Source organism: Pseudomonas sp. (assembly GCF_040514055.1).
Lineage (GTDB): Bacteria > Pseudomonadota > Gammaproteobacteria > Pseudomonadales > Pseudomonadaceae > Aquipseudomonas.
Genome location: NZ_JBEVDL010000066.1, coordinates 1 through 211,445 on the forward strand (window position 1 = coordinate 1; position 211,445 = coordinate 211,445).

General features: G+C 63.0%; 182 protein-coding genes, 2 tRNA genes and 3 pseudogenes. 86 read left to right on the top strand and 101 right to left on the bottom strand.

Annotated elements, in window-relative coordinates; all coding sequences use genetic code 11:
- Together glnL and ntrC are read left to right on the top strand one after the other, a co-directional pair.
- Nucleotides 1-853, top strand: an 853-nt coding sequence (gene glnL, locus ABWY06_RS16450; protein ID WP_353926649.1) for a nitrogen regulation protein NR(II), incomplete at its 5' end; no start/stop codon positions are given.
- Nucleotides 840-2,276 (top strand): nitrogen regulation protein NR(I), encoded by a 1,437-nt coding sequence (ntrC, locus tag ABWY06_RS16455; RefSeq protein ID WP_353926650.1) that lies wholly within the window; start codon nt 840-842, stop codon nt 2,274-2,276. The genes glnL and ntrC, both read left to right, overlap by 14 nt.
- Before the next feature lie 563 nt (nt 2,277-2,839).
- On the opposite strand, the gene ABWY06_RS16460 is transcribed toward ntrC, so the two are convergent.
- Nucleotides 2,840-3,280 (bottom strand): hypothetical protein, encoded by a 441-nt coding sequence (locus tag ABWY06_RS16460; RefSeq protein ID WP_353926651.1) that lies wholly within the window; start codon nt 3,278-3,280, stop codon nt 2,840-2,842.
- On the opposite strand from ABWY06_RS16460, the gene ABWY06_RS16465 reads away from it, so the two are divergent.
- On the top strand, nt 3,279-3,740 hold the full coding sequence (locus tag ABWY06_RS16465; RefSeq protein WP_353926652.1) for a tRNA (cytidine(34)-2'-O)-methyltransferase: 462 nt from the start codon (nt 3,279-3,281) through the stop codon (nt 3,738-3,740). The two genes, ABWY06_RS16460 and ABWY06_RS16465, sit on opposite strands and share 2 nt — an antisense overlap.
- Before the next feature lie 60 nt (nt 3,741-3,800).
- On the opposite strand, the gene secB is transcribed toward ABWY06_RS16465, so the two are convergent.
- From secB to ABWY06_RS16480, 3 genes are all read right to left on the bottom strand, one after another.
- Nucleotides 3,801-4,286 carry a protein-export chaperone SecB gene (gene secB / locus ABWY06_RS16470; RefSeq protein WP_353926653.1) on the bottom strand — a complete coding sequence of 162 codons (486 nt, stop codon included), beginning with the start codon at nt 4,284-4,286 and terminating at the stop codon, nt 3,801-3,803.
- A 112-nt stretch (nt 4,287-4,398) separates the two neighbouring features.
- Nucleotides 4,399-4,653 carry a glutaredoxin 3 gene (gene grxC / locus ABWY06_RS16475; protein ID WP_353926654.1) on the bottom strand — a complete coding sequence of 85 codons (255 nt, stop codon included), beginning with the start codon at nt 4,651-4,653 and terminating at the stop codon, nt 4,399-4,401.
- Between the two features lie 2 nt (nt 4,654-4,655).
- Nucleotides 4,656-5,069, bottom strand: a complete 414-nt coding sequence (locus ABWY06_RS16480; protein WP_353926655.1) for a rhodanese-like domain-containing protein — start codon at nt 5,067-5,069, stop codon at nt 4,656-4,658.
- A 349-nt stretch (nt 5,070-5,418) separates the two neighbouring features.
- Here ABWY06_RS16480 and gpmI point away from each other — a divergent pair, with 349 nt between their 5' ends.
- The 4 genes from gpmI (at nt 5,419) to ABWY06_RS16500 (ending at nt 10,847) form a co-directional block, all read left to right on the top strand.
- Nucleotides 5,419-6,951 (top strand): 2,3-bisphosphoglycerate-independent phosphoglycerate mutase, encoded by a 1,533-nt coding sequence (gene gpmI / locus ABWY06_RS16485; RefSeq protein ID WP_353926656.1) that lies wholly within the window; start codon nt 5,419-5,421, stop codon nt 6,949-6,951.
- Between the two features lie 150 nt (nt 6,952-7,101).
- Entirely contained in the window at nt 7,102-8,010 is a 909-nt protein-coding gene (locus ABWY06_RS16490; RefSeq protein ID WP_353926657.1) for an NAD-dependent epimerase/dehydratase family protein, read from the top strand.
- 117 nt (nt 8,011-8,127) lie between these two features.
- Nucleotides 8,128-9,411, top strand: a complete 1,284-nt coding sequence (locus tag ABWY06_RS16495; RefSeq protein WP_353926658.1) for a murein hydrolase activator EnvC family protein — start codon at nt 8,128-8,130, stop codon at nt 9,409-9,411.
- A gap of 122 nt (nt 9,412-9,533) precedes the next feature.
- Complete coding sequence (locus ABWY06_RS16500) at nt 9,534-10,847, top strand: S41 family peptidase (protein WP_353926659.1); 1,314 nt, start codon at nt 9,534-9,536, stop codon at nt 10,845-10,847.
- A 98-nt stretch (nt 10,848-10,945) separates the two neighbouring features.
- Here the strand turns inward: ABWY06_RS16500 and ABWY06_RS16505 are convergent, their stop codons facing one another.
- The 9 genes from ABWY06_RS16505 to hisB form a co-directional block, all read right to left on the bottom strand.
- Nucleotides 10,946-11,701: a substrate-binding periplasmic protein gene (locus ABWY06_RS16505; protein ID WP_353926660.1), complete on the bottom strand. Its 756-nt coding sequence runs from the start codon at nt 11,699-11,701 to the stop codon at nt 10,946-10,948.
- A gap of 103 nt (nt 11,702-11,804) precedes the next feature.
- Nucleotides 11,805-12,563, bottom strand: coding sequence for a substrate-binding periplasmic protein (locus ABWY06_RS16510; protein ID WP_353926661.1), 759 nt, complete (start codon nt 12,561-12,563; stop codon nt 11,805-11,807).
- A 135-nt stretch (nt 12,564-12,698) separates the two neighbouring features.
- On the bottom strand, nt 12,699-13,439 hold the full coding sequence (locus tag ABWY06_RS16515) for a substrate-binding periplasmic protein (RefSeq protein WP_502948218.1): 741 nt from the start codon (nt 13,437-13,439) through the stop codon (nt 12,699-12,701).
- Nucleotides 13,440-13,559: 120 nt separating this feature from the next.
- Entirely contained in the window at nt 13,560-14,294 is a 735-nt protein-coding gene (locus tag ABWY06_RS16520) for a substrate-binding periplasmic protein (protein ID WP_353926663.1), read from the bottom strand.
- A 404-nt stretch (nt 14,295-14,698) separates the two neighbouring features.
- Entirely contained in the window at nt 14,699-15,469 is a 771-nt protein-coding gene (gene hisF / locus ABWY06_RS16525) for an imidazole glycerol phosphate synthase subunit HisF (RefSeq protein WP_353926664.1), read from the bottom strand.
- 136 nt (nt 15,470-15,605) lie between these two features.
- The gene (gene hisA / locus ABWY06_RS16530; protein WP_353926665.1) at nt 15,606-16,349 is read right to left on the bottom strand and encodes a 1-(5-phosphoribosyl)-5-[(5-phosphoribosylamino)methylideneamino]imidazole-4-carboxamide isomerase; all 744 of its coding nucleotides are present in this window, start codon (nt 16,347-16,349) and stop codon (nt 15,606-15,608) included.
- Nucleotides 16,350-16,384: 35 nt separating this feature from the next.
- Nucleotides 16,385-16,645: a DUF2164 domain-containing protein gene (locus tag ABWY06_RS16535; protein ID WP_353926666.1), complete on the bottom strand. Its 261-nt coding sequence runs from the start codon at nt 16,643-16,645 to the stop codon at nt 16,385-16,387.
- Complete coding sequence (hisH, locus tag ABWY06_RS16540; RefSeq protein ID WP_353926667.1) at nt 16,645-17,283, bottom strand: imidazole glycerol phosphate synthase subunit HisH; 639 nt, start codon at nt 17,281-17,283, stop codon at nt 16,645-16,647. Before hisH ends, ABWY06_RS16535 begins: the two co-directional genes overlap by 1 nt.
- On the bottom strand, nt 17,283-17,876 hold the full coding sequence (hisB, locus tag ABWY06_RS16545) for an imidazoleglycerol-phosphate dehydratase HisB (protein ID WP_353926668.1): 594 nt from the start codon (nt 17,874-17,876) through the stop codon (nt 17,283-17,285). Before hisB ends, hisH begins: the two co-directional genes overlap by 1 nt.
- Before the next feature lie 123 nt (nt 17,877-17,999).
- On the opposite strand from hisB, the gene panM reads away from it, so the two are divergent.
- Nucleotides 18,000-18,401, top strand: coding sequence for an aspartate 1-decarboxylase autocleavage activator PanM (panM, locus tag ABWY06_RS16550; protein ID WP_353926669.1), 402 nt, complete (start codon nt 18,000-18,002; stop codon nt 18,399-18,401).
- 330 nt (nt 18,402-18,731) lie between these two features.
- Here panM and ABWY06_RS16555 read toward each other — a convergent pair whose 3' ends face one another.
- The gene (locus ABWY06_RS16555; RefSeq protein WP_353926670.1) at nt 18,732-19,958 is read right to left on the bottom strand and encodes a sterol desaturase family protein; all 1,227 of its coding nucleotides are present in this window, start codon (nt 19,956-19,958) and stop codon (nt 18,732-18,734) included.
- Between the two features lie 318 nt (nt 19,959-20,276).
- On the opposite strand from ABWY06_RS16555, the gene ABWY06_RS16560 reads away from it, so the two are divergent.
- From ABWY06_RS16560 to ABWY06_RS16575, 4 genes are all read left to right on the top strand, one after another.
- Complete coding sequence (locus tag ABWY06_RS16560; RefSeq protein ID WP_353926671.1) at nt 20,277-22,487, top strand: AsmA family protein; 2,211 nt, start codon at nt 20,277-20,279, stop codon at nt 22,485-22,487.
- Nucleotides 22,484-23,551, top strand: a complete 1,068-nt coding sequence (mutY, locus tag ABWY06_RS16565) for an A/G-specific adenine glycosylase (protein WP_353926672.1) — start codon at nt 22,484-22,486, stop codon at nt 23,549-23,551. The genes ABWY06_RS16560 and mutY overlap by 4 nt, the downstream gene beginning before the upstream one ends.
- The gene (locus tag ABWY06_RS16570) at nt 23,548-23,820 is read left to right on the top strand and encodes an oxidative damage protection protein (RefSeq protein WP_353926673.1); all 273 of its coding nucleotides are present in this window, start codon (nt 23,548-23,550) and stop codon (nt 23,818-23,820) included. The genes mutY and ABWY06_RS16570 overlap by 4 nt, the downstream gene beginning before the upstream one ends.
- A 91-nt stretch (nt 23,821-23,911) precedes the next feature.
- A tRNA-Phe gene (locus tag ABWY06_RS16575) sits at nt 23,912-23,987 on the top strand.
- 138 nt (nt 23,988-24,125) lie between these two features.
- Here ABWY06_RS16575 and ABWY06_RS16580 read toward each other — a convergent pair.
- Complete coding sequence (locus ABWY06_RS16580) at nt 24,126-24,998, bottom strand: LysR family transcriptional regulator (protein ID WP_353926674.1); 873 nt, start codon at nt 24,996-24,998, stop codon at nt 24,126-24,128.
- A gap of 167 nt (nt 24,999-25,165) precedes the next feature.
- Between ABWY06_RS16580 and ABWY06_RS16585 the strand changes: the two genes are divergently transcribed.
- The 8 genes from ABWY06_RS16585 (at nt 25,166) to ABWY06_RS16620 (ending at nt 32,184) form a co-directional block, all read left to right on the top strand.
- Nucleotides 25,166-26,227, top strand: coding sequence for an NAD(P)H-dependent flavin oxidoreductase (locus tag ABWY06_RS16585; protein ID WP_502948219.1), 1,062 nt, complete (start codon nt 25,166-25,168; stop codon nt 26,225-26,227).
- 210 nt (nt 26,228-26,437) lie between these two features.
- A complete protein-coding gene (locus tag ABWY06_RS16590; protein ID WP_353926676.1) occupies nt 26,438-27,094 on the top strand; it encodes a hypothetical protein in 657 nt (218 codons plus the stop codon).
- Nucleotides 27,095-27,428: 334 nt separating this feature from the next.
- Complete coding sequence (locus ABWY06_RS16595; RefSeq protein ID WP_353926677.1) at nt 27,429-28,202, top strand: ABC transporter ATP-binding protein; 774 nt, start codon at nt 27,429-27,431, stop codon at nt 28,200-28,202.
- Nucleotides 28,203-28,215: 13 nt separating this feature from the next.
- The gene (locus ABWY06_RS16600; protein WP_353926678.1) at nt 28,216-28,965 is read left to right on the top strand and encodes an ABC transporter substrate-binding protein; all 750 of its coding nucleotides are present in this window, start codon (nt 28,216-28,218) and stop codon (nt 28,963-28,965) included.
- A 57-nt stretch (nt 28,966-29,022) separates the two neighbouring features.
- A complete protein-coding gene (locus tag ABWY06_RS16605) occupies nt 29,023-29,718 on the top strand; it encodes an ABC transporter permease (RefSeq protein WP_353926679.1) in 696 nt (231 codons plus the stop codon).
- Nucleotides 29,715-30,404, top strand: coding sequence for an ABC transporter permease (locus tag ABWY06_RS16610; RefSeq protein WP_353926680.1), 690 nt, complete (start codon nt 29,715-29,717; stop codon nt 30,402-30,404). The genes ABWY06_RS16605 and ABWY06_RS16610 overlap by 4 nt, the downstream gene beginning before the upstream one ends.
- Nucleotides 30,405-30,613: 209 nt before the next feature.
- Nucleotides 30,614-31,840 (top strand): methyltransferase, encoded by a 1,227-nt coding sequence (locus ABWY06_RS16615; protein WP_353926828.1) that lies wholly within the window; start codon nt 30,614-30,616, stop codon nt 31,838-31,840.
- 268 nt (nt 31,841-32,108) lie between these two features.
- Nucleotides 32,109-32,184: transfer RNA gene (locus ABWY06_RS16620), tRNA-Thr, on the top strand.
- A gap of 293 nt (nt 32,185-32,477) precedes the next feature.
- Here ABWY06_RS16620 and ABWY06_RS16625 read toward each other — a convergent pair.
- A complete protein-coding gene (locus ABWY06_RS16625) occupies nt 32,478-33,290 on the bottom strand; it encodes a hypothetical protein (protein ID WP_353926681.1) in 813 nt (270 codons plus the stop codon).
- Between the two features lie 671 nt (nt 33,291-33,961).
- On the opposite strand from ABWY06_RS16625, the gene ABWY06_RS16630 reads away from it, so the two are divergent.
- From ABWY06_RS16630 to ABWY06_RS16655, 6 genes are all read left to right on the top strand, one after another.
- On the top strand, nt 33,962-34,942 hold the full coding sequence (locus ABWY06_RS16630) for an integrase domain-containing protein (RefSeq protein WP_353926682.1): 981 nt from the start codon (nt 33,962-33,964) through the stop codon (nt 34,940-34,942).
- Nucleotides 34,939-35,214: a hypothetical protein gene (locus tag ABWY06_RS16635; RefSeq protein ID WP_353926683.1), complete on the top strand. Its 276-nt coding sequence runs from the start codon at nt 34,939-34,941 to the stop codon at nt 35,212-35,214. The genes ABWY06_RS16630 and ABWY06_RS16635 overlap by 4 nt, the downstream gene beginning before the upstream one ends.
- A 157-nt stretch (nt 35,215-35,371) precedes the next feature.
- Nucleotides 35,372-36,694 carry an SAVED domain-containing protein gene (locus ABWY06_RS16640; protein ID WP_353926684.1) on the top strand — a complete coding sequence of 441 codons (1,323 nt, stop codon included), beginning with the start codon at nt 35,372-35,374 and terminating at the stop codon, nt 36,692-36,694.
- Nucleotides 36,691-38,259: a nucleotidyltransferase gene (locus ABWY06_RS16645; protein WP_353926685.1), complete on the top strand. Its 1,569-nt coding sequence runs from the start codon at nt 36,691-36,693 to the stop codon at nt 38,257-38,259. Before ABWY06_RS16640 ends, ABWY06_RS16645 begins: the two co-directional genes overlap by 4 nt.
- Nucleotides 38,260-38,803: 544 nt before the next feature.
- A complete protein-coding gene (locus tag ABWY06_RS16650; protein WP_353926686.1) occupies nt 38,804-40,432 on the top strand; it encodes a DUF6119 family protein in 1,629 nt (542 codons plus the stop codon).
- Nucleotides 40,433-40,827: 395 nt separating this feature from the next.
- Nucleotides 40,828-41,616, top strand: coding sequence for a hypothetical protein (locus tag ABWY06_RS16655; RefSeq protein WP_353926687.1), 789 nt, complete (start codon nt 40,828-40,830; stop codon nt 41,614-41,616).
- 428 nt (nt 41,617-42,044) lie between these two features.
- On the opposite strand, the gene ABWY06_RS16660 is transcribed toward ABWY06_RS16655, so the two are convergent.
- The gene (locus ABWY06_RS16660) at nt 42,045-42,824 is read right to left on the bottom strand and encodes a class I SAM-dependent methyltransferase (protein ID WP_353926688.1); all 780 of its coding nucleotides are present in this window, start codon (nt 42,822-42,824) and stop codon (nt 42,045-42,047) included.
- Between the two features lie 179 nt (nt 42,825-43,003).
- Here ABWY06_RS16660 and ABWY06_RS16665 point away from each other — a divergent pair.
- Nucleotides 43,004-43,279 (top strand): annotated as a pseudogene (locus ABWY06_RS16665) (transposase); the annotation flags it as partial.
- Between the two features lie 468 nt (nt 43,280-43,747).
- A complete protein-coding gene (locus tag ABWY06_RS16670) occupies nt 43,748-44,446 on the top strand; it encodes a hypothetical protein (RefSeq protein ID WP_353926689.1) in 699 nt (232 codons plus the stop codon).
- 906 nt (nt 44,447-45,352) lie between these two features.
- Here ABWY06_RS16670 and ABWY06_RS16675 read toward each other — a convergent pair.
- The 5 genes from ABWY06_RS16675 to ABWY06_RS16695 form a co-directional block, all read right to left on the bottom strand.
- Entirely contained in the window at nt 45,353-46,363 is a 1,011-nt protein-coding gene (locus ABWY06_RS16675; protein WP_353926690.1) for an alpha/beta hydrolase, read from the bottom strand.
- Nucleotides 46,364-46,500: 137 nt separating this feature from the next.
- Nucleotides 46,501-47,304: an alpha/beta fold hydrolase gene (locus tag ABWY06_RS16680; RefSeq protein WP_353926691.1), complete on the bottom strand. Its 804-nt coding sequence runs from the start codon at nt 47,302-47,304 to the stop codon at nt 46,501-46,503.
- A gap of 134 nt (nt 47,305-47,438) precedes the next feature.
- Entirely contained in the window at nt 47,439-47,867 is a 429-nt protein-coding gene (locus tag ABWY06_RS16685) for an organic hydroperoxide resistance protein (RefSeq protein ID WP_353926692.1), read from the bottom strand.
- Nucleotides 47,868-48,199: 332 nt separating this feature from the next.
- Nucleotides 48,200-48,649, bottom strand: coding sequence for a MarR family winged helix-turn-helix transcriptional regulator (locus ABWY06_RS16690; RefSeq protein ID WP_353926693.1), 450 nt, complete (start codon nt 48,647-48,649; stop codon nt 48,200-48,202).
- 270 nt (nt 48,650-48,919) lie between these two features.
- Nucleotides 48,920-49,741 (bottom strand): AraC family transcriptional regulator, encoded by an 822-nt coding sequence (locus ABWY06_RS16695; protein WP_353926829.1) that lies wholly within the window; start codon nt 49,739-49,741, stop codon nt 48,920-48,922.
- 102 nt (nt 49,742-49,843) lie between these two features.
- On the opposite strand from ABWY06_RS16695, the gene ABWY06_RS16700 reads away from it, so the two are divergent.
- The 4 genes from ABWY06_RS16700 (at nt 49,844) to ABWY06_RS16715 (ending at nt 52,832) form a co-directional block, all read left to right on the top strand.
- Nucleotides 49,844-51,061, top strand: a complete 1,218-nt coding sequence (locus tag ABWY06_RS16700) for an MFS transporter (RefSeq protein ID WP_353926694.1) — start codon at nt 49,844-49,846, stop codon at nt 51,059-51,061.
- A 202-nt stretch (nt 51,062-51,263) separates the two neighbouring features.
- Nucleotides 51,264-51,656 (top strand): VOC family protein, encoded by a 393-nt coding sequence (locus ABWY06_RS16705; protein ID WP_353926695.1) that lies wholly within the window; start codon nt 51,264-51,266, stop codon nt 51,654-51,656.
- 211 nt (nt 51,657-51,867) lie between these two features.
- Nucleotides 51,868-52,344: an Xre family toxin-antitoxin system antitoxin gene (locus tag ABWY06_RS16710; RefSeq protein WP_353926696.1), complete on the top strand. Its 477-nt coding sequence runs from the start codon at nt 51,868-51,870 to the stop codon at nt 52,342-52,344.
- Nucleotides 52,341-52,832, top strand: coding sequence for an RES family NAD+ phosphorylase (locus ABWY06_RS16715; protein WP_353926697.1), 492 nt, complete (start codon nt 52,341-52,343; stop codon nt 52,830-52,832). The genes ABWY06_RS16710 and ABWY06_RS16715 overlap by 4 nt, the downstream gene beginning before the upstream one ends.
- Nucleotides 52,833-53,132: 300 nt before the next feature.
- Here ABWY06_RS16715 and ABWY06_RS16720 read toward each other — a convergent pair whose 3' ends face one another.
- Nucleotides 53,133-53,816 (bottom strand): class I SAM-dependent methyltransferase, encoded by a 684-nt coding sequence (locus ABWY06_RS16720; RefSeq protein ID WP_353926698.1) that lies wholly within the window; start codon nt 53,814-53,816, stop codon nt 53,133-53,135.
- Nucleotides 53,817-54,065: 249 nt separating this feature from the next.
- The gene (locus ABWY06_RS16725; protein ID WP_353926699.1) at nt 54,066-54,962 is read right to left on the bottom strand and encodes a LysR family transcriptional regulator; all 897 of its coding nucleotides are present in this window, start codon (nt 54,960-54,962) and stop codon (nt 54,066-54,068) included.
- Between the two features lie 95 nt (nt 54,963-55,057).
- On the opposite strand from ABWY06_RS16725, the gene ABWY06_RS16730 reads away from it, so the two are divergent.
- On the top strand, nt 55,058-55,822 hold the full coding sequence (locus tag ABWY06_RS16730; RefSeq protein WP_353926700.1) for a sulfite exporter TauE/SafE family protein: 765 nt from the start codon (nt 55,058-55,060) through the stop codon (nt 55,820-55,822).
- 183 nt (nt 55,823-56,005) lie between these two features.
- A complete protein-coding gene (locus ABWY06_RS16735; RefSeq protein WP_353926701.1) occupies nt 56,006-56,437 on the top strand; it encodes a GFA family protein in 432 nt (143 codons plus the stop codon).
- A 134-nt stretch (nt 56,438-56,571) separates the two neighbouring features.
- On the opposite strand, the gene ABWY06_RS16740 is transcribed toward ABWY06_RS16735, so the two are convergent.
- Entirely contained in the window at nt 56,572-57,174 is a 603-nt protein-coding gene (locus ABWY06_RS16740; protein ID WP_353926702.1) for a DJ-1/PfpI family protein, read from the bottom strand.
- 163 nt (nt 57,175-57,337) lie between these two features.
- Between ABWY06_RS16740 and ABWY06_RS16745 the strand changes: the two genes are divergently transcribed.
- Nucleotides 57,338-58,672 carry an aminotransferase-like domain-containing protein gene (locus tag ABWY06_RS16745; protein WP_353926703.1) on the top strand — a complete coding sequence of 445 codons (1,335 nt, stop codon included), beginning with the start codon at nt 57,338-57,340 and terminating at the stop codon, nt 58,670-58,672.
- A 184-nt stretch (nt 58,673-58,856) separates the two neighbouring features.
- Here ABWY06_RS16745 and ABWY06_RS16750 read toward each other — a convergent pair whose 3' ends face one another.
- Both ABWY06_RS16750 and ABWY06_RS16755 read right to left on the bottom strand, forming a co-directional pair.
- Nucleotides 58,857-59,453: an NADPH-dependent FMN reductase gene (locus ABWY06_RS16750; RefSeq protein ID WP_353926704.1), complete on the bottom strand. Its 597-nt coding sequence runs from the start codon at nt 59,451-59,453 to the stop codon at nt 58,857-58,859.
- On the bottom strand, nt 59,450-60,304 hold the full coding sequence (locus tag ABWY06_RS16755; RefSeq protein WP_353926705.1) for a sterol desaturase family protein: 855 nt from the start codon (nt 60,302-60,304) through the stop codon (nt 59,450-59,452). Before ABWY06_RS16755 ends, ABWY06_RS16750 begins: the two co-directional genes overlap by 4 nt.
- Nucleotides 60,305-60,372: 68 nt before the next feature.
- Between ABWY06_RS16755 and ABWY06_RS16760 the strand changes: the two genes are divergently transcribed.
- Both ABWY06_RS16760 and ABWY06_RS16765 read left to right on the top strand, forming a co-directional pair.
- A complete protein-coding gene (locus tag ABWY06_RS16760) occupies nt 60,373-61,350 on the top strand; it encodes an AraC family transcriptional regulator ligand-binding domain-containing protein (RefSeq protein ID WP_353926706.1) in 978 nt (325 codons plus the stop codon).
- Nucleotides 61,351-61,626: 276 nt separating this feature from the next.
- Nucleotides 61,627-61,728, top strand: a pseudogene (locus ABWY06_RS16765) (TerC family protein); the annotation flags it as partial.
- A 57-nt stretch (nt 61,729-61,785) separates the two neighbouring features.
- On the opposite strand, the gene ABWY06_RS16770 reads toward ABWY06_RS16765, so the two are convergent.
- Both ABWY06_RS16770 and ABWY06_RS16775 read right to left on the bottom strand, forming a co-directional pair.
- Nucleotides 61,786-63,129, bottom strand: coding sequence for an NDP-hexose 2,3-dehydratase family protein (locus ABWY06_RS16770; protein ID WP_353926707.1), 1,344 nt, complete (start codon nt 63,127-63,129; stop codon nt 61,786-61,788).
- Nucleotides 63,122-64,198, bottom strand: a complete 1,077-nt coding sequence (locus ABWY06_RS16775; protein ID WP_353926708.1) for a glycosyltransferase family 2 protein — start codon at nt 64,196-64,198, stop codon at nt 63,122-63,124. The genes ABWY06_RS16770 and ABWY06_RS16775 overlap by 8 nt, the downstream gene beginning before the upstream one ends.
- Nucleotides 64,199-64,442: 244 nt before the next feature.
- Here ABWY06_RS16775 and ABWY06_RS16780 point away from each other — a divergent pair, with 244 nt between their 5' ends.
- The 3 genes from ABWY06_RS16780 (at nt 64,443) to ABWY06_RS16790 (ending at nt 67,822) form a co-directional block, all read left to right on the top strand.
- Entirely contained in the window at nt 64,443-65,357 is a 915-nt protein-coding gene (locus ABWY06_RS16780; protein WP_353926709.1) for a LysR family transcriptional regulator, read from the top strand.
- A 4-nt stretch (nt 65,358-65,361) separates the two neighbouring features.
- Nucleotides 65,362-66,279, top strand: a complete 918-nt coding sequence (locus ABWY06_RS16785) for a LysR family transcriptional regulator (RefSeq protein ID WP_353926710.1) — start codon at nt 65,362-65,364, stop codon at nt 66,277-66,279.
- A 673-nt stretch (nt 66,280-66,952) separates the two neighbouring features.
- Nucleotides 66,953-67,822, top strand: coding sequence for a DMT family transporter (locus tag ABWY06_RS16790; RefSeq protein ID WP_353926711.1), 870 nt, complete (start codon nt 66,953-66,955; stop codon nt 67,820-67,822).
- A gap of 118 nt (nt 67,823-67,940) precedes the next feature.
- On the opposite strand, the gene ABWY06_RS16795 is transcribed toward ABWY06_RS16790, so the two are convergent.
- On the bottom strand, nt 67,941-70,145 hold the full coding sequence (locus tag ABWY06_RS16795; protein ID WP_353926712.1) for a hypothetical protein: 2,205 nt from the start codon (nt 70,143-70,145) through the stop codon (nt 67,941-67,943).
- A 15-nt stretch (nt 70,146-70,160) separates the two neighbouring features.
- The gene (locus ABWY06_RS16800; RefSeq protein WP_353926713.1) at nt 70,161-73,628 is read right to left on the bottom strand and encodes a PLL family lectin; all 3,468 of its coding nucleotides are present in this window, start codon (nt 73,626-73,628) and stop codon (nt 70,161-70,163) included.
- A gap of 374 nt (nt 73,629-74,002) precedes the next feature.
- Here ABWY06_RS16800 and ABWY06_RS16805 point away from each other — a divergent pair, with 374 nt between their 5' ends.
- Entirely contained in the window at nt 74,003-74,434 is a 432-nt protein-coding gene (locus ABWY06_RS16805) for a cupin domain-containing protein (protein WP_353926714.1), read from the top strand.
- Nucleotides 74,435-74,585: 151 nt separating this feature from the next.
- On the opposite strand, the gene ABWY06_RS16810 is transcribed toward ABWY06_RS16805, so the two are convergent.
- Entirely contained in the window at nt 74,586-75,200 is a 615-nt protein-coding gene (locus tag ABWY06_RS16810; RefSeq protein WP_353926715.1) for an NAD(P)H-dependent oxidoreductase, read from the bottom strand.
- A gap of 93 nt (nt 75,201-75,293) precedes the next feature.
- Here ABWY06_RS16810 and ABWY06_RS16815 point away from each other — a divergent pair, with 93 nt between their 5' ends.
- Complete coding sequence (locus tag ABWY06_RS16815) at nt 75,294-75,941, top strand: TetR/AcrR family transcriptional regulator (RefSeq protein WP_353926716.1); 648 nt, start codon at nt 75,294-75,296, stop codon at nt 75,939-75,941.
- Between the two features lie 186 nt (nt 75,942-76,127).
- Here ABWY06_RS16815 and ABWY06_RS16820 read toward each other — a convergent pair whose 3' ends face one another.
- The 3 genes from ABWY06_RS16820 to ABWY06_RS16830 form a co-directional block, all read right to left on the bottom strand.
- Nucleotides 76,128-77,105 carry a beta propeller repeat protein gene (locus ABWY06_RS16820; RefSeq protein ID WP_353926717.1) on the bottom strand — a complete coding sequence of 326 codons (978 nt, stop codon included), beginning with the start codon at nt 77,103-77,105 and terminating at the stop codon, nt 76,128-76,130.
- Nucleotides 77,106-77,288: 183 nt separating this feature from the next.
- Nucleotides 77,289-78,755 (bottom strand): alginate export family protein, encoded by a 1,467-nt coding sequence (locus tag ABWY06_RS16825; RefSeq protein WP_353926718.1) that lies wholly within the window; start codon nt 78,753-78,755, stop codon nt 77,289-77,291.
- Nucleotides 78,748-80,229 (bottom strand): MFS transporter, encoded by a 1,482-nt coding sequence (locus ABWY06_RS16830; RefSeq protein ID WP_353926719.1) that lies wholly within the window; start codon nt 80,227-80,229, stop codon nt 78,748-78,750. Before ABWY06_RS16830 ends, ABWY06_RS16825 begins: the two co-directional genes overlap by 8 nt.
- A gap of 120 nt (nt 80,230-80,349) precedes the next feature.
- Between ABWY06_RS16830 and ABWY06_RS16835 the strand changes: the two genes are divergently transcribed.
- From ABWY06_RS16835 to ABWY06_RS16885, 11 genes are all read left to right on the top strand, one after another.
- Nucleotides 80,350-81,246, top strand: a complete 897-nt coding sequence (locus tag ABWY06_RS16835) for a LysR family transcriptional regulator (protein ID WP_353926720.1) — start codon at nt 80,350-80,352, stop codon at nt 81,244-81,246.
- A gap of 225 nt (nt 81,247-81,471) precedes the next feature.
- Complete coding sequence (locus ABWY06_RS16840) at nt 81,472-81,906, top strand: hypothetical protein (protein WP_353926721.1); 435 nt, start codon at nt 81,472-81,474, stop codon at nt 81,904-81,906.
- Nucleotides 81,907-82,473: 567 nt separating this feature from the next.
- Complete coding sequence (locus tag ABWY06_RS16845; RefSeq protein ID WP_353926722.1) at nt 82,474-83,202, top strand: hypothetical protein; 729 nt, start codon at nt 82,474-82,476, stop codon at nt 83,200-83,202.
- A 200-nt stretch (nt 83,203-83,402) separates the two neighbouring features.
- Nucleotides 83,403-83,864 (top strand): hypothetical protein, encoded by a 462-nt coding sequence (locus tag ABWY06_RS16850; RefSeq protein WP_353926723.1) that lies wholly within the window; start codon nt 83,403-83,405, stop codon nt 83,862-83,864.
- The gene (locus ABWY06_RS16855) at nt 83,864-84,190 is read left to right on the top strand and encodes a hypothetical protein (protein ID WP_353926724.1); all 327 of its coding nucleotides are present in this window, start codon (nt 83,864-83,866) and stop codon (nt 84,188-84,190) included. Before ABWY06_RS16850 ends, ABWY06_RS16855 begins: the two co-directional genes overlap by 1 nt.
- A gap of 58 nt (nt 84,191-84,248) precedes the next feature.
- Nucleotides 84,249-84,677: a hypothetical protein gene (locus tag ABWY06_RS16860; protein ID WP_353926725.1), complete on the top strand. Its 429-nt coding sequence runs from the start codon at nt 84,249-84,251 to the stop codon at nt 84,675-84,677.
- Between the two features lie 587 nt (nt 84,678-85,264).
- Nucleotides 85,265-87,823 carry a nitrite reductase large subunit NirB gene (gene nirB, locus ABWY06_RS16865; protein WP_353926726.1) on the top strand — a complete coding sequence of 853 codons (2,559 nt, stop codon included), beginning with the start codon at nt 85,265-85,267 and terminating at the stop codon, nt 87,821-87,823.
- Nucleotides 87,823-88,209: a nitrite reductase small subunit NirD gene (gene nirD, locus ABWY06_RS16870; RefSeq protein ID WP_353926727.1), complete on the top strand. Its 387-nt coding sequence runs from the start codon at nt 87,823-87,825 to the stop codon at nt 88,207-88,209. Before nirB ends, nirD begins: the two co-directional genes overlap by 1 nt.
- 111 nt (nt 88,210-88,320) lie before the next feature.
- Nucleotides 88,321-89,133 carry a formate/nitrite transporter family protein gene (locus ABWY06_RS16875; RefSeq protein ID WP_353926728.1) on the top strand — a complete coding sequence of 271 codons (813 nt, stop codon included), beginning with the start codon at nt 88,321-88,323 and terminating at the stop codon, nt 89,131-89,133.
- 24 nt (nt 89,134-89,157) lie between these two features.
- Nucleotides 89,158-90,879 (top strand): bifunctional protein-serine/threonine kinase/phosphatase, encoded by a 1,722-nt coding sequence (locus tag ABWY06_RS16880; RefSeq protein WP_353926729.1) that lies wholly within the window; start codon nt 89,158-89,160, stop codon nt 90,877-90,879.
- Nucleotides 90,834-91,406, top strand: coding sequence for a DUF4952 domain-containing protein (locus ABWY06_RS16885; RefSeq protein ID WP_353926730.1), 573 nt, complete (start codon nt 90,834-90,836; stop codon nt 91,404-91,406). The genes ABWY06_RS16880 and ABWY06_RS16885 overlap by 46 nt, the downstream gene beginning before the upstream one ends.
- A 252-nt stretch (nt 91,407-91,658) precedes the next feature.
- Here ABWY06_RS16885 and ABWY06_RS16890 read toward each other — a convergent pair whose 3' ends face one another.
- Nucleotides 91,659-92,000, bottom strand: a complete 342-nt coding sequence (locus ABWY06_RS16890; protein WP_353926731.1) for an FKBP-type peptidyl-prolyl cis-trans isomerase — start codon at nt 91,998-92,000, stop codon at nt 91,659-91,661.
- A gap of 107 nt (nt 92,001-92,107) precedes the next feature.
- Nucleotides 92,108-94,057: a DNA topoisomerase III gene (locus tag ABWY06_RS16895; RefSeq protein WP_353926732.1), complete on the bottom strand. Its 1,950-nt coding sequence runs from the start codon at nt 94,055-94,057 to the stop codon at nt 92,108-92,110.
- A gap of 312 nt (nt 94,058-94,369) precedes the next feature.
- Here ABWY06_RS16895 and ABWY06_RS16900 point away from each other — a divergent pair, with 312 nt between their 5' ends.
- Nucleotides 94,370-94,966: a hypothetical protein gene (locus tag ABWY06_RS16900; RefSeq protein WP_353926733.1), complete on the top strand. Its 597-nt coding sequence runs from the start codon at nt 94,370-94,372 to the stop codon at nt 94,964-94,966.
- A gap of 193 nt (nt 94,967-95,159) precedes the next feature.
- Nucleotides 95,160-95,381 carry a hypothetical protein gene (locus tag ABWY06_RS16905; RefSeq protein WP_353926734.1) on the top strand — a complete coding sequence of 74 codons (222 nt, stop codon included), beginning with the start codon at nt 95,160-95,162 and terminating at the stop codon, nt 95,379-95,381.
- A gap of 157 nt (nt 95,382-95,538) precedes the next feature.
- Here the strand turns inward: ABWY06_RS16905 and ABWY06_RS16910 are convergent, their stop codons facing one another.
- Nucleotides 95,539-96,144 (bottom strand): LysE family translocator, encoded by a 606-nt coding sequence (locus ABWY06_RS16910; protein WP_353926735.1) that lies wholly within the window; start codon nt 96,142-96,144, stop codon nt 95,539-95,541.
- Nucleotides 96,145-97,089: a TauD/TfdA family dioxygenase gene (locus tag ABWY06_RS16915; RefSeq protein ID WP_353926736.1), complete on the bottom strand. Its 945-nt coding sequence runs from the start codon at nt 97,087-97,089 to the stop codon at nt 96,145-96,147.
- 118 nt (nt 97,090-97,207) lie between these two features.
- Here ABWY06_RS16915 and ABWY06_RS16920 point away from each other — a divergent pair, with 118 nt between their 5' ends.
- The 3 genes from ABWY06_RS16920 to cysC all read left to right on the top strand — a co-directional run bounded on the left by ABWY06_RS16920 (nt 97,208) and on the right by cysC (nt 100,512).
- The gene (locus ABWY06_RS16920) at nt 97,208-98,140 is read left to right on the top strand and encodes a LysR substrate-binding domain-containing protein (protein WP_353926737.1); all 933 of its coding nucleotides are present in this window, start codon (nt 97,208-97,210) and stop codon (nt 98,138-98,140) included.
- Nucleotides 98,141-98,382: 242 nt separating this feature from the next.
- Nucleotides 98,383-98,568, top strand: a complete 186-nt coding sequence (locus ABWY06_RS16925; protein ID WP_353926738.1) for a hypothetical protein — start codon at nt 98,383-98,385, stop codon at nt 98,566-98,568.
- A 174-nt stretch (nt 98,569-98,742) separates the two neighbouring features.
- A complete protein-coding gene (cysC, locus tag ABWY06_RS16930) occupies nt 98,743-100,512 on the top strand; it encodes an adenylyl-sulfate kinase (protein WP_353926739.1) in 1,770 nt (589 codons plus the stop codon).
- Nucleotides 100,513-100,696: 184 nt separating this feature from the next.
- Here cysC and ABWY06_RS16935 read toward each other — a convergent pair whose 3' ends face one another.
- The 31 genes from ABWY06_RS16935 to ABWY06_RS17085 all read right to left on the bottom strand — a co-directional run bounded on the left by ABWY06_RS16935 (nt 100,697) and on the right by ABWY06_RS17085 (nt 139,275).
- A complete protein-coding gene (locus ABWY06_RS16935; protein ID WP_353926740.1) occupies nt 100,697-101,614 on the bottom strand; it encodes a class I SAM-dependent methyltransferase in 918 nt (305 codons plus the stop codon).
- Nucleotides 101,604-102,965, bottom strand: a complete 1,362-nt coding sequence (locus tag ABWY06_RS16940) for a sulfotransferase (protein ID WP_353926741.1) — start codon at nt 102,963-102,965, stop codon at nt 101,604-101,606. The genes ABWY06_RS16935 and ABWY06_RS16940 overlap by 11 nt, the downstream gene beginning before the upstream one ends.
- 23 nt (nt 102,966-102,988) lie before the next feature.
- Nucleotides 102,989-103,846: a class I SAM-dependent methyltransferase gene (locus ABWY06_RS16945; protein WP_353926742.1), complete on the bottom strand. Its 858-nt coding sequence runs from the start codon at nt 103,844-103,846 to the stop codon at nt 102,989-102,991.
- A 109-nt stretch (nt 103,847-103,955) separates the two neighbouring features.
- Nucleotides 103,956-106,442 (bottom strand): glycosyltransferase family 39 protein, encoded by a 2,487-nt coding sequence (locus tag ABWY06_RS16950; protein ID WP_353926743.1) that lies wholly within the window; start codon nt 106,440-106,442, stop codon nt 103,956-103,958.
- 97 nt (nt 106,443-106,539) lie between these two features.
- Complete coding sequence (locus tag ABWY06_RS16955; RefSeq protein ID WP_353926744.1) at nt 106,540-106,935, bottom strand: hypothetical protein; 396 nt, start codon at nt 106,933-106,935, stop codon at nt 106,540-106,542.
- Nucleotides 106,936-106,965: 30 nt separating this feature from the next.
- A complete protein-coding gene (locus ABWY06_RS16960; protein ID WP_353926745.1) occupies nt 106,966-109,191 on the bottom strand; it encodes an acyltransferase family protein in 2,226 nt (741 codons plus the stop codon).
- A gap of 106 nt (nt 109,192-109,297) precedes the next feature.
- Nucleotides 109,298-113,569: a glycosyltransferase gene (locus ABWY06_RS16965; RefSeq protein ID WP_353926746.1), complete on the bottom strand. Its 4,272-nt coding sequence runs from the start codon at nt 113,567-113,569 to the stop codon at nt 109,298-109,300.
- Nucleotides 113,562-114,914 carry an ABC transporter ATP-binding protein gene (locus ABWY06_RS16970; protein WP_353926747.1) on the bottom strand — a complete coding sequence of 451 codons (1,353 nt, stop codon included), beginning with the start codon at nt 114,912-114,914 and terminating at the stop codon, nt 113,562-113,564. The genes ABWY06_RS16965 and ABWY06_RS16970 overlap by 8 nt, the downstream gene beginning before the upstream one ends.
- A 16-nt stretch (nt 114,915-114,930) precedes the next feature.
- Nucleotides 114,931-115,749 carry an ABC transporter permease gene (locus tag ABWY06_RS16975; protein WP_353926748.1) on the bottom strand — a complete coding sequence of 273 codons (819 nt, stop codon included), beginning with the start codon at nt 115,747-115,749 and terminating at the stop codon, nt 114,931-114,933.
- A complete protein-coding gene (rfbC, locus tag ABWY06_RS16980; RefSeq protein ID WP_353926749.1) occupies nt 115,749-116,294 on the bottom strand; it encodes a dTDP-4-dehydrorhamnose 3,5-epimerase in 546 nt (181 codons plus the stop codon). Before rfbC ends, ABWY06_RS16975 begins: the two co-directional genes overlap by 1 nt.
- On the bottom strand, nt 116,294-117,175 hold the full coding sequence (gene rfbA / locus ABWY06_RS16985; RefSeq protein ID WP_353926750.1) for a glucose-1-phosphate thymidylyltransferase RfbA: 882 nt from the start codon (nt 117,173-117,175) through the stop codon (nt 116,294-116,296). Before rfbA ends, rfbC begins: the two co-directional genes overlap by 1 nt.
- 9 nt (nt 117,176-117,184) lie before the next feature.
- Nucleotides 117,185-118,078 (bottom strand): dTDP-4-dehydrorhamnose reductase, encoded by an 894-nt coding sequence (gene rfbD / locus ABWY06_RS16990; protein WP_353926751.1) that lies wholly within the window; start codon nt 118,076-118,078, stop codon nt 117,185-117,187.
- Complete coding sequence (rfbB, locus tag ABWY06_RS16995) at nt 118,075-119,133, bottom strand: dTDP-glucose 4,6-dehydratase (RefSeq protein ID WP_353926752.1); 1,059 nt, start codon at nt 119,131-119,133, stop codon at nt 118,075-118,077. The genes rfbD and rfbB overlap by 4 nt, the downstream gene beginning before the upstream one ends.
- A gap of 2 nt (nt 119,134-119,135) precedes the next feature.
- Nucleotides 119,136-120,239, bottom strand: a complete 1,104-nt coding sequence (locus tag ABWY06_RS17000) for a glycosyltransferase family 2 protein (protein WP_353926753.1) — start codon at nt 120,237-120,239, stop codon at nt 119,136-119,138.
- Nucleotides 120,240-120,867: 628 nt separating this feature from the next.
- Nucleotides 120,868-121,284 (bottom strand): hypothetical protein, encoded by a 417-nt coding sequence (locus ABWY06_RS17005; RefSeq protein ID WP_353926754.1) that lies wholly within the window; start codon nt 121,282-121,284, stop codon nt 120,868-120,870.
- 60 nt (nt 121,285-121,344) lie between these two features.
- Complete coding sequence (gene gspD, locus ABWY06_RS17010; RefSeq protein WP_353926755.1) at nt 121,345-123,573, bottom strand: type II secretion system secretin GspD; 2,229 nt, start codon at nt 123,571-123,573, stop codon at nt 121,345-121,347.
- Nucleotides 123,574-123,583: 10 nt separating this feature from the next.
- A complete protein-coding gene (locus ABWY06_RS17015; RefSeq protein WP_353926756.1) occupies nt 123,584-124,096 on the bottom strand; it encodes a hypothetical protein in 513 nt (170 codons plus the stop codon).
- Nucleotides 124,093-124,692, bottom strand: coding sequence for a type II secretion system protein GspM (gene gspM / locus ABWY06_RS17020; protein WP_353926757.1), 600 nt, complete (start codon nt 124,690-124,692; stop codon nt 124,093-124,095). The genes ABWY06_RS17015 and gspM overlap by 4 nt, the downstream gene beginning before the upstream one ends.
- A complete protein-coding gene (locus tag ABWY06_RS17025) occupies nt 124,689-125,795 on the bottom strand; it encodes a PilN domain-containing protein (protein WP_353926758.1) in 1,107 nt (368 codons plus the stop codon). Before ABWY06_RS17025 ends, gspM begins: the two co-directional genes overlap by 4 nt.
- On the bottom strand, nt 125,795-126,634 hold the full coding sequence (locus tag ABWY06_RS17030) for a hypothetical protein (protein WP_353926759.1): 840 nt from the start codon (nt 126,632-126,634) through the stop codon (nt 125,795-125,797). Before ABWY06_RS17030 ends, ABWY06_RS17025 begins: the two co-directional genes overlap by 1 nt.
- Entirely contained in the window at nt 126,631-127,221 is a 591-nt protein-coding gene (locus tag ABWY06_RS17035) for a prepilin-type N-terminal cleavage/methylation domain-containing protein (RefSeq protein WP_353926760.1), read from the bottom strand. Before ABWY06_RS17035 ends, ABWY06_RS17030 begins: the two co-directional genes overlap by 4 nt.
- Nucleotides 127,218-127,625: a type IV pilus modification PilV family protein gene (locus ABWY06_RS17040; protein ID WP_353926761.1), complete on the bottom strand. Its 408-nt coding sequence runs from the start codon at nt 127,623-127,625 to the stop codon at nt 127,218-127,220. The genes ABWY06_RS17035 and ABWY06_RS17040 overlap by 4 nt, the downstream gene beginning before the upstream one ends.
- A gap of 3 nt (nt 127,626-127,628) precedes the next feature.
- Nucleotides 127,629-128,066 carry a GspH/FimT family pseudopilin gene (locus ABWY06_RS17045; protein WP_353926762.1) on the bottom strand — a complete coding sequence of 146 codons (438 nt, stop codon included), beginning with the start codon at nt 128,064-128,066 and terminating at the stop codon, nt 127,629-127,631.
- Nucleotides 128,067-128,075: 9 nt separating this feature from the next.
- Complete coding sequence (gene gspG, locus ABWY06_RS17050) at nt 128,076-128,504, bottom strand: type II secretion system major pseudopilin GspG (protein WP_502948216.1); 429 nt, start codon at nt 128,502-128,504, stop codon at nt 128,076-128,078.
- A gap of 111 nt (nt 128,505-128,615) precedes the next feature.
- Nucleotides 128,616-129,830 carry a type II secretion system F family protein gene (locus ABWY06_RS17055; protein ID WP_353926764.1) on the bottom strand — a complete coding sequence of 405 codons (1,215 nt, stop codon included), beginning with the start codon at nt 129,828-129,830 and terminating at the stop codon, nt 128,616-128,618.
- Between the two features lie 53 nt (nt 129,831-129,883).
- Nucleotides 129,884-131,575 carry a type II secretion system ATPase GspE gene (gene gspE / locus ABWY06_RS17060; RefSeq protein ID WP_353926765.1) on the bottom strand — a complete coding sequence of 564 codons (1,692 nt, stop codon included), beginning with the start codon at nt 131,573-131,575 and terminating at the stop codon, nt 129,884-129,886.
- Nucleotides 131,576-131,623: 48 nt separating this feature from the next.
- Nucleotides 131,624-134,923, bottom strand: coding sequence for a class I SAM-dependent methyltransferase (locus tag ABWY06_RS17065; RefSeq protein ID WP_353926766.1), 3,300 nt, complete (start codon nt 134,921-134,923; stop codon nt 131,624-131,626).
- A gap of 160 nt (nt 134,924-135,083) precedes the next feature.
- Nucleotides 135,084-136,355, bottom strand: coding sequence for an ABC transporter ATP-binding protein (locus ABWY06_RS17070; protein WP_353926767.1), 1,272 nt, complete (start codon nt 136,353-136,355; stop codon nt 135,084-135,086).
- Entirely contained in the window at nt 136,345-137,121 is a 777-nt protein-coding gene (locus ABWY06_RS17075) for an ABC transporter permease (RefSeq protein ID WP_353926768.1), read from the bottom strand. The genes ABWY06_RS17070 and ABWY06_RS17075 overlap by 11 nt, the downstream gene beginning before the upstream one ends.
- An 86-nt stretch (nt 137,122-137,207) precedes the next feature.
- Nucleotides 137,208-138,116, bottom strand: a complete 909-nt coding sequence (locus ABWY06_RS17080; protein ID WP_353926769.1) for an LpxL/LpxP family acyltransferase — start codon at nt 138,114-138,116, stop codon at nt 137,208-137,210.
- A 223-nt stretch (nt 138,117-138,339) separates the two neighbouring features.
- Nucleotides 138,340-139,275, bottom strand: coding sequence for a peptidylprolyl isomerase (locus ABWY06_RS17085; protein ID WP_353926770.1), 936 nt, complete (start codon nt 139,273-139,275; stop codon nt 138,340-138,342).
- Between the two features lie 379 nt (nt 139,276-139,654).
- Here ABWY06_RS17085 and ABWY06_RS17090 point away from each other — a divergent pair, with 379 nt between their 5' ends.
- Entirely contained in the window at nt 139,655-141,970 is a 2,316-nt protein-coding gene (locus ABWY06_RS17090) for a hypothetical protein (protein ID WP_353926771.1), read from the top strand.
- A gap of 265 nt (nt 141,971-142,235) precedes the next feature.
- Here the strand turns inward: ABWY06_RS17090 and ABWY06_RS17095 are convergent, their stop codons facing one another.
- From ABWY06_RS17095 to ABWY06_RS25955, 8 genes and pseudogenes are all read right to left on the bottom strand, one after another.
- The gene (locus ABWY06_RS17095; RefSeq protein WP_353926772.1) at nt 142,236-142,964 is read right to left on the bottom strand and encodes a hypothetical protein; all 729 of its coding nucleotides are present in this window, start codon (nt 142,962-142,964) and stop codon (nt 142,236-142,238) included.
- Nucleotides 142,965-143,289: 325 nt separating this feature from the next.
- On the bottom strand, nt 143,290-144,753 hold the full coding sequence (locus ABWY06_RS17100; RefSeq protein ID WP_353926773.1) for a hypothetical protein: 1,464 nt from the start codon (nt 144,751-144,753) through the stop codon (nt 143,290-143,292).
- Between the two features lie 599 nt (nt 144,754-145,352).
- Nucleotides 145,353-147,464 carry a hypothetical protein gene (locus ABWY06_RS17105; RefSeq protein WP_353926774.1) on the bottom strand — a complete coding sequence of 704 codons (2,112 nt, stop codon included), beginning with the start codon at nt 147,462-147,464 and terminating at the stop codon, nt 145,353-145,355.
- 125 nt (nt 147,465-147,589) lie between these two features.
- Nucleotides 147,590-149,749, bottom strand: coding sequence for a glycosyltransferase (locus ABWY06_RS17110; protein ID WP_353926775.1), 2,160 nt, complete (start codon nt 149,747-149,749; stop codon nt 147,590-147,592).
- Nucleotides 149,750-149,824: 75 nt separating this feature from the next.
- Nucleotides 149,825-151,426, bottom strand: a complete 1,602-nt coding sequence (locus ABWY06_RS17115) for a hypothetical protein (protein ID WP_353926776.1) — start codon at nt 151,424-151,426, stop codon at nt 149,825-149,827.
- 168 nt (nt 151,427-151,594) lie between these two features.
- Nucleotides 151,595-153,055, bottom strand: a complete 1,461-nt coding sequence (locus tag ABWY06_RS17120; RefSeq protein WP_353926777.1) for a UbiA family prenyltransferase — start codon at nt 153,053-153,055, stop codon at nt 151,595-151,597.
- A 243-nt stretch (nt 153,056-153,298) separates the two neighbouring features.
- Complete coding sequence (locus ABWY06_RS25950; protein ID WP_502948220.1) at nt 153,299-154,162, bottom strand: methyl-accepting chemotaxis protein; 864 nt, start codon at nt 154,160-154,162, stop codon at nt 153,299-153,301.
- Nucleotides 154,157-154,924, bottom strand: a pseudogene (locus ABWY06_RS25955) (MCP four helix bundle domain-containing protein); the annotation flags it as partial. The pseudogene ABWY06_RS25955 and the gene ABWY06_RS25950, both read right to left, overlap by 6 nt.
- Before the next feature lie 232 nt (nt 154,925-155,156).
- On the opposite strand from ABWY06_RS25955, the gene ABWY06_RS17130 reads away from it, so the two are divergent.
- The 6 genes from ABWY06_RS17130 to arcD (ABWY06_RS17155) all read left to right on the top strand — a co-directional run bounded on the left by ABWY06_RS17130 (nt 155,157) and on the right by arcD (ABWY06_RS17155) (nt 163,322).
- Nucleotides 155,157-156,971, top strand: coding sequence for a sensor histidine kinase (locus tag ABWY06_RS17130; RefSeq protein ID WP_353926779.1), 1,815 nt, complete (start codon nt 155,157-155,159; stop codon nt 156,969-156,971).
- A 65-nt stretch (nt 156,972-157,036) separates the two neighbouring features.
- Nucleotides 157,037-158,419 carry a sigma-54-dependent transcriptional regulator gene (locus ABWY06_RS17135; protein WP_353926780.1) on the top strand — a complete coding sequence of 461 codons (1,383 nt, stop codon included), beginning with the start codon at nt 157,037-157,039 and terminating at the stop codon, nt 158,417-158,419.
- Nucleotides 158,420-158,742: 323 nt separating this feature from the next.
- Entirely contained in the window at nt 158,743-159,735 is a 993-nt protein-coding gene (dctP, locus tag ABWY06_RS17140) for a C4-dicarboxylate TRAP substrate-binding protein DctP (protein ID WP_353926781.1), read from the top strand.
- Nucleotides 159,736-159,817: 82 nt separating this feature from the next.
- A complete protein-coding gene (locus tag ABWY06_RS17145; RefSeq protein WP_353926782.1) occupies nt 159,818-160,447 on the top strand; it encodes a TRAP transporter small permease in 630 nt (209 codons plus the stop codon).
- Nucleotides 160,444-161,727, top strand: a complete 1,284-nt coding sequence (gene dctM, locus ABWY06_RS17150; protein WP_353926783.1) for a C4-dicarboxylate TRAP transporter large permease protein DctM — start codon at nt 160,444-160,446, stop codon at nt 161,725-161,727. Before ABWY06_RS17145 ends, dctM begins: the two co-directional genes overlap by 4 nt.
- A gap of 167 nt (nt 161,728-161,894) precedes the next feature.
- Nucleotides 161,895-163,322, top strand: coding sequence for an arginine-ornithine antiporter (arcD, locus tag ABWY06_RS17155; protein WP_353926784.1), 1,428 nt, complete (start codon nt 161,895-161,897; stop codon nt 163,320-163,322).
- 133 nt (nt 163,323-163,455) lie between these two features.
- On the opposite strand, the gene ABWY06_RS17160 is transcribed toward arcD (ABWY06_RS17155), so the two are convergent.
- Complete coding sequence (locus tag ABWY06_RS17160) at nt 163,456-163,911, bottom strand: DUF5064 family protein (protein WP_353926785.1); 456 nt, start codon at nt 163,909-163,911, stop codon at nt 163,456-163,458.
- 125 nt (nt 163,912-164,036) lie between these two features.
- Between ABWY06_RS17160 and arcD (ABWY06_RS17165) the strand changes: the two genes are divergently transcribed.
- From arcD (ABWY06_RS17165) to ABWY06_RS17185, 5 genes are all read left to right on the top strand, one after another.
- Entirely contained in the window at nt 164,037-165,464 is a 1,428-nt protein-coding gene (gene arcD, locus ABWY06_RS17165) for an arginine-ornithine antiporter (protein WP_353926786.1), read from the top strand.
- Between the two features lie 14 nt (nt 165,465-165,478).
- Complete coding sequence (gene arcA, locus ABWY06_RS17170) at nt 165,479-166,735, top strand: arginine deiminase (protein ID WP_353926787.1); 1,257 nt, start codon at nt 165,479-165,481, stop codon at nt 166,733-166,735.
- 84 nt (nt 166,736-166,819) lie between these two features.
- The gene (locus ABWY06_RS17175; protein WP_353926788.1) at nt 166,820-167,830 is read left to right on the top strand and encodes an ornithine carbamoyltransferase; all 1,011 of its coding nucleotides are present in this window, start codon (nt 166,820-166,822) and stop codon (nt 167,828-167,830) included.
- Between the two features lie 85 nt (nt 167,831-167,915).
- A complete protein-coding gene (gene arcC, locus ABWY06_RS17180; protein WP_353926789.1) occupies nt 167,916-168,845 on the top strand; it encodes a carbamate kinase in 930 nt (309 codons plus the stop codon).
- A 346-nt stretch (nt 168,846-169,191) separates the two neighbouring features.
- A complete protein-coding gene (locus tag ABWY06_RS17185) occupies nt 169,192-171,099 on the top strand; it encodes a beta-ketoacyl synthase (RefSeq protein ID WP_353926790.1) in 1,908 nt (635 codons plus the stop codon).
- Between the two features lie 13 nt (nt 171,100-171,112).
- Here the strand turns inward: ABWY06_RS17185 and cysQ are convergent, their stop codons facing one another.
- Together cysQ and nudE are read right to left on the bottom strand one after the other, a co-directional pair.
- Nucleotides 171,113-171,952: a 3'(2'),5'-bisphosphate nucleotidase CysQ gene (gene cysQ / locus ABWY06_RS17190; RefSeq protein ID WP_353926791.1), complete on the bottom strand. Its 840-nt coding sequence runs from the start codon at nt 171,950-171,952 to the stop codon at nt 171,113-171,115.
- Nucleotides 171,949-172,515, bottom strand: coding sequence for an ADP compounds hydrolase NudE (gene nudE / locus ABWY06_RS17195; RefSeq protein ID WP_353926792.1), 567 nt, complete (start codon nt 172,513-172,515; stop codon nt 171,949-171,951). Before nudE ends, cysQ begins: the two co-directional genes overlap by 4 nt.
- Nucleotides 172,516-172,669: 154 nt before the next feature.
- On the opposite strand from nudE, the gene yrfG reads away from it, so the two are divergent.
- Nucleotides 172,670-173,341: a GMP/IMP nucleotidase gene (gene yrfG / locus ABWY06_RS17200; RefSeq protein WP_353926793.1), complete on the top strand. Its 672-nt coding sequence runs from the start codon at nt 172,670-172,672 to the stop codon at nt 173,339-173,341.
- A gap of 82 nt (nt 173,342-173,423) precedes the next feature.
- Nucleotides 173,424-174,317 carry a LysR family transcriptional regulator gene (locus ABWY06_RS17205; protein WP_353926794.1) on the top strand — a complete coding sequence of 298 codons (894 nt, stop codon included), beginning with the start codon at nt 173,424-173,426 and terminating at the stop codon, nt 174,315-174,317.
- 112 nt (nt 174,318-174,429) lie between these two features.
- Here ABWY06_RS17205 and ABWY06_RS17210 read toward each other — a convergent pair whose 3' ends face one another.
- Complete coding sequence (locus ABWY06_RS17210; protein ID WP_353926795.1) at nt 174,430-174,735, bottom strand: hypothetical protein; 306 nt, start codon at nt 174,733-174,735, stop codon at nt 174,430-174,432.
- 320 nt (nt 174,736-175,055) lie between these two features.
- Here ABWY06_RS17210 and fdhD point away from each other — a divergent pair, with 320 nt between their 5' ends.
- Entirely contained in the window at nt 175,056-175,883 is an 828-nt protein-coding gene (fdhD, locus tag ABWY06_RS17215) for a formate dehydrogenase accessory sulfurtransferase FdhD (protein ID WP_353926796.1), read from the top strand.
- A complete protein-coding gene (locus ABWY06_RS17220; protein WP_502948217.1) occupies nt 175,880-178,210 on the top strand; it encodes an FdhF/YdeP family oxidoreductase in 2,331 nt (776 codons plus the stop codon). The genes fdhD and ABWY06_RS17220 overlap by 4 nt, the downstream gene beginning before the upstream one ends.
- A gap of 90 nt (nt 178,211-178,300) precedes the next feature.
- On the opposite strand, the gene ABWY06_RS17225 is transcribed toward ABWY06_RS17220, so the two are convergent.
- From ABWY06_RS17225 to sstT, 3 genes are all read right to left on the bottom strand, one after another.
- The gene (locus tag ABWY06_RS17225; protein ID WP_353926797.1) at nt 178,301-179,095 is read right to left on the bottom strand and encodes a DUF4824 family protein; all 795 of its coding nucleotides are present in this window, start codon (nt 179,093-179,095) and stop codon (nt 178,301-178,303) included.
- Nucleotides 179,092-180,165, bottom strand: a complete 1,074-nt coding sequence (locus ABWY06_RS17230; RefSeq protein ID WP_353926798.1) for a DUF2157 domain-containing protein — start codon at nt 180,163-180,165, stop codon at nt 179,092-179,094. Before ABWY06_RS17230 ends, ABWY06_RS17225 begins: the two co-directional genes overlap by 4 nt.
- Before the next feature lie 114 nt (nt 180,166-180,279).
- Nucleotides 180,280-181,515, bottom strand: a complete 1,236-nt coding sequence (sstT, locus tag ABWY06_RS17235) for a serine/threonine transporter SstT (protein WP_353926799.1) — start codon at nt 181,513-181,515, stop codon at nt 180,280-180,282.
- Between the two features lie 642 nt (nt 181,516-182,157).
- On the opposite strand from sstT, the gene ABWY06_RS17240 reads away from it, so the two are divergent.
- Nucleotides 182,158-182,682, top strand: a complete 525-nt coding sequence (locus tag ABWY06_RS17240; RefSeq protein WP_353926800.1) for a hypothetical protein — start codon at nt 182,158-182,160, stop codon at nt 182,680-182,682.
- A 312-nt stretch (nt 182,683-182,994) separates the two neighbouring features.
- Here the strand turns inward: ABWY06_RS17240 and ABWY06_RS17245 are convergent, their stop codons facing one another.
- The 5 genes from ABWY06_RS17245 to ABWY06_RS17265 all read right to left on the bottom strand — a co-directional run bounded on the left by ABWY06_RS17245 (nt 182,995) and on the right by ABWY06_RS17265 (nt 187,903).
- Entirely contained in the window at nt 182,995-183,426 is a 432-nt protein-coding gene (locus tag ABWY06_RS17245) for an HPF/RaiA family ribosome-associated protein (protein ID WP_353926801.1), read from the bottom strand.
- Between the two features lie 123 nt (nt 183,427-183,549).
- Nucleotides 183,550-184,134, bottom strand: a complete 585-nt coding sequence (locus ABWY06_RS17250; protein ID WP_353926802.1) for a histidine phosphatase family protein — start codon at nt 184,132-184,134, stop codon at nt 183,550-183,552.
- A complete protein-coding gene (locus tag ABWY06_RS17255; RefSeq protein WP_353926803.1) occupies nt 184,131-185,036 on the bottom strand; it encodes a CHAD domain-containing protein in 906 nt (301 codons plus the stop codon). The genes ABWY06_RS17250 and ABWY06_RS17255 overlap by 4 nt, the downstream gene beginning before the upstream one ends.
- A 207-nt stretch (nt 185,037-185,243) precedes the next feature.
- The gene (locus ABWY06_RS17260) at nt 185,244-185,846 is read right to left on the bottom strand and encodes a nitroreductase family protein (RefSeq protein ID WP_353926804.1); all 603 of its coding nucleotides are present in this window, start codon (nt 185,844-185,846) and stop codon (nt 185,244-185,246) included.
- A gap of 122 nt (nt 185,847-185,968) precedes the next feature.
- Nucleotides 185,969-187,903, bottom strand: a complete 1,935-nt coding sequence (locus tag ABWY06_RS17265; protein ID WP_353926805.1) for a RecQ family ATP-dependent DNA helicase — start codon at nt 187,901-187,903, stop codon at nt 185,969-185,971.
- A 134-nt stretch (nt 187,904-188,037) separates the two neighbouring features.
- On the opposite strand from ABWY06_RS17265, the gene ABWY06_RS17270 reads away from it, so the two are divergent.
- The 3 genes from ABWY06_RS17270 to ABWY06_RS17280 all read left to right on the top strand — a co-directional run bounded on the left by ABWY06_RS17270 (nt 188,038) and on the right by ABWY06_RS17280 (nt 190,321).
- Complete coding sequence (locus tag ABWY06_RS17270; protein WP_353926806.1) at nt 188,038-188,496, top strand: hypothetical protein; 459 nt, start codon at nt 188,038-188,040, stop codon at nt 188,494-188,496.
- 313 nt (nt 188,497-188,809) lie between these two features.
- Complete coding sequence (locus ABWY06_RS17275; protein ID WP_353926807.1) at nt 188,810-189,157, top strand: ArsR/SmtB family transcription factor; 348 nt, start codon at nt 188,810-188,812, stop codon at nt 189,155-189,157.
- Between the two features lie 84 nt (nt 189,158-189,241).
- Complete coding sequence (locus ABWY06_RS17280) at nt 189,242-190,321, top strand: flavin-containing monooxygenase (RefSeq protein WP_353926808.1); 1,080 nt, start codon at nt 189,242-189,244, stop codon at nt 190,319-190,321.
- A gap of 284 nt (nt 190,322-190,605) precedes the next feature.
- Here ABWY06_RS17280 and ABWY06_RS17285 read toward each other — a convergent pair whose 3' ends face one another.
- The 3 genes from ABWY06_RS17285 to ABWY06_RS17295 all read right to left on the bottom strand — a co-directional run bounded on the left by ABWY06_RS17285 (nt 190,606) and on the right by ABWY06_RS17295 (nt 193,744).
- Nucleotides 190,606-192,147 (bottom strand): phosphoenolpyruvate carboxykinase, encoded by a 1,542-nt coding sequence (locus ABWY06_RS17285; protein ID WP_353926809.1) that lies wholly within the window; start codon nt 192,145-192,147, stop codon nt 190,606-190,608.
- Nucleotides 192,148-192,303: 156 nt separating this feature from the next.
- Nucleotides 192,304-193,191 (bottom strand): Hsp33 family molecular chaperone HslO, encoded by an 888-nt coding sequence (gene hslO, locus ABWY06_RS17290; protein WP_353926810.1) that lies wholly within the window; start codon nt 193,189-193,191, stop codon nt 192,304-192,306.
- Between the two features lie 133 nt (nt 193,192-193,324).
- The gene (locus tag ABWY06_RS17295) at nt 193,325-193,744 is read right to left on the bottom strand and encodes an RNA-binding S4 domain-containing protein (protein ID WP_353926811.1); all 420 of its coding nucleotides are present in this window, start codon (nt 193,742-193,744) and stop codon (nt 193,325-193,327) included.
- A 150-nt stretch (nt 193,745-193,894) separates the two neighbouring features.
- On the opposite strand from ABWY06_RS17295, the gene ABWY06_RS17300 reads away from it, so the two are divergent.
- The 3 genes from ABWY06_RS17300 (at nt 193,895) to rimK (ending at nt 196,382) form a co-directional block, all read left to right on the top strand.
- Entirely contained in the window at nt 193,895-194,746 is an 852-nt protein-coding gene (locus tag ABWY06_RS17300) for a phytanoyl-CoA dioxygenase family protein (protein ID WP_353926812.1), read from the top strand.
- 251 nt (nt 194,747-194,997) lie between these two features.
- Nucleotides 194,998-195,480: a retropepsin-like aspartic endopeptidase RimB gene (gene rimB / locus ABWY06_RS17305; protein ID WP_353926813.1), complete on the top strand. Its 483-nt coding sequence runs from the start codon at nt 194,998-195,000 to the stop codon at nt 195,478-195,480.
- A complete protein-coding gene (rimK, locus tag ABWY06_RS17310; protein WP_353926814.1) occupies nt 195,477-196,382 on the top strand; it encodes a 30S ribosomal protein S6--L-glutamate ligase in 906 nt (301 codons plus the stop codon). Before rimB ends, rimK begins: the two co-directional genes overlap by 4 nt.
- Before the next feature lie 4 nt (nt 196,383-196,386).
- Here the strand turns inward: rimK and bipL are convergent, their stop codons facing one another.
- Nucleotides 196,387-197,328, bottom strand: a complete 942-nt coding sequence (gene bipL / locus ABWY06_RS17315) for a phospholipase BipL (protein WP_353926815.1) — start codon at nt 197,326-197,328, stop codon at nt 196,387-196,389.
- 147 nt (nt 197,329-197,475) lie between these two features.
- Here bipL and ABWY06_RS17320 point away from each other — a divergent pair, with 147 nt between their 5' ends.
- Nucleotides 197,476-198,048, top strand: coding sequence for a DUF6436 domain-containing protein (locus tag ABWY06_RS17320; protein WP_353926816.1), 573 nt, complete (start codon nt 197,476-197,478; stop codon nt 198,046-198,048).
- A gap of 6 nt (nt 198,049-198,054) precedes the next feature.
- Here the strand turns inward: ABWY06_RS17320 and ABWY06_RS17325 are convergent, their stop codons facing one another.
- Nucleotides 198,055-198,852 (bottom strand): substrate-binding periplasmic protein, encoded by a 798-nt coding sequence (locus ABWY06_RS17325; RefSeq protein WP_353926817.1) that lies wholly within the window; start codon nt 198,850-198,852, stop codon nt 198,055-198,057.
- Nucleotides 198,853-198,881: 29 nt separating this feature from the next.
- The gene (locus tag ABWY06_RS17330; RefSeq protein WP_353926818.1) at nt 198,882-199,937 is read right to left on the bottom strand and encodes an AraC family transcriptional regulator; all 1,056 of its coding nucleotides are present in this window, start codon (nt 199,935-199,937) and stop codon (nt 198,882-198,884) included.
- Between the two features lie 126 nt (nt 199,938-200,063).
- Here ABWY06_RS17330 and ABWY06_RS17335 point away from each other — a divergent pair, with 126 nt between their 5' ends.
- Nucleotides 200,064-202,448: a penicillin acylase family protein gene (locus ABWY06_RS17335; protein WP_353926819.1), complete on the top strand. Its 2,385-nt coding sequence runs from the start codon at nt 200,064-200,066 to the stop codon at nt 202,446-202,448.
- 113 nt (nt 202,449-202,561) lie between these two features.
- The gene (locus ABWY06_RS17340; RefSeq protein ID WP_353926820.1) at nt 202,562-203,947 is read left to right on the top strand and encodes an FAD-binding oxidoreductase; all 1,386 of its coding nucleotides are present in this window, start codon (nt 202,562-202,564) and stop codon (nt 203,945-203,947) included.
- Between the two features lie 229 nt (nt 203,948-204,176).
- On the opposite strand, the gene ABWY06_RS17345 is transcribed toward ABWY06_RS17340, so the two are convergent.
- The gene (locus ABWY06_RS17345) at nt 204,177-205,667 is read right to left on the bottom strand and encodes a type VI lipase adapter Tla3 domain-containing protein (RefSeq protein WP_353926821.1); all 1,491 of its coding nucleotides are present in this window, start codon (nt 205,665-205,667) and stop codon (nt 204,177-204,179) included.
- A 498-nt stretch (nt 205,668-206,165) separates the two neighbouring features.
- Here ABWY06_RS17345 and ABWY06_RS17350 point away from each other — a divergent pair, with 498 nt between their 5' ends.
- The gene (locus ABWY06_RS17350; protein ID WP_353926822.1) at nt 206,166-206,384 is read left to right on the top strand and encodes a hypothetical protein; all 219 of its coding nucleotides are present in this window, start codon (nt 206,166-206,168) and stop codon (nt 206,382-206,384) included.
- 215 nt (nt 206,385-206,599) lie between these two features.
- Nucleotides 206,600-207,010, top strand: coding sequence for a hypothetical protein (locus ABWY06_RS17355; RefSeq protein WP_353926823.1), 411 nt, complete (start codon nt 206,600-206,602; stop codon nt 207,008-207,010).
- A 386-nt stretch (nt 207,011-207,396) separates the two neighbouring features.
- Here ABWY06_RS17355 and ABWY06_RS17360 read toward each other — a convergent pair whose 3' ends face one another.
- The 4 genes from ABWY06_RS17360 to ABWY06_RS17375 all read right to left on the bottom strand — a co-directional run.
- Nucleotides 207,397-208,290, bottom strand: coding sequence for an ABC transporter permease subunit (locus ABWY06_RS17360; RefSeq protein ID WP_353926824.1), 894 nt, complete (start codon nt 208,288-208,290; stop codon nt 207,397-207,399).
- Nucleotides 208,287-209,195 (bottom strand): ABC transporter permease subunit, encoded by a 909-nt coding sequence (locus ABWY06_RS17365; protein ID WP_353926825.1) that lies wholly within the window; start codon nt 209,193-209,195, stop codon nt 208,287-208,289. The genes ABWY06_RS17360 and ABWY06_RS17365 overlap by 4 nt, the downstream gene beginning before the upstream one ends.
- Nucleotides 209,192-210,334 (bottom strand): ABC transporter ATP-binding protein, encoded by a 1,143-nt coding sequence (locus tag ABWY06_RS17370; protein WP_353926826.1) that lies wholly within the window; start codon nt 210,332-210,334, stop codon nt 209,192-209,194. The genes ABWY06_RS17365 and ABWY06_RS17370 overlap by 4 nt, the downstream gene beginning before the upstream one ends.
- Nucleotides 210,335-210,390: 56 nt before the next feature.
- A partial coding sequence (locus tag ABWY06_RS17375; protein ID WP_353926827.1) for a polyamine ABC transporter substrate-binding protein occupies nt 210,391-211,445 on the bottom strand: 1,055 nt, incomplete at its 5' end.

Genomic DNA, 211,445 nt, shown 5'->3' on the forward strand with positions numbered 1-211,445 from the left:
CATGCTCACGGCGCTGACCGGGCAGACCCTGACGGTGGATTACGCGGTCACGCCAATCCTCAGCGCCGGCGAAACGATGCTGTTGCTCGAGGTCCACCCCCGGGACCGCCTGCTGCGCATCACCAAGGAAGAGGCGCAGCTGTCCAAGCAGGAAACCAGCAAGATGCTGGTGCGCGGCCTGGCCCACGAGATCAAGAACCCCCTGGGCGGGATTCGCGGCGCCGCACAGTTGCTGGCCCGCGAGCTGCCGGACGAGAACCTCAAGGACTACACCAACGTCATCATCGAGGAAGCCGACCGCCTGCGTAACCTGGTGGACCGCATGCTCGGTTCCAACAAGTTGCCGTCGCTGGCGATGACCAACGTGCACGAAGTTCTGGAGCGCGTCTGTCAGTTGGTAGAAGCCGAAAGCCAGGGCTGCATCACCCTGGTGCGCGACTACGACCCGAGCATTCCCGATGTGCTGATTGACCGCGAGCAGATGATTCAGGCCGTGCTCAATATTGTGCGCAACGCCATGCAGGCCATCAGCAGCCAGAACGAGCTGCGTCTGGGCCGCATCAGCCTGCGCACCCGCGCCATGCGCCAGTTCACCATCGGCCATGTGCGCCATCGTCTGGTCAGCAAGATCGAAATCATCGACAACGGTCCCGGCATTCCGCCGGAGCTGCAAGAAACCATTTTTTACCCCATGGTCAGCGGCCGCCCGGATGGCACCGGGCTGGGCCTTGCCATTACCCAGAACATCATCAGTCAGCACCAGGGGCTGATCGAGTGTGATAGCCACCCTGGCCATACAACATTCTCGATCTTCCTGCCGCTGGAACAAGGAGCACGTCATGAGCCGCAGTGAAACCGTCTGGATTGTCGACGACGACCGCTCCATCCGCTGGGTCCTGGAAAAAGCCCTGCAACAGGAAGGCATGACCACCACCAGCTTCGACAGCGCCGACGGCGTGCTGAGTCGTCTGACCCGCCAGCAGCCGGACGTGATCATCTCGGACATCCGCATGCCCGGCTCCAGCGGCCTGGACCTGCTGGCACGGCTCCGCGAACTCTATCCGCGCCTGCCCGTGATCATCATGACCGCCCATTCCGACCTGGAAAGTGCGGTGGCCTCCTACCAGGGGGGCGCCTTCGAGTACCTGCCCAAACCCTTCGACGTCGACGAGGCGGTATCGCTGGTCAAGCGCGCCTTTTTGCATGCCCAGGAACAGCAGGGCCTGCAGGTGCCCGTCGAGCAAGCGCGGACCCCGGAGATCATCGGCGAAGCACCGGCGATGCAGGAGGTGTTCCGCGCCATCGGCCGACTCAGCCACTCCAACATCACCGTTCTGATCAACGGCGAGTCGGGCACCGGCAAGGAACTGGTCGCCCATGCCCTGCACCGTCACAGCCCTCGGGCCGCCTCGCCCTTTATCGCCCTGAACATGGCGGCGATCCCCAAGGACCTGATGGAGTCGGAGCTGTTCGGCCATGAAAAAGGCGCCTTTACCGGCGCCGCCAACCAGCGCCGCGGACGTTTCGAACAGGCCGATGGCGGCACCCTGTTCCTCGACGAAATCGGCGACATGCCGGCCGACACCCAGACCCGCCTGCTGCGCGTGCTGGCCGACGGCGAGTTCTACCGCGTCGGCGGGCATACGCCGGTCAAGGTCGACGTGCGGATCATCGCCGCCACCCACCAGAACCTGGAAAACCTGGTGCAGGCCGGCAAATTTCGCGAGGACCTGTTTCACCGCCTCAACGTGATTCGCATTCATATTCCCCGGCTGTCCGACCGGCGCGAGGACATCCCCACCCTGGCCCGGCACTTTTTGCGCAGCGCCGCCCAGGAGCTGGCAGTGGAGCCCAAACTGCTGAAGAGCGAAACCGAGGACTACCTGAAGAACCTGCCCTGGCCGGGCAACGTCCGTCAGTTGGAAAACACCTGCCGCTGGATCACCGTAATGGCCTCCGGCCGTGAAGTGCATGTCGACGACTTGCCCCCCGAGCTGCTCGCGCACCCCCAGGACAGTGCACCGGTGACCAACTGGGAACAGGCCCTGCGCCAATGGGCCGACCAGGCCCTGGCGCGCGGCCAGTCCAGCCTGCTCGACAGCGCCGTTCCGACCTTTGAGCGGATCATGATCGAGACCGCGCTCAAACACACCGCCGGACGCCGTCGCGATGCGGCGATACTGCTGGGCTGGGGACGCAACACCCTGACCCGCAAGATCAAGGAACTGGGCATGAAGATCGACGGTGTCGAAGACGACGACAGCGACGAGGGCTGACCGGCCCATGGCGCACCGCCCTGCCCGGCCCCGGGCAGGACGGGCCGCCACCGCAGCGGCTGGCGCTTGCCTGACCCGCCGCCAATCGCTCTTACCCTGCTCCCCCTGCCCCTCTTCGGTCTTTCCCGCCCGTACGCTCCCTCGTCCTTTCCTCGTAGCCGGGAGCGGCGCATGGCGTTGCGCCGCATCACGGCCGCCATGCCCCGGTTCAGCACAAAAAAAGCGCAAAAACCACGCAAGCGCCCCGCGACGCAGCAGGCAATCCGGCCGTGACACCCGCATTACCACGGTCGGGGTTGTTGCCTGGCCAACAACGCTGCCCACCGTCGGTCAGCAGCCGCCCCCCTTTGTGTTCCGGCGCGTGCCCCGCTGGGCTTGGGCTGGCGGTGTGAAACGAGGATATAGAAACGACGCAATGAAGGCCCCTGAGGGCCGGATCGAAGGCCCAGAGGGCGCCGATAAAGGTTTTTTCCACATGGTCATAAAACTGGCACATGCAATGCATAGTATCCAGTAACCCAGTTTCGGGGACCTTGGTACAGGCAGGCCGGGGCTCCCCTCTTTTATTCCTCCCGCAGGCTGACCGTCAGCCGCCAGCCGCCCCTCACCGCTGCGCCGTGCCATTCGCCGCGCAGCGGTCGGGCTCCCACCAGGTTCAGTGACAGCCCTTGCGGACCACGCAGCAAGCGCCAATTGACCCTGCGTCCCGCAACGTCCAACTGGCCTTGCTGGGCGCGGCCCTGGGCCTCGAAACGCAGCGCCAAGGCCCCCTGCACCTGCTCGCCGCTGAACCTGGGCTGCTCGTTAAACCACAGCTGCAACTGGTCGGCCTGCACCTCGACGCGCTCCAGCCGCAAAGGCTCAGGGGCCTGCAAACGCCCCAGCATCATGCCGATCAGAAAGCCGAAGAGCGCCAGCGAGCCAATGACGCGCGTCCATAACTGCGGCCGCGACGGCGGCTCGGGGGTAGAATGCCGCGTGTTCTTAAGCTCGGAGCCGTGCATGTTTCACGTCATCCTGTTCCAACCGGAAATTCCACCGAATACCGGCAACATTATACGGCTGTGCGCCAACAGCGGCTGCAGCCTGCACCTGATCGAGCCCCTGGGCTTCGAACTGGACGACAAGCGCCTGCGCCGCGCCGGCCTGGATTACCACGAGTACGCCCCCGTGCAACGTCACGGCGACTTGGCCAGCTGCCTGGAAAGCCTGGGTCGACCTCGGCTGTTCGCCTTTACCACCAAGGCCTCGCAGCCCTTCCACGACACCCGCTTCGCCCAGGGCGACGCCCTGCTGTTCGGCCCGGAGAGCCGCGGCCTGCCGCCCGAGGTGCTGGACAGCCTGCCCTCGACACAGCGCCTGCGCCTGCCGATGCGTCCCGGCTGCCGCAGCCTCAACCTGTCCAACACCGTGGCCGTGGCGGTCTATGAGGGTTGGCGGCAGTTGGGCTTCAGCCTGGACTGAGCCCCCTTCGCCCCATAAAAAAAGCGCCCTCAGGCGCTCTTCTCTTCGACGGGAAATGCCTCAGGCCTGAGCCGGAGCCTCGCCCGCGGCCTGCAAGCGCGCGATTTCCTGGGCGTACAGGGCGTCGAAGTTCACCGGTGCCAGCATCAGCGCCGGGAACGAACCGCGGGTCACCAGGCTGTCCAGTGTCTCGCGGGCATAGGGGAACAGGATATTCGGGCAGAACGCCCCCAGCGTGTGGCTCATCGACGGCGCGTCCAGGCCCTGGATAAGGAAGATGCCGGCTTGCTGAACTTCAGCGATAAACGCAACTTCTTCACCGTTTTTCACGGTAACCGACAGGCTCAGTACCACTTCATGGAAATCGCCTTCCAGCGCGCGCTGGCGGGTGTTCATGTCCAGCGCCACGCTCGGCGTCCAGTCCTGGCGGAAGATCGCCGGGCTTTTCGGCGCTTCGAAGGACAGGTCGCGCACGTACAGGCGCTGCAGGGAAAACTGAGGGCCTTGCTCGGCTTGAGCGGCGCCATTGGTGGTTTGTTCAGTCATTGCAGATCCTTCTTGATCAAAGTGTCATGGTACTTAAGGCGCTACAAAGTCAGGCGGATCCATCCGGGTGCGGGCTTTCGCCCCGGCACCCACTCCGCCGGCTCGCGCCCCCCTAGGGTGTGAGCAGCGCATCCAGCTTGCCCGCGCGCTCCAGGGCATAAAGATCGTCACAGCCGCCGACATGAGTGTCGCCGATCCAGATTTGCGGTACCGAGGTCTTCTTCGCTTTACGGGTCATTTCCGCCCGTGCCTCCGGCCGTCCATCGACCTTGATTTCCTCGAAGGCCACGCCTTTTTGCTTCAACAGCTGCTTGGCCCGGGTGCAGTAAGGGCACCAATCGCTGGAGTAAACGACCACCGCGGGCATGCTTACTTCACCACCGGCATATTGTCGGCGCGCCAGCCACTGATGCCACCGGACAGCTTGGCCGCGGTAAAGCCGGCTTTTTTCAGCTCGCGGCAGATGCCGCCGGCGTGCTGGCCCAGGGCATCGACCACGATCAGAGTCTTGGCCTTATGCTTGTCCAGCTCGGCGATACGGCCCAGTACCTTGTCGTGGGGGATATTCAACGCACCCACGATATGGCCACCGGCAAAATCCTTGTTGCCACGGATGTCCAGCACCAGCCCCTGCTCGCTGTTAAGCAACGCGGTGGTTTCACGGCTGCTCAGGCTCTGCCCGCCCTTGCGCATCTCGGTGAAGATCAGCAGCGCCAGCAACGCGGCGAACGTGCCGCTGAGCAGGTAGTGGACGGTAACGAATTCAATCAGGTGAGCGAGCATCAAGAGGTACCAGGGCGGTAAAATGTCGGCCAGTATACACAGCCCTCGAATCGGCTACAGCCCGCACCGAGCAGGTGGCGTGCCAGGCCATTTCGGCGCCCAAGGCCCCGATAGGCGCCGCAGCCCCGCGCCCTGGGCCGCCATGACTCGCCCCAGCGCCTGGCCCCAGTGCTCGTGGCATCCGAACTTGAGTTAACCCACGCACCAAACAGGCCTCTGGCAGTGACGCGCCAGCGGCTTGGCATTTAAACTGCCGGACCTTTTGCGGCGTTGGCTGGCCGCTGCGCTGGTCGGGCGCAGCACACAGGCCAGACGCCTTTCGACCCACCCTTGCCAAGAGTCGAACTCAATGACAGCCACGCCCAAACCCCTGGTGCTGATTATCCTGGACGGCTTCGGCCACAGCGACAACCCCGAATCCAATGCCATCCACGCCGCCCATACACCGGTCTATGACCGCCTGCGCGCCACCCAGCCGCACGGCCTGATCTCCGGTTCCGGCATGGATGTCGGCCTGCCGGACGGGCAGATGGGCAACTCCGAGGTCGGCCATATGAACCTCGGCGCCGGCCGGGTGGTGTACCAGGATTTCACCCGGGTCACCAAGGCCATCCGCGACGGCGAGTTCTTCGACAACCCGACCCTCACCGGCGCCGTGGACCGGGCCGTGCAGGCCGGCAAGGCAGTGCATATCCTCGGCCTGTTGTCCGACGGCGGGGTCCACAGCCATCAGGATCACCTGGTGGCGATGGCCGAACTGGCCGCCCGCCGCGGCGCCCAGCAGATCTACCTGCATGGGTTTCTCGACGGTCGCGACACCCCGCCGAAAAGCGCCCAGCCGTCCATTGAACTGCTGAACGATTGTTTCGCCCGCCTGGGCAAAGGCCGCATCGCCACGCTGATCGGCCGCTACTACGCCATGGACCGCGACAACCGCTGGGATCGGGTGGAGGCGGCCTACCGGCTGATCGTGGAGGGTCAAGGCGAGTTCCAGGCCAGCGATGCCAGCACGGGCTTGGCGCAGGCCTATGGCCGTGGCGAAAGCGACGAGTTCGTCAAGGCCACCACCTTGGGCGCACCGGTGCGGGTCGAAGACGGCGATGCGGTGGTGTTTATGAATTTCCGCGCCGACCGCGCCCGCGAATTGAGCCGCGCCTTCGTCGACGCGGACTTCGACGAATTTGCCCGCAGCCGTCAGCCAGGTGCGCAGTTCGTCACCTTGACCCAGTACGCGGCCAGCATCCCTGCACCCTGCGCCTTCGCGCCGGGCAGCCTGGACAACGTGCTCGGCGAGTACCTGGCCAAACACGGCAAGACCCAGCTGCGCATCGCCGAAACGGAAAAGTATGCCCACGTGACCTTCTTCTTTTCCGGTGGCCGCGAGGAGCCCTTCGACGGCGAAGAGCGCATCCTTATCCCCTCCCCGAAGGTCGCCACCTACGACCTGCAGCCCGAGATGAACGCACCGATCGTCACCGACCGCATCGTCGAGGCCATCTTGCAGCAGCGCTACGACGTGATCATCGTCAACTACGCCAACGGCGACATGGTCGGCCACACCGGCGTGTTCGCCGCCGCGGTCAAGGCGGTGGAATGCCTGGACCAATGTGTCGGGCGTATCGCCGAGGCCCTGGACCAAGTGGGCGGCGAAGCGCTGATCACCGCCGATCACGGCAATGTCGAGCAGATGGAAGACGAGGGCACCGGCCAGGCGCACACGGCCCACACCTGCGAACCGGTGCCCTTTATCTATGTCGGCAAACGTGCGGTAACGCTGCGTGAAGGCGGCGTGCTGGCCGACGTGGCGCCCACTCTGCTGACCCTGCTCGGACTGCCCATCCCGACCGAGATGACCGGCACCAGCATCCTCACGCTGACCTGAAACTGGCTCGGCCCCACGTCAACGCGGGGCCTTTCCGCGCAGGCATTCTTGTCCTTAAGGCAAGATTCATTTGCCTTCTACCCACTTTTTCCGCAAGCCTGCGAACGCCATGCTGTGCCTCAGACACCTTCCCTGTTCGAGGACTGCTCCATGAAGATTTTCATCACCGGCGCCGGCGGCTTTATCGGCGGTTCCCTGGCCACCGGCCTGGCCCAGGCGGGCCATCAGGTCAGTGGCCTGGTGCGCGATCCGCAACAGGCGCTGGAACTGCGCGCACTGGGTATCGAGGCGGTCCTCGGAACGCTCGACGACCGTGACCTGCTGATCGCCCAGGCGCAGGCCGCCGACGCGGTGATCAATGCCGCCAGCAGCGACCACCGCGGCGCCGTCGAGGCCTTGATCGAGGGCCTGGCTGGCTCCGCCAAGGTGCTGCTGCACACCAGCGGTTCGAGCATCGTCGGCGACGCCTGTGGCGGTGAGCGCGCGTCCGACCAGGTGTTCGAGGAGGACGCCTTGCCCGCGCCGACCGCCGACAAGGCCGCGCGCATGGCCATCGATCAGCTGGTACTGGACGCCGCCAGCCGCGGCATCCGCTCGGCCGTGCTGTGCAATACCCTGATCTATGGTCACGGCCTGGGCCTGTCCCGCGACAGCGTGCAGTTGCCGCGATTGCTCAAACAGGCGCAGCGAAGCGGCGTAGTCCGGCACGTCGGGCGAGGCCTGAATATCTGGTCGAACGTGCATATCGCCGATGTGGTGGAGCTGTACCGGCTGGCCCTGGAGCGGACACCCGCGGGCACCTTCTATTTCGTCGAAAGCGGCGAGGCAGCCTTTCGCGACATGAGCCAGGCCATCGCCGATGCCCTGCACCTGGGCCAGGCCCAGGATTGGCCGCTGGAGCAGGCTGTCGCCGAGTGGGGCTACGAAATGGCCAACTACGGCCTGGGCTCGAACAGCCGCGTGCGTGGCCAGCACGCCCGCCAATTGCTTGGCTGGACGCCGCGTCAGCCGACGGTGTTCGAGTGGATCCGCGAACAAATGCTGCCCGCGCAGGCCTGATGGCTGCGTTTGGCGTGGTAATCACAGTAAACGCCTCGTTCCCGGCGGGTCCGGGCGTTTTTTTTGCTCGCCGCCGCGGGCATACTAGGACGACTAATCGCCCCGGTATCGCCCTCCATGCTTCGCGTCTTGATCCTCCTCAGTTTCGCCAGTGCGGCCGCGCTGTTCGGCCCCGTCAGCCAAGTGGTGGCCGATGAGCGCAGCGACACCCAGCAGCAGCTGGAAACGGCCCGCAAGGACGTCGACGAGCTGAAAAAACTGCTCAAGCAGTTGCAGCTGGAAAAATCCGGTGTGCAAAAGGAACTGCGTGGCACCGAGACTGAAATGGGCCAGCTGGAAAAACAGGTCGACCACCTGCAACAGGAACTCGAGGGCAGCGAAAAGGAAATCCAGCGCCTGGACCAGGAGAAAAAAACCCTGGAAGGGGCCAAGCTCGAACAACAGCGGCTGATTGGCATCCAGGCTCGCGCGGCCTACCAGAGCGGCCGCCAGGAATATCTCAAGCTCTTGCTCAACCAGCAGAATCCGGAACGTTTTGCACGCACCCTGACCTATTACGACTACCTCAGCCAAGCCCGCCTCGAGCAGCTCGCCACCTTCAACGAAACCCTGCGCCAACTCGCCAACGTGCAGCGCGCCATTGACCTGCAGCAAGCGCAATTGCTGGTGCAAAAAGGCAGTCTGGAGGAACGCCGTGAAGCCTTGAGCGAAGTGCGCAAGGCCCGCCAGCGCGCCCTGGCCAAGCTGAACCAGGAGTACGCCAGCCAGGACCGCAGCCTCAAGGCCCGCGAACAGGAGCAGGCCGAGCTTGGCCGCGTCCTGCAGACCATCGAAGCGACCCTGGCCCGCCAGGCGGAACAAGCACGTCTGGCCCGCGAAGCCGAACAGCAACGCGAGCGCCAACTGGCCGAGCAGCGCGCACGGCAAGCGCAGCCCGCCAGCGTAGCCCGCGCCGAGGGCCCGCAGGTGTCCAGCGCCGGTGGCAGCATTGGCGGCCCTTTCGCCCAGGCGCGCGGTAAGTTGCCGTGGCCGGTGGATGGCCGCTTGCTGGCCCGTTACGGAACCCCGCGCGGCGGCGACGTTCGTACCAAGTGGGACGGCGTGCTGATCGGCGCCACGGCCGGCAGCCAGGTGCGCGCCATCCACGGCGGGCGGGTGGTGTTCGCCGACTGGTTGCGCGGTGCCGGGTTGCTGGTCATCCTCGATCACGGCAACGGTTACCTGAGCCTTTATGGCCACAACCAGAGCCTGTTGCGCGATGCCGGTGCCCTGGTCAACGCCGGCGACCCCATCGCCACCGTGGGCACCAGCGGCGGACAGGACAGCCCGGCGTTGTATTTTGCCATTCGCCAGCAGGGGCGCCCGAGCGATCCTGTGCAGTGGTGCACCAGCCAAGGCTAATATTCCCAACCTGCGGCCAGCCGCACGCACCGCTCGCAGCAACCGGTCAGCGGCACGGCGGGAAACGCTTCGGGCAGTATCGATACCAGGCGTCACCTTTATTCCTCAGGAGTTCGTTCGACATGCCGCATTTGTCCCGTCTCACCTCGCTGGCCCTGGCGATCAGCTTGCTTATCGGGGCTCCTCTGGCACAGGCCGAAGAGCCCGCGACCCCGCCTGCCGCTGCCACTGGCGGCAAAGCCCCGCTGCCGCTGGACGATCTGCGCACCTTTGCCGAGGTCATGGACCGGATCAAAGCCGCCTATGTCGAACCGGTGAGCGACAAGACCCTGCTGGAGAACGCCATCAAGGGCATGCTCAGCAACCTCGATCCGCACTCGGCCTACCTGGAACCCGAAGCCTTCCTCGAGCTGCAGGAAAGCACCAGTGGCGAATTCGGTGGGCTGGGCATCGAGGTCGGCCAGGAAGATGGCTTCCTCAAGGTGGTCTCGCCGATCGACGATACACCGGCGTCCAAGGCGGGCATCGAAGCCGGCGACCTGATCCTGAAGATCGACGGCAAACCGACCAAGGGCCTGTCGATGATGGAAGCCATCGAAAAGATGCGCGGCAAACCCGGCGAGAAAATCGCGCTGACCCTGGTCCGCGAGGGCGGCCAACCGTTCGACGTGGAGCTGACCCGCGCCGTGATCAAGGTCAAGAGCGTCAAGAGTCAGATGCTCGAACCCGGCTATGGCTATCTGCGCATCACCCAGTTCCAGGTCAATAGCGGCGAAGAAGTTGGCAAGGCGCTGACCAAGCTGCGCAAGGACAACGGCGACAAAAAACTGCGTGGCCTGGTGCTGGACCTGCGCAACAACCCCGGTGGCGTGTTGCAGGCCGCAGTGGAGGTGACCGATCACTTCCTGACCAAGGGCCTGATCGTCTACACCAAGGGCCGTATCGCCAACTCAGAATTGCGTTTTTCCGCCGACCCGGCGGATGCCAGCGAAGCGGTACCCTTGGTGGTGCTGATCAACGGCGGCAGCGCCTCGGCGTCGGAAATCGTCGCCGGCGCCCTGCAGGATCACAAGCGCGGCGTCCTGATGGGTACCGACAGTTTTGGCAAGGGCTCGGTGCAGACGGTGCTGCCGCTGGCCAATAACCGCGCGCTGAAGCTGACCACCGCCTTGTATTTCACCCCCAACGGCCGCTCGATCCAGGCCCAGGGCATAGTGCCGGACATCGAGGTGGCGCGCGCCAAGGTGACCCGCGAGCAAGACGAGAGCTACAAGGAAGCCGACCTGCAGGGCCATCTGGGCAATGGCAATGGCGGGGAAGACAAACCCAGCGTCGGCAAGGACAAAGCGAAACCCAGTGTCCAGGACGACGACTTCCAGTTGAACCAGGCGCTGAACCTGCTCAAGGGCCTCAGTGTGACCCGCGGCGGCGATTGATCCGCCGTTGAACCGGCCCAGTGTCAAGGCCGGCACTGGCGCCTGGGGTTGCAGAGACCGGCGCCGGGCCCACTGGGCTGGCGCCGCAGGCCAACAGGCTACAAGTAGTTGTTGGTGATCTCGTCGATAAAACCTTCACTGCGCATCTGGTCCAACGCTTTTTGCAGGCGCTGGATGACCTCGTCGGGGGTCTCCTTGTTCAACGCCAGGTACAGCTCCGCGTCGTTCAGGTTCAGGACGATGCGCAGTCCGCTCACGCCTTCCTGGCGCGCCATGTAACGGCCCGCCGGATCGTCGGTGGCCCACAGGTCGATCTGCCCCTTGGCCAGCTTGCGAATGTTCTCCTGGTCACGCAGCACGGTCACCAGGGGCACGCCCTTGCCTTCCAGAGACTGGGTAACCGCGTTGTTCTTGTAGGCGCCGATCTTGTACTTGCTGGCCTCGGTAAGGTCCTTGACCGTCAGGCTGCTGCCCGGCGCCGCGACCAGCACCCAGGACGTCTTGCCCAGCGGGCCGACCCATTTGAAGGAGCTCTCACGCTCTGGTGTACGGGTGGTGGAAAACAGTCCGTAGTTCGGCTTTTCCTGGGTCAGGCGGTACAAGCGGTCCCAGGGGAAACGCAGCGTCAGGCTGTAGTCGATGCCGGCACGCTTGAACATCTCCCGCACCACGTCGGCGCTGATGCCGTCGATGCCGTCGTCCCGGGCGAAGTTCTTGTCATCCACCGCCATATTGAACGGCGGGAAATTTTCGGTCAGCAGAACCACCTTGTAGCTGGCAGGCAACTCGGCATGCGCAGTGGCCGCCGTCAGGGCCAGGCCCAGCCAAAAGGTACGTTTGAACAGATTGAACATGGTTGGAGCAGCTCCGCAGGTTGGTTATTGTTGTTATGCCTCTGTTCGCGGCAGGTGGTACCTGCCCCGAACGACTGCCGGCCGCACTGCCCTCAGGGTTTACTCACAGGTAATTGGCAGTGATGTCGTCGATAAAACCCTCGGCGCGCATTTCGTCCAAGGCCTTTTGCAGGCGTTGGATGACTTCGTCCGGGGTGTCCTTGTTCAGCGCCAGGTAGAGCTCCGCATCGTTGAACCGCAGCACCGTGGTCAACCCGGTCACGCCCTCCTGCTTGGCCAGGTACCGCCCCACTGGATCGGTGGTGGCCCACAGGTCGATCTTACCGCCCGTCAGCTTCTTGACATTCTCCTGATCGCGCAAGGCGTTGACCGGTTTCATGCCCTGGCTTTCCAGGTGCTGGCTGACCGCATCGTTTTTATAGGCGCCGATGGTGTACTGCTCGGCGTCCTTGAGGGTCTTGACCTGGATACTGTTGCCTGGCGCCGCCAGCAGCACCCAACCGGTCTTGGCCAAAGGCCCGACCCACTTGAATTGCGGTTGCCGCTCAGGGGTGAAGGTGGTGGAAAACAACCCGTAGTTGGGCTTGTCCAGCGTCAGGCGGTACAAGCGGTCCCAGGGAAAGCGCAGGCTCAGGGTATAACCGATGCCGGCACGCTTGAACATCTCGCGCACCACGTCGGCGCTGATGCCGTCGATGCCATCGTCCCGGGCGAAGTTCTTGTCATCGACCGCCATGTTGAACGGCGGGAAATTTTCCGTCAGCAATACGACCTTGTAATCCGCCGGTAACTCCGCTCGCGCGGTAGTGGCCGCCAGGATCAGGCCCAGCAACAACAGAGTGCGATTGAACAGGTTCAACATGATTAGCACCGCCCGCAGGTTTCGTTATTGTGGCGAGCGGCATCCCGGCAAAGCGGCAAGCTCGGCGACGGAATGCGCGTCTCGTTACCATCCCTGGCCACGGCCAGCTGAAGCTGACCGTTACCGCCTTACTCGTTACAGGTAACTGTTGAGAATATCCTCGACAAAACCCTCCTCGCGCATCTTGTCCAGGGTGGCTTGCAAGCGCAGCACGACCTCGTCCGGCACCTCCTTGTTGAGGGCCAGGTACAGCTGCGCACTGTCGAATTTAAGGATGGTCTTCAGGCCGGTCACGCCCTCCTGCTTGGCCAAATAGCGACCCGCGGGATCGCCAGTGGCCCACAGGTCGATTTGCCCGTTTTGCAGCTTTTTGGCGTTTTCCTGGTCGCGCAGAGCGGCTATCGGTGTCAGTCCCTGATTGACCAGGTGCTCGGCGATCGCATCCCCCTTGTAGGCACCGACCTTGAAGGCCTTGGCGTCGGACAACACATCCAGCTTGATGTCGCTGTCTGCCCGGCCCAGCAGCACCCAGTCGTCCGGACCGATCGGGCCGACCCATTTGAAGAGCTTTTCCCGCTCCGGCAGGCGCGCCGCGACAAACACGCCATAGCCGGGTTTCTCCAGGGCCAACTTGTAGATGCGGTCCCAGGGAAACCGCAGGGTCAGGCTGTACTTGATCCCGGCGCGCTTGAACATCTCGCGCACCACATCCACGGCGATGCCATCGATACTGTCTTCAGTGGCGAAGTTCTTGCCATTGATGGCCATGTTGTAAGGCGGAAAATTCTCGGTCAGCAGGACCATGCTGTAGTTGGGGTCGACCTCGGCCCGGGCACTGCCGGCGAACATCCACAACAGACTGACCAACGCCAGCATTACACGACTCGACATAAGGTGTTCTCATGATTTCAGTGGAGAATGCGACCCCAGCATACCCAGGCGCGTCGGATCAGCCCAGCCCTGAAGAAGGATGAAGGCAAATGGCCTTGCCCCGACTCAGTAACGACCCTTGATCGCCTCCAACTGCCCTTCGCCGCGCAGGGACTCCAATGCGGCCTGCAACTTCTGCACCAGCTCGTCGGAGGTGTTCTTGTTCAGCGCCAGGTAGAGGTCGGCCTTATGGAAGCGCTGCACCACCTTGACCTGCGCCAGGCCTTCCTGCTTGGCCATATAGGGTCCGCTGGGATCGGCTGTGACCCACAGGTCGATCAGCCCCTTGTCCAGCTTCTTGACGTTTTCGTTGTCCCGCAGGGCCGTCTGCACCGTCAGGCCCCGGTCGATCAGGTGCTGGCTGATAGCATCGTTCTTGTAGCCACCGATGCGGTATTTCGCCGCTTCCTGCAGGTTGTTCAGCGTGATCGGACTGTCGGCACGGGCCAACAGCACCCAGTCGTTGGTGGCGATGGGGCCGACCCACTTGAACAGCGCTTCGCGCTCCGGGGTGCGCGCCACCGAATACAGGCCGTAGCCATTGTCGCTCAAGGCCTGCTGATAGACCCGGTCCCAGGGAAACCGCAGGATGGTCTGGCACTCGATCGCCGCGCGCTCACATACGGCGCGCACCGTGTCGGTGCTGATACCGCTGACGCCGTCGTCCTTGGCGAAATTGCTGCCATTGACCGCCATATTGAATGGCGCGAGGTTTTCGGTGAGCAGAACCAGGGATTCGGCACGGGTCAGGCTGGAGCCGCACAGCAGCAGAAAAACGGCAATAAGCCGGGAAGCAGGCATAAATACACTCTGTTAGCAGGGTACAAGTAGGATTAGCGCAACGATCGACCTTTCAGGGTCGTGGCGCGGACACTGATAGTTTAGCGGGCAAATGCCTCTACCGGTGTCGATTGCAGCACAGCATGTGGCGACTTGTGCACCAGCCTGCAGCACGTATCACGTTCAAACGGGCGTTTATGGTGCACGCAAGACCATCGCCGTCCGTGCCGCCGGACCAGGCCCCCTGGATATTACCCTCGCGAGTCGCGTTGCCGCGAAGAAGGGGCCCAGACCCGGCGCGGCCCTGCGGCAGTGTCCCCAGGCCCTAAGGCGCGGCCGATGGCCGACCGACCGGCCAGGCGCGAGCGGCCCAGCGGGCAGCGACGTAGTTATGGTGGGGGACCGCGCCGAGGCGCGGTAGGCGATCAGCGCACGACGATGCCGCGGCTGGCCAGGTAGGCCTTGGCTTCGGGCACGGTGAACTCGCCGAAGTGGAAGATACTGGCCGCCAGCACGGCCGACGCCTTGCCCTCGAGAATACCGGCGGCCAGGTGCTCGAGGTTGCCGACGCCGCCGGATGCAATTACCGGAATCCCCACCGCATCGCTGATGGCACGGGTGACGCCCAGGTCGAAGCCATTTTTCATGCCGTCCTGGTCCATGCTGGTCAGCAGGATCTCACCGGCGCCCAGGTCTTCCATCTTCTTCGCCCAAAGCACCGCATCCAGCCCGGTGGGCTTGCGCCCGCCGTGGGTGAAAATCTCCCAGCGCGGGACCTCGCCAGGGCCTGAGACTTTTTTGGCGTCGATGGCGACCACGATGCATTGCGAGCCGAAACGCGCGGACGCCTCGCCGACGAACTCGGGGGTGAAGACCGCCGCGGTATTGATCGAGACCTTGTCCGCGCCGGCGTTGAGCAGGTTGCGGATGTCCTGCACGGTGCGCACGCCACCACCGACCGTCAGCGGGATAAACACCTGGCTGGCCATGCGTTCGACCGTGTGCAGCGTGGTGTCGCGACCGTCGACGCTGGCGGTGATATCCAGGAAGGTGATCTCGTCGGCGCCCTGCTCGTCGTAGCGACGGGCAATCTCCACCGGGTCACCGGCATCGCGGATGTTCTCGAACTTGACGCCCTTGACCACCCGACCGTTATCCACGTCGAGACAGGGAATGATGCGTTTTGCCAGTGCCATAACAGTGTTCCCGTAGGATGGGTCGAACCGCGTAGATTGAGCGCAGCGATACCCATCGCAAATGATGAAGCCAAGCGATGGGTTACGCCGCTTCGCGGCTAACCCATCCTACAAACTACGGATCGGCTACAGCCCGTTACTCAACCTTGCTGTTCAGGTCGCACAGCGCCTGGGCCTCGGCCACATCCAGGGTGCCTTCATAGATGGCCCGCCCGGTGATGGCGCCGATGATGCCCGGCGTGCGGGTGTCCAGCAGCGCCTGGATATCGCCGATATGATGGATGCCGCCCGAGGCGATCACCGGGATCCGCGTGGCGTTGGCCAGGGCCACGGTGAAGGGCACGTTGCAGCCCTGCATCATGCCGTCCTTGGCGATATCGGTGTAGACGATCGCCGCCACGCCATCGGCCTCGAAGCGCTTGGCCAGATCGATCACCTGCACCGTGCTGACCTCGGCCCAGCCGTCGGTGGCGACAAAGCCGTCCTTGGCGTCCAGGCCGACGATCACCTTGCCCGGAAACGCCCGACACGCCTCGGCGACGAAGGCCGGTTCCTTGACCGCCTTGGTGCCGATGATCACGTAGGCCACGCCCGCGCGCACGTAGTGTTCGATGGTTTCCAGGGAACGGATGCCGCCACCGATCTGGATCGGCAGGTTCGGGTAGCGCCGGGCGATGGCGGTGACCACCTCGCCGTTGACCGGCTGGCCTTCGAAAGCACCATTGAGATCGACCAGGTGCAGGCGACGACAACCGGCCTGCACCCACTGGGCGGCCATGGCCACCGGGTCGTCGGAAAACACCGTGGAGTCTTCCATGCGGCCCTGGCGCAGACGCACGCAGGCGCCGTCTTTCAGGTCGATAGCGGGGATAATCAGCATCGGACGAACCTATTCAAAGTGAAGTCGGTGAAATATCAGCTTTTTTCCAGGGACCACAGGTCGCTTTCAATACTCTGAAAGCGCTCGCTCAGGTGCGCCTGGACATCGCTGATGGCCTTGTTGTAGAAGTGCGGCGCCACCTCGCGGGCAAACAGGTCCAGCACTTCCTGCACCTCGAAACTGCCCAGTTCCAGCTCGAAACGCTCCTCCAGGAAACGCTTGAGCACCTGCAGTGCCGCCTGGTTGTGCGGCGGCTCGAGCTCGAGCAACGGCGCCTTCAACTTGGCCTTGCTCATTACCAGCGGCCATCCCAGGCGGCAAAATTCTGCAGCAACTGCAGGCCGTGGGTATGGCTTTTTTCCGGGTGGAACTGCACGGCGAAACGCGAGCCCTCGGCCAGCGCGGCGGCGAAATCGACCCCGTAGTGGCCGCGCCCGGCGACCTGACGCGGGTTACCCGCCTCGACGTAAAAACTGTGGACGAAATAGAACCGCGCCAGGTCGGGGATGTTGTGCCACAGCGGATGGGCGACCGTCTGGCTTACCTGATTCCAGCCCATGTGCGGTACTTTAAGGGCCTCGCCGTCTTCCTCCATACCCTTGCCGAAAAAGCGCACCTGGCCCGGGAACAGGCCGATGCAGTCGACGCCGCCACTTTCCTCGCTGCGCTCGAGCAGCGCCTGCATGCCGACGCAGATCCCGAGAAACGGCCGGTCCTGGCTGACCTCACGGACCAGCGCATCGAACTCCAGCCGGCGGATTTCGGCCATGCAGTCGCGAATCGCGCCCACGCCGGGAAACACCACGCGGTCGGCTTCGCGAATCACCTTGGCGTCGCTGGTGATCTGCACACGCCCGGCACCGACATGCTCCAGGGCTTTGGCCACCGAATGCAGGTTACCCATGCCGTAGTCGATTACCGCCACCGTCTGCATCAGAGGCAACCCTTGGTCGACGGCATCTGCCCGGCCATGCGCTCGTCCAGCTCCACCGCCATGCGCAGCGCACGGCCGAAGGCCTTGAACACCGTTTCGATCTGGTGGTGGGTGTTGTGCCCACGCAGGTTGTCGATGTGCAGGCTGACATTGGCGTGGTTGACGAAGCCCTGGAAAAACTCCTGGAACAGGTCGACATCGAAGCCGCCGACCGTGGCGCGGGTGTAAGGCACATGCATCTGCAGGCCCGGGCGACCGGAGAAATCGATCACCACCCGCGACAGCGCCTCGTCCAGCGGCACATAGGCGTGGCCGTAACGACGGATACCTTTCTTGTCGCCGATGGCCTTGCTGAACGCCTGGCCCAGGGTGATACCAACGTCTTCGACGGTGTGGTGGTCGTCGATATGCAGGTCACCCTTGCACTCGATATCCAGGTCGATCAGGCCATGACGGGCGATCTGATCGAGCATGTGTTCGAGAAAGGGCACGCCGATATCGAAGCGCGCTGCACCGCTGCCATCCAGGTTGATCGAAGCCTTGATTTGCGTTTCCAAGGTGTTGCGCTCGACGGACGCCGTACGTTCGGCCATCACCAGCTCCACAAAATGCTCACGGAAAAGGCGGCCATTATAGGGGGCACGGGCCGGACGCGGCTACCGGCGGTGGTCGCCGCGGTTTACACTCGCGGCCTTTGCCCTCGCCAGGAGCCTGCCATGCCGGTCATAGTCGAAGTCCTGCACAGCCCCACCGCCCAGGACCGCAGCGACCTGCGCAAGGTCTATGCCGATGCTCCGGCCTGGCTGCTGGCGCCCCATGCCGATGCCGACGACCTGATCGAGGCGGGCCTGCGCCGCGGCGAGCTGCTGGCCGGGCGCTTCAACGACCGGCTGCTCGGCGCCGCGTTGCTGCGTCGGGGCGAGACCCATTGGCAGCTGTCGCACCTGTGCGTGCGCCAGCTGACCCGCCGCCGCGGCGTGGGCCAGCGCCTGCTCGACGAAGCCCTGCGCCTGACCACGACGGCCGGCGCCACCCTGCACCTGGCGGCCCCGGCCGACCACCTGGAAAGCCAGGCGCTGGCCGCACGCTGCGGCTTGCCGCTCGACAGCCTCGACTGAGGACCGGCGATTGACCTGGCAGCCATCGGCGGCCAGATACGGTGGGCTGGCGCTGAACAACGCGCCGAGACCACCCTACGTCCTCGCTGCTCGTTCCCAGGCTCCGCGTGGGCATGCACCCCGGACGCTCCCGCGTCCACAAGCAGGCCACCCTGCGACGCGAGGCATCGCGGGCTCGCCTCGGCGGCCAGATACGGTGGGCTGTCGCTGAACAGCGCACCGAGACCACCCTATGTCCTCGCTGATCGTTCCCACGCTCCGCGTGGGAATGCACCCCCAGACGCTCCCGCGTCCGCCGGCAGACGCCACGAAGTCGCCGAGCGTCGCGGGTTAGCTTCCACGCAGGCGCGCGGGAGCCATCGAATGCAACATTCGCCAACCCAGCCATAGCGCACTGGCCACGCAAAGCCCGGCCAGCCCCACGCCAATGCCCCCGTGCGGCGGCGCCAGCCAGAAGCCCCAGGCCAGCGCCAGCGCTGCCATGGCAAGCAGGCGGACCAACTCGAACCGCCAGCGCCCACCCTTGCCATCGAACAGCCGCCCCAGGCTGATGCAGCCCCAGAGGATCACCAGCGCCAGCAGCCAGGGCTCCCAGATGGCCGCTTGCTTGACGCTGGCCAAAAACCCCAGGGCCAGGGCGTTGATCAGCAGAAACTGGCAAAAGGCATACAGGCGCAAGCCGCTCGCATACACGGGCGCATAGTTGTCCTCGCCCATCTTCGGCCAAGGCCGCTCGGCCACGTCCGCCGGCCGCCAGCCCGTGGGCATCCACCACAGTCGCAGCTTGTCCCACCAGGAGCGGGTGGCGCGCGCATCGGCCCACAGCAGGCGCCACCAGCTGAATTGCAGGCGGATCGGGTCGAAGGTGGCGACCGGCGTGGTGACGCCATAACGTACCGGCTCGCGCTCCTCGGCGAAGGTGCCGAACAGCTTGTCCCACAGGATCAGCACACCACCGTGGTTGCGGTCGATATAGCAGTCGTTCTGGCCGTGGTGCACCCGGTGCAGGGACGGCGTGACGATCACCCCCTCCAGCCAGCCGAGCGAGCCGACATGCTGGGTATGGATCCAGAACTGGTACGCCAGCTGGATGCCCAGCAACAGCAGAAACAGGGGCAGCGGCACGCCCAGCAAGGCCAGGGGCAGGTAGAAAGGCCAGTCGAAGGCCGGCTGGAAGGCGCCCTTGCGCAAGGCCGTGGACAGGTTGAAATCCTCGCTGGAATGGTGCGGCTGATGCGCGCCCCACAGCAGGTTGTAGCGGTGCAGGCTGCGATGGGCCCAGTAGAAGCAGAGATCCACCGCGATAAAGGCGACCAACCAGACCCAGGGCGAGCCCGCGTCCAGCTCCAACAGCCGGGCGTGCTCGTACAGCCAGGCATAGGGCAGCAGCAACAGCAGCCGCAGCGGCCCTTCCAGCAATACCCGCAGGATCGCCGTGTTGATGCTGGTACTGGCGTCGGCCAGGCGATAGGTCGCGCGCCCCGTATGACGCTCGTACGCCAGCTCCAGCAGGATCAGCAGGATGTACAGCGGGAACGCCAGGATGGCGATGCTCATGACGGTCCGACCCCTGTTCTTGTTATGCCCAGCAGCCTAACAAGGCCCGCGCCGCCCGGAGCGGCCGGGCGCGCCAATCCCGGACACCAAGGGCGCCAGGGGCTCCCGCGGCGGGCAAACTGAGGCACCTGCGGGAACCCGAGGCTCGCTTGCCTATCCAAGCCCCTGCCATTGGCACCGCGCCGGCGCCATCGGGGCCCCGCGACCCGCGCAGACGGAACGCAGCTGCGCAGGGGACTCAACCCGGCCGTGACACCGGCGCTATACTCGCGCCTTTGCTCGAATTCTTCGACATCGCTCACTTGTAAGGACTCGTCCATGAAAGCGCTCGGAAAAATCCTGGGGCTGGTACTGCTCGGACTGCTGCTGCTCATCGTGGCCCTGGGATTTGCCCTGACTCACCTGTTCGACCCCAACGACTACAAGGACGAGATCCGCCAGCTGGCCCGCGACAAAGCCAACCTGGAACTGACCCTCAACGGCGATATCGGCTGGAGCCTGTTCCCCTGGCTCGGCCTGCAGTTGCACGACGCCACCTTGGCCAGCGCCCAGACCCCTGACCAACCCTTCGCCGACCTGCGCATGCTGGGCCTGTCGGTACGGGTCATGCCGCTGCTGCGCAAGGAAGTGCAGATGAGCGACATCAAGATCGACGGCCTGCGCCTGACCCTGAACCGTGACGAACAGGGCCACGGCAATTGGGAGCAACTGGGCCGGCAACCTGCCACCACAGCTGAAGGCATCCCACCCACCGAGCCAGCCGACACCACGGCGGCGACAGCGAGCCCCGGCGGAGACTTGCCGATCAAACTGGACATCGACAGCCTGACGCTGAGCAATGCGCGGATCGACTACCACGACGCCAAGAGCGGCCTTCAGCTCACCGCCGAGGGCATCGAGCTAAGCACCGGCGCGATTCGCGAAGGCGCCTCCATCCCCCTGAAACTGACCGCCTTCCTTGGCACCAACCAGCCGGTGATGCGCGCCAGCACCCTCCTGAAAGGCGAGCTGCGCTTCGACCGTGCGCTGCAGCGTTACCAGTTCGAAGACCTGCAGCTGTCCGGCGAAGCCGCTGGCGAACCTCTGGACGGCAAGACCCTGACCTTCGCCGCCCAGGGCCAGTTGCTGCTCGACCGCGCCGCCCAGGTCGCCGAATGGAACGGCCTCAAGCTGTCGGCCAACCAGGTGCGCGCCCTGGGTGAAATCAAGCTGCGCGACCTGGACAGCGCGCCCAAGTTGTCCGGTGGCCTGTCGCTGGCGCAATTCAACCTGCGCGAGTTCCTTGAAAGCCTGGGCCAGACGTTGCCCCCCATGAGCGATGCCAAGGCCCTGAGCCAGGTGGAGCTGGTCACGCGCCTGGTGGGCAGCCCAACCAGCCTGAGCCTCGACGAACTGACCTTGAAACTGGATGACAGCACCCTGACCGGCAGCCTGGGGATCAGCGATTTCAGCAAACGCGCCCTGCGCGTCCAACTCAAGGGCAACCATCTGGACCTGGACCGTTACCTGCCCAAAAGCGAGCCGCAGGCCGATTCGGCACGCAAAAACGAGGTGCGCGAAAGTGTCGCCGCCGCGGGCCAGAGCGGCACCAGCCCGCTGCCCGAGGCGCCCTCGCAACAGGCCTGGAGCGACAAGGCGCTGATCCCGCTGGACGCCCTGCGCCAACTCGATGTGCAACTGGGGTTGAGCTTCGACCTGCTGACCTTCAACCGCCTGCCCCTGGAAAACCTGCAACTCAAGGCCCAGAGCAAGGCGGGCCTGGCGTCGCTCGACAGCCTGCGTGGCGAACTGCATGGCGGTGCCCTGGACGTCAGCGCCCGCCTGGACGGGCGCCCGGACGTGCCCTTGCTGACGCTCAAGCAGTCCCTGAGCCGTATTCCGGTGGAAAAGGTCCTGCGCGCCCAGGGCGAAAAACCGCCGCTCAAGGGCCTGCTCGACCTCAACGCCGAGCTGAGCTCCCGTGGCATCAGCCAGAAAAGCTGGGTGGAGAACCTCAACGGACGCGCCGACTTCGTGCTGAGCGACGGCGTGCTGCTCGACGCCAACCTGGAACAGCAGCTGTGCCAGGGTATCGCCACGCTCAACCGCAAAACCCTGGGAACCGAGGTGCGCGGCAGCAATACGCCGTTCGAGGAACTCAAGGGCAGCCTCAGCGTGATCGACGGCGTGGCCCATAACCCCGACCTCAAGGCGCGCATCCCCGGCCTGACGGTCAACGGCGAGGGCGACCTGGACCTGCGGGTGCTGGGCCTGGATTACCGCGTGGGGATAGTGATCGAGGGCGACAAGGGCGCCATGCCCGACCCGGCCTGCGAGGTCAACCCGCGCTACGCCGGCATCGCCTGGCCACTGCGCTGCCGAGGTCCGCTGGAGCTGGGCGCCAAGGCCTGCCGCCTGGACAACGAGCGCATGGGCAAGGTCGCGGCCAAGCTGGTCGGCGACAAGCTCAGTGAAAAACTCGAGGAAAAACTCGGCGACAAAGTCAGCCCGGAACTCAAGGACGCCCTCAAGGGCTTGTTCAACCAATGAGCCCCGAACACTTCAGCGACGCGGTCCTCGACTGGTACGACCGCCATGGGCGCAAGGACCTGCCCTGGCAGCAGGGCATCAACCCCTACCGTGTCTGGGTTTCCGAGATCATGCTGCAGCAGACCCAGGTCAGCACCGTACTGGGCTACTTCGATCGTTTTATGCACGCCCTGCCCACCGTGCAGGCCCTGGCCGCCGCCCCGGAAGACGAAGTGCTGCACCTGTGGACCGGACTGGGTTACTACACCCGCGCGCGCAACCTGCACAAGACCGCCAAGACCCTGGTGGAGCACTGGCACGGCGAGTTTCCCCGGGATGTCGATCGCCTGATCGCCCTGCCGGGCATCGGCCGCTCCACCGCCGGCGCTATCGCCAGCCTGAGCATGGGTCTGCGCGCGCCGATCCTCGACGGCAACGTCAAACGGGTGCTGGCGCGCTACGTCGCCCAGGCCGGCTACCCGGGCGAACCCAAGGTAGCCGAACAGCTCTGGGCGGTGGCCGAGCGCTTTACCCCACGGGCGCGGGTCAACCACTACACCCAGGCGATGATGGACCTGGGCGCCACGCTCTGCACCCGCAGCAAACCGAGCTGCCTGCTGTGCCCGCTGCGCAGTGGCTGCAAGGCGCACCTGCTGGGCCGCGAAACGGCCTACCCGGTACCCAAGCCGCGCAAGGAACTGCCGCGCAAGCGCACCCTGATGCCCTTGCTGGCCGATGCCGAGGGCGCCATCCTGCTGTACCGGCGCCCGTCCAGTGGCCTGTGGGGCGGGCTCTGGAGCCTGCCGGAGGTGGACACCAGCGCCGAGCTGGATGGCCTGGCGCTGCGCCATGGCCTGGCCCTGGGCGAGCGCCAGGCGCTGCCGGAGCTGGTGCATACCTTCAGCCACTTCCAACTGGCCATCGAGCCCTGGCTGATCCAGGCACGCGGCACCGCCCCCGGCGTGGCCGAGGGCGACTGGCTCTGGTATAACCTCGCCAGCCCGCCGCGCCTGGGCCTGGCCGCACCGGTCAAGAAGCTGCTCAAGCGCGCCGCAGATGTTTTGAATGCAGGAGAACCCTCATGACCCGTACCGTGAATTGCCGCAAGCACAAACAGGAACTGCCCGGCCTGGAGCGCCCCCCGTATCCAGGCGCCAAGGGCGAGGATATTTTCAACAACGTCTCCAAGCAGGCCTGGGACGAATGGCAGAAACACCAGACCCTGCTGATCAACGAGCGCCGCCTGAACATGATGAATGCCGAGGACCGCAAATTCCTCCAGGGCGAGATGGATAAATTCCTCTCCGGCGAAGACTATGCCCAGGCCGAAGGTTACGTGCCGCCCGCCGAATAAACCGCTTTCTCAGCTAAGCGCCCGAAATAGTTAAATATTTTTCGATCTCTTGTTGACACCGCTGCGCCAAATCCGTCTAATACGCCCCGTTGCCCAGATAGCTCAGTCGGTAGAGCAGGGGATTGAAAATCCCCGTGTCGGCGGTTCGATTCCGTCTCTGGGCACCATTACATACAGTGGTGGTGCTTTTCACCAAGCACCCCATCTACAAAAAAACCAGCCTTGAGCTGGTTTTTTTGTGCCTGGGAGTTGGCTGCACCGCGGCGGGTCCCGCACCAATACCCAGGCAGTTGTACAGTCCGCCTTCAGCGGGATTCCAGCAGCAGGCTGCGCCAAGCCTCGAAGGCGGCGCTCGAGTATCCCTGGCGCCAGACCAACAGGGTGTCGACCTCTGTCAGCGTTACGCTGGACACCGCCGCCGGCTCGGGCAGCAAGGCCAGCACCGAACGCGGTACCAGCCCGACGCAACTGCCGGCGCTGACGCAGGCGATGATCGCGTGATAGGAGCCGACTTCCTGCACCTGCAGCGGCTCGCCACGACCACCGGCCGACCAGGCCTGAGCAATGGCGCGGTAGCTGCAGCCCTGGCGAAAACCGGCGAAGGTCCGCACGCGCAAATCGTCGGGCCCCTGCACCAGCGGGTGCCCGGCCGGCAGCAACAGCATCAGCTCCTCGCGAAACACCGTTACCCCCTCCAACCCGGTATCGAGCGCCGGCGCTTCACCCGCCACGGCCGGCGGCAACGCGATCAGCGCGCAGTCCAGGCGACGACCCAGCACCCCCTCGATCAGCTGACGCGAGGGACCGCTGCTCACCTCCAGGCGCACCTCGGGCCACTGGCCGTGATAACGCGCCAGCGGACCGGGCAAACGGCTGGCAGCGGTGCTTTCCATGCTGCCCAGGCGCAGGCTGCCCATCGGCTGACCGGGGTGCATTGCCTGGCGCGCCTCCTCCGCCAGCGCCAGCAGCCGCTCGCTGTACTGCAGGAACTGGCGCCCCTGCTCGGTCAGGCTCAGGCGTTTGCCGTCGCGCAGGAACAGCACCACCCCCAGCTCCTTTTCCAACTGCTGGATGCGCGTGGTGACGTTCGACTGGACCCGCTGCAGGCGCGCGGCCGCCCGGGTGATGCTCAGCTCTGCGGCCACCGCGCAAAAGATTTCGAGGGTGGAAAGGTCCACTTTTTAATCTCATTAAAAGAACGTTATTGTTTAATTGATCTTATTTAAAGATACTTCAATCACGCCGAACTGTCTTGCACCACAGCTCCGATCGGCCTGCACGGCAAAACACCCGCGCAACCCTGCTCAGCCAGGCAGCCCGTCTTCCAGCCACTTCGAGGGGATTTATCATGCAAACCGCCACCGCCCTGCTCGGCATCCAGCACCCTATCATCCAGGCGCCCATGGTGGGCGTCTCCTCGCCGCAGCTGGTGGCCGCGGTGTCCAACGCCGGCGCCCTGGGCAGCCTGGCGGTGGGCGCCAGCACGGTCGAGCAGGCCCGCGCCTTGATCGTCCAGACCCGCGCGCTGACCGCCCGACCATTTCACGTCAACCTGTTCTGCCACCGTCCGGCCGTGGCCGATGCACAGATCGAGGCGGCCTGGCTGGAGCACTTGCGGCCTTACTTCGCCGAATTCGGCGCCGAGCCGCCGCGCGCGCTGAACGAAATCTACCGGAGCTTCCTGGGTAACGAAGCCATGCTGGAGATGCTGCTGGCCGAGTGTCCCGCGGTGGTCAGTTTCCACTTCGGCCTGCCGCCGCGGGACTGGATCCAAGCCCTGCAACAGGCCGGCATCGTTGTACTGGCCAGCGCCACCAGCCCGGTGGAAGCGGCCCTGGGGGAAGAGGCCGGCGTCGACATGCTGGTCGCCCAGGGTATCGAGGCCGGTGGCCACCGCGGCACCTTCGACCCCGAGGAGGGCGACAGCGGCCTGGGCACCCTGGCCCTGGTGCGCCTGCTGGCCAAACAGAGCACCCTGCCGATCGTTGCCGCCGGCGGCATCATGGACGGCCAGGGCATCGCCGCCGTGCGCGCCCTGGGCGCCAGCATCGCGCAGCTGGGCACGGCGTTTCTGCTGTGCCCCGAGGCGGCCACCCCTGCCGCCTACCGCAACGTGGTCCGAAACGTCGGCGACCGCCGCACCGGCATCACCGCGGCGATCTCCGGGCGCGCCGCCCGCGGCCTCGTCAATCGCATGCACCTGGGCGTGGATGTGACGAGCGCGCCGTCGATACCGGCCTACCCCATTGCCTACGATGCGGGCAAGGCCCTGCATGCCGCCGCCAGCGCCCGCGGCAGCCAGGACTTCGCCGCCCACTGGGCCGGCCAGGGCGTGGCGTTGGCCCGCGAACTGCCCGCCGCCGAGCTGATCCACCGCCTGCTGGAGGAACTGCACAGCGCCAGTTGACGGCCGGCACGGCAGCCTCGACCGGGCCGCGAACGCGCGGCGCCGGGCCCCCACAGGGCTGGTCGTTTTCGCTACGCTCTAGCAAGCCGTTGAAAAGCGCAGGCGAGGCAGCCGAGCCTGGTTTTCACGCCGTATCGGCCACGCTGAGAGCTTTTTCAACAGCCGGCTAGGCGTCGTCAGCCGCCGCGACAACTTATCGAGGGAACGATCATGCCACTGCTCCAAGGCGCCCAATCCGCGTATTACCACATCACCAAACCGGAAGATTCCACCGGCCAGCCGCGCCCCATCGGCGATGCCGACCTGATAGTCGAGGCCCCTTGGGGCACCTGGAACGGCTTGATCGCTACCCCGCTGGGCGAAAATATGCCCGCCGGCTGCACCACCATGGTGCTGGGCTTCGAATTCAGCTCTCCGGACTATTTCAGCGACACCAATGGCGGCCACTTCGCCATTGCCATCCGCGGCGTGGCCGGCGACGGTCTGCTGGGCCGCGGCATCATCATCGGCAACGTCACCGGGCTGCCCCCCGGGCAAGCCACCCAGCAGACCAATACCCTCGCGGTGGAGAGCTTCTGGAAGAACGGCGCCCACGTGTACGGGCCCGAAACCGAGGGACCGGCGCTGCACAACGACGTCGAGTACCGCCTTTCGCTGGAATGCTCGCTCGCCGACGCCAGCCTGATCGCCTACGTGCTGGAGGAGAAAGTTCGTGGCAAATGGGCCCATGCGTTGCGCCGCGAGGTGCGCGATCGCCATGGCCGCGGCAAGGTCGACAGCCAATACGGCGGCTTCTTTATCGCCGAGGTGTTTTCCGAACACCGCTGGCAGATGAACATCCGCGACCTCAAGGTGGTCTTTCATTAGCCCTGTCGACCCCGCGCCCACGCGCCGAGGTGGTGGGCGCCTCGGCGCGCCTGGGCTGGGGAGCCGCGCCAGGCCCCGCCAGCGGGGATAGACCGCGCCCTGGAGCGCGGACCCCGCCCCGGCTGCAGCAATCGCGACCCATCTTTCCAGCACTTTTTTGTGTGGTTTTGTATTGGCGCGACAGGCACCTGCGACGATGCGACAAGCCGGCCCCTACCAGCCATTTGCCTGGACCTGTGCACTTGGCGCCCGCTCGAACGCTATGCTAGCTTGGCGCCTCGCCAGGAAGGCCCGCAGTCCGCCGGAGCGCATCCGAATAAGAAGAGGAACCCCCATGGCCGTGGCCACGCCCGCGCTGGAAATTCGCAACCTGCACAAACGTTATGGCGACCTCGAGGTGCTCAAGGGCATCTCCCTCACGGCCCACGACGGCGCGGTGATCTCCATCCTCGGCTCTTCCGGTTCCGGCAAGTCCACCTTCCTGCGCTGCATCAACCTGCTGGAAAACCCGCACAAGGGCCAGATCCTGGTGGCCGGCGAAGAACTCAAGCTCAAGGCCGACAAACAGGGCCAGCTGGTCGCCGCCGACAACAAGCAGATCAATCGGCTGCGCAGCGAGATCGGTTTCGTCTTCCAGAATTTCAACCTGTGGCCGCACATGAGTGTGCTGGACAACATCATCGAAGCGCCGCGGCGGGTGCTCGGCCAGAGCAAGGCCGAGGCCACCGAGATGGCCGAGGCCCTGCTGGCCAAGGTCGGCATCGCCGACAAGCGCCATGTCTACCCGGCCCAACTCTCGGGTGGCCAGCAACAGCGCGCAGCGATCGCGCGCACCCTGGCCATGCAGCCCAAGGTCATCCTGTTCGACGAGCCGACCTCGGCCCTCGACCCGGAAATGGTACAAGAAGTGCTTAATGTGATCCGCGCGCTCGCCGAAGAGGGCCGCACCATGCTGTTGGTCACCCACGAAATGAACTTCGCACGGCAGGTCTCCAGCGAAGTGGTGTTCTTGCACCAGGGGCTCGTGGAGGAGCAGGGAACGCCGGAACAGGTGTTCGTCAGCCCCAATTCGGCGCGCTGCAAACAATTCATGTCCAGCAACAGCTAACGGAGCACCACCGATGAAGAACTATAAGAAGATTCTGCTGGCCGCTGCCATCCTGGCCTTCGGCACCGGCGCCAACGCCGCCGACAAGCTGAAGATCGGCACCGAGGGCGCCTACCCACCGTTCAACCTGATCGACTCCAGCGGCCAGGTCGGCGGCTTCGACGTCGAGATCGCCCAGGCCCTGTGCGCCAAGATGAAAGCCGAATGCGAAGTGGTCACCTCCGACTGGGACGGCATCATCCCGGCCCTGAATGCGAAGAAATTCGACTTCCTCGCCGCCTCCATGTCGATCACCGAAGAACGCAAGGCCGCGGTGGACTTCACCGACGCCTACTACACCAACAAGCTGCAGTTCATCGCGCCCAAGGCCAATGAACTGAAAGTCGACAAAGCCGGCTTGAAAGGCAAGGTGATCGGCGCCCAGCGCGCCACCATCGCCGGCACCTGGCTGGAAGACAACATGGCCGGCGTGGTCGACATCAAGCTCTACGACACCCAGGAAAACGCCTACCTCGACCTGGCCTCCGGCCGTCTCGATGGCGTGCTGGCGGACAAGTTCGTCAACTGGGAATGGCTCAAGAGCGAAACCGGCAAGGCCTTCGAATTCAAGGGTGAGCCGGTGTTCGACAACGACAAGATCGGCATCGCCGTGCGCAAGGGCGATCCCCTGCGCGAGAAGCTGAACACCGCGCTGAAAGACATCGTGGCCGACGGCACCTACAAGAAGATCAACGACAAATACTTCCCGTTCAGCATTTACTGAGCCGCCTGACTGGCGCCGCCCCGGTGGGCGGCGCCGTCCCTACGTAGTCCCTCCACAATGACCTTCGATCTCCACGGATTCGGCCCGGCCCTGGCCGCTGGCACCCTTATGACCGTCAAGCTGGCGCTGTGCGCGCTGAGCCTCGGTCTGGTGCTCGGCCTGCTCGGCGCGCTGGCCAAGACTTCCCCACGTAAACCGCTGCAATGGCTGGGCGGTTTCTATTCGACCCTGGTGCGCGGCATCCCCGAGCTGCTGTGGGTCCTGCTGATCTATTTCGGCACCGTCAACCTGATGCGCGCCCTCGGTGAGGCGCTCGGCATGCCGGGCCTGGAACTCAACGCCTTCGCCGCCGGCAGCATTGCCCTGGGCATCTGTTTCGGCGCCTACGCCACCGAGGTGTTCCGCGGTGCCATCCTGGCCATCCCGCGCGGCCACCGCGAAGCCGGCCAGGCGCTGGGCCTGTCCAAGGGCCGTATCCTCTGGCGGCTGATCCTGCCGCAGATGTGGCGCATCGCCCTGCCGGGCCTGGGCAACCTCTTTATGATCCTGATGAAGGACACCGCGCTGGTCTCGGTGATCGGCCTGGAAGAGCTGATGCGCCGTTCGCAGATCGCCGTGACCGCCAGCAAGGAGCCTTTCACCTTCTACCTGGTGGCGGCCTTTATCTACCTGGGTCTGACGGTCTGCGCCATGATCGGCATGTACTTCCTCGAAAAACGCGCCGGTCGCGGCTTTACCCGGAGCGCCTCATGAACTGGGAAGTGATCATCAAATACCTGCCGCGCCTGCTCGACGGTGCGCTGCTGACCCTCGAGCTGGTGGCCATCGCCGTGATCGCCGGGCTGATCCTGGCCCTGCCCATGGGCATCGCCCGCGCCTCGCGCCACTGGTATGTGCGCGCCGTGCCCTTCAGCTATATCTTCTTCTTCCGCGGTACGCCGCTGCTGGTGCAGCTGTTTCTGGTGTACTACGGCGTGGCCCAGTTCGAGTCGATTCGCCAGGGGCCGCTCTGGCCCTACCTGCGCGACCCGTACTGGTGCGCGATCCTGACCATGACCCTGCACACCGCCGCCTATATCGCCGAGATCCTTCGCGGCGCGATCCAGGCCGTGCCGCCCGGCGAAGTGGAAGCGGCCCGCGCCCTGGGCATGTCGCGCTGGCAGGCGATGTTCTACATCATCCTGCCACGCGCGGCGCGCATCGGCCTGCCGGCCTACAGCAACGAAGTGATACTGATGCTCAAGGCCAGTGCCTTGGCCAGCACCGTCACCCTGCTGGAACTGACCGGCATGTCGCGCACCATCATCGCCCGCACCTACCTGCCGGTGGAGATCTTCTTCGCCGCCGGCATGTTCTACCTGCTGATCGCCTTTATGCTGGTGCGCGGCTTCAAGGTGCTGGAGCGCTGGCTGCGCGTGGAAGACTGCCAGGGCCGCTGAGCACAGGGGCATAGCCGGCTGCGCCGGCTTGCCCCTTCACCGCGCGTCCTTCATTCGTCATTCCCGCGAAGGCGGGAATCCAGCCGTACCGACACCCCTCAACGCCCCGGGTGTCGCAGCGTTTGACCCGCCGCCACGCCGGCAAAACCTCCCGCCCCGTCTCGCCTGGTTTAAACTGCCCTCACCCCGCCGCTGCCGAGTACCCCGCCATTCCGCTTCAAGGCCCCCACCTGCTGGAACGCTTCCAGGCGCTGGACCACTTCCTGCTGGCGCACCAGGCGCTGTGGCGGCCACGGCCGTTCACCTGCCTGAGGCTGCCCTGGGAAGCCCAACACCCGGAGCTGGCAGCCTGGCTGCGCGCGCGAAGCCTGGAACAGGCCGAAGCCGAGCATAACCACCCCGAAGCAATCGACGCCCCGGCGCCCTTCAACCAGTTGGCCACGCGCGCGACGCAGCTCAGCCAGGTAGGCGCGCTGCCGGCGGCGCCGCGCCACGAGTTGCCGGCACGCAACTCCAGCGGCGTGCCGGGGCGCAAGCTGCAACAGATCGACGCCTTTGCCGGCTGCCTGACCTTCGAGCATTCGCCCAGCCACTGGCTGGACTGGTGTGCCGGCAAGGGCCACCTGGGTCGCCGCCTGGCCCAGGACGGCAGCCAACTGACCTGCCTGGAGCTCGACCCCGCGCTGGTCGAGGCCGGCCAGCAGCTCAGCCAGCGCCTGCACCTATCGGCCCGGCACCTGCGCCAGGACGTACTGGCCGCCGATGTCCAGCACCAGCTGCAGGCCGGGCACACCCCGGTGGCCCTGCACGCCTGCGGCGAGCTGCACGTGCGCCTGCTGCACCTGGCCAGCGCCGCCGGTTGCCGGGCGCTGGCGGTGGCACCCTGCTGTTACAACCGTATCGACACGGCGCACTACCAGGCCTTGTCGAGGGTCGCCCAGGCCTCGGCGCTGCGACTGTCGGTGACCGACCTGGGCCTGCCGCTGAGCGAAACCGTGACCGCCGGCGCGCGCGTACGGCGTCAACGCGACTGCTCCATGGCACGCCGCCTGGCCTTCGACCTGCTGCAGCGGCGCCTGCGTGACAGCGAGTGCTACCTGCCGACGCCTTCCCTGCCCAGCGCCTGGCTGGATAAATCCTTCGCCGACTACTGCACCGACCTGGCCACCCAGCACGGGTTGTCGGTGCCGCCTGGGCAGGACTGGCCAGCACTGGAAGCCGCCGGCTGGCAGCGCCTGGCCGAAGTGCGCAACCTTGAATTGCTCAGGGGCCTGTTTCGTCGGCCGCTGGAGCTCTGGCTGCTGCTCGACCGTGCCCTCTACCTGCAGGAACAGGGCTATCGAGTGCGCCTCGGGCGTTTCTGCGACGAGCAGCTCAGCCCGCGCAACCTGCTGTTATTGGCCGAGCTCCATTTAGCCATCACAGCCTGTGGATAACTCTGTGCACAGATGTTCGGCAGCCGCCAGGCAGGGGCTCGCGCAGCCTGCGCCGTCCGCTGATGGCACGCCCTAGCGAATCAATAAACTGAATCAAAACAGCCAGTTGAAATTAACCGAGGCCTGGAGCACATTTTTTATAACCAACCTGGAACGAACGCCCCAGTTTGTGCATAAGCTTTTGAACGCTAATACTCAAAACCGCCTAAAAAACCGGTTTTCGCGGTTTACAGCCGGAGGAATATCGATATAATCACGCCCCACAAATGCCGGTATAGCTCAGTTGGTAGAGCAACTGACTTGTAATCAGTAGGTCCCGGGTTCGACTCCTGGTGCCGGCACCAGATACGCAAAAAGGCTCACCTCAAGGTGGGCCTTTTTTGTTTCCCGGGTCAGCGATCCACGTGCAATCGCCTCGATAGAGACCGCTCCCACATTGCCGCTGTTGCCTCGATCACCAGTAACACTGCTGCACAGCCCAAGGGCGGCGTGCCCCGATAAATACCTATACAGGTGATGATCGTTCCCACGCTCTGCGTGGGAATGCCGAACAGGACGCCCCGCGTCCCGCCCTGCCTCAGCACCGAAGTACGGCCCAGGGCGGCAGTGTCTGAAATGGGTAAATAGGACAGCTCCCTTACCCCATCGGGCTGAACCCATTGGCCGCGCTGCAGTAGCGATGCTCCATTCGCTTACTGTCGCTGTCCCGATCACCGCTTGAACGCTTTTCCAAAGCCCGGCATCGCTCGCGGAAATACACCTTGGCCGCCTTGCGGCATTCGCGGTAATCGATGGAGCCGCGGCGGTGGTTGGCACAGACGCTGGTGCTATCGATGCGGTTATCCAGGGATTGCCATTCGGCGAGGAACTGACCATTACCGTCCCATTTTCGAATCCATTGCGCCGTTACCTCCCGCTCAGCAGCGGTACCGGAACGGGCACTGCCACCAGTGACCTGGTCAGCCTTATAACGTGCCAAGTACTCAGGCGTGACCATACCGCCGGTTGGCGTATCCGAATAGGAACGGGGCAATTCGCCGTAGCGGCAATGGATGACGCTTTCGTCGATAACATTGCCCGGCCCGATGCAATCCGCCAACGACCGCTCCGCCGGAACGGACGCCGTGGTCAGCTGATTTGGAACGTTGGGGTCGAGTGGACGAGGAGTAGGACTCGGATCAGATGGGCCGCTCGGTGCGATGGGCAGCGGTGCGCTGGCCTCCCGCCCTGGCTGGGTCAACCCCGGGGTGAGGCGCGCGACCCACTGTTCCAATCCAAACCTGGGGGCCAGTTGATAAAGGCCTGCGCCTAGCAGCGCCAGCAAAGCGAGTGAGATCAGCCAGCGTCCAGTTGCGTCAGGCCGCTGCCGCTGACGCAGCCAGTCCGGCGCCGCATCGTCACGGTCGGCGCTTAGCCCGTGATGGTCTTCCCTATCCTGATGGTACGGCAATCCTGCATCCATCCTTGGCGAGCCGCAGGTAGAGGTGCGGCTTTTTCCTCAGCGGCACGCGGTGGCGCACCCGATCCTATTCCGGCCGAGGGTAAACCGGCCCAAGGCGAATGGCCAGTGAGCGGTTTGATGGCGCTTTGGGCGTCTGCTTTATCGGCACCTGCAAGCCGCTGTCGTTGACAGCCCCAGGTAGCCGGAACCTTGAAGGCTACGCCACAGCGTGGTGGTTCGACCCATATGTGATTAGCGTCCGGAGGCTCGCACGATCACAAGCCCCCTTGTGGTGGATGCCCGCGTAATCGTTATGCCCATTGCGGCAAACGCCGACCCGTCACTCGCAACAGCGATGCAGATGATGGTGCCGCAGCCCACAGGCTGCACCTGACTGACAGTCAGGCATGCCCCGGTCATCGCATTACTGCCTTCACCCGGCTCAGGATCTCGCGGCGCCGGTCTCGTCAGCCAGCGCAGCCCCCGCCCGCCCACCGGCAACGGTGTTCAGGAGGCCAGATCATGAGATGCCAGAGCTCTTGGACGTAAGGAGCCGCCCGTCCCGCGTCAGTGGACACCCCCACAGGTCGCAGGGGCCTTAATCCCTGATAACACTCAACATCCTTGGCGGGATGACGTGGGGAAAACTTCAGGCGTTTAGCTTCGAGCGGAGGTTGAACATGGCATGGGTAGGCCCGCGTGATGGGCGAAATTTCGGCTATGGCCGGCAGCTGAGTTATGCCGGTCCGCAAGCGCTGCGCGATATGTTTGTGGGTGGGCATTACGGGACGGTCAAAGCCCACAGTGATCGCTGGCAGGCCTTCGTCAGATGGTGCCGGTCGGCGGCTGGGCCAGGGCTCAACGACGCGCGGCAGATCGATCGGTATACCCTGCAAGGCTACGTCGACCATTTGCGCTACTTGGTTGAACAGGGTGAGCTGGCCATCGCCACCGCGCAAAACCGGCTGTCCAGCGTGAACCGAACCCTGGCGGCCCTTCGCGGTGATGAACAGGTGAAGGTGCCAAGCCCGAGCAAGGCGTTGGGGATGCGCCGCACCAGTGTGCACACCCAGGCGGCCCAAGGCCAAGACCGCGAACAGGTGCAGCAGATTGTGGCCGTGTTGTGCGACCACCAGCAGCCACGCGTCGCGGCCATTGCCCTGTTGGCCCGGGCCACCGGCATGCGCCTGCGCGAGGCGACCCTGGTCGACCTGCCGCGCCTGCAACGGGAAGCCCAACAGCTCGGCCGGATCAATATCCAGGACGGCACCAAAGGCGGTCGCTCGGGCGCATCGGCACCGCGTTGGATCAGGGTAAACGATCACGTCCGTGAAGCCCTGGCATTCGCCGTACAGGCCTCGCCGAAGGGCAGCCGCAACCTGCTCGCTGAGGATGAAACCTACCGGGGCTTCCACCAGACCATCGTCCGCCCGGCGCGCGACCTGCTGCACCAGCACGGGCTCAAGGGTTTTCATGAACTGCGGGCGGCCTATGCCTGCACACGCTACGAACAGCTCACCCACCACCCCGCGCCCATCAACGGCGGCCGCTGCTACCAACTGGACCGGCAGCTTGACCAGCAGGCCCGCAGCCTGATCGGCTACGAGCTGGGTCATGGCCGTATCGACGTGGTGGCGGCTTACATCGGAGGCCGCGGATGAACAAAGGATTCGATATGGAGCTGTTCCTGGCAGGCGTGCTGACCGGCTCGCACGCCACCCGCCAACGGCATATCCACCAGGCCAAGGCCATCCAGGCGGCAATCGCCGAGCGCTGGCAACTGGACAACCCAAGGGCCTGGCACCGTAAGCACCTCAACTGGTTTCTGGTTCACCACCTGAGCCAGCGCGCCGAATCGACGCGCTATTACTACCTGCTGACCGTGCAGCTGATCGCCAAGCGCCTGGGAAAAGCCTGGCAGTTCAATAGTTAAGTGAAGGTCTGCAACCGGCCAGAAGCGGACGCTTTAGAGTAGAAAAACCAGCTCCTTCAGCTGAAGCGATGAGTGCAATCGCTTCCTGAGAGCTTTTCATCTGCCCCAAGGGAGATGCTACGATGTGCCATCATGTATATAAGTACAGGTGGCCAGAATGGATGCAGTAAACGGCGAAGCGGTGAAAAGAGCAGCAAAAGCGCCAAGGAAAAACGCTCCCAAGGCATCGACATCGAAGGGGCGTAATGGGGATCTGAAGCCAGGCGATGAGCGCTTGCTGTGGGGACGGGCCGGTGGCCGATGCCAGCGCTGCAATGCAGATGTTAGCCGTGACACCGTTGGCTGGCGTGCCTACAACCTTGCCGAGAATGCTCATATTGTTGCGTCTGCAAACGATGGTGTTCGAGGCGACAGCAAACAATCGGTCGAGTTGGCGGACAAGATCGAAAATCACCTCCTGCTTTGTCGTGACTGCCACAAGATCGTCGACGACAGGCACCGCGGGCAGAAGCTGTTCCCCACCGAAGCGTTGATGAAGCTCAAGCATGATCAAGAGGCGTTGGTGCAGCGCCTTATGGGCTTGGCCAAGAAACAGCAGAGTGTTGCCGTGTACATTAGTGCGGCTGTTGGAGAGTCACGGCTCCAGCCGCTACTGATCGACGACATCAACATGGCTATCGTTAACGCCGGTTTGGTTCCCGCGTTAAACCACCCTATTCATATCGACCTCATGAGCCTTCTGGATGTTGACACACTCGATAGCGACCCAGAGTTTTGGGTCAAAGCTAACAGAATCACCCGTCGAGAGCTGGAGGCCAAGGTACTTGAGGGCACGCATAAGAAGCTTAATCAGGTTGAACATTTCAGCCTTTTCGGCGTGGCTCCCATCCCAGTATTGGCGTTGCTGGGAAGCCTGATACCCGATACCCGTAAAGCCATGGTTTTCGAGCCGATTATGGTCGAGATAAGCCCTGGCAGGCAGCCCTTGACAGAGGAAATCGCGGTGGATGTGCGCCAGTATGATCGTGATGCAGCGACATGGTCGTGGCCTGAGGAGCGCAACCTATCGGCACCAAGTTTCAGCCATCACTATCTGTCTGGTCCCCACGAACAAAGAGGGGGCGATATCGCAGTGCTATGCGAACTATCCTTCCCCACCCACGAGAACCTGGTTCGCCAGGTACTGCCGGCAACACCGCTCTACAAGTTCTGTGCTGCCTCAGTAAATCCTAATCTGATCCAAGCACACGGCGATGTGGAGGGCTTCATGAGGTCCTTTCGAGAGCTGCTGATCGATCTCGAACGGATACATGGGCATGAAGCCCATGTCCATTTGTTCGGTACGCTACCTGTTTCCTGCGCTATTGCTCTCGGGCGTGTTCAGGTTAAGGGGGCACTGCCGGTGACCGTTTATAACCTTCAGAGGAACCCAATCCGCTACGAACATGGCATTACCCTGTCGCATGAGGCCCGAGTATGAAACTGGAAACTTTCACCTCGGTTGCACCCACCACTCAGGCGGAACAGATGCTCAATGATCTAGCAGATGCTCTAGATATTCCTGCCAGCCGGTACGACGCAGCCGAGCGCAGTTATAAGTCCGTCGGGAGTTGGCTCGACCGGCCCGGCTCCCGATTGGCTAACTATGAAACCACGATCTATCCCCATGGCTCGTTCCGTCTCGGTACTGTGATCAAGCCCTTGAATGATGAAGAAGACTACGACCTCGATATCGTCTGCGAGATTCAGGCTTCCAAGCGCGAGTACACCCAGAAGCAACTGAAAGAACTCTTAGGGCTTGAGCTCAAGGACTATGCCCGGTCTAAACATATGGAGGCACCAGCGGAAGCTCGCCGTTGCTGGACGCTGAATTACGCCGACGGCGCTCAGTTTCACATGGACGTACTACCCGCCCTGCCTGATGGGGCACGACAGAAGCTTCTTATTGAGGCCATGAACCGCCCAAGTGATCTCGCCGAATTGGCCATGGCTATCACTGACCGTGACCACAATACCTACGAGCTATATAGCGAGGATTGGCCAGGTAGCAATCCAAAGGGGTACTCCGAGTGGTTCCGTTCTCGCATGAAAGTCGTCTTCGATGCTAGGCGGCGGGCAATGGCTCTCAACGAGCGAGCGTCAGTTGAAGAGATACCCGAGCACAGTGTCAGAACCCCTCTACAAGCGGCCATTAAGATCCTGAAACGCCACCGCGACATGCGATTTAGTGAGGAACCGGACATTCGGCCGATTTCGATCATTCTCACGACCTTGGCTGCGCATGCCTACAACCAGGAAGTATCAATCGGTGGAGCATTGCAGGGAATCTTGGAACGAATTGATCGTTTCATTGAGGTCAGGGACGAAGTGTGCTGGATCGAGAACCCTACTGACCCGCGAGAGAACTTTGCGGACAAATGGGAAGAAAATCCCGAAAAGAAAGACGCCTTCTACGACTGGCTCGCTATGGCACGTGCCGATATGGATCTGGCTATGCGGATGACTGATGCAGATGCGTTCGTGGATGCTCTGGCTCCGCGTATGGGCCGGTCGCTGGTGGAGTCCGCTGTTGTTCATCAGAAGCGATTAGAAAGCCTACTCGGCAAGAGGGGACAAGCGAAAAATTTTGTCAGTAACAAGATTCGCAAGATTCTCGATGCTCCACATCGTAAACCCGTGGTGTGGCGTGAACTGGCCAGCGGCACAGTTTCCATCGACGAGATGACTGTTACCCGACACGGTTTCCGTCCATATGCGGTTGGCAATGACAGTGATCCACTTCCCAAGCGTGCTGATCTCGTCTTCCACGCCAAGACTAGCGTTCCTTTTCCTTACAAAGTTTACTGGCAGATAGTAAATACTGGCCTTGATGCTAGCCGACAGCGAGGTCTACGAGGTGGGTTTGAGGAGGGTATCGTTCAGGCCGGGCGCTTGGAAAAGCGCGAGAGTACGCTATATACCGGAAGCCACAGTATGGAGTGCTTTATCGTCAAAGACGGTTACTGCGTTGCCCGCAGCGGCCCTTTTATCGTGAATATCTTGTAACGCTGGATAATCACTGACGACTCACTGGCACTAGCCCGAAGGGCTTCGTTATCACTAGTGAGAATCGCCTCGGCTTTCGCAGACACTCAATGACCGCTTCTGGCCGTTAGCTGCCGATCACCAATAGCCGCTATCGGCTAAAAGCAGACATTCTGCGAGTTTGCTTTTGTGTACGCCACAAGCATCATCAGCGTGGTCAGCGACCACGCCGGACTGCTTCGGCGTTGCCTTCTCTCAACGCAAATGTCAATTCTCCCACGCTAAAGAGGCTCCCCCTGAAATTTAACCGACCAAGCTACACGGTCAGCCTCACGTTTATTTATACGCAGAGCTGTCGGCCAGTTCCATATATGGCACGTCCGCACATCGTCTCGCGGGTAGAGGTGTCGCACTGGGCGCACCGGCCCCCAGCAGGTGGCTCACTGAAAACTTGTAAGCCACTGATTTTGTTGATTAATATACTTGCTAAAATTAAGGTGTTGCTCTCCATGCTGGCAAATGGCAATTTCTCATTCGGATCAGGCCATCACCGAATGGAAACAACATGCCAAACACTTATAATATTTACAAAATTAAACACCACAAGGTAAAAGAACTAAAAGACAAGCTTAAATCCGTAGGCCTGGTAGAGCAGAAGACCCTTCCCACTTTAAAGTACTCGAAGACCTTTTATTTTTCAGAAAACATTAAAGGCAATGATGTTTGGTGGTGGAAAACATACAGAGAGTTTTTCAATGACAATGTAAAAGAGCCAAAGAATACCTTTAACTTTGGCGTGCTATTATGCCAAAATCTAGAGAACGAAGAGCAAATCTATGCAGTGAGCCTGGGGAAGTCTCACTTTTATCTCTCCAAATTTATTCACCTCGATTTCGGGATCGATCTTGCGATACGCGTTGCAGATGAAAACTCAATACTGCTGAAAAAAAGCCGCTACTTCACCGGCACAAAGCGACAAGACGTGTCCTCCTATCAACGCTTCCAGATAGGTAGCTATGAAGCAGGCGAATCGGTCGACCACTTAAAGCTCAAGGCAGCGAACAAGGAAATTTGGGGTGAGCGCAACATAATTTTTGCCGATTCCATTCAGATGGATATGGACAAACAACCTTTTGAATTATCCGCAATTTTTCAACAGATTGATGAAAGTTTTCGTGGTGAAAAAATTATCCATTTACCTAAGCTTGAATCAGTAGGTACCGAAGCAGCAAGTGAGCTTGACAAACTATTGCTCGAACACCTCAAGAATGCAGACGGTCAAGTTCTCATCGAAGAATTTCAGGTGCACGGGATAGCCATATGCTTTAGCTTCCATGATTACGATTATGAAATTAAGGCAAAAGTAGACAGGGGTAATCATCGCAAGGCTCTCGGCAATACCATTGACATTCAGTCTATCTCGGACTTCCTGGGCGACCACCCTGACATCACTGATATTAACAACGTTACTGTTCAATTCAAAAGCGAAGATACGGGCCGATTCACACGAACCCTGAAGGAAATTCTTGACTGCCCAATCGAATACGAAGAGCAACAATATTTCCTAAAGAATGGTGAATGGTTTGTCTTTAACCAGACGTTTATGAACTACCTGAAGCGATCACTAGACAGTATTGAAATCAAGCTGGAAGAGCCACTGGTTGAATCTGCATTCATTGCCTGGCAAACAGAGAAAAGGAAAAATGCGAAACCAGACGATGACAAAATTGACTATCGAGAGGCGTATTTTAATCAGAAAATATGCAACGAACGGGGCTTTCAACTTCTAGACCGGGTCCTGATGAACATTAAATCACTCGAACAAAAAAGACGAAGCTATCAGGTAGAAGTCGCCGATATCTATAACAACGGAGAAATCATATCGGTAAAAATCTCAAAGAAAAAACCAGAGCTAATCTACAATATCGAGCAATCCCGAGACGCCATCACACTAATAAAAAACAAGACAATCAAGTTTGATAGCGAACTTCACAGTGCGGCTCTTTGGTTCGTATTTGAAGACGATGTAGAAAAAATCACCGATGTAAACTCCATTCAATTTCTTTTGGCCGTAGAATCCTGGCACAAGTTAGTTAAAAACCATGGACTCACCCCCAGGATCTATATATCCAAACACGAAAGAGGCGTTAAGAAAAAAGACAGAAAAAAGCGTAAAGCTCAACAAAAACCTTAGAGCATATTAGCAGTCCGTTATCAACCTTTAAGCGCTACCACGCTCAATGCACAGACTCATCGAGCGACTTAGCCTTATGAAGCTGATAATTAATGACGGTTTGGTACAGGTGATAAGCCTCTAGACGCAATCGCTCGACTTCAGCAGTGGGCCTACCTTGAGCCTGTGCTGCGTGATAGGCACGGATAGACACCTCGACCGACTACTATTGGCCCAAAGCCTTCTTCCACCAATGGCAGCTATGGGTCGAGTAACAGTCGATCACGAAGGGCTGAAACCGACCCAAAGCGGTCAGCCGAGGCCGATAAACAGTATAATTCCGCCTACCAAAACAGTGACGAACAGGTCAAATTATGTTTACTCTATATCGATGTGATTGGGATGAACTGTAAAAGATGGATGCAATAGTTGGTAAGACGATAAGCTCGATAGCGTCCTCTCTGTTAGGGCCACTATTTAAAGCTTTCTGGGGCAAGGCTTACGCATCTTTCCTTTGGAATAGTTGTTTTAAAGTCTCCGCTAAAAATTCTGATTTCGATCAATCTCTAGCGATCAAACTGGCATCCAGGCCTGCGCTTGAGCGCCTTATGGTTAATACCTTCAAAGCTGATCGGCCGGTCCCGTCCGCATTGGACTTTGCTATAGCAATAGCATTCGAGCTTTTCCAAGCAAAAGATAGTTCAAAGAGCAAACCCACTCCGGACCAGATTCGCCATTTAGCAGTGGGTATCCGAAGGGAGTGGCTGAATGGCATTATCAACAGTTCCGCATTACAAAAACGATTTGAATCGAATCGTGACTCTCATGCAACTAAATATATCAGCCTAGGTGCGTCCTGCTTATCTGATGTAAATAGCTTCCTTGAAGACCATAAGGCGCTTTTTGAACGCTATTTTTCTGATTTCACCACATCCGACTCAACTGAAACGGTCAGAGTTTGGTTGCCCGATCAAGAAGGAGTGGTTCATCACGATGAGCTTCATAGGGCGATCGTTGACGTTAAACTAAACACTTCCATCGGCGTTGACCGCGGTTTTTTCAGGACTGGCTTTGATTATTCAATTGAACGAACTGGTGATCGATTACACGTCTGCTTCCTTAATACTAAAACCAAAATGGAGGCAGGGCACTTCGGTAATTATTCAGTCGGACGTGCAACATCCCATGTGTTATGGGTCCGTTGAAATATAAATATGCGGAAAATTCGAAAACCAGGAATTTCAGCTGACCTTAACTCCAACCTTCAGAAACATCTGCCATAGAAAATATTTTGTGCCAAGCCTGATCTATCATCATCGCGATATTATTCGACAACTTCCTAACACACGATATTTACTAGGCCATAAGCCCACCCTTAATGATTCACGCGCAAGTCGAAAGCATGATCGATCTTCTAAAACCCCCGATTCGATTCCACTAAGCGCCATAAACAGCTGATTTATTTATAGTTACTGTTTGGGGTACGCCCAATTTTTCCACCGACTTCCAGACCCGCGGAATACCTGGCCTGTGCGAGGAATACCGCTCGTCTGGTGCCGCACTCTATCAATCCTCCACGGTGCAACGGACTGCGCCCTCTAGCATTACGGTCGGAAGGGGCGCAGCACGGTGCCTAGAAAATTTTCCAGGCCTGCGGGTCGTTCGGATTTGTGCCGCGCAGCGTCGGTGGGATGGTCTTGTGGGCCATCTTCAGGCGGGTGCCGGTCTCATTCTTGATAATACGACGGGCTTCGATGAAGACCCGCTCAGTCCTCAGGTCCATGCGTTCCACGGCAAAGCCGACGTCTTCGAGCATCAGTTTCAGGCAACTGGAGGTGAAGCCCCAGAAGTTGCTGCGATCTGCATTGACCTGGCCATGTTCAGGAAAGCGCGCGCAGTCGGGGATGAAGCGCATTAACGGTTCGCTGGCGAGCGTGTCTGGCAGGAGCTTGTCGATGCAATAAGATTCGAGAAGCAGCCTGTCGCTGGACAAGCCGGCGCAGTTGGCCAGGGCCAGATAGGGATCGGAAACGTGGTAGAGCAAACCCAGCGCCAGCACGATATCGAACTGGCCATACTGCGCATGGGAAATATCCAGTACGTTGGTCTGATGGTGTTCGATGTCATCCAGGCCATTGATGTACTGGGCGAGGCCGAAGCCGGAATTGTCCTTGTGCCGGAAGTCGAAGGCCACCACCCGAGCACCGCGCCGACAGGCCTCGAAGCTGAAGAAACCATTGGAGGCCCCGACATCGGCCAGGGTAATGCTGCTCATATCCTCCGGCAGTTCCAGTCTCCGCCACATGCCAGTGGGATCGTAGGTACCGCGCGTGCGTACGCCCGGAATGATCTCGAAGTCGTGATGCCACGATTTCCCCTGTACCAGTTGCAGGGCTATTTCTTTATCGAGCATTCTGCGCATCCCGCTTAAGTGGTTCGGCAAAGCCTGAAAAAGTAGCCGTCGATAAGATGGCTTGCTGCATGTGTAATTGATGCCAAATCAGCTCAATTTATACCTCACTCGGCGAGCTTAGGTAGTGATCTTTCCCTGCTAGGGTCCCACGCTTGGGGCCAGGGATTCGCGACCGCGAGAAACAACCGGCCCACGGGCGTCGGCACCGGTGGATCAGTGGGCGTATCGCGCGGGATAAACGCAGTCGCGTTCACGGGCGACCTGTACGCGAACCTTGGCTGTTGGCCAGTAACCTGCCCGAGACCCGGTGGAATGCGGCCCAGATCGTGGCGCTGTACAAGCGCCGCATGCAGATTGAGGAAGGGTTTCGCGACGTGAAAAGCACCCCGTTGGGACTGGGGCCCGAGCTGCACCGCAGCCACTGCCCCAAGCGTATCGAAGTGCTGTTGCTGATCCATCGATCACCCTGTATGCCAATCGATGGTGATCCTTCCCCACCGTTTGATCGCTCCCGCTTTCCGACCACTCAGCACACCTAAGCAAGGCCCGCTAGGTGATGAGCCCGAACAAACCGGCCACGCAGGACGATTAAATTTACATTTACTCCTCCCCCACGCCCCTGCAGGCAGTGTCTACAGGCCCTGATCCGGCCTTCGGCACCTGAGCATCCTGGAAGCTGGGGCTTCGGCATGGGTGCTGATCGACGGTATACACGCTGTGCCGTTTCGGTAGGCAGATGCTGCAGGCTCGACAACGAAGGTACGAATAATGGCAATTGAATATCAAATCTGATTGAGCGAGCATGCGCGCCCGCTAAACCGCGGCACTCTCCTCGATCGCGTTTCAGTGCGTGGCTCCAGGCAATCCTGGGCACTCGGCTGGGGCGAAGGTCTACCCGCCTCCTCATAACAAATGGATCTTCCATGCATGCGTTGAAAAGCCTGTTCGTCGTCAGTGTACTTGCCGTTGCCGGTTGCGCTAGCCAACCCGCTGTGCCGCCACCGGAGTATCCGGGGCTCGAGCAGTCCGACAAAATTATCGTTCAGGATTTGCGCCCGAAAAGCGAAGGCGAGAAAGAAATCTTCAGTCTGCTGATAAGCAGTGACGCCTACGCCATCTACCGTGTGGCGGACGATGCCACCAAACCTACCGGCGCGCGCCTGCTGGCCCATCGCGCCTACGAGGCCTTCCCAGAGTTAAGCAGCCAGCCGTCGATCAAGGTGCAGCACTTCGTGACTTACGCGAACCTGCAATCGAAATTGCGCACAACCGCGATTGTCGCTGGACTGGCTGGACCCATCGGGGTCGCGCTTATGAGCCAACAGGATCTGCCAGTCAGCGAAGTGCTGACCACACAAGTCGACAGCGCCGTGTTCGAACAAACCGCGGGGGATAAGGAGCACACTCGGGCGTATTTCACTGCCGAGGAGAATCCGGAAAAATCGCCGGTGAACCTCATCTACATAGACACGGAAATGCTGGGCAAACGCGTAGCGAGCCGTTGCCTGGTTCCGCCAATAGTCGGTAAACCCAACCTGTTCCTGGTTGAGGCGTTCGATATGTGCATTGCCAACCATCTGGCGCTGTATCGCGCCAAGGGCCCGGATACCGGCGCCAACTGAGCCGTGGTGGCTCTGCCATCAGCTAAATGATGATCGCTCCCACGCTCTGCGTGGGAATGCCGCCCGGGACGCTCCGCGTTCCGCCTGGCCTCAGTACCGCAGCACGGCCCAGGGTCCGGTGCCTGAAGCGGGTGCGTGGCACGGCCCCCTTCCCCATCGGGCTAAATCCACTGGTCGCGCTGCAATAGCGATGCGCCATTCGCCTGCCGTAATCCACAGACTCGCACAATCACAAGCCCTCCTTGTGATGGAGACCCGCGGGTAAATTCACCGTCGTTCCCGCGAAGGCGGGCACCCAGGTGCGCTGAGGTCGCTGGATACCCGCCTGCGCGGGTATGACGGGTCTGATGATTCACCGTTGTTCCCGCGAGGACCGGAACCCAGGTGCGCTGAGGTCTCTGGATAACCGCCTTCGGAGGTAAGACCGGGAGCTCAGGATTGACCCGTATAACCGAGACGACCGGAACCCCGGTGCGCTGTGGTCGCTGCATACCCGCCTGCGCGGGTATGACGGGTCTGATGATTTACCGTTGTTCCCGCGAGAGCGGGAACCCGGGTGCGCTGAGGTCTCTGGATATCCGCCTGCGCGGGTATGACGGGTCTGATGATTCATCGTCGCTCCCGCGCGGGCGAGGACCAAAGTGCGATGGGCCCTGGATACCCGCCTGCGTAAATGGCCAGTATTTCGGAGTGGCTCGGCAGGTCCCGTATGCGCCCTTCGGATCAGCGTAAGTCGCCACGAGAGACGAGATAAACAGAACCGCCAGAGCCGGGCGGCCCGGATTCGGCCAGGAGGCAGTCCGGTTTACGTGCACCGCCCCCATCAGGCGCTGCAGTGAGCAATACCGCGCTAGAAAGCACAAAACGCCTCGGCGCTGTGGCGACGAGGCGTTGGGTGGCTCGAGGTTACTTAAGGTTGGCTTTCAGCGCTGCGGCGGCCTGCTGAAGGGCGCTTTGCGTGCCCGGCACCTGACTGATCACGTTAAGCAAACCGAAGTCATGGATCATGCCGTTGTAACGCACGGAGGTGACAGTGACCCCAGCTGCATCCAGCTTGCGGGCATAGGCTTCACCCTCGTCACGCAGCACATCGAACTCGGCGGTTTGCACCAGGGCCGACGGCAAGCCTTTGAGTTGTTCCACCGACGCCTGCAGCGGCGAGGCGTAGATTTCGGCGCGCTGTTTCGGGTCGAGGGTGTAGTTGTCCCAGAACCACTGCATCAGGCTTTTGCTGAGGAAGTGACCCTCGGCGAACTGGTTGTAGGACGCATTGTTGAAATTGGCATCGGTTACCGGCCACATCAGCAGCTGGAACTTGATCGCCGGGGTGCCTTTATCCTTGGCCATCAGGCTGACCACCGCGGCCATATTGCCACCCACGCTGTTGCCGGCAACCGCCAGGCGCTTGCCGTCGACACCGATCTGCGCGCCGTTCTGCGCCACCCATTGCGTGGCGGCGTAGGCTTGGTTGATCGCAGTTGGGTACTTGGCTTCAGGGGACGGGGTGTAATCGACATAGACCGCCGCCGCGCCAGAGCCCACCACCAGATCACGGATCAGGCGTTCGTGGGTCGGGTAGTCGCCCAGCACCCAACCGCCACCGTGGAAGAACATAAAGACCGGCAGCGTGCCGTTGGCACCGGCGGGACGCACGACTTTGAGGCGAATCGGCTGGCCATCGACCTCGATGGTCTTGTCGGTCACCTTGATCCCCGCCACATCGACCTTGACGCCAGCCTGCGCGCCGACCAAGACGGCGCGGGCATCTTTGGGGGGCATCTGCTCCAGCGGCGTGCCGCCGCCAGCGGCCAATGCATCGAGAAAGCCTTGGGTGTTGCGTTCGACGCCAGGGCTACCGGCAGCGAAGGCGCCGTTCACAGCGAGGGTCAGTAGGCCAGCAGCAAGAATACGGGTCATGGTGGGGCTCCTTGAATAAGTTCGTGGCGGATCAGGTCGGGATAGGCTGATCAGGCTGTGTTAACCAGGGCAACGCTCAAGCGTTCGGTCGGGGCCATAAGGCGAAATGGCCTTATGGCTCGGCCAGGCATCCGTGATCAGTGGGCGCTCTGTTCGGCAGCTTCGATGATCAGGGCCGCGACTTTTTCCGGGTTGGATGTCATCACCACGTGAGAGGCATCCTGGATGGTCACCGTTTTCTTCGACCCGGCACGCTCTGCCATAAACTTCAGCGCGGCTTCGGGGATATTCTTGTCCGCCGAGCCGTAAATGAACCAGGACGGCAGGTGCTTCCAGGCAGGATCGCCAGAGGCTTCATGCAAGGCATGCTCGGTGATCGGACGTTGGCTAGCGGCCATCAGCGCCGCCTCAGGTGCGGCGACATCTGCGGCAAACTGCTGGGCGAACTTGTCCTGCTGGATGTACAGGTCCTTATTACCGTCCTTCAAGGTCACGGGCGCGGCCAGGGTTGGTCCCAGGGTGCCGCCCGGGTAACGACCGGAGAGCTCTGCCGCGTTCTCGCCTTTGTCGGGAGCGAATGCGGCGACATACACCAATGCCTTCACGTTCGAGTTGTCCTGCACGGCGTTGGAAATCACGGCGCCGCCGTAGGAGTGGCCGACCAGAATGACCGGGCCACGGGTGTGCTCGACGATACTGGCGACATAGTCGGCATCGAACCGGACCCCACGCAGCGGATTAGCCGCCGCCACAACCGGGTAACCCTGCGCCTGCAACCGTGTGATCACCCCGTTCCAGCTGGCGGACTCGGCAAATGCGCCATGCACCAGGACCACGGTGGGCTTGTCGCTTGCGCTCGACGCTGCACTGGCAGGGCTTACTGCGCCAAGGGCGATCACGGCGGCGGCGATGGCGGTTTTAATCATCGTGAAAGTACGCATGGTGAATTCCTTTCGCTTAAACAATTTGGGATACGCCAGACCGCTAATCGGTCCGTATCTGTGCAGGGCTCGGGCAGGGTTGCCGGGTCAGGCGCAGCAACGGGTGTGCGCTGCTGGCGCCTGAACCCCGCGGCTTAGTCGAGCAAGGTCAGGGTGACGTCGATATTGCCGCGGGTGGCGTTGGAGTAAGGGCAGACGATGTGCGCACGGTCGATCAGGGTCTGCGCTGGCTCGCGCTCCATGCCTGGCAGGCTAATGCGCAATTCGACTTCGATGCCGAAACCATTGGGGATCGCGCCGATGCCCACCACCCCTTCAATCGATGCGTCTGCGGGCATCGCCAACTTGTCGCGGCCGGCCACGAACTTCATCGCGCCGATAAAGCAGGCCGAGTAGCCCGCAGCGAACAGTTGTTCGGGGTTGGTGCCCTGGCCGCCGGCACCGCCAAGTTGTTTGGGGGTGGTCAGGGGAACGTCCAGTACGCCGTCCGAAGAAACGGCACGGCCGTCACGACCGCCGGTGGCTTCTGCGTAGGCACGGTAAGCAATGGTTTGAATCGACATGCTGGTAATCCTCAGGAGCTGATTGGTTGGTTGTTCAAAGCGTTGCGGTGTTAGCTGGTGATCAGCTATCGCGCTAATGTTTTGCGCGTTAACCGTTTCCATGGAGCGAACTTTAGCGGCCATCTATTTAGTGCGCAAGATATATTTTCAAATACTTTATGCTCGGGACGACCGTGTTCGGCACAAACCAAGAATGGCGGGCGGTTGCGCGAGATCTTAGTCGGGTCGGCGGGGCGAAATCGTGGAGCGCAGCGGGGGGCATAACGGGCAGGAGGGGGCTAGCTGGACGAGGCTGCCGAGGCGGGTGACAGGTCTGTCGCCCGCCCCGGGGCTTAAACGGCCTGTTGCAGGTTGTTGCGCAGGGCGACCAGCTCAGCCTTGAGGTCGCCGAGGTCCGCCGCGGATTGCTGGGTGGCGGTGAGGATGCAGCCGGGAATGCTCTTGGCGCGTTCCTGCAGTTCACGGCCTTTGTCGGTGAGGAACAGCTCGACCACACGCTCGTCGACACTGCTGCGGGTGCGCTTGAGCAAGCCTTCGGCTTCCAGGCGTTTGAGCAGCGGGGTGACGGAGCCGGGGTCGGTCAGCAGGCGGCCACTGAGATCGCCGACCGTGATGCCATCGCCCTCCCAGAGCACCATCATCGCCAGGTACTGCGGGTAGGTGAGGCCCAGCGCCTGCAGCAGCGGCTTGTAGACCTTGGTCAGCAGCAGTGAGGTCGAATACAGGGCAAAACACAGCTGGTTATCGAGCATCAGCTCGGCGCAGGGTTCTTGGGTGGCCATGGCGTTCTCCAGCGGCACAGGACAGGTGCGGATAATTTATCGCGCTAACTACTGTTATACCAATTTAATGCACCTAAGGCTTACCCGGTACGGGCCAACGCCCCATCTGCGGTGCACCCTCGCGCCGAAGGGGACGGGGGACGATCGTTCCCACGCTCCGCGTGGGAATGCCGCCCGGGACGCTCTGCGTTCCGCCCTGCCCAGGTACCCAAGCACGGCCCAGAGGTGAAATAACCCTTCCCAGGAAGCGGAAAATGGACGCACGCCACCTCACTTGAAAAAATGGCTGGGCGTCATGCCAAACTGCTTTTTAAACATGCTGGTAAAGGCACTGGGGCTTTCATAGCCCAATTGCCCGGCCACATCGATGATCTTCTCCCCCACCGCGATGCGCTCCAGCGCCAGCAGCAGCCGGGCTTGCTGGCGCCATTGGCCGAAGGTCATGCCGGTGCCTTTCTGGAACAGGCGCTGGATGGTTTTTTCGTCCAGGTGCAGGCGTACGCTCCAGTCAGCCAGGGTGGAGCCGTCGCCGGGCTCCTGTCGCAAGGTGCTGCAGATGGCCTGGATGCGCGGGTCCGCTGGCTGCGGCAGGTGCAGCGGCAAGGTCGGCAGAATGTTCAGCTCGTCCAGGATCAGGTGCATCACCCGGGCTTCGCGGGAGTTCGGTTCGTACGGCTCAGTGATCGTGATCGAGGCCTGGATCAGTTCGCTGAGCAGCGGGGAAATGCTCACAGCCTTGGATTCGCCGGGCAGCGCCTGTTCGACGTCGGGCCGGACAAACACGCTGCGCATTTTCACCGGGCCGACACAGCGGATGGCATGCACCTGACCGCTGGGCATCCAGATGCCGCGGCTGGGCGGGACCGTCCATTGATTGAGCCCGGCGTTGACCACCATCACCCCTTGTATGGCGTAGATCAGCTGATGCTTGTTATGGCTGTGGGGCTCGACACGCCAGTCATCGGGGTAGTCCGTGGCTCTGCCGCTGACCAGCCAATTCCCGCCATCGATCTCCGCCAAGGATTTACAGATAGTCACGTCAATATCGCCCTTTTTGCGATGGTTACTGCCTGAGTTGCGCGAGACAGGCAGCCGCTCGAAAACCTAGGATAGCCGCGAACCCCGAAATCCAGCAGCGCGCTGTGCAGGACAGCTCGCCCGCCGCTCCCGTTGTTTCCGTCCGGAAGACCGAACATGTCCCTCAGTAGCACTGCTCCGCCCGTGGCGTCATCCTCGATAGCCCATCAAGCCAGCCCCCTGGTCATGCGCGTGATCGGCGCCTGCGCATTGGCGCACCTGATCAATGACCTGATTCAGGCCGTGCTGCCGTCGATTTACCCGATGCTCAAGGCCAATTACGGCCTGACCTTCACCCAGGTCGGCCTGATCACCCTGACCTTCCAACTGACGGCCTCGCTGCTGCAACCCTGGGTGGGTTACCACACCGACCGCCATCCCAAGCCCTGGCTACTGCCGGTGGGTTCGCTGTGCACCCTGGTGGGCATTTTGATGCTGGCCTTCGTCGGCAGCTTCCCGGCGATCCTGCTGGCCTCGGCGCTGGTGGGCATTGGCTCGTCGACCTTCCACCCGGAGACCTCGCGCATCGCGCGCCTGGCCTCGGGCGGTCGCTATGGCTTGGCGCAGTCGACCTTCCAGGTCGGCGGTAACGCCGGCAGTGCCTTTGGCCCGCTGCTGGCCGCGGCCATCGTGATTCCCTACGGCCAGGGCCATGTCGCCTGGTTCGGGCTGTTCGCCACCTTTGCGATCTTCGTGCTCTACGGCCTGAGCCGCTGGTACCGCCAGCACCTGAACCTGTTCAAGCTCAAACCTGGTGGCATCGCCAGCCACGGCCTATCGAAACGACGGGTGACCGCCGCCCTGGTGGTGCTGGCCCTGCTGGTGTTTTCCAAGTACTTCTACATGTCCAGCTTCACCAGCTACTTCACCTTTTACCTGATCGAAAAATTCCAGTTGCCGGTGGCCACCTCGCAGCTCTACCTCTTCCTGTTCCTTGGCGCCGTCGCCGCCGGTACCTTTTTTGGCGGTCCGATTGGCGACAGGATCGGCCGTAAAAAGGTGATCTGGTTTTCCATCCTCGGCGCGGCGCCTTTCACCCTTGCGCTGCCTTATGTGGACCTGTTCTGGACCAGCGTGCTGAGCATGGTCATCGGCTTTATCCTCGCCTCGGCCTTCTCCGCCATCGTGGTCTTCGCCCAGGAACTGGTGCCCGGCAATGTCGGCATGATCGCCGGCCTGTTCTTCGGCCTGATGTTTGGTTTCGGCGGCATCGGCGCCGCGCTTCTCGGCTACCTGGCCGATATCCACGGCATTGAGTATGTGTTTTTCCTGTGTTCGTTCCTGCCCTTGCTCGGCGTGCTGACGGTGCTGCTGCCTTCGACCAAGGGGGTTTAAAGCGCCCGGCGGGACGGCCCTGGATCAGCTGACTGATCGTTCCCACGCTCCGCGTGGGAATGCCGCCCGGGACGCTCCCGCGCCCCCTGGATCAGCGGCGCCGCATGATAATCTTCCGATGTTGATCGTTCCCAGGCCCCACGTGGGAATGCCGCGCGGACGCTCCCGCGTCCGCCAGAACGCAACGCACCAGGAGTCCGAAGTGTCCATGCCATTCGCCGGCGGCGCCGTTATTTACGCCAAGAACACCCGCACCATCAGCAGCTTTTACGCAGAAATCGCCGGCCTGCAGGTGACGCACGCCGAGCACGACCATGTCGTGCTTGAAGCTGGGGCCTTTCAGCTGGTTATCGTTGCCCTTCCCGCCCAGCTCGCGGCCGCCATTCACGTCGCCACGCCAGCGCTGCCGCGCGAGGACACCGCGATCAAACTGGTGCTGCCGGTCGCGAGCCTCGCCATTGCGCGCCAGATGGCACCGGCACTCGGCGGGCAACTCAAGCCGCCAGAGCGTGAATGGCAGTTTCAGGGAACACGCGTCTGCGACGGCCACGACCCCGAAGGCAATGTGCTGCAGTTTCGCGAGTGTGCGCTTTAACCCGGCGTGCAACCTGAACCGCGTCGCCACGCGCTAGCTGCAACCTGCCGGCCCGGCCCCACCCGTACGCCGCTTCGTGGCCAACCTTGACGCCGTTTGGCCTGCAGGCAGGGGGTGAGCGCCAAGGCCTGCACCAGTCATCCGGCTTGAACCCCGCAATACGCCATTTGGCGCTATCATGGCGTCATATGTCGCAAGGGAGAAAACAGCCATGATCACCACTGCGGAAAAATCGGCCGGGGCAACGACCACCAAAGCGGCCATCAAGCCTACTGAAGTGCTGTTTCGCGGCCGCAGGGGCGACTCGCCGATGCTGGTGATCCAGTACGCGAAGGAAGGCTTCACCCTGAGCGCTGTTCGAGACATGCTTTCGATCTCGGATCTGTTCTCGGAATACGATGTGGTCAGGCGCATCACCGGTAAGTCCGTCCGTACGCTCCAGCGCCTGGCAAAGGAACCCAAGCCCGTCCGCCTGAACCCTCAGCAAAGTGCCATAGCATTCCAGTATGCGAGGGCCCTTGAGCACGCCACCAGCGTGTTCGGCGCCCAGAAACTGGCTGAGGAATGGCTTGAAAGGCCGTGCAAATATCTCGACGGTCATGTCCCTCTGGAGCTGATCGACAACGCGCTCGGCTTCCAGGCCGTTGAGGACTACCTGACCCGCATCGAGCACGGGGTCTACCAGTGACCCCATTGCCCTGGGATGGGACGTGGCACGCCTGGCGCCTGGATCGCGAGACCTATAAGGCAACCTGGGATAGCGGCATCGGCGCCCAAACGTCCGGGGGCCGATGGAACCCACCCGGCCGCCGGGTTATTTACGCATCGGCCGATCCATCAACGGCCATTCTGGAAGTGGCGGCCCATATTGGGTTCGACGCCCTCGACACAGTACCGCACGTATTGACCTGCTTTGAGGTACTCGACCCCAGGCTTATTCAGGTCGTTCAGCCAGAGGACCTGCCTAACCCAAACTGGCTGATCCCCTCACAACCCTCGCCGAATCAGCAACAATTTGCCGACCGACTGCTGGCCCAGCATCCGTTCGTGCTTATCCCATCGGCAGTGACACGCCATTCGTGGAATCTGCTGGTCAGTTGCGATCTGGCAGCCGATCAATTCCGGCTCCTGTCCCAGGAGCGCTTCGGACTCGATACCCGCCTGATCAGGGCATGACGCCAGGTCCAGCGTCGCGGCTGTCATGCGAGCTGGCCATCCCGGCGAAAGGCCGGACATGATGAAGAATGCCAAGCGGTCAGTACCGATGCGAAACTGCCCCACATGGGCGCAATGCAGTCCGCAGTTTCAAATCTCGGCAGCGAGGAGTGCTACAAGGTTGAGCAGCTCACCCGACGCGTACGCAGGCGCGCTTTTCGTAGGGTGGCGTTAGCCGCGCGGAAGCTGCGCCAACAAACCACGGCGCGGCCGCAGCGCGGCGTAACCCACGCGGACGGGCGCCCAGGTGCAGACGGACTTTTAGTGAAATTGCTCTGGTGGTTCGGCGACGCACAACATGGACAGCGGAACGCCGGTCTCCGGGTGTCGGGGCTCGTACAATTGGCGGACCGCGTAGCCACTTTCATGCAGCACCTCGACCCAGCTTTCCAACGTCCGGAAGTACCAGGGCATGGGCTGCCAGGCACCTTCGACGCTGGCGAAGTCTTCCTCGCGCCAACCGTCGCGGTAGGCCCCACCCACCGCCCAGGGATGAAGGGTTTGGATAATCAGCGCCCCGCCCGCGGCAAGCAGCGGGCGCAGCGCCCGAAGCAGCGGCGCGATCTCGGCGTGCAGCAGGGCGAAGTTGGCGCAGATCACATTGAAGCTGTTGCCGAGGGGCACAAGGCCGGCTGCAAGTTCGGCGTATGAGCCCAGGTAAAAGGTGCCGCCTCCAGCTTGCTGCGCGGCTTCGATCAAGGCCGACGACGCATCGACGCCCACGCCATCAATGCCCTGTTGCGCCAGTGCGCGAATCAACCAACCCTCACCGCAGCCCAGATCCAGCACCCGTTGCGGTTGGCGTGCAAGCACGGCCTCGACCATGGCGCGGTCCGTGACGACCCGAGTTTTGATGGCACCGCTGCGCACGGCAGACGTCCAGGCGCTGGCATTGCGGGTCCAGCTGTCCATCAGGTCCGTTAGGGGGTCGGCGGCGTCACTCATAGGGGCTCCGGAAAAAACGAGTGTGAGGACGGATGGCTGTCGTCCCCGGTTCAGTCTGGCAGGCGCGGCCCAACGGCGGGCTACGCGGCGCGTCTGCATCAGCGAGGCTGCTGTCCCAACGCCGGCGCCAGTTACCCGCCCTACGATAAGCCGCCGTGAGCTGTTCCTGCATCGGCTGTGTGCAGCCCAACGGCGGGTTACGCGGCGCGGCGACATCAGCGATGTCTGCAGCCCCAACGCCGGCGCCAGTTACCCGCCCGACGAATCAGCGCAGATCGCCTCCACCAGCGACGCCGCATAAGGCGGCAACGCCTCGAAGGAGCGGCTGCACAGCAGCAATTGGCGCGCGGCCCAGGGCTCGTGCAACGGCAGGCTGTCGAAGGCCAGGCTGCCGCGCAAGCGGTCCACGCAGGCCTTGGGGGCGATACCCAGGCCGGCACCGCGCGCCACCATGCGCAGCAGGCCCCCGAAGTTTTCGGCCCGGGCGCGAATCTGCATGCGGCGCCCGGTATGCATGGCCTGTTCCTCGATCAACACCGAGAACGCGGTGCTGGCGGCCACGCCGATAAATTCATGCTCCAGGCTGTCGACAAAGGTCACCCCACGGCGACCGCTCAGGGGATGGCCGGGAGGAATGACCAGCAGCATCGGGTCGTCGGCGAGGTAACGGCAGTGCAAGCCGCTGCTGTCCACGCCGCTGGAGATCAGCCCGAGGTCGGCCGCCCCCTGGCGCACGGCGGCGACGATGCGCACGCTGGGCATCTCCTGTACATCGATATCGATATGAGGGTGCTTGACCAGGAAGTCCGCCAGGCGCTCGGGCAGGTATTCGCTCAGGCCCGAGGTGTTGCACAACAGCCGGACCTGGCCTTTGAAGCCCTTGGCGTACTCGGCGAGGTCGCCCTGCATCCGTTCGACCTGGCTGCCTATGGCGCGGGCATGCCGGGCCAGGGACTTGCCGACCGCCGTGGGCGCGACCCCACGGCGGCCGCGCTCGAGCAGGGGGATGCCCAGGGACGCTTCGAGGCCTCGCACCCGGGCGCTGGCCGAGGCCAGTGACAGATGGCTGAGCGCCGCACCCGCGGTGATGCTGCCGCTTTCGACGATATGCAAAAATAGCCGCAGGTCCACCAGATCGAAGTGCATGGGCGCCTCACATTCAACATGCCTCTGTCATATACATAGGCTTGGTCAATTTATCGCAGATTTATCGGCGTACCGCGAGGGCCTAGCATGGGCCCATGACAAACCTTCTCGCGTTCTATCAATCCATAGGTCCAGCCCTGATCCTGCTGGTTCTGGCGGTCTTCACCCTGGCCGGTACGGTCAAGGGGGTCATCGGCCTAGGCTTGCCCACCGTGGCCATGGGGGTATTGGGCCTGGCTATGCCGGCGTCACAGGCTGCGGCGCTGCTGATCATTCCGTCCACCCTGACCAATCTTTGGCAGCTGACCCAGGGCGGGCATTTGCTGCCCTTGCTCAGGCGCTTGTGGCCGATGCTGCTGGCGGTCTGCATCGGCACGCTGGCCGGCAGCAGATGGTTTGGCCTGGGCGCGGGGCCCTGGGTCACCCATGCACTGGGCGGCGCCCTGCTGGTGTACGCGTTGGTTGGCCTCTACCTGCCCAGCCTGCGTCTGTCACCGTCCCGGGAAGCCTGGATGGGGCCACTGTGCGGGCTGTTGACCGGCTTGGTCACGGCCGCCACCGGCGTTTTCGTGATTCCCGCGGTGCCTTACCTGCAGGCCCTGGGCCTCAACCGTGATGAGCTGGTGCAAGCGCTGGGCCTGTCCTTCACGGTGTCGACCCTGGCGTTGGCCAGCGGGCTGTTCAACCATGGACTGCTGAACGGTGGGCTGCTCAGCGCGTCGCTGCTGCTGGTACTCCCCGCGCTGGCAGGCATGGCGTTGGGGCAATGGCTGCGCCAGCGGATCAGCCCGACAACCTTCAAGCGGGTGTTCTTTATCGGCATGGCCATGCTGGGTGGCCACCTGCTGGTCAATGGCTAGCCGTTGTTTAAAAACGGGGGCTTGCCTTGTGCAACGCTCACCAGGGTCAGCGGGGTACTGCCGTGTTTGGCCCAGGCGTCAGAGGCTTTCAGCTTTCAGCTTGTTGCTTGTTGCTTGTTGCTTGCAGTATTGGCTGATACTGAGGGTCCCACCCGTATCAACCCGGCTGATCAGGAGGCTCACGTGAACAAGGATATTCAGCACACCCACGGCAGCTGCCACTGCGGGACAGTACGTTTTTCCGTTCGCCTGAGCGACGGCCTGCACACGGCGCGACGCTGCGATTGCTCCTACTGCCGGATGCGTGGTGCCGTTGCGGTCAGCGCCCAGGTGGCGGACCTGCAGGTGACCGCCGGCGCCGAGGCGCTCTCGCTGTACCAGTTCAATACGCGGACGGCCAAACATTACTTCTGCTCGATCTGCGGGATCTATACCCACCACCAGCGACGCTCCAATCCCCAGCAGTACGGGGTCAACGTCGCCTGCCTCGAAGACATAAGCCCCTTCGACTTCGAGGAAGTGCCGGTCAGCGACGGCGTGGCCCATCCCAGCGACCATGCGGGCCGGGACGCCATCATCGGTGTGTTGCGGTTTACACCATTGCCCCGGGAGTAAAAGCGCCGGGGCAATGCCTACGTCACCGAGGATCAGGCCGGCAGGTACCGTCATACCCGCGCAGGCGGGTATCCAGCGCCCTGTTCGGAGGATGGATAAGGCGTCATCCAGCCTACGCGCGAGCTGACTGTCGCCTAAACCGGCAAATACGCCGTGATATGCCGCATACCCTGCTCCACGTACTGGTCTTTCTCCCCCACGGGCGCGAGGTAGTGCAGGGCGCTGGCGGCGGCGTCGATCCCTTCCAGGCGGGCGATGACCCAGGCGGCCAGGTAGGGTGAGGCCAGGCAGCCGCCAGCGGTGGCCAGATTACCCTTGGCGAAAAACGCCTGGTTGAGCACTTCCACTCCCGCGGCCTGGACCCAGGGTTTGGTCGTCAGGTCGGTGCAGGCCGGCACGTTATCGAGCAGGCCCAACTTGGCCAACACCAAGGCCCCGGAACACTGCGCGCCCAGCAGTTGCCGCGTGGGGTCGAGCTGCAGCTGCGCCATCAGGGCCGCATCGGCGACCACCTCGTGGGTTTGCATGCCGCTGCCGACCAGCACCGCATCGGCCTCGCTCGCCTCGCGCAGCGTGGCCTGGGATTCGATCACCAGCCCGTTCATGGAGCGAACCCGGACCGCGGGGCTGGCGATCGACACCCGCCACCCCGGCTTCTTGACGCGGTTGAGCACCCCCAGGGCGATCAGCGAATCGAGTTCGTTAAAGCCTTCGAAGGTCAGGATAGCGATATGCATGGGGCCGCCTTTATGTGCCAGGAGATCAGAAACGATACGGCGAGTCGCCGCGTCGGACGATGGCCCCGGATCCTCCCCGGTACGGGCCGGGAGAGTCGGTTGCGCCAGACGATGCTAGGGTCGAGAATCAGTACAATCAAATTATTGTACTGGATACATTTGCATGGCCGCTGCACGCTACAAAGTGCTGGTCGACAGCTTGGCCGCTGATATTCAGACCGGTCGCTTGGCGCCGGGCACCCGCCTGCCCACCCACCGCGAACTCGCCGCCAGGGAGGGGCTGGCCCTGGCCACCGCCAGCCGGGTGTACGCGGAGCTCGAGGCAATGGGCCTGGTCAGCGGCGAAACCGGCCGCGGCACCTTTGTGCGGGAAACCTCGTTACCGCTGGGCCTGGGCATTGACCAGCAGGCGGTGGCCGCCGACATGCTCGACCTCAATTTCAACTACCCCGCCCTGCCGGGCCAGGCTGAACTGCTGCGCACGGCCTTGCGCCAACTGGCGCTGTCCGGCGACATGGAAGCCCTGCTGCGCTACCAGCCCCATGCCGGGCGTCGCCACGAGCGGGCCTCGGTGGCGCGCCATCTGCACTGCCGCGGCCTGACCGTGGACGAGGACCAGGTGCTGATCGTCAGCGGCGCCCAGCATGGGCTGGCCGCCACCGTCATGGCGTTGCTGCGCCCCGGTGACGTGGTGGCGACCGATGCCCTGACCTACCCGGGCTTCAAGGTGCTGGCCCAGGCCCACGGCCTGGAGCTGGCGCCGCTTCCGGCGGCGGGCCAGGAGCCGGACCTGGATGCCCTGGAGCGCCTGTGCAGGCGGCGACGGGTGCGGGCGGTGTACTGCATGCCGACCCTGCACAATCCCCTGGGCTGGGTCACCCGCCTGCCATGGCGCCAGCGGCTGGTGGCAATCGCCCGGGAATTCGGCCTGCTGATCATCGAGGATGCGGCCTATGCCTTTCTGGCCGAAGACCCGGCCCCGCCCCTGGCCACGCTGGCACCGGAAACCACGGTGTACGTCTCGGGCCTGTCCAAGAGCATCGCTACCGGACTGCGCGTGGGTTTCGTCGCGGCGCCCGCGCCCTGGGCGGAGGCGATCGAGCGGGTTATCCGGGCCACCACCTGGAACACCCCGGGGGTCATGACCGCGCTCGCCTGCGGCTGGCTCGACGACGGCACTGTCACTCGCCTGGAGGACGAAAAGCGCCGCGATGCCCGGGCCCGTCAAGCCATTGCCCGCCGCGCGCTGGCGGGCCTGCCTTGCATCGGCCACCCCGCGTCCTATTTTCTCTGGCTGCCCCTGGGCGAAGACGTGCGCGCCGACCAGGTCGCCGCGGCGCTGCTGCGCGAGCGCATCTCGGTGTCCACCGCCGAGCCCTTCGCGACCACCGCCCAGGCCCCCCACGCCCTGCGCCTGGCGCTGGGTTCGGTATCGCAGGGCGCGCTCCAGACCGCCCTGGAACAGGTAAAACGGGTGGTGGACTTGCAGGGGTATTAGCGAAGGTAGATGGCTCACGGGAGCCGCCAACAGGGTTTAGCTTGGCGGCTACTGCGGGTGGTTGATTTCCGTTGGCGAGACCCAGGTGACCCCGAGCGACCAGTACCGCCATTTCAGAATGAGGCCAGCATGCAAGCACAGACGGCCGGCGCACGGCACGCGGATAAGCGGCCCCTTCAGGCGCTCACATGCCATTGGCAAAATCCGGGTGAAACAAGTCGATGTCCCGACGGACGTTTTGCAAGGCCTGGTCGTATTGGCAAAGCATCTGTAAGGCCCAGTCGGCACGGGCCCGCAGCCGGGCATCCTGCTCGTCCTGGGGCTCGCCCTCGTTAAACATGCACTCGACGTGGCGCACGACCAGTTGCTCCGGCAAGTAAGCGATGCGGCAGTTCTTGTAGCTGTAGGCGCGTAGCTCGCTGAGCGGATAGGCGCCGCCCAGCCCGGCCGAAACCCCCACCAGCAGCGCCGGCTTGTGCCCCAGCTCGCCCAGACCGGCATAGAGGAACAGGTTCTTCAGGGCCGGACAGGCCATGCCGTTCCACTCCGGGCTGATCACGATCAGCGCCGTCGCCTCCTGCAGCAACGTCCGCAGCTGGCTCCAGGTGTTATTGGCATCCTTGTCCGGCCACAGCGGCAAGCGGCTGGTGCCCAGGTCGATCAGCGCGGTCGAGTCGCACAGCCCCAGGCTGGCCAGTCGCTGGCGCAGGTAGCTCGCCACCTTCAGCGACTGGCTGTTACCGCGGCTGGAGCCGGCCAGCAGGGTGATATGGCGACTCATTGCGCCACCTCCGGTTCCGGCTGGGCGGCTCGGGCAACGCGCCGGGTGCGCACCAGGGGCCAGAACAGTTCCTCCCGCCAGCTGGCCGCCGCCAGGTGTTCGATGCCGTAGGCCTGTGGCCGGCGGCGGGTGATCTTCGCCGTGCCGAAGAGGATGTCCCAGAAGAACAGCAGATTGCCGAAGTTGCCCTTGTAGTGGGTGATGCCGTCGTCCGCGCTCAAGCCGTGATGGGCCGAATGGGTCGAGGGCGTGGAGAGGGTCCGCTCCAGCAGCCACAGCAGCGGCCGCAAGGCACGCACGCCATAGAGTTTGTCGTCCCAGGCGATGCTGCTGTGCGCGCCGAAGATCACCGTCATTTTCAGGATCAGATAGACGTAGTAGACCGGCGCCAGCCCCAGGTAGATCAAGGTGCCCGACAGCCACAGACCGGGCATCAGCAGGTAGTAGAAGCTGTTATTGCGGTAGACGATGCGAATGCTCATATAGGGCGCCGAATGATGGGCGCGGTGCAGGGCGTAGAGCGCCGGGACACGGTGCGTCAGGCGATGCCACCAGTACTGGGTCATGTCGTCCAGCAGCAGGAACAGGACAAAGCCGGCGATCCAGGGAATGCCTACCAGGGCACCTTTCAATTGCGGAACCAGGTGCTGCAGCACCGTGCCACTGAGCCACATCACCAGGGGAAAGGTCACCGCCAGCAACAGGCTGGAGCCGACGATCTCGATCAGCAGATCGCGCCTGAGGCTGCGCGATTGACGAAACGCCGAACAGGCCAGTTCCAGCAGGACAAAGGCCAGGAAGATCGCGGCGACGATCAGAGTTGGATTGTGGACGCTAAGTGTTGTATCCATGGCGATCTCGGTTGAGGCCCCGTGTGGGCTGCACACGGCCATTTAGAACCAGGACCCCATCGCCCCCAATGCGCGAACCGGACAAAATCCCGCTCGAACGGGCCAATACGCCGCCGCAGCGCTTTCACCGTGGCCGGCTCGGGCAGGTGTTGCAGCGTTTCCTCGACAGCCAGGCGCCGTCCAAGGCGGCGGACTACAGCCTGGTGGAGCTGGACCAGTTATGGCGCGAGGCCGCGCGGCTGGACCCGGCCATCGGCCTCAAGCTGTTCGGCTTGTTCACGCCCCAGGAGTGGCACGTCATCGCCTGCCTGTGCCTGTATTGCCCCGACGTGGCCTCGGCCATGGGCCATTGGGCGCGCTACGCGCCGCTGGGCGGCGACACCGACAGCCTCAGGCTGCTGGATGACCAGCATGGCCTGGGGGTGGAGCTGTGCGTCGACGCGCCAGCGGAACTGGCGCGGTATGTCACCGAGCACTATGGCGTGATGTCCCTTACCCAGTTGCGCCTGGGCACCGGGCAGCAGGTTCGCCCGGTGCTGGCGCAATTCGCCCATGGGCGACCCGTCTATTACAAGGACTACGGACAATGGTTCGGCGAGCGCATCGAATTCGGTTGCCCGCACAATCGCCTGTACTTCGACGCGGCCAGCCTGGCCCTGCCCCTGCAGACCCGTCACGCCGCCATGCTCGAGCTGCTGACAGCGGAGCTGGACCGGCGCATGGCCCAGCACCGGCAATTCAGCGGCTGGGCGGCCAAGGTGGCGCTGATGACGCGCCGGGCCCTGGCCCGGGGCGAAACGCCCAACCTGGAAAACCTGGCCGAGGCCCTGCACCAAAGCCCACGCACCCTGCGCCGACGCCTGGAGGACCAGGACACCAGCTTCCGCCAGGTGCTGGACCAGGTACGCGCCGAACTGGAACTGCACCTCGAACTGCAGGGCGAATCCCGCACCGTGATCGCCAGCCAGCTGGGCTACAACGATCTGGCAGCGTACCTGCATGCGCGCAAGCGCTGGAGCGGGCTGAGCCAAAACGTATCCGACTGACCGGAGGGCGCGAATACCCTCGACAGCTCACTGAGCGCCTCGTTGCTTCACAGAGAATTTCGGTCAACGCCCCACGCGGAGCCTAGCCGCGCACTGCCCGGCCCCGAGCAATGGCCATTCGCCATGGACATACTTTGCAAAACCTGTTCGGTTGAGCGCTGCCCCGCGCCTTTGTAGGGTTTGCACAGTGATGCCGGGCCCCTCTGGCAGTTAACCCCGCGATGTCGGAATCACCGTTTGTACAACTTCGACTGAAAGGAGGGGCTCCATGACTGCCTAGAACCGTTTCTCTTCGCCGAGTTTCTCGGCACGGCCACCTGGTTGTGGCTGGTCTTTATCACCATCGTTATCGCCTTGCTGGCCTTCGACCTGGGCGTGCGTATTCACTCCGACCCCGTTAGCCGCTCGACCCCGTTAGCCGCTCTGGAGCGCTGTTCACAGCCACGCCAACAGCATCGACAGTACGCTGCGGGCCTCGTTGGTAAGCAAGCCTTTGAGAGGGCGCATGGCGTGAATATCGGCCAAGGTGAGCCAGCGGTAGTGAAGATCGTCGGGAATCGGCAGGCCGTTGGGTAACTGACGGATCTGGTAGCGGCAGATGCTGTTGATAAAACGGCCGCCCTCGTCGGATTGTTGGATCTGGCAGACAATCTTGATCCGCGAATCCCGCCGCAGATCGGCGATCGCCAAAGCCTGGTAGCCCATGGCGTCGCTCTGCCAGCTGGGCCCCAGCTGAAAGCCTTCCATGAAACCCAGCTCCCAGGACGCCCGCAGCAAAAAACGCAGCACGCCCTGCTGCTCCTGGCAGTAGAGAATGGCCAGGTTGGCACGGTGGCCGCTGACCAGCGGCTGGCACCAGGCGTCCACTTCCCGATCGGTCGTCGAGACCGCAAAAGCGCTGATGCGGTACTGGGCATCGCCCGAGCTCTGCAAGCCATGCTCATTGAAGGTCCAGTTGTCCAGCGCGGCCAGCGCCATGCCAAGCGGGGTCGGTCGTGGGCGTCCCCTCAGCTCGGTCAGCCAGCCCAGGGTCTGCGCAAGGTCGGGCGCTTGCGCTGCAAAGGAACGCTGCAAGGCCTTACCAAAGGCCGACTGCACATCGGCAAAGGGGTGAGCGGCACGGCTTAACGTTCGCCAGTCGGCAATAAACAAGCTTGAGCGCGCATCGGTGTTGAGCACGAAATCCCTTAGCAACAACAGCTGCAGGACCTGGCTCGGGCACCAGCGCAGGTTAGGGCCCAAGTCATCGTCGATGGCCGTGGTGAGCAGCACCGACATATTACGGTTGTACTTACCGATAAACCGGCTTCCCTGCTCCGAGCCAAGGGTGTCGGACAACACCTGGTGTTTGCCCGGTGCCAGAAATAACTCCAACAGAGGCGTGGCAGCTCCGTTGTGCCGCCGCTTGTAGTTGCTCTCGGTGGCCTGTACCGAAGGGGCCAGTTGGGTACCGAGCTCATTACCCGGCTCGGTTTTGGCCTGCAGCAGCCATTCGAACCCCACGGGGCCTTGCCGCAGCACAAAACCCAATATGCCGATTTCGGGTTGATCGATCATCGGCTGCGCGTACGCGGGGGCCACCCCGGCAACGGCTTCGCTGCTCCGACCCCGGAGGGAAAAGAAACCGCCGGTGCGATGTTCGATGCCCTGCGCCGACACCTGCCAACCCGTGCAGGCCTGCCAATCGATGGGCGTGACCTTGAGCTGGGAGCGCTGCCTGCAGCCCGTCAGCCAGTGATCGAGCTCGATCAGTCTTTCGGCCCGGGCGCCGTCACTCATGAAGGCCCAGCCCGTCCTGTGCCTGCCGCAGCAGGGTGGCCATGTCATAGGCCGGCGGAAAGGCCTCGCCAACGCGCGCGCCCACCACCGCGGCGATCTGCGACCCGCGCGGCTTGCCCCAACGCCGATTGTACAGATCGTAACCATCCTGAGCGGTAAGCCAATACCACCCAGCGGCCAGTCGAGACAACAGCAGTCGTCCGCACCAGCCTTCAAGCCGACTGTGGGGCTGGCGTAAGAACAGCATGGGATCGCGGATCCTCAGCTGGGCCTGCCGGGAATAGTGGAGATCGTCCTCGAGCAGTTGTCGAACCGCCTCGGGACGGGTACTGGCGATCACTGCCAGCATGCTCGCCTGTTCACGGTTACCCCACTCGTACTGCTTGATCGCCTGGGCGCTAGCCTGATGGTGGGTGTTGAACTTGAGCACGGTGATCGCCGGTACCGAACAGAGTTGGGCACCGGCGCGCCACGCCCTCATCATCCAGTCCTGCAGCGAGGTGCGGGCCAGATCGCGGCCCGAGCGCCACGGGCCAACCTTGTCAGCCAATGACTTGCGCAAGACCCAGGAACTGCAGGGTTCGAACATAAAGGGGGCCGTGGTGTAGGCATGGCGTAGCTTGCGGTGCAGCGGGTTGGCCTCGCGAAACAACGGACGCTGCCTGCGATCGCCCTGGGTATCCGGCTCATAGCCAAAGGCGGCGCGGGCCACATAGAGGTCCTTGCCACTGCCCTGCAAACAGGTCAGCGCCTGTTCCAGATGATCAGGTAACCAGAGGTCGTCGTGATTGAGCAAGGCGATGAATTCGGTCGTCGCCAGCTGCAAGCCCACCGAGTTGGGGCCCGCTTGCTCACCGCAGCGGGTAGTCAAGTTAAGGTACCGGATGCGCGGATCGCCGATGTCGTTGATGACCGCCTGGGTGCGTTCGTCGCAGCGGTCGCCAATCACCAGAAGTTGCCAGCGCCGCTCCGTTTGCAACAGTACCGACTGCAGGGTCAAGCCCAGTACATCGGGTCTGTTGTAAGTGGCCAGGACAATGGTGATACAGGGCGATGCAATAAACGACATGCGGTGTCCTTGACGAAAAGCGCTCGCACCCCAGCCCACAGTGAGGGGGTAGTGAGGGTAAAAGGGGGGCCCAATTGTACCCACCTTATCAGCCCCTCCCAGCGGTTGGCTGCACTCTACAGGTTTCCAAATATTCAGGGTGTGGCTGAAGAGGACCGCCGTGCAACCCCCGGGGTTTGACCCAGGACCAGGTTCGCGCAAAGCTGCACGCCACCCACTCGAGCGACGCGCACAGGACCCTTGTATGGACCGGTTTCAGGAAATGCAGGTGTTTCTCGCCGTGGCCGAGGAGCAGGGTTTCGCCAGCGCGGCGCGGCGCCTGAACCTGTCGCCGCCCAGCGTGACCCGCGCCGTCGCCGCCCTGGAGGAACGCATCGGTACGCTGCTGCTGGCCCGCACCACGCGCAGCGTGCATATCACCGAGGCCGGCCAGCGCTACGTGGAGGACTGCCGGCGGATCCTTGCCGAACTGGAGGAGGCCGAGGAGTCCGCGGCCGGCAGCCATGCCAGCGCCCGCGGCCAACTGACGCTCACCGCGCCGGTGCTGTTCGGCGAACTCTTCGTCACCCCGGTGATGGTCGACTACCTGGCCGAACACCCCGCCGTGCAGATCAAGGCGCTGCTGGTGGACCGGGTGGTGAGCATGGTCGACGAAGGCATCGACGTGGCCGTGCGCATCGGCCGCCTGCCCGACAGTGGCCTGCACAGCGTCAAGGTCGGTGAAGTGCGCCGTGTGGTCTGCGCCTCGCCGGCCTTCCTGGCCGAGCAGGGGCGGCCCCAGCACCCCAATGAGTTGAGCCAGGCCCGGGTCGTGGTGGCGGCCAGCAGCAGCCTGGTCAGCGACTGGCAATTCGCCGATGCCAAGGGCCCGTTCAGCGTCCGCCCGCAGCCGCGCCTGGTGGTGACCGCCTACCAGGCGGCGATCAATGCCGCGCGCCTCGGCTGGGGCCTGACCCGGGTGCTGTCCTACCAGGTCGCCAAGCAGGTCGCCGCCGGCGAGCTGGAACTGGTGCTGGAGGACTTCGAGTTGCCGCCGCTGCCGATCCAGGTGGTGTACCAGGGCGGGCGCCAGGTGCCGGCCAAGGTGCGCACCTTCGTCGATTTCTGCGCCCAGCGCCTGGGCCAGGACCCGGCGCTCAACACCCAGCGCACGGCCTGAGACCATGGATCGCCATCAAGCCATGTCGATCTTCCAGGCCGTGGCCAGCGACCTCAGCCTGGCCGGCGCGGCTCGGCGCTTGAACCTCTCCGCGCCAACCGTGGCCCGTGCCATCGACGCGCTGGAAAGGCGTCTGGGCGTGTCGCTGCTGCAGCGCAGCACCCGCGGGGTGACGCTGAGCGCGGCCGGCGAGCGCTTCGCCAGCGACTGTCGACGCCTCCTGCAGGAAGTCGAGGATCTCGAGGCGTCAGCCCGCGGCCTGCACGCGCTGCCACGGGGCCAACTGACCCTGGCCATGCCGCTGTTGTTCGGCCAGCAGCTGCTCACCCCCCTGCTGCTCGACTACCTGAACCATTACCCCGAAGTGCAGCTGTTCGCCCAGTACCTCGACCGTTTTCCCAACCTCCATGAAGAAGGCGTGGATGTCGCCGTGGGGATAGGCGACCTGCCCGATTCCTCGCTGTTCGCCCTTAGGGTCGGCAGCATTCGCCGGGTGGTCTGCGCCAGCCCGGCCTACCTGGCCCAACACGGTGTTCCCGCCACACCCCAGGCGTTGGCAGAGCACCACCTGGTGCACTCCAGCGCCGACGCGCGCCTGCCCGAATGGCGCTTCCAGCAGCAAGGCGAGCTGCTCAACCTGCCCTTTCGTCCGCGCCTGAGCTGCGCCACCCAGCAGGCGGCCATTGTCGCCGCCTGCCGCGATGCCGGGCTGACCCGCTGCATGAGTTATCAGGTGCATGAGCTGCTTGAGCAAGGTCGCCTGGTCCGCGTGCTGCAGGCCTTCGAGCCGCCGCCCGTGGCCGTGCATCTCCTCTACCGCGAAGGCCGCAAGGCCGCCGCTCGGGTGCGCAGCTTCGTCGACTTCGCCGTACCCCGCCTGCGCGAACACCCGGCGCTGGGTTACGACACCGGGGCCGCGTAGGGCGGCCTCGGCGCGTTGTTCTGCGCCAGCCCGCCACCGTCCGCGCCTGTTGAAGATCCACACCGCATGGGTTACGACGTTTGCAGCACGCCGTCCGCCGGTGATCCCCGGGAACGCCTAACCCATCCTACGCAATTCCCTGGTAGGGCGGCCTCGGCGCGTCGTTCTGTGCCAGCCCGCCACCGGCGGCGCCTATTGAAGATCCACACCGCATGGGTTACGGCGTTTGCAGCACGCCGTCCGCCGATAATCCCCGAGAGCGCCTGACCCATCCTACGCAATTCCCTGGCAGGGCGGCCTTGGCGCGTCGTGCAGCGCCAGCCCGCCACCGTCGGCGTCTATTGAGGATCCACACCGCATGGGTTAGGCTCGGCTTTCACTTACCCGCCGTGGTAATGGACAAGGTAGTTATGACCCCCGATCTCGCCGCACGCATCTGCGATGCTTCAGCCCTGGCAATCACCGCCGGTGTCTGCGCGTGCGCGACCTACCCCCCGCTTGATCCATCTGTCGTCGATGGCGCAGCAGTAGGCGTCAGCCCGCCGCCGGCCGCCGTTGCACTGGGCTGATTTCAGCCCGCTCTCACCGCTCCCGCGTTAACTCCGATGTCTGCCCGCGCCTGCGCGCCGGGTAGCGCGCGGGAGCCTGTTGGCTTTTGACAGGTGAATCGAACATGACGTTGAACAGATCCACACTGGCCTCCTACGGGGCCATGGCGCTTTTTGTCCTGCTGTGGGGCAGTGCCGCCATCTTTACCCGCTGGGGCCTGGACCACGGCTCGGCCTTTGCCCTGCTGATCCTGCGCTTTTGCATCGCCTTGGCGGTGCTGCTGGTGCTGGGCCTGAGCCGGGGTCGCTGGTTACCCGCACGCGGCACCCGGCGGCAGGTCGCCAGCACTGGGCTGCTGCTGATCGGCAGCTATTCCATCTGCTATTTCCAGGCCATGGCCCATGGCATTACCCCGGGCCTGATGGCCACCCTGCTGGGCATTCAGCCGATCCTCACGCTGCTGCTGATCGAGCGGCGTTTCAACGCCCTGCGGCTCGCCGGCCTGCTGCTGGCCCTCGGCGGCCTGGTGCTGGTGGTGTACCAGAGTCTGGTGCTGTCGCGCTTCGCGCCCCTGGGCATCCTCTTCGCCCTGGGCGCGCTGGTCAGCATGACCCTCGGTGCCATCCTGCAAAAACGCGTGCAACAAGCCCCGGCCGAAGTGCTGCCACTGCAGTACGGAGTCACGCTGCTGGCCTGCCTGGCATTCGCGCCCTTCCAGCCGATCGAGTTCGAGCTGTCGTTGGGCTTCTTTGGACCCGCCCTGTGGTTGGGGCTGATCGTCTCGGTGGTGGCGCAGTTGCTGCTGTACCGGATGATCCGCGCCGGCAACCTGGTGAATGTCACCAGCCTGTTCTACCTGGTGCCTGGGGTGACCGCGGCGATGGACTACCTGCTGCTGGGCAATCGGCTGCCGTTGCTGGGCCTGGTCGGCATGGCGGTGATCCTGCTGGGTGTGGCCCTGGTGTTTCGCCAGGCGCCGGTGGCCAAGGGCTAATCGGCTTTGGGTCACGCAGACCTGGACAGGTAGACGCTGGAGCGTCGAGGGCTGCGCTCCCACGCGGAGCGTGGGAACGAGCAATGGACGCCAGGGAGGGCCCGCCGGCGGGTGCGGGTCAGGCACTCAGGCTGATGATGGTCGTGCCCAACCCCGCGCCGTGCTCATTGACCCGATACGCCACCACATACGCCTGGGCCCCCAGGGCAAGACCCGCCGGGGCGGTGTAGATTGCCTGGCTGTCGTCGTCGACCTGGGTGACAACCGTGCCTGCCCCCACCGGATAAACCAACCAACGCAACTCACCCACCGACTCGCCCGCGTCTTCGGCTTTCAGGGCCAGGGTGGCCCCACACTTGAGCGACGCCTGCGCTGGGGCCAGTACCACCGCGGTGCTGGGCACCACCCGAATAAGCGCCGTGCCGGTCAGTTTCGGGTTGCTCGGGTCGACCGCCGACGCGGTCACGTCGGTGGCCTGGGCCAGGCTGGCCGGCGCCGTGTAGTGGTACAGCCCCGGACCAAAGCCCGGGCGAATCTGGCCCAGGTTGGGCGACAGGGTCCATTGCACCGGGAGCGGTTTTTGCGTGGCGTCGCTGGTGGACAGCTGCACCTGCTGGCCCGGGGTCACCAGGCAACGGGCGGGCGCGACGGAAATGCCGCTGGCAGCCGGATTCTGGTAAACCAGCAGCATGGCGCTGGCGGACAAGCCCGCATCCTTCCTGCTGATCGCCGTGACCACCACCACTTCGGCGGTCGCCAGCGCAGCAGGCGCAGTGTAGCGCCCGGCCTCGATGGTGCCGATAGAGGGTTTGATTTGCCACAGGTAATCGGCCGCCGGGTGGCCGGTCACCTCCAACTGCACGCTCTGCCCTGGCGCCAGCGTGGTGCTCGCGGGCGTCAGGCTAAGCGGTTGATCCAGTTTGCCAGAGAGAAAAAGGCCATTTGGCAGCGCGACCTGCTCCAGGTGCACCACGTGTTTATTGGGGAACAGCAAGGAGGTCAGCGCGAACAGGTGGATATCCGGGATCGAAAAATTCTTCAACATCCCGGTCAACGCCGCATTGATGGCAGCCACGATCGTGCCGTCGATACGGGTGGAGTAAAGCGCCCACCACCCGGGGTTATCTGCCTCCAGGGTGACCGTTGGGCTGTTGCCCGCAGGGAAAGAGACCGCCGAATCGCCCGTGTCCAATACAGGAGCACCGTGCTGCACGTATTCGGCACGCAGTGCAATGTCGATCGGATCGAGCACTATCCAATGACAGGAGCCGTTACCGTGGGTGTCGAAGTGGCAGTCATTCTTGCTGGCACGCCAAGGACCGGTGTAGGTCGGCTTCCAGTCCACGTACTGCGTCCCATCCTTGTGGGAAATGGTGAAGCCGTTCATTGGAAACTGCACATTCCCATCGCTGAACGCCTGCTCCATATGATTTCCCGGGTCACCGACACGTCCCATGCTAACGGTCCCGCCGGTGGCCACCGTGAACCAGGACCCCGCCGTGTCCTGGCGCCCCTCGAACGTCGCGTTGAACGGCGCGAAGACCTTGATCAGCTGCTGAGGCAGCACGTCCTTGAACAAGGTGCGTTCGGAAAAGAGCAGGGCCGAGGTTTGCCCCGTCGGAATCGGATAACTGGGCAACGGCGCCCCGCCGCCCTCGGCACCGCTGGTCTTGATCAGCAGCAGCACGCAGGCCTGATCGGAGCCCGCCTGATGCTGGACCGCGAAATGAAAGTCCGTGGGCATCAGCGCCGGCACGCTGCCCACCGCGACCGAGCCAATATGGAAATTCATGCCGTTGTGGGCGAAAAATGCGCTAACGGCGTTGCCGATCTCGGTGTTCAGCAGCGAGCCCGGATCGACGCCGACGATAGTGGGGCTATAGGCCGAGGCACCGAGGTCCGCCACCACCGCGCCCAGGGTGTTGACTTCGCCCGTGACCTTGGCCAGCACCAACGCCCCCACCAGCCGGGACTCCTTGGGGCGAATATAGATGGCGTTGTGGACGGCCGGGGTACTGGGGTCGAAGGCGATCACCGACCCCTTGATCAGCTCCATGGTCAAGGTGGCGTCGCTGCTGCCCGGCGCAAACGTCCACTCCGGCGGCCCAAGCTCGACGTCGAGGATGCAGTAGGTGCTGCCTTCGCCCAGGCTCAGCATCACCCGCAGCGGCTGGCCCGCCCGTGGGTTGGTCGGCCCCGCGTTCAGGTACTGCTGGAAAAACAGCGCATTGACCCGCGCCTGATCCAGCGCCAGCACGGCATCCCAACCGTTGGTGGGGGACGTACCCTGCAGGGCGGCGGCCAGCTCTTGGAAAGTCGACATGGCGATCACTCCTGCTCAAAGGCTGGCGGTTTTGGGTTTACGCTCCAGGGTATCGAGCATCAGCTCCAGGCCCCCGCCAACATAACCGACCGTGTCGAACAGCAGGTTGCCGGCGATAGCGAACGGCAGGAGTTCGGGGTTCTCACGGATCTTGGTAAGGGTCAGGAAGCCAAAGATCATCGGCAGCGGCGTCAGCAGGCTGGCGCTGAACAGACCGGGCCGTTTGTGGAAGCTGTCCTCTTCGATATCGCTGTAAATGCCATAGGCCAGACCACCGACCCCCAGCAAGGTGGTGCACACCGCCACCAGGTCGTTGGCCTGGGGCGATTCGAGCTTCTGATACGCCTCGATGCACTCGATGGCCCCGGCGAACAGTGCCGGCCCCGACACCGCCAGGCCGACCAGGATCTCCTTCCATTGTTCCGGGTAGCCGTGGCGCAGTATCCAGACCGCTGAAGAGAAACCGAGGTTGACGGCGGTCAGCCATTTGGGGCAACTGGCCGCCAGCACATCGGAGGCACCGGCCGGGATGACTTGCACCATGCGCACGATGTCGGAGGTCAGCACGCACTGCCAGGGCATCTGGAAGGGCGCCTGCAGGGCCAAGGGACTGGCCGGCTGCAGCGCCAGTTTGCCGTCCGGGAACGGCTGGTGCTCGACGCCCACCGCCAGCTTGTAGATCAGGGTGGTGGGCAACGCCACCACCAAGGCGCTCAGCGAGTAGAGATTGAGCGTGGCATCCTCCGGGTGGCCCACGCGTTTGGCGATCCAGGCCCACAGGGTATTGAGAAACCCCAGCGGCAATTCGGCGCGGAAAATCTTGTCGAGCATATTGAAGCCGGTGGCGACCAACGCCACCACGGCATCGGCCAGGGCATCCAGCAGATCGAGGATCGCCAGGACCAGTTCCTTGAGCATGTCGATCAACGCGGGCACGGCCGTGGTGGCGAAGCTGCTGGGGTCCTTCAGGGTCGCCCAGATGGCGATGCGGAAATCTTCCAGCGCGGCGCGGAATTCCTCGCCACTGTCCTTCAGGTGCCCGGCGACCGTCTGCCAAAGCGCATCGATCGAGTCATCCAGCGAGTGCCCGGCGGTGTCCGGGGCATAGCAACTGACCTTGTCGTGGAGCCAGTTGTGGTGCGCGTTGTCGGTGAAGTCCGACGGCGCCGCGCCGCCAGCGACCGGGCTGTTCGACGCAGGCGCGCAGGGATCCTGCCAGTTCGGCAGCTGCCCGAAGGTATGGCCGGCGTACTGGTCCTTGACCGCGTCCAGCGCCTGGCTGACCTTGCTTTTCTGCTGGCCGAACCAGCCGTCGATGGCGCCCTGGGCCTTGACGGACAACTTCACCACATAGGGCGGCAAACTCTCCAGCCCCTGCTGGACCGCCATCTTGGTGTTCCAGATGGCCTTGAAGTCGAACAGCGCTTTCAGCCAATCGGCCACCTTGTCGATGCCGGCGTCCACCGAGTTGAAAACGCCGTTCATAAAGTTGGCGGCCTTCTCGATACCATCGATGGGCAGCCCCAGCAACTCGGCCACACCTTCGGCAAGGTGCAGTACCAGGTTGACCAGCCCGCGGGCCACGTCGACGACAAAGTGAATGATCTTGATCACGGCATTCTTGATGCCCTCGAAAATGTCGCCAAAAAAATCCAGGAGGTCGTCCCAGAAGCCGCCCACGTTGGCCTGCAGATGCCGGCTGAGGTGGGCCTGCAGCGCCACCTCGTCGGGAAACACCTCGAAGAAGGCCTGGCCGGGGCGCAGCGAACCGCCGAAGCCCTGCACACCCGCGGGTTTATGTCCCAAAGCCACCAGCGCGCCCTGCTGGATGGCCGCCGCCGCAGTGGCCGCCAACTCGCCATCGCTGGCCCCCGGCGCCAGCGGCTTGCCGCCGAGGGTGGCCTTGGCCAACGTGCCGCCCTGGGCATCGAACGTGGGCAGCGGTCCGCCGGGGTTGGTCGGGTTGAGCGTGCCGTTGCCGGCGAGGTACTGGTGAATCGCCGCCGAGGGTTTGACGGTACGCGCTTCGAGCGAGGCGGTCAGCCCCGTGCCACTGACCACCAGGTTGGGGCAGACCAGCCCTCCGCTGGCCAGCACCGCGACGGTCAGCTTGCCGCTGGCATCGGTGGTCAGGACGGTCCCCGTTTCGTCGATCTGATGCAGGCGCCCACCGGCGGCGACGTCCACCGCCGAGCCGTCCTTCTCCACGCTGAGGGTGACCGGATGATGGGCCAGCGCCCGCCCGTTGGCATCGAGGATGCGGATTTCACTGCGGTAGCGCACCACTTCGTAGGCCTGCACCTTGTGCTGCAGCAGGGTCTCGCTGCGCCACATGCGCGAGGTGGCGTGCTGGGCATGCAGGCGCAACGAATAGTCGCCGGCGTCCAGGGCGAACAACGAGGGGGCCGCCGCGACGTTCATGTCGCTGACCACATGGGCGACGTTGCCGTCCAGCGCCAGCAGCGGTACCCAGCGCGGGCTGCCGTCGGTATTCCAAGCCGTGCGTCGGCTCTGGTGCAGCACCGACAGCTGCTGGTGTTTGTCGATCAGGTAGAGGTTGAGCAACGGGTTGCCGTCACCGTCCAGGCTGACATGGCCGGTGGCCTGGACGACGTTGCTGCCCGGGATCTTCTGGGTGCCCGCCACCCCTTCGGTCCAGGCGTGCAAGGCGCCATCGTCCTCCACCAACAGAAAGGTCAGCGCCATCTGCGCGGGGTTCCAATAGCCCAGCGCCACCTGCTTGAGTTTCTCGGTGAAATCCGGCACCGGACCGAGCGAGTCGTTCGCGGTAGCGTCCAGGCTGCCAAAGATCTGGTACGGCGCGCCCTTGATGTTGACCAGCAGGTGAAAGGTGCTCTCATCGGTCATGCACAGCTGGAAGTCGCCGCCACCCAGCGCGCCCTGCACCGCGCAGACGGTGGTCTTGAACGGGCCATCGATCGCCGGCTGATAGGCTGTGACCAGATCGCCCTTGGCATCGCTGCCATAGATCACCAACCGTCCGTTCGGCGAGTAAGCGACCCGCGGATTGTTCGGTGCCTCGCCGGCCACCAGCACCGGCGTCGACCAGGTCGACCCGTCGGCCGCCAACGAGGTGGCAAGCAACTGCCCGGCATCGACAAACAGACCATGCACCGCCGCTTGCGCGGTGCGCGCATAGGCGACGCCCGCGGCCACCTGCTCGGCGGCCCGCCCGCCGAAGAGTGGGATCACCCGCCAGCCACCGTCGGTACCCAGGTCGCGGGCGATATGGCACAGCTGCTTGCCTTCGCCATGATTGACGATGGCCAGGGCTTCCACTTGGGCGTTGCCGCCGACACCTCCACTGGCGGGATTGGTGAACACCCCGATGGGCGCCGGACTGCTGGCATCGACCGGGATGGTCGCGGTCATGATGATGTCCTGGCTGAGCACATGGCTCGCGCTCAGCTGCAGCGGCATAACAGGCGGTAAGGTCGGCGAAGTGCTGTGGGCATGCGGCATGGGGTCTTCCTTGACGGCAAGAGTGGAGGGATTGTTCTGACGGACGTGGTCCTGGCTCAACCCGAAGCGCTGAGCCGCGCCGACGGGCCTCCCGTGGCCTGCAATGTGCGACTGCGAGCAGGACATGCGAATGCCTTGGGCTCACCAAGCGTAGAACCTAATGGCGTATTGACCACTGCGCCGTGCGCGCGCCGTGAAGGGGTTCCGCAAACCCCGGTTGGCGGGCGCAGGCGACGGCCCCACAACCGCCCGCCGACGGTGCCAGGCTTACGGCCGCGCCCGGGCAAAAGAGCCTGTGGACCCACCCAATGACCAGGGCCTCAGCCGCTATAGTCATAACCTGCGGTCAAACGCTCTCGCCTCGGGAACCCTCAATGAAGCTCACTCCGTCCTGCAGTCTGCTTGCGCTTGCATTGGCGTTCACGCCAGTCACCTTCGCCCTGGACAATTCCGCCGCGGTCAAGGCCACCCCCCTGCTCAAGACCGAGAGCAGCTGGAATGGGAAACCCTTCGTCTACCCCGAGGGCCAGGCGCAGGTCAGCGGCATGCTGATCGAAATTGCGCCCGGCGGTGAAACCGGCTGGCACTCGCACCCCGTCGCTTCATTCGCCTATATCCTGGAAGGTGAACTGGAAGTGCACCTCAAGACCGGCGAGGTGAACCGGCTAACGGCCGGTGATGCCCTGGCCGAAGTGGTCGACACCCTGCACAACGGCCGTAACCTCGGTGCCACGCCGGTCAAGCTGGTGGTGTTCTACACCGGCGTGGTGGGGCAAGCCCTCTCGGTCAAGGAAGGGGCCCAGTAGCCCGCTCGACCGCTGCCGCGAAAGGGCTATGGAACGGCAGCCTGCAGCGCCCCAGCCCTTGAAGGGCAGGCCGGGTCAAGGGATTCGCCCCCTCAGCGCGGCGCAAACTGCGCCAGGATGCGGCGCCGCCGCACGAACGCGCCGAAGCGATCTAGGCCGTGGCTGCCGGCTCGTGGGCGGCGCTGAAGAGGTGCCGTCCCAGGGTATGCGCGGCCCTCAAATGGGCCGTTGGATCCTGCGTTTCCGATTCCAGCACCAGCTCGGACGTTAGCACCGGGGCCCCACAGAAATCGAAAATCCCATGATCGATCTGCGTCTTCATGGCCGCGGCATAACCATGGCGCTCATAGGTGTCCTGGTCGGCACCCGCGACACCGAGCAGATGAACCGGGAGGCGGCCCAACTTTTTCACCAGGGCATAATCCGCGCTGAAGTCGAATGCCCAGCCCTTGGCGAACACCCGGTCGATCCAACCCTTGAGCAGTGCGGGCATCGACCACCAGTACACCGGAAAAACCAGTACCAGGGCGTCGGCGCGGTCGATGCGTGCCTGCTCGGCGGCAACATCGGCGGGTGTTGGCATCTGCCCGTGATAAAGCCCGTGATCCGCCGCGGTGAACCTTGGATCGAAACCCTGCGCCGAGAGGTCAGCGATTTCATAAGAATTGCCCGGACCCGCCTGGCACAAGCCCTCGGCGACATGCAAAGCAAGGCCGTGGGTCAAGGAGCGGGGGTCGTGGTGGGCCACAACGATAAGTACATGCATAGCGCAAAACCCTGAGAGGGATGGAGGGCGAGAAAGCAAACCCGATATACTGTGGTTAAGTTACAGAAAGTAAGTTACTTTTGGTATATAGCCATGTCAAGCAGTGAAACACTCGAACCAGGCCCCAGCCACCCACCGCGGCGGCGACTATCGCGAGAGGAGCGACAGCGCCAGTTGCTGGACGTCGCCTGGAAGCTGGTGCGCGAGGACGGCACGGAGGGCTTGACGCTTGGTCGGCTGGCCGAACAGGCCGGCGTCACCAAACCGGTGGTGTACGACCATTTCGGCACACGCCCCGGATTGCTGGCGGCGCTTTATAAGAAATTCGACGCGCGCCAGCACACCCTGATGGATGCCGCGCTGCAGACCAGCGAATCGACTTTGCCGAGCAAGGCCACGGTCATCGCCTCCTCGTATATCCATTGCGTGCTGCAGCAGGGCAAGGAGATACCCGGCGTGATAGCCGCGCTGGCCAGTTCACCGGAGCTCGAAGAAATCAAGCGCGAGCACCAAGCGCTCTTTATGGACAAGTGCCGGGCCACGCTCTCGCCCTTCACCGACGGCTGCGTTATCGCGCCCGCCGGCCTGTGGGCCATGCTCGGCGCGGCCGAAGCCCTGTCCCATGCCGCCGTGACCGGCGGAATCACCGCCAACCAGGCACAGGACGAACTGGTCGAGACTATCGTCGCCATGGTCCAGCGCAGTGCTCAGGGCTCACCAGGCGCCGCCGGGGATCATTGACCCAGGATGCCGGTGCCCCGTGCATCGGACAGGCCGCGAAGTGGACTGAATAACAGTACCTCCGCGAAAACCCTTGGCGACTTGCCACCCCGCCCATCGATGCGCGGTTGGCCAGGAGCAGGCACAAAGTTCCGTGGTGGTCCATCGGCCTTTGCCGCTACGACGGGCGAAAACGAAACGGCCCGGTTAATTGAAATCGGCAAAATTGATCAAGCGCTGCCAGGTCTCGCCGTCATGCAGGGCTGCACCGCCGTGACCCGCCACCAGCAATGCGCCCGCTCCGACAGAAAGGTGCCCCGCACACACGCGCACGTCATGGGGAATATCCGCCCTGCCCAGCGAGTCCCCTTCGAGGGTCCACACGCCCTGGTCGCACGTGCACCAGAGCCTGTCCTGGTACCAGACCATATCCCGGAAGGGCTGCGTCACGCCGTGTTCAATGGTTTTCCAATGGTTGTGGCACCCCTTGAACAGAGTGCCCGACGCTGCGCCGATATAGACTTCACCGTCGCCGCCGCAGCACACCGTCTCCAGGGTCATATCGCTGGGGAAAGCTAGCGGCTGCCAGTTCGCCCCATCGAAATGCCAGACATCGCCCTGACCGCCCACCGCGTAGATATCGGATTGCGTGAAGCCATCCAGGTCCCGGAAACCGCCGTCATCCATCAGGGATCGGTAGGGAATGGCATCATGCCAAAACCAGGCGTTGCGCCCGAGCCGCTGCCCCACGGTCCTGCCGCTGCCCGCCAACCACAGTGTTCCGGCAATGGTCCGAAGTTTGCTCACACCGCCGCGCATGCCGATATCGCGGCCGGTCGCCGCCCTCCCCCCTTCGAGTTGATCTTCCAGGGCCGCATCGCCGCTGCCCCAGGCATAGACCTGATCATTGAGCGAGACACCGATAAACTGCTCTTTGGGAACGTAGGAAACACCCGCTTGCATCCGGTGGATGCCGGTCATATCGACCTTGTCCCAGCCGGGATCGCCAGGCTCATCGAAATAGCCGACGATCCGGGTTTGCAATCCGCTCTTTAACCGCCAATCCATGTCCTCATCCCAGGCTTGCTCCAGGATAAAGTACAGAATCTCTGGGCTGCGCACGACGCAATCGACCAGCAGATAGCCTTCAAACAATTCCCGGTAGTTAGCTGCATCCAGTTTCACTCAACAGGGCCTCCTGACAGAACCACCCAGCACGACGATCAATCCCATCGTGCCTCTTCCCTGGGCGTGAGGCCAAGGGGTGCTGGCAACGCGTCTTCTCAATTCTCGAAGCGTTTCTTGCTGCCGGTTGGCTGATCCTGCTCGCCCTGCCCACGCGCCACCTGAGCAAAGCGCTGTCCGTGCTCAATACCTGTAGGTCGCGCCGATGGCGGCGTAGGCCGCCGACGGCAGGCCCGCGCGTCGCAGCACTTCACCCGCATCCAGGTGCTCGACATTGAGCAACACGGTCAGGTTGGGGCTGGCGGTCCAGGTAGCGGCCACGCGGCCCAGGCCGCCGACCCCACGACCCTGCACCGCCTGGGTGCCGGCATAAGCGCGCATCCCGCCGGCATAGACGGCGTCGTCCTCGTCCAGGCGACGGGCGAAGCCGTATTCGACGGCGAGCTGGGTGCTGGAGGTGGGTGACAGGGCCAGACCTGGGGCGACCATCAGCAGATTGCTCAGGCTAAGGAAGCCGCCCTCGCCCAGGTAATTGGAACTGGCATAGAGCGGATTGAAGCCCCGGTGCGTGCCTGACCCATAGGCGCCTCCGGACGCCAGGTCGACATGGGCGGTCAGCCGCGGTTGCCAGCCCCGGTCGGACAGCGCCAGGCTATGCACGCTGAACAGGCCCCAGGCGTCGATATCACGATCACCGTATCGGCCCCGCTGCTGGGCCAGGGTCCAATCGAACTTCAACGCGCCTTGCCGTCCCCACAGGCGCATGCCCAGGGTGTCGCGCTCGTCCAGGCCAAGCTGGCCCCCGGAGCGAAAACCGGGTTTCTCGCTGTGGATCCAGAAGGGTTCGAGGTAGCTGTTAGGTCCATGGCCGGACGAGACACCCAGGCTGGCGTTAAGCCCGCGCAGGCGTTCGCCGCTCTCGATACGCTCGTCGAAGATGTCCGGCTCCAGGCCCGTGGCGCGCAGTTCGTAGGCGCCCAAACGCAGCTGCCGGCCATGGGCGTAAAGGCGCACGCCGTTCCAGCTGCGGTGCAGGTTGGGCCCATCGCTCAGACTGATCAGCTGGCGAGGGCCATCGGCGAACTCCTGGCGTCCCAGCATGGCGCCCACCAGGCTGGTGCCAACGTAGCCCCGCGCATCGACAAACAACTGCTGCAAGGAGGCGTCATTCTGGAAGTTGGCGGTGGCACGGTCGCGGCGGCCGGCCACCTGCCCGGTGCCGATCTCGCCATACAGGCGCAGGTGCGGGTTGAAACGCAGGTCCGCGCCCAGCACGCCACGCAACAGCCCCTGCTGGTAGTCATTGCCGCTGCTCAGTTGGGCGTTGTCGAAGGCGTCATAACGCACGCGCGCTTCGGCGCTAAGGGTCAGCGAGGTCTCGTCACCCAGCGACATCGCCTTGAATGGCAGCGCCTCGCCGGCGGCGCGCATGCCAGTCCAATCCTCGACCCAGCGGCTGGCCATTCGGCCATTGCTCAGTTCCGGCCCCCAGCCCGCAGCGTTCAGCGGGTAGGGGTCGGCCGGCGTGGGCGCGTGAAGACCGGGCGCGGCCGTACCTTCGCAACGGCTGGCGGCGGCCAGGGCAATCGGACACGCCAGCAAAACCGTTAACACCCACAGGCCGATGCCGACTCTGCAGCCGCTATGCATGATCATGCTCCCCCGGCATTGCCGCCGCTTGCAGCCGCACGCGGCGGGCAGACAACCAACCGGCCGAGACGATCATCAGCCCCAGCAGGACCAAGCCGGCGGCCATGGCAAAGGTGATCCGCAGGCCGACGGCCAGTGCGTCGGGGGTGGCGCGCGTGACATCGAGGCTGGCCGAGGCTAACGCGAACACCGCCCCCATCAGCGAGGCGCCGGTGATCAGCCCAAGATTGCGCGACAGGTTGAGCAGGCCCGAGACCAGGCCGCGCTGGTCGGCGCTAACATCGCGCATGACCGCCGTGTTATTGGCCGCCTGGAACAGCGCAAAGCCGCTGGTCATCATCACCAGCGGGGCAAGGTACGCCGGCAAGCCGAATCGGCTGGGCAGCAAGGCCACCGCCAGGGCCCCCAGCAGCAGGGCAAGCAGCCCGGCGAGCAGGACCGGCTGACTGCCGAAACGGTCGACTATGCGCCCGGCCGGTACGCCCGTCAGCGCGGCGACCAAGGGGCCGAGCGACAGGGCCAGGCCCAGCTGAAATGCATCGAGCCCCAGTGCGCCCGCCAGGTAAAAGGGGCCGACCACCAGGGTCGCCATCATCACGGTTGCCACCAGCAGGTTGCTGGCCAGGCCCGCGCACAGCAGCCGGTCGCGAAACAGTGCCAGCCGGATCAGCGGCGACGCCACCCGCGCCTCGGTCCGCACGAACAGGCCGGCGCCGAGTGCAGCGGCCAGCAGCAGGGCCAGGTTAAGCGCGCCAAATTGCCCGCGGCCGAGGGTCATGGCCAAGGCGTAGGCGGCGAGTGTCGACGCCAGCAACAGCGTGCCCAGGGGGTCGAAACCAGCCCGCGCGGCCTGGCGGTTCGAAGCGTCGGCCGGCAGGTAGCGGTAGGCCATGGCCAAGGCCAGCAGCCCCAGCGGCAGGTTGATCAAAAAAATTGCCCGCCAGCCGCACTCGGCGATCAGCAGCCCACCCAGGGAAGGGCCGAGCGCCGTGCCGATGGCGGACAGCGTGCCGAGCAGGCCCATGGCGCTGCCGGTCTTGTCCTTGGGCACCGTGGCACCGATAAAGGCCAGGGTCAGCGCCATCATCACCGCCGCGCCCAGGCCCTGGGCGACACGCGCGGCGATCAGCCAGTGCAGTGTCGGGGCGAGGCCGCAACCCACCGACGCCAGGGTGAACAACGCGCTTCCCGCGACCAGCAGGCGCCGGCGACCGACCTGATCACCGAGCCGGCCGACGCTGACGATCAGCACGGTAATGGCCAGCAAATAGGCGAGCACTACCCACTGCACCTGCTGAAAGGACGCGGCGAACGCCTGGGCCAGAGTCGGCAAGGCGACATTGGCGATGCTGGTGCCCAGCGACGACAACAGCATGGCCAGGCACAGGCTGGCCAGCGCCCAGCGCGTCGAGGTCGTGGGCGGCGCCGGCTGCCCGGCGCCTGTCGCCTCCTGATCCTGCGTAATGGTTTTCATGGTGTTGCCCTCGGCCAGTGAATGCCAAGAGCCTATGGCGCGACCTGACAAGGCGGAAGACGCAACGCTTGCAGTGTATTAGTGCAACAAACGCCCGACCAAGCATGCTAGTTTCGGCCCATGACGCCACCTGACCTGAACCTGCTGATCACCCTGGACGTGCTGCTCGCCGAAGGCAGCGTGACGCGCGCGGCGCAGCGTCTGCACCTGAGCCCCTCGGCGATGAGCCGGGCCCTGGCACGGCTGCGCGAGACCACCGGCGACCCGCTGCTGGTGCGGGCCGGGCGTGGCCTGGTGCCGACCCCGCGGGCACTGGAATTGCGCGAACGGGTCGGGCAACTGGTGGACGACGCCCAGGCGCTGCTGCGGCCAAGTCAGCTGGTGGACCTCGGCCAGCTGTCGCGCACCTTTACCCTGCGCAGCCGTGAAGGCTTTGTGGAAAACTTCGGCCCTTCGCTGATCGCCCGGGTCGCCGAACAGGCGCCGGGGGTGCGGCTGTATTTCATGCCCAAGCCCGACCAGGACGACAACGCCCTGCGCGACGGCACGGTCGACCTGGAGACGGGTGTGGTGGTCAGCAGCCTGGGGCCGGAGCTGCGCACCCAGGCCTTGTTCCGCGACCGTTTTATCGGTGTGGTGCGGATGGGCCATCCCCTGAGCCAAGGGGCGCTGACCGTGGAACGTTATGCGGCGGGCCGGCATATTGGGGTACCGCGCCGCGGCCAGGTCAGGGGCGCGATCGACCAGGCACTGAGTCCCCTGGGCCTGGAGCGCGAGATCGCCACCCTGGTCGGCAGTTTTTCCAGCGCCCTGGCCCTGGCCCGCGCCAGCGACCTGATCGCCAGCGTGCCCGAACGGCACACCGGCCTGCAGCGCGCCGGCCTGTTCAGTTTCCCGCTGCCGGTGGCGACGGCGGAGTTCTCCGTCTCCCTGCTCTGGCACCCACGGTCCCAGGCCGACCCGGCGCACCGCTGGCTGCGCGGTCTGGTGCGGGAGGTTTGCGCGGAGGAAGGTTGACCGCCGCAGCTCGTGTAAGCACAGGCAGTGATCACCCACTGCCCTGGGTCCCAAAGCGACCAGGCCGGTGTAGCGATCTGCGACTCACCCGACCAACCGATACCCGCTTAGTGAAATTTACCCACAAAGGTTAAAGTAGCCTGGCAAATACCCGGGCCGAATCAGTGGCTCCTTGGTCAAGGGCGCGCTCACTGGGCACGGATAGCAGGTTTCTCCATGTGTTACATGACCATCATCAGTACCACCTCGGACCGGGACCTGACCCCGCTAAATAGCCACTTGCTGCAATTTTCACGGGAGATGCCGCAGATACCCGAGGAGTCTTTCTTGAGGTATCCAAACCGGTGGTTTCTGGGCTCGCGGGATGGCTGCAGCTGTGCCTTCCGGCACCTCGGCCGCGGCAGCACGCATCTCGGTTTCGCCGGCCCGGAGGACTGGTGGCCGGAGGAGCCAGACGAGCTGGAGGCGACCCTGCAGATCCATGCCGCCTTTACCTCGATCGTCAGCACAGGTCAGGCGCTCGATTGTATTGACGCCTGGACCTCTGATCAGTTGGATCCACAGCTCGCGGGCGAACTACGGGTCAACCTCGCACAGATGCCGGCGTCGAGCTTCCGGCTGTTTGCTGATCATCGTTTCGAGCTGACCCACCAGGACTGACCCGCCAGATACGTCCTACATATGCTGCAGAGGTACTGACCCCGATGGAACGAGCCGGGTGCGGATCGGGAACCAGCTCTGGATTGGCATGCATTCGGGAGTGGCCGTGGTCACTGACCGCGGTTACGCAGGGGCCGAAAGTTGGTTCTACGGTCAATAAGCCAGGGCGACTCGCGGGCAACGCACGCCCTACGACTGACCCCGGCCACGCTTCGCGCCTGTGGGAGGCCCGCCCCCGGGCCGAAGCGTGCTCTTTGCGCCACGGATAAAGAAACGTTCCTCTTCGCCGGCGAGTGCGTTTGTGACCGCTGAAAGCAGTCCCTGTACAACACCAACGACGGCCCCCAGACGTTGGCTCACGACCAGGCGCATGCGTGCGGCAGATACCCCTGGCGGCAGGCCACCGTCTTTACGCGAGACGGAAGAGCAACGACCCATAACAAACCAAGGCGGCTCTTGAAGTAATTCTATATCCTTTGCACTTGCGCTCTTACCAGGCGCACTTAGGAGCGCTCTCAAAACCATCACCCCCTACAAATGCCGAACATTCCCAGCCCAGGCTAACCCATGAACAAGATATTAACGCTTATATTTTCCTGCATGTTCTGCTCGAACTTATGCGCCGGCGCTGTCGAAGACCAACTGCTGGCCAATAACCTGACGCTAAAAGCGCCGCCAACAGGCGGCATAACGGGCAGTCGGTTTGATAAGTTCAACTCTTACAGCGTGATCAAGTCTGGCGATGGTTTACAGATTGCCGCACGTCCTAAACATGCGGTTGCCGAAGAGCCAGTCAGCTTTACTATGAATGGCTATCGTTTGGAGGGTATCAATCGCGGTGAATGGGGCGGTCAGCTGAGCTTGACGGGGCCCGATCAAATTCCCGTGATTCTGTCGAATGAAAATATCGTCACTATATTTCAATATCAGGACGCCATTTATATCCTTAGTGGACTGGCGCACATGGGCGCAAACAATGGGACACTGTACACCCTGAAAAACATAGAAACCCGACCCACACTTGAAACCGTGACCCTACTGCCTTCGGCACCCATCACTGTTACGACAAGCGAACAAGCAATATATATATTGACCTATGATGGTTTGGTTAGCATAGATCATGCCGATAAAACGCCCACCATGCGCATACTGGTACATAACGCGCCCTGGGAACGCTTTGCACCGAACAGCTTGGTGCGGATCGGAAACCAGTTCTGGATTGGCATGCATTCGGGAGTGGCCGTGGTCACTGACCGCGGTTACGCAGGGGCCGAAAGTCGGTTCTACGGTCAATAAGCCAGGATGACTCGCGGGCAACGCCCGCCCTACGACTGACCCCGGCCACGCTTCGCGCCTGTGGGAGGCCCGCCCCCGGGCCGAAGCGGGGATCAAAAGGCACTGTTACCGCAGCGCGCGCTCAGGTTCAATAGGCCGCTTACCTACCCTCTCCTTTTTCAATCCCGGTTGGCGCCATGAGCGATATCAACGACGAACTGGTGCACGCGGCCATCCAGCTACTGGGCAACCCGGCGATCGGCGATCAGCAGATGGAACAGTCCATGCTCGCGCTCGCCGGTCAGCCCGGCCTGGCCCAGCGCCTGTTGGATGTGATTCCGGAAGGCTTTGGTCTGATCCTCGCGGCGCATATCGCCGGCGGTGACAAACTGCAGTTGCCCACGACCTTTTCAGTCAAGGATGCCCTGGACAATTGGGTTGAAATCCCTCTGCGCGACGAGCCCATTTTTGCGTTTGCCGTGCAGGCGGCGCAGCATATTTTTCACCACGGCCCGCGCTCGGTCTTCCAGACCGTGACCGATCGAAGCGCCACAGTGGCAACCATCAATAACGCCCTGAATGCCGGTGGCTCGCTTGTAGATGCCAAACTGGGCCTGAGCCTCCTGAATATTCCGGCCGAAACCTACCTGACGCACCGCCCAGCCGCCCCAACGAGGCAATAATGACGTCCACTCGAGAAAAACTGGCACTGGCCGTGGGCCTTATCTGCGCCGTAGTCGCAGCGGTAATTCCGCTGCTGACCGCGCCTCAATTTCGCAGCGTTTTCGAGGCGTTCCACGCCGAGCTGCCACTGCTGACCCGGTTTTTTATCTACTACACCCAGGGTCTTTGGCTGCTGTCCGCCGCGGTGATCGGCGCCTGGCTGTGCTGGCCGCAACCTACCCAACGGGCGACCGCGGTGGTATTGATCGGTGTCGGTGGCCTGGGGCTGCTGACCCCCCTGTATATTTATGCCATGTACCTGCCCATTTATAATCTGGGGCAGTAGCGCCTGCCGGGCGACCACGTCACTCGAGGCGCCAGCCCCACTCCCTGCCGAGGACACTATGAGCCGCTACCCCGACGCCATCGATCCATCTCGGGTTGGCGAATACCCCGCCCAGACCAAGTCCGGTGGCGGCCACTTTTATGACGAGGTGCTGGAGTACCGGGTCTGGTGTCGCCCGGCCTGGGGCTCGCCGGACCTGCATGCGGGCGATGTCTACTACCACGCCTTCGCCACCTACGCCCAGGCACTCGACTTCGCCAAGACCACGCCTGGCGCGGAAGACCCGCTGGTGCTGGTTCGCCAGTTGGAATGGATCAACGAACCCGAACCCCTCCAGTACAGCCATGAAAAAGGCGAGCGTCTGACCGAGTGGCGTGTGGAATGGCTGCTCGATGGCAAACGCACGGAGAGTTCGATTGCAGCGCTACTGGCCGGGGATGGGGCCCCGCGTTCCTCGATCGAAGATGACCCGTACTACCCGCTCTAACTCCACAAAAGCAACGCCCTCACCCCAACCCTCTCCCGCCGGGAGAGGGGGTGGCCCGCGGCGCGCCCGCTATCTACCCGCTGATCACGCACGCCAAGCCAACGCCGCTGCCGCTCTTGCCCCTCGCCTCACTTCAGCCCCAGGGGATGTTTGCCCTAAAAAAGGGACCCCATGGGCTATCCGCACCCTTCTGGTTCAGTGCCGGGCCGCCGGCTGGGCCCGTGGTGGGACGTGGCTGGCACCCACTGCACGCCCACCAACCGCCCCGCAGCCCCCCTGCAACGGGCGCTGGCGAGCGGCCGGAGCCCTGTAGCGACGGCCTGCGGCAAGACTGGCATGCAACCTGCTAACTCCCTGTTGTCTCCTGCCGACTTGCGCGGCAGGACTTCCCGCGTGGTCACCGCCGACCACCCGCCTGACCAGGCGCGGGACAGGTGAACCGGGCAGCGCGGCCCAGGCCTTCACCTCCAGATTCTGCTCAACACCAGGCAAAGGCGCCTGGAGCTGCTAGACGGCTCCAGGCGTTTTTTTTGTTTCTGTTTTTTTGCTGGCCATGCCCCAGCAGCGGCTCCGACTGAGGAAAGGCTATGAACGCTATCGTCACCCCGATCAAAAGCGAAACACTGATCGTCATCGGCAACGGCATGGTCGGCCATCACTGTGTCGAGCAGCTGATCGAGCAGGGCGCACTGGCCCGCTACCAGGTGCATGTGTTCGGCGAAGAGCGCCAACGCGCCTACGATCGGGTGCACCTCTCCGAGTACTTCGGCGGCCGCGATGCCGAGTCCCTGGCCCTTTGCGAAGCCGATCTGTATGGGCGCCACGGCGTGCAGCTGCACCTGGGCGAGGCGGTGCTGGAAATCGACCGTGCGCGTAAGGAAGTGGTGACCGGCAATGGCCGTTATGCCTACGACCGCCTGGTGCTGGCCACCGGTTCCTACCCGTTCGTGCCGCCCATCCCGGGCGCCGAAGGTCATTCGCGCCTGGTCTACCGCACCCTCGACGACCTTGACGGCATCCGCGCGGCCGCGGCCAACGCCCGCCGTGGCGTGGTGGTCGGCGGCGGCCTGCTCGGCCTGGAAGCGGCCAACGCGCTCAAGTCACTGGGCCTGGAAGCCCATGTGGTCGAGTTCGCTCCGCGGCTGATGCCGGTGCAGCTGGACGCCGAGGGCGGTGCCGCCCTGCGGGCACGGATCGAGGCCCTGGGCGTGGGCGTGCACCTGGCACGCGCCACCCAGGACATCGTCCCGGGCGAGGACTACGCCTACCGAATGAACTTCAACGACGGCGAGTTCCTCGAGACCGACCTGATCGTGTTTTCCGCCGGGATCCGTCCCCAGGATGCCCTCGGTCGCAGCGCCGGCCTGGAGATCGCCGCACGCGGCGGGGTGGTGATCGACAACGACTACCGCACCAGCGACCCGGACATCTTCGCCATCGGCGAGTGCGCCTCGTGGGGCGGTATGATCTTCGGCCTGGTCGCCCCCGGCTACAGCATGGCGCGCAACGTGGCGGCCTTGCTGACAGGCAGCACGCACCAGCCGTTCGGCGGCGCCGACATGTCGACCAAGCTCAAGCTGCTGGGCGTCGATGTCGGCTCGATCGGCGACGCCCAGGCCACCACCCCGGGCGCCAAGAGCTACCGCTTTATCGACGAAGCCAACGCCAGCTACCGGCGCCTGGTGGTCTCGCCCGACGGCAAGCAGGTGCTCGGCGCGGTGCTGATCGGCGACAACAGCTACTACGATACCCTGCTGCAATACGCACAGAACGGCATCGCCCTGCCCGCCGACCCCTCGGGGCTGATCCTGCCGGCCAGCGGCGGTGCGCCCAGCCTGGGCGCCGACGCCCTGCCGGACAGCGCGACCATCTGCTCCTGCCATAACGTCAGCAAGGGCGCGGTGTGCTGCAAGGTCGAGGCCGGTGTCACCGACCTCGGCGAGCTCAAGGCCCAAACCAAGGCCGGCACCGGCTGTGGCGGCTGCAGCGCCTTGCTCAAGCAGGTCTTCGAGCACGAACTGAGTGCCCGCGGCGTGGCGGTCGACAAGAGCCTGTGCGAACACTTCGCCTATACCCGCCAGGAGCTGTACGCCCTGGTGCGGGTCGAAGGCCTGGTCAGTTTCGAGGCGTTGCTGAGCAAGCACGGCCGCGGCCACACCGGCTGCGATATCTGCAAACCGGCGGTGGGCTCGATCCTGGCCTCGTGCTGGAACCGTTCGATCACCGACCCGTCGCTGGTGGCCCTGCAGGACACCAACGACACCTTTATGGCCAATATGCAGAAGAACGGTACCTACTCGGTGGTGCCGCGCATCGCCGGTGGCGAAATCACCCCGGACAAGCTGATCGCCCTGGGCGTGGTGGCGAAAAAATACGACCTCTACACCAAGGTCACCGGCGGCCAACGCATCGACCTGTTCGGCGCCCAGCTGCACCAGCTGCCGGACATCTGGAGCGAGCTGATCGATGCCGGTTTCGAAACCGGCCACGCCTACGGCAAGTCGCTGCGCACGGTGAAGTCCTGCGTCGGCAGCACCTGGTGCCGCTACGGCGTGCAGGACAGCGTGCAGATGGCGCTGACCCTGGAGGACCGCTACAAGGGCCTGCGCGCACCGCACAAGATCAAGTTCGGCGTCTCCGGCTGCACCCGTGAGTGCGCCGAGGCGCAGAGCAAGGACATTGGCGTAATCGCCACCGAGAACGGCTGGAACCTCTATGTCAGCGGCAACGGCGGCATGCGCCCGCGCCACGCCGAGCTGTTCGCCACCGACCTGGACGACGCCACGCTGATCCGCACCATCGACCGTTTCCTGATGTTCTACGTGCGCACCGCCGACAAGCTGCAACGCACCTCGGTCTGGCGCGAAAGCCTGGAAGGCGGCCTGGACTACCTCAAGGCGGTGATCCTCGACGACAGCCTGGGCCTGGCCGCCGAGCTGGAGGCGCAGATGCAGCTGGTGGTCGACCGCTACGAGTGCGAATGGGCCAATGCCCTCAAGGACCCGGAGAAGCTCAAGCGTTTCCGTACCTTCGTCAATGACGGCCGCGGCGACCCGGACATTCACTTCGTCAAGGAGCGCGGCCAGCGCCGGCCGGTGCACGCCGGCGAACTCCACCTGATTCCCGTAACCGAGGAGGTGCTCTGATGAGCCAATCAAACGTTGTGCGTGCCGCATCCCGCCCAGCCGCGCCAGCCGCCTGGCGCCCCCTGTGCAAACGGGCAGACCTGGTGGCCAACTCCGGGGTGGTGGCCTGGTTCGAGGGCGCGCAGGTCGCGCTCTTCCACCTGCCACACACTGCAGAGGGTGAAAAGCTCTACGCCACCGACAACCGCGACCCCAAATCGGGGGCCAACGTGATCGGCCGTGGCCTGGTCGGGCACCTCAAGGGCGACCTGGTCATCGCCTCGCCGCTGTACAAACAGCATTTCCGCCTGGAAGACGGCAGCTGCCTGGAGTACCCCGAGCAGCGCCTGCGCGTCTGGCCGGTGCGGCTCAATGGCGATGCCGTGGAGATCGGCGTAGTCGCCTGACACCTGCCCGCGCCCCACACGGGTGTGGGCTCACCTTGTGCCATACGGTTACCCGGCTGCCCCTTCGCATCCGGGCGGCCCCTTGTTGCCTGCCTGACACTGAGAATCCTTATGTCCTATCTGGTCCCTGCGGAATTCGTCACCAAGATGGTGGACGCCGGCGAGTCGAAGATCTTTATGTCGACCCGCGACACCCTGATTCGCGCCTTTATGGCCGGTGCGATCCTGGCCTTGGCCGCTGTGTTCGCCGTGACCGTTACGGTGCAGAGCGGCTCGCCGCTGCTCGGTGCCGTGATGTTCCCCGTGGGTTTCATCATGCTCTACCTGATGGGCTTCGACCTGCTCACCGGGGTGTTCGTCCTCACCCCGCTGGCCCTGCTCGACAAGCGCCCGGGCGTGACAGTGGGCGGCGTACTGCGCAACTGGGGCCTGGTGTTCGCGGGTAACTTCGGCGGCGCACTGCTGGTGGCCTTTATGATGGCCTTCGTCTTCACCATGGGGTTTTCCACGGAACCGGGGCCGATCGGTGAAAAACTCTCCGGCATAGGCGAAGCCCGTACCCTGGGTTACGCCCAGTACGGCGCGGCCGGCTGGTTCACCATCTTCCTGCGCGGCATGCTGTGCAACTGGATGGTGTCCATGGGCGTGGTCGGCGCGATGATCTCCACCACTGTCAGCGGCAAGACCATCGCCATGTGGATGCCGATCATGCTGTTCTTTTTCATGGGCTTCGAGCATTCGGTGGTGAACATGTTCCTGTTCCCGGCGGCGATGATCATGGGCGGCGACTTCTCGGTCATGGACTACATGCTCTGGAACGAGATCCCCACCGCCTTGGGCAACCTGGTGGGCGGCCTGGCCTTCACCGGCCTGACGCTCTACACCACCCATGTGCGCACCGCGCCCAAGCGCTCGTTTAACTGAACGCCGCGCGTCTAACGGAACACCATGGCCACTCGGTTGAGCGTCTCGCTGGGGCAATTTTCGGACAAGGGCCGCAAGGCGCTTAACCAGGACTTCCACGGCGTTTACCTGCCGAAAGAGCCGCAATTGAGCGCCAAGGGCATCGCCCTGGCCCTGGCCGACGGCATCAGCAGCAGCGATGTCAGCCAGATCGCCAGCGAAACCGCGGTCAAGGGTTTCCTGGAAGACTACTTCTGCACCAGCGACGCCTGGTCAGTGAAAAAGTCCGCGCAACGGGTGCTGGTGGCGACCAACGCCTGGTTGCATGCGCAGACACAACGCAGCCAGTATCGCTTCGACAGGGACCGTGGCTACGTGTGCACCTTCAGCGCCCTGGTGCTCAAGGCCTGCACGGCCTACCTGTTTCATGTCGGCGACACCCGGATCTACCGCTGGCGCGCGGGCCAGTTGGAGCAACTGACCCAGGACCATCGGATCTGGATCGCCCAGGACAAGAGTTACCTGGGCCGGGCCCTGGGCATCGATTCGCAGCTGGAAATCGACTACCAGGCGCTGCCGGTCGAGCCCGGCGATATCTTTCTTCTGGCCACCGACGGGGTCTACGAACACGCCAGCGACGCCTTTATCGGCGCGACCCTGGACGCCCTCGGCGATGACCTGGACGGCGCCGCCCGACGTATCGTGATGCAGGCCTACGACCAGGGCAGCAGCGACAACCTGACCCTGCAGATCCTGCGGGTCGACAGCCTGCCCGCGGTGCAGGTGGATGAGCTGCACCGGCAGGTCCAGGCACTGCCGCTGCCACCGCCGCTGGATGCCCGTAAGCTGATCGACGGCTACCGCATCCTCCGGACGTTGCATGCCAGCAGCCGCAGCCACGTCTACCTGGCGCTGGACGAGGCCAGCGGACAAACCCTGGTGCTCAAGACGCCGTCCATCGACCGGCAAGACGACGCGGCCTATCTGGAGCGCTTCCTCGCCGAGGAATGGATCGCCCGGCGCCTCGACAGCGCCCATGTGCTCAAGGCCTTGCCGCTGACCCGCCAGCGCAGTTACCTGTACAGCGTCAGCGAATATATCGAGGGCCAGACTCTCAGCCAATGGATGGTCGACCACCCGCACCCCGAGCTGGAAACCGTGCGCGCCATGGTCGAGCAGATCGCCCGTGGCCTGCAGGCCTTCCATCGCCTGGAAATGCTGCACCAGGACCTGCGACCGGACAATATCCTGATCGACCGCAACGGTACGCTGAAGATCATCGACTTTGGCTCGACCCGGGTCGCCGGGCTGGTGGAGATGGCCGGGAGCTCCGCAGACTGCGAGCTGCTGGGCACCGCGCAGTACAGCGCGCCGGAGTACTTTCTCGGCGAAAGCGGCACGCCACGCTCGGATTATTTTTCCTTGGGGGTGATCGCCTACCAGATGCTCTCGGGCCAGTTGCCCTATGGCGCCGAAGTGGCCAGAACCCGAACCCAGGCCGCCCAGCAGCGGCTGGACTATCAGCCGTTGCGCGATGCCCGGCGGGCCCTGCCGGCCTGGATCGACGACGTGCTGAAGAAAGCCGTGCACGTCAACCCACTCAAGCGCTACGGGGAATTGTCGGAGTTCGTCTTCGAGTTGCGCCAACCGAACCAGGCCTTTCTCAACAAGACCCGCGCGCCTCTGCTGGAGCGCAATCCATTGCTGTTCTGGAAGGGCCTGTGCGTGGTGCTGGCTGCGGTCATCGTGGTGTTGTTGGCGCGCTGAGGCGGTGGAAAGCGCACGCAGTATCGGCCCGGGGCAGAGACCCTGCGGTATGCTTGCGGCTGGCTATCCTTGGCGAGGCATCCCCCCTGAAGCCCTTTTGGTTATCGCTCCTGTCCCTTGGCCTGTGGCTGCTGTCGGGTAGCGCCACGGCTGAGCCCGTCTGCGCTGACTTTTTGCAAGCGCTTGGCCAAAAACCGCCGGGTCTGGAGTTTATCGAATGCAGCGCAGGCCACGACGCGCAACTGCGGGCGCTGATCGCCACCTACCGGGTACGCGGCGCCCAGGCCGAACAGGTCGAGCACCAACTGGTGCGTGACGCCCAGTTACCCCCCCTGCGCTTTGCCTGTTGCGGCTGGCACGCCTTCCCCAGGGATGATGGTCAGTTTCGCGGCAGCTTGCCTGGGCCGCAGGAGCGGCCGTATCAGGTGAGCATGGCGTCCGAAGAAACGCTGATCAGGGAACGCAACCAGTGGGGCGCCATTCCGTGGTTCTATGTCACGCTGATCCTTGACCTCGAAGATCCCTGAGCGGAAGAGGATCCTAGGGTTTACGCGGCCGATCGGTCCTGGTCGACTTTTGCTTGGGCGCCCGAGTCGATGACGGCGAACTCGGCCGGTCGGCAGGGGCAAAGCTGTCATCGTTGGCGGCGCGGGTAGAGAAAACGCGGGTGGCTGTGCTCATCATCAAGTCCTCTGGGTGCAGAGGTTCGAGCCGGCCCAACCGGCAGGGTTCAGCCCCGCGGACGATCGGTCGGTGCCCCCGCGAACCCGAGGATCAACTCAGTCGTCGCGGGTCAGGACTTCCAATAGCTCGATCTCGAAAACCAGGTTGGAATGCGGCTTGATATGCTCGCCCATCTGTCGCTCGCCATAGGCCAGGCGCGCCGGCACAAAGAGTTGGCGACGGCCGCCGACACGCATGCCCATCAGGCCCTGGTCCCAGCCCTTGATCACCCGGCCGGTGCCGATGACGCATTGGAACGGCTTGCCACGGCCATGGGACGAATCGAACAGCGTGCCGTCCTCCAGGGTGCCGCGGTAGTGCGTGGTGATCAGGGCGCCCTTGACCACCACCTTGCCGTCGCCCAATTGAAGGTCCACTACCTGCAGTTCGTCGCTCATTGCCGCCTCGTATCAGTCGGTGGCCGCTGGTGCCGGGCCGGTGCAGCCTTTTCTCAGGAAATCCCGCGGCTGGCAACCGCTACCCGTTCCGGTGACCGTAAACAGGCTCAGGCGCCGCGGCTCGGTTTGGCCACGGGGGCCTTGGCGGGCGCGGTCTTGCGCGCCGTGCTCTTGCGCTTTTTTTTCCAGGGCGCGCCCGCGCGGCCGGCCGGGGTCGCCGGACCGCTGATGGTCAGGCTCATGCCCTGGCAGCGCTGCACCTGCTTGCTCATCCAGGCGGTCTGTTTGGCGACGAAGTCGTCCAGGCTCATTTCACCACTCTGCACCATATCCAGCGCCTGCTCCCAGATGGCGGTGGTGCCCGGGTCGGCGATGGCCCTTGGCACGGCATCGATCAGGCTGCAGGCCGCCGGGGTCGCGCCCAGGGCCTTGCCCTGCTTGAACAGGTAACCGCGGTCGAGCAAGCCCTGGATAATCCCGGCACGGGTCGCCTCGGTGCCGATACCGGTGGTGTCCTTGAGTTTTTGCTTGAGGCGCGGATCGTCCACCAGCTTGGCGACATTTTTCATCGCCTTGATCAGATCGCCCTCGGTGTAGGGTTTGGGCGGCTGGGTCCACAGGTCCTTGAGCAGCACCTCCCCGACGCCGCAGTCCTGGCCGTCCACCAGGGCCGGCAAGCACTGCGCCGGCACGGCCTCGCGGCCCTTGGTCGGCCCCACGGCCTCGGGCAGCGCCCGACGCCAACCCGGCTCGACTATGACCTTGCCCGTGGCGCGCAACGCTTGCCCGGCGCAGTCGAAGTCGGCCTGGGTGCGGTCGTATTCGTGGTTGGGCAGGAACTGCGCCAGGTAACGGGCGCGGATCAGGCTGTACACCGCCAACTGCCGGCCCACCAGGCGATTCAGGTCGACCGCCGCCGCGGTCGGGATGATGCCGTGGTGGGCACTGACCTTGGCGTCGTTCCAGGCCCGCGAACGCCGCTGCGCTTGAAGATGTGGCATCAGCCCGGCCAGGCCCGGGTCAGCGCGCCCGAGGGCCGCCAGCACCTGCGGCGCCTCGCCGTGCTGGCTCAGGGGCAGGTAGCCGCAGTCGCTGCGCGGGTAGGTGATGACCTTGTGGGTTTCGTAGAGCGCCTGGGCGATGTCCAGGGTTTCCTGGGCGCCGAGGCCAAGCTTCTTGGAACAGATTTCCTGCAGGGTACCCAGGTCGAACAGCAGCGGCGGCGCTTCGCGTACCCGTTCGGTGCGCACCTTCAGCACCCGGGCGCTGGCGGCAGCCGCCATGGCTGTCGCCGCCTGTTGCGCCAGCGCCGGGTTCAGGCAGCGGCCCTGCTCGTCGCAGGCGTCTTCCGGGCCTCGCCACTGGGCCGTGAAGGCCGTTCCCGAGGCCAGCAGCGTGACATCGATAGCCCAATAGGCAACGGGCACGAAGGCCGCGATGCTGCGATCGCGGTCCACCACCAGACGCAAGGTCGGCGTCTGTACCCGCCCCACCGGTAGCACGCCTTGATAGCCCGACTGACGCCCCAGCAAGGTGAACAGCCGGCTCATGTTCATGCCGATCAGCCAGTCGGCGCGGGAGCGGCCAAGCGCGGAGTGGTAGAGGCTGAACGTCTCTGCACCCGGTTTGAGCGCCGCCAGGGCCTTGCGGATCGAGGCATCGTCCAAGGCCGACAGCCACAGCCGTTGCACCGGACCGCGGTAACGGCAGTGGTCGAGCAACTCGCGGGCGATCATCTCGCCTTCGCGATCGGCGTCGGTGGCGATGACCAGCTCCCCCGCCTCGCCGAGCAAGCGCTTGACCGCCTTGAACTGCGCCGCCGTGCGCGGTTTGACCAGCATCTTCCAGCGCTCGGGCACAATCGGCAGGTCGGCCAACACCCAACGCTTGTACCGCGGGTCGTAGGCATCCGGCGGCGCCGTCTCGAGCAGGTGCCCGATGCACCAGGTCACCGTCACTCCACTACCCAGCCAGCAGCCGTCGCCGCGCCGGCTGGCGCCGAGCACCTTGGCGATGTCCTTGGCTTGGGAAGGTTTTTCGCAAAGAAAGAGCCGCATGGCCGCCATCGAAAGTTGCTGTCGAGATTCACCTAGCATGGCTACTCAGCGCCCATCAGGCAACAAAAAACTGTACACATATACAGTTAAACCCACCAGAATCGCTCTAAATCCGGGATTGACGGCCGTCCGACCTATGACTATGGGCTGCCGCATAGTCGGCCTCGCGGCGTGGGTGCGCCACGTCCGACCAGACCGGGGCATGGCGGGTTGTGCGGCAGGTCCCGTCGTTCGCCGGCATGGCCTGCTAAAGTCGCGCCCCGAGCGGCGTTGAGCCGAATTCCTGTACCGCTGATGAGCCTGGGAGGCCGCATGCATATCCTCACATTTCTGGGCATTTTCGTGGTCCTCGCCGCCCTGGCGGTCGGCTTTATTTTCTGGATGACCGAGGGCGGCGGTAGCGTGGAGAAGCTCCAGGCCAGGGCCGAACAGGTCCGCACCGCGCTGAAACCCGTAGAGGTGCAGGTGCTGCGGCTGGTCAGCCTGGCGAGGGACTGGATCGATAAACGTAATGGCGTGGCGCCCCAGGCACCCCGTGGTGAACTGCCGTCGGTGAACGGGCGTTTGCCGGGGCCGGGGCGGTTCGATTTCCTGGTCATCGATGAAGTACGTCACCAGAACCAACTGCGCCGCGTCGATAAAAGCCTCGGCCGCGGCTACGAGGACGGCCCGCTGACCGCAACCATAGTGCGTGATCCGAATAATGCCGAGGACCGCAATGGCTGCAAGGTGTATATCGAAACGACGCGTGTGGGCCAGCTGTCCGACGATGATGCCCGTTTCTACCTGCGCCTGCTGGAAAGCCGCGCCATCACCAGTGCCTCGCGTTTTGAGGTGAGTGCACGCCTGATCGGTGGCTACGGAGACCGCAAGCACTACGCCGTGGTGGTGGACCTGCCGATCCGCTAAGGCGCGACTGCCATGAGGCGAACCTGTGGGAGGTATGCCCGTGGGAGGCGCCCTCCGCGCCGATGGGGAGCCCAGGCCCCACCCCCGTTTCGGCCCGAAGGCGGGCCTCCTACACGGCGGCGCGGGGCAGCGGAACTAAAACCGGCCGACGCGGACAACAGCTAGACGCACAACGGAAAAAATGGGAACCACCATGGTCCAGCTCGTCAGCTACCGCCACGCCGGCCAACCTAGGGCCCTGTTCCTGCGCGGCTCGGCACGCAGCGACGACGAGGTCAAACGCCTTATCCTCGCGCGCGTTCATCACGTCCGCGCGCCGGCCCAGGACCTGATCGCCGACACACCCGCGGCACCCACCCTCGACGCGTTCCTGGAGGACCTGAGGGTTAGCGATATCGAGATTTTCGCGGCCTAACCCAAACCTCTCGCTTCTGCCCCAACTGCGCCCTTCACTTTCGATTTCGAGTGCGGCGCAGCGGTTCGCGATGCCCGGATCAGCCAGGGGGCCGGGCGCGGGAGGGCCTGTTCGGCCCCGGCCCTGGCCTCCTGCAAAGAGGCTGCTGCGGCGCGGGTCAGAATAGCCAGGCCAGGCCGCGGGAGGCCAAACTTAACAGAAAGCCGCTGCCAACCATGACCAGCACCAGGGCACAGGCGGTGTTCAGGTAACGGGCACCTGGCAGGTTCTGGCGACTGGCAAACAGGGCATAACAGGCCATGATCGCGCTATCGACCACCACCCAGGTGCCGATCACCAGGACAAAAACACCCAGATGCGGGTTTTTCGGAATGAACAGGCTGAGAAAGGTGGTGAAGTAGATGATGTCCTTGGGGTTGCTGATGCCGGTAAAGAACGCCCGGGTGAAAAAGCGCCGACTGCCCGTCTGAACCAACACGTCGGCCGGCCGCTGTTTCAGGCTGGTCACGCCGAGGTAGACCAGGTAGAACCCACCGCAGACTTTCAGTCCCTCCAGCAAGCCCTCGGGTGCCAACTGGGCCAGCCCGACGAGCGCCGCCAGCAACAGCAGCACAGCCGCCACGCAGCCGCCGGCGATCGCGCTGAAAGCCGCGGGCACCCCGTGGACCCGGGCGGTTTGCACCACCAGGATGGCCGAAGGGCCCGGGAAAGCAATCAACGCCATGATCGACAACAGGAAAGTGAACCAGATGGCCAGCTCCACTCAGCTCACCCCCGAGTTGGCGAGCAGCGACGTCCCGAGCAGCGAGGCGTCCTTGACGCTGTCCAGCATCAAGGAGCGCAACAGCCAGCGATCCGTACCGTCGTAGCGCGGTGAATAGGGACTGCGCGCATGGACCACCTTCTTGTTGTCGAAGATCAGCATGTCGCCGGCCTTGAGGGCAATGGCCAGGTGCTTGGCCTGGATCTGCTCACCCAACAGGCGAAACGCCCGCTCGGCCTCGGGATCGAGGCAGCTCATATAGGACGGGTCGTAGACCACTTCGTTACGCTGCGATGAATCGAACACCGAAGTCTTGAACTGGAGACGGGCAACCATCTGGTTGAAGGTGTCATCCACCTGGATCAAGTAGCGCGGCTGGGTCAGTGTGTCGAGCACGTCGTCGGCCAAGTCGACATAACTCATCGGGCAGATGTAAGTGAATGCATCGGGATCGCCACGCAAGCACAGCAGACTGACGAAGTCCGCCCGCAAGGGGTGAAAGCCATCCTCCACATGCCATTCGAGAAAATCACTGTTGGAGTTGATCTGTCGGTTGGCGTCCTCGCGAATCGGGAAAATGCTCTCTACGTGATCCTGGTTTTGTTTCGAGTCGAAGGTGTAGACGATGCCGATCTGGCTGTTGATCAAGGTCTTGAGGTGCTTGGTGCGGTTCAGGCCACTGTCGCTGATGGTTTTCCTGCGACTAAGCGGCGTGAAGCCCATGTCCGGCAGCGGCAGGTTACGGATCAACAGAAACCCTTCGTTGAGGTGCGGCTGGCTGAGGGTGGCCAGGGCGCTCACCAGGCGCTCCGGCAACTGCCCCCCCTCGCCCAGGCACCGCGCCAGGTAGGGTCGGAAATCCTGCTCGGTGTATTCGGTGGTGGTTTCAGCCATGAGTTTAGCTAGCTGATAGCGCTCGGCGAAGGACAGTTCTACTACGTTCACACTGACATTCCTTTTCAGTGACTCCTTGATTTTCGGCACTTTGAATTAAGCGAGGCGTCTTGAAAAAAGGAAAAACGTAAGTTCTACTATGATTAATACTCATGATTAAGGTGATCTGATGGACCAGCGCCTGCCCCCGCTCTACGCCTTGCGTGCCTTCGAAGTCGCCGCGCGCCACGGTTCGTTCACCCACGCCGCCGATGAACTGGCGGTAACCCAAAGTGCGATCAGCCGCCATATCCGTACCCTCGAGCAAGATTTCAACTGCCGGCTGTTTATCCGCAAAGGCCCCCGCATCGAGTTGACCGACGCCGGGCGCTTGCTGGCCCAGGGCCTGAGCGACGGTTTCAGCACCATCAAACTGGCCTGTTCGACGCTGATGTCCGACGGTCATGCCCTGCGCCTGAAAGCCCCCTCGACCCTCACCATGCGCTGGCTGCTGCCACGCTTGTCACGCTTTCACTTTGAAAACCGCGACCTGGAGATCAAGCTGACCAGTGCCTGGATGGATATTGATAACGTGGTGTTCGGCAAGGAACCCTACGATTGCGCCGTGCTGTTGAGCGACGGTGCCTTTCCGGCGGACTGGCACAGCCTCAAGCTCTTCGACGAGTGGCTGATCCCCATCTGTTCGCCCGCACTGGCCCAGACGGCCATGCCCCGGCTCGATCGCCTGGACCAGGCCGAGCTGATTCACCCCTCCCCCGACCGCCGCGATTGGCGACGCTGGCTACAGGCGACAGGTAGCCTGGATCCTCGCCTGCTGGCCACCGGCAAGGTGTTCGACACCCTCGAACTGGGCATCTGCGCGGCAGTGCAGGGGTACGGCATCGCCATGGGCGATCTGGCCATGGTCGCCGATGACATCGACAGTGCCCGGCTGATGTTTCCCTTTCCCAGCGCCGTGGCCACCGGCGACAGTTATTTCCTGGTCTGGCCGAACAACCACCGCAAAAGCGCCGCCTGCCACAAACTGGGCCAGTTCCTGCTGGCCGAGGCGGCCAACATCGCCTGGCCCGAAGTGCGCCTGCTGACGCCGCTGCGGGCCTGAACGGGGCGCGTGCCGGCGAAGTCATCACGCGGACGATATTCGGCCAATAAACGTGCGCTGCCACACGGCTCCACTCGGCTGGTTTCGGTGAGTGGTAGCCCGAGATTCACCGCAAGGCCCCCGATGCGCAGCGTCTTGCTCCCTGCCTACACCTGTTGGTCGTGGGCGGCTAAAGTTTCCCACTGCAACCTGCGGCCAACGGGGAAGGCCGTGGCCGCGCCGTCATCGACATCGCCTTCACCGTGAAACTGCAGAATGGCAGCAGTGAGGAACGCTTCCAGTTGATCGAGAAGCAGGTCAGGCTGCTGACCTTCGACACGCTGCTGCGGGCCTTACGCTTAAGCGCGACAAAGGAGAACACCCAACGCTTTCGCGAAGCCAGCTCCTGGACCTTTCTATCGAACAAGCCCCATATGTTCGGGAGCTGAGCGTATGGGCCTTTTCCAGACTGCCAGTAGCTGTGCAAGGAACTCGCCCTGTACTCTAGGGCGATGCCTACAACCCCTGGCCAGAGCGGTCATGCTGGAAGGCCGCCCCGCCCTACCCGGTGGGTTGCGCGACCCTTGATTCGCCGGTTACCGCAGCCCGATAAGGACGCCCCGATGCCACCTGAGCCCACCCACCATGACCCGTCTCGTTCATCCCGGCCCGGGGAACCGCTACGGCTGCTGTTGTGTGGCGGCGGCGCCGACACTCGCCAACGCGTGGCCGAATGCCTCGCCGCCCACTCGGTAGCACCGCCGGATCGGCACATCGATTCGCCGAGTCGACAATGGTGGGAGCAGCCAAACAACTCGCGCCCGCAGTTGCGGTTCGACACGCCCCGGCGCGGTTATCAGCTGTGCTGGCCATTGGCGCAAACACCCAGCGCGCTGGCCCCCGTGGCGGCAGACAGCGAGGTGGTCCTGCTGTGGGTGGATGGCAACACGCCGTTGTCTGAAGGATTGCCCGGCTTGCTGAACCTGCTCCGGCTGTTGGGTCTGCGCCATCTGCTGTGGTTGATCGATACACCGGCGACGCCGCTGGACGAGCCGCATTTCGCACACCTACGCCGGGTGTTGGGCGAGCTCAGTCGACAACAGGGGTTCTGCTCGGTCACCTCGCTGCCTTGCCTTGCACCCTCGACAGCTGCGCGCGCCTGGTATGGCGGCCCCAGTCTACTGGAGACCCTGGACAAGCTTGCCGTTACCGAGCCCCAAAGGGTGGTGCTGCCGTTGGCGCGAATCGAAATCGCCGACTGCGGAGCGCGCGCCTATCGGGCTGTGCTGAGCGAAGGCGTGCTCGCGCTGGGTGACGAGTTACGGGTGGCTCGATCCGGCGAGACCGCCCGGGTCGTCCATATCCACGGACCGGCTGGACCCGGCGAACAGGTTAACGCCGGTCAATCGGTGCTGCTGCACCTGCACCCTGACATCAGCGCGCGTGCGGACGACATCCTCAGCCTGGCCCATCTGCCCCTGGAGACGAGCGACCAGTTCGAAGCGACGCTGGTTTGGCTGGATGACGAACCGGGGCTGGTGGGCCGTACGTACGAACTGCGTTTGGCCAACCAGCAAACCAGCGCCTCGCTGACCGGCTTGAAACACCGATACGATCTGCATGACCTCTCGCTACAGGCCAGTACCACCTTGCAACGCGACGATGTCAGCCGCTGCACCCTGGCCACCCAACAGCCGCTGGCATTCGATGCCTACGCCCATAGCACCACCTTGGGGGGATTCTGGCTGCAGGACCGCGACAACCAGCGGACGCTGGCGTTCGGCATGCTGACCCACAGCTTGCGACGCTCGCAGAACGTGCATGCCCAGGCGCTAACCATCGGGCGAGCGCAACGCGAGCGACAGAACGGCCACCGTGGGCAGGTGATCTGGTTCACCGGCCTGTCCGGATCCGGCAAGTCGACCCTGGCCAATGCCCTGGAAGTGGCCCTGCACACCCAGGGCTATCGCACCTATGTGTTGGACGGCGATAACGTGCGCCAGGGCCTGAACAAGGACCTGGGGTTCACCGATGCCGATCGGGTGGAAAACATCCGTCGTATCGCCGAAGTAGCCAAGTTGATGATGGAGGCAGGGTTGGTGGTCATGACCGCCTTTATCTCGCCCTTCCGGCGTGAGCGGCAAATGGCCCGGGACCTGATCGGGGCAGCTAACTTCCGCGAGGTCTATGTCAGCACCCCGCTGGAGGTCTGCGAGCAACGGGACGTCAAGGGCCTCTATAAAAAGGCTCGGGCGGGCCAATTGCCGAACCTCTCCGGGTTGGGCAGCCCGTATGAACCACCGCTGGCGGCGGAGCATGTCATCAATGCCGGACGCTGCGACCTCAACGCTGCCGTCCTCGATCTGTTGGCCCGAATTGTCGAGGCCCAGTAAGGCAGAAATACCGAATGGGTTGCTCCGCTACTCATTGAGGAATCAATGCTTGTAACACGCGAGTCTTCTCCCTGACTTCAGCCTCAGGCAAATCCGAAAAAGGATTCCAGAACGCCTTATCGAAACGACCAGGTGGCAGATAAATATGCCTGGACCGGTGCCAGCCTAACCGCCGAGTTACGGGTTATTTAATTGCCCTGAATACCAATTCTCCGCTTCCCAAGTGGCCCAGGCGTTCAGCAGCGTAGAGTTCCAGATAAGCGTCGGTGAAGCCCGCGGATTTCATCTGCTCCAGGATATCCCAACCGAAATCGCTGAACACCAACGAGCCTTTTTCAGAAACCGGATTACCATGGAAGGCCGGTGGTAAGCGGTGCAGCAGGTTTCCATCGATCAATTGCGCACGACACACCGTCGTCTCACTATTGGCATGAAACGGAATGGTGGCCAACAGCGATCCACCGGGTTTCAGCACCCGTGCGCACTCGGCAAAGGCCTGCCGGGGATGCGGCACGTGCTCCAACACATCGTTGCTGACGATCAGGTCCAGTGTCGCAGTGGCAAAACTCAACTGCTGGACGTCCTCGTGCCGCAGCCCTTGAACGGAGGTACCGCTCGGGTACTCGTGCCCAAGGTATTCGCTGCCATACAGCCGGTGAGCGACCAGTGCTCGTTTGGCCCAGCGATAAATGGGGGTGACCTGCTCCATCAGGTAAACATGGCGCATGGGTCTGCCGCCCAACGCTTGCATCAGCAGCGTCGCGATCAGGCGTTGGCGGTTGTTCATCGCGCAAGCCGGACACTCCAAACGCTCTCGCCAGTTGGGTAGCCAGTGGCGATCCTGTAGTTCCCCGCCGGCTTTACGGTCGACCCGAAAGTTGACCATCAGACCGCAGGGTGCGCAAAAGCCACGTATCGAGAACGTCTCGACATCAAGGGTTGGCAACAGCGCCTGGGCCAGGGCCCTCGACGCGGTCAAGGCGGCCCCATGGAACAGCGAAGCAAAACTCGAGCGGGTGGATACGTAACCGACCGGCTTCAATCGGGCGCCTTCATTGACAAGGGCAAACTGATTGCGGGGAACCCGGTAGCTAATTCGCATCGGCGGTGCCACTTATGGCGCCAGAATATGCACCAGCGCCGAGGGGGGCAGGGCCGTCTTCAGCAGGCCCGTAGACTGTCAGCGTGACCTCGCCCAACAACTGCCCATTCAATGGGCTCTTGAATACCACAGGGAATTGCCCAGGCAGGCAGGTGACACTGGGCAGCGTCAACGCCAATAACGTCCCAGGGGAATCCGCGGCGACTATGTTCAACGGCATTTCGCCCAGCTCGACCGTAATCCCCTGTAATGCACCCTTGAATGTGAACCACAGCGCCGACATGCCATTAGCCTGGACGTTAAACGGCATCCCTACATGCACCTTGCGCGGCCCCCAGTCCAGGATCTCGAAACTCAAGCGGACATTCTCCGCCGTTAACCGCGTGACCATCGCCTGCAGCTGCTGGTTCTGCTCATGCAGCTGACGCAGCTGCTGGTTCTGCGCATAAATACCCTGCTGGCTGCGTGAAAATACATGTTCGGCATCCAGAGTGGCACAGGCCCGCAGCGCCCAAAGGTGCCCATGAGGAGGACGATCGGGCTCGTTCAGCAGCGTCCTGTATAGGCTAAAAGCCTCACGTACATAGGGCTTCGGACTGCCCAGATTGGCCTCGGTCGAAATATCGCCGGGGGGGCTGTGTCGGGAAGAGTTGACCTTGACGGAAAAAGGCGTCAGGCACGCTGCCGAAAATTCCTCGCCGAGAAACTCCAGGCACTCTCTGACCACCTGTTCCGGTTGGTTGACGACGTCATCATAATAAATGCGCTTGACCACCGTGCTGCCAAACGCCTGCTCGGCCAGTTGGCAGGCCGTCACCAGGCGTGTCCAGGTTTTGTAGGCGTTTTCTTCTTCATAGTCACTGGCGCCCACACCGCTGAAGTTCATCAGGGAGCTGGCCACCAACTTTGGGTTACGCAACACATGGATAAACTTGGCCTGGGGAAACATGCGCCGTAACGAATAAACGTAATGGGCATTTTCCGGAGTTGCATCCAACCAGCGGGTTTTCCCGGGGTCGGCCGACAGCGAAATATGCTCGGAGGCTTGCTCGGCGTACTGTGGCCGTCGTGAGTTTTCGACGATTTTATGGCGAGCAGGAAGAATCAACTCATTGCATCCACGACCCGCCGCCACACAGTAGGCTCTGCGACTGATGGAGGCCGAGAGCAGAAAAGAACGACTCAGGTTACGCCAGCCTAAATCGTGCTGGATAACGGCATCATAACTGGCCTTGTAAATAAAATGCGTTTCTTCCAGTGGAAATATATTGGGATGCTGTCCCAGCACCCAGCTCATCAAGCTGGTTGCCGAGCGGTAACTACCAATCACAAATATGGGCTGCAAACTCATGGACACCTCAAACACAAAACCAACTAGATCACCAATTTTTTTTGTGCAACCACGACCATAATATCGCTCTTGAACATACGCAATAAAGGAATGCAGAGCATTATGCCAACCCATATGAGGCAGGCAACCAGCCGGGACGGCCGACCAATATAAGTGATGCGTGCATAGAGGCCTGAGGCTTGAACAGAAGGCAAATAACCGAGATACACAGGTTTGAAGCCATGGTGCGCAACCAACAGCGACAGGCTGTTTTCATCGAAATAATGAACATGCGGCGACGGCAGCCCCTTCTGCCACATGCGCTCAAATGAGCCCGGCAGCCCACAGCGTTGCATAATTCTGGAAAGCTTATAGAAGAACCCTGCTTTCGAGGGTAAGTTCAGAACCAATAGTCCCTGGCTCCCCAGATGGGCACGGCAAGCCTCCAGACCACCGGCAACATCCGGAATGTGTTCGAAGACATCGTTGAATACAATCGCCGCGAACTGATCCTGCGCGCTCAGGGCGTCAGGAAAATAACCCTCGATCAAGGGTATGCCTTGACGCTGGGCCGCCTGACAGACAGCGGAATCCGGCTCGATGCCGATCACGTCATAACACTGCGAAGCAACCTGCACGAACCAACCATGCGCGGCGCCTACATCCAGCACCTTTTGTCCAGATGGGATCCGGCATTTAAGGACCTCCACCAATGCCCTGAAATTGCCCCCTCGCAGCTGTTTCAAGCCCTCTTCACGGGCCGACTCATCGACCAAGGCGTGACGTTCCCGATGGTTGATATCCGGACCAAAATCGGCCGCCTCATAACCACAGGCCTTGCACTCCCAATGCCAAGTGGCGAGCCCGGCCTGCAGCGTCGCTCCACAGCAGCAACAGATCACCGACGAGCTTCTTCAATCAATGAAGCATTCGGCCCGCCAGAACAGCGTGCAGCTATCCCGGTTGCACTACATAGACGCATCTGCGCTCCCTCTCCAGACTGATGATTAGTCACATACGAAACGAGCTTTTTTCGAATACCAGTGGTTCGGCATTGTGACTCGAAGCGAATACCGTGCCGTACTTGGCACCCGCCGGGGCAACGAACTCCGCGGTGTGTTCTGCCAAAGGCCCGAGGCAATCGAACACCTTGATACTGGTGCCAACGGGCTTGGACCTGGCATCCAGCCAGTTGACCTGGAGTCGACCCCGTGTGGGTTTCCCGATGCAGGACACTTGATTGACATTGAGATATTTACGCCCCGCGGTAACAGCGACGACCTGCACCGCCGGTCGTTCACCCGACACCGTGACTTGACCAACGCCCTTGACAAAGACATCGCCACTGACAAAAGACCAACCTTCTGCAGAGTCAAACTCTGGATTTTTCAGAAGTTCGGTTGAGAAACGAAATGTCTGCCGGACCCGTCGAACCGAAATGTTGTTGAATTTAGCGACGCTGGCAGTGGCTTCGGTGACCATCGCGCGAATTTTCGGAGTTTTCCAATTCTCGTCGAGGATAACCAACTCGGCACCTCGCTCGAATATTGCATTGGCGAGTGTCGATGGCCTGTCGGCATTCAGAACGGCGGTCTGGAACTCGCGGTTGTACCAACTGGTCGCCAGGTAATCGACGTTGAGTCCCGCAGCCAGAGGATCCGCAAAGAACGCCACAGGGCTTCGATCGCTGTTGATCTGGTTAACCAAGGTGACCGCATTACGTATGGGCAAACGGGTTTGGAGATAATCATAGCGACCCCGCTCGCTCAGCAGCGCAGGCAACGACAGGGCACCATAAGAGGTGGCCGATTGTAGAAACAGCAGATTCAGGGCTACCGTCACCGCCATCACAGCATACGCGGTCACCGCGGCGAATCGCCCACTGACCAAGGCCTGGGCGAATACCAGCCCCATGGCGGCGGCTAACAACACAACGGCCGGGAACACATACCTTAAATAGGCCATCTGCTCGAAAGTCAGAAAGGCGGACAAGCACGCAACCAGTACCAACAGCAACGCCTTGTAGCTTTTGCGCACCACCAGCATCAGCGTTACGGGCACCAGCATCAGCACCCATTGGAAACCGGAGCCCCCAGGTTTCGAACCGAGGTATTTACCGGTATCGAAGGTGATGCTGTAGAGCACATCCCAGGTCATCCCCTTACCGAAATGGGTGTCAACGAATGCCACTGACGGAAAAAATTCGGATTTGAAAATATGGTTGAAAAAAGGAAACGCCGGATTGTCCGTGAGCAGCCAGGCATACAGATACGGCACCAAACCGACAAGCAATGCCAGCAGCACGCCGCCGCCCATGTATTTGGCATTCCGCGGTTGCAACCAGGCCCGGTGGCGCCAAATCAACACCAGCAGAAGCGCCGGTATAAACGTAAAGGTGACCATTTTCGTCGCCATGGCAAAACCCAGCAGCAGACCGGCGCATATCAGCAACTCGGCCTTTTCCAGACGAACCTGCGTTAAGCGGAGCACGACCCAGCAACTCGCAATCACATAGCAAGCCCAGATCGATTCGATATACAAACTACTGCTGGCGGTAAAGGTCAGGGGGGTCGACAGCAAGAGGACCATCGCCCAGCGCGCTCCACCGACTGAGCCGCCCGCCCACAGGACGCAGGCCCGGAGCAATAGGCATAACAACCCGACAAAGCCAAGATTGATCAGGCGAACGGCTGTTTCACCGCCCAACAGGTAGCCGATGGTGTAAAGCCAGTCGCCTAACAACGGCATGACCGCCCACACATACAGCTCGACATTGAAATCCCAGTGTTGCTGAGCCGCGATGCGCGCCGGCACGAATAAGTGCATCGCCAGCGCGTCATGCCCCACTTCTGGCATCAGGGCCACCAGCAGATACACCAGAGCAAAACTCACCAGCAACAGATCGGCCACCAGATGCTCGTATGGCTTGGCGCCCCACAAGCCAGCCTTGAGGTAGCGGCCCAAGGCGCCATAGTCACGCCAACGCAGGCACAACGGCAGGATCAGGCCAACTGCATAGAAACCCGCATAGTTCACTGGAAAACGCGCGAGCAACCCTACCGCCGTGGCATACAGGCCCGCACCGATCAATGTCGACAGTGGCCAGTCATCAGCCGTCAACTTCACACCGAACAGGGCGAGGAAACCCTGCCCCAACACGCTTGAAGACAGGAACAGTAGCGCTGCCACCAACAACGGCCAGAGGGCCCCACAAATGAGTAAGGCGGCTAATGTGATGCCACAGCCAACCGCCAACGGCGGTACCCGCCGCCATAGACTGACGCCGAAGACCAGTAACCCGCTCGCCAGAAACACGACGAGGTAGTCGGGAGGAGTCAGTCCCGCCACTTTCTTGAAATCAAACCCCGGCATGGCCGACAAGCCATAGAAGGTCAATCCTGCACCAAGTGCCAGTGAAACCAGGATTAGGGCATAACCGCACACCTTAAGAGCCCTGGTACCAGGATTAGGTGCTGCGACAGCATCACTCACTGGCATCGTAAATTCCTTTTACTCGCTAAAACCCGCACGTGTTGCGGCCATAGGCTACACGGTGAGCCATGGCCTGCAGCACTCAGCATTCAGCACTCAGCACTCAGCACTTGGGGCCGGAGATCACAAACTGATCGAGAATTTCGTTGGTTCGCATGGATTTGGCGATGAATTTAAGCCCCGGTATTACCCATTTACCGGTCTTGGCGGCCCCCACGCTTTCACCCTCGGCAAACAGTATCGGCGTGTCAGTACCGGTGTCGGCCCAAATTTGTATCGCACCCAGTTCATTGCCCTGCCCGAGTTTCCTCGCGTCCCAATGCACCACAACCACCGATCCGACGCAACTGATGGCCTGTGCCGACTCGCGGGTGACCTTGAGCACTCCGCGGCTGGCCACGCTCGGGGGCGCAGATGCAACCTTTGCAGGCGCTTTATCATCACCACAACCCGCGAGGCCCAGTGCAAATACAGCCATTACAACCAATCTGGATTTCATCCGCGTTCCCCTAGAAGGCACTTATGGTGCCTATTGGCTGGTTAAACAGGGTTGTGCACTGAGCCGGGCATCGGCCAGGCGCTCTCCAGTCTGGGCATCGGTCAGCGTAAACTGCATACCAGCCACCGCCCATTCACCCGTACTTTTTTCACCCACTGCTCCCGCCTCGAGAAAGAGCTTGGCAGGTTCTGCAGCTCGATTGACCCATAACTTTATGGTCCGGGCCGCCGAATGGCGACGGACATCCCAGCGCACCAGCACACGTTGGCCTCCTGGGCAGCTGCTGACGGATTGGGGCGTCAACCAGATGAACTGCGTCAGTTCGGTCGAGGCTGGCGCTTCGCCCGCCCCCTCCGTGCTAGCCGCCAGGGTTGGCGGCGTGGGCGCTAGTCCTGTCAAAAAAGCATTAATCCGATCCTGATTGAAGGCGCCGAGGCGGTGCGCAAACGCGTAGGATAAATGGTGCCGGTCGTAGGTATAGGGCACGCCCTCACGGTCATACAGTTCACAGGTTCCTGTGGAACAGAAGGATTTCCTCTTACTCACGAACAGATAACCAGCGCCCTCCACGATTGCCTGCAAATTTTCTTCATACTCCGCTGTCACCTTGATGCTGTTTTCAACCGCACCACGACTGTAGCCACTCTCATTGAGCACTTCATACATGTCACGTTTCAAGACGAAATAGCCCCCCATCACCACTACTTTCTGGATGCCACCGGCTTTGAGAAACTCAAGATAGGCTTGAAGGTGCGCAGGGGTATACCAGTCGTAGAGCAAATTGATCACGATATAATCGAAACGCTTCAAATAGGCCAGATCGAAACGCTGGAGGTTCAACTGTACGCACTTCGACCGCTCCGGGTGACTCGCCGGAACCATGGTTTCAATGTCACGGGTCGGCGGGCAACCACCCAAAGTTGACATGGAATAATCATGCTCAGGGTGTATGGCCTGGAAGGCATTCAGGGCATCGACCGCATGGCTGTCACCCAGAATCAACGCGTTGATTTTCCCCGCCTCAGGCTCGTCACAAACTGCCCAACCTTTACGTATGCAAATGTCCTGACGCGCCCTAAACCTTTGCGCCGTCCCGGCTTTAAGCGCCGCCGAACTGATGCTGCCGGAGGTCGCCCAGGCGCGGTTCGCCCAGCCATCCAGGCCCCACATGGACGCGGCGACGTAACTGAACGACATAAACAATACCAAGCTGCACACGGCAAACGAGGTGTTGTACTGGCGCGCCCTGCGCAATGGCTTTTCGATACAGATGTAAATAAGAAGCGCCACTATCAAGCTGGCGACCAGCACCAGCAGCGCATCCGCGGCGCTGAACACGCGCGCACCCAGCCTCTGCTGATAAAATACGATGATTGGCCAATGGACCAGATACAGCGAATAGCTGATCAAGCCGATACCTGCGAACAGCCGGTTGCGCAGCAGCCAGCCGGCGTATGGCGCTTGCCCGGCATAAATGCAAAGGGCGGCCCCCAGACAAGGCAGCAAAGCATACACACCAGGAAAGGCGGTTTTCTCCGTAAAGGTTAAGACCGCAGTCCCTATCAGCAGCAAGCCAGCGACACAGGTGAACTCGGCCAGCAGCGGTACCTTCGGCTGCCGGTGCATCAGCCACACAAGAACGGCACCAATGGCAAACTCAAAGATGCGATAAGGCATCAGGAAGAATACGGCCTCGGGCTGTGCCGCGAGCTGCTGCTGGGCCAGGCACAAACTCAGCACCCCAATCGCCAGGATGACGATTGGAGCGTGCAGGTTTCGTCTAATCAGAGTCGCCAACAAGAGCGGCCAGACAACATAGAATTGTTCTTCAACCCCCAATGACCACGTGTGCAACAGCGGTTTGAGCAGGGCGTCACTGTCAAAATAACCACTCACGGAATAGAAGTAGATGTTTGAAATCGACAGAACCGCATGAATCTGCGACGCGCCGAAAGCCTCTAAACGCGCGGGGGACAGGTAAATCACTGCCAGCACGCTGGTGCCCGCCAGCGTGAAAAAGAACGCCGGCAGCAGGCGCCGGGCCCTGCGCAGATAGAAATTGCGAAAGTCGATGCGACCCTGTGCCTCTATTTCGTTTTTCAGCAAGCGGGTAATCAGGAAGCCACTGATCACGAAGAAAACATCAACCCCGACAAAACCACCGCTGAACAAGCCCAGGCCGGCGTGATAAAAAAGTACGGACAGCACCGCCACCGCACGCAACCCGTCGATATCGGCACGATAAGAGGTGGTCATTGGGCTTGGCCTGTGACTGTCGGTTCCCGGCGCACGCCCAGGCAACTCCCCGCCGCTCCGGCCCTGGCCTGGCGCGGCTGTAAATCCACGGCAATCATCCATCCACTCATTGGCGCTTGGTAAACGAGTAGGAGCTCAGCGGCAAGGCGGAGCGTGAGGTGCTGAAGCCCAGCCCCTCCAGAATGGCACTGAGGGAGCGCCAAGCGGCCTCTACCCCCCACTCCTTCAAGGCGAAGACTTGCCCCGCCTCACTGAGCCCCTGCCACAGCACTTCCTCCTCATACAACCGCACCACCGCATCGGCAAAGGCAGCGGGATCATCGGCCACCAGCACGTTTTCCTCCGGCGTCAATGCCATGCCCTCGGCGGCCAGAAACGTAGCCACCACCGGCAGTCCATGGGCCATGGCCGTGCCGATTTTGCCCTTGATTCCGGCCCCATAGCGCAACGGCGCCACCGACAGGCGCATGCGATCGAGCAAGGGTGGCAGATCTTCGACAAAGCCGGTAATCACCACGTCTTCGCTCTCCAGCGCACGGATCTCTTCTGGCGGCTTGCTGCCCACGGCAAAGAAGCGTACCCCCGGCAGCCGTACGCGCAATAAGGGCATGATATCGGCGACGAAATAGTGCACCGCATCGATATTGGGGGTGTGCTGGTAGCCGCCCACGAACAGGATATCGCGACGTTCCTTGAAGCCGACGGTGGTTCCGGTGACATCCATGATCAGCGGAAACAGGTGGATTCTTTCGTCCGGCAGTTCACGGCGCAGCAACTCCAGTTCGTTGGTACTGACCACGATGGCCGCGTCTACTGCCTTGATGGCGGAAAACTCCAGCGCTTTCATCCGCTTGGCGGCCTTGCCCTTGACCGCATCGCCAAACAAGGCCGCCTCGCGTTCCATTCGCAGGAAGTGCAAATCGACGGTGTGGTAGAGCACTTTGGCCCGAGGGCAGTGTTTGCGGATCAGCTCCAGATTGCGCTCGACCACCTTGGGCCGCAGCAAGTAGACCAGGTCATAACGGTCCTTCACTTCTTTCAAATGTTGCTCGACCGTCTGGCAGTAGGGCCGGTACAGCACCTCGATGCCCACCCGCTGCAACGCCTCGGTGTACCCGGGCATGTAGAGAAAATTGTCTTCGGGGATAAAGGTGACCTGGAAGCCCATGTCCCGGAACAGCAGAAAGGTGTTGAAGGCCAGCACGGAGCCGGCGTCTTCATTGGGCGTCGGCGTACAGTGGTCCAGGATCAGCACGCGGCGGGTGGCCATGCGGTCCTTTGCCCGATCTAGTTGCTGGCCGTTCTTCTGATGGCCACTCAGGCGCCGCTGCCACCGCTCGGCCATTTTCCTCATATTGGCGACCTGATAGGCCTTGGCCCCTTGGGTCAGGTCGGTACCGGACGTGACGCCTTCGTAATGCACCACCACCGATAACGGCTGGTAGATCACCCGATAACCCCGGTCGCGCAGTTTCAACGCGAGATCGGCATCTTCGCAGTAGGCCGGCACATAGTGTTCGTCGAAGCCACCCAGCTCATCGAACAGGGCCTTGGGCACCATGATCGACGCGCCGGAGCAGTAGTCGACCTCGCGCGCATAGTTGTACACCGGCAAGGCCGGGTCCTGATTGCGGCCATAGTTCCAGGCACTGCCGTCCTGCCAAATGATCCCGCCAGCTTCCTGCAAGCTACCGTCGGGGTAGACCAGCTTGGAACCCACCAGCCCGGTACCGGGGAACTCGTCGAACGTCTGTAGCAGTTCCTCCAACCAACGAGGCCTGACCTCGGTATCGTTGTTCAGAAAACACAGGTACTGACCGCGCGCGCTGAGAGCGCCAGCATTGCAGGAGCGAATAAAGCCCTGGTTCTGAGCATTGCCTATCAAGCGAACACCCTCGACCTGGCCCAGGACCGTTACTGAATCGTCGGGTGAACAATCGTCGACCACTATCACTTCGAAAGGGGTCGCGCCGTGGTGCTCGGCCACCGACGCGAGACAGCGCAGGGTATAGGCGCATTGGCCGTAAACCGGGATGATAATTGACACCAGCGGCTGCTCAGCCACCGGCAGACGGATGGAATCAGGTGCAACCTGCGTCGCTTTGTCGATGGCGGCCGGGCTCGACTGACCGGACGCGTCCTTCTCGAGCCTTACCGGCTGCGCGCTGGCAGCGAGCACCGCGGGTAGATTGGCAATGCAAAAATCGCGATGGGAGGCCCTGGTCCGCGCGCTGAACGGTAGCGCGCGATAAATGTACTGCGCGCCCCGCACCGAGAGCCCGAAGTAACGGCGAGCCTGCTGGCTTGGCGAAAACACCCAGCGACTCAATTCGCGAAACGGCAAGGTCAGACGCCAGGAGTGACTACGGGCCATCCCGTATACCCGCTCGTGGGCCTCGCGCAACTCATCGGACAGCCGCAACGCCCATTGGCCACGGCGGACCACCTCCTCCTCCAACGGTGCGACCAGACTGGCCTGCTCAGCCAGCTGCGCCAGTTCAGTCTGCGTTCGCGCGAGTTCGCGCTGCAGCTCCTGGCCCCAGGCGCCACGTTTGACCGTCTCCTGGTTCAACTCGCTGATCACCCGCTGACGCTCCTGCAGCGTCAGGTTGAGCACCGCTATTTGCTTGCTGCTTTCGACTTGCTGCTCAAGTGCCCCCTGAGCATCACTTTGCAGTTCAATGACCAGCGTTTCCAGTTCAACGCAGCGTGCCTGCAGTTCACTACAGCGCACCTCTTGCGCGCCGCAATGGGCATCAAGCTCACTGAAGCGTTGGTCTAGGGCATGGATACGCTGATCGCGTTGAATGATGCATTGGTCAAGGCTGGCGATCTGCGCGGTACGCAAGGCCAACTTTTGTCCCAGCGAGTCGATCGCCTTGTCGCGCTCACTCAGGTGCTGCTCCGAGCGGCCCAGCAGCTCCTCGCGCAGGGCCAGTAATGCGCTCAACTCGTCACGCTGATCAGTCAGGGTTCGTAGCGACTCGTGCAACCGAAGCGAATCGACACGCTGCAGTTCCAGCGCCTGGTTGAGGGACAGCAGTGCAGCGTCGCGTTCCCGTGCCTGCTGTGCCAGGGACGCCAGGTCCAGCTGTTGCCGCTGCACCGACGCGTCCAGCATTGCGGCGCGTGTGCGTTGCACTTCCAGAGCTTGCTGAACTTCGCTCAACCGCAGCGATTGTGCTTCCTTGAGTTCGACCAACCTGACCTCATGGCTGTTCGACACTGCGCGATCCTGAGCGATGTGAACTTCACGCTCGCACAGCGAAGTCTTGAGGTCCTGGATCTGGCTTTGGCATTCGCTAAGGACTCGACTGGTCAACTGCAGCCGCTGGCTGCGCTCGTCCAACAGCTGGGCGAGCTGGTGGATCTGCTGTTGCTGGGCCGACTCCGCCTGTTTGAGGATACCTATGTGTTTCTCACGCTCGGCGATAATGCCGCCGCACCCGTCCAGTTGCTGATCACGCAACGCGATTGCCTGCATGAGCCCCTCACGCTGGCCTAGATTCTGCGACAATTCGGCATGGTAGCCGAGGGCGGCATGGCTGGCGATCCGCGTGACGACACTCAACAATGCCGAAGGGTCATCGAGTCTTTGCACCCCATAAATTTCGTGACTCGCAATCGGCAAGCGGCCGATTTCGTCCCAAGAGTCGAGGTCCAGGCACAGCAACACAGCCGTCGGCATGTCCTGCTCGGCGATATTGCGCGACCGACTCAACCCCACATACAACCGCGAACCGCTGATACACAGGCCGCGAGTGTAGCCCCCAAGGGCTTTGCTGCGAACCAGCTCGCCGGACGGTGAGTACTCGCACAACCGTAAATTCTCCGAATCGGCCAGCAACAGGTTGTCGCCTAGCGGCGTCAGGCTGTGCGGCTGCGACAGGCCGCTGATCAGCCGCTGGCCGCTGTACAGCTCCTGTACGTAACCGGCCCCTTGGGTGTGACCCTTATACCCACGGTGTTCATCGAAATCACCAAAGGCAGAGAACACCAACGCACCGTTCCACAGGGCCAGGCAGTTGACATGCCGGGAGTCCTCGTCCCCGGGAAATATCCAGCGACGTTGCTCCACACCGTCCAGGCTGAACTGAATGATTTCATTGCCGCTGGTGGCCACTACATACAGGTGCTGGTCGAAGATCAGTACATCGTGGACATCATGAAAAGCCGCTGCCGACTCATCGATCTGCACGGTGGTTTGGCCATGGATCAGAACGGTGGACGGCTGTCGTCCACTGACCAGTATTCCAGCGGAAAAATTCAGACCCGTGGCGCTGTAAGCATCCAGTTGCGCCACCTGCCCGGCCTGCACCAGGAATATGCCGCCCTCGTTGGGACAGGACACCAGCAACCCGGAAAAACATTCACTCATTTATCGTAACCTTGGGAGAAAAACCAAAATCGATGATCTCAGTGACTATGTTGTGCTGGACAGGGAGTACTCGGAACACTAGGGCATCGATCAGGCGATGCAACACGGTCTCTTCCTCGTCCTGAGAACCGAACACTCCGGCGTTCATAAAATACAGGCCCGGATTCAGAAGACAGTCGAACCGGAATTGCACCTCAACCTGGCTGCCCGCGTTGACATAGGCAATGGTGCGATCCCGGGAGGACACCGACAAGGCACCGCCCAACGGCATGCCGGACTTGGTCTTGATTACCGTACCAAAACGCACCTGAGTCGCCGAGCGACTGAAATGGACCTGGTAGTGATACAGGTAGCTACGGCCGCGCACCAGGCTGTTGACAGGTTGCCCCTGCAGGGTGGTGATCCGCGGCGGTTGGATATGCGCTCCGCTGGGCTCGGTCTCGACCAGACAGGATGACGTCAATCCTGCGTCGAGGAACTCTTCGATCACTTCGGGCAGGGTCGACAGGCCCGCGTCGGCCGATGGGCTGGACGCCAGGGATGCGGCGATACTCGCGCGAATCTGTGCCCGTTTTTCCGCAGGGGCGTAGAGCAATTGCTGGTACTGGCCGATGATTGCCTTGGGCGTCCCCACGGCCAACAATTCACCGGCATCCATCAAGAGGGCGCGGTCGCATAACTGGACCACGAGATTGCCGGCATGGGACACGAAGAGGATGGTGGTGCCCTGTGCCTTGAGCGTCTCGATACGGGAAAAACATTTGCGCTGAAACAGTTCGTCACCGACCGACAAGGCTTCATCGACCACCAGTATCTGCGGGTCGGCGTGAATCGCCACGGCGAATGCCAAACGTACCGCCATCCCACTGGAGTAGGTTTTCACCGGCTGATCGATAAACTGGCCAATATCGGCAAACTCGGCAATGCGGCTATATTTCGCCGCGACTTCGTCTTTGCTTAGTCCCAATACAGCGGCATTCAGGTAGATATTCTCGCGGCCGGTGAACTCCGGGTTGAAACCCGACCCCAGCTCCAGCAAAGCGGCGATACGTCCGTTGACCTGGACATCTCCCCCGGTAGGGTTGAGGGTGCCGCAAATCAACTGCAATAAAGTCGATTTGCCGCTGCCATTGCGCCCGACTATGCCCACCGTCTCGCCTTTGCGAATGGCGAAGGACACGCCTCTGAGCGCCCAGAACTCACTGTAGTGTTGTCGACGCCCACGGCTGAACATTTGCCACAGGCGATGACTGGGTTTGTCGTAGATCTGGTAACACTTGTTGAGGCCACTGACCCGCACTACAAACGCGTCGTCCCCCTCTGTCTCGCTATCTGCAGGAAGCATTGCCGCTGGCAGCGCGTCAGAGCACATCGGCAAAGCCCCTGCGCGATTTCTGAAACCAAGCGAAACCCAGCCACGCGATGCACAAGCTGACGCCGAGAAAAATCGACAGCTGGGTGAAATCCGGCATGCGTCCCCAGATCAACACATCGCGCGCCTGCTCGATGATCGACACCAAGGGGTTCAAGCGCATTGCCGCCTGGTACTTGTCCGGCACCGAAGACACCGAATAGAAAATCCCGGACACGAACATCAACATGGTGACCAGGCTACCGATGATCTGGCTGATGTCGCGCAGGTACACCCCCAGCGACGCCAGGCCCCAGCTCAGCCCCAGGGTCAGCAACACCAGTGGCACCAGTACCAGCGGCAACAACAGCGCGCTCGGAGACGGCATGCCGAGAAAACAGACGTAAAACAGCAACCACACGACGAAGCTGGCCAGGCAATGAAAGAGCGCGGCCACAAGCGCCACCCACGGCAGCACCTCCAGCGGAAACACTACTTTCTTCACGTAATTCACGTTGGCCAGGATCAAGCCCGGCGCGCGGTTGAGGCACTCCCCGAACAGATTGAAGACGATCAAGCCGGCGAACAGGACCAGGGCGAACTCTGCCTTCGAGTCGCTTTCCAGGGTCCAGCGCGCGTTGAAGATCACCCCGAAAACAAAGGTGTACACCGCCAGCATCAGCACCGGGTTGAGAAACGACCAGAGGAGTCCCAGGCCGGAGCCACGGTACCGTCCCAGCACTTCACGCGTCGCCAGCGTGCGTATCAGGCTACGGTTGCGCCAAAAGCTCGCCACCATCTCCACCGGGGAAATGGGGAAATGCAGCATCAGGCAAACATCTCCGCCTGCCGGAAGGGCAGACCCTGGGCATCTTTGGCCGACAACGCGGGCGGGGTCATAAGTGCCCAGTCGATGGCGAGGTCGGGATCGTTCCAGGCAACGCAGCGCTCGAATTGCGGCGCGTAGTAATCAGTGGTCTTGTAGAGAAACTCGGCCGACTCGGACAACACTACAAATCCATGGGCAAAGCCTTCCGGCACCCACAATTGCTGCTTGTTCTCGGCGCTCAGGTGTACCCCTACCCACTGGCCAAAGGTTGCCGAACTCCGGCGCAGGTCGACGGCCACGTCGAACACCTCGCCGGCCACGACCCGTACCAACTTACCCTGGGGCTGCTGGATCTGGTAGTGCAGGCCACGCAATACATGCCGGGCCGAACGTGAATGATTGTCCTGCACGAAGGCGACCGAACGACCGATCGCGGCTTCGAACTCGCGCTGATTGAAGCTTTCGTAGAAAAAGCCACGGTCATCACCGAACACACGGGGCTCGAACAGCATGACCTCGGGAATCGCCAACGCACGATAGCCCATCAGAACACCGTCTCGGTCAGGAGGCGCTTGAGGTACTTGCCGTAGCCATTCTTCAACAAGGGCTCGGCCAGTTTCTCCAGATGCTCGGCGCTGATCCATTTTTGCCGGAAGGCGATCTCCTCAGGGCAGGCCACCTTGAGCCCCTGACGGTTTTCCAGGGTCGCGATAAAGGAACTGGCCTCGAGCAAGGATTCGTGGGTACCGGTATCCAGCCAGGCATAACCACGGCCCATGATTTCGACTGACAAGGTGCCCTGTTCCAGGTACAGCCGGTTGAGGTCGGTGATTTCCAGCTCGCCACGAGCCGAAGGACGGATACCCTTGGCCAACTCGACCACGCTGTTGTCATAGAAATACAGGCCAGTGACCGCGTAATTCGACTTGGGCACCGCCGGTTTCTCTTCCAGGCTGATGGCTTTACCGGCCGCATCGAACTCGACCACACCGTAACGCTCGGGATCGTGCACGTGATAGGCGAACACGCTGGCGCCCTGGGTACGGCCCATGGCGCTGAGCAGCAGTTCCTGGAAGTCGTGGCCATGGTAGATGTTGTCACCCAGCACCAGTGCCGACAGGTCGTTGCCGATAAAGGCTTCGCCAATCAAAAAGGCTTGGGCCAGGCCGTCGGGCGAGGCCTGCACGGCATAGCTGAGGTTCAGGCCCCATTGGCTACCGTCGCCAAGCAATTGCTCGAAGCGCGGGGTGTCCTGGGGCGTGGAAATGATCAGGATGTCACGAATGCCCGCCAGCATCAGGGTGGTGAGCGGGTAATAGATCATCGGCTTGTCGAAAACCGGCAGCAGCTGTTTGGAAATCGCCAGGGTGGCCGGGTGCAAGCGGGTACCGGAGCCCCCGGCGAGGATGATGCCTTTGCGGTTCATGGGGTTCCCTCAGGGGGTGAGTTCAATGAGCATCCGTTTGACGTGTACTTGCCAGTCGGGCAGGTGCAGACCAAAGGTGCGTTGCAGTTTTTGGTTATCCAGCCGCGAATTGGCCGGACGTTGCGCGGGTACCGGATATTGCGCGGCATTGATGGGCTGAATGCGCTCGGACGTCACCCGCAACGGCCACCCCAGGCGTATCGCTTCATCGATGACGAACTGCGCGTAGGCAAACCAACTGGTCTCGCCGCTCGCCACCAGGTGATAAATGCCACTGGCCTTGGCGGCCAAGGCCGAATCGGTCGTCAGGCGCTGCAGCATGAGCGCGGTCACATCGGCCAGTAATTCGGCGCTGGTCGGCGCCCCCACTTGATCGGCGACGACCTTGAGTTCGTCGCGCTCAGCGGCCAGGCGCAACATGGTCTTGGCGAAGTTCCCCCCGCGCGCGGCGTAGACCCAACTGGTGCGCAAAATCAAATGCTGGCAGCCGCTGCCGCGGATCGCCTGTTCGCCGTCGAGCTTGGTCTGGCCGTAGACGCTCAGGGGACCCGTGGCGTCCGTCTCGACATAGGCCGCGCTTTTGCGTCCGTCGAACACATAGTCGGTGGAGTAGTGCACCAGCCAGGCGTCGAGCTGCCGGGCGACGGTTGCCAACAGGGCCACTGATTCGACATTCACCGTGCGGGCGCGGTCCTGATCGGCTTCCGCTTTATCCACAGCCGTGTAGGCCGCCGCATTGACGATGATCGACGGCTGCTCATGGAGAACACGCTCGGCCAGCGCCTGTGGTGCTTCCAGGTCGGCCGAACGACGGTCCAGCGCCAGCAATTGCCCCAACGGCGCCAGCGCACGCTGCAACTCCCAGCCGACCTGTCCCTGGGCGCCCAGTAATAGAATCTTCATTGATACTGTTTACTCATCCATTCCCGATAGGCACCACTGGTGATATGCGCGACCCACGCCTGATGGTCCAGGTACCAACGCACAGTCTTGCGTATGCCGGTCTCAAAGGTCTCCGCCGGCTTCCAGCCCAGCTCCCGCTCCAGCTTGCCAGCGTCGATGGCGTAACGACGGTCATGCCCCGGGCGGTCCTTGACGAAGGCGATCTGCTCAGCGTAGCTGCGCCCGTCCGCACGCGGCTGCTCCTGGTCAAGGATGGCGCACAGGGTTTTGACCACGTCCAGATTGGCTTTTTCGTTCCAACCGCCGACATTGTAGGTTTCCCCCAGCTTGCCATCGGCCAGTACCCGACGGATCGCGCTGCAGTGATCGGTGACATACAACCAATCGCGGACTTGCTGGCCATCTCCGTAGATCGGCAGTTCCTTGCCCGCCAGGGCATTGTGGATCACCAACGGAATTAGCTTTTCGGGGAAATGATAGGGGCCGTAATTATTGGAGCAGTTGGTGGTGAGCACCGGCAGGCCATAGGTATGGTGATAGGCGCGAACCAGATGGTCCGAAGCGGCCTTGGAGGCCGAATAGGGACTGTTGGGTTCGTACTGGTGCTGCTCGGTGAACGCGGCATCGGCAGCACCCAGTGAGCCATAGACCTCGTCCGTGGAGACATGCAGGAAACGAAAGGTCCCCGCGCGCTCCGCGGGCAATTGCTGCCAATAGGCTTTTACCGACTCCAGCAGGCGGAATGTGCCGACAATATTGGTCTGGATAAACTCTTCAGGCCCCAGGATGGACCGATCCACATGGGACTCCGCGGCGAAATTCAGCACAGCGCGTGGCTGGTGTTGCGCCAGCAGGGCGCTGACCAGAGCCTGGTCGGCGATATCGCCATGGACGAAGTGATGCCGAGAGTCGCCATCGAGGCTGGCGAGGTTCTGCCGGTTACCGGCATAGGTCAGCTTGTCCAGGCTGACCACCGATTCATCGGTACCGCCGAGCCAGTCCAACACAAAGTTCGCCCCGATAAATCCCGCGCTACCGGTCACCAAAATAGTCATGTCTATAGCCTCTTGATCAGTGCCGCGAAGATAAGCCCCATGTTCCCGAAGACCGTCTGACGGTAAACACCGGAACGCCACAGACCGATCAACCGCGGTAGGAGCCAGCGGGTCCTGGAATGCACAAAGTAATCGAATTTCTTTCTATTCTCGTCGGTAAGTCGATGCCGCAACAGGCTTAACGCTGCAATATTCACGCTATTCCATGCACGGAAACGTCCCGTCAGCATCATGCGAAAACGCACCAGACGATCCGGCCAGCTGGAATTGCTCCCCACCACGCAACCCTCGTGCTGCCGATAGCCGACCGAGGGCATTGCATCATAGAAGACCTCTCCCCCACACCCGGTCACTACCAGGTACAGCCACCAATCATGGGATACCACCGCAACCCCGGCACCCGCTTCGCGCAGCAGGGCCATGGCCGCGGCGTTGAATACCATGGTGTTGCCTCCGCCCACGTTTTGCACCAGGGCATTGGCGAAAGTAGGCGGCTTGCTGAACAACGGGGAGTAGCCCTGATCGCAGCCGCGCTCGTCGATCAGCAGGGTGCGCGAGCAATACAGCCCCGGCACGCCTGGCGCCAGGCCGGCCAGCCAGGTCAGGGCCCGTTGCAGCTTCGCCGGATGCCAGACATCGTCCTGATCAGCGTAGGCATAAAAATCGCTGGCGATATCGGCCTTACAGCTCAGGAACAGGAAATTCGCTGCGAAACCACGGGAGGGGCCGGCGAGAAACTCCAGGCGCTGCGCACCCCAACTTTGTTGGTATGCGGCCAGCAGCGTCAACGTACCGTCCAGGGAGCCATCGTCCGAAACCACCAGGCGCCAGTTGCAGTGTTCCTGCCCTGCTATTGAATCCAATTGCTCGGCGAGAAAAGCCTGGCCATTGAACGAGCACAACAGGATTGCCACCAGCGGCGCCTCTGGCGACGACAACGCCAGATTCGCGGCGGCGGACGGCTCTCGAGCCACCGCACCGCCAAAGGAGGCGGATCTCGTTACGTCGTCAGCCTGAACCTGCAATGAGCGATGCAGCCCCAGCAGACTCATAGGGTCCGCCGAAGCAGCAAACGACAGGCGCTCAACAAACCTCAGTTCTTCCATTGATCATCAGCGGTACTCCGTGCGCCACGAGGTTGTATGGCTGTAAAGCGACTAAGCCGTGCCATGTCTATTGAACTACGGCGTACAAACATAGACGGATAACGAGTAAGGCAGATTCAGCACCCTCCGCAAAGCGCCTCAGCGTGAATAGTGAAGCGACTTACCGCAAGGGGCAATAATAGCAAAGTGGGCAGGGTCAATTCTTGCCGCCTGCACCGACCTTACGCCTAGCGCACCCGTGCGAGCGGCATGCTCCCCCCAACGCCAGCGACCTCACTCCTACCGCGCGGTGCGGCAACAAGGAGGCGGAACCCGTGCGCGGCCAGCATGGATTTGACATTCGGGCAGGGAGCTCAGCGACAACCTCTTTGCCGTCACGTTAAGCCGACCACGGGGATCGAGGCCATGGACAGATCAGCCCATAGGCGGGGCGCACAGACCTCCCCGCAGGTAGACAGATCGGTATTCTGCGAGCATCAGCGGCCCCTGTAGGCCAGGTCGTGCCGGGCAACGGCCCGAAACGATCCAGCGCCATACAGCCCGAAAGGAGCGATTTACCAGGCCAACACTATTTGTCAGGAGGCTGGGTAACCTTCGGGGCGCGACGCTGAATTCTGCTCCCCCCAGATCACTTCAGGGAGAAGAACCACCACTTCCCATCCAGGCGTATCCATTTCTCTTCGTTGACACGTTCAAAGGTGGGAGCATCTTTCAGCTCTGTCATTTTGCTATCGGGGAAGTAATAGTTGGCATACACCAGGACCTTACACGCATCTTCCTCGCAGCTTACGGTTCGTGCGTCAGCCGAATTCAAGCGCGCCGCGCCCACCCCAACCGTGCGCTTGAAACGCTCCAAGTTGTTGCTAGCGCGATAGCCCGGCGACATCAACGAATAGGCCTCCTCCATGTCCTGCGCCACCAGTGCGTCCATTCGCTGCTGCGAAAGTGCCTTGACCACCTCGACATCGGTCTTGGGCTGAAAGCCGGCGCATGCGGACAGCAGGGTCAGCAGGCTGGCGGCAATCGCTATGTGTCGAATACGCATAAACCACTCCTAATAAACATTAATCATAAAAACGCTTTAGGCCAGAGCCTGACCGTGGCGCTACTTCTGCGCTTCGAACTCTTCGCGGAACGCCTCGGTCACGCCGCCCATTTTCTGCCGGAAGTCTTCGCCAATACGGTCGAAATCCTTGTATTGGGTGACCGCGCGCGGGCTGATGGTGACCAGCAATTCGGTACGCTTACCCTCATTTTTAGTCGCGCCAAACAAGGGGCCTAGCAGCGGCATGTCACGCAGGTAAGGGATGCCGGAATTGCCACCATTGTCTTTGTCTTCGATCAACCCACCGAGAATGATGGTGTCGCCACTCTGGATGGCCACCGAACTTTCAATGCTGCGCTTCTTGAAGCTCCGCTGCCCCGTGGCGTCATCCGGCGGACCGATATCTGTGACTTCCTGGGCAATTTCCATGATGACCAAACCACCGGCGTTGACTCGCGGTTTGACCTTGAGCAACACCCCAGTGTCTTTCAATTGAAAATTTTGAGTGCTGAGGTCACTGCCACTGATGGTGCTGCTGGTCTGGATCGGTTGCTGGTCGCCGACCTGGATCTTGGCTTCCTGATTGTCCAACACCAGTATCGACGGCGAGGACAGGGTTTTTACTTCTGTGTTTGCCGCAAGGGTATTGATGACCGCTCGCCAATCGGAACCGGAAAACACGTACGAAAAGCCCGGAATAGCCCTGGCCAAATTGTTGCCGAAAGACCCCAATCCACCGGTCTGTGGAATCGTACGGTTCGCGCCGGTAGTAGGAAATCCTCCTTTGTTGTTGAAGAACCATTCGACCCCGTAATTAAGGGTATCCGTCAGCGTCACCTCCCAGATCGACACTTCCACCAGAACCTGGGACGGCGTCTTGTCCATTTTTTCGATGGCCGAGCGGATGCTGCGCCATTCCTTGGCGGTCGCCATGACCAGCAACGAGTTGTTGCCTTCGTCCGCGACAATCCGGGTACCATTTTTGGTGGTGGTGCTGCTGACCCCTGCCTGCTTCGAGGAGTCATTGCCGAAGGAGCCCAGACTGGAGCCCGAAGTGTCGGAGCTTGAGCTGCTCAAGCCATCGCTGGAGCTCAGATCGCTCTGCCCCAGGCCTGGGGCTGTCTCGCCACTGGTGCTGGGCGTCGCGTCGCTGGTGGTACCGCCGAAGATCTGGCCAAGCAACTGGGCGAGCACCTTGGCCTCGCCGTTCTGTACGTTGTATACATACATTTGCTCGCCGGCCTGATCGTCGTCACGACCGAGGGTATCCAGGCGCGTCAACCAGGAACGAACCGTATCCAGTTGATCGGCTTGCGGTGCCACCACCATCACGCTGTTGAGCTCGGGCATGGCCACCAGCTTGGCGCTGGTCAGCGCCCCGATCTTGGGATTGGCCAATACCTCGTTAAAGCGCGCAACGATTTCCTTGGCATCCAGGTTCACCACCTCGTAAATGCCAAACGACATGCCCTTGAGCAAGTCGACATCGAGCATTTGCAAGGTCCGCAGCGCATTCTGCATTTGCGGTCCCGACGCCCCGAGCAACAGGATATTGCGCACAGGGTCCACGTGCAGGATGCTGTCCTTCATGCCCAACGGCGTCAGTACCTTCTGCGCTTCGAGCGCCGACAGGTATTGCAGCGGCACGATACGCACACTGTAGCCGGCCTGGCTGCTGGCCTCGAGCCTCCCAACCGGCACTTCCCGCTTGAGCTGTGCCGACGGGCCGACGCGATAGATGCCGTTGGCGCCGCGCACCATGGCAATGCCCTGGGCTTCGAGCATCGACTCGAGCATGGACAGCAGTGCATCCCTGGGTACCGGCTTGCTCGAGACCAGGGTCACGTTACCGCCGATATTACCTTCCAGCGAATAGGCCACACCCAGCATGTCGCCCAGTACGGCGCCCAGCACATCGGCCAGGGGGGCATTCTCAAAGTTGACATTGACGCCGTCAGTCACTGGCGCGCTGCTGCGCGCCTGGGCACCGACAAAATTACCCGAACCACGCTGTTCGAGCAGCACGCGGCCTTTTTGCGGCGCCTCTACCGGCAGCTCGTCCGATGCCGGTGGCGGCACCGCGTTCGTCTTGACGATCGACGGTGCCGGCCGCTCCGGCTCCGTTTTAGTCATCGTGTTGCAGGCCGACAGCAGCATTGCCACGCAGATCAACGACAGGGGAAAGCGCGGCACGCTTCTCCCTGCGAGGCTTCTAAACTTCATAACACCACGCTCTCTGTTCGCCAACAGCTTGAGAACACACTCAGAACGCCGTTGATTGTGCGTCAATTAAGGAAAATTATGGTTTGCCATCCACGGGCCCCAGCTTGATGCCAGGATGCCGCTTCGGTATGACCGACAGCTCTACGTGCTTCTCACCGGATGAGAGGACGACCTCCGTCTGGGTAACCAGTCGCACCGTCCAGCCTTGGATCTGATCATCCACTGTCGCGCGCTTGACGCCTTGGGGTGTAGCCAGCAAGGCGGTGCTCTTATCCCGATCCATGACAATCCCGAGCAGCTTGAATCCTTCGATCTTTGCCTCGGCCTGCGCTGCGGGCGGGGCCAAGGCGCTGGACGCTATCGGCACTCGCCCGTCCCAGAACAAAGGCCGTTGCAGGGCCGCGCTCAACTCGGTGCCTCGCCCGGCGGCAATATCCGCCTCGCCAGGCAAGGCCTGCATGGCGGGTCGCACCACGCGTAATTCCTCGCTCGAGCTCCCCACCCACAACAGCACGGCAGCCAGTGCTGCCAAGGCGATCAGCGCCAGCAGCGCCAGGCGAATACGCGCATTCAGCGCGCCTGTGGTCATTGTCCCGCTCCCGCTGCGCCAGTCATGACCGGCAGAAACGTGACGACGGACATCTGCACCTCAACCACCTGCTCACTCACGCCACCGCCCGGCTGACGGGCGCGCGCCGCCGACGGATTGATGCGGAAATCTTCGACCAACAACAGCGGCTTACCCTGTTCCAGCGCCTGCAGGCTTTCCATCAGGGCCGGCATCGAAGCACTGAAATTCACTCGAACACCCACCATCGTCGACTCGCCCCTGCGCTGGGCAGGCAATGGCGTAATGGACCGCAGCTGGGCGGTGCTTTTACCGAGGGTGCTGGTCACCCGGCGCTGGATATCCAGACCGATAGCGACCTGCTCGGTGTCACTGTTGTAAACCCAGTCCTGCAGACCACGCTCCCGAAACTGCCGATCCAGTATCTCCAGCTCCATTCGGGCAGCGTCAATACTTTGCAGTCGCTGCAACTGACGTCCATCGCGGAACAGCTCTTCGTCGTAGCGAGCAAATTGCGCTTGAACGGGCACCCAGACCAGCATGCCGGCCAGCAGGATCAGGATGGCCAGCAGGGCCAGGCTGATAGGTCCCTGGTGCTTGTTGAAGGCGGCGCTCATTGTGATTTCCCCGGCGGGGCCAGGCGGGTGCTAACGGTAAACTGATCCTGGCCGGTGCGTGGATTGCGGCTGACGGGTGAGGTAAAGCGCGCCTCTTCGAACAGCGGGGATTTATTGATCAATTGGATCAGCTCGACCACCTCGGTGCCGTAGCCACTCATCGTCAGGGTATCGCCGAGGATGCGCAGGTCGATCATGTAAATGTTGGTGGGAACGATCTTGCTCATTTCCGCCAGCACCGCCGACACGGCCGGGGTCTTGCCCCGAGCGTCTATGACAAAGGTCAGGGCGGCCAAACTCTTGTCCAACTGCTGTTGCGTGGTCAGCAAACCCGCGACCTCGCCCTGCAAGACGGCGATCTGTTGCTTGCGTTCGAACACCATCAGCCGCTGCTTGTAGAGCGGCGCCACTATGGCCGTCGCGAAGGCCAGCAGCACACACAGCAGCAGCCAACTGTTGAGGTTAAGACGGCGCCACCAGCGCCCACTGACCCGCGGCTGACCAAACAGATTGAGCCCGCTGGCATCGTCCACCACCGCCAGCCGAGAGACTTTGAGACCGGTCAGGCGCTCGACCTGTTGCACCCAGGGGTCGACGTAGGCCTTGGGCACCGCGGCCAATTCGACCTCCATTTGCCCAGCACTTTTATCATCGCTGCAGATACGCGCGTCGTAATAAAGCTTGTCCATCGAGAAGGGCGTCAAGCGCCCGACCTGATAGCCGACCACCTCGCGCAGTTCGTTGCGCACTTCGCGGGGCAAGGTCACCTGCTTGCGCAACACCTGGGCCGCAGGAATCAGAAGTTCCACCTGCACCCACTCGGCCTTCGCCACCTGATCGCCCAGGACATCGGCACGTAACGCCGCATCGCCGGTCAGCGCCAGTACCTCGACGTCCAGTCGCGCGACCTCGCGCATGGTGCCGCCGCCGCGGTACAGGCGCAGGAACGATGCGTCGACCACGGCCTGCACGCGCGGAGCGGGTTTGAAAAACGCCGCGGTTAGCCCAGCCGGAAAGCTTTCCTTCAGGCCACGGCTCCACCAGCGCAACAGCTGACCGAGGTCCAGGCCAAAAAGCTTCAAGTTACCGGCATCGAACCGCATCAGGGTAAGTCCAAATCAAAACGCGCAGTATACTCGTTCCACCGAAGGATTTTATAGCCGGTCGGTCCTTCGCCAAAGCGGCTGGTGACCTCGACACGCCGTCGAAGATCGCCCTGCCGGACTTCCACTTGCAGCCGGAACACCAGCCCCTCAGGCGTGGCGATCAAGGCCGGGTCCATAAAGTCACCCGGCACAAAATCCTCACGCGAGCGCGCCGCCAGCAGGTCCCGGGCCTTGTCAGCGCCCAGCAGCACGCCCAGCAATGCCGGACTGGCATATTTCGGGTCGACGCCCGGGTGGGGCGAGTCCAGGGTCAGCACCGGAAGCAAAGGCTCCAGCCAGCGCGGATTCACCCCGGGCAACAAACCCAGTTCCTCGACGGCGCGCAATGGCGGCACGGGTGGCGCGCCCTCGGCCGCCGGTTCGCTGGACAGGCCGTCACGGCGCTGCAAGATCCGCTCGACGATAGGTTTGACGTCGACCCCGCCCCCCGCCGCCTGAATCAGTTGCGTCAGCATTTCGGGCGAGGCTCCAGTCAAGCTGACGTAAGCCTCTTCGGGAATCAGGCGAAACCGGACCTGAGCGCCTTCAAAGGGCAGAATGAACACCCGCCCCTGCATTTTCGGCCAATCTTCCCGACCCAATCGCTGGATCGCCGTCAGATAGTTGAGCGCGGCCTCGGCAGCGGCCCGCCCTTTCACCCGCTGGACGATATCCGTAGATAAACTCCTGTCGACCCTGACCGTGGCACTGAAGGCCACGAGCAACAACGTCAGCAGCGCGATGACCCACAGCACCACGATCAGCACCACCCCACGCTGGGGGCTACCAGCCCTCATTGCGGCCCCACCTGGGTCACGGGCAGTATCAACAGCGGCCACGCCTGGTCGTCGCCAACCATCTGCACCGATACCAGTTGCGGCAGCTCGGCATACTCATACTCCGGCACCCACTGCTCGGTGGTCTCGCGATTGAAAAAACCGAAGGTCAAGCGCAAGCCCTGACTGATTTGCAAGAAGGGGGCGTCCGCCAAAATGGTTTCGGCGTCTTGCCCCTCACGGAAGGGCGCGAAACGCGCCCAGACACCGGGCTGCCCCTGCCACTCACTGACCAGCTCGAACAGGTAAGGCAGGTTGCCGGAAGAAATGGACAGCGGTGCGACGTAGCGCAAGCGCTTGGCCTCACCCAGAAATGCAGACTCGCTGCGTTGCTCGCCACCGAGGATGAAGGGTTGCACCTGCGCCAACTGGCGCGACAAAAGACTGCTCAGCTGGCGACCCTCCTCGACTCGCGCCGTATGCCGCTCCACGGACTGCCAGCTGCGAATACCCACCTGAAACCCGGAAAACAGCACCATCACCAACAGACCGGTCAAGCTCAGTGCAATCAGCACCTCGATCAAGGTAAAGCCTCGACTACGGCTCATGGCGGCGACTCAGCCAGGGTGCTACGCAGCGACGTCAGGATAAAACTGCTGTCACGCCCGACGCTGCGCCAGAACACGCTGACCTGCACGCGATAAAGCACACCGCCGGCCGCCGCGAAATCGGTGGCGTAGTCCCAGTCCATCGGCGCCACATCGATTCTCCAGCGGTAATTGGGATCGGCGGCATCCTGCCCCTCGAAGACACCGGGCCGCAAGGGACCGGTGACACCCACCTCGGCCATGCGCGACTGCGCCACCAGCGCCGCCACGCTGAGACGGTCGGCGCGAAACAAGTTGCTCATGCCGCCGGCAAACGCACTCATGATGGTGGTCAGCAACAATGCCGCCACCAAGAACGCGACCAGCACCTCAAGAATGGTAAATCCGCGCTGACGTCCGACCATGGGTTACTCGTTAGCCTCGCTCAACGAGACACGACCGGTCAGCCAATCGATCTCCACCGCCACCCGAGCATCGCCCTGGGCCAACTGCAGAGTGCCCCCACTGGAAGAACCGTCGGCAAAAAACCGCACGCCCGCACGTGGACCGCGCGTTTCGGTGGCCGCGACCTTGGTACGGATCGAGATCCCGTCGGGAATACTGTGGGGCTTGCCACGCTCGAGCCCATAGACACGGCCCTCGACATCGACCCACAGCAGCGTGCTTTGCTGGCGGGTCACTGCCTGACCACGGGCCTTACGCAGGTCGATCTGCATATCGCGTGCGACGTCATCCAGTGACGGTTTCAAGCCACGGTTGATCGCTGGCGCGACGACGGCCATGGCGAGTCCCAGGATGGTCAAGACCACCAAGGTTTCGAGCAGGGTAAACCCGGAGTGTCGCATAAACGCGCATCACTCCCAGCTGACGATGTCCGCATCCTCGCCTTCGCCGCCCGGCTGACCGTTAGCGCCGTTGGAGAACAGATCAAAGGGGCCATGCTCACCAGGAATGCGATAGACGTAGTCACGATCCCAGGGATCTTTCTTGATGACGGACTTGCGCAGGTAAGGACCATTCCAACGGGCCTCGTTGGACGGACGCTCGACCAAGGCCTGCAGGCCCGCCTCCTGGGAGGGATAATGGCCAACTTCCAGGTTATACATGTCCAAGGCTGCAACGTAGTCATTGATTTGCAGCCTGGCGGTGTCGCTCTTGGCGCCACCGACATATTTCATGACCCTCGGACCCACTACCGCCATCAACAGGCCGAGGATCACCAGCACCACCAACAGCTCGATCAGCGTAAAGCCGCGCTGTTTCGGGTTAAATCGTTTCATCACATACCTCTTCAGTCATGAACATGTCGTTTCCGGGACACCCGCTCCGCGGACTCTGCGCCGGCAAACCATGGAATTATCGTGTCGCGCTATCCGACTGCGTGCATGTACGGCTTAGCCCACCAGTTCGTTGACACCAAGGATGCCCAGCAGAATGGACATGATGATACCGGCAATCATCATTCCCAACGAGAGAATCAGAATGGGCTCCAGCAGCGCCAGCAACCGCTTGGTCACCGTACTGACCTCATCCTCGTAAATCGACGCCACCTTTAGCAGCATCTCCTCCAAGCGCCCGGTTTCTTCACCGACTTGGATCATGTGCAGCGCCAGGATGGGAAAGCGATTGCTGGCGATCAGCGAGGCACTGAGGGATTTGCCCTCCCTTAGTGCGGCACTGGCCACATCAAGTTCCCCACGCAGGGTCCGATTGCTGACCGTTTCTCGGGCGATCAACAAGGCACCAACCAGCGACACCCCCCCCTGCAAGAGCACCCCGAGGGTCCGCGAGAACCTAGTGGTCTCGACATTCTTGATCAACTCGCCCACCAGCGGCCAGCCAAGCATGCGCCGGTCAAGCTTGACCCGTACGTCCTCGTCGCGCAGCAGACGCTTAGCCAACCAATAGCCACCGGCAAACATACCCAGCACCAGCCACCACCAATGGGCCATAAAGTCGCCCGCCGCCATGACAAAGGCGGTGGGCGCCGGCAACTTGCCGCCCATGTCGGCGAACAGGTCGGCGAAACTTGGCACCACATAGGCCAGCAGGAAGGTCACCGACAACAGCGCCACGCCAAACAATATGGTGGGGTACGTCAGGGCCGAAACGATCATCTGGCGCAGGACCTTGGCGCGCTCCAGGTATTCGGCCATGCGCGTCAGGGACGTCTCCAGGGTTCCGCTGGCCTCGCCAGCCTTGACCATGTTGATATAGAAGGGCGTGAACTCTTTCAACTCGGCAAAGGCGTCCGCCAGGGTACGGCCCTTGCGCACATCCGCCCGGATGCTCTGGATACTCGCCTTGCCCACCTCATCGGCGATTTCCTCGAGAATGCCCAGGCTACGGTCCAGCGGCAGCCCCGAGGACAACATCACCGCCAGTTCGCGGGTGAAATGCAGTACCCGATCACGCTCGTTATAGCGCCGACGCCGCACCTTGCCGGTCCCGGCTGCGGGCTTGGCCGGCTTGTCCTGGGCCTGGATGCTGATGGCGGTGAGGCCCTCGCGCAGCAACCAGTCGGCCACCCGCTCGACCGAGGGTTGCTCGACGACGCCGTCACTGAGCTTGCCCACGCGGTCGATGGCCTTGTATTTAAAGTGCGGCACGCGGCACGCTCCTTACCGCCGGCGACGACGGCAACGGCCGCCTGCGCGGCCAGTCAACGGGAAAGTTGGGCAACACGCAGCACCTCGGGGACTGAGGTCAGCCCTTGCAACGCCTTGAGGAATCCATCCTCGAACATGGTGCTCATGCCCTGCTGCTGAGCGGCGCGATAGATCTGCTCGCTGCTGGCACGCTGCAGGATCAGGTGCCGAACATCATCGTTCATCACCAGTAACTCATGAATACCCATACGCCCACGGTATCCCGTCTGGGCGCACGCGTCACAGCCAATTGCTCGCCAAACCTGGGAGCCACCCTCAGCAACCAGATGCGCCACGCCCATGTGCTGAATCTCCTCGTCGCCAAGGATCTCCGGTTGTTTGCAGTGCGGACAGAGCACCCGCACCAGGCGTTGGGCCATGATCGCGTTGATGGTAGAGGTCAGCAGGTAGTCTTCCATGCCCATGTCGAGCAACCGCGTAACGGCACTGGGCGCATCGTTGGTGTGCAGGGTAGACAGCACGATATGGCCGGTCAGTGCGGCCTGGATGGCGATGCCGGCGGTTTCCTTGTCGCGCATCTCACCGATCATCACCACGTCCGGGTCCTGGCGCAGGATCGAACGCAAGGCATGGGCGAAGTCCAAGCCGACCTTGCTGGCCGTCTGGATCTGGTTGACCCCCTGGATTTGGTACTCGACCGGGTCCTCCACCGTGAGGATCTTGCGATCCACGGTGTTCAACCGGCTGAGTGCGGCATAGAGCGTGGTGGTCTTGCCGCTACCCGTGGGACCGGTGACCAGGAAGATACCGTTGGGTTTCTCCAGCACCGCCTTGAAATTCTTCAGGATGCTCGCCGACAGGCCAATGGCGTCCAGGTCGAGGTTGATGCTTTTTTTATCGAGAATCCGCATCACCACGCTTTCACCGTGCATGGTCGGCACGGTGGAGACCCGCAGGTCGATGGTGCGACCCTGCAATCGCAACTGGATACGCCCGTCCTGAGGCAACCGACGCTCGGCGATATTCAACTTGGAGAGAATCTTCAAGCGCGAGATGACTGCAGGTGACAGCTGCGCCGATGCCGACTCGACCTCCTGCAACACCCCGTCGATGCGAAAGCGCACGGACAGGCGATGCTCGAACGGCTCGATATGGATGTCCGAGGCACGACTGTCGAGGGCACGGGAAAATACCGAGTTGACCAGGCGGATCACCGGAGCCTCGCTGGCCATGTCACGCAAACGTTCGACGTCATCGACATCGGCGCCCAGCTCGGCCTCTCCCTCTCCCGCCGGGTCGCCCTCGCCGCGCGCACTGGCGCCAGCGCCATACAAGCGCTCGTAGGCACTTTCCAGTTCAGAGGAAAGCGCCAGCGAGGCCACCACCTTGCGCCCGGTCGCCAGCTCCAGCGCCTGCAGGACAAAGGCATCGGAGGGGTCGAGCATGGCGACTTTCAACCGCTCGCCATCGTCGGCCAGGGGCAATACATGTTGCTCGCGCATGAACAACGGCGAGATCAGACCCGCGTCCAGCACGGGAGACTCCGGATAATCCTCGGCACCGATCAGCGTGTAACCGAAACGCTCCACCTGGATCGCGGCAATATCGCGCTCCGCCACCATGCCCAGCCTGACGAGAATATTGCCAAGCTTGCCGCCGGAGATTTTCTGGATCTGGATCGCGCGCTGCAGATCCGTCTCGGACAGTTTGCCGGCAGACGTCAGCCATTCACCCAATCGATACATCAGCCATTCTCTCTGTCGGTCGACCCCATCCGGGACCGACTAAATAAATCACGCCTTGCGCAACAGCAGTTGCTTGGCCTTGATCCGCCAGGCGGTCGGCACACGCAGAAACAAGGGGCGGATCCAACGCGACCCCAAGGCCTGACGCAGTGCCCGCAGGCCACGAGGATACCGCGAGAGCGGGTCATCCGCGGCCGGTGCGATTGTGCCAAGACGTGACCAGCGCAGCAGCAATGCCGCCCAATCGGTTGGCGGCAGCGTCTGCGCGGGCTCCCGTGGCAGTTCCGCCAGGTAGTCCTCGCGGTAGCTGAAGCCGATAGGCGTCGCAGGCGCGCTCACCACCTGCGGCGCCTCGCCTGCCAGCAATTGCCTGCGCACGTCCAGCAGGTGGTCGAGGATTTCATCGACACTGCGGTCGGGTTGTACCAGCCAGCTCCAGGAGCGTCCGGCCAACCGCTCCGAGAATGCACCGATCGCTGGCGCCACTACCGGCAGACCATCGATCAAGCACGCGGACAGGGTGTAACTGTAGGTTTCCGGGCAGCTGCCCGGGAACCACACCAGGTCCGGCTGCAGTGCTTTCAACAAGTGCGCCAGTTCGTCTTCCTGGTAGGCACCGTGGGTATGTAAGGTGCTGACCGGATGACTACGCAGATGCCGGTACGCAAACCCCAGCAAATGGAACTCCAGGGGTAACCGACGCCGGCGGGCCTCGAGGGCGCAACCTTCCAGCGCATCGGCGCCCTTGAACAGACTCAAGGCGCCGAGCACGGCAATTTTCAGCGGCCGCTCGGCCACCAGCGCCAGCGGTTCGACCGGGATCACTCGCAGGCTCTGCTCATGCACCGCGCAGTGCAACGGGGCATCCGGAAAATAACGGCGCATGCGCGCCAAGGTGTCCTGGCACGGCACGAAAACCCGCTCCGCCCCATTCAGCAGAATCGCGCCAAAGCTCCGCCAGTGTTGGATATCCGCACCGCCGGGAGCCGGCCGCGACGCCAGGCAGCTGTTACAACCGGCTTCGTCGGGCGCCCCACAGTAGCGCCCCTGTCGATCTGCCAGCGTCACCTGCGGACACGCCAGGTAGTAGTCGTGAACCGTGACGTCGTAGGGTAACGAGAGTTTTTCGGGCAGCAATAAAAACTGCAAATGCACCCCGATCGTGTGATGGAAGTGCAGGCGGGTGACACCCAGCTCGCGCAGCGTACCCAGCAGCAGTTCAAAATCCGTGATTGGATCGAACACCAGATGTGCACGCTGACCACCGTTCAAGGGGCCCAGCGATGCCTTGCCACCTTCATCGAGGGGACGCAGTACATAAATTTCGGCGTTGTCCGCCAACTCACGGCCCAGGTCACGCAAGTGGCGCTCGGTGCCACCTCCTCGACGGTGATTGATCATCAGGATGACCGGCTTGCCGCTGGCCTTGGCCAGGGCCATATCTACCGCGAAGCGCAGATGCGCCGATGGATCCTGAACCAGGTGCTGCTGAATAAGCCGGTCATAATCGGGGTAGAGGCGATTCAGCGCCCGCCGACCGATCTGTTGATGCTCGCCCTGGGTATTGGCGAAGCTGACGCCACCGGCGTGATAAACAAAGGTGTCGGCACACAGCAGGTGTCGCCAGCCGCGGGCCGCCGAACGCATGCAAAATTCATTTTCTTCACCGTAGCCTCGACCAAAGAGCTCGGCATTGAACAGGCCGTTCTCCTCCAGGCAGTCACGGCGAATGAACATGCAGAACCCCACACCGGTAGGAATGTCCACCACCTGTCCGGCATTGACCTGCTTGAACAGGCGGTCCAACTCCGCCGTATCCAGCCCCGCAGGCAAGGGGTTGTCCTGGCACAGCTGCGGATAACTGCAGAGCGTGGCGTTGTTCGAAAAAGGCGTGACTGAGCCAACCTCCGCCGCGCCATAGGCCGCTTGCTGCAATCGGTCCAGCCAGTCGTTGGCCACCTCGGTGTCACTGTTGACCAGCACCACGTCCCGCTCGGGGTGCAGGCACATGCCACGGTTGACCGTGCCGACAAAACCGAGGTTCTGCTCGTTATGCAACAGGGTGACGCGCCCGTCCAGGGTCGCCAACCAGTCCACCAGTTGAGGATCGGGACTGGCATCGTTGATCACTATGACTTCGGACTGCGCCAGGTAGGCACTGGCCAGGACACTCTCGATACAACGCCGGGTCTCTTCCAACCCTCGGTAGACCGGGATGATGACATCGACCACCGGTACCTGGGCAGGCGGCCAGGGACGTGGCACGTGCACCGGCAGACCGGCCACCAGCAACGGTTCCGGCCGCCCCACCAAACGCAACAAACGGTTGCGCAGCCGCCACACCCGACTGCCGAGTACCTGTGCCAAGCGCAGGTCGAGCAACGCGACCCGGCTCATCAACTGCTCGCGCTCCCGCTCGTGAGATCGCTGCGCCAGGAAGTGCACGCTGCTCATCTGCTGCAAGTGTTCGTCGCGCTGCTCGACCACCGCGCGCGCCTCGATCAGCTGAGCGCCCAGGGATTCGACCTGGGCCAGAACTTGTTGCAAGTGCTGATCACGGGCCTCGACTACCGTACGGGCATCGCCCAACTGGCTGCCAACGGCTTCCAGCCGTTCACGGGTGGTCTCGAGTTCGCGCTGCGCCTTGAAATAGGCGGCGGCATCGCCCAGCCCATGGAACAGTTGCACGACCCTGTTCGGGTCTGCCTGGGCCAATGCGATAAACTGCAGCAATGCCGGCGGCGGATTCGCCCCGACCACCAGCACGCCCAGCCCAAAGCCATAAGGGAACTCGAAACCCGAGTAACGCTGCGTCAGTTCGCCCCACAGTTTCCACACGGCAAAATCGCCGCGGCGTACATTGGTATCGTGAAACAACACCACCGCGCGGTCGCTCAGCTTCGGCAACCAGGACTCAAAATCGTGACGCACCGCGTCATAGGTGTGCAAGCCGTCGATGTGCAGCAGATCGACACTGCCATCCTCGAAGTGCAACTGCGCATCGTCGAAGGTCATGCGCATCAGGCTGGAAAAGCTGCTGTAACGCGGGTCGTGATAACGTGACAGCTCGGCGTAGATGTCGTCTTCGTACAGACCCGCCTGGCTATCGCCTTGCCAGGTATCGACGGCAAAACAGCGGGTTTCCAGGGCTTGATGGCTCACGCCCTGACAAAAGGCGCTGTAGGAGTCGCCTCGGTGAGTGCCCAGTTCGACCAGCACGCGCGGGCGAACCATGGCCAGCAACGCGAACGCGAACGGGATATGCCGATGCCAGGACTCGATGCTGGTCAGTCGCTCCGGCGCCTCGGCGAATGCGGCGTAATGCAATAAATCAAAAGTATCTGACATGCTGGTTTTTCATCTGCTGTGCGAAACCATACGCTGGCATCGGGGCGGGCCTAGCATGCCCCGCGTCCCAGCCTCGCGTACGGTTTCTTGCCAAATCGTCGGGCGCACACGTGACGGAAAAAAAGCGCACCCGGTTTAAACGTCCATGCCCTGCAGTTACCTAACCGCTGACAGGCATATTTGCCGGCGTTACCCGGCACCCTACCTGCTCCAGCTCGAACAGTCCCGTGAGGTTCGGATCGGCCTGAGCCTTGAAATCCAATGCATCGTGGATCCAGTGATGCTGCACGTGTTGTGCTTGAGTCCCGGCGCCCAACGCCACGCTGATGGTGTACTGCCCCGTGGCCAGATGTGGCAGCAGGAACTCGAACTCCACTCGCCAACGTGAACCCGCGGGCATCTCGGGGCGCTCGGGCAGCCACTTGATGGAGTTTTCCCCGCACAACGCCTGGCTCAGGCGATCCTTGATAAAAAACCCCAGTATCGGGGATTCGATGCGCGTATGCGCCACACACACCACGACCAGACTGACGCGCTGCGGGGCATCCAGCAGACGCACCACCTGCCCCTCGGCGTCGAGCAACTGACAGCTTTCAATTCGCCCACCACCCAGGCCGAACTCGTTACGGATCGCATCGCTGACAACCGGCTCAACCGACACGCCATTGGCCTCGAGCGGCGTGGCGTCCGCCAGACGGTCCTCATAAAAAGAGCCGAGATACGCATCGCTGACCTGGCGGGCCTCACCAAATTTCATCATTCGGCCTTTATCCAGCCATACCGCGCGCTGACAGAGGTTCACCACCGAATTGGTATCGTGGCTGACGAACAGCAAGGTCCCGGTTTTAGCGAACTCACGCAAATAGCGCATGCATTTTTGGGTGAAATACACATCACCGACCGCCAACGCCTCGTCGATGACCAAGATGTCCGCATCCAGATGAACAATCACCGCAAAAGCCAGGCGCACAAACATGCCACTGGAATAGGTCTTGACCGGCTGATCGATGAAATCACCGATTTCCGCGAATCCCAGAATCGCGGCCATCCGGGATTCGATATCGGCATGGCTCAGCCCGTGAATGGCGGCACTCATATAGACGTTTTCGCGCCCGCTGAACTCTGGACTGAATCCGGCCCCCAACTCCAACAGCGCCGCTATGCGCCCATGAACCTGGACCTGGCCCGAAGTGGGCGTGAGGGTATCACAGATGATTTGCAGCAACGTGGACTTGCCCGCGCCGTTGCGACCGATGATACCCAGCGTTTCGCCACGGCGAACCTCGAAGCTGACGTCGTGCAAGGCGTGAAATTCCCGCTGCTGGCCACGCCTAAGTCCAAACAGCAAGTGCAGCAGACGCTGGCCAGGCGAACTGAAAATGCGATACACCTTGCTGACCTTGGTCAGGCTGATGGCGATATCAGAGGACATCGGCAAACCCCCGACGGACTCGAGCGAAGAAGCCCAGGCCGATGCCCGCGCACGCCACGCCAGCGAGCAGGTACAGGGCGAATCCCTCCCAGGCAGGCAGGCGCCCTTCCAGAATCAATGCCCGGACCATTTCGATAGCAGGCGTCAGCGGATTGAGGTACAGCCAGGACTGATAGGCTTCTGGAAGGGCGGACACCGGATAAAAAATGGGTGACATGAACATCATCACCATTACGATCATCGGTACCAACTGGCTGATGTCTCGCAGGAAAACCCCCAGCGCGGCCAAAGTCCAGCTGAGACCCAGCACGACCAAAACCAACGGCACTATTAATAGCGGCAGGAGCAGCACCTGCCAATGCACGTAACCGTAAAGCAGCGCCTGCGCCGCCAACAGCACCACGACGCTGATAAAGGCATGGAAAAGCGCCGAAACCAAGGTCACCGGCGGCAGTATCCACAAAGGAAATACCACCCGTTTCACGTAGCTCGCATGCTGAAGCATCAAGCCGGGCGCTCGGGTGACACATTCAGCGAACAAGCCATGGACGATGATGCCCGCAAACAGGTTCAGGGCAAAGCTGGCCTTGTCATCGCTCCCCACACCCCACCGGGCCTTGAACACCACACTGAAGACAAAGGTGTACACCACCAGCATGACAACGGGCGCCAGGAACGACCAGAAGATGCCCATCACCGAACCTTGGTAACGCGACGCCACCTCCCTTCGGCTCAACTGCAAAATCAAATACAAAAAATGCTTCATACCGCCTCATAGGCTGTTTATCGGGCGTTGCAGAGAGGCACAGGGCCCGACCCTACAGGCTGCGCGAACGTCGGGCATTATCACCCTTAACGACCCGCTTCTCCGTGCTCGGTCGCGAAAAAACTTCCGGCCCACGGCCATACATGCCACGCCGACGGGTCGGCCACAATGGCCGAACCCAGGTGATCGGCCAGTCGCTGGGCCAAGGCTTCAGCCGTGACGGCCTGGATCGGACCTTCCAGCCTCAGGTTCCGCCGCCCCGTAATCGGATCGACCACGATGCTGTATATCACCACCGGTACGCCTGCCTGCACGGCCATGCGGATGGCCCCCGCCGGCAAACGTGCAGGCTGCCCGAGAAGCCGCACGTCAATGCTCGATTGGCCCGGCTGAAGAGGCGCGTCGGGCATGGCCATCACCGCCCGCTGCGCCTTCAGCAAACGCTCGCGCATCCGCTCGATGCTACCGCCAACGGCAATGGCCGGGGCACCACACAAACGAGCCACTTGAGCGATACGCCGGCGCCCCATCCAGCTGTTGAACTTCTCGCCCCAGGGTGCCCGCAGCGGAGGCGGGGCATGCAGCCACGCCACGGGGTAACCCCGATCACGAAAATACCGAAGGGCCCAAAAGCCCTGCCCATAGTGAAAAGTGATGAACAAAGGCGCCGCCAATGCAGTGCTGGCTGGCAGTTCGTCGCCACTGACCCATACATTACGCCGCATCCAGCCGCGGCCGTATTTGAGCGTCAGGAAATAATCGGCCATATCCACCAGCCGATGCAGGCTGATCAAACGCACTTGCAGGAACTGCGCGCCCAAACCCATTTTTTTCGCCTCAGCGGAGGCTGCATCGGCACAGGGGGAACGCATAAAGGAAAAGCGCGTACAGAACCGCAGCAAGCGGAAAGCCCATGACCAGGGCAAAAGCAGCACGATCAGCGCAATCGAAGCGGTTTCGATAACGCGCTCGACCTCTTGAAGGATAGGTTTCATCTGGCTACCTGCGCAGCGCCAGGACACGAAGAAGAATTCGCATCAGCCTCCGCCGCACAAAGCGGAGCATCTTACTGAGGCCGGTCGTCGCACTCAACAGCCCCCTGCAATTGCGGGTTGTTTAATCGCCCAGCAGGCGGGCGACCCGCGGCCATTCAGCATCAGCCATTGCGGGCCGCTTTGCGGCGGCCCGCAATGGCTGATGCGTCAACCCCAACTGCGCTTAAGGAGCAGCCGAAGCACCGGCCTTGGAAGTGGCCTCCTTGATCATCCGCGCCGTCAACTCGTCAACGGCAGGCAGGTTGATATTCAGGTCCTTGGCAGAGCGAATTTCGCTGAGCTTGTTCTCACGCGTGGTGGCCGCGAACTGTTCACGGGCTTGCTTGTGCAACGTTTGCTTGACCTGTTCGTAGGTCATGGTGCCCGCCGGCTGGCGACCATTGAACTGAATGATGTGGTAGCCGAACTGGCTCTTGATCGGCTTGCTGATTTCGCCCGGTTTGCTCATCGCAAAAGCCGCGTCCTCGAAGGGCTTGACCATTTGCCCCTTCGCGAAAGCCCCAAGGCTGCCCTTGTTCTTCGCCGACGACGGATCGTCCGAATACTCCTTGACCAGCTCTGCAAAAGGTTGCTTGCCCGCGACGACCTTTTTATAAGCCTCCTCGGCACGCTTGGCGGCCTGAGCGTCGTCACGCTGATCGTTGATGGCGATCAGAATATGCGCTGCCTCGACTTTTTCCGGGACCTTGTATTGATCCTTGTTGGCAATGTAGCTCTCCTTCGCCAACTGCTCCCAATCCGGTTGATTCTGATTCAACAGGGAGGTCAAATAATACTGAGCGAGATTTTTTTTAGCCTGGTACTGCTGACGGAAAACCACCTCGGGCAATTTGTCCATGCCCTTTTCTCTGGCTTCAACTGCCAACTCTTCGACGACATAGTTGTCGACTAGCATCTTGCGAACGCGAGCCGGATCGGACATGAATTGGGCCTGTTCCGCGACCGGCACCAACGAATCGATCAGCTGCTTGAGGTCGGATTCGGTGATGCTCACCTCGCCCCGTTGCAACAGCACCGTATCTTCGGCAGCCCAAGCACTAAAAGTCATTCCGGCCATCAGGCCGCACACCATTGCCGCGTTAATTTTAAAGCGATGCATCAGGGTACCTTTTGGTCAATAATCTTCGGCTAAGAAATGCCATCCGCGATAATAAGCGCTCGCCCCAGCCATCGCAACCGATCCGCAGCCCCGGTGGGCGGTTGCAGCCGCGCGTGCGCCCAGCGCTATCAGCCCGCGGCCCCCCCCGAGGAAAGACGGCCGCCAAGGCCGTTGCGTAGACAGCAAAGCAGTGGTTGGGCGAACAGACCCATAGGGGAACCCGGCCCTGGCCACCCCAATACGCGAGCGCTCCAAGCCAAAGACACTGCACGCGGCCGGATCGCGTACGGATTGATTGGCGTGCTGGCTGAGCCCAGGCGCGAAAGGCCACCAACAGCCTGATAGACTCCTCAGCTTGTCCCATAGCCCGCTGACGTCCATGCGCCATCCAACCGCCACCCTGCTCGCCGGATGCCTGTTCGGGCTTACGCTGCTGCTGTTCGCCATTCCTTTCGCACCGCGAATGCCTGAACCGGGGCTGGATCCGTCGTTCGCCTTCGCAGTGAACATGGCGCAAGCCCAAGGACTGGGTTTCGGCCGCGAGCTCATTTTCACGCTGGGCCCCTACGCCTCGACCTATACCACGATGTACCACCCTGACACGGACGCCCTGATGCTGCTGGGCGGTGCAGTGATAGGGCTGGGCTACCTGCTATGCGCGCTGCTGCTGGCAGCCAATCGCTCCTGGCTGCTGATCGGCAGCATTACGCTGACGCTGGCGTTATTGCTCAGCTCAAGAGATGCATTTTTACTCTGCTACCCACTGGCGGCTTGCCTGGCCCTGGTCAATATTCCCAACACCCGGGCCGCGCAGACCGGTTCACGGCTCGTAGCCCTGTATCCGACACTGCTGTCAGCACCCTTCGGACTGCTGATTCTCATCAAAGGCTCATTTGCCGTGTTGTGCCTGGGCCTGCTTGTGCTGAGTGCAAGCTACCTGGCGTGCTGCAGACATAAACGCCAAGCGTTGCTTTTCACCCTATCCCCCTTGGCGACACTGCTGCTGCTGTGGAACCACGCCGATCAGCAGCTGGTCGACTTACCGGCGTACGTGCTCACCCAGATCCCCATGATTTCCGGCTTTACCGAGGCCATGAGCGTAGAAGGCAGCCCCACCGAGATGCTTCTCTGGGGGGCTAGCGCGCTGGCCTTACTGGCGGCACTCCTGTTCGGCCCCTTGAGCCGGAGCCAGAAAGGCTTTCTCGCGCCGGCTTTTTGTTTGCTTTTATTAATCAGCTTTAAAGCCGGCTTTGTACGCCATGACATGCATGCAGTCATCGCCAGCGATGCGCTGCTGTTAATCAGCGGTTTTCTGCTGCTGTTAATGCCGAGTAGAGGCATGTTCCTCAGCCTGCTGCTGCTTGCCGTCTGCTGGAGCCGCCTGGATGAACAGCATCCCCATGTCACTGCCCACAGCCACATCGAAGGCTTTAAAACCCTTTATCTGGGCTCCGCCATAGCGGCATGGCAACGACTCGAACAGCCCGAGCGCCTCGCCACGCGCTACACAAACACGCTCAGCGCGCTGCACACCCGCTTCAATTTTCCGAAGCTGCCCGGCAGCGTTGATATTTATTCGGTGAACCAAGCCGAACTCTTTGCCTCAGGTAACCGCTGGAACCCCCGCCCCATATTCCAAAGTTATTCGGTCTATACCCCGACCTTGCAACGCCTAAATGCCCAACATCAAGCCGCTGAAGCGGCCGCCGACAGCATTCTATTTCGCATGGAGCCTATTGACGGGCGTCTTCCTGCGCTGGAAGACGGACCCAGTTGGCTTGCACTTTTTCGGAATTATCAGCTCAGCCAGCAGTTGGAAAAAGGCTATTTACAACTCGACAAGCGGCCGACACTCGGCGCCGAAGCACGCCTGTCGCTCGGTCAGCGACGCGTTACGCTTGGCCAGGTTGTCGATGTACCGATCAGCGACAAGTTGGTTCTGGTAAAATTCGATCTAACACCCTCTCTCTATGGGCGCATAAGATCACTGCTTTATAAAACGCCGCCACTATCAATAGAACTCGAACTTAGCAGTGGTGAGAAGCGCTCGTTTCGATTTATCGCGAATATGGCCGGCGAGCCCTTCCTGCTGTCTCCTGCCGTCTTCGAGACCGCTGACTTTGCCCAACTCTATATGCCACTGGAGGCATCGCAGCTCCCCCAGGTTCGTCGCTTTCGAGTGGATTCCGCGGGGAGCGGGGCCAGCTGGCAAGCCAGCTACGGCATCTCGTTCAGCAGTGTCAGCTACCCCAGGCCCGCCCAGGCAGGCCTGCCCGAACGCGCCGCGCCACCCATAGAGTTATCGCCAGATCAACTGAACGCGCTCGACACTGTCACTTGCGAAGGCCAAATAGACAGTATCAACGCAGCCACTGCCACGCCCAATCAAACGATAGAAGGCCCGTTACTGGAGATTATCGGTTGGAATACGGTATCGGGCATATTGGGCCTCACGCCAGAGGCGGTTTTCATCGGCGTGCACGACGCCACGGGAAAGATTTTTTTATACAGGACAGTCCCCAGTGCACGCGCGGATGTCAGCCATTATTTTGCGCAGCCCGCTCTGGCCATGCCAGGCTACAGCGCAGTCATACCCAGAAGCCAGGTCCCTGGCAAAAAGCGGCTGGACGTATTTCGCATTAATGCTGGTGTATTGGAGCGTTGCCAACAGCAAGGCCTGGACATCACCTTCTAAGACAAGGCAGAACGAGATAGGAATATAGGGCGGTGCTGCCCGAACGCCCGTAGATTCAAGCGCAGCCACCAGCGCATTTCAAGCGGCTGCACTTTAAACCATTCCCCGCAAACATCCCTTCACAGCCCAGCATCTTCTGACACCGGTCAATTGTATCCATTAGCACAATCAGCCATGGCGCACGCAGTGCTACTCTCGGCCCAAGATAACCCTAATTACGGGCGAAAAAAAAGGCCGAACAAGTCGGCCTTTTTCTCAACGCAGCTTAATAAGCTTTGTTGTTCAGGTAGAACTGGCAACCCGTCGAGATCGAGCACGTACCTACACCGCCCCGCTGGTGCGAGATATTGATGTAGTAAGTGTTACCACGGGTCAAGGTGCACTGCTTGTAGATAGGCGACGAGCCGAATTGCCAGTTGACCGTGGCGGTCGAAGAGGAGTCAGCTACGCAATAGGCACCTACACCAACACTGAAATCGCCAGGAATGGTCGAAATGGAGACCGAACGCCAGGCAGAATACTGAGTGGTAGCAGTCGCGCTCACCGAACCGGAACCGGCCGTTTGGCCGTTGGTGGTCGCGCGCCATACATAGGAGGTGGTGCCGGCCGCCTTACGGATCAGGCTGCTGGACAATGGCCCAAGTGGCATGTCGAGCGAGATACCGTCCGGAATGCCGCCAGTACCACCGGTACCGCCAGTACCACCAGTACCACCAGTACCACCAGTACCACCGGTACCACCGGTACCACCGGTACCGCCAGTGCCACCGGTACCACCGGTACCACCAGTGCCACCGGTGCCGCCAGTACCACCCACGCAGGCGTTGCTACCACTGAGCGTTACGGTGACATCACCGCTGGCATTGACGCTCATCTGGCTATATTGACCGCACTGCACGCCACCGACGATCAGGGACGCGGCATTGGCTTGCACAGCAACACCCAGGAAAAGTGGGGAGACGGCCACTGCCAGTATGTGCAAAGACTTCTTCATCGATAAATTCCTCAGGGTGCTGCAGATGCCAGCCTACGAATTTTTTCGCCAACAGGGAATCTGATTTCCTTGGCTCATATTTCTCTAGGCCAGAGTAGGCAATCGGAAAATTAATCGCAACCTTCCATTTGAAAAAAACAAGCCGTCCGTCAAAAAAAAACCGCCAAAAAAATGCTTGGCGCTCACTGGCGTACCGGCGGGTCATATTCTGGCGCAATTCACCATCCAGTGCTGCCGAGGGCATCGCAAAAGCGATCAAAAAAAAACGGAGCCCGAAGGCTCCGTTTTCTCTGACTCCAAGGAGTCAACACACTAAGCGTAATCCTTACGGACGAACGCGCAGGGTGCTAGCTTTGTGATCCCAAGCAGCGGAGTAGTTCGACAGAACCGACTTACCGTCAACTTGCAGCTCACCGTTGCTCACTTTGATCATCGAGAAGCCGATAGCCGGCAGACCGAAGACGTTAACGTTACCAGCGGTCGGTGCGAACACGCCGTTGGTTACGGTACCGTTTACGCCAGTCAGCACGTTAGCAGCGTCGGTGAAAGTGATTTGAGCCCAACCAGCATCACGCTCAACCGGGAACTTGAAGTGAACGTAGTCACCAGTACCGGCCAGGACGTTGCTGTCGTCAAAGGAGATGACGTTGGTTTCGAAGCACAGAGCGATACCGCCGGCAACCGGAGTTGGCGAGAAGTCGATGTCGCCAGCTGCTTGGCTTTGCTCTTCACGATCCCAGTACTGCAGACCGATCGGCTGGCAAGAGGAACCGGCTACGGTACCAACTACCGCTGCGCTCCACTTGTTGACGAACGGCTGGTCAGCAACCAGGTTCGCTGCCGGGACGTTGACGTATTCGTATTTGGTTGGGAAGGTAACAACCCAATCACTTTTCGCGTCAACACCGGATTCGGTAGCGAATTCGTTGTACAGAGCGGTTTTAGCCAGGACAGCACTCACAGCGTCAACGCTGTCAGGGAAGTCAGCAGCAGTGCCGTCGGAGAAGGTAGCGTAGGAAACGCCGTTGTTCAGCGAAGGCAGCAGCGAACCCGGCAGCTGGTGCAGGGAAGGAGCAACGGAGAAGTCAGCCAGAGCGGTAGCATCGTAACCGATCTGAGCGCCTTCGTTCACGTCAGTCACAGTACCAACGCCGTACAGGCCGCCAACTGGAGTGCTGATACCAGCGTCAACGTTTTGAGCCCAGATGCCGCCAACCTTGAAAGCGTTGGAAACGGCAGCACAGTTGCCCGGAACGCCAGCAGCGGTGTGGACGATGGCGCTAGCAGCATTGACGCCAGGAGCCAGCAGGAACTGAGGATCAACCACGCCCATTTCGATCAGCTCAACGTGGCCGATACGGGTACGGTCGGTGCCTTGCGGGCCGCCTTTACCAGCAGCGTAATCGGTGCCAGCGTATTGCAGGTTACGGAACTCAACGCCGCCAGCCGGGATAGCCGGTGCGGTGCAGGACTTGTCCTGAGTAACCAGCTTGGCGCCGGCGTCAGTGCGAACAACCACACCGTTCCACACGTCGAACGGGGACAGGTACAGGTTGAAGTCGAGCACTTCCTGAGAGTTCATGCCTTCAAGGAAACGAACCTTGACAGCCTTGATCTGGTTAGTGGTGTTGGTCACGCTGATCGCGGTGTCGTTGCCTTCCTGAACGGTGTAGGCCGGGTACAGAAGCACCTCGCCCAGGCCGTCGGAATTGACGTTTGTCGCGTTAGCGGAAGCTGCAGCACCGAGGCTGACAGCGAGAGCGATTGCCTTAGGCAAAAACTTTTTCATTTGCAGAGATTCCTTTTCAGCTTGTATGTAACGTGTTGAACAGCTTTTTCGCAGGGTTGCTCACAAAGCGCGAGAGTGATGCTATCCAGCAAGCCTCGGCATTGCAAGACCAGACCGCGAACAATTTACGAAAAATTGAGCGGTTACGTCAATTTCCCAGAAGGTATGGGAACAGTAACCGGACTCTTGACAGCCTCATGTTATAGAGGAGCTCCGTCCACAGATGTTCATTTATTCGCTGTAATAAAATTGGGGGCTTAGGTCAGCCGAGCATTCGCCCGACCAACATAAGCCCCCAATCAACACGCGACATAGGAAGCTATCTGCTGCCATGGAGCTCCGCCAGTATAGGAGCACCATAAAAAAGCACAAGCCTCTTGTAGAAATTTGCACGCTTTTCCTGGCCACCGCGCAGGCGCCGCGATCGCAGGCGTTGCGGGGCCATAAAAGGCGCTGGTCGCCCGGGTGAAATCTACGGCTTGTCGGTTTTGCGACACAGTTCCGCATCAATACGACCACGACTCAAGCCTGCCGCGGATTGCCAGACGCCTGCCTTTATTAGGCATAACGCGCGGCGCGTCACAAAATACCGCGCAGCCTCAGTCCGAACCTGCATGCAGCCGGTCGCCTGGCCCGACTGGCGTGCGCCCGACCATCACTATCACCAACAAGAACCCCACCAGGGTCAGCAGGGAGATCAGGGCGAACTGCACATCGAACCAGCTCGACATGCCGGCCAACGGGGCCCAGGCGATAAACTGGCTTGCCGCTGACAGCCCCAGCAACGCGTAGCCCGCGCGTGGACTGACCACGCACAGCGGCGCCAACACCAGGATAAACGCATAGTAATAGCTGGTCAGGTCCACTGCGACCGGGATCAAGGTAGCGCCCAGCGCCAGTGCGACCCATTGCGGCTGTGACCGGAGCGCCCAGATCAACAGGGCCAACCAGCCCAACGCCAGCACCGCATACAGCGGCTTGAGCGTGCCAAATGCAGCCAGCCGCGCCTCTTGCCAAGCCCGCCAAGGCTCCTGCCGCGCTTCGTCGAACAAGACTTGGCCGGTCTCGTCTGACCGGTATGCCAGCACGGTGCGCAGGCCCATGTTATTGGTCAGGGGGGTGCCAGCATGTTTAAGTGTATTGCCGATAAACGCCAGATGCGTTCCAGGCCGCTGCGCCGCCAGTTCGCTGGCTGGCACCAGCAACGCGCCGACGATCAGCATCCCGGCAAAAAAGCGCAGACTTGGCAGGTCCCAGCGGCGGTGCTTCCAGCGACGATAGAGCAACACCAACAACAGGCCAACGGCCATAACTCCGGGAAACACGCGTAACAAGGCGGCATAGCCAAGGCTCAGCCCGCCCAGCAAGGGATAGCGCTTACGCAGCAGACAGACTGCCGCCACGCTCCAGAACAACCAGTCCCAGCGCAGAAACGAGCCACCGGTCCAATAGAAACGCGCCGGGAAATAGCAGGCAAATATCGCCATCCCCAGCGCCATCGTCCGCCAGCCAAAGGCCCAGCCAATCAGTCCGAACGCCGCCAGCAAGAACAGCGGATCCAGGGCGGTCAGCCATAACAGCCGCTGCTCAGTCAGCGGCGCCAGGCCGGCCAGCGCCGCGCCAAGCATGGTCCAAACCGGCGTGGCGTTGAACCCGTGGTCCGTCGTCATAATGTCCCAGCGCTGCGGCTCCGTTCGATCGCGAAATACCGCGACATCCGCCTTGAACGCCGACCAACGCTGGGCACTGAAACGCTGCAGGCAACGCTGGGGGTCGGCCAGGAGTGCGTCGGTCGCCTCCAGGCGATTGGTCTGCAGATTGGTCTGCTTGCGTGCGGCGACCCGATCACCGAGTCCCGCCTCGACATCGGCTATCGCCGAGCAATCGTAGAGCCCGTCATAACCCAACTCCGGGAAGTATTTACTCCCCATGTAATAGTGGTAACTGTCCCAGGTGTGGATGTAGTTGGGGAAATGAAACGCCCCAAAATTGAAATAGGTCAGACCCGACACCAGCGCCAATACCGCCAAGCCCCCATCAGTGCATCGACGCGACCACTTGCCGGCACGCGTACGCCGATGCACGCCGTACAGGATCAACGCCAACAACGCCAACACCAGCTGCCAGCGCGAGGCACTGGCATCATCCCAGCGCCAGTCGGCGGCTTGCTCCTGGACAACGCCTTGCGCCTGCGCCTGTACCACCTTAAGGCGTGCCAAAAACGGCTGCTCGCAGCTGACCTGCAGCTCGGTGAAGGCATACGAGCCATCACCACTGACGGGCTCCAACTTGAGGAAGCGCGCCGAGACTCCGGCCAAGTTACCGACCATCCGCACCCGCTGGCCATGCCCGACACCCTGCGGCACGCTCCACAGGGCACTGAAGGTCTGGTTGTCCAACGAGCCTGATACTCGGTAGAAGTCGTTGGAATCAGCCTGCAACAACATCGATTGCAGGGGATACGCGGCACCCAGGTCGTAAACCAGGAAAGCCCCGACATCGGCGAAGACCAGCGCTTGCGCGGCGTTCCACAGCCCGCCCTCGGTGATGATTTCGCTATCCGTGGCCAAGCCCAGCTGCACGCCCCCCCCGACATCGCTGATCGGCAGCTTGCCGGCCAGCAAATTACCCTCGGGGCATTGCTCGGCGCGTACCGGCAGGGTGAAGAGCATCAAAATGGCCAGACAGGACAACCAGAACGAACGCGTCATAACGATCTACTCAAATATCCGACTGGACCAGGCTGCCGCTTGAGAGCGGCGCGAGCCTGAAAAGAATGCCACGCAGCACCAGGCCGGCTCGCACCCTGGCCGTTCGCGCCCGGCCATGGATCCCATCAATGCAGGGGCCGCCGCGAAAGGAAGCGCTTGATCCGCCGCTGGTGATTGTACGGAACCATGGCCAGCACTGCCCCGAGCAGCGGCCACTCCCGGACGCGCAACGCCAACGACAACACGATACCGCGCCCGCCTTTGGGAATCGCCACCTTGAACAGTGACTGGCAGCGAGAGGCCCATTGCCCTGCGTCCGGCAGCATCCCCGCTGCTTCTCGTGCTGGCGGGACCACCAGATAGGACCGGGTATAGAAAGGCTCGACCGCCGGTTGCAACCAAGGCTGATCCCCGGGCGTGTGCTCGGCGGCGCGCAACACTTGGCAAATGTCCTTGAGTTGCTTGACCCAGTCGCCCGTCGAGCTGCGGTGCGTCAGCAGCCAACTCCAGGGGCGCGCCAGCAAGCGCTCGGGGAAAGCGCCAATGTCGGCGGCCAATATCGGCAATCCGGCCTCCAATGCCGCACTCAGCGTATAGCTCCAGGTTTCCGGCCAGAGCACCGGAAACCAGACCAAGTCCGCAGACTGCCCAGCCAGCAGCCGCTGCAAGTCCGCCTCGTCATACGACCCGCTGGTGGTGACATTCCGGCCCAGCGGAATATGCGACGAGCCAATCAGGACAAACTCCATGTTCAGCCGCTGGTTCGCGGCCAGGTTGGCCACCGCCCTCAGGACCTCGACGCCTTTTTCCCGGCCCAACGCGCCAATGCAAACCACGCGGAATGGGCGGAGAGGGTCGCCCCGGGAGGGCCGAGGCGATGGATAGGCCCCCCGCAGTTCCCGATCCGGATGCGCATGGACCTGTACGACGAGCTCTGGCAGCCATTGGCGCACATGCCGGCCGGCCTGCTCGGTCGGCACCAGACAACGAGCCGCCCGGCGCGCCAGATCCTGCAGTCGCTGCGCATCGGCTCGCCCCTGTCTGGGCACCAGCGCAGCGGGCAGCACCGCCGACTGATAAAGCCCTTGTTCGTTGGTCAAGGTCGGGTTGCCATTGACGATGCAGTAGTCGTGCAGCGTCAGATCCATCGGCACCTCCAGCCGGTCGAGCAGGGCCCAGGCATCCTGCGGAACCTGCACCACGTGGTGCACGTGCAACCGCGCCACGCCCAGGGCGCGCAGCAGCTGCAAAAGCAGCTCGCCATCCTGTTGCAGGTCGAAACGCAATGACTCACTGCGCTTGTCCACCCCCAGCGACAGGGTCATGCAGTGACGGTTGGCCGTTGGCCGCAGCACCAATGGCCAGGCCCGCCCCTGCACTACAGCGCCCAACTCCTGGATATGACGTTCGACCCCGCCACCGATGCGGTGGGTCACCATCAATACCGAGGGTGCTTCCGATGAGCGGATGAGGTCGAACAGCAACGCTATCCGCTGCACGCTCGCGGGATCGCGCCGCAACCAACGCAGCAAGTCGGCCGGGTAACTGGGGTGCAACCGGTGGATCAGGCTTTCGGCAGCGAGCCGTCGTGCATCGCCTTCATCGCTGCCAAAGCTGGCCTGGCCATGGTGATAAACGTAGGTGTCGCACGCTAGTAAATGAACAAAGCCCTTGCGCAGCGCCTTGCAGCAAAAATCCGTTTCCTCCCCATAGCCGCGGCCGAAAATGGCCGCATCCAAGCCACCGATCGCCGCCAGGCAGTCCCGGGTGACATACAGGCAGAAGCCGACCCCGGTGGGCAGCTCGACATAGCATTGCGGGTTGATCCGTTCGGCCGCCTGGTCCAGGTACTCGGTGCCAAGCGAAACCTGCAAACCGGCCTGATCGACAAACGGCAAGCTGCAAATGCTCGCGTTGTTGGAAAAGGGCGTGACGGTGCCCACATGGGCTCGGGAGTAGGCCGCCCGGGAAAGCTTGTCCAGCCAACGCGGCGCCACCTCGGTATCGGCGTTCAACAACACCACATCGCCCTCAGGCGTTTGCGCCAGGGCGCTGTTGACTGCCGCGGGGAAACCCAGATTAAGCGCATGCTCGATCAACTTGAATTCGCCGGTCTCGGCCCGGCGGCGCAAGACGTCCACCAACGCCTGGTCCGGGCTGGCGTCATTGACCACCAAAATCTGCCGCCGCCGGTCGTCGTACGTATCGGCTAGCACGCTGTCCAGGCAGCCCAGGGTCAGTTCCAACCCCTTGAAGACCGGAATGATGACCGTGACCAGAGGCAAGCCCGATGGGTTCTTCAAAGCTGACTGGCCCACTGGTGGTTCGATCCCGTGAAAGTAAGAGAAAGGTTCATGAGCTCATCGCATCTTGTAGAGACAAGCGGGATTTTGACCCACCAGGAACATCGCGCTCTCACTCATGCCTTGCGTGGACCGGTAACCCAAGAAGCCGCCAAGACCCGCCTGCGGCGAGACCAATGACTGCACGTCGGCACGTGCCCGTCCTGTCAACGCATACCCCTGGATCACGCCCTGCGGACCCACCAGCAGTACCGACTGGGGCACGCGTTCGGTTTCCGGCTCATACAACCACCCCTCGATGCGCTCGAAACCAGGCTCGCCCACCAGGGGCGCCGTCCGGTCCAGGCTACCTCTGCAGGGACGGGTCGGCAGGGTCGCCAAGGTTTCGCCCAACCGCGACTGCGCGCCAGCGATGCCGGCGTAGCCGAAAACCGATAACCGCAGCGGTCGAGCCCGCTGGGCAATGGACAGGGCTCGCGGTGCATCGAAGTAGACCTTGCCGATAATTTCCGTGTCCAGCGCACCCAGCTCGAGCGCCAGGCCCGCCACACGGCGCTCGAACAGCACCGGCGGCGACTTCAGGGTCCTCGCCTGCACGGGCAGCATCAGCAGGGGCACCAGGGCGAACAGCATCAGGTTACGGGTAGACGCGAACAGCCGCTCGCCAAAATGGTTGAAATACAGCACCACCAGCACGCACCAGGCCATCAGCACCGGCGTCATATAGCGACTGACCAGGGCCTGATCCAGCCCAAGCGTCACGCGTCCACTGGCCGTCCCCACCGCCGTACCCCCGACGAACAGCAGAAACCCCAATAGCGCCCACTGCTGAGGTCGCACCTGATCGGCCGACAAAAACCTCAGGGTAAAAAACAGCGAACTGCCGATCAGAAAGCAGCCACCCAGCTCGGCCAGCCATTGACTGGCGTTGAGCGCCATGAAGTACAAGGGACCGCCCAGGTACAGCAGCACGTACTCGAGCAGCTCGAGGGGGTGCTCGACCATCCCCTCGACCATGGACCGATGTCCATCCGGGGTGTGGTAGTCGTGGAAATACCCCAGGATGACCAGCACGGCCAGCGCGCCAATCAGCAGCACACGCGGCCAGCCAAGGCCCAGTACAAGCGCCAGGAGTGCCAGGACCGGTAGCGCCAGCACGCCATTGGCCATGGTCCCGGCACTGAGCACACCGAGCACCAGTGCCAGTACGAAGAGCCTGTTCGAGTCCTGGCTTCGGGCCTCGGCCAGCACGCAAAACGCAAGCAGCGGCAGCAAATACGCCAGAAAGAACTGGCTTTGAAACGCCCACGTAAAATTGTCCGCCTGAATCCAGGAAAAACTCAGGATGCCGAGCAACCCCGCGGCTACCCAGAACCCACGACTGCTGCGCCAGGCGGGAGTCAGACGACTGAGCACAAACGCGAAAACCAGGAACACGGACAACGCGAGCAACCAGTTCAGTACAAAAAGCCCGACCAGCGACCCGTTCAGGAAACGCAGCTCCAGCCAGAACAATGCCTTGGGCAGTACCAGGCGGTGTTCATTGTGCAACTCCCACCAGGGCGCCCAACCTTGCGCAGAGCGCAGGTAGAACTCCAGGTAGCCGTTCCACATATCCCAAAACGGCACCGGCGAGAAATTGTTCCATGTACCCACCATGGCCATTCCCGCAAAGAGCAGCGCAGCGAGGACAAACAATATCCATAACTGCGGCGCGACACGCCTACGCATAAAATCCATCATTGGGGCCAATCAATCCTTTTACACACTCGCTCAGTCTCCTTCGGACAGGTTGGACAAGCGCCAACCCAAGGCCATGGGCATCGTTTAAGTCGCCAGCCAGAACACCAGTGCGATCAGACCGCAGGTCACCAGGCTGACGCGGTCCTTGATGGCAAAGACGATGGGGTCGTCATGCATGGCGCCACGGTGGGTCAACATCCACATCCGGCTGATCCAGAACAACAGCAGCGGACACGCCGACCAGATGATCTCCGGGTGGCGGTACATGGCCGCCGTGGCACCGTCCTGGATATACAGGGCCAGCACCATCACCGACAGATAGCCCGATGCCGCACCCATGGATGCGATCATTTCCAGATCGTCCGGGTAATAGCCGCGCCCCCTGGCCTTGTCGGTGTGCCCCTTGCTGCGGGCCACCCGTAGCTCCGCATAGCGCTTGACCAATGCCAGGCTGAGGAAGACGAACATGGAGAAGGCCAGCAGCCAGAACGTCGGAACCAGCGCCACGGCCATGGCCCCGGCGATGATGCGCATGGTGTATAGCGCCGCCAGGGTGATCACATCGACGACCATCAGGCGCTTGAGCCAGATCGAATACGCCAGCGTGATCACATAATAAAGTCCCAAAGCCGCCATAAACGGCCATGGCAACCAACATGCCGCACCGGCAAAGGCCAGCACCAGCAACAGCGGGCATAGCAGGACCCCGGCTTTGAGCGCCAGCACACCGGCGGCGAAGGGACGCTTGCGCTTGGTCGGGTGATGTCGATCGTCTTCCAGGTCGAGCAGATCATTGAGCAGGTAAACGCTCGAGGCGCAAAGCCCGAACAGCACAAAGGCGATCACCGCCTTGAGCAACAACGCCGGATTGTTCAACTGATGACCGGCCAGCAGCGGCACGAAAATCAATAGGTTTTTCATCCACTGGTGCACACGCAGCGCCTTGAGCCAGTCCTTGAGCCCCGCGCGGTGCTGATCCAGCACCTGCTCAACATTGCCCTGCACCTGCGCACGCCCCAGGACGCCGCGCTCCGGATTGGCGACATAGGCGTGCCGGGCGGCCGACCAGACTGACAGGTCGTCCATGGAATTACCGACGTAATCGAACCCACGCTCGCCAAAGGCCGCGACCAGACAATCGCGCTTGGCCTTATCGGTCAGGTTGGTCTGCCCATCGCTGGCCAGCACCTGGTCGAAGAGCTGCAGATGCTCGGCGATCTGCTCGGCGTAACGCCGGTGACTGGCCGTGGCCAGCACCACCTTGCGGCCTTTGCCGCGCTCAGTCTCGATCAGTGCAATGACTGCAGGGTCATAGGGCAGGCTGGCGACGTTCAGGTCGACGCTGTGGGCCAAGCGCTCCTTGAGGTGGGCCTTGCCCTTCGCCAGCCAGGCCAAAGGCGCCAGCAGTCGTAACGGCTGGGCCTTGACGAACACCAAGGCGGACTCCAACAGAATGTCAGAACGCAGCAGCGTGCCGTCCAGGTCGACAACCAATGGCAGAAGTCTGAGGCTTGCGTCTGCAGCGCATGACGGAGTGAGGGTCATCGGAATCCCTTGAAGCGCGCCCGCGGCAGGCGCCCCATTGAGCTAAAAACCGCCGATTCTAAGCGGTCCCAGCCCTGTAGGTCATCAGCGAGTTGATGGCGGCCCGACATAGAGCCCGGCGCGGCGGTGAAATCGAGCAGAACCCCCACCCCCCGACCTGGGTTTCGCGGAGCGCTCGACACCGCCGCGGCGGCGCTCTCGATTGAGCGCCGCCGTCCCCGGGGGGTGAAAAATCCCGGCGCCTCAGGCCTTGAAACGCCCCACCTGCTGCTGCAAGCCGGTGGCCAGAAGCGCCAGGTCGCGACTGGCGATCGAGCTCTGCTCGGCGCCATTGACCACTTCGCGAATGCTGTCGTTGAGGCTGTTGATATTCTGGCTGATCTCGTGGGAAACCGCGGTCTGCTCCTCGGTGGCCGAGGAGATCTGGGCATTACCATCGGCAATGCCTTCGATGGCATGGGTGATATGCGCCAAGACTTCACCGGCCTCGCGGGCATGGCTGACGCTGCCTTCGGCCTGCTGCCGGGATTGCTGCATGGCGGCCACGGCCTGTTGCGCGCCGTCCTGCAAGGCACCGATCATGCGCCGAATCGACTCGGTGGCTTTTTGCGTATTGCTCGCCAGGCTGCGCACCTCATCGGCAACCACCGCGAAACCGCGACCGGCCTCGCCGGCCCGGGCCGCCTCGATGGCGGCGTTCAGGGCCAGCAGATTGGTCTGTTCGGCAATGCTCTGGATGACCCCTAACACGGTGCCAATCTCATCGCTTTGCGTGTGCAGACGATTGATTACCTGCGCACCCTCCTGGATGGAACGCGACAATTGCTCAATGGACTGCAGGTTGGCCTGGACCAGCGTACTGCCTTGACGGGTTTCCTGGTTGGCCGCGGTCGCCGTATGGGCCGTATTGAGCGCAGTACGGGCCACCTCCTGCACCGCCACGCTCATTTGATGCACTGCGGTCGCGACCATGTCCGTCTGCTGGCCCTGGGAGGCCGCCGCATGGCTGACTTGGCTACTGATGGCGCTCATTTCCTCGGAGGACGCGGCCAACTGGATCGCGGCGTCTCCCAGGTGCCGAATCAGCCCCTGCAGGTGTTCAAGCATGGTGTTAAAGGCCTCGGCGGTGCTGGCCAATTCATCGCTGCCATTGACCGGCGCCCGCAGGGTCAGGTCGGAGGAGCGCTGCACCTGCCCGATCACCGCGCTCAGGCTGCGCAGCGGCCGGATGATCGACAAGCTGATCATCAACGCCGCGGTCAGCACCAGGACCAGCGCCAAGGTGCCGATCAGCAGGAAACTCTGCTTGATGCTGGCGTACTGACTCTGGGTCAACTCGTTCAACTTGACCCCTTCATCGAGCTGCAGCTTGATCAGGCCTTCCAGCTCGCCACTGAGCGGATCGATGCTGCCGTACAGGCGCTCGTTGAACAATTTGGCCTCTTGGGCGCGCAACTGACCGCCCTGCACCTCGCCGAGAAACTGGTCGATCAGCTGGTTGGCGGTGGTGAACATGGGCTCGATGCGCCGGACCCGGGAGAGCTCCTCGGCCGTCAGTTTGGTGGAGCTGTACGCACGCCATGCCAGGTCGATGCGCTGACGAGCCTCGCCCACCCCGCTGCGAAAGGTCGACTCGTCGAAAACGCCTGCACGGTACTTGTGCGACGCATCGACGACACTGACCGCATAGGCGTCGGAAATGATCTTGAGTTGGCTGATCGGTTGCATCCGATCCATAAACAACTCACGAAAGTGATCATTCAGGCGGCTGGCATTCGACAGGGCCAGGCTGATCACCACCAACAGCATGACCAGCGGCACCAGGGCCAAGACTAAAAGGCGCATACGCACCGAGATTGACGACAACATCTTGCAACCCTCCACCACTGGATACGCATGCGCCCATCCATGCTTCGCGTAGAAAGGCCGGATGACGAGGTGCGACCACGACAGCTAACCTCAGTGCAGTATTGACCACTTTCACCGGGGACGCCCCACCACGTTGGCCCGCGGAAAACTTCGCCCCTGGACCGCCCACTGCTGGCAATATAGGGACCCCAGGCTGTCGAGCGTCCAGCCGCCCCTCGCCGAGCGCTACCGGATGCACGAGTTTGCACCCTCCCACCACCGCCCACGCTGGCGCAGCCTGGCGCTGTTGGCCTTGCTGCTGGCGCCACTGCTCTGGCCGCTACAGCAACTGGCCGAACGCTATTACAGCAACCAGTTGATCGAGCAGAACCGCCAGACCCTGGACCTGTACGTGGCCAGCTTGCTCGGCACCCTGGGTCGCTACGAGGCGCTACCGCCGATACTCGGCGACTTGCCGGCCTTGCGCAGCGTCCTGGCCCAGCCCGGGGAGCCTGCCGCTCAGCACAGCGCCAATCAGCTGCTGACCCGCGTGCGCGAGCAAACGGGCGCCGATGTGATGTACCTGATGGATGCCGCGGGCAACACCCTGGCCGCCTCCAACTGGGACCAGGCGGACTCGTTCGTCGGGCGCAACTTCGCCTTCCGCCCGTATTTTCGCGAGGCCATGGCGGCACGCCCGGGGCGTTTTTTTGGCCTGGGCACCACCTCGGGCAAGCGCGGCTACTATTTCGCCGCCGCCGTGCAGGACGGCGAACAGGTACGCGGGGTTCTGGTGATCAAGGTCGACCTGGACCATACCGAAGTGCTCTGGGGAACCACGCCGGAACAGTTGTTGGTGACCGACGCCAACGGCGTGGTGATTCTCACCTCCAACCCCCGTTGGCGCTTTCGCGCCAGCCGGGCACTGAGCCCGCAGGAACGCCGCGAGATAGCCGCCAACCAACCTTATCCGACATTGACCCCGGCGCCCCTCGAACTCGACCCGAATGCCTGGCTGACCCAAAGCCGCGCGCTCGCCGAAACCGGCTGGACCGTGAACATCCTGGCCCCGGCCGTGCAGATCGAGCGCCCCGTACGCACCGCCGTGGTGATCGGCGGTGGCGCGCTGCTGATGCTGATGCTGTTGCTCGGCCTGCTGATGCAGCGACGCCGACATTACCTCGAGCGCATCGCCCTGGATGCCCGTGCGCGGCGCGAGCTGGAAATACGCGTGCTGGAGCGCACCCGGGATCTGGAGGAGCTGAACAGTCGCCTCAAACAGGAAGTGCTTGAGCGCGAACAGGCTCAGCAGGATCTGCTGCAGGCTCAAGACGAGCTGGTGCAGGCCGGCAAACTCTCGGCGCTGGGCACCATGTCGGCGAGCATCAGTCACGAGCTCAACCAGCCGCTGGCGGCGATTCGCAGCTACGCCGAAAACGCCGGGGTGCTGCTCGACCACGGGCGCACCGATGAGGCCCGTGGCAACCTGGGCCTGATCAGCGAACTGACCGGGCGCATGGCCTCGATCATCGCCCATTTGCGTGCTTTCGCCCGCCGCGACCGCCACGCCCCGGTCAGCGTGGCGCTGCAGCCGGCGCTGGACGACGCCCTGGCCCTGCTGGCCAAACGCCGCCGCGCCATGCAGGTGGAGCTGATCCGCGACCTGCCGGATGCGACCCTGTGGGTCCAGGCCGGTGAAACACGGCTGCGCCAGGTGCTCGGCAACGTACTGGCCAACGCCCTCGACGCCCTGATCGAAAAAGCCCCGCCGCGACGAATCCGCCTCAGCGCCGAGCAGACCGACACTGGCATCCGGCTGACGGTGCGCGACAACGGCCCGGGCTTCTCGGCCGAAGCCCTGCAGCGCGCCCGAGAACCCTTTTTCACCACCAAGACCAGCGCCCAGGGCCTGGGGCTGGGGCTGGCGATTTGCGATACGCTGATGCGCGCCCTGGGCGGCGAGTTACTGATCGGCAACCACGCCGAGGGGGGTGCCGAGTTGATCCTGCAATTGCGCGCGGCACCGCCCGGCGCCAACCTGCAGGCACCGGAAGACCTTTCCAGCTGAGTGGCACAGACGCTGCAAGAATGTCCTCCTCCTGCTGCCTATCCACCGTTCGAGGACCTTTCTCCATGACCGACAGCCCCATCGACAGCCGTGTCCAGGTCCTGCTGATCGACGATGATCCGCACCTGCGCCAGGCCCTGAGCCAGACCCTCGACCTGGCCGGCCTGAGCGTCCTGACCCTGGGCGATGCCCAGCAGCTGGCCGGGCGTATCGGCCGTGACTGGCCCGGGGTGGTGGTTAGCGATATCCGCATGCCCGGCCTCGACGGCCTGCAACTGCTGGCCCAGCTCCGTGAGCAGGACAGCGAGCTGCCGGTGTTGTTGATAACCGGTCACGGCGATGTCCCCCTGGCGGTTCAGGCCATGCGTTCCGGCGCCTACGACTTCCTGGAAAAACCCTTCGCCAGCGACGCCCTGCTCGACAGCGTGCGGCGGGCCCTGGCCCTGCGCCGCCTGGTGCTGGATAACCGCAGCCTGCGCCTGGCGTTGTCCGATCGCCAGGAGCTGTCGGCACGCCTGGTCGGTCAGTCACCGGCCATGGCCCGCCTGCGCGAGCAGATCGGCGCCCTGGCGGGCATCCACACTGACGTGCTGATTCTCGGCGAGACCGGTGCCGGCAAGGAGGTGGTGGCGCGCGCCCTGCACGACCTGTCGAGCCGCCGCAACGGGCCCTTTGTCGCCATCAATGCCGGGGCGCTTGCCGAATCGGTGGTGGAAAGCGAACTGTTCGGCCATGAACCGGGGGCCTTTACCGGCGCGCAGAAACGCCGCATCGGCAAGTTCGAATTCGCCAACGGCGGCACCTTGTTTCTCGACGAAATCGAGAGCATGAGCCTGGATGTTCAGGTCAAGCTGCTGCGCCTGCTGCAGGAGCGCGTGGTCGAACGCCTGGGGGGCAATCAACTGGTGCCGCTGGATATCCGGGTGATCGCCGCGACCAAGCAGGACCTGCGTCAAGCCGCCGATCAGGGGCGCTTCCGCGCCGACCTCTATTATCGCTTGAACGTCGCGCCACTGCGTATCCCGGCGCTGCGTGAACGGGGCGAGGATGCCCTGCTGCTGTTCCAGCATTTCGCCGACGGCGCCAGCGCCCGCCACGGCCTGCCCGCGCGCGAGCTGCAACCGCTGCAGCGGGCGCTGCTGCTGCGCCATCCCTGGCCCGGCAACGTACGCGAGCTGCAGAACGCCGCTGAACGTTTTGCCCTGGGCCTGGAGCTGGCCCTGGACAACCTGACGGCGAGTTTGCCCGAGGTCAGCGGCGGTCTCAGCGAACAGGTCGAGGCCTTCGAGCGCGCCTTGATCGCCGCCGAGCTGGCACGCCCCCACAACTCCCTGCGCAGCCTGGCGCAAGCCCTGGGCATCCCGCGCAAGACCCTGCACGACAAGCTGCGCAAGCATGGACTGAGCACCAGCGAGACAGGCGGAATTCCGCCGGATGAAAGTGACTGAGCGGCGATAATCCGCCACTTCTCCACCCCTGCCCTTTTCACCCGGCGCCTGCGGCGCTCCCCCGGTGGGTTAACGCGGCGGCGTGGAGGCGGCCGCGCGTCCGGCGGGCAAGGGCCGTCCGGAGTGGCGACGACTGGGCATGCTGGTCCGTCGGCAGGCTGGCATGCCGGTTGCTCCAGGGCTCTTGAGGCAAACCGCCGAAAACAGCTCCAGGCCCTCTGCGCAGCGCATTCAGTGTTGCGACTGACGGCCCAGGCTGGCTCGTTCGTCTCTCAACCCGGCCTTCGCGGCTTGCGACACCCCCTCACACAAGGAAGTCCCGTATGTTCAAGTTGACCGCCAAGGCCGTCGCCTGCGCCCTGTCTTTCGCCATTGCCGGCCTGGCCCAGGCCGCCGATCCCATCGTGATCAAATTCTCCCACGTGGTCGCCGAACATACGCCCAAGGGTCAGGGTGCCCTGTTGTTCAAGAAACTGGCCGAGGAGCGTTTGGCCGGCAAGGTCAAGGTCGAGGTCTATCCGAACTCCTCGCTGTTCGGTGACGGCAAGGAAATGGAAGCGCTGCTGCTGGGCGACGTTCAACTGATCGCGCCGTCCCTGGCCAAGTTCGAGCAGTACACCAAACAGGTCCAGCTGTTCGACCTGCCGTTCCTGTTCACCGACATCCAGGCGGTCGATCGCTTCCAGCGAAGCGCGCAAGGCCAGGGTCTGCTCAAGGCCATGGAAAGCAAGAACATCACCGGCCTGGGCTATTGGCACAACGGCATGAAGCAGCTGTCGGCCAACAAGGCGCTGCACGAACCCAAGGATGCCCGCGGCCTGAAGTTCCGCGTGCAGGCGTCGGCGGTGCTCGAGGAGCAGTTCAAGGCGATACGCGCCAACCCGCGCAAAATGAGCTTCGCCGAGGTCTACCAGGGCCTGCAGACCGGTGTGGTCAATGGCGCGGAAAACCCCTGGTCAAACATCTATTCGCAAAAGATGCACGAGGTGCAACCCTTTATCACCGAGTCCAATCACGGGGTGCTGGACTATATGCTGATCACCAACACCAGCTTCTGGAGCGGCCTGCCCGCCGACGTGCGCGGTGAACTGGACAAGATCGTCGTCGAAGTCACCGCCGAAGTGAATAAACAGGCGGATGCCCTTAACCAGGCTGACAAACAACGCATCATCGACGCCAAGACCAGTGAAATCATCAGCCTGACCCCCGAGCAACGCACCCTCTGGCGCGACGCCATGAAGCCGGTGTGGACGAAGTTCGAAGGTGATATCGGCGCCGACCTGATCAAGGCCGCCGAAGCCGCCAACGCGCAGTAAACCCCGGCTCCTCCAGGTGTCGACCGTCGCCGCGGCGGGTCGAGACCTGGCTCTTGTTCACCCGCACCGGGAGATACCCACCATGAACGCCTTCTGGCGCGTCTGGAACCATTTCGAGGAAGGTTTCATCGCCTTCCTGCTGGCGGCCATGACGCTCGTCACCTTCGTCTACGTGATCCTCAACAACCTCTACACGCTGTTCTACAACCTGGCCGATCGCCTGGATGGCAACGAGACGCTGCTGGCCATCGGTGACGTCATTCTCGGCCTGGCCCAGGCCATGACCTGGAGCAACGCGCTGACCAAGGCGCTGTTCGCCTGGCTGATCTTCTTCGGCCTGGCCTATGGCGTGCGCACCGCCGGCCATATCGGCGTCGATGCACTGGTCAAGCTGGCCAGCAAACCGCTGCAACGGATCATTGGCCTGATCGCCGTACTGGCCTGCCTGGGCTATTCCGGGCTGATCGCGGTGGCCAGCTTCGACTGGGTCAAGACCCTGTTCACCGCTGGCATCGGGGCCGAGGACCTCGGCCACTTCGGCGTGCAGCAATGGATGATCGGCATGATAGTGCCCTTGGGCTACGCCATGGTGTTTGTCCGCTTCTTCGAGATCTTCGTGCGCATCCTGCGCAATCAGCAAACCGGACTGGGCCTGGCCGACGAGGCCGCCGAAGCCGTCAAGCTGACCGAGCACGAGGCGCCCAAGCCATGACCATCCTGTTCCTGTTTCTGCTGCTGTTTCTGCTGATGTTTATCGGCGTGCCGATCGCCGCATCCCTCGGCCTGGCAGGGTCGCTGACCATCATGCTGTTCAGCCCCGACTCGGTACGCTCGCTGGCGATCAAGTTGTTCGAGACCTCCGAACACTACACCTTGCTGGCGATTCCCTTTTTCCTGCTGGCCGGCGCCTTTATGACCACCGGCGGCGTGGCCAAGCGCCTGATCGATTTCGCCAATGCCTGTGTCGGCCATATTCGCGGCGGCCTGGCGATTGCCGCGGTCCTGGCCTGCATGCTGTTCGCCGCGCTGTCGGGTTCCTCGCCAGCTACCGTGGCGGCCGTGGGCTCGATCGCCATCGCCGGCATGGTCCGCTCGGGTTATCCCCAGGCGTTCGGCGCCGGCATCGTCTGCAACGCCGGCACCCTGGGCATCCTGATCCCGCCGTCGATCGTCATGGTGGTCTACGCCGCGGCCACCGAGACCTCGGTCGGCAAGCTGTTTATGGCCGGCGTGATCCCGGGCATCCTGCTCGGCGTGGTGCTGATGATCGCGATCTACATAATCGCGGTGAAGAAGAACCTGCCGGCCATGCCGCGGGCGTCGCTGCGCGAGTGGCTGAGCGCGGCGCGCAAGGCCAGCTGGGGCCTGTTGTTGATGGTGATCATCCTTGGCGGCATCTACTCGGGCATGTTCACGCCGACCGAAGCGGCAGCCGTCGCGGCGGTTTACTCGGCCTTTATCGCGCTGTTCGTCTACAAGGACATGCGCGTGCGTGACTGTCCCAAGGTGCTGCTGGAGTCCGGCAAGCTGAGCATCATGCTGATGTTTATCATCGCCAACGCCATGCTGTTCGCCCACGTGCTGACCACCGAGCAGATTCCCCAAGCGATCACCGCCTGGGTGATCGACGCGGGCCTGACGCCCATGATGTTCCTGCTGGTGGTCAATATCGTGTTGCTGGTGGCCGGCGCCTTTATGGAGCCTTCGGCGATCATCCTGATCCTGGCGCCCATCCTGTTCCCCATCGCCATGCAGCTGGGCATCGACCCGATCCACCTGGGCATCATCATGGTGGTCAATATGGAAATCGGCCTGATCACGCCGCCGGTGGGACTGAACCTGTTCGTCACCGCGGCGGTGACCGGCATGCCGCTGACCGCCACCATCCGCGCCGCCATGCCCTGGCTGATGCTGCTGCTCGCCTTCCTGATCCTGATCACCTACGTACCCTGGCTTTCCCTGGCCCTGCCCAACTGGCTGGGCATGCGCTGACCCCGCCAGCGATACCCGAGCCCGGCCACATGCCGGGCTTTTTTATACCGCACCCCCTACAGCGTCCGGGGTTCGAAGTCCGCGGCCCCCTACCCATGGCCACATGCAGATCAGCAATGGCATGCCACACTGGGAGGACCAATGGCGTCCCCCGGCCTGGAGCCCTCATGTCCGAGTCCACTCACACACTTCGGCTAGGCGCGCTGGTCGCCCTGGTGGTCGGTTCGATGATTGGCGGCGGGATTTTTTCCTTGCCACAGAATATGGCGGCCAGTGCCGACGTCGGCGCCGTGCTGATCGGCTGGGCCATTACCGCGGTGGGCATGTTGACCCTGGCCTTTGTCTTCCAGACCCTGGCCAACCGCAAACCCAGGCTCAACGCCGGTGTGTACGCCTATGCCAAGGCGGGCTTCGGCGACTACCTGGGCTTTTCCTCGGCCTGGGGCTACTGGATCAGCGCCTGGCTGGGCTGCGTCGGCTATTTCGTCCTGCTGTTCAGCACCCTCGGTTATTACTTCCCGTTGTTTGGCGAAGGCAATACCCCGGCCGCCATCATCGGCGCCTCGCTACTGCTCTGGGCCGTGCATTTCCTGGTGCTGCGCGGGATCAAACAGGCCGCCCTGATCAACCTGGTCACCACGGTCGCGAAAATCGTACCGCTGCTGCTGTTTATCCTTATCGGTTTTTTCGCCTTTCGCCTGGAGATCTTCAGCGCCGATCTCTGGGGCCTGAACACCCCGGATCTGGGCAGCGTGATGGACCAGGTGCGCAACATGATGCTGGTCACCGTCTGGGTGTTCGTCGGCATCGAAGGGGCCAGCGTCTTTTCCGCCCGCGCGGAAAAACGCACGGACGTCGGCACGGCGACCCTGATCGGCTTTATCACCGTGCTGTTGCTGCTGGTGCTGGTCAATGTCCTGTCGCTGGGCATCATGACCCGGCCGGAACTGGCCAGGCTGCAGAACCCCTCCATGGTCGCGGTGCTGGAACATGTGGTGGGGCAGTGGGGCGCGCTGCTGATCAGCCTGGGCCTGGTCGTGTCCCTACTGGGCGCCCTGCTGTCCTGGATGCTGCTGTGCGGGGAAATCCTCTTCGCCGCCGCCAGCGACCACAGCATGCCGGCCTTCCTGCGCCAGGAAAACGCCAATGGAGTGCCGGCCAATGCCATCTGGCTGACCAATGGCATGGTACAGCTGTTTCTGCTGCTGACCCTGGTCTCGACCGGCACCTACCTGTCGCTGATTTACCTGGCCAGTTCGATGATCCTGGTGCCCTATTTCTGGTCGGCGGCCTATGCCCTGCTGCTGGCCGTGCGCGGCGAGACCTACGAACAGGCGGCGGGCGAGCGGCGCAAGGACCTGGCGATCGCCGCCGTCGCCCTGGCCTATGCCACCTGGCTGCTCTACGCCGGCGGGGTGAAATACCTGCTGCTGTCGGCGCTGCTTTATGCGCCCGGGGTGATCCTGTTCGCCAAGGCCAAACATGAGCTTGGCCAACCGATCTTCACGCCCCTCGAGAAGCTGATTTTCGCTGGGGTGGCCATCGCCGCCCTGATCGCGGCGTATGGCCGTTACCAGGGTGTACTGACGCTCTGACGCTTAGGCTTGTGCCGGCTCAAGGACCTGTGACTGCGGCAAACCGTTGCCCTCGCTGCACCGAGCCGCCCGCTGCGACCACGCGTCAGCGGCAGGGCAACTGGCCTGTCACTCGGTTTTCTAGGCCTGCGATTTACAAGCCCGGGTGGGCAGGCTCGGTCCTCAGGCCCACGGCGGCGAACAGCTGTTTGTCGCCTGCGGCCAGGCCCTCGCCCTGCAGAAAGCGCTGCAGGTCCACTGGCTCGCCAGCGTGGGCGTGCAGCTGCGCCCGCAGGTCGGCGAAGACCCGGTCGTAGTCGCCATGAAACAGGAACAGCGGTGCCAGGCGAGGGATCAGGCCGTACTTGCGCAGGCAACGACCCACGTTCTGCAGAAAGTTGTAGGCGAAGTCGCGGTGCAAGCTGAAGCCCTCGCGCACCCTTTGCGCGCCGATCTCGCCACCCAGTACGAAATCCACCCAGACGCCGCTGTCATCCTGTCGTACCGCGTAATCCAGGCTCAGTTGATACCCGGGGTTGCCGCACAGGGGCCCTCGTTCGATTTGCACATGTCCGGGACTGAAAATGCCGTTCTCCTCGTACGCCCGCACCAGGGGTCCGGCGCGTTGCGCCCCATATTAACCAGCGGTCATTGACCAGCCCTTGACCCAGGTCAGTACTGGCGTAGCGGATGGGGGCGCCTAATGGCCTCCAACCCCCCGCCTGGAGCCAGTGCATGTCCGAGTCCCCCCACACACTTCGGCTAGGCGCGCTGGTCGCCCTGGTGGTCGGTTCGATGATTGGCGGCGGGATCTTTTCCTTGCCGCAGAATATGGCGGCCAGCGCCGATGTCGGCGCCGTGCTGATCGGCTGGGCCATTACCGCGGTGGGCATGCTCACCCTGGCCTTTGTCTTCCAGACCCTGGCCAACCGCAAACCCAAACTCGACGCCGGCGTGTATGCCTACGCCAAGGCCGGCTTCGGCGACTACATGGGCTTTTCCTCGGCCTGGGGCTACTGGATCAGCGCCTGGCTGGGCAACGTCGGCTATTTCGTCCTGCTGTTCAGCACCCTTGGTTATTTCTTCCCGCTGTTTGGCGAAGGCAATACCCCCGCCGCCATCATCGGCGCCTCGCTGCTGCTCTGGGCCGTGCATTTCCTGGTGCTGCGCGGGATCAAACAGGCCGCCCTGATCAACCTGGTCACCACGGTCGCCAAGATCGTGCCGCTGCTGCTGTTTGTGCTGATCGGCTTTTTCGCCTTCCGCCTGGAGATCTTCAGCGCCGATATCTGGGGCCTGAAAAACCCCGACCTGGGCAGCGTGATGGACCAGGTGCGCAATATGATGCTGGTCACCGTCTGGGTGTTTATCGGCATCGAAGGGGCGAGCGTGTTCTCGGCCCGCGCGGAAAAACGCACGGACGTCGGCAAGGCGACCATCATCGGTTTTGTCACCGTGCTGTTGCTGCTGGTGCTGATCAATGTCCTGTCGCTGGGCATCATGACCCAACCCGAACTGGCCAAGCTGCAGAACCCCTCCATGGCCGCGGTGCTGGAGCATGTGGTGGGGCATTGGGGCGCGGTGCTGATCAGCGTCGGCCTGGTCGTGTCGCTGCTGGGCGCCTTGCTGTCCTGGGTGCTGCTGTGCGGGGAAATCCTCTTCGCCGCGGCCAGCGACCACAGCATGCCGGCCTTCCTGCGCCAGGAAAACGCCAATGGGGTACCGGCCAATGCCCTCTGGCTGACCAACGCCATGGTGCAAGTGTTTCTGCTGATCACCCTGTTCTCGGCCAGCACCTACCTGTCGCTGATCTACCTGGCCACCTCGATGATCCTGGTGCCCTACCTCTGGTCGGCGGCCTACGCCCTGCTGCTGGCGGCACGCGGCGAAACCTACGAACAGGCGGCGGGCGAGCGGCGCAAGGACCTGGCGATCGCCGCCGTCGCGCTGGTGTATGCCGCGTGGCTGCTCTATGCCGGCGGCGTGAAATACCTGCTGCTGTCGGCGTTGCTTTATGCCCCCGGGGTGATCCTGTACGCCAAGGCCAAACATGAACTCGGCCAACCCATCTTCACACCCCTCGAGAAATTGATTTTCGCCGCGGTGGCCATCGGTGCACTGGTCGCGGCCTACGGCCTCTACGACGGCTTCCTGACGCTCTAACAAGGATGAATGACATGACGCACGTCCCGCCCAAGCTCGGTGTCCACTCCGAAGCCGGCAAGCTGCACAAGGTCCTGGTCTGCGCCCCCGGACTGGCCCATCAACGCCTGACCCCGAGCAATTGCGACGAGCTGCTGTTCGACGACGTGCTCTGGGTCAGCCAGGCCAAACGCGACCACTTCGATTTTGTCAGCAAGATGCGTGAGCACGGCGTCGAGGTGCTGGAGATGCATAATCTGCTGGCCGAGACCGTGCAGAACCCGGTGGCGCTGAAATGGATCCTGGACCGCAAGGTCACCGCCAACCAGGTTGGCGTGGGCTTGCAGAACGAGGTGCGCAGCTGGCTGGAAAGCCTCGAGCCGCGCGCCCAGGCCGAGTTCCTGATCGGCGGCGTGGCCGGCAGCGACCTGCCGGACAGTTTCGGCGGCAGCAGCATCGCCCTTTTCCGCGACTACCTGGGCCGCTCCAGTTTTATCCTGCCGCCGCTGCCGAACACCCAGTTCACCCGCGACAACAGCTGCTGGATTTACGGCGGGGTAACCCTCAACCCCATGTACTGGCCCGCCCGACGCCAGGAGACCTTGCTGGTCAGCGCCCTGTACAAGTTCCACCCGCAGTTCGCCGAGGCCGACTTCAAGGTCTGGTACGGCGACCCGGACCAGGACCACGGCGCCGCCTCGCTGGAAGGCGGCGACGTGATGCCCATCGGCAACGGCGTGGTGCTGATCGGCATGGGCGAGCGCACCTCGCACCAGGCGATCGGCCAGCTGGCCCAGTCGCTGTTCGCCCAGCAGGCGGTGGAGCGGGTGATAGTCGCCGGCCTGCCGAAATCCCGCGCGGCCATGCACCTGGACACCGTGTTCAGCTTCTGCGACCGCGACCTGGTCACGGTGTTTGCCGAGGCGATCGAGGGCATCACGCCTTACAGCATCAGACCCGACCCCAGCCGCCCTGGCGGCCTGGACATCCGCCGCGAGGAGAAACCTTTCCTGGCGGTGGTCGCCGAGGCCCTGGGCCTGAAAAAACTGCGGGTGGTGCCCACCGGCGGCGACAGCTACGAAGCCGAGCGCGAGCAATGGGACGACGGCAACAACGTGGTGGCCCTGGAGCCCGGCGTGGTGATCGGCTACGACCGCAACACCCACACCAATACCCAGCTGCGCAAGGCCGGGGTCGAAGTCATCACCATCAGCGCCAGCGAATTGGGCCGCGGCCGCGGCGGCGGCCATTGCATGACCTGCCCGATCATCCGCGACCCGCTGGACTACTGAGTCCGGCGCCACGCCCCCCTACTGACTTAGCCTCCAGCCCGGCCTAGGAATAGGCCGGGCTTGCCCACTGAAGGAACAGCAACCATGGCGTTTAACCTGCACAACCGCAGCCTGCTCAGCCTGATGCACCACAGCGAGCGCGAACTGCGCTACCTGTTGGACCTCTCCCGCGACCTCAAGCGCGCCAAATACACCGGCACCGAGCAGCAGCACCTCAAGGGCAAGAACATCGCGCTGATCTTCGAAAAGACCTCGACCCGCACCCGCTGCGCCTTTGAGGTCGCCGCCCACGACCAGGGCGCCCATGTCACCTATATCGACCCGGACTCCTCGCAGATCGGCCATAAGGAAAGTATGAAGGACACCGCCCGGGTGCTGGGGCGCATGTTCGACGCCATCGAGTACCGCGGCTTCGGCCAGGCCATCGTCGAAGAGCTGGCGCACTTTGCCGGGGTTCCGGTGTTCAATGGCCTGACCGCCGAATTCCACCCCACGCAGATGATCGCCGACGTGCTGACCATGCGCGAACACTGCGACAAGCCGTTGCATGACATCAGCTATGCCTACCTGGGCGATGCCCGTTACAACATGGGCAACTCCTTGTTGATGATCGGCGCCAAACTCGGCATGGATGTGCGTATCGCAGCGCCGCGCGCGCTCTGGCCGTCCGAAGAGTTCGTCGCCCAGTGCCGCACCTTCGCCGAGGCCAGCGGCGCGCGCATCAGCCTCACCGAGAGCGCCGAGGAGGCGGTCCGCGGCGTCGACTTTATCCACACCGACGTCTGGGTCTCCATGGGCGAGCCACCCGAGGCCTGGGACGAGCGCATCGCCCTGTTGCTGCCTTACCGGGTCGACGCGGCGATGATGAAAGCCGCCGGCAATCCGCGGGTCAAATTCATGCACTGCCTGCCCGCCTTTCACAACTGCGACACCAAGGTCGGCAAGCAGATCGCCAGCCGCTATCCCCACCTGGCCAATGGCGTGGAAGTCACCGAAGACGTCTTCGAGTCGCCGGCCAATATCGCCTTCGAGCAGGCGGAAAACCGCATGCACACCATCAAGGCCATCCTGGTCTCGGCCCTGGCCGATATTTGACCCGCGCATTGCCGGGCGCCCCGGGGTGCCCGGCAGCCATTACCCCGCCTGGCGGGGATAGTCTAACTGGCAAGAGGAGCAACCCATGCGAATGGTCATAGCCCTGGGGGGCAATGCCCTGCTGCGTCGCGGCGAAAGCCTGAGCGCGGACAACCAGCGGCACAACGTGCGCATCGCCGCCGAACAGATCGCCCTGATCGCCACCGGCATCGAACTGGTGGTCGCCCATGGCAATGGTCCCCAGGTCGGCCTGCTGGCGCTGCAGGCGGCGGCCTACGATGCGGCCAGCGTGTTTCCGCTGGACGTGCTGGGCGCCCAGACCGAAGGCATGATTGGCTACCTGATCGAACAGGAGCTGGGCAACCTGTTGCCGCCCGACCTGCCCTTCGCCACCCTGCTGACCCAGGTCGAAGTGGACCCCGACGACCCGGCCTTCGAACACCCGAGTAAGCCCATTGGGCCGCTGTACAGCCAGGCCGACGCGCAGCGCCTGGCGGCGGAAAAAGGCTGGAGCATCGCCGCCGATGGCGAACGTTTTCGCCGGGTGGTAGCCAGCCCGCGCCCCAAGCGAATCTTCGAGATCCGTCCGATCAAGTGGCTGCTCGAGCACGGCACCCTGGTGATCTGCGCCGGTGGCGGCGGCATCCCGACCCTCTACCGCGACGGCAAACTCACCGGCGTCGAGGCGGTGATCGACAAGGACCTCTGTTCGGCGCTGCTGGCCGAGCAGCTGGAAGCCGACCTGCTGGTGATCGCCACCGATGTCGACGGGGTTTACCTGGACTGGGGCACCGCGACCGCACGGAGCATTGCCGAGGCCCATCCGGACGACCTGGAACGCCTCGACTTCGCCGCCGGCTCCATGGGCCCCAAGGTCCAGGCCGCCTGCGAGTTCGCTCGCCACACCGGCCGACCCGCGGTGATCGGCGCCTTGGCGGATATCCAGGCGATCGTCCAGGGCACGGCCGGCACCCGCGTCAGCAGCGCCGCGACCGGTATCCGTTACCGCGGTTAAGCGGCCACCCGCCCCCTTTTGTGGGGAGCGTCTGTGGGAGGCGCGCCCTCGCGCCGATAGCCGTCTTTGCTACACCACAGCGCCAGCAGACTGGCCGCTGTGGGGGGCAAGGCCTGGGCTAGCCCCTCTCTCCTCCTTCCCCGGCCCGAGCGCGATGTCACGACAGCCCGCCGTGACTAATCAGTCACTGCTTTCGTCAGCATAACCATCTCGGCCGAACAAGCCCGAGCGCGGTATCGCGGCCAGCGGCCGATATGCCGTCGCGGCGGCCAGCGGAGTCGTCGGCCACTCTCGACTCACGTCACGCGCCCTGCCGCGTGCCTCTCTATCTGGAGCTTTCGGAGTTATGTCTCGATTACCTGTGATTGTCGGCTTTGGCGGCTATAACGCGGCCGGTCGCAGTTCGTTTCACCATGGCTTCCGGCGCACCGTGCTCGAAAGCCTGGACACCGCGACCCGCCAGGAAACCCTGGCCGGGCTGGCGGTGATGATGAAACTGCTGCAGGTGCGAGAGGGCGCCTTCCAGTCGCTGGAAGGTGAAACGCTGTCCCTGGGCGAGATCGAGACCCGCTACGCCGCGCAGATACTCGCCTCGACCCTGGTGCGCCGTATCGAACCGAACCACCTGGATCCGGACGCGGCCCACTGGCAGAAAAGCCTTACGGTTGCGCCCAGCGAAGGGCAGGCACTGACCTTTATCACCTCGCGCAAGCAACTGCCCGAACCGCTGCCCAGCAGCTGGTCGGTGGAGCCGATCGACGGCAACGAGGTGCGAGTCACGCTGCACGACGGCGGCGAGTTCAAGGTCGACAGCTACCGCGCCCTGCCGGTCAAATCGGCCGGGCAACTGCCCAGCGGCTTCGACCCGTCCGAGCTGTACAACTCGCACTTTCACCCCCGTGGCCTGCAGATGACCGTGGTCGGGGTGACCGACGCATTGCGCTCCACCGGGCTGGAGTGGAAGGTCATAGTCGAGAAAGTCGAGCCCGACGAGGTGGCGGTGTTTGCCGGCAGCAGCATGTGCCAGCTGGACGAAATGGGGTTTGGTGGGCTGATGCAGTCGCGCCTGCGCGGCAAGCGGGTCTCGGCGAAAAACCTGGCCCTGGGCCTGAACAGCATGCCCGCCGACTTTATCAACGCCTATGTGCTGGGCAGCGTCGGCACCACCGGCAGCATCACCGGCGCCTGCGCGACCTTTCTCTACAACCTGCAGAAAGCCGTCGACCTGATCGGCGCCGGTCGCGCGCGGGTGGCCATCGTCGGCAACAGCGAGGCGCCGATCACCCAGGAATGCATCGAGGGCTACGGCGCCATGGGCGCCCTGGCCACCGAGGAAGGCCTGCGCCATATCGAGGGCCGGGAGCAGGTGGACTTTCGCCGCTCCAGCCGACCCTTTGGCCAGAACTGTGGCTTTACGGTGGCCGAGTCCTGCCAGTTCGTGGTGCTGATGGACGATGCCCTGGCCCTGGAGCTGGGCGCCGATATCCACGGTGCGATTCCCGACGTCTTTATCAACGCCGACGGTTTCAAGAAATCCATTTCCGCGCCTGGCCCGGGCAATTACCTGACCATGGCCAAGGCCGTGGCCAGCGCGGTGCAACTGGTGGGTCTGGAAGGCGTGCAACAACGCAGTTTCATTCATGCCCACGGCTCCAGCACCCCGGCCAACCGGGTCACCGAATCCGAATTGCTGGACCGCATCGCCAGTACCTTCGCCATCCCCCAGTGGCCGGTGACTGCGGTCAAGGCCTTTGTCGGCCACTCCCTGGCCACCGCCAGCGGCGACCAGCTGATCTCGGCCCTGGGCAGTTTCAAGTACGGCATCATCCCCGGGATCAAGACCATCGACGCGGTGGCCGACGACGTGCACCAGGCGCATCTGCGCTTTTCCACCACGGACCGTACCGTCGGCGAAGCCGCGCTGGACCTGTGCTTCCTCAATTCCAAGGGGTTTGGCGGCAACAACGCCAGCGCCGTGGTGCTGGCGCCACGGGTGGTCAACGCCATGCTGGCCAAGCGTTACGGACCGGTCGCCTACGCCCACTATTGCGAACTGCGCGAACAGACTCGCGCCGCGGCGCTGGCCTACGACCAGCGCGCGCTCAAGGGTCAGCTGGATATCATCTACAACTTCGGTCAGGACCTGATCGACCATCACGCCCTGGGTATCACCCCCGAGCAAATCCAGGTGCCGGGCTTCGCCCGGCCGCTGATTTTCAAGAAAGACAGCCGTTACGCCGACATGCTCGACTGAGGACGCAAGTGCATCAGTCCAGGGCGCGGGCCAGGGCGATCAGCTCGCCGCGCCAGGCAGCCGCAGCCGGCAGCGCCAGGAACGACGGGTTGAGAAAGGATTCACGAGCCTCGTAGGTCAGAGGCTCGCCGCGCAGGTCGAGCACCTCGCCACCGGCGCCTTCCAGCACGCCTTGGGCCGCGGCCGTGTCCCACTGGCAGGTCGGCGCCAGGCGTGGGTAACAATCGGCGGCGCCTTCGGCCAACAGGCAAAACTTCAACGAGCTGCCGACACTGACCAGAGCCAGCTCGCCAAAACCATCACCGAGGTCCGCCAACAACCGCTCTTGCGCAGGGCTGGAATGGCGACGGCTGGCCACCAGGGTAAAGGCGCCTGCTGGCGCCAGGCGCACGGCAATCGGCCGAGCCTCGCCGCTGGCCTCGGCGCGCCAGGCACCCAGGCCGTCGCCGCCGTAATAGCAGATGCCAGTGGCGGGAATGCCGACCACGCCGAACAGTACCCGCCCCCGCTCAACCAGGGCGACATTGACGGTGAACTCCTCGCTACCGGCAATAAATTCCTTGGTGCCGTCCAGCGGATCGACCACCCACCAGCGCGACCAGGCGGCGCGCTCCTGCAGGCTGATGTCGGCGGCTTCCTCGGACAACACCGGGATGCTTGCGTCGAGGGCCTGCAATCCCGCCAGTAACAGGTGGTGAGCGGCCATATCGGCGGCAGTGACGGGCGACGCATCGGCCTTGGCGGTGACCGCCACGTCAGCGCGCCAATGAGGCAGGATGGCCGCGCCGGCTCCTCGCGCCAGTTCGATCACCGCCGGCAACAGCGGGTGGACGGCCTTCAGGTCGGCATTCATGGCAGGAACTCCCCGCGCTGGGTCAACAGATCACGCACCAGGTAGAGGGCGGCCAGGGCGCGGCCTTCGCTGAATTGCGGGTGCTGCACCAGGCTCGACAGCTCGCGCAGGTTGACCCGCTCGACGGCCATGGGCTCGGGCTCGTCGCCCGGCAGGGTCTGCGGGTACAGGTCGCGGGCCAGCACCACCTGGATCTTCTGGCTCATGTAACCCGGCGACAGCGACAGCTCGGTCAGCAGCTCCAGGCGCTGGGCGCCAAAACCGGCCTCTTCCTGCAGCTCGCGGTTGGCTGCGGCCAGCACGTCCTCGCCCGGCTCGATCAGGCCCTTGGGCAACGACAGCTGGTAGTCATCGGTGCCGGCGCAGTATTCCTCCACCAGCAGCACCTGCTCGGCATCGACCAGGGCGACTATCATCACCGCGCCATAGCCCACGCCATGCCCCACCAGGCGCTCGTAGGTGCGTTCGACGCCATTGGCGAAGCGCAGCTGCAACTCCTCGATGCGGAACAGGCGGCTGCTGGCGACTATCTCGCGAGCCAATACGGTGGGCTTTTGGCGCATGGGGCACACTCCTGAATACGACGGGTTATCATACCCTGCCGCGACCGATTAGCCCCGCGGAGGATAACGCCGCGGCGACCCGCCAAGGCCGATTCGCGACAGCCGACACAGCTCCACCCCCTTTTCGTTTTTGCTTCAGTGCCGGGACGCCCATATGCCGCCATTGCCCTGGTCCGCCATCGATACCGTCCTGCTGGATATGGACGGCACCTTGCTGGACCTGCATTTCGACAACCATTTCTGGCTCGAGCACTTGCCACGCCGCTATGCCGAGCATCACGGCATCAGCCTGGCCATGGCCGAGCTGGAGCTGTTACCGCTGTTCGAACGCCACGCCGGCACCTTGAACTGGTATTGCCTGGACTTCTGGAGCCGCGAGCTCAAGCTCTCGGTGCAGACCCTCAAGCTGGAGGTGGCGCACCTGATCGCCCTGCGCCCGGACGCCGACCGGTTTCTTGCCGCCTTGCGCACCAGCGGCAAACGGGTGGCCCTGATCACCAACGCCCACCGTGACTCGCTGTCGCTGAAGCTGGAGCGCATCGAACTGGCGCCCTATTTCGACCGGCTGATCAGTGCCCACGATTACGGCTACCCCAAGGAAGACCAGCAATTCTGGTCTGCCCTGCGCGACGACTTCGGCTTCGACCCGACGCGCAGCCTGTTTATCGACGATAACCTGCCGATTCTGCGCAGCGCCGGCCGTTTTGGCGTGGCCCATTTGCTGGCGGTGCGTGAACCTGACAGCCGCAAGGGCCCGAAGGACACCGAAGAGTTCTGCGCGGTGGACGATTACCAGGCGCTGCTCGAAGGCCTGCTGCCCGCCTGAGCCCCAACGTGCCGCGGGCCTTGGCCGTGCGGTTAGCGTCAACAGGCCCTAGAATCCAGGGCTTGCCAGAGCGGAAGCCGGAATGGACATCAAACAGCTGAAATTTCTCGTCGCCTTGGACGAGACCCGGCATTTCGGTCAGGCGGCGAGCCGCTGTCACGTGACCCAACCGACCCTGTCCATGCGCTTGCGCAACCTGGAGCGCGAACTCGAGCTACCCCTGGTCAACCGTGGCCAGCGCTTCGAGGGCTTCACCGAGCCGGGCGAACGGGTCTTGGCCTGGGCGCGCAGCGTGCTGGCGGCCTACGAGGGGTTGCAGGCCGAAGCGGCGGCCTGTCGGGGCAGCCTGGTCGGCACCTTGCGCCTGGGCGTGGTGCCGTTGTCGAGTTTCGATCCGCTGCCACTGCTGCGCCGCCTGCATGACAAACACCCGACCCTGCGCTTCGAACTCTGCGCCCTCAGCTCCGAGCAGATACTCGAGCAATTGGCCAGCAACCGGCTGGACCTGGGGGTGTCCTTCCTCGATCGGCTGAACGCCGAGCATTTCGAGTCGCTGCCGCTGCAGGACACCCGCATGGGCTTGCTCTATGACCAGCGGCATTTCGACTTCGGCGACAGCCCGCTAAGCTGGCAGGCGCTGGTCGAGTTGCCGCTGGCGCTGCTGTCCAGCGGCATGCATTTTCGCCAGTCCATCGACCATGGCTTTCGCAGCCGCGGCCTGGCGCCGACCCCCCTGCTGCAAACCGATGCCGTGCACCAGCTGCTGCAGGCGGTGCACGGCGGTTTCTGCTGCGCCATCATGCCGCTGCACGGCGGCCTGGCCGCCCTCACCGAGCACCTGCGCCTGCAGCCGATCGAGCAGGCCCAGACCCTGGCGCCCCTGGGGCTGATCATGCGCCGCAGTGCGCCGCGTTCGGCGCTGGCCCAGGCCTGCTTCGAGGAAGGACGGGCCTTGCTCGGCCAAGTGCCCACTTAAGGTAAAGGGTCGTATCAGCCCCCCCGGCCAGGCACCATGGGCGTACCTACGCCCATAAAAAACGGGCGCCCTCTCGCGCCCGTTCAGCTTCGCCGGAGTTACCGCGACCTGATTATTCCGCCTCGCCGATGGGCTCGTCGGCTGTTCCGAAGAACGCGCGGCCCGCGGCAAAATAGATATTCAGGGGTTTTTCGTTGCGCAGCACGTCCAGCACGCTGGCCAGCATGGTGGACGGCAAGTGCATGCGAATGATGTTGCCTTCGACATAATCATCTTCGAAGAACTGCCCAGGATCGTTGAAGCGCACCCAGGCCAGAACTGCCCCGCCGGCGCCGCGCAGCTGGATCTGCGCCCGGTTGGTCTGGTAACCGGATGGACTGCCGTAAACCAGCATGCTGTAGCTTTCAATCGCGGCCATATCAATCTCCTTGTCAGACTGGGTTCGTCGACCGTTCGACGAATCGCGATGCGTAACCTGCAACTCCACGTAGGCAGACAGCTCCTCTAAATTACCAGTGCGCGCACCACCCGGCCGCTTGGAAAAGCCTGTCGATTATATGGATTGCGCATAATGGCGCCGCTGCTCAGCGGCGTTACGCAGGCGCCCTCCAGACCCGCCTGACTGCGGGCTTGCTTCAGTGCTGATAGATCCCATCGATCACAGCATCGCTAACAGCGATTAGACGGCACCCAGGCAGTGGGCCTAGGCTGGGCCGAGACCTGCCACGGTTACTGCCCATGCCCAGCCCGCCCCTGCCTTCGCCCGCCGTCACCCCGTCCGCAAGTGCCGTCTATGCCTATCACGAGCTGGCCGTCGAGGCCGCAGGTGCGCCGCACACCACCGAACTGGCGGAGGAAGTCGCCGTGGCGGTGGCCTACAACGGCCTGAGTCAGGCGGTAATGCTGGTTTCGCCCGGCGACCTGGAGGATTTTGTGGTCGGTTTCAGCTTGGGCAATGGCTGGATTCAATCCATCGACGAAATCTATGACATTCAGTTGAGCGGCACCGGCGCGGCCCGCCAGGCCCAAGTGCAGATCGCCAGTGGCGCCTTCTGGCGCCTCAAGCAGCAGCGCCGCCAGGTGCCCGGTGCCAGTGGCTGCGGCCTGTGCGGCGTGGAAGCCCTCGAACAGGCCTTGCCCCGCCTCGCCAAGCTGACACCCCAGCCCCTGCCACCGGCCGACTGGCTGCTCGACCTGCGTGAGCGGGTCCGGCCGCTGCAGCCGCTTGGCCAGCGCTGCGGCGCCGTGCATGCGGCGCTGTTTATGGACGCCCAGGGCGAGTTGCTGCTGGGGCGCGAGGACATCGGCCGACACAACGCCCTGGACAAGCTGATCGGTGCACTGGCGCGGCAACGGCGACCGCTGGCCGGAGGACTGGCCATAGTCACCAGTCGCTGCAGCCTGGAGCTGATCCAGAAGGTCCTGCGCGCCGGCATCCAGACCCTGGTCAGCCTGTCAGCCCCCACCGGCCTGGCCGTGCAGTGGGCCCGCCAGCACCACCTCAACCTGATCCACTTGCCGCAGCGCCATGCGCCGCGCGTCTACAGCCCGGAGCACCGCCCATGAGCCATCCCATCCAGGAACACCCGGTCCAGCGCTTTAAGCCTTACAAGGGCGCGGCCGGCGGCTGGGGCGCGCTGCGCAGCGTGGCGCACTTCTGGCTGCAGAGCGACAACGCCCTGAAGAACATCCGCACTCTGCTCAAGACCAACCAGCACGGCGGTTTCGATTGCCCCGGATGCGCCTGGGGCGAGTCGGCGGAAAGCGGCATGGTCAAGTTCTGCGAGAACGGCGCCAAGGCGGTCAACTGGGAGGCGACCAAACGGCGAGTCGACGCGGCCTTCTTCGCCAAGCACAGCCTGAGCACCCTGCGCGAGCAGAGCGATTACTGGCTGGAGTACCAAGGCCGGCTCACCGAGCCGATGCGCTACGACGCGGCCAGCGACCGCTACCTGCCCGTCACCTGGGACGACGCCTTTGCCCTGATCGCCGAGCACCTCAACCGGCTGGACAGCCCCAACCAGGCCGAGTTCTACACCTCGGGGCGCGCCAGCAACGAAGCCGCGTTCCTTTACCAGCTGTTCGTGCGCGCCTACGGCACCAACAACTTTCCCGACTGCTCGAACATGTGCCACGAGGCCAGCGGCGTGGCCCTGGGACAGAGCGTCGGGGTCGGCAAGGGCAGCGTGACCTTCGAGGACTTCGAACACGCCGACGCCATTTTCGTGCTCGGCCAGAACCCTGGCACCAATCATCCGCGCATGCTCGAGCCGCTGCGCGAGGCGGTCAAGCGCGGTGCCCAGGTGGTCTGCATCAACCCGCTGAAGGAGCGCGGCCTGGAGCGTTTCCAGCATCCGCAGCAACCGCTGGAAATGCTCAGCAACGGCGACCGCCCGACCAACACCGCGTATTTCCGCCCCGCCCTGGGCGGCGACCTGGCGCTGCTGCGCGGCATCGCCAAGTTTCTCTTGCAGTGGGACCGTGAGGCGCTGGCCGAAGGGTTGCCGCGGGTGTTCGACACCGCGTTTATCGACGAGCACACCCAGCAACTGGGGCACTACCTGATCGCGGTGGACACCAGCAGCTGGGCGCATATCGTCGCCCAGTCAGGCCTGGAGCTGCTTGAGCTCGAACGCCTGGCCCGGCTCTACCGCAATGCCGAGCGGGTGATCATGTGCTGGGCCATGGGCATCACCCAGCACCGCCACTCGGTACCGACCATCCAGGAAATCGCCAACCTGATGCTGCTGCGCGGCAACCTCGGCAAACCCGGGGCGGGCCTGTGCCCGGTGCGCGGTCACAGCAATGTGCAGGGCGACCGCACCATGGGCATCAACGACCGCCCACCGGCGGCCCTGCTCGATGCCCTGCACAAACGTTTCCAATTCGAGGTGCCGCGCGCCGACGGCCACAACACGGTGGAAGCCATCCACGCCATGCTCGAGGGGCGCGCCAAGGTGTTTATCGGCCTGGGCGGCAACTTCGCCAAGGCCACCCCCGACACCCCGCGCACCTTCGAGGCCCTGCAGAATTGCGAGCTGACGGTGCAGATCAGCACCAAGCTCAACCGCAGCCACCTGACCCTGGGCAAACAGGCGCTGCTGTTGCCCTGCCTGGGGCGCACCGACATCGACCTGCAAGCCAGCGGCCCGCAGGCGGTGACGGTGGAAGACTCGTTCAGCATGGTGCATGCCTCCCACGGCCAGTTGCAGCCGCTGAGTCCGCAGATGCGTTCGGAGCCGGCGATAGTCGCCGGCATCGCCGCGGCGACCCTGGGGCGCCATCCGGTGGATTGGCTCTGGCTGATCGAGGACTACGACCGCATCCGCGACCTGATCGCCGACACCATTCCCGGCTTTACGGGGTTCAACCAGCGACTGCAGGCGCCGGGGGGCTTTTACCTGGGCAATGCCGCCGCCGAGCGGCGCTGGAACACCCCCAGCGGCCGCGCCCAGTTCAAGGCCAACGCGCTGCCCGAACACCTGTTGCACGAAGGCATTCGCGCCCGCGGCGAGGTGCCCGACCTGATCCTGCAGACCCTGCGCTCCCACGACCAGTACAACACCACCATCTATGGCCTGGACGACCGTTATCGCGGGGTCAAGGGCCAGCGCGACGTGGTGTTCGCCAACGAGGCGGATATCCTGCGCCTGGGCTACAAACCCGGACAGAAGGTCGATGTGCTGTCGCTCTGGGGAGATGGCCGCGAGCGCCGGGTCAGCGGCTTCACCTTGCTGGCCTACGACATTCCGGCGGGACAAGCCGCCGCCTACTACCCGGAGACCAACCCGCTGGTGCCGCTGGAAAGCGTCGGCGATGGCAGCCACACACCCACCTCCAAGTTTATTGCCATCCGCTTCGAGGCGGCCCGCGACGACCGACGGATTGTCTAGGGCCTTCTGACGCCCCCGACGGCCCGTTGCATGCCGGGTAGGGTTCCACAACCAGGGTCGACGCGGCCGTGCGGGTAGTGTCCACAGGCCCTAGGGCAACCGCTCGACGCTGACCAGCCAGGGCTCGTGGCGCTGGCCGAAGGCGACCACGGCACGGGTCGAGCCCGTGGTCGCCTCCCAGCCCTGGAACGCCTCGCGCCAGGCCAGGGGCACGTTGATCTGCTCGATAGCCAGGTCGACGCTGGCGCCAAACGCCGAGGGCCCTGGCGTATTCGCATAAAAATAGGGTTTAAGGCGTCCGCGCACCAAGGCATGGCGCTGGCGATCGGGGTACAGTCGCCGCAGCGCCAATTCGTCCACGCCCGCATCCATCAGATACAGCCGGGTGGCCTTGTCCCGTTGCTGCTCGAACTCCGAACGCTGGTAATCACGGGTGGCCTGCCGCTCGGTGCTGGCGGGGTCTTCCCGCAGCCCTTGCTCGGCCTCCGTCAGCGCAGCGCGGGCCCTGGCCAGCACCCGGGCATAAGCCGGCCCGTCGAGCTCCAGGACCAACCAGAACTCCCGGTGCCGTTGCCGGGCCAGTTGTCCGGGCCAGTTTTCCTCGGCGCCGTCGAGGGGAAAGCCAAGCTCGCGCAGCTTGGTCGCGGTCAGCCAGTCAGCCAACCCCGCGTTGTCCAGGCGCCAATTCAGGCGCAGGCTCAAGCCCGAGTTTTCCCGACTGTTAAGCACGTTGTAGGTATTGCCGAACTCACGCTCGGTCAGTACCAGGCGGCTGTCCGGCTCGCCACTGCGGTTGTACGCCACCCCGCCAAGCGCCACCAGGTTGCATAGCAGGATCAAGCCGGCGCCGAGCCAGAAAATCCGTCGTGACGTCAGCGCCTTCATTGCTCGCCTCCCGCGGCCACTGGGCCATTGCGCCAGCGCTGCAACAGCACCAACAAGAGCACCGAGATCAGCCCCAGCAAGAGGAAAAACAGGTACTTGGGCATGACATCCCACCACCAGTCGAACAGCTTGGTATAGAGGAACAGCACGCCAAAAATCAGACTGGTGTTGGTCACCGCCGGCCAGTGGCGACGGATACCCAGCCAGATGCCCAGCGCCGGCAGCAGGTAACCCAGGCACTGGTACAAGACTTCGACGCTGGACGCCTGCAACGGCAGGTAACTGGACTCGCCCCAGAACGACAGCACCAGCACCGGGAGATACAAGAACAGCAGCCCGAAGGCCCGGTACAAGGTGGCGAAGCCGGCAAAGCGACGCTGATCGACCAGGCTCGGCCAGAGGAACAGCAGCAGTGCGGCCGGGAAGAAATTTTCCGGTCGATCGCCCACGGAGAGCCAATACAGGCCGCCCCAGGCCCCGATTCGGGCCGCGATAAAACCGGCGACGCAGAGCAGGCCCGCCACCAGCAGCAGGCGCAGGTTGCAGTGGTAGGCCAGCAGCAAGGCCAGTGCCGCCCAAGGCAGCAGTGCCTTGTCCGAGGGGGTGATATTGAAAATCTGTCCAAGCATGCTCAGGTTCAGCACGAAACTGGCAAAACACAGCAGGGCGGCAAGCTTGCTGTAGTAACCCGAGCGGTCAAGGCGCTGCAAGCCGACGGTCAGTGCCAGGCTGCCGAGGGAGGTACCCAGCAGGATGGCCACCTGTACCGGCTCGGCGAACCAGCCCCAGAACTGGTAAAACAGAAAGAACAGGCTGGTGGCCAGGGTCAGGGCGCCGAACAGCGAGGCGACCCGCATGCCCAGCGACAACCGACGCGCGTGCAGGGTGGCATCGATGCCCAGGCTGGCGGCGAAGTGCGCCAGCAGTTGGTCCTGGTGTCGAGCGATTGCGGCCTGTTGGGCCGGTTCGAGCACCAGCACCTGTTCGGCCTGCAGTTGTGCCAGCTCCTCGCGGAACACCTGGATGCGGTCGGCGCGCAGTTGCGCCTGCTCGCGGGTCAGCGGCGGCATGTCACGACTCTCCGGATAACGGCAACCGCGATGATCCTGCCAGAAACGCCGAACGCGAAACAGCACCCATCCCGCACTTCAGCCAGTTAACGCAGGTCAGCGCCCGCAGGTCGCTTAACCGGCCTGGGTAGCGGGCTGCTCGACCACCTCGCCCGCCGCCATGCAGGCCGCCGCGGTGAACAGCACGTCGGTGGAGGAATTCAGCGCGGTTTCCGCCGAGTCCTGCAAAATACCGATGATAAAACCCACCGCCACCACCTGCATCGCCACCTCGCTGGGGATGCCGAACAGGGCACAGGCCAGCGGGATCAGCAGCAGCGAACCGCCGGCCACCCCGGAGGCGCCACAGGCGCAGATCGAGGCCACCACGCTGAGCAGGATGGCCGTGGGGATGTCCACGGCGATGCCCAGGGTGTGCACGGCGGCCAGGGTCAGCACGGTGATGGTGATCGCCGCACCGGCCATGTTGATGGTCGCGCCCAGGGGGATCGACACCGAGTAGGTGTCCTCGTGCAGGCCCAGGCGTTCGCACAGTTGCAGGTTGACCGGAATATTGGCCGCCGAGCTGCGGGTGAAAAACGCCGTCAGGCCACTCTCGCGCAGGCAGGTGAACACCAGCGGATAGGGGTTGCGACGGATCTTGCTGAAGACAATCAGCGGATTGACCACCAGCGCGACGAACAGCATGCAGCCCAGCAGCACGGCCAACAGGTGCGCATAACCCAGCAACGCGCCCATGCCCGCCTCCGCCAAGGTCGCCGCCACCAGACCGAAAATACCCAGGGGAGCCAGGTTGATCACCGCCCTGACCACCCACGAAACGGCATCGGACAGGTCACTGATCATCGCCTGGGTGGTAGCGCTCGCGTGCCGCAGGGCCAGGCCCAGGCCGACCGCCCAGACCAGGATACCGATGAAGTTGGCGTCCAGCAGGGCCTGCAACGGGTTGCTCACCGCACTCAGCAACAGGCTGTTGAGCACCCCGAGGATGCCATCTGGCGGCGCCACGCTGTTGGCCTGGCTGACCAGCACCAGACTCGACGGAAACAGGCTGCTGGCGATCACCGCGACCACCGCCGCGCTGAAGGTGCCCAGCAGGTACAGCAACAGGATCGGCCGCAGGTGCGTGCGCTGGCCCTGCTTGTGGGTGGCGATCGAGGCCATGACCAGGACGAACACCAGCACCGGCGCGACGGCCTTCAGCGCCGCCACGAACAGCTTGCCGAGCAGGCCGACGGCCTGGGCCGCCGGGGGAAACCACCAGGCCAGCAGGATCCCGGCGATCAGGCCGACCAGGATCCGGCTGACCAGGCCGGTGCGGTTGAAGCGCTGTAGCAGGGAAGCATTCATCGTGTCATCGCTCGTCGTGAGGCGGTTGGCGAACCGGGCGCGCCCTCGCTCGAACATGCTCCTGGCAAGGGCGCACGCGAACGAGAGAGCCGGCCGTCGATGCAGCCGGGAGCGCCCCGAAAAAGTGCGTCATTGTCCCGGCCTGGCACGCCGGCCGCCACCGCCGGTGCGCCGTCTAGTTACAGGAATGGGCCGCCAGCCGACCCGGGAGCTGATCCTGCGCCTGTCGACACCGCCAGGCAGCACTGCGGGCAGTGCCCGACCCCGCGCATCCGTTCCAAATGCCCTGGCGGTACATGACGTCCAGAGCCACGGACCCGTCGAGTGCGGTGCCGAGCCCGGGCCACCTCGAAAAACGAGAACCGCATCACATAAATTCGAATCCGCAGGCGGGCTCCTGTCACGGGCTCGACGAACTCAGGCCGGCCAGTGCCCGTGTTTGACCTCGCCAACGCCCGCGGCGCCAACCGCTCTACAAGGGCGACGGCGGCCACTTCCAGGGCCCGGCTCTCACGCTGCCCGACCGGAGCACTGCGAAAAAGTGCTAGACGATGTACGTCTGGGCCTTATGACTCATGCGTTTAAGGCAGGACCAAACCTCGACTTAGACTGAAACTCTCAGGACTTACCAGGGTGATTCCCATGGCCTTGACCATCGACAGTCTCAGCAACTCGGCATACGCCTCTCGCCTGCTGCAACGCCAGGACCAGGTGCCTGCCTCCGCCAACGGCCTGCAGGCGCGCCCAGGGCTCGATACGCCCAGCCCCAGCGAACGCCTGCAGGCCAACCGTGAAAGCGCCCAGGCGCGCCTGGAGCAGCGTCAGGACCTGCAGCAAAGCCGCCAGGAGCGACTGCAGGAGCAACAGGCTCAGGAACAGGCCGAACGCCTGCGCCAGCAACGTGAGCAGGCCGCCCAGGCCTTCGAAGACCGCATTGGCCAACAGCGGGTGGAAAACTACCTGGAGTCGCGCCAGGACAATGGCGCCCTTGACCAGGGTCCATTGTCGCCGGACAACCTCGCCCGCCAGCGCCTGCAGTTGCAGGCCAACCAGTTGACCTATGGCTTGAGCCAGCCGTCGGCCACCCCGCGGCTGGCGGCCGAGGCCGTGGCGACCTACCGGGATATCCAACAGGGCCCAATGGTTCAACGGGGCCTGGTGGCCTGATAGCCGCTTCAGCGATCCACGAATGTAGGGTTACCAGCGGGTTGTCATCGAGCAGTTTTCAAAAGCGCGGGCACTGCCCGCCCTACACCATGGCGATCCACTTGGCGCGCATGGCAGGACGTAGGGTTGATGACGCCTTATTCATCATTCATCCACCGTGGGGCTGCGGCGGATAAGAAAATCCTTATCCCTGCGCGGGCTTTCCGAGCTCGGATAGGCCTTTGGGATAAAAACCGCGAGGGCTGGCGCAGGGGACACCGACAGGGTGCAGGCGGAGCCACCTTGCGGCCCCGCCCACGCCGCGTCGTCTGATCAGCTGTTCTGCACGTTGTCGTCCAGGGCGTCCAGTTTTTCCAGAAACTCTTCTTCCAGCAAGGCATCGGCACTCTCGTCGACCGCCGCATCGACGGGCTCCAGGCGACCGGTGGAGACCACCTTGGCATCCAGGCGGCCCATCAGGTGCTCGAGGGCGTGGCGCATTTTCTCCGCGGCGCCTTCCACCGCCAGGTCCAGGTCCGCGGCCTTGTGGCTGACCGACAGCGGCTGATGGCCCTTGGGCCGCGCCTCGATCTGGCAACGCTTGTCATCGGGACCGGATTTTTGCGCATTCTCGTCACTGATATGGACTTCGACCCGGGTCAGCAACTCCTCGAAACGCTCGAGGCGAGCCATGACGGCTGAACCGACCCATTCCTGCAGCCGGGCGTTGCCTTCGATCTGATTGCTGTTCACTTGCACGTGCATACATGATCCTCGTTCTGACAGGTACCTGGGTTCGAGCCAGCCAAGCGGTCGAGGTTCAGCCCATTTGCGCACAATGATCGAACCGCCGCGACCCTCGGCGCCTTCCAGCCACGGCGCGCCGGTTCAAGAACCTGCCTTGCGGTACACACTGGGCTGCCAGAAGTCCTTGAGCAACAGGTGCAACGGCCCCGACCAGCCCCGGCTGCGCAGCTGCCAGGCGATCAGGATATTCATGATCCCGTGGCCCATCAGCAGCACAGAGCCGTTTTCCTCCGCCAGCGCGATCAGGCGCTCGGCGGCCACCTTGGCGCGCTGGTTGGAAACACGGATGGATTCGGTGTGCCGGGCGAAACCACAGAACCAGGCTGCCCGAAAACCGATGCGCCACAAGCGCGCCGGCAGTTTTGGCAATGGCCAATCCGGATAGGGCAGATGCGCCTCGGCATAGACCGGGTCGGCCTGATGCGGTCCGTCGCCGATCAGCCGGGTCTTGGACTGCACACAACGGGACAACGAACTGCAGACCACCGCACCTGCCGCGCGGGCCAGCGGCGGCAGTGACGCCGGACATTCCTGAGCGGCGACCTCGGCCCGGTTGTAGCACTCGATCCAGTCACCCATCTCCGCCGGTGCGCACCAGCCCGGGCCGTCATGGTCGGGCCGACCGTGGCGCACCAGGATGATCCGCGGCGCCGCTGACGCACTCATGCCCCTTGCGCCTCGGCCACGGCCACGGCCAGCGACCACAGCCGCCGCCAGCGCTCGACCAGGGCTGCGGGCCGGTCGCTGTAGAGCCGTCGGCCCTCGGCCAGACTCTTTCGGTACAACCGCTCTCGCCGTTCAGCGATGGCCCGGGCAACGCGCTTGCGTTCGGCCAACTCGCCAAACAAGGTCGGCCGTTCGCCGAGCAATTGCTGCAGCAGGGCCAGGTCATGCGCCTCACCCAGGCGTTCCGCCAGCGCCTTCAGGCAGGCCTGCCGCGCCTCGAACAAGGCAGGCCAGGCCTGGCTGAGCAAACGCGTCTGGTACCAGTGATCCTTCACCCGCTTGCGCCACTGGTGCAGGTTGTCATCCGTGGGGTGCTCCTGCGCCCTTTTCAGGGCCAGGCGACCGTCCGCATAACTGCGTTTGAGCCCCGCCTCGAACAGGGCGAAGCCGCTGCCCTCGAGATGCCATTCGTGCGTCTCGTCGCGCAGCGACCGCAGTTGGGCGCGGAGGGTGTCGACCTCCTGTCCGGAACCCTTTTCGACAGCCACCCGCGCCACCAGGCGCAAGCGTATCGCCGGCAAGTTTGAGGCGCCAACGAAACGGACGGGCACCTGTTCGAGCAAGGCGTCCCAGCTTTCGACCAGCGCCGCCGCATCGCGCCGTCCGGACAGCTGCCGGCCGAGGTCGCGCAGCCGGTAGCTCTGCTGGGCGAAACAGCGCTTGCCCAGCGCGTAACGCACCAGTCGCAGCAATCCGCGGACTTCCTTGAGTCGCTTGCGCGCCTCGTGCACACCGTCCTCATTGCCCAGGGTCAAGGCATCGCCGGCCCGCGCCAGGCGCTGGTCGGCCAGACGCCGCACCTGCTGATCAAGCTGTTTGTGTGCGCGAAAGTGAAACGACATAAGTCTTCCTGTTCGGCAAACCATTACCTGGGACCAGGTCCGGTCCTGGTCACCTGCTTTCGAGCCGCGCCGGCCCTCGAGGTTCAGCCGCGATCAATTCCGACACGGCCACAACGGGCGGCGACCGGCCGCCACGACCGATCCCGGGGTATACGGCGCACACTGCAACAGGCGCGCTCCAGGGCGCGCCTTTTTGACGGTGCAGGCTTAGAAGCGGTCGCGGATCACCACCTCGTCCAGGGGCAGTTTGCCGATGCGCGGATGGGCTTCTGCGGTCTTCTGGCCCACCGCGACCATCAAGGCGATCACGTGATTGGCCGGCAGGTTGATCAGCTTGGCCACCGCGTCGAAATCGAAACCGTCCATGGGACAGGAGTCCAGGCCCTGGCCGCGGGCGGCAAGCATCAGAGTCTGAGCCATCAGGCCGCAGCTGCGCATGATCTCGTCGCGCTGAACCTGGGGCTTGTCACGGTAGTAGGCGTCGATGGCGCCGGTCATAAAGGCCTGCACCTCGGCAGGCGCCTCGGCCCATACCCGGCTGGCGTTGTGCTCCCAGCTGTCGAGCTGGGCGCAGACCACGACCAGCATCGAGGCCTCGGTGACCTGCGCCTGGCCCCAGGACACTTCGCGCAGTTGCTGGCGCAGGGCCGGGTCGCTGACCTCGACCAGGCGCACATGCTGCAGATTGAAGGCCGAAGGGGCGAACAGCGCCAACTGCAACAGCTCGTCCTTCTGCGCGCGGCTCAGGGTGAAGGCCGGATCGAAATTCTTGATCGCACGACGGCTACGGATGGCATCTTCGAGAATCATTGCAACTCCAGGGAACAGGATTAAAGTGCCGGCATGCTAGGCAGGGCCGACGCTTAAAACCATGCTCCCTTACCGATAGCATCTATCGACTGGGTCGATAGTGGAGCCGTCGCCCCCCAGCATCAGCTCAGCGCCTGGGCCGCGACCCACTGGCGCACCTCGGCGTAGGGGTAGCTTTCCAACGCGGCAAATCCCGGATAACCACGGGCCTTGAGCTTGCTGAACAGCGGCACGGCGATGCCGCACAAAAAACGCGTCAGACATTCGACGCCCGCGGGCTGACCGCGCAATTGCCGATAGGCGTGGCCGAAGCCGCCACTCAGGCGAGCCAGGTCCTGCTCGGCTAGCGGCGCCAGGACGGGCGGTGCGGGCAGGCGCGCGATCCGCCCCTGGCACACCGAGCAATGACCGCAGCGGGCCGGTGCCTGCTCATCGCCAAAGTAGACCGCCAGGCGCTGGCTCAGGCACTGCTCGGTGGCGAACAACGCCAGCATGGCGTGGATCCGCTCGATCTCGCCGCGCTCCTTGTCGGTGAAATAACGGTGCAGCTCCAGGCTTAGCGCCGCCGGATCGAACGCGGGTTGCACCACCCCATAGACCTCGGTCATCTGCTTGCTTTCCAGCTCGATCCAACCTTTCTCCTGCAGCCAGTCCAGGGCCTTCACCACCCGCCCGCGGTCGCTTTGGTGGACCTGATAAAGCGCCTCGAAATCCACGGTGCACCAGGTCCGCGCGCGCGTCGAAGTGCTGACGATGGCCTGAAGAAATTGGCGGCGCTCGCCTTCGAACTTGTCCAGCAAGATGTCCGGTTCGATCAGGTACTTGAAGCGGTACTCGGCAAAATAGGCATAGCGGGGCGCGATAATGCCGCGCAGCTCCAACTGCACCAGCAAGGTTTTCAATGGCAGCTGGCGAATATTGCTCTGCTCGGACAGCGGGTTGAGCATCAGCTCCCACTGACCGTCCCGGGCATTGCCCTGCAACTCGTCGAGCACCGCCCGGATACCCTCGCGCTCGGGCGTGTCGCCGTAGACGAAATTCTCGAGCACATTGAGGCTGTCGCGGTTGGCCAGTACCAGGCAGTCGGAGGCCTGGCCGTCGCGCCCGGCACGGCCGATTTCCTGACTGTAGTTTTCGATGGATTTGGGCAGATCGAAGTGCACCACGTTGCGGATGTCGGCCTTGTCGATGCCCATGCCGAACGCGATGGTGGCGACGATGCAGTTGATCCGCCCGTCCATGAACTGGCGCTGGATCGCCTCGCGCGCGTCATGGGGCATGCCGGCATGGTAGGCGCTGGCGGCGATGCCGCGCTGACTGAGCTGCTCGGCCACCTGCTCGGCCGTCCGCTGCAGGGTGACGTAGACGATGCTCGGCTGACCGCCCTTAGCCCCTAGCCACTCAACCAGGCGCCGTTGCTTGTCACGCCCGGCCACCGGTTCCACCAGCAGGTTGAGGTTGGCCCGGTAGAAGCCGGTGGTGACCACGTCGTCTTCGGCCATCGCGAACTTGCGCTGCATGTCGGCGATCACCGGCGGCGTGGCGGTGGCGGTCAGCAACAGCACCTGGGGAATGCCGAACTGGCGTTGGTAGTCGGGCAGCTTGAGGTAATCCGGGCGGAAATTGTGGCCCCACTCGGAGATGCAGTGCGCCTCGTCGATCACCAGCAGGGAGATCGGCACCTGGCTGATGAAATGGCGGAAGCGCTCGTTCTTCAGCCGCTCGACCGAGATCATCAGGATCTTCAGCTCGCCGGCCTTGGCCTTGGCCATGGTCTCGGCCACCTGCTCGCGGCTCTGTGCCGAATCGATGCTGGCGGCACTGATGCCACGGGCATGCAGAAAGGCCAGTTGGTCCTGCATCAGCGCCAGCAAGGGCGAGACCACCAACGTCAGGTGCGGCAGGTGCAGCGCCGGCAGTTGGTAGCACAGCGACTTGCCCGAGCCGGTGGGGAAGATCGCCGCCGCCGAGCGACCGGCCAATACGGCGTTGACCACCCGCTCCTGGCCAGGGCGCAGTTGGGCGAAGCCGAAAATACGTTGCAAGCTGTGTTGCATGAACCTGTCACTCCAGTAAACGCAGGCTGCGCAGCGCGATGCGCCAAGCAGGAGGAACGCGGCGAGGATTCGATAGCTGTAGACCAACCCATTATCGCCAATCCAACTAACAGACCCGCCGATGCCGGAGTACATTGAATCCACTGCAGGCAATTAACGAGGTGAGTATGCAGGTATCGGGTTATAGCAGCAGCTTGCCCCTCTCCACCCAGATCATCAACAGAGCCGGCCAGGCTGCCCAATCACCCACGTCTCCGGTCAGCCCGGAACAGGTGAATACAGCAGTCGACCGCGCCAGTGATCGAGTCGCAGAGCGGCAGGACAGCAGGGAACTGAGCCAGACGAACCGGCGTACTGCCGTCACTCAGTTGTACAGTGCCAACAGCCAGCAGGAGCAGATCGACACCTACATGGCAGTCGCCAGTGAAGGTGAATACGACAGCCAACCGAGCATGGTGGAAACGGCAGTGGAACTGCGTGACGATATACGTCGCAACCAGGTGGCACAGCACATCGCGAGCGACACCGACCGCCCAGAGCGGCCCGAAGTAGAACCGGTGAAACCGGAGCTGTACGTCGACACCCGTGCCTGACCTGCATCGACAGCAGCGCACAAACAGCCGCCCAAGGGCGGCTTTTTTATGGCGCTTGTCCGGTGCTGAAAAGTGCATACACGCCAGCGGCTGCGTGAGGCCGTGCCTGGTACCTGCTGAGCTGCAACCCACCCGGTCGAGCGCGCCTGGCTCCCCGGAGCCCTGCCGCATCGCCAAGAGCCCCCATGCCTCTCGCGGCCCACTGGGAGGCCGCGTGAAGGCCGGCGCCAGGGACACCCATGCGCTGCGCCGATCAGCCTCGATTGTATAAGGCGATTGACATGTGCACGAAAGCGCACATAAATTAGCTCGCATGGACAACTCAACACTGAACAGACAACAAGCGGTCGACGCCGCCATCGACACCTTCGACAGCGCTTTTTTCAAGGCCCTGTGCGAGCCCTCGCGGGTAGGGGTGCTCAAGCGCGTGATGCTGCTGGGCCGCGCCGATATCAGCGAAATAGCGGCGGACCTGCCTCAGGAGCGCTCGGTGGTTTCGCGTCATCTGCAGATCCTGCTGGACGCCGGCCTCCTGCGCACCGCCCGGGAGGGTCGTCAGGTGTTCTATGAAGTGGATGGCCCGGCCATCGTCCAGCGGCTGGAAACTATCCTGCAGCAATGCAGGCGTATCGCCCCCTACTGCTGCCCCGGTGGTGGCTAAACGGCCAAGGGCGAATCGAGTTCTTGCACGGGCAGCGGCTTGCGCTGCTTTTTTAACTGCAAATACATGCATGAGTGCGCACATATGAACAAATATACCTACCATTCCGTATTGATCATCGGCGCCGGTCAAGCGGGGCTGGCGATGGGCAGGCACCTGCAACGCCAGGGCGTGGACAGTCTGATCCTGGAAGCCGGCGAACATCCCGGTGGCAATTGGCGGCACTACTACGACAGCCTGCGGCTGTTTTCCCCGGCCGGTTACTCCGCCCTGCCCGATCGGGCCTTTGCCGGTGACGCCCAGCGCTACCCGCGGCGTGACGAGGTGGTGGCGTACCTCGAGGACTATGCCGCGCATTTCCAGTTACCGATTCGCCTCAATACCCCTATCGAGCGGGTCACCCGCGACGGCGCGGGGTTTCAGCTGCACAGCAGCGATGGCCGCAACTTCGCCTGCGCCGCCCTGGTGATCGCCACGGGGGCCTTCAACCAACCCCATACACCGGCGATTGCCGGGCTCCAGGACTATACCGGGCAACGGCTGCACAGCCGCGACTACCGCAACACTCAGGGCTTCGAAGGCCGGCGCGTGGTGGTAGTGGGCGCGGCCAACTCGGCGGTGCAGATCGCCCATGAACTGTCCGCGGTGGCACAGGTGACCCTGGCCAGCCGCGAACCGGTGCGCTTTGCCCGGCAGCGGCTGCTTGGTCGGGACATCCATGCCTGGCTGCGCTGGAGCGGGTTGGACCGCAGCCGCTGGCTCAAGGACCAGGGCACCCCGGTGCTGGACGATGGCACCTACCAGCGCGCCCTGCGCGAGGGACGGCTTGCCCAGCGGCCGATGTTCAAGGCCATTAATCCAGACGGGGTGATCTGGGCCGATGGCGAGCACGAAGCGGTGGACACCCTGCTCTTCGCCACCGGCTATCGCCCCAACCTGGGTTTTCTCGCCGGACTGCCGTTGCACGATGCCCAAGGTCGGCTGCTACAGCGTAACGGTCGGGCCAGCCAGGTACCGGGCTTGTTCTTCGTCGGCCTGCCGGGACAGCGCAACCTGGCCTCGGCCACTCTGCGCGGGGTCGGCGCGGATGCCGCCCATTTGCTGCCGGCGCTGCGGCGCCATCTTGCGGTGAGCCACAACCACGCCGCGGCGATACCGGCTTAAAGCGCGCAACGATCGGCACGTCCCGAACAACATGCTCCCGGCGAGCCTCGACCCCAAGAGACCGAACGGCCGATTGCTGACGCTGTTCGAGTCCGGCGCCAATCAGTCTCCCAGTGTCCGACCTACGAAGTCGGCTGCCCGTGGGACGCGACGCCCTCCAACATTCGCGGGAATGACCCGCTCCTACACCAGGCGTGCCAACCAAGCCCGTGGCAAGGCTGGGCGAAAATGGCCTGAAAACGAAAAAACCGCCCGAAGGCGGTTTTTTATACCGGGCGTGCGGCTTAGAGCTGCGGGCCGGCGTTCTTGATGGCGTCGGACACGTCGAACTTCTTGAAGTTCTCGATAAACAGCGCCGCCAGGGCCTTGGCCGCGTCGTCGTAGGCGTTCTGGTCAGCCCAGGTGTTGCGTGGGTTGAGCAGGTTGGTCTCGACGCCCGGCACCGACTTGGGCACGCTCAGGTTGATGATCGGCAGTTGCTCGGTTTCGGTACCGATCAAGGCGCCGCTCTGGATGGCGGCGATGACACCCCGGGTGGTCGGGATATTGAAGCGGTTGCCCACGCCATAACCACCGCCGGTCCAGCCGGTGTTGACCAGGTACACCTTGGAGCCGAAGCCGCGGATGCGCTTGATCAGCAGCTCGGCGTATTCGCCGGCCGGACGCGGGAAGAACGGCGCGCCGAAGCAGGTGGAGAAGGTCGACTTGATGCCGCCGCCCGAGCCCATTTCGGTGGAGCCCACCAATGCGGTGTAGCCGGAAAGGAAGTGATACGCCGCCTGCTCTTCATTGAGGATCGACACCGGCGGCAGTACGCCGGTGAGGTCGCAGGTCAGGAAGATCACCGCGTTGGGCTCGCCGCCCAGGTTCTTCTCGCTGCGCTTTTCGATCAGCTCCAGCGGGTAGGCCGCGCGGCTGTTCTGGGTCAGGCTGTCGTCGGTGTAATCCGGTACGCGGTGCTCGTCGAGCACCACGTTTTCCAGCACGGCGCCGAACTGGATGGCTTTCCAGATCACCGGCTCGTTCTTCTCCGACAGGTCGATGCACTTGGCGTAGCAGCCGCCTTCGATGTTGAACACCACGCCCACGCCCCAGCCGTGTTCGTCGTCACCGATCAGGTAACGCGACGGGTCGGCCGACAGGGTGGTCTTGCCGGTGCCGGACAGGCCGAAGAACAGGGTGGTGTCACCGTCTTCACCGATGTTGGCGGCGCAGTGCATCGGCAGTACGTCGACGGCCGGCAGCAGGAAGTTCTGCACCGAGAACATGGCTTTTTTCATTTCGCCGGCGTAGCGCATGCCGGCGATCAGGACTTTCTTGGCGGCGAAGTTGAGGATCACGCAACCGTCGGAGTTGGTGCCGTCGCGATCCGGCACACACTCGAAGTTGGCCACGTTGAGCACTTGCCACTGGTCCTTGCCCGCCGGGTTGTACTGCGCCGGGTTGATAAACAGGCAACGGCCGAACAGGTTCTGCCAGGCGGTCTGGGTGGTCATCTTGACCGGCAGGTAGTGCGCCTCGGCAGAGCCGACATGCACGTGGGAGACGAAATGGTCCTGGGCATTGTTGAACGCCTCGACGCGGTCCCACAGGGCATCGAACTTGTCGGCCGGGAACGGCCGGTTGATCGCGCCCCAGGCGATGGCGGCCTGGGTGCTGGGCTCTTCGACGATGTAGCGGTCGGCCGGGGAGCGGCCGGTACGGTGACCGGTTCTCACCACCAGCGAACCGTTGGCGGCCAGCTCGCCTTCACCGCGACGGATGGCTTCTTCGATCAGCTGGGCAGCACTGATGTCGGTGTACACGGCGTTATTGGCTTGCGTCATGTGGGTCCCCGTCGGCCAATGGCCGAGTTTCCATACATTTTGTAGTAAAGGCCTGGGCGCTACTACATCGAAAAAAGTGCGCCGGATTATGCCAGAAAAAAATCGGCTGGGTGCAGCCTCTGATCACCGGGCGGCGGCCCGGACCGGCGCCCGGGTTCAGTGCCGGGTGCCCGAGGGCGTCTGCGCACCACCGCCGGCGAACAACTGTGCCACATCGGCGGCGTCGAACAGGTAACGCTGGTTGCAAAACTGGCAGTCGATCACCACGGTGCCATTGTTCTCGGCGACCAAGGCTTCGGCATCCTCCTGGCCCAGGCTGACCAAGGCGCCCGCCGAGCGGTCCCGCGAACAGCTGCAGCGAAACAGCAAGGTCCGCGGATCGAACAGGCGCACCGTTTCCTCATGGTACAGGCGGTGCAACAGGGTCTGGTTGTCCAGCCCGAGGTGCTCCTCGGCGGTCAGGGTATCGGCCAGCACGGTCAGGTGCTGCCAGCTGGCCGCGCGCTCTTCCGGATCGTCCAGGCGGTCGGCCGGCAGTTGCTGCAACAGCAGACCACGGGCACGGCGGCCATCAGCGTGCAGCCAGAAGCGGGTCGGCAGCTGCTCCGAGGTGGCGAAGTAATTGGAGAAGCAGCTCGACAGGTCGGCGCCGTCGAGGGCGACTATGCCCTGGTAACGCTGGCCCTGTTTGGGGTCGACCGTCAGGGTCAGTACGCCCTCGGGCATCAGCTCGAGCAGCCCGGCATCGGCGGCGATCTGCTCGCCATGGTAACGGGCAATGCCGCGCAGTTCGCCTTCGCTGGAGCATTCGACCATCAACAGCGGCACCGCGCCGGCGGAACGCGCCTGGAGGATCAACAGGCCGTCGAACTTCAGGGTGCCAACCAGCAAGGCCGCCGCCGCCAGCAGCTCGCCCAGCAATTGCGCCACCGGCTCGGGATAGGCGTGCTTGGCCAAGACATGGGCATAACTGTCGTTGAGCACGACCAGTTCACCGCGCACGTCGGTGTCGTCGAAAAGAAAGCGCTGCGAGAAATCGGTCATGCCAGGATTCGCCAGGGATAAGCAAGGCTGGCGATTTTAGGCGCAAACCCGAGGGCGCACCAAGCGCCTCTTATCTATCGCCCGCAGCGCTTTTGCCTATCGGGCCGCGTCGGCGTGCGACAACAGGTCGCAGTCAGCCGTCCTGGCCGCCATGAAAACGGACAATCTGCCGCCGCTGCTTTTTGCTCGGACGGCCGTCGGTGGTCATGCCCAGGCTGCCGTCCTTGCGCTGCTGCGCCGCCAGTTCGCGGGCCGCCAGGCTCTCGGCGGTTTCGGCATACAGGGCCTGGGCCTCGGGTGCGCCACGGCGCACCGCGGATAACGCCAGGACCTGCACGCGGCGATCCTCGGTGCCAATGCGGATCGACAACTCGTCACCGACCCTGGGCTCCTTCGAGGGTTTGCAGCGTTCACCGCCACACTGCACCTTGCCGCCTTCGATCGCCGCCTTGGCCAAGGCCCGGGTCTTGAAAAAACGCGCCGCCCACAGCCATTTATCCAAACGAACCTTGTCGTCGTCCTGCTCGCCCTTGCCTTGCTGTTTATCCGCCACCTGATCCTGTCCTTACCGCTCGCCAGTGTAGAAAACCAAAAGAAAACCCAGGCATATCGGCATATTCCGGCGCCACGCCGGCCAGTGCCCTGGCGCCCCGGCCAATCATGCGAATACTGCTGACAGCAGCCCATTGGCGAGGAGCGTTCGATGCCCATCTTAGTGAAGGATTACCGGGAATACAGCCATACCGAACTGGCCGGCACCTACCGCTCCGATGCCGGCAGCCAGCCGCCGGTGCCCACCGCCCAGCTCGAACCCTTGTTGCAGGACCTCGACCGCCAGGGTTACCTGATCATTCCCGGCCTGCTTGACGACGCGCAGCTGCGGGAAATTCGCGACGATATTCTGCCGCGCCTGCAGCAGCCCGGGCGCAATAATTTCGAGGGCCTGGCCACCCAGCGCCTGTACGGGGTGATCGAGAAAACCCAGGTCTGCAACCCGCTGGTGGAGCACCCCTTGGTGCTGGCGTTGCTCGACCGCCTGCTACAACCCAACTACCTGCTCTCGCAGCTGCAGGCGATCAATATCCTCCCCGGCGAGGCGGCGCAACCGCTGCACCACGACGACGCGTTTTACCCAGTGCCCCGTCCGCGTGTGCCCCTGGGCGCCGCCACGGTGTGGGCGCTGGACGATTTCACCGCCGAAAATGGCGCCACCCAGCTGATCCCCGGCAGCCACCGCTGGGGGGAACGGACGCCCCGCGCCGAGGAGCTCGGCCAGTTGACTCCGGCACTGATGCCGGCCGGCTCGCTGCTGTTTTTCATCGGCACCCTCTGGCATGGCGGCGGCGCCAACCGCAGCCAGGCGGCACGCCTGGGCATCACCGCGCAGTACTGCGCGCCCTGGTGCCGCCAGCAGGAGAACTTCAGCCTGTCGGTGTCGCGCGCGCGGGCCAAAGGCTGCAGCCCGCACCTGCAGCGCATGCTCGGTTACAGCATCCATGCGCCCTTTATGGGCTTCGTCGACGGCATGCACCCCAAACGCCTGCTCGAGGACTGAAACCGCTCCAGGGCCTGTTTTGCTGCGATAAGCGATGACTCGTTGTTCGTTCTGAAGCCGCCGACGGCCCGTTTCATCGCGAGTCGGGTTTCAAAACCAGCTTCTGCGCGGCAATGCGGGTTGTGTCCACAGCCCCTAGGCCGCCAACCGGTCCACAGCCTGACCACGCCAGCCGAGCGTCCGCACGGGGGGCGGATGCAGTTGTCATAAGCTGCGACTAGAATGCCGGCACCTTATTCGGAAAGCCCGTATTGAAGACTTTCGATCAACTCACGGTCATCGGCCTGCGTGAATGGATTGCCCTGCCCGACCTGGGCGTGGCCGGGCTGCGGGCCAAGATCGATACCGGCGCCAGTACCTCCAGCCTGCACGCCACCGAGATCGTCCAGTTCGAGCGCGACGGCCAGCGCTGGGTGCGCTTCACCGCCCACCTGGGCACCCTGGTGCAGCTGCGCCATCGGCGCTGCGAAGCGCCGCTGGTGGCGATCAAGACCATCAAGAGCTCCAACGGCCATGCCCAGGTGCGCTACGTCATCCGCACCGGCCTGGCGCTCGGCGACCGGGCCTGGGCGGTGGACTTTACCCTGACCTGCCGCAAGGCCATGCGCTACCGTCTGCTGATCGGCGCCAAGGCGCTGATCGATGGCCAGCTGGTAGTCAATCCGGCGCTTTCCTATATCCAGGACAAACCGGGCATCCCGGCGTCCACTTCTTCCGTTACAGGTGTTGCATGAAGATCGCTGTGTTGTCGCGAAACCCGCGGCTGTATTCCACTCGCCGCCTGGTCGAGGCCGGCGGGCAACGCGGCCATGAGATGGTGGTGATCGACACCCTGCGCGCCTATATGAACATCGCCAGCCACAAGCCGCAGATCCACTACCGGGGCAAACCCCTGGAAGGCTTCGACGCGGTGATTCCGCGCATCGGCGCCTCGGTGACCTTCTATGGCTGCGCGGTGCTGCGCCAGTTCGAGATGATGGGCGTGTTCCCGCTCAACGAATCGGTGGCCATCGCTCGCTCGCGGGACAAGCTGCGCTCGCTGCAACTGCTATCACGGCGTGGCATCGGTCTGCCGGTGACCGGTTTCGCCCACTCCCCGGACGACATCGCCGACCTGATCCAGATGGTCAATGGCGCCCCCCTGGTGATCAAGGTGCTGGAAGGCACCCAGGGCATCGGCGTGGTCCTGTGCGAGACGGCCACGGCGGCCGAATCGGTGATCGAGGCCTTTATGGGCCTCAAGCAGGACATCATGGTCCAGGAGTACATCCAGGAAGCCGGCGGCGCGGATATCCGCTGCTTCGTGGTCGGCGACAAGGTGATCGCCGCGATGAAACGCCAGGCCAAGCCCGGTGAGTTTCGCTCCAACCTGCACCGCGGCGGCACCGCCAGCCTGATCAAGGTCACTCCGGAGGAACGCATGACCGCCATTCGCGCGGCCAAGGTGATGGGCCTGAGCGTGGCCGGCGTGGACATTTTGCGCTCCAATCACGGGCCGCTGGTGATGGAGGTCAACTCCTCGCCCGGCCTGGAAGGGATCGAGACCACCACCGGCAAGGACGTCGCCGGCATGATCATCCAGTACCTGGAAAAGAACGGCGGACCGCACCTGACCCGAACCAAGGGCAAGGGCTGATCGATCAGCCCAGGCGCTCGCTGAGAAAGCGAAAGTAACGCTCGCGCAGCTCCGGTGACTCGTTCGCCAAATGATGGCGCGCCCCCGGCAGCATCAGCACCTCGGGCGCGGCGAACTTGTCGCGCAGCACCTCGAGGTTATGCCGCCAATCCACGGTCAGGTCGGCGTCGCCCTGGACGATCAACGGGCTGCGCAGGCTGCGGGGCGCGGACTCGATATGCGGCACCCAGCGCGACAGCGCGCCGACCCAGGCGGTGGGCAGATTGCGCGGCTGCAGCGGGTCGTCCTGGGCGACGAAACGGAGGAACTCGACATCGTTGGAGTTCTCGCTGAAGCGCCGGGGAATGGCGTCGACAAAGGCCCTGACCAGCTGGTAACTGAGCCTCGACCAGCCCCAGGCCCGCGGTCGCACCAGGGGCGCCAGCAGGATGGTCTGACCCAGCGCGGCCGCCGGCTCACCGGTCAGCAGGTGATCCAATACAATCGCGCCGCCGGTGCTCTGCCCACACAGGTGCCAGGGCTGCGGCAGCTGCAGGGCCGCGGCCTCGCCGAGCAGCGCCTTGAGCACGAGCTGGTACTCGGCGAATTCGCCGATGCTGGCCCGCACCCCGCTGGACAGCCCGTGCCCCGGCAGGTCGCAGGCCAGCACGGCAAAGCCCATGCTCAAGGCCCAATCCACGACATGCCGGTACAGGCCGATATGGTCGTAATAACCGTGCATCAGCAGCAGCGTGGCCTTGGGCTGCGGCGGCCACCATGCCTGGGCCACGACCTGATAACCACCGACCTCCACACTGCCCAGTCGATGCTCCACGCCGGGGTGTTTGCCGGGCAGATCGAGTCCGTAAAAAGCGCGATAGGCCTGCACCTCCGGCAGCTCGACCGCGGCTGCGACCAGGGGTCGCAGGCGGCTACGCAGGGTCTCGGACTCAAAAGGCTGTGGCATAAGGGCGTTCCGCTGGTGAGCGCAATATCCTACAGGCTTTTGCGGGCGCGGCGGCAGCGCGCCGCGGTTCAGCTGCGCCGGAGGCCGTGGCACACTGGCGCCCGGCAGTGCCGCACGCTGCGACCGCCCCTTGTCGAACGGATCTTTATGCCCCCTGCAAAACCCCTGGTGCTCGGCCTGGTCCTGCTGCTCGGCGCTGCCGGCCTGTGGCAGGCCTATGCCTGGTACCAGGCCCGTTATATCCGCGCCTTCAGCGACCAGCCCACCCTGTTCAGCGGCGAGCCGCTGCGCCTGCCCGAGCGCCTCGCCGGGCCGGGTCCGATCCGCCTGGTGCACTTCTGGGACCCGGCCTGCCCCTGCAACGTCGGCAACCAGCAGCACCTGGCGGAGCTGGTCGAACGTTTTGCCGACCAGGGCGTTAAGTTCTACGGGGTACAAAAGCCCGGCAGCCAGGGCCAGCTGCCCGTCACCCTGCAGGCCATGGAGCCGCTGCCCGCCTTGCCCGGCAGCGAACAATTACCCGCCAGTCCAGCCGTGGCGATCTGGGACAGGGACGGCGCGCTGGCCTATTTCGGCCCCTACAGCGAGGGCGCCGTTTGCAACTCGAGCAACAGCTTTATCGAGCCGGTGCTCGAGGCACTGCGGCAGGGGCGGCGGGTCACGGCCACCCATACCCTGGCGGTCGGCTGTTTCTGTGCCTGGCAAAACGCCGAGCCGTGAGCGACCTCAGTGCGGCTGCAGCTGCAGGAAGCGCTGCAACACCTGCTCCGCCTCGCCGCTTTCCTGCTGCTGGATCAACACCTGGTTAAGTTGGCTGAGCAGCCGTTCGGCGCGCGGCGAGCCCTTGCTGACCAGCACGTAAAAGCGCTTGACCGCCGGCAACGCCAGATACCGCAGCTCGGACTCGGTCCGGTAGGCGCCGACGGCCAGGCCGCCGTACAACGGTTCGATTTCACTGGGGAAAAAATCGCAGCGCTGGCGGGCCAACAGGTCCAGGTTCTGCTGCACCGAGGGGAACAGCTCGGGCTCGTCCGCCAGGACAAAGGGTGCGTAGTTGTAACCAATCACGCCGCACACGTGGTAGCGCGCCAAGCCATCCTTGCTGCCCTCGCCGTTCAGCATCGGCGGTTGCTGAAAGCGCTGGGGCGAGTAGAACAGGCCCAAGCGAGTCTGATAGAGCACCACGCTGTAATAGGCATATTCAGCCCGCTCGGCTTTGTAGCTGGCGTCCCAGGTCAGCTCGCAACGGCCGTCACGGGCGAACTCGGCGAGCTCGCGCTGCACCCGGGCCCAGGGCAGGTAAGTGATCTGGTAGTCCAGCTTGAGGGTTTTCAGCGCACCGAGCACCAGGGTGGTCGCCGAGCCGGTGAGTTGCTCGCGGTCGGGCTGACCGTCCTTGCGTTCCCAGTAGGTGAACGGGGCCCACTCGTTGGAATTGCCGATGCAGATCTGCACCGGCGCGGGCGCAGCCTGCAGCAGGCTGCCGCACAGGCTCAGGACAACACCGCAACACAGATTTCGCATGGACAGCTCCCGCAACCGACCGTTACAGGCTAGTCCATCCCTGAACCGCACGAAGGCATCGCCCGGTCACGTTGCCGCATGACTTGTGGCGTATGGCCATACCATCGGCGAAAGGCCCGGTAAAACGGCGACAGCTCGGCGAAACCGCAGCGGCGGGCGACCTCCCGAATGGCCTGACCGGCGCCGAGCAACTCCAGCGCACGCTGGCGCCGCACCTCGTCATGCAGGCCGCGAAAACTTCCGCCCTGCTGCGCCAGGCCGCGCTGCAGGGCCCCCGCGCCCAGTGACAAGCCCTCGGCGCAGGCCCGCAGGGTACAGGTTCGCTGCCCCAGGTTGAGCGTCAACCAGTAGCGCACCCGGTTACTCAGCTGGTTTTCCGCCAGCTCGGCCAGTTCGCGCTCGGCTTCCTGGCTGAGCAGGGCGAACAGCCGCGGATGGCCGCTGCGCGAAGGTCGCTGCAGCAGCGCCGCCGGGAAGATCAGCGCATCGTGGGGCTGCTCGAACTGCGGCGTCAGGCCGAACAGCCGGCGGTGCTCGGTCAGCCGGCGCGGCGCGGCATGGCGGAACTCCAGGCCCAGCAGGCGGAAATCGCCGTCCGTGACGCTGGCCAGCAGCTTGATGACCAACAGCGCCAGGCACTCCATCTGTTGGCGCAAGGAGGCCAGGCCGCGATAATTCAGGTCCAGCACCAACGCCACCCGCTCGCCGCGCGGCTGCAGGACGGCGGCGAACCCACCGGAGAGGATGTGCTGAAAACGCACGAAGCTCTCCAGCGCCTGCTGCAGATCCTGGCTGGCCAACAGCAGATACCCCACCACGTCCAGCGGTCGCGGCACCATCACCTCGGCCAGGTGCAAGCCGATATCGGCATCGCCACTGAGCCCCGGCAGGGCCTGCCAGAACAGCGGCGCGTTGTCGTGCCCCTCGCGCCCGTCGATCAGCAGCGCCTGCACCGGCATGCCCTGGTAGGCGCGCCGATAGGTATCGGTGGGGTCCAGTCCGAGCTCGGCGAGGGCCTCGTAGAGCAAGCGGCGCAAGGTCGGTGAGTGGGTCAGCGCCGCGGCGTTGCCGGGTGAGATCTGCATTGAGGGCTCCGCAAAATTGACCAAAGACTTGCAGCTGGCGAGTCTTTAGTCAATGCGACTCGCCCCTGGGCCGCGCAGAATGGGACAGACCGGCTACCGACGCTCCCTGACGACAAGGACCTCCCCATGAAACGCAGCCTGACGCTACTGGCACTGGCCGTTGCCGCCACCTTGGCCGGCGGCACCTGGTACCTGCACGGCAAACAGCCGCAGCGTGCCGGCGAACAGCCATTGGCCGGCCTGCAGGCGCCGGTCCAGGTGCGCTACGACGAACGTGGCGTGCCGCATATCCGCGCGGAGAACGAGGCGGACCTGTACCGCGCGCTGGGCTACGTGCATGCCCAGGACCGCCTGTTCCAGATGGAAATGATGCGCCGCCTGGCCCGTGGCGAACTGGCCGAGGTGCTGGGGGCCAAGCTGCTGGCGACCGACCGGTTTTTTCGCACCCTGGGCATCCGCGCCCATGCCGATGCCTATGCCCGCACACTCGACCCCGCCAGCCCCGGCACCCGGGCGCTGCAGTCCTACCTGGACGGCATCAACCAGTACCAGCAAAGCCATCCGGCGCCGCTGGAATTCGACCTGCTGGGCATCCCCAAGCGACCCTTTACCGCCGAGGACACCTTGAGCGTCGCCGGTTACATGGCCTACAGCTTTGCCGCGGCCTTTCGCACCGAGCCGGTGCTCAGCCATGTGCGCGACAGCCTCGGCGCCGAGTACCTGAAGGTCTTCGCCCTCGAGTGGCAGCCCGACGGGGTGCTGGGCAAAACAGCGCTGAGCGGCGGCGACTGGCAGGACCTGAATGCCCTGGCGCGGCTCAGTCACCAGGCCCTGGTCGACGCCGGCCTGCCGCAATTCGAGGGCAGCAACGCCTGGGTGATCGGCGGCGGCCGAACCGCCAGTGGCAAGCCGCTGCTGGCGGGCGACCCGCATATCCGCTTCGCGGCGCCCGCGGTCTGGTACGAGGCGCAGCTGTCGGCCCCGGGCTTCGAGCTGTACGGGCATCACCAGGCGCTCAACCCGGTGGCCTCCCTCGGCCACACGCCGACCTTCGGCTGGAGCATCACCATGTTCCAGAACGACGACCTCGATCTGGTCGCCGAAACCCTCAATCCGGCCAACCCCAACCAGGTGAAATACCAGGGACAGTGGGTCGACCTGCAAAGTCGCCAGGAGCGTATCCTGGTCAAGGACGCCGAGCCGGTCGAGCTGACCCTGCGCCGTTCGCCCCACGGGCCGATCATCAACGATGCGTTGGGCGCCACCGCGGGCAGCACGCCCATCGCCATGTGGTGGGCCTTCCTGGAAACCGAGAACCCGTTGCTCGACGGCTTTTACCAGCTCAACCGCGCCGACAGTCTGGACAAGGCCCGCGCCGCGGTGGAGAAGATCCAGTCACCGGGCCTGAACGTGCTGTGGGCCAATGCCAGTGGCGATATCGGCTGGTGGGCCGCGGCGCTGCTGCCCCGGCGCCCGGCCGGGGTCAACCCGGCCTTTATCCTCGATGGCGCCACGGGCGAGGCCGACAAGCTGGGCTACCACCCCTTTAGCGACAACCCCCAGGAAGAGAACCCACCGCGCGGTTACATCCTCTCGGCCAACCACCAGCCCGTGCCGGACAGCGGCATCGCCATCCCTGGCTACTACAACCTGGCGGACCGCGCTCTTCGTTTGGACCAGCGCCTGGCCGAACCCGGTGTGAAATGGGACCTGCAGAACAGCCAGGCGCTGCAACTGGACAGCGGCAGCGGCTACGCCCAGCGAGTCCTGGCACCGATCCTCGACGAGCTACGCGCCGCGGCCGGCAATGACGGCGAGCGCGCCCTGGTGGAACAATTGGCCGGCTGGGACGGCGATCACCGAATCGACGAGACCGTACCGACCCTGTTCAACCAGCTGCTCTACCAGCTGGGCCAGGCGGCCATGGCCGACGAACTGGGCCCGGCCTTTTTCGACAACCTGCTCAACACCCGGGTGCTGGATGCGACCCTGCCGCGCCTGACCGCCGACGCAAACTCGCCCTGGTGGGACGACCGCACCACCGAGGCCCGGGAAAGCCGCGCCGACACCCTCAGGCAGGCCTGGCGGGCCAGCCTGGCGCACCTGGACCGTACGCTCGGCAGCGACCGCTCGCGCTGGACCTGGGGCCAGGCCCATCAACTGACCCACGGCCACCCGCTGGGCCAGCAAAAACCCCTGGACCGGCTGTTCAACGTTGGCCCTTTCCCCGCGCCCGGCAGCCACGAGACACCGAACAACCTGTCCCACGTCGTCGGCCCGGCACCCTGGTCGGTGATCTACGGTCCCTCGACCCGGCGCCTGATCGATTTCGCCCAACCGGACCAGAGCCTGGGCATCAACCCGGTGGGCCAGAGCGGCGTGCTGTTCGACGCCCACTACGCCGACCAGGCCGCGGACTATATCCAGGGTCGCTACCAGCCCCAGCACAGCGGCGAAGACGATGTGGCCGCCCATACCCGGTCGACCCTGCGCCTGCTGCCCAGCCCCTGACCTGACCCCGCGCCGGGCACCCCGGCGCGGCGATCGGCGCCAACCGGGCTGCGCGTTTCAGCCTGGCGGCCTCTATCCACCTTTCGCCTGCGACCCCCTCGCTGGAGACCTGCATGTTCGCGCGTCTGTTACTGCTCTGTGGCCTGGCCCTGCACCCCTGGTTGGTGCAGGCCGAAACCGTCAATGACATCACCGGACTCAACCCGATCGAGGTGGCCCAAGTGTTGGCCCCCACCCGCCTGGAGCAGATAGTCGAGGCGGTGCGCCAGCACCCGGGACCGATCGCCATCGGCGGTGGGCGTTACAGCATGGGCGGGCAGACCGCCAGCGACGGCGCGCTGCAACTGGACATGCGCCGCTTCGACCAGGTCCTGGCGTTCTGCCCGGAGCGGCGCGAGGTGCGGGTGCAGGCCGGTATCACCTGGCGCAAGCTGCTGGACTACCTCGACCCCCACGACCTGTCGCCACAGATCATGCAGTCCTACGCCAACTTCACCGTCGGTGGCTCGCTGTCGGTCAATGTGCATGGCCGTTACGTCGGCCAGGGCCCCATGGTGCTGTCGGTGCGCTCGATCCGTGTGGTCCTGGCCGACGGCCAGCTCGTCACCGCCAGCCCCACGCACAACAGCGAGCTGTTCTACGGCGCCATCGGCGGTTACGGCGGCCTGGGCGTCATAGTCGAGGCCACATTGGCGCTGCAGCCCAATAGCCGCATCGCACGCCACAGCGAGGTCATGCCACTGAGTGCCTACCGCGACTATTTTTTCACCCAGGTGCGCGACAACCCCCAGGTGCTGCTGCACAACGGCGTGCTCTATCCCGGCGCCTATGACCGGGTGCGCGCGGTGTCCTACCTGCAGACCGAGGCGGCGCTGACCGAGCCGGAGCGCCTGGTGCCGGACGACCGCGACTACCGCCGCCAGCAACTGGCGATCAAGCTGGTCGCCGGCTCCGCCGCAGGGCGTGGCCTGCGCGAGGCGCTGCTCGACCCGTTGCTCTACCGCGGCGACCAGGTGCAGTGGCGCAATCATGAGGCCAGCCTCGATGTGCGCGAGCTGGAGCCCTTGTCCGGCGCAGACTTCAGCTACGCGCTGGAGGAGTACTTCGTACCTCCGGCGCAGCTGGAAGCCTTTATCGCGCAGATGGCCGAGATTCTCCAGCGGCACGGCGCCAACGTGCTGAACGTGTCCATTCGCCATGCCAGGGCCGACCCCGGCACCCTACTGGCCTGGGCCCCCGAGGAGGTCTTCGCCCTGGTGATCTACTACCGCCAGGGCACCAGCGCTGCCGAGCGCGCCGCGGTGGGCGCCTGGACCCGTGAGCTGATCGATGCCGCCCTAGCCCATCAGGGGCGTTATTACCTGCCCTATCAGCTGCACGCCAGCCAGGCGCAGTTCCTTGCCGCCTACCCACGCGCCCCGGAATTTTTCGCCCTGAAAAAACGCCTGGACCCCGGCAACAAGTTTCGCAATAAACTGCTGGAGACCTATGACCGCTGATGGCTTCGACCGGCCAGCGCCCAATCGCCTGAATCCCTGGCCCGAACACCGACCCCGAACACTCTGGCCCGTTCTGGCAACCTGCACGCCCGGTCCCCGCGGACATAAACCGGATAGCGCTGCGCGGCCATGCCGAGCTGCCGCTGTTCCGACCACGAGGTACAGGCGGACAGATCCGGGCCTGGAAAAATAACGCGCATCGCCCGGTCGCAGTACATGGGGCAGCCCCTCAGAAGGTATCCCTGACCCCTTTGGTCGATGGAAAATGCGGACGGGTGATGGCCGCATCCCGCGCGATCTGCTCGGCCGAGGGGGGCGTGACCAGCAGCAAGGTGGCGCCATCGTTGCGCCGCAGGTTGGCCACCAGGGTCGCCCCGCCGCTCTGCTTGCCGGCCATGGACGCCAGCGCGACCCCGACAAAGGCGCTGGCCGCCCCGGTGTCGCCCAGGATCTGCGCCAGGTCGAAGCCGTGCCGGGAGTCGACCAGGTCGAACCCGGCATCGACTGCCTGCACCGCTTGCACCAACGGCGCAAAGCGAGCCTTGCCGTCACGGTCGCCCCAGCCGCTGCCATAGTCGTAAAAGACCCGTTCCGGCAGTTTGCCGTCCAGGGGCTCGAGCGCCGCGCGCAGCGCCCTTTGCAGGCGTGCAGTCCGCTGCGCCGCGTCGACTGGCTTGCCGTCGGCATCCAGGTAGGACACGACCTGCGGGCGGTGCAACGTGCCCTGGTGTTCCAAACGATCGAATTGCTCGATTTGGAAGGGCGTCCAGGGCACCGCCAGGTAGCGGGTCGGCACATAAGGCGTGGGCGGGGCTTTTTTCCAGCCGGCAAATTCCGACCAGTTGCGCGAGAAGCGGCCGCCGCGGTTCTTGACCACCATGGTGTCCTTGACGAACGGCGCGAACGGGCGCAAGCGCTCGACCCGCGCACGCTGGGCCAGCACCAGCATGGCGTAGCTGTCGCTGATCACGTCCGCCTGTTTGGGCCGGTACACCTGCTCGGCGGCCAGTTTTTCGTAGCGGGGGGGATCGCTTCGGATAAAACTCAAGGCACGGTGCATGGCACTGTCCTTGGCGTGCACGGCGAGTGCCGGAAGGTCCGTCTGCTGCTCGACAGTGGCGAACAGACGTTGCCACAGCAGATCGGGCTCGTCGTGGAGATAGGAATCCACCACCCGCCCACTTTGGGTCAGCAGTTCGCGGAAGGACCCCGTATCGGTGTATTTGCCGGAGACCTTGGTGACCACCACGCCACCGGCATTCGCCTTGCGCCTGAACTCGCGCGCTTCGCCAACCTCCGCTTCGCCAAAGGACGGGGCGACAACGGAAATGGGCAGCGGATAACGGTCCATAAATTCACGCACGGCGGCATCGATCGCATCGAGGTTGCGCTTGGCCGCCATCATCTGCCATTCCGGCAGGTTCTTGGGGTATTGCTGGGCCTCTTGCGTGACGATATAGCGGCCATGGCTGTTCTGGACGGCCTGCCACAGGTTGGCCTTGGGGTAGTCGGGGTGGTTACGCCAGGTTTCGACTGCCACGCCCACGCCGACCAGCTCCAGCGAGTCGATGGCCGCAGCCGGGGTGCTGCCGGTCAGTGCGGGCACCACAAGCGGGTCCGGCTTATTGGGTGTAGTCGGCGCGCAGAACGCCTGGGCCGCCAGCAGCAGACCCGCCAATGACCCGAGCCAGCGGCCGAGCAGCCACCCTAGGAGGCGCATCCGGCGGCCCTAACCCGGCGCCTTTGGCTCACATAAGGGTAGCGAGGTGTCCTTGGGGTCGCCGGTGCAAAACTCGCGATCGAGCGTAAAAGCGGTAAAACAGCCGCTTAGCGACAACAGGAGGCCGAGGATCACGAGGGCAAAAAACACATCGGAAGCTGACGGCAACCGGTGCGTGCAACGGGTAACGACCTTCATCTTTCTCATCCCTGTGTAAATAAATACCGTGGTTGCCTGCAGAACTTGCGGGCCATGGACGCCATTAACAGCCTGCCAGCGCCACGACGGTAACGCTGATGCCGAACCGCGGCAACCGGCCGGACACCCTCCGCCAAGCGATATGTGAGCGTGCAAGCGTCGCCGAACCTAAGCAGCGGACAGGGCTCCTGCACACCACGGCAGTGAGCGACCCGCGCAAGAGAATCCTGCGACCAACCGCCAGGCATGGCACAGTGTCAGTACGGGGGACGTTGCTTCCCCATTTCAGGGAACACACCCATGAGTACGATCAAAATCGCGGCCTTGGCCTTTATCATTGTCGGCGTTCTGGCCTTGGCCTACGGCGGCTTCAGCTTTACTCGGGAAACCCACGAAGTAAAGCTCGGCCCTCTAGAGCTGTCGGTCCAGGAAAAGGAAACGGTCAATATTCCCATCTGGGCCGGTATTGGCGCGATCCTGATCGGCGGCGCGCTGCTGCTGGCCGGCCGCAAGAGCTGAAAAAGGCCACCGCGGACTAACGGGCCTCGGCGCTGGCTGGGCCAGCGCGCGGCCGATACGAAGAAACCTTACCCGAGGCTGGCCAGGGCAACCCTGGCGGCGCTAAGAACACGCCCTGATCAAGTTGGCAAATGTGTTCAGCTGGAGAAAAATGGGCGGGTAACGCGCATGATTAAAGCGTTTTATACCTCATCGTTCGGCCTATATGAAAAACCATGACATTTTCCCTGTACGCACTACTCAGTGATGACTCCTCGCCCGTTTCCAATGAATCGTTGGCCATTGCTCTCCAAGAGTATTTGCGCAACGAAAACAATTTTTCGCTGCAGTTTGAGCGATTGCCGTTTGCCAAAAACCAGACCCTGGCTCTTCGCTGGGGGTCATGGCTGGTACGCGTGAGCTATGAGGAAGGTGATGCGGTTAAGCAGGATTCAATTGGAATCCAGAAAAAAACAGCTGCCACTTCTGAACATGAAGTTTCCCATATAAAAAAACGGATTCGTTTAGTCATTGGCAGCGATGACAACCAACACTTTACCAACCAGCTCATCTACCTGATTGATTTCCTGAGAACGATAAAGGGTGTGTTGATTTTCGATCCCCAGCAGAACGACTTTGTAAATTAACTCGCGGGGTCTAGCGTCTTGATCCGGTGATAAAAACCGCTCTATGTACCCTGCCGCAACGATTGACGATCAGGTGGTTTGGATCAACGCGCTCCGACAGTACCTCTTCGAAAATTTGTCTGGCCTCTGAAGTGTAAATTTTCGCTGGCCACGTAGGCTGTATTCGCCGAAGGCAGTACACCAGGATGCCCAACGTGAAGTGAAGGCAGCGTAAGAGCAGGGTGGGCTGTCGCTGAACAACGCGCCGAGACCACCCTACGCCCTCGCTGAGCAGGGCTCTTGTTGCCCGGGCGGCAAGACGCTGTCCACACACAGCGCTTCTTTTTCTGGACGGCGCCGATAAAAAACGGGCCCCGAAGGGCCCGTTTTTTATCCAACCAACACCACTAGGCGACCGCTTGTGACGGGTCGCGGCGTGGATCGGGGCCATTGTGGCGACCGGGACCGGTGCTTTCCTCCATGGCCTCGAGCAGCGCGCGCTTGCGGTTCTCCTCGGCCCGCTGGGCGAAGAACCAGACCAGGAAGGTGACCAGCGACACCGACAGCAGGATCAGGCTGGCGACCGCATTGATCTCCGGTTTCACCCCCAGGCGCACGGCGGAAAACACCTCCATCGGCAAGGTGGTGGAGCCCGGTCCGGAAACGAAGCTGGCCAGCACCAGGTCGTCCAGCGACAGGGCGAAGGACATCATGCCGCCGGCGGCCAGCGAGGGCGCGATCATCGGGATGGTGATCAGGAAGAACACCTTCCAGGGTTTGGCGCCCAGGTCCATGGCCGCCTCCTCGATGGAGATATCCAGCTCGCGCAGGCGCGCCGACACCACCACCGCCACATAGGCCGAGCAGAAGGTGGTGTGGGCGATCCAGATGGTCAGCAGACCCCGCTGCTCCGGCCAGCCGATCAGTTGCGCCATGGCCACGAACAGCAGCAGCAGCGACAGGCCGGTGATCACTTCGGGCATCACCAAGGGCGCGGTCACCAGGCCGCCGAACAGCGTGCGGCCCTTGAAGTGGGTCACCCGGGTCAGCACGAAGGCGGCCATGGTGCCCAGCGCCACCGCGGCGATCGCGGTGTAGCAGGCGACCTCCAGCGAGCGCATCACCGAGCCCATCAGTTGGCTGTTGTCCAGCAGCCCGGCGTACCACTTCAGCGACCAGCCGCCCCACACCGTCACCAGCTTGGAGGCGTTGAACGAGTAGATGACCAGGATAACCATGGGCAGGTAGATAAACAGCAGCCCGAGCACCAGCATCAGCTTGGAGAAGTTGAAACGCTTCATGGCCGGCCCTCCATTTCTTTCGCCTGACTGCGGTTAAACAGAATGATCGGCACGATCAGGATTGCCAGCATCACCACCGCCAGTGCCGAGGCCACCGGCCAGTCGCGGTTGTTGAAGAACTCCTGCCACAGCACCTTGCCGATCATCAGGGTCTCCGGCCCGCCGAGCAGTTCGGGGATGACGAACTCACCGACCACCGGGATAAACACCAGCATGCAGCCGGCGATAATGCCGTTCTTCGACAGCGGCACGGTGATCTTCCAGAAGCTGGTCAGGTTGCGCGCGCCCAGGTCGGCCGCCGCTTCCAGCAGGCTGAGGTCGTGTTTGACCAGGTTGGCGTAGAGCGGCAGGATCATAAAGGGCAGGTACGAATAGACCACCCCGATATAGACCGCGATATTGGTGTTGAGGATCTGCAGCGGTTCGTGGATCAGCCCCAGGCTCAGCAGCACGCTGTTGAGCAGACCGTTATTGCTGAGGATGCCCATCCAGGCGTAGACGCGGATCAGGATGGCGGTCCAGGTCGGCATCATGATCAGCAGCAACAGCACCATCTGCTTGTCCTGGGGGGCACGGGCGATGGCATAGGCCATCGGGTAGCCGATCAACAGGCACAGCAGGGTGCTGAAGAACGCCACCTGCAGCGAGCCCAGGTAGGCCTGCAGGTACAACGCATCCTCACTGAGGAAGATGTAGTTGCCCAGGTTGAGCATGATCTGCAGTTTCTGCTCGACCAGGCTGTAGATCTCCGTGTAAGGCGGAATCGCCACGTCGGCTTCGGCGAAGCTGATCTTCAGCACGATCACGAAGGGCAGCAGGAAGAACAGGAACAGCCAGATAAACGGCACGCCGATGACGACGTGCCGCCCGGTGGGTAAACGTTTGGTCAGGCTGGCGATTTTCATGAGCGCAGCACCACGCCACTGTCGTCTTCCCACCAGACGAATACCTGATCGTCCCAGGTCGGCCGCGCGCCCCGCCGCTCGGCGTTGGCGACGAAGGACTGGACGATCATGCCGCTGGGCAACTTGACGTAGAACACCGAGTGGCCGCCCAGGTAGGCGATATCGTGCACCGTGCCACGGGACCAGTTGTGCTCGCAGGTCGGCTGCTCGGTGGTGACCAGCAGTTTCTCCGGGCGGATGGCGTAGGTCACGCTCTTGTCCTGCACCGAGGTGCTGACACCGTGGCCGACAAAGATATTGCGCTCCAGGGCCGGGCAATCGATCAGCGCGTGCCCCTCGGCGTCGTCCACCACCTGGCCGTCGAACAGGTTGACGTTGCCGATGAATTCACAGACCAAGCGGCTGGTCGGCGTCTCGTAGATGTCGATCGGGCTGCCGATCTGGGCGATCCAGCCCAGGTGCATGATGGCGATGCGCTGGGCCATGGTCATGGCCTCTTCCTGGTCGTGGGTCACCATCACGCAGGTCACGCCGACCCGCTCGATGATTTCCACCAGCTCCAGCTGCATCTGCGAGCGCAGTTTCTTGTCCAGCGCGCCCATCGGCTCGTCAAGCAGCAGCAGCTTAGGGCTCTTGGCCAGGGAGCGGGCCAGGGCGACCCGCTGCCGCTGGCCACCGGACAACTGGTGCGGCTTGCGCTTGGCGTACTGGGTCATATGCACCAGCTTGAGCATCTCGGCGACCCGCGCGTCGATCTGCTCCCTGGGCATGCTGTCCTGCTTGAGGCCGAAGGCGATATTGTCCGCCACGCTCATGTGCGGAAACAGCGCATAGGACTGGAACATCATATTGATCGGCCGCTCGTAGGGCGGCAGGTCGGTGATGTCCTGGCCATCGAGGTAGATCCGCCCCTCGGTGGGCCGCTCGAAGCCGGCGAGCATGCGCAGCAAGGTGGACTTACCCGACCCCGAGCCGCCGAGCAGGGCAAAGATTTCGCCCTTGTTGATAGTCAGGGACACGTCGTCCACCGCTATCGTCTCGTCGAACTTCTTGGTCACCCGGTCGATTTTAACCAGCACCTGTTTGGGTTGCTGGTCGCCCTCGAGGGCTTTCTTGTAGGCGCCGGAGGCAACTGCCATTACCAAAACTCCCAACTATTTTGAGGACCCGGCCCCTGCGGCCGGGCCTTTTTGAATCACTGACCCGACTTGACCTTGGTCCAGCTGCGGGTCATCAAACGTTGAACCTTGGGCGGCAGCTCGGCCGACACATAGAGTTTGTCCAGCACCGCCTGGGGCGGATAGACGGAGGCGTCGTTGCGCACTGCCTGGTCCATCAACGGCCCGGCCGCCAGGTTAGGGTTGGCGTAGCCGACATAGTCGCTGACCTTGGCGATCACCTCGGGTTGCAGCAGGTAGTCGATAAAAGCGTGGGCCTCCTTGCTGTTGCTCGCATCGGCCGGGATGGCCAGCATGTCGAACCACAGGTTGGCGCCTTCCTTGGGAATGGCGAAGGCGATCTTCACGCCCTTGCCGGCCTCGTCGGCGCGGTCGGCGGCCTGCAGCACGTCGCCCGAGAAGCCGGCGGCGACGCAGATGTCGCCGTTGGCCAGGTCGGCGATGTACTTGGAGGAATGGAAGTAGGTCACGTAGGGACGCACCGCCAGCAGCTTGGCTTCAGCCTTCTGGTAATCCTCGGGGTTCTGGCTATTGGGGTCCAGGCCCAGGTAGTTGAGCATGGCCGGCATCATCTCGTCGGCCGAGTCGAAGAAGGCCACGCCGCAGCTGGAAAGTTTCTTGATGTTCTCCGGCTCGAACAGCACGGCCCAGGAATCGATCTGCTCCAGGCCCAACACGGCCTTGACCTTGTCGACGTTGTAGCCGACGCCGTTGGTACCCCACAGGTAGGGTACCGCGTAGAGGTTGCCCGGGTCGTTGACCTCGAGTTGCTTGAGCAACGCCGGGTCGAGGTTTTTCAGGTTCGGCAGCAGCGCCTTGTCCAGTTTCTGGAAGGCGCCAGCCTTGATCTGCTTGCCCATGAAGTGATTGCTCGGCACCACCAGGTCGTAACCGGAGCGGCCGGCCAACAGCTTGCCTTCAAGGGTTTCGTTGGAGTCGAAGACGTCGTAGACCGGTTTGATTCCGGTCTCTTTCTGGAAGTCGGCCAGAGTGGTCTCGCCGATGTAGTCCGACCAGTTATAAATATGCACGGTGCCAGCGGCCTGGACACTAACGGCAAGCGTCAGTCCGG

Coding starts and splice junctions, on each gene's coding strand:
- ABWY06_RS17065 (WP_353926766.1), bottom strand. CDS start 134,923: ATGTCAGATACTTTTGATTTATTGCATTACGCCGCATTCGCCGAGGCG.
- ABWY06_RS16605 (WP_353926679.1), top strand. CDS start 29,023: ATGACCTTCGATCTCCACGGATTCGGCCCGGCCCTGGCCGCTGGCACC.
- ABWY06_RS16690 (WP_353926693.1), bottom strand. CDS start 48,649: ATGGCCACCCAAGAACCCTGCGCCGAGCTGATGCTCGATAACCAGCTG.
- bipL (WP_353926815.1), bottom strand. CDS start 197,328: ATGCCACAGCCTTTTGAGTCCGAGACCCTGCGTAGCCGCCTGCGACCC.
- ABWY06_RS16480 (WP_353926655.1), bottom strand. CDS start 5,069: ATGCTCGCTCACCTGATTGAATTCGTTACCGTCCACTACCTGCTCAGC.
- hisA (WP_353926665.1), bottom strand. CDS start 16,349: ATGCTGATTATCCCCGCTATCGACCTGAAAGACGGCGCCTGCGTGCGT.
- rfbD (WP_353926751.1), bottom strand. CDS start 118,078: ATGAAGATTCTATTACTGGGCGCCCAGGGACAGGTCGGCTGGGAGTTG.
- ABWY06_RS17230 (WP_353926798.1), bottom strand. CDS start 180,165: ATGCCGCCGCTGACCCGCGAGCAGGCGCAACTGCGCGCCGACCGCATC.
- ABWY06_RS16760 (WP_353926706.1), top strand. CDS start 60,373: ATGCGCGAACCGGACAAAATCCCGCTCGAACGGGCCAATACGCCGCCG.
- ABWY06_RS16595 (WP_353926677.1), top strand. CDS start 27,429: ATGGCCGTGGCCACGCCCGCGCTGGAAATTCGCAACCTGCACAAACGT.
- ABWY06_RS17330 (WP_353926818.1), bottom strand. CDS start 199,937: ATGCAGATCTCACCCGGCAACGCCGCGGCGCTGACCCACTCACCGACC.
- ABWY06_RS16600 (WP_353926678.1), top strand. CDS start 28,216: ATGAAGAACTATAAGAAGATTCTGCTGGCCGCTGCCATCCTGGCCTTC.
- ABWY06_RS16680 (WP_353926691.1), bottom strand. CDS start 47,304: ATGCGTACTTTCACGATGATTAAAACCGCCATCGCCGCCGCCGTGATC.
- ABWY06_RS16840 (WP_353926721.1), top strand. CDS start 81,472: ATGACCATCATCAGTACCACCTCGGACCGGGACCTGACCCCGCTAAAT.
- ABWY06_RS16555 (WP_353926670.1), bottom strand. CDS start 19,958: ATGAGCATCGCCATCCTGGCGTTCCCGCTGTACATCCTGCTGATCCTG.
- ABWY06_RS16520 (WP_353926663.1), bottom strand. CDS start 14,294: ATGCCTGCTTCCCGGCTTATTGCCGTTTTTCTGCTGCTGTGCGGCTCC.
- ABWY06_RS16590 (WP_353926676.1), top strand. CDS start 26,438: ATGCCACTGCTCCAAGGCGCCCAATCCGCGTATTACCACATCACCAAA.
- ABWY06_RS17345 (WP_353926821.1), bottom strand. CDS start 205,667: ATGCGCCTCCTAGGGTGGCTGCTCGGCCGCTGGCTCGGGTCATTGGCG.
- ABWY06_RS17025 (WP_353926758.1), bottom strand. CDS start 125,795: ATGCGGTTCGATGCCGGTAACTTGAAGCTTTTTGGCCTGGACCTCGGT.
- ABWY06_RS16645 (WP_353926685.1), top strand. CDS start 36,691: ATGAAACTGGAAACTTTCACCTCGGTTGCACCCACCACTCAGGCGGAA.
- ABWY06_RS17220 (WP_502948217.1), top strand. CDS start 175,880: ATGAGCCATCCCATCCAGGAACACCCGGTCCAGCGCTTTAAGCCTTAC.
- nudE (WP_353926792.1), bottom strand. CDS start 172,515: ATGCGCCAAAAGCCCACCGTATTGGCTCGCGAGATAGTCGCCAGCAGC.
- nirD (WP_353926727.1), top strand. CDS start 87,823: ATGAGCCAATCAAACGTTGTGCGTGCCGCATCCCGCCCAGCCGCGCCA.
- ABWY06_RS16700 (WP_353926694.1), top strand. CDS start 49,844: ATGTCCCTCAGTAGCACTGCTCCGCCCGTGGCGTCATCCTCGATAGCC.
- ABWY06_RS17360 (WP_353926824.1), bottom strand. CDS start 208,290: ATGAAGCGTTTCAACTTCTCCAAGCTGATGCTGGTGCTCGGGCTGCTG.
- ABWY06_RS16740 (WP_353926702.1), bottom strand. CDS start 57,174: ATGCATATCGCTATCCTGACCTTCGAAGGCTTTAACGAACTCGATTCG.
- ABWY06_RS16825 (WP_353926718.1), bottom strand. CDS start 78,755: ATGCATAGCGGCTGCAGAGTCGGCATCGGCCTGTGGGTGTTAACGGTT.
- ABWY06_RS17130 (WP_353926779.1), top strand. CDS start 155,157: ATGCACGAGTTTGCACCCTCCCACCACCGCCCACGCTGGCGCAGCCTG.
- ABWY06_RS17260 (WP_353926804.1), bottom strand. CDS start 185,846: ATGATTCTCGAAGATGCCATCCGTAGCCGTCGTGCGATCAAGAATTTC.
- ABWY06_RS16895 (WP_353926732.1), bottom strand. CDS start 94,057: ATGCGGCTCTTTCTTTGCGAAAAACCTTCCCAAGCCAAGGACATCGCC.
- sstT (WP_353926799.1), bottom strand. CDS start 181,515: ATGAATGCTTCCCTGCTACAGCGCTTCAACCGCACCGGCCTGGTCAGC.
- ABWY06_RS16920 (WP_353926737.1), top strand. CDS start 97,208: ATGGACCAGCGCCTGCCCCCGCTCTACGCCTTGCGTGCCTTCGAAGTC.
- ABWY06_RS17300 (WP_353926812.1), top strand. CDS start 193,895: ATGCCCATCTTAGTGAAGGATTACCGGGAATACAGCCATACCGAACTG.
- ABWY06_RS16630 (WP_353926682.1), top strand. CDS start 33,962: ATGGCATGGGTAGGCCCGCGTGATGGGCGAAATTTCGGCTATGGCCGG.
- grxC (WP_353926654.1), bottom strand. CDS start 4,653: ATGCCCGCGGTGGTCGTTTACTCCAGCGATTGGTGCCCTTACTGCACC.
- ABWY06_RS17320 (WP_353926816.1), top strand. CDS start 197,476: ATGCCCCCTGCAAAACCCCTGGTGCTCGGCCTGGTCCTGCTGCTCGGC.
- ABWY06_RS17355 (WP_353926823.1), top strand. CDS start 206,600: ATGACATTTTCCCTGTACGCACTACTCAGTGATGACTCCTCGCCCGTT.
- fdhD (WP_353926796.1), top strand. CDS start 175,056: ATGCCCAGCCCGCCCCTGCCTTCGCCCGCCGTCACCCCGTCCGCAAGT.
- ABWY06_RS16535 (WP_353926666.1), bottom strand. CDS start 16,645: ATGAGCAAGGCCAAGTTGAAGGCGCCGTTGCTCGAGCTCGAGCCGCCG.
- gspM (WP_353926757.1), bottom strand. CDS start 124,692: ATGAGCGCCGCCTTCAACAAGCACCAGGGACCTATCAGCCTGGCCCTG.
- ABWY06_RS17365 (WP_353926825.1), bottom strand. CDS start 209,195: ATGAAAATCGCCAGCCTGACCAAACGTTTACCCACCGGGCGGCACGTC.
- ABWY06_RS16560 (WP_353926671.1), top strand. CDS start 20,277: ATGAAAGCGCTCGGAAAAATCCTGGGGCTGGTACTGCTCGGACTGCTG.
- ABWY06_RS17175 (WP_353926788.1), top strand. CDS start 166,820: ATGGCGTTTAACCTGCACAACCGCAGCCTGCTCAGCCTGATGCACCAC.
- ABWY06_RS17070 (WP_353926767.1), bottom strand. CDS start 136,355: ATGTCCTCTGATATCGCCATCAGCCTGACCAAGGTCAGCAAGGTGTAT.
- ABWY06_RS17185 (WP_353926790.1), top strand. CDS start 169,192: ATGTCTCGATTACCTGTGATTGTCGGCTTTGGCGGCTATAACGCGGCC.
- nirB (WP_353926726.1), top strand. CDS start 85,265: ATGAACGCTATCGTCACCCCGATCAAAAGCGAAACACTGATCGTCATC.
- ABWY06_RS16610 (WP_353926680.1), top strand. CDS start 29,715: ATGAACTGGGAAGTGATCATCAAATACCTGCCGCGCCTGCTCGACGGT.
- ABWY06_RS16770 (WP_353926707.1), bottom strand. CDS start 63,129: ATGAGTGACGGCGCCCGGGCCGAAAGACTGATCGAGCTCGATCACTGG.
- ABWY06_RS17240 (WP_353926800.1), top strand. CDS start 182,158: ATGGCCTTGACCATCGACAGTCTCAGCAACTCGGCATACGCCTCTCGC.
- ABWY06_RS17245 (WP_353926801.1), bottom strand. CDS start 183,426: ATGCACGTGCAAGTGAACAGCAATCAGATCGAAGGCAACGCCCGGCTG.
- ABWY06_RS16905 (WP_353926734.1), top strand. CDS start 95,160: ATGGTCCAGCTCGTCAGCTACCGCCACGCCGGCCAACCTAGGGCCCTG.
- ABWY06_RS17275 (WP_353926807.1), top strand. CDS start 188,810: ATGGACAACTCAACACTGAACAGACAACAAGCGGTCGACGCCGCCATC.
- ABWY06_RS16650 (WP_353926686.1), top strand. CDS start 38,804: ATGCCAAACACTTATAATATTTACAAAATTAAACACCACAAGGTAAAA.
- ABWY06_RS16855 (WP_353926724.1), top strand. CDS start 83,864: ATGACGTCCACTCGAGAAAAACTGGCACTGGCCGTGGGCCTTATCTGC.
- yrfG (WP_353926793.1), top strand. CDS start 172,670: ATGCCGCCATTGCCCTGGTCCGCCATCGATACCGTCCTGCTGGATATG.
- ABWY06_RS17030 (WP_353926759.1), bottom strand. CDS start 126,634: ATGAGGGCTGGTAGCCCCCAGCGTGGGGTGGTGCTGATCGTGGTGCTG.
- ABWY06_RS17255 (WP_353926803.1), bottom strand. CDS start 185,036: ATGTCGTTTCACTTTCGCGCACACAAACAGCTTGATCAGCAGGTGCGG.
- ABWY06_RS16710 (WP_353926696.1), top strand. CDS start 51,868: ATGATCACCACTGCGGAAAAATCGGCCGGGGCAACGACCACCAAAGCG.
- ABWY06_RS17080 (WP_353926769.1), bottom strand. CDS start 138,116: ATGAAACCTATCCTTCAAGAGGTCGAGCGCGTTATCGAAACCGCTTCG.
- ABWY06_RS16505 (WP_353926660.1), bottom strand. CDS start 11,701: ATGTTCAATCTGTTCAAACGTACCTTTTGGCTGGGCCTGGCCCTGACG.
- ABWY06_RS16500 (WP_353926659.1), top strand. CDS start 9,534: ATGCCGCATTTGTCCCGTCTCACCTCGCTGGCCCTGGCGATCAGCTTG.
- gspE (WP_353926765.1), bottom strand. CDS start 131,575: ATGTATCGATTGGGTGAATGGCTGACGTCTGCCGGCAAACTGTCCGAG.
- ABWY06_RS17350 (WP_353926822.1), top strand. CDS start 206,166: ATGAGTACGATCAAAATCGCGGCCTTGGCCTTTATCATTGTCGGCGTT.
- mutY (WP_353926672.1), top strand. CDS start 22,484: ATGAGCCCCGAACACTTCAGCGACGCGGTCCTCGACTGGTACGACCGC.
- ABWY06_RS16830 (WP_353926719.1), bottom strand. CDS start 80,229: ATGAAAACCATTACGCAGGATCAGGAGGCGACAGGCGCCGGGCAGCCG.
- panM (WP_353926669.1), top strand. CDS start 18,000: ATGCCGGTCATAGTCGAAGTCCTGCACAGCCCCACCGCCCAGGACCGC.
- ABWY06_RS16800 (WP_353926713.1), bottom strand. CDS start 73,628: ATGCCGCATGCCCACAGCACTTCGCCGACCTTACCGCCTGTTATGCCG.
- ABWY06_RS17265 (WP_353926805.1), bottom strand. CDS start 187,903: ATGCAACACAGCTTGCAACGTATTTTCGGCTTCGCCCAACTGCGCCCT.
- arcD (WP_353926786.1), top strand. CDS start 164,037: ATGTCCGAGTCCCCCCACACACTTCGGCTAGGCGCGCTGGTCGCCCTG.
- ABWY06_RS16685 (WP_353926692.1), bottom strand. CDS start 47,867: ATGTCGATTCAAACCATTGCTTACCGTGCCTACGCAGAAGCCACCGGC.
- ABWY06_RS16940 (WP_353926741.1), bottom strand. CDS start 102,965: ATGAGTTTGCAGCCCATATTTGTGATTGGTAGTTACCGCTCGGCAACC.
- ABWY06_RS16515 (WP_502948218.1), bottom strand. CDS start 13,439: ATGCTGGCGTTGGTCAGTCTGTTGTGGATGTTCGCCGGCAGTGCCCGG.
- ABWY06_RS17250 (WP_353926802.1), bottom strand. CDS start 184,134: ATGAGTGCGTCAGCGGCGCCGCGGATCATCCTGGTGCGCCACGGTCGG.
- cysQ (WP_353926791.1), bottom strand. CDS start 171,952: ATGAATGCCGACCTGAAGGCCGTCCACCCGCTGTTGCCGGCGGTGATC.
- ABWY06_RS17035 (WP_353926760.1), bottom strand. CDS start 127,221: ATGAGCCGTAGTCGAGGCTTTACCTTGATCGAGGTGCTGATTGCACTG.
- ABWY06_RS16875 (WP_353926728.1), top strand. CDS start 88,321: ATGTCCTATCTGGTCCCTGCGGAATTCGTCACCAAGATGGTGGACGCC.
- ABWY06_RS16780 (WP_353926709.1), top strand. CDS start 64,443: ATGGACCGGTTTCAGGAAATGCAGGTGTTTCTCGCCGTGGCCGAGGAG.
- ABWY06_RS17045 (WP_353926762.1), bottom strand. CDS start 128,066: ATGCGACACTCCGGGTTTACCCTGCTCGAAACCTTGGTGGTCTTGACC.
- ABWY06_RS16835 (WP_353926720.1), top strand. CDS start 80,350: ATGACGCCACCTGACCTGAACCTGCTGATCACCCTGGACGTGCTGCTC.
- ABWY06_RS16490 (WP_353926657.1), top strand. CDS start 7,102: ATGAAGATTTTCATCACCGGCGCCGGCGGCTTTATCGGCGGTTCCCTG.
- ABWY06_RS16880 (WP_353926729.1), top strand. CDS start 89,158: ATGGCCACTCGGTTGAGCGTCTCGCTGGGGCAATTTTCGGACAAGGGC.
- ABWY06_RS16965 (WP_353926746.1), bottom strand. CDS start 113,569: ATGAGTGAATGTTTTTCCGGGTTGCTGGTGTCCTGTCCCAACGAGGGC.
- ABWY06_RS16955 (WP_353926744.1), bottom strand. CDS start 106,935: ATGAAATCCAGATTGGTTGTAATGGCTGTATTTGCACTGGGCCTCGCG.
- cysC (WP_353926739.1), top strand. CDS start 98,743: ATGCCACCTGAGCCCACCCACCATGACCCGTCTCGTTCATCCCGGCCC.
- ABWY06_RS17040 (WP_353926761.1), bottom strand. CDS start 127,625: ATGGTCGGACGTCAGCGCGGATTTACCATTCTTGAGGTGCTGGTCGCG.
- ABWY06_RS17340 (WP_353926820.1), top strand. CDS start 202,562: ATGTTCGCGCGTCTGTTACTGCTCTGTGGCCTGGCCCTGCACCCCTGG.
- hisH (WP_353926667.1), bottom strand. CDS start 17,283: ATGCAGACGGTGGCGGTAATCGACTACGGCATGGGTAACCTGCATTCG.
- arcA (WP_353926787.1), top strand. CDS start 165,479: ATGACGCACGTCCCGCCCAAGCTCGGTGTCCACTCCGAAGCCGGCAAG.
- ABWY06_RS16730 (WP_353926700.1), top strand. CDS start 55,058: ATGACAAACCTTCTCGCGTTCTATCAATCCATAGGTCCAGCCCTGATC.
- ABWY06_RS16720 (WP_353926698.1), bottom strand. CDS start 53,816: ATGAGTGACGCCGCCGACCCCCTAACGGACCTGATGGACAGCTGGACC.
- ABWY06_RS16655 (WP_353926687.1), top strand. CDS start 40,828: ATGGATGCAATAGTTGGTAAGACGATAAGCTCGATAGCGTCCTCTCTG.
- ntrC (WP_353926650.1), top strand. CDS start 840: ATGAGCCGCAGTGAAACCGTCTGGATTGTCGACGACGACCGCTCCATC.
- ABWY06_RS16635 (WP_353926683.1), top strand. CDS start 34,939: ATGAACAAAGGATTCGATATGGAGCTGTTCCTGGCAGGCGTGCTGACC.
- dctM (WP_353926783.1), top strand. CDS start 160,444: ATGACCATCCTGTTCCTGTTTCTGCTGCTGTTTCTGCTGATGTTTATC.
- hisB (WP_353926668.1), bottom strand. CDS start 17,876: ATGGCCGAACGTACGGCGTCCGTCGAGCGCAACACCTTGGAAACGCAA.
- ABWY06_RS17015 (WP_353926756.1), bottom strand. CDS start 124,096: ATGACCACAGGCGCGCTGAATGCGCGTATTCGCCTGGCGCTGCTGGCG.
- arcC (WP_353926789.1), top strand. CDS start 167,916: ATGCGAATGGTCATAGCCCTGGGGGGCAATGCCCTGCTGCGTCGCGGC.
- ABWY06_RS17105 (WP_353926774.1), bottom strand. CDS start 147,464: ATGACGCGTTCGTTCTGGTTGTCCTGTCTGGCCATTTTGATGCTCTTC.
- ABWY06_RS17115 (WP_353926776.1), bottom strand. CDS start 151,426: ATGGTGGGTACATGGAACAATTTCTCGCCGGTGCCGTTTTGGGATATG.
- ABWY06_RS16970 (WP_353926747.1), bottom strand. CDS start 114,914: ATGCTTCCTGCAGATAGCGAGACAGAGGGGGACGACGCGTTTGTAGTG.
- ABWY06_RS17075 (WP_353926768.1), bottom strand. CDS start 137,121: ATGAAGCATTTTTTGTATTTGATTTTGCAGTTGAGCCGAAGGGAGGTG.
- ABWY06_RS16785 (WP_353926710.1), top strand. CDS start 65,362: ATGGATCGCCATCAAGCCATGTCGATCTTCCAGGCCGTGGCCAGCGAC.
- ABWY06_RS16815 (WP_353926716.1), top strand. CDS start 75,294: ATGTCAAGCAGTGAAACACTCGAACCAGGCCCCAGCCACCCACCGCGG.
- ABWY06_RS17325 (WP_353926817.1), bottom strand. CDS start 198,852: ATGCGAAATCTGTGTTGCGGTGTTGTCCTGAGCCTGTGCGGCAGCCTG.
- rfbA (WP_353926750.1), bottom strand. CDS start 117,175: ATGAACCGCAAAGGCATCATCCTCGCCGGGGGCTCCGGTACCCGCTTG.
- ABWY06_RS16745 (WP_353926703.1), top strand. CDS start 57,338: ATGGCCGCTGCACGCTACAAAGTGCTGGTCGACAGCTTGGCCGCTGAT.
- rfbC (WP_353926749.1), bottom strand. CDS start 116,294: ATGGGCTATCGTGCGTTGGCGATTCCCGAGGTCATGCTGTTCGAGCCC.
- ABWY06_RS16890 (WP_353926731.1), bottom strand. CDS start 92,000: ATGAGCGACGAACTGCAGGTAGTGGACCTTCAATTGGGCGACGGCAAG.
- ABWY06_RS16465 (WP_353926652.1), top strand. CDS start 3,279: ATGTTTCACGTCATCCTGTTCCAACCGGAAATTCCACCGAATACCGGC.
- ABWY06_RS17100 (WP_353926773.1), bottom strand. CDS start 144,753: ATGAAAAAGTTTTTGCCTAAGGCAATCGCTCTCGCTGTCAGCCTCGGT.
- ABWY06_RS17005 (WP_353926754.1), bottom strand. CDS start 121,284: ATGCGTATTCGACACATAGCGATTGCCGCCAGCCTGCTGACCCTGCTG.
- ABWY06_RS16660 (WP_353926688.1), bottom strand. CDS start 42,824: ATGCTCGATAAAGAAATAGCCCTGCAACTGGTACAGGGGAAATCGTGG.
- ABWY06_RS16495 (WP_353926658.1), top strand. CDS start 8,128: ATGCTTCGCGTCTTGATCCTCCTCAGTTTCGCCAGTGCGGCCGCGCTG.
- rimK (WP_353926814.1), top strand. CDS start 195,477: ATGAAGATCGCTGTGTTGTCGCGAAACCCGCGGCTGTATTCCACTCGC.
- ABWY06_RS16640 (WP_353926684.1), top strand. CDS start 35,372: ATGGATGCAGTAAACGGCGAAGCGGTGAAAAGAGCAGCAAAAGCGCCA.
- ABWY06_RS17095 (WP_353926772.1), bottom strand. CDS start 142,964: ATGAAGAAGTCTTTGCACATACTGGCAGTGGCCGTCTCCCCACTTTTC.
- ABWY06_RS16805 (WP_353926714.1), top strand. CDS start 74,003: ATGAAGCTCACTCCGTCCTGCAGTCTGCTTGCGCTTGCATTGGCGTTC.
- ABWY06_RS16725 (WP_353926699.1), bottom strand. CDS start 54,962: ATGCACTTCGATCTGGTGGACCTGCGGCTATTTTTGCATATCGTCGAA.
- hisF (WP_353926664.1), bottom strand. CDS start 15,469: ATGGCACTGGCAAAACGCATCATTCCCTGTCTCGACGTGGATAACGGT.
- ABWY06_RS16510 (WP_353926661.1), bottom strand. CDS start 12,563: ATGTTGAACCTGTTCAATCGCACTCTGTTGTTGCTGGGCCTGATCCTG.
- ABWY06_RS16975 (WP_353926748.1), bottom strand. CDS start 115,749: ATGCTGCATTTCCCCATTTCCCCGGTGGAGATGGTGGCGAGCTTTTGG.
- ABWY06_RS16775 (WP_353926708.1), bottom strand. CDS start 64,198: ATGTCGTTTATTGCATCGCCCTGTATCACCATTGTCCTGGCCACTTAC.
- gpmI (WP_353926656.1), top strand. CDS start 5,419: ATGACAGCCACGCCCAAACCCCTGGTGCTGATTATCCTGGACGGCTTC.
- ABWY06_RS17280 (WP_353926808.1), top strand. CDS start 189,242: ATGAACAAATATACCTACCATTCCGTATTGATCATCGGCGCCGGTCAA.
- ABWY06_RS16570 (WP_353926673.1), top strand. CDS start 23,548: ATGACCCGTACCGTGAATTGCCGCAAGCACAAACAGGAACTGCCCGGC.
- hslO (WP_353926810.1), bottom strand. CDS start 193,191: ATGACCGATTTCTCGCAGCGCTTTCTTTTCGACGACACCGACGTGCGC.
- ABWY06_RS17090 (WP_353926771.1), top strand. CDS start 139,655: ATGCGCCATCCAACCGCCACCCTGCTCGCCGGATGCCTGTTCGGGCTT.
- ABWY06_RS17335 (WP_353926819.1), top strand. CDS start 200,064: ATGAAACGCAGCCTGACGCTACTGGCACTGGCCGTTGCCGCCACCTTG.
- rfbB (WP_353926752.1), bottom strand. CDS start 119,133: ATGACTATTTTGGTGACCGGTAGCGCGGGATTTATCGGGGCGAACTTT.
- ABWY06_RS16790 (WP_353926711.1), top strand. CDS start 66,953: ATGACGTTGAACAGATCCACACTGGCCTCCTACGGGGCCATGGCGCTT.
- ABWY06_RS17120 (WP_353926777.1), bottom strand. CDS start 153,055: ATGACCCTCACTCCGTCATGCGCTGCAGACGCAAGCCTCAGACTTCTG.
- arcD (WP_353926784.1), top strand. CDS start 161,895: ATGTCCGAGTCCACTCACACACTTCGGCTAGGCGCGCTGGTCGCCCTG.
- ABWY06_RS17135 (WP_353926780.1), top strand. CDS start 157,037: ATGACCGACAGCCCCATCGACAGCCGTGTCCAGGTCCTGCTGATCGAC.
- ABWY06_RS16935 (WP_353926740.1), bottom strand. CDS start 101,614: ATGCGAATTAGCTACCGGGTTCCCCGCAATCAGTTTGCCCTTGTCAAT.
- ABWY06_RS17225 (WP_353926797.1), bottom strand. CDS start 179,095: ATGAAGGCGCTGACGTCACGACGGATTTTCTGGCTCGGCGCCGGCTTG.
- ABWY06_RS16795 (WP_353926712.1), bottom strand. CDS start 70,145: ATGTCGACTTTCCAAGAGCTGGCCGCCGCCCTGCAGGGTACGTCCCCC.
- ABWY06_RS17000 (WP_353926753.1), bottom strand. CDS start 120,239: ATGGAAGAACTGAGGTTTGTTGAGCGCCTGTCGTTTGCTGCTTCGGCG.
- ABWY06_RS16750 (WP_353926704.1), bottom strand. CDS start 59,453: ATGAGTCGCCATATCACCCTGCTGGCCGGCTCCAGCCGCGGTAACAGC.
- ABWY06_RS16675 (WP_353926690.1), bottom strand. CDS start 46,363: ATGACCCGTATTCTTGCTGCTGGCCTACTGACCCTCGCTGTGAACGGC.
- ABWY06_RS16460 (WP_353926651.1), bottom strand. CDS start 3,280: ATGCACGGCTCCGAGCTTAAGAACACGCGGCATTCTACCCCCGAGCCG.
- dctP (WP_353926781.1), top strand. CDS start 158,743: ATGTTCAAGTTGACCGCCAAGGCCGTCGCCTGCGCCCTGTCTTTCGCC.
- ABWY06_RS16810 (WP_353926715.1), bottom strand. CDS start 75,200: ATGCATGTACTTATCGTTGTGGCCCACCACGACCCCCGCTCCTTGACC.
- ABWY06_RS16860 (WP_353926725.1), top strand. CDS start 84,249: ATGAGCCGCTACCCCGACGCCATCGATCCATCTCGGGTTGGCGAATAC.
- ABWY06_RS17210 (WP_353926795.1), bottom strand. CDS start 174,735: ATGGCCGCGATTGAAAGCTACAGCATGCTGGTTTACGGCAGTCCATCC.
- ABWY06_RS16960 (WP_353926745.1), bottom strand. CDS start 109,191: ATGACCACCTCTTATCGTGCCGATATCGACGGGTTGCGTGCGGTGGCG.
- ABWY06_RS17205 (WP_353926794.1), top strand. CDS start 173,424: ATGGACATCAAACAGCTGAAATTTCTCGTCGCCTTGGACGAGACCCGG.
- ABWY06_RS17285 (WP_353926809.1), bottom strand. CDS start 192,147: ATGACGCAAGCCAATAACGCCGTGTACACCGACATCAGTGCTGCCCAG.
- ABWY06_RS16900 (WP_353926733.1), top strand. CDS start 94,370: ATGCATATCCTCACATTTCTGGGCATTTTCGTGGTCCTCGCCGCCCTG.
- secB (WP_353926653.1), bottom strand. CDS start 4,286: ATGACTGAACAAACCACCAATGGCGCCGCTCAAGCCGAGCAAGGCCCT.
- ABWY06_RS25950 (WP_502948220.1), bottom strand. CDS start 154,162: ATGCTTGAACACCTGCAGGGGCTGATTCGGCACCTGGGAGACGCCGCG.
- ABWY06_RS16755 (WP_353926705.1), bottom strand. CDS start 60,304: ATGGATACAACACTTAGCGTCCACAATCCAACTCTGATCGTCGCCGCG.
- ABWY06_RS17370 (WP_353926826.1), bottom strand. CDS start 210,334: ATGGCAGTTGCCTCCGGCGCCTACAAGAAAGCCCTCGAGGGCGACCAG.
- ABWY06_RS17145 (WP_353926782.1), top strand. CDS start 159,818: ATGAACGCCTTCTGGCGCGTCTGGAACCATTTCGAGGAAGGTTTCATC.
- ABWY06_RS16845 (WP_353926722.1), top strand. CDS start 82,474: ATGAACAAGATATTAACGCTTATATTTTCCTGCATGTTCTGCTCGAAC.
- ABWY06_RS16670 (WP_353926689.1), top strand. CDS start 43,748: ATGCATGCGTTGAAAAGCCTGTTCGTCGTCAGTGTACTTGCCGTTGCC.
- ABWY06_RS16950 (WP_353926743.1), bottom strand. CDS start 106,442: ATGCCAGTGAGTGATGCTGTCGCAGCACCTAATCCTGGTACCAGGGCT.
- ABWY06_RS17085 (WP_353926770.1), bottom strand. CDS start 139,275: ATGCATCGCTTTAAAATTAACGCGGCAATGGTGTGCGGCCTGATGGCC.